At 61.2% G+C, this 230,686-nt stretch carries 199 protein-coding genes, 1 tRNA gene and 1 riboswitch (1 of these 201 cut by a window edge); of the genes, 101 read left to right on the forward strand and 99 right to left on the reverse strand.

The window, feature by feature from the left end; translation table 11 throughout:
- Nucleotides 1-89: 89 nt before the first annotated feature.
- On the reverse strand, nt 90-1,289 hold the full coding sequence (gene tyrS / locus AC07N4_RS15040; RefSeq protein WP_457379710.1) for a tyrosine--tRNA ligase: 1,200 nt from the start codon (nt 1,287-1,289) through the stop codon (nt 90-92).
- 210 nt (nt 1,290-1,499) lie between these two features.
- Here tyrS and AC07N4_RS15045 point away from each other — a divergent pair, with 210 nt between their 5' ends.
- Together AC07N4_RS15045 and AC07N4_RS15050 are read left to right on the forward strand one after the other, a co-directional pair.
- The gene (locus AC07N4_RS15045) at nt 1,500-2,924 is read left to right on the forward strand and encodes a peptidoglycan DD-metalloendopeptidase family protein (protein WP_096817945.1); all 1,425 of its coding nucleotides are present in this window, start codon (nt 1,500-1,502) and stop codon (nt 2,922-2,924) included.
- Nucleotides 2,925-2,927: 3 nt separating this feature from the next.
- Entirely contained in the window at nt 2,928-4,019 is a 1,092-nt protein-coding gene (locus AC07N4_RS15050) for an anhydro-N-acetylmuramic acid kinase (RefSeq protein ID WP_102619801.1), read from the forward strand.
- A 74-nt stretch (nt 4,020-4,093) separates the two neighbouring features.
- Here AC07N4_RS15050 and erpA read toward each other — a convergent pair whose 3' ends face one another.
- Together erpA and argC are read right to left on the reverse strand one after the other, a co-directional pair.
- Nucleotides 4,094-4,444, reverse strand: a complete 351-nt coding sequence (gene erpA / locus AC07N4_RS15055; protein WP_003228776.1) for an iron-sulfur cluster insertion protein ErpA — start codon at nt 4,442-4,444, stop codon at nt 4,094-4,096.
- Between the two features lie 168 nt (nt 4,445-4,612).
- Entirely contained in the window at nt 4,613-5,647 is a 1,035-nt protein-coding gene (argC, locus tag AC07N4_RS15060; protein ID WP_096817941.1) for an N-acetyl-gamma-glutamyl-phosphate reductase, read from the reverse strand.
- A 135-nt stretch (nt 5,648-5,782) separates the two neighbouring features.
- Between argC and hemJ the strand changes: the two genes are divergently transcribed.
- The 6 genes from hemJ to coq7 all read left to right on the forward strand — a co-directional run bounded on the left by hemJ (nt 5,783) and on the right by coq7 (nt 10,281).
- Nucleotides 5,783-6,211, forward strand: coding sequence for a protoporphyrinogen oxidase HemJ (gene hemJ / locus AC07N4_RS15065; protein ID WP_085709241.1), 429 nt, complete (start codon nt 5,783-5,785; stop codon nt 6,209-6,211).
- Between the two features lie 33 nt (nt 6,212-6,244).
- Nucleotides 6,245-7,213, forward strand: coding sequence for an NAD(P)H-dependent flavin oxidoreductase (locus tag AC07N4_RS15070; protein WP_192559121.1), 969 nt, complete (start codon nt 6,245-6,247; stop codon nt 7,211-7,213).
- Between the two features lie 94 nt (nt 7,214-7,307).
- Entirely contained in the window at nt 7,308-8,258 is a 951-nt protein-coding gene (locus AC07N4_RS15075) for a DUF805 domain-containing protein (RefSeq protein ID WP_493065754.1), read from the forward strand.
- A gap of 61 nt (nt 8,259-8,319) precedes the next feature.
- Nucleotides 8,320-9,108, forward strand: a complete 789-nt coding sequence (locus AC07N4_RS15080; protein ID WP_007956321.1) for an SDR family NAD(P)-dependent oxidoreductase — start codon at nt 8,320-8,322, stop codon at nt 9,106-9,108.
- A gap of 80 nt (nt 9,109-9,188) precedes the next feature.
- Nucleotides 9,189-9,527, forward strand: coding sequence for a histidine triad nucleotide-binding protein (locus tag AC07N4_RS15085; protein WP_003228789.1), 339 nt, complete (start codon nt 9,189-9,191; stop codon nt 9,525-9,527).
- A 106-nt stretch (nt 9,528-9,633) separates the two neighbouring features.
- On the forward strand, nt 9,634-10,281 hold the full coding sequence (gene coq7 / locus AC07N4_RS15090) for a 2-polyprenyl-3-methyl-6-methoxy-1,4-benzoquinone monooxygenase (protein ID WP_007956317.1): 648 nt from the start codon (nt 9,634-9,636) through the stop codon (nt 10,279-10,281).
- A 61-nt stretch (nt 10,282-10,342) separates the two neighbouring features.
- Here the strand turns inward: coq7 and speD are convergent, their stop codons facing one another.
- Together speD and AC07N4_RS15100 are read right to left on the reverse strand one after the other, a co-directional pair.
- Nucleotides 10,343-11,137 carry an adenosylmethionine decarboxylase gene (gene speD / locus AC07N4_RS15095; RefSeq protein ID WP_007956315.1) on the reverse strand — a complete coding sequence of 265 codons (795 nt, stop codon included), beginning with the start codon at nt 11,135-11,137 and terminating at the stop codon, nt 10,343-10,345.
- Between the two features lie 237 nt (nt 11,138-11,374).
- A complete protein-coding gene (locus AC07N4_RS15100; RefSeq protein ID WP_003228794.1) occupies nt 11,375-11,797 on the reverse strand; it encodes an OsmC family protein in 423 nt (140 codons plus the stop codon).
- A 236-nt stretch (nt 11,798-12,033) separates the two neighbouring features.
- Here AC07N4_RS15100 and crp point away from each other — a divergent pair, with 236 nt between their 5' ends.
- On the forward strand, nt 12,034-12,678 hold the full coding sequence (gene crp, locus AC07N4_RS15105) for a cAMP-activated global transcriptional regulator CRP (protein ID WP_085709238.1): 645 nt from the start codon (nt 12,034-12,036) through the stop codon (nt 12,676-12,678).
- Between the two features lie 10 nt (nt 12,679-12,688).
- Here the strand turns inward: crp and AC07N4_RS15110 are convergent, their stop codons facing one another.
- From AC07N4_RS15110 to AC07N4_RS15125, 4 genes are all read right to left on the reverse strand, one after another.
- Nucleotides 12,689-13,387 carry a lipoate--protein ligase family protein gene (locus AC07N4_RS15110; RefSeq protein WP_102619799.1) on the reverse strand — a complete coding sequence of 233 codons (699 nt, stop codon included), beginning with the start codon at nt 13,385-13,387 and terminating at the stop codon, nt 12,689-12,691.
- Between the two features lie 96 nt (nt 13,388-13,483).
- Nucleotides 13,484-14,320 carry an indole-3-glycerol phosphate synthase TrpC gene (gene trpC / locus AC07N4_RS15115; RefSeq protein WP_096817929.1) on the reverse strand — a complete coding sequence of 279 codons (837 nt, stop codon included), beginning with the start codon at nt 14,318-14,320 and terminating at the stop codon, nt 13,484-13,486.
- On the reverse strand, nt 14,317-15,366 hold the full coding sequence (trpD, locus tag AC07N4_RS15120; protein WP_096817925.1) for an anthranilate phosphoribosyltransferase: 1,050 nt from the start codon (nt 15,364-15,366) through the stop codon (nt 14,317-14,319). Before trpD ends, trpC begins: the two co-directional genes overlap by 4 nt.
- A gap of 9 nt (nt 15,367-15,375) precedes the next feature.
- Nucleotides 15,376-15,969, reverse strand: coding sequence for an aminodeoxychorismate/anthranilate synthase component II (locus AC07N4_RS15125; protein WP_007956309.1), 594 nt, complete (start codon nt 15,967-15,969; stop codon nt 15,376-15,378).
- A gap of 403 nt (nt 15,970-16,372) precedes the next feature.
- Between AC07N4_RS15125 and estP the strand changes: the two genes are divergently transcribed.
- Nucleotides 16,373-18,283: an esterase EstP gene (gene estP / locus AC07N4_RS15130; protein ID WP_493065753.1), complete on the forward strand. Its 1,911-nt coding sequence runs from the start codon at nt 16,373-16,375 to the stop codon at nt 18,281-18,283.
- A 69-nt stretch (nt 18,284-18,352) separates the two neighbouring features.
- Here estP and trpE read toward each other — a convergent pair whose 3' ends face one another.
- The 10 genes from trpE to AC07N4_RS15180 all read right to left on the reverse strand — a co-directional run bounded on the left by trpE (nt 18,353) and on the right by AC07N4_RS15180 (nt 30,380).
- Nucleotides 18,353-19,831: an anthranilate synthase component I gene (gene trpE / locus AC07N4_RS15135; RefSeq protein ID WP_102619797.1), complete on the reverse strand. Its 1,479-nt coding sequence runs from the start codon at nt 19,829-19,831 to the stop codon at nt 18,353-18,355.
- A 71-nt stretch (nt 19,832-19,902) separates the two neighbouring features.
- Entirely contained in the window at nt 19,903-20,721 is an 819-nt protein-coding gene (locus tag AC07N4_RS15140; protein WP_096817919.1) for a phosphoglycolate phosphatase, read from the reverse strand.
- The gene (rpe, locus tag AC07N4_RS15145; protein ID WP_007918813.1) at nt 20,718-21,392 is read right to left on the reverse strand and encodes a ribulose-phosphate 3-epimerase; all 675 of its coding nucleotides are present in this window, start codon (nt 21,390-21,392) and stop codon (nt 20,718-20,720) included. Before rpe ends, AC07N4_RS15140 begins: the two co-directional genes overlap by 4 nt.
- Nucleotides 21,393-21,506: 114 nt before the next feature.
- The gene (locus AC07N4_RS15150) at nt 21,507-22,655 is read right to left on the reverse strand and encodes an iron-containing alcohol dehydrogenase (RefSeq protein ID WP_493065752.1); all 1,149 of its coding nucleotides are present in this window, start codon (nt 22,653-22,655) and stop codon (nt 21,507-21,509) included.
- A gap of 108 nt (nt 22,656-22,763) precedes the next feature.
- The gene (locus tag AC07N4_RS15155) at nt 22,764-23,588 is read right to left on the reverse strand and encodes an ABC transporter permease (protein WP_096817915.1); all 825 of its coding nucleotides are present in this window, start codon (nt 23,586-23,588) and stop codon (nt 22,764-22,766) included.
- Between the two features lie 12 nt (nt 23,589-23,600).
- The gene (locus AC07N4_RS15160; RefSeq protein ID WP_493065751.1) at nt 23,601-24,848 is read right to left on the reverse strand and encodes an ABC transporter permease; all 1,248 of its coding nucleotides are present in this window, start codon (nt 24,846-24,848) and stop codon (nt 23,601-23,603) included.
- Nucleotides 24,849-24,915: 67 nt separating this feature from the next.
- A complete protein-coding gene (locus AC07N4_RS15165; RefSeq protein WP_096817911.1) occupies nt 24,916-25,959 on the reverse strand; it encodes a polyamine ABC transporter substrate-binding protein in 1,044 nt (347 codons plus the stop codon).
- A gap of 48 nt (nt 25,960-26,007) precedes the next feature.
- Nucleotides 26,008-27,132: an ABC transporter ATP-binding protein gene (locus AC07N4_RS15170; protein ID WP_085667439.1), complete on the reverse strand. Its 1,125-nt coding sequence runs from the start codon at nt 27,130-27,132 to the stop codon at nt 26,008-26,010.
- A gap of 218 nt (nt 27,133-27,350) precedes the next feature.
- The gene (locus AC07N4_RS15175; RefSeq protein WP_003228820.1) at nt 27,351-27,980 is read right to left on the reverse strand and encodes a response regulator; all 630 of its coding nucleotides are present in this window, start codon (nt 27,978-27,980) and stop codon (nt 27,351-27,353) included.
- Nucleotides 27,981-30,380 carry a PAS domain-containing sensor histidine kinase gene (locus AC07N4_RS15180; protein WP_493065750.1) on the reverse strand — a complete coding sequence of 800 codons (2,400 nt, stop codon included), beginning with the start codon at nt 30,378-30,380 and terminating at the stop codon, nt 27,981-27,983. It lies immediately after the preceding gene.
- 73 nt (nt 30,381-30,453) lie between these two features.
- Between AC07N4_RS15180 and AC07N4_RS15185 the strand changes: the two genes are divergently transcribed.
- Nucleotides 30,454-31,443 carry an alpha/beta hydrolase family protein gene (locus AC07N4_RS15185; protein WP_192559130.1) on the forward strand — a complete coding sequence of 330 codons (990 nt, stop codon included), beginning with the start codon at nt 30,454-30,456 and terminating at the stop codon, nt 31,441-31,443.
- 50 nt (nt 31,444-31,493) lie between these two features.
- Here the strand turns inward: AC07N4_RS15185 and AC07N4_RS15190 are convergent, their stop codons facing one another.
- From AC07N4_RS15190 to AC07N4_RS15200, 3 genes are read right to left on the reverse strand one after another with little or no spacing between them, the layout of a single operon-like run.
- Nucleotides 31,494-32,261 (reverse strand): TerB family tellurite resistance protein, encoded by a 768-nt coding sequence (locus tag AC07N4_RS15190; protein ID WP_102619793.1) that lies wholly within the window; start codon nt 32,259-32,261, stop codon nt 31,494-31,496.
- Between the two features lies 1 nt (nt 32,262).
- Nucleotides 32,263-32,934, reverse strand: a complete 672-nt coding sequence (gene murU, locus AC07N4_RS15195) for an N-acetylmuramate alpha-1-phosphate uridylyltransferase MurU (RefSeq protein ID WP_102619792.1) — start codon at nt 32,932-32,934, stop codon at nt 32,263-32,265.
- On the reverse strand, nt 32,931-33,950 hold the full coding sequence (locus tag AC07N4_RS15200; protein WP_273538778.1) for a phosphotransferase: 1,020 nt from the start codon (nt 33,948-33,950) through the stop codon (nt 32,931-32,933). The genes murU and AC07N4_RS15200 overlap by 4 nt, the downstream gene beginning before the upstream one ends.
- A gap of 130 nt (nt 33,951-34,080) precedes the next feature.
- Here AC07N4_RS15200 and AC07N4_RS15205 point away from each other — a divergent pair, with 130 nt between their 5' ends.
- The 11 genes from AC07N4_RS15205 (at nt 34,081) to AC07N4_RS15255 (ending at nt 48,278) form a co-directional block, all read left to right on the forward strand.
- A complete protein-coding gene (locus AC07N4_RS15205; protein WP_102619790.1) occupies nt 34,081-36,894 on the forward strand; it encodes an LPS-assembly protein LptD in 2,814 nt (937 codons plus the stop codon).
- Complete coding sequence (surA, locus tag AC07N4_RS15210) at nt 36,875-38,191, forward strand: peptidylprolyl isomerase SurA (RefSeq protein WP_146013067.1); 1,317 nt, start codon at nt 36,875-36,877, stop codon at nt 38,189-38,191. The genes AC07N4_RS15205 and surA overlap by 20 nt, the downstream gene beginning before the upstream one ends.
- On the forward strand, nt 38,188-39,177 hold the full coding sequence (gene pdxA / locus AC07N4_RS15215) for a 4-hydroxythreonine-4-phosphate dehydrogenase PdxA (RefSeq protein ID WP_102619789.1): 990 nt from the start codon (nt 38,188-38,190) through the stop codon (nt 39,175-39,177). The genes surA and pdxA overlap by 4 nt, the downstream gene beginning before the upstream one ends.
- A complete protein-coding gene (gene rsmA / locus AC07N4_RS15220) occupies nt 39,174-39,992 on the forward strand; it encodes a 16S rRNA (adenine(1518)-N(6)/adenine(1519)-N(6))-dimethyltransferase RsmA (protein WP_096817896.1) in 819 nt (272 codons plus the stop codon). Before pdxA ends, rsmA begins: the two co-directional genes overlap by 4 nt.
- A gap of 113 nt (nt 39,993-40,105) precedes the next feature.
- Nucleotides 40,106-40,486, forward strand: coding sequence for a Co2+/Mg2+ efflux facilitator ApaG/CorD (apaG, locus tag AC07N4_RS15225; protein WP_096817894.1), 381 nt, complete (start codon nt 40,106-40,108; stop codon nt 40,484-40,486).
- Nucleotides 40,486-41,367, forward strand: a complete 882-nt coding sequence (locus AC07N4_RS15230) for a symmetrical bis(5'-nucleosyl)-tetraphosphatase (RefSeq protein ID WP_493065749.1) — start codon at nt 40,486-40,488, stop codon at nt 41,365-41,367. Before apaG ends, AC07N4_RS15230 begins: the two co-directional genes overlap by 1 nt.
- Nucleotides 41,368-41,400: 33 nt before the next feature.
- The gene (glpE, locus tag AC07N4_RS15235; RefSeq protein WP_007959911.1) at nt 41,401-41,730 is read left to right on the forward strand and encodes a thiosulfate sulfurtransferase GlpE; all 330 of its coding nucleotides are present in this window, start codon (nt 41,401-41,403) and stop codon (nt 41,728-41,730) included.
- A gap of 296 nt (nt 41,731-42,026) precedes the next feature.
- Nucleotides 42,027-43,949, forward strand: coding sequence for a PrkA family serine protein kinase (locus tag AC07N4_RS15240; RefSeq protein WP_096817891.1), 1,923 nt, complete (start codon nt 42,027-42,029; stop codon nt 43,947-43,949).
- Between the two features lie 205 nt (nt 43,950-44,154).
- Nucleotides 44,155-45,426, forward strand: coding sequence for a YeaH/YhbH family protein (locus tag AC07N4_RS15245; protein WP_096817889.1), 1,272 nt, complete (start codon nt 44,155-44,157; stop codon nt 45,424-45,426).
- Nucleotides 45,423-46,985, forward strand: coding sequence for a SpoVR family protein (locus AC07N4_RS15250; protein WP_096817887.1), 1,563 nt, complete (start codon nt 45,423-45,425; stop codon nt 46,983-46,985). The genes AC07N4_RS15245 and AC07N4_RS15250 overlap by 4 nt, the downstream gene beginning before the upstream one ends.
- A gap of 63 nt (nt 46,986-47,048) precedes the next feature.
- Entirely contained in the window at nt 47,049-48,278 is a 1,230-nt protein-coding gene (locus tag AC07N4_RS15255) for a multifunctional CCA addition/repair protein (protein WP_192559132.1), read from the forward strand.
- A gap of 42 nt (nt 48,279-48,320) precedes the next feature.
- Here the strand turns inward: AC07N4_RS15255 and folK are convergent, their stop codons facing one another.
- Both folK and folB read right to left on the reverse strand, forming a co-directional pair.
- The gene (folK, locus tag AC07N4_RS15260) at nt 48,321-48,842 is read right to left on the reverse strand and encodes a 2-amino-4-hydroxy-6-hydroxymethyldihydropteridine diphosphokinase (protein ID WP_096817884.1); all 522 of its coding nucleotides are present in this window, start codon (nt 48,840-48,842) and stop codon (nt 48,321-48,323) included.
- On the reverse strand, nt 48,833-49,189 hold the full coding sequence (gene folB, locus AC07N4_RS15265; protein ID WP_064599849.1) for a dihydroneopterin aldolase: 357 nt from the start codon (nt 49,187-49,189) through the stop codon (nt 48,833-48,835). The genes folK and folB overlap by 10 nt, the downstream gene beginning before the upstream one ends.
- Before the next feature lie 74 nt (nt 49,190-49,263).
- On the opposite strand from folB, the gene plsY reads away from it, so the two are divergent.
- Nucleotides 49,264-49,833 carry a glycerol-3-phosphate 1-O-acyltransferase PlsY gene (gene plsY, locus AC07N4_RS15270; RefSeq protein WP_096817882.1) on the forward strand — a complete coding sequence of 190 codons (570 nt, stop codon included), beginning with the start codon at nt 49,264-49,266 and terminating at the stop codon, nt 49,831-49,833.
- Between the two features lie 23 nt (nt 49,834-49,856).
- Here the strand turns inward: plsY and tsaD are convergent, their stop codons facing one another.
- Nucleotides 49,857-50,882 carry a tRNA (adenosine(37)-N6)-threonylcarbamoyltransferase complex transferase subunit TsaD gene (gene tsaD / locus AC07N4_RS15275; protein ID WP_039768071.1) on the reverse strand — a complete coding sequence of 342 codons (1,026 nt, stop codon included), beginning with the start codon at nt 50,880-50,882 and terminating at the stop codon, nt 49,857-49,859.
- A gap of 199 nt (nt 50,883-51,081) precedes the next feature.
- Here tsaD and rpsU point away from each other — a divergent pair, with 199 nt between their 5' ends.
- The 16 genes from rpsU to AC07N4_RS15355 all read left to right on the forward strand — a co-directional run bounded on the left by rpsU (nt 51,082) and on the right by AC07N4_RS15355 (nt 71,455).
- Nucleotides 51,082-51,297, forward strand: a complete 216-nt coding sequence (gene rpsU, locus AC07N4_RS15280; RefSeq protein WP_002551877.1) for a 30S ribosomal protein S21 — start codon at nt 51,082-51,084, stop codon at nt 51,295-51,297.
- A gap of 481 nt (nt 51,298-51,778) precedes the next feature.
- Nucleotides 51,779-53,746, forward strand: coding sequence for a DNA primase (dnaG, locus tag AC07N4_RS15285; RefSeq protein ID WP_493065748.1), 1,968 nt, complete (start codon nt 51,779-51,781; stop codon nt 53,744-53,746).
- A 67-nt stretch (nt 53,747-53,813) separates the two neighbouring features.
- Nucleotides 53,814-55,661, forward strand: coding sequence for an RNA polymerase sigma factor RpoD (gene rpoD, locus AC07N4_RS15290; protein WP_096817878.1), 1,848 nt, complete (start codon nt 53,814-53,816; stop codon nt 55,659-55,661).
- A gap of 126 nt (nt 55,662-55,787) precedes the next feature.
- Nucleotides 55,788-59,534 (forward strand): bifunctional diguanylate cyclase/phosphodiesterase, encoded by a 3,747-nt coding sequence (locus AC07N4_RS15295; RefSeq protein ID WP_102619783.1) that lies wholly within the window; start codon nt 55,788-55,790, stop codon nt 59,532-59,534.
- A gap of 15 nt (nt 59,535-59,549) precedes the next feature.
- Nucleotides 59,550-59,626 (forward strand) — tRNA-Ile (locus AC07N4_RS15300).
- Nucleotides 59,627-59,829: 203 nt separating this feature from the next.
- Entirely contained in the window at nt 59,830-60,390 is a 561-nt protein-coding gene (locus tag AC07N4_RS15305; RefSeq protein ID WP_102619782.1) for a PBECR2 nuclease fold domain-containing protein, read from the forward strand.
- A gap of 308 nt (nt 60,391-60,698) precedes the next feature.
- A complete protein-coding gene (locus AC07N4_RS15310) occupies nt 60,699-61,160 on the forward strand; it encodes an Lrp/AsnC family transcriptional regulator (protein WP_007959884.1) in 462 nt (153 codons plus the stop codon).
- A gap of 146 nt (nt 61,161-61,306) precedes the next feature.
- A complete protein-coding gene (locus tag AC07N4_RS15315) occupies nt 61,307-62,989 on the forward strand; it encodes a flavin monoamine oxidase family protein (protein ID WP_096817873.1) in 1,683 nt (560 codons plus the stop codon).
- A gap of 12 nt (nt 62,990-63,001) precedes the next feature.
- Nucleotides 63,002-63,796, forward strand: coding sequence for a carbon-nitrogen hydrolase family protein (locus AC07N4_RS15320; RefSeq protein ID WP_493065747.1), 795 nt, complete (start codon nt 63,002-63,004; stop codon nt 63,794-63,796).
- Nucleotides 63,797-63,834: 38 nt separating this feature from the next.
- Nucleotides 63,835-66,261 carry a pyrroloquinoline quinone biosynthesis protein PqqF gene (gene pqqF / locus AC07N4_RS15325; RefSeq protein ID WP_493065746.1) on the forward strand — a complete coding sequence of 809 codons (2,427 nt, stop codon included), beginning with the start codon at nt 63,835-63,837 and terminating at the stop codon, nt 66,259-66,261.
- 159 nt (nt 66,262-66,420) lie between these two features.
- The gene (gene pqqA, locus AC07N4_RS15330; protein WP_003444522.1) at nt 66,421-66,495 is read left to right on the forward strand and encodes a pyrroloquinoline quinone precursor peptide PqqA; all 75 of its coding nucleotides are present in this window, start codon (nt 66,421-66,423) and stop codon (nt 66,493-66,495) included.
- Nucleotides 66,496-66,579: 84 nt separating this feature from the next.
- The gene (pqqB, locus tag AC07N4_RS15335; protein ID WP_493065745.1) at nt 66,580-67,491 is read left to right on the forward strand and encodes a pyrroloquinoline quinone biosynthesis protein PqqB; all 912 of its coding nucleotides are present in this window, start codon (nt 66,580-66,582) and stop codon (nt 67,489-67,491) included.
- A 21-nt stretch (nt 67,492-67,512) separates the two neighbouring features.
- A complete protein-coding gene (gene pqqC, locus AC07N4_RS15340) occupies nt 67,513-68,265 on the forward strand; it encodes a pyrroloquinoline-quinone synthase PqqC (RefSeq protein WP_210709713.1) in 753 nt (250 codons plus the stop codon).
- Complete coding sequence (pqqD, locus tag AC07N4_RS15345; RefSeq protein WP_007959876.1) at nt 68,262-68,537, forward strand: pyrroloquinoline quinone biosynthesis peptide chaperone PqqD; 276 nt, start codon at nt 68,262-68,264, stop codon at nt 68,535-68,537. The genes pqqC and pqqD overlap by 4 nt, the downstream gene beginning before the upstream one ends.
- Nucleotides 68,509-69,681, forward strand: coding sequence for a pyrroloquinoline quinone biosynthesis protein PqqE (gene pqqE, locus AC07N4_RS15350; RefSeq protein WP_493065744.1), 1,173 nt, complete (start codon nt 68,509-68,511; stop codon nt 69,679-69,681). Before pqqD ends, pqqE begins: the two co-directional genes overlap by 29 nt.
- Nucleotides 69,647-71,455: an alpha/beta hydrolase family protein gene (locus tag AC07N4_RS15355; protein WP_493065743.1), complete on the forward strand. Its 1,809-nt coding sequence runs from the start codon at nt 69,647-69,649 to the stop codon at nt 71,453-71,455. Before pqqE ends, AC07N4_RS15355 begins: the two co-directional genes overlap by 35 nt.
- A 3-nt stretch (nt 71,456-71,458) precedes the next feature.
- Here the strand turns inward: AC07N4_RS15355 and AC07N4_RS15360 are convergent, their stop codons facing one another.
- Both AC07N4_RS15360 and AC07N4_RS15365 read right to left on the reverse strand, forming a co-directional pair.
- Entirely contained in the window at nt 71,459-71,617 is a 159-nt protein-coding gene (locus tag AC07N4_RS15360; protein WP_003228885.1) for a YqaE/Pmp3 family membrane protein, read from the reverse strand.
- 206 nt (nt 71,618-71,823) lie between these two features.
- Nucleotides 71,824-73,107 (reverse strand): aspartate aminotransferase family protein, encoded by a 1,284-nt coding sequence (locus AC07N4_RS15365; protein ID WP_493065742.1) that lies wholly within the window; start codon nt 73,105-73,107, stop codon nt 71,824-71,826.
- Between the two features lie 169 nt (nt 73,108-73,276).
- Between AC07N4_RS15365 and AC07N4_RS15370 the strand changes: the two genes are divergently transcribed.
- Complete coding sequence (locus AC07N4_RS15370; RefSeq protein ID WP_102619775.1) at nt 73,277-74,206, forward strand: LysR family transcriptional regulator; 930 nt, start codon at nt 73,277-73,279, stop codon at nt 74,204-74,206.
- 227 nt (nt 74,207-74,433) lie between these two features.
- On the opposite strand, the gene AC07N4_RS15375 is transcribed toward AC07N4_RS15370, so the two are convergent.
- The 11 genes from AC07N4_RS15375 to bioB form a co-directional block, all read right to left on the reverse strand.
- Nucleotides 74,434-76,212, reverse strand: a complete 1,779-nt coding sequence (locus AC07N4_RS15375; protein WP_493065741.1) for an acyl-CoA dehydrogenase C-terminal domain-containing protein — start codon at nt 76,210-76,212, stop codon at nt 74,434-74,436.
- Nucleotides 76,213-76,396: 184 nt separating this feature from the next.
- Nucleotides 76,397-78,193: an acyl-CoA dehydrogenase C-terminal domain-containing protein gene (locus AC07N4_RS15380; RefSeq protein WP_102619773.1), complete on the reverse strand. Its 1,797-nt coding sequence runs from the start codon at nt 78,191-78,193 to the stop codon at nt 76,397-76,399.
- Between the two features lie 90 nt (nt 78,194-78,283).
- Entirely contained in the window at nt 78,284-79,573 is a 1,290-nt protein-coding gene (locus AC07N4_RS15385; RefSeq protein ID WP_096817856.1) for a GGDEF domain-containing protein, read from the reverse strand.
- A gap of 208 nt (nt 79,574-79,781) precedes the next feature.
- Nucleotides 79,782-81,896 carry a cytochrome-c peroxidase gene (locus AC07N4_RS15390; protein ID WP_102619772.1) on the reverse strand — a complete coding sequence of 705 codons (2,115 nt, stop codon included), beginning with the start codon at nt 81,894-81,896 and terminating at the stop codon, nt 79,782-79,784.
- 260 nt (nt 81,897-82,156) lie between these two features.
- Nucleotides 82,157-83,962, reverse strand: coding sequence for a phenylacyl-CoA dehydrogenase (locus tag AC07N4_RS15395; RefSeq protein ID WP_096817852.1), 1,806 nt, complete (start codon nt 83,960-83,962; stop codon nt 82,157-82,159).
- Between the two features lie 275 nt (nt 83,963-84,237).
- The gene (locus tag AC07N4_RS15400; protein ID WP_085731685.1) at nt 84,238-84,534 is read right to left on the reverse strand and encodes a pyrroloquinoline quinone biosynthesis protein PqqE; all 297 of its coding nucleotides are present in this window, start codon (nt 84,532-84,534) and stop codon (nt 84,238-84,240) included.
- A gap of 106 nt (nt 84,535-84,640) precedes the next feature.
- Complete coding sequence (gene bioD / locus AC07N4_RS15405) at nt 84,641-85,321, reverse strand: dethiobiotin synthase (protein WP_096817848.1); 681 nt, start codon at nt 85,319-85,321, stop codon at nt 84,641-84,643.
- Nucleotides 85,318-86,130: a malonyl-ACP O-methyltransferase BioC gene (gene bioC, locus AC07N4_RS15410; protein ID WP_493065740.1), complete on the reverse strand. Its 813-nt coding sequence runs from the start codon at nt 86,128-86,130 to the stop codon at nt 85,318-85,320. The genes bioD and bioC overlap by 4 nt, the downstream gene beginning before the upstream one ends.
- Entirely contained in the window at nt 86,123-86,854 is a 732-nt protein-coding gene (locus AC07N4_RS15415) for an alpha/beta fold hydrolase (RefSeq protein WP_096817845.1), read from the reverse strand. Before AC07N4_RS15415 ends, bioC begins: the two co-directional genes overlap by 8 nt.
- Entirely contained in the window at nt 86,847-88,025 is a 1,179-nt protein-coding gene (gene bioF / locus AC07N4_RS15420) for an 8-amino-7-oxononanoate synthase (RefSeq protein ID WP_493065739.1), read from the reverse strand. The genes AC07N4_RS15415 and bioF overlap by 8 nt, the downstream gene beginning before the upstream one ends.
- A gap of 67 nt (nt 88,026-88,092) precedes the next feature.
- Nucleotides 88,093-89,148 (reverse strand): biotin synthase BioB, encoded by a 1,056-nt coding sequence (gene bioB, locus AC07N4_RS15425; protein WP_085731680.1) that lies wholly within the window; start codon nt 89,146-89,148, stop codon nt 88,093-88,095.
- Between the two features lie 91 nt (nt 89,149-89,239).
- On the opposite strand from bioB, the gene AC07N4_RS15430 reads away from it, so the two are divergent.
- The 5 genes from AC07N4_RS15430 (at nt 89,240) to rarD (ending at nt 94,822) form a co-directional block, all read left to right on the forward strand.
- On the forward strand, nt 89,240-89,980 hold the full coding sequence (locus AC07N4_RS15430; protein ID WP_493065738.1) for a ComFC family protein: 741 nt from the start codon (nt 89,240-89,242) through the stop codon (nt 89,978-89,980).
- A 58-nt stretch (nt 89,981-90,038) separates the two neighbouring features.
- Nucleotides 90,039-90,803 (forward strand): TOBE domain-containing protein, encoded by a 765-nt coding sequence (locus tag AC07N4_RS15435; protein WP_102619768.1) that lies wholly within the window; start codon nt 90,039-90,041, stop codon nt 90,801-90,803.
- A gap of 72 nt (nt 90,804-90,875) precedes the next feature.
- A complete protein-coding gene (locus AC07N4_RS15440) occupies nt 90,876-92,777 on the forward strand; it encodes a PhoX family protein (RefSeq protein ID WP_096817837.1) in 1,902 nt (633 codons plus the stop codon).
- 116 nt (nt 92,778-92,893) lie between these two features.
- Nucleotides 92,894-93,868 carry a serine/threonine protein kinase gene (locus AC07N4_RS15445; protein ID WP_096817835.1) on the forward strand — a complete coding sequence of 325 codons (975 nt, stop codon included), beginning with the start codon at nt 92,894-92,896 and terminating at the stop codon, nt 93,866-93,868.
- A 66-nt stretch (nt 93,869-93,934) separates the two neighbouring features.
- The gene (rarD, locus tag AC07N4_RS15450; protein WP_096817833.1) at nt 93,935-94,822 is read left to right on the forward strand and encodes an EamA family transporter RarD; all 888 of its coding nucleotides are present in this window, start codon (nt 93,935-93,937) and stop codon (nt 94,820-94,822) included.
- Between the two features lie 223 nt (nt 94,823-95,045).
- Here rarD and AC07N4_RS15455 read toward each other — a convergent pair whose 3' ends face one another.
- Nucleotides 95,046-95,564, reverse strand: a complete 519-nt coding sequence (locus AC07N4_RS15455; protein WP_085731674.1) for a glycine cleavage system transcriptional repressor — start codon at nt 95,562-95,564, stop codon at nt 95,046-95,048.
- 454 nt (nt 95,565-96,018) lie between these two features.
- On the opposite strand from AC07N4_RS15455, the gene AC07N4_RS15460 reads away from it, so the two are divergent.
- Nucleotides 96,019-98,196 (forward strand): malate synthase G, encoded by a 2,178-nt coding sequence (locus AC07N4_RS15460; protein ID WP_493065737.1) that lies wholly within the window; start codon nt 96,019-96,021, stop codon nt 98,194-98,196.
- Between the two features lie 70 nt (nt 98,197-98,266).
- Here AC07N4_RS15460 and AC07N4_RS15465 read toward each other — a convergent pair whose 3' ends face one another.
- Nucleotides 98,267-98,713: a response regulator gene (locus AC07N4_RS15465; RefSeq protein ID WP_096817828.1), complete on the reverse strand. Its 447-nt coding sequence runs from the start codon at nt 98,711-98,713 to the stop codon at nt 98,267-98,269.
- Nucleotides 98,714-98,966: 253 nt separating this feature from the next.
- On the opposite strand from AC07N4_RS15465, the gene AC07N4_RS15470 reads away from it, so the two are divergent.
- The 8 genes from AC07N4_RS15470 (at nt 98,967) to AC07N4_RS15505 (ending at nt 107,835) form a co-directional block, all read left to right on the forward strand.
- Nucleotides 98,967-100,907 (forward strand): putative nucleotidyltransferase substrate binding domain-containing protein, encoded by a 1,941-nt coding sequence (locus tag AC07N4_RS15470; RefSeq protein WP_493065736.1) that lies wholly within the window; start codon nt 98,967-98,969, stop codon nt 100,905-100,907.
- The gene (locus tag AC07N4_RS15475; protein WP_192559153.1) at nt 100,904-101,611 is read left to right on the forward strand and encodes a 3'-5' exonuclease; all 708 of its coding nucleotides are present in this window, start codon (nt 100,904-100,906) and stop codon (nt 101,609-101,611) included. Before AC07N4_RS15470 ends, AC07N4_RS15475 begins: the two co-directional genes overlap by 4 nt.
- A 111-nt stretch (nt 101,612-101,722) precedes the next feature.
- Nucleotides 101,723-102,241, forward strand: coding sequence for an RNA polymerase sigma factor (locus AC07N4_RS15480; RefSeq protein WP_493065735.1), 519 nt, complete (start codon nt 101,723-101,725; stop codon nt 102,239-102,241).
- A complete protein-coding gene (locus AC07N4_RS15485) occupies nt 102,238-103,209 on the forward strand; it encodes a FecR domain-containing protein (protein ID WP_493065734.1) in 972 nt (323 codons plus the stop codon). The genes AC07N4_RS15480 and AC07N4_RS15485 overlap by 4 nt, the downstream gene beginning before the upstream one ends.
- 122 nt (nt 103,210-103,331) lie before the next feature.
- Entirely contained in the window at nt 103,332-105,758 is a 2,427-nt protein-coding gene (locus AC07N4_RS15490) for a TonB-dependent siderophore receptor (protein WP_096817819.1), read from the forward strand.
- A 74-nt stretch (nt 105,759-105,832) separates the two neighbouring features.
- Nucleotides 105,833-106,963 carry a PepSY-associated TM helix domain-containing protein gene (locus AC07N4_RS15495; RefSeq protein WP_096817817.1) on the forward strand — a complete coding sequence of 377 codons (1,131 nt, stop codon included), beginning with the start codon at nt 105,833-105,835 and terminating at the stop codon, nt 106,961-106,963.
- On the forward strand, nt 106,960-107,139 hold the full coding sequence (locus AC07N4_RS15500) for a hypothetical protein (RefSeq protein WP_096817815.1): 180 nt from the start codon (nt 106,960-106,962) through the stop codon (nt 107,137-107,139). Before AC07N4_RS15495 ends, AC07N4_RS15500 begins: the two co-directional genes overlap by 4 nt.
- Before the next feature lie 66 nt (nt 107,140-107,205).
- Complete coding sequence (locus AC07N4_RS15505; protein ID WP_096817813.1) at nt 107,206-107,835, forward strand: glutathione S-transferase; 630 nt, start codon at nt 107,206-107,208, stop codon at nt 107,833-107,835.
- A gap of 87 nt (nt 107,836-107,922) precedes the next feature.
- Here AC07N4_RS15505 and creD read toward each other — a convergent pair whose 3' ends face one another.
- The gene (gene creD / locus AC07N4_RS15510) at nt 107,923-109,293 is read right to left on the reverse strand and encodes a cell envelope integrity protein CreD (protein WP_493065733.1); all 1,371 of its coding nucleotides are present in this window, start codon (nt 109,291-109,293) and stop codon (nt 107,923-107,925) included.
- A gap of 165 nt (nt 109,294-109,458) precedes the next feature.
- On the opposite strand from creD, the gene AC07N4_RS15515 reads away from it, so the two are divergent.
- Nucleotides 109,459-110,469 (forward strand): acyltransferase family protein, encoded by a 1,011-nt coding sequence (locus tag AC07N4_RS15515; RefSeq protein WP_493065732.1) that lies wholly within the window; start codon nt 109,459-109,461, stop codon nt 110,467-110,469.
- A gap of 24 nt (nt 110,470-110,493) precedes the next feature.
- Here the strand turns inward: AC07N4_RS15515 and creC are convergent, their stop codons facing one another.
- The 3 genes from creC to rloA2 all read right to left on the reverse strand — a co-directional run bounded on the left by creC (nt 110,494) and on the right by rloA2 (nt 113,167).
- On the reverse strand, nt 110,494-111,912 hold the full coding sequence (gene creC, locus AC07N4_RS15520) for a two-component system sensor histidine kinase CreC (RefSeq protein ID WP_493065731.1): 1,419 nt from the start codon (nt 111,910-111,912) through the stop codon (nt 110,494-110,496).
- A complete protein-coding gene (gene creB, locus AC07N4_RS15525) occupies nt 111,912-112,592 on the reverse strand; it encodes a two-component system response regulator CreB (RefSeq protein WP_096817806.1) in 681 nt (226 codons plus the stop codon). The genes creC and creB overlap by 1 nt, the downstream gene beginning before the upstream one ends.
- Nucleotides 112,593-112,660: 68 nt before the next feature.
- Nucleotides 112,661-113,167: a retropepsin-like aspartic peptidase RloA2 gene (gene rloA2 / locus AC07N4_RS15530; protein ID WP_096817804.1), complete on the reverse strand. Its 507-nt coding sequence runs from the start codon at nt 113,165-113,167 to the stop codon at nt 112,661-112,663.
- A 173-nt stretch (nt 113,168-113,340) separates the two neighbouring features.
- Between rloA2 and yihG the strand changes: the two genes are divergently transcribed.
- Entirely contained in the window at nt 113,341-114,228 is an 888-nt protein-coding gene (gene yihG, locus AC07N4_RS15535) for a 1-acylglycerol-3-phosphate O-acyltransferase, YihG family (protein ID WP_493065730.1), read from the forward strand.
- A 1-nt stretch (nt 114,229) separates the two neighbouring features.
- Here the strand turns inward: yihG and AC07N4_RS15540 are convergent, their stop codons facing one another.
- Nucleotides 114,230-114,787, reverse strand: coding sequence for a DUF2780 domain-containing protein (locus AC07N4_RS15540; protein WP_096817801.1), 558 nt, complete (start codon nt 114,785-114,787; stop codon nt 114,230-114,232).
- 149 nt (nt 114,788-114,936) lie between these two features.
- Here AC07N4_RS15540 and AC07N4_RS15545 point away from each other — a divergent pair, with 149 nt between their 5' ends.
- From AC07N4_RS15545 to AC07N4_RS15560, 4 genes are all read left to right on the forward strand, one after another.
- Nucleotides 114,937-115,563 (forward strand): sigma-70 family RNA polymerase sigma factor, encoded by a 627-nt coding sequence (locus tag AC07N4_RS15545; protein ID WP_192561012.1) that lies wholly within the window; start codon nt 114,937-114,939, stop codon nt 115,561-115,563.
- The gene (locus AC07N4_RS15550) at nt 115,560-116,234 is read left to right on the forward strand and encodes an anti-sigma factor (protein WP_493065729.1); all 675 of its coding nucleotides are present in this window, start codon (nt 115,560-115,562) and stop codon (nt 116,232-116,234) included. Before AC07N4_RS15545 ends, AC07N4_RS15550 begins: the two co-directional genes overlap by 4 nt.
- A gap of 127 nt (nt 116,235-116,361) precedes the next feature.
- Nucleotides 116,362-116,652, forward strand: coding sequence for a hypothetical protein (locus AC07N4_RS15555; RefSeq protein WP_493065728.1), 291 nt, complete (start codon nt 116,362-116,364; stop codon nt 116,650-116,652).
- Nucleotides 116,653-116,687: 35 nt separating this feature from the next.
- A complete protein-coding gene (locus tag AC07N4_RS15560) occupies nt 116,688-116,903 on the forward strand; it encodes a cold-shock protein (RefSeq protein ID WP_493065727.1) in 216 nt (71 codons plus the stop codon).
- 74 nt (nt 116,904-116,977) lie between these two features.
- Here AC07N4_RS15560 and fdhA read toward each other — a convergent pair whose 3' ends face one another.
- The 8 genes from fdhA to AC07N4_RS15600 form a co-directional block, all read right to left on the reverse strand.
- Nucleotides 116,978-118,177 (reverse strand): formaldehyde dehydrogenase, glutathione-independent, encoded by a 1,200-nt coding sequence (gene fdhA, locus AC07N4_RS15565; RefSeq protein WP_096817794.1) that lies wholly within the window; start codon nt 118,175-118,177, stop codon nt 116,978-116,980.
- 99 nt (nt 118,178-118,276) lie between these two features.
- Nucleotides 118,277-119,134 carry a formyltetrahydrofolate deformylase gene (purU, locus tag AC07N4_RS15570; RefSeq protein ID WP_493065726.1) on the reverse strand — a complete coding sequence of 286 codons (858 nt, stop codon included), beginning with the start codon at nt 119,132-119,134 and terminating at the stop codon, nt 118,277-118,279.
- A gap of 49 nt (nt 119,135-119,183) precedes the next feature.
- Entirely contained in the window at nt 119,184-119,816 is a 633-nt protein-coding gene (locus tag AC07N4_RS15575; RefSeq protein ID WP_096817792.1) for a sarcosine oxidase subunit gamma, read from the reverse strand.
- Between the two features lie 55 nt (nt 119,817-119,871).
- Nucleotides 119,872-122,889 (reverse strand): sarcosine oxidase subunit alpha, encoded by a 3,018-nt coding sequence (locus AC07N4_RS15580; protein WP_493065725.1) that lies wholly within the window; start codon nt 122,887-122,889, stop codon nt 119,872-119,874.
- On the reverse strand, nt 122,886-123,215 hold the full coding sequence (locus tag AC07N4_RS15585; protein ID WP_016986286.1) for a sarcosine oxidase subunit delta: 330 nt from the start codon (nt 123,213-123,215) through the stop codon (nt 122,886-122,888). Before AC07N4_RS15585 ends, AC07N4_RS15580 begins: the two co-directional genes overlap by 4 nt.
- Before the next feature lie 13 nt (nt 123,216-123,228).
- Nucleotides 123,229-124,479 carry a sarcosine oxidase subunit beta gene (locus AC07N4_RS15590; RefSeq protein ID WP_003206307.1) on the reverse strand — a complete coding sequence of 417 codons (1,251 nt, stop codon included), beginning with the start codon at nt 124,477-124,479 and terminating at the stop codon, nt 123,229-123,231.
- 20 nt (nt 124,480-124,499) lie between these two features.
- A complete protein-coding gene (glyA, locus tag AC07N4_RS15595; protein ID WP_096817789.1) occupies nt 124,500-125,753 on the reverse strand; it encodes a serine hydroxymethyltransferase in 1,254 nt (417 codons plus the stop codon).
- A 156-nt stretch (nt 125,754-125,909) separates the two neighbouring features.
- Complete coding sequence (locus AC07N4_RS15600) at nt 125,910-126,620, reverse strand: TraX family protein (RefSeq protein ID WP_493065724.1); 711 nt, start codon at nt 126,618-126,620, stop codon at nt 125,910-125,912.
- Nucleotides 126,621-126,748: 128 nt separating this feature from the next.
- Between AC07N4_RS15600 and AC07N4_RS15605 the strand changes: the two genes are divergently transcribed.
- From AC07N4_RS15605 to AC07N4_RS15615, 3 genes are all read left to right on the forward strand, one after another.
- Entirely contained in the window at nt 126,749-127,789 is a 1,041-nt protein-coding gene (locus AC07N4_RS15605; protein WP_011336276.1) for a threonine aldolase family protein, read from the forward strand.
- Nucleotides 127,790-128,119: 330 nt separating this feature from the next.
- Nucleotides 128,120-128,653, forward strand: coding sequence for an REP-associated tyrosine transposase (locus AC07N4_RS15610; RefSeq protein WP_493065723.1), 534 nt, complete (start codon nt 128,120-128,122; stop codon nt 128,651-128,653).
- A 350-nt stretch (nt 128,654-129,003) separates the two neighbouring features.
- Nucleotides 129,004-129,828: an SDR family oxidoreductase gene (locus AC07N4_RS15615; protein WP_493065722.1), complete on the forward strand. Its 825-nt coding sequence runs from the start codon at nt 129,004-129,006 to the stop codon at nt 129,826-129,828.
- 197 nt (nt 129,829-130,025) lie between these two features.
- Here AC07N4_RS15615 and gbcB read toward each other — a convergent pair whose 3' ends face one another.
- On the reverse strand, nt 130,026-131,126 hold the full coding sequence (gbcB, locus tag AC07N4_RS15620; protein ID WP_096817778.1) for a glycine betaine monooxygenase reductase subunit: 1,101 nt from the start codon (nt 131,124-131,126) through the stop codon (nt 130,026-130,028).
- A gap of 281 nt (nt 131,127-131,407) precedes the next feature.
- Here gbcB and gbca point away from each other — a divergent pair, with 281 nt between their 5' ends.
- Nucleotides 131,408-132,700: a glycine betaine monooxygenase oxygenase subunit gene (gbca, locus tag AC07N4_RS15625; protein WP_096817776.1), complete on the forward strand. Its 1,293-nt coding sequence runs from the start codon at nt 131,408-131,410 to the stop codon at nt 132,698-132,700.
- A gap of 49 nt (nt 132,701-132,749) precedes the next feature.
- Here gbca and AC07N4_RS15630 read toward each other — a convergent pair whose 3' ends face one another.
- The 9 genes from AC07N4_RS15630 to AC07N4_RS15670 all read right to left on the reverse strand — a co-directional run bounded on the left by AC07N4_RS15630 (nt 132,750) and on the right by AC07N4_RS15670 (nt 148,445).
- Nucleotides 132,750-133,994 (reverse strand): metallophosphoesterase family protein, encoded by a 1,245-nt coding sequence (locus tag AC07N4_RS15630; RefSeq protein WP_493065721.1) that lies wholly within the window; start codon nt 133,992-133,994, stop codon nt 132,750-132,752.
- Nucleotides 133,995-134,019: 25 nt separating this feature from the next.
- Nucleotides 134,020-135,888 (reverse strand): c-type cytochrome, encoded by a 1,869-nt coding sequence (locus AC07N4_RS15635; RefSeq protein WP_102619748.1) that lies wholly within the window; start codon nt 135,886-135,888, stop codon nt 134,020-134,022.
- A 139-nt stretch (nt 135,889-136,027) separates the two neighbouring features.
- Nucleotides 136,028-139,480, reverse strand: a complete 3,453-nt coding sequence (locus tag AC07N4_RS15640) for a GMC family oxidoreductase N-terminal domain-containing protein (protein ID WP_493065720.1) — start codon at nt 139,478-139,480, stop codon at nt 136,028-136,030.
- Nucleotides 139,481-140,676: 1,196 nt separating this feature from the next.
- Complete coding sequence (gene etfB / locus AC07N4_RS15645) at nt 140,677-141,447, reverse strand: electron transfer flavoprotein subunit beta (RefSeq protein ID WP_493065719.1); 771 nt, start codon at nt 141,445-141,447, stop codon at nt 140,677-140,679.
- Between the two features lie 9 nt (nt 141,448-141,456).
- A complete protein-coding gene (gene etfA, locus AC07N4_RS15650; protein ID WP_493065718.1) occupies nt 141,457-142,677 on the reverse strand; it encodes an electron transfer flavoprotein subunit alpha in 1,221 nt (406 codons plus the stop codon).
- Entirely contained in the window at nt 142,677-144,626 is a 1,950-nt protein-coding gene (gene dgcB / locus AC07N4_RS15655; protein ID WP_074692124.1) for a dimethylglycine demethylation protein DgcB, read from the reverse strand. The genes etfA and dgcB overlap by 1 nt, the downstream gene beginning before the upstream one ends.
- 159 nt (nt 144,627-144,785) lie before the next feature.
- Nucleotides 144,786-146,846: a dimethylglycine demethylation protein DgcA gene (gene dgcA, locus AC07N4_RS15660; protein WP_007959780.1), complete on the reverse strand. Its 2,061-nt coding sequence runs from the start codon at nt 146,844-146,846 to the stop codon at nt 144,786-144,788.
- Nucleotides 146,847-146,861: 15 nt separating this feature from the next.
- Complete coding sequence (locus tag AC07N4_RS15665; protein ID WP_007926354.1) at nt 146,862-147,392, reverse strand: DUF5943 domain-containing protein; 531 nt, start codon at nt 147,390-147,392, stop codon at nt 146,862-146,864.
- Nucleotides 147,393-147,467: 75 nt separating this feature from the next.
- Nucleotides 147,468-148,445 (reverse strand): dipeptidase, encoded by a 978-nt coding sequence (locus AC07N4_RS15670; RefSeq protein WP_007959776.1) that lies wholly within the window; start codon nt 148,443-148,445, stop codon nt 147,468-147,470.
- 234 nt (nt 148,446-148,679) lie between these two features.
- Between AC07N4_RS15670 and AC07N4_RS15675 the strand changes: the two genes are divergently transcribed.
- Both AC07N4_RS15675 and AC07N4_RS15680 read left to right on the forward strand, forming a co-directional pair.
- Nucleotides 148,680-149,081, forward strand: a complete 402-nt coding sequence (locus AC07N4_RS15675) for a lysozyme inhibitor LprI family protein (protein WP_102619806.1) — start codon at nt 148,680-148,682, stop codon at nt 149,079-149,081.
- Between the two features lie 47 nt (nt 149,082-149,128).
- Entirely contained in the window at nt 149,129-149,545 is a 417-nt protein-coding gene (locus tag AC07N4_RS15680; protein ID WP_493065717.1) for a DUF3010 family protein, read from the forward strand.
- Nucleotide 149,546: 1 nt separating this feature from the next.
- Here the strand turns inward: AC07N4_RS15680 and AC07N4_RS15685 are convergent, their stop codons facing one another.
- On the reverse strand, nt 149,547-150,491 hold the full coding sequence (locus tag AC07N4_RS15685; RefSeq protein WP_085688589.1) for a GlxA family transcriptional regulator: 945 nt from the start codon (nt 150,489-150,491) through the stop codon (nt 149,547-149,549).
- A gap of 192 nt (nt 150,492-150,683) precedes the next feature.
- Here AC07N4_RS15685 and AC07N4_RS15690 point away from each other — a divergent pair, with 192 nt between their 5' ends.
- The 7 genes from AC07N4_RS15690 to aac(6') all read left to right on the forward strand — a co-directional run bounded on the left by AC07N4_RS15690 (nt 150,684) and on the right by aac(6') (nt 156,385).
- Entirely contained in the window at nt 150,684-151,628 is a 945-nt protein-coding gene (locus tag AC07N4_RS15690; RefSeq protein ID WP_096817760.1) for a choline ABC transporter substrate-binding protein, read from the forward strand.
- Between the two features lie 75 nt (nt 151,629-151,703).
- Nucleotides 151,704-152,591, forward strand: a complete 888-nt coding sequence (gene cdhC / locus AC07N4_RS15695; protein ID WP_011336296.1) for a 3-dehydrocarnitine:acetyl-CoA trimethylamine transferase CdhC — start codon at nt 151,704-151,706, stop codon at nt 152,589-152,591.
- A 70-nt stretch (nt 152,592-152,661) separates the two neighbouring features.
- Complete coding sequence (locus AC07N4_RS15700; RefSeq protein ID WP_007959763.1) at nt 152,662-153,627, forward strand: L-carnitine dehydrogenase; 966 nt, start codon at nt 152,662-152,664, stop codon at nt 153,625-153,627.
- A gap of 57 nt (nt 153,628-153,684) precedes the next feature.
- Complete coding sequence (locus AC07N4_RS15705; RefSeq protein WP_085709143.1) at nt 153,685-154,161, forward strand: thioesterase family protein; 477 nt, start codon at nt 153,685-153,687, stop codon at nt 154,159-154,161.
- A gap of 24 nt (nt 154,162-154,185) precedes the next feature.
- The gene (locus AC07N4_RS15710; RefSeq protein WP_493065716.1) at nt 154,186-155,349 is read left to right on the forward strand and encodes a gamma-butyrobetaine dioxygenase; all 1,164 of its coding nucleotides are present in this window, start codon (nt 154,186-154,188) and stop codon (nt 155,347-155,349) included.
- 273 nt (nt 155,350-155,622) lie between these two features.
- Nucleotides 155,623-155,883, forward strand: coding sequence for a hypothetical protein (locus AC07N4_RS15715; RefSeq protein ID WP_096817966.1), 261 nt, complete (start codon nt 155,623-155,625; stop codon nt 155,881-155,883).
- 55 nt (nt 155,884-155,938) lie between these two features.
- On the forward strand, nt 155,939-156,385 hold the full coding sequence (gene aac(6') / locus AC07N4_RS15720) for an aminoglycoside 6'-N-acetyltransferase (RefSeq protein ID WP_493065715.1): 447 nt from the start codon (nt 155,939-155,941) through the stop codon (nt 156,383-156,385).
- On the opposite strand, the gene gbdR is transcribed toward aac(6'), so the two are convergent.
- On the reverse strand, nt 156,386-157,489 hold the full coding sequence (gene gbdR / locus AC07N4_RS15725) for a choline metabolism transcriptional regulator GbdR (protein WP_065260190.1): 1,104 nt from the start codon (nt 157,487-157,489) through the stop codon (nt 156,386-156,388).
- 446 nt (nt 157,490-157,935) lie between these two features.
- Entirely contained in the window at nt 157,936-159,312 is a 1,377-nt protein-coding gene (locus tag AC07N4_RS15730) for an L-serine ammonia-lyase (protein ID WP_493065714.1), read from the reverse strand.
- A gap of 433 nt (nt 159,313-159,745) precedes the next feature.
- Here AC07N4_RS15730 and AC07N4_RS15735 point away from each other — a divergent pair, with 433 nt between their 5' ends.
- From AC07N4_RS15735 to choV, 3 genes are all read left to right on the forward strand, one after another.
- Nucleotides 159,746-160,693 (forward strand): choline ABC transporter substrate-binding protein, encoded by a 948-nt coding sequence (locus tag AC07N4_RS15735; RefSeq protein ID WP_096817750.1) that lies wholly within the window; start codon nt 159,746-159,748, stop codon nt 160,691-160,693.
- Nucleotides 160,694-160,759: 66 nt separating this feature from the next.
- Nucleotides 160,760-161,605: a choline ABC transporter permease subunit gene (gene choW / locus AC07N4_RS15740; RefSeq protein ID WP_085709139.1), complete on the forward strand. Its 846-nt coding sequence runs from the start codon at nt 160,760-160,762 to the stop codon at nt 161,603-161,605.
- Nucleotides 161,602-162,780, forward strand: a complete 1,179-nt coding sequence (gene choV / locus AC07N4_RS15745; protein WP_096817748.1) for a choline ABC transporter ATP-binding protein — start codon at nt 161,602-161,604, stop codon at nt 162,778-162,780. The genes choW and choV overlap by 4 nt, the downstream gene beginning before the upstream one ends.
- Before the next feature lie 217 nt (nt 162,781-162,997).
- Here choV and betT read toward each other — a convergent pair whose 3' ends face one another.
- Entirely contained in the window at nt 162,998-164,995 is a 1,998-nt protein-coding gene (betT, locus tag AC07N4_RS15750) for a choline BCCT transporter BetT (protein ID WP_096817746.1), read from the reverse strand.
- A 425-nt stretch (nt 164,996-165,420) separates the two neighbouring features.
- Between betT and betI the strand changes: the two genes are divergently transcribed.
- The 9 genes from betI to yccS all read left to right on the forward strand — a co-directional run bounded on the left by betI (nt 165,421) and on the right by yccS (nt 178,918).
- Nucleotides 165,421-166,014: a transcriptional regulator BetI gene (betI, locus tag AC07N4_RS15755; RefSeq protein ID WP_085731629.1), complete on the forward strand. Its 594-nt coding sequence runs from the start codon at nt 165,421-165,423 to the stop codon at nt 166,012-166,014.
- 88 nt (nt 166,015-166,102) lie between these two features.
- Nucleotides 166,103-167,575: a betaine-aldehyde dehydrogenase gene (betB, locus tag AC07N4_RS15760; protein ID WP_096817745.1), complete on the forward strand. Its 1,473-nt coding sequence runs from the start codon at nt 166,103-166,105 to the stop codon at nt 167,573-167,575.
- A 115-nt stretch (nt 167,576-167,690) separates the two neighbouring features.
- Nucleotides 167,691-169,394 (forward strand): choline dehydrogenase, encoded by a 1,704-nt coding sequence (betA, locus tag AC07N4_RS15765; RefSeq protein ID WP_493065713.1) that lies wholly within the window; start codon nt 167,691-167,693, stop codon nt 169,392-169,394.
- A gap of 193 nt (nt 169,395-169,587) precedes the next feature.
- Complete coding sequence (locus tag AC07N4_RS15770; RefSeq protein ID WP_493065712.1) at nt 169,588-171,030, forward strand: TldD/PmbA family protein; 1,443 nt, start codon at nt 169,588-169,590, stop codon at nt 171,028-171,030.
- Complete coding sequence (locus AC07N4_RS15775) at nt 171,030-172,367, forward strand: TldD/PmbA family protein (protein ID WP_493065711.1); 1,338 nt, start codon at nt 171,030-171,032, stop codon at nt 172,365-172,367. Before AC07N4_RS15770 ends, AC07N4_RS15775 begins: the two co-directional genes overlap by 1 nt.
- A gap of 64 nt (nt 172,368-172,431) precedes the next feature.
- Nucleotides 172,432-173,859 carry a multidrug transporter subunit MdtD gene (gene mdtD / locus AC07N4_RS15780; RefSeq protein WP_192559184.1) on the forward strand — a complete coding sequence of 476 codons (1,428 nt, stop codon included), beginning with the start codon at nt 172,432-172,434 and terminating at the stop codon, nt 173,857-173,859.
- Between the two features lie 57 nt (nt 173,860-173,916).
- The gene (dbpA, locus tag AC07N4_RS15785) at nt 173,917-175,302 is read left to right on the forward strand and encodes an ATP-dependent RNA helicase DbpA (RefSeq protein ID WP_096817735.1); all 1,386 of its coding nucleotides are present in this window, start codon (nt 173,917-173,919) and stop codon (nt 175,300-175,302) included.
- A gap of 143 nt (nt 175,303-175,445) precedes the next feature.
- A complete protein-coding gene (locus AC07N4_RS15790) occupies nt 175,446-176,624 on the forward strand; it encodes a BaiN/RdsA family NAD(P)/FAD-dependent oxidoreductase (RefSeq protein ID WP_493065710.1) in 1,179 nt (392 codons plus the stop codon).
- 110 nt (nt 176,625-176,734) lie between these two features.
- On the forward strand, nt 176,735-178,918 hold the full coding sequence (gene yccS, locus AC07N4_RS15795) for a YccS family putative transporter (protein ID WP_096817731.1): 2,184 nt from the start codon (nt 176,735-176,737) through the stop codon (nt 178,916-178,918).
- A gap of 6 nt (nt 178,919-178,924) precedes the next feature.
- On the opposite strand, the gene AC07N4_RS15800 is transcribed toward yccS, so the two are convergent.
- Nucleotides 178,925-179,662, reverse strand: a complete 738-nt coding sequence (locus AC07N4_RS15800) for a substrate-binding periplasmic protein (protein WP_096817728.1) — start codon at nt 179,660-179,662, stop codon at nt 178,925-178,927.
- A 256-nt stretch (nt 179,663-179,918) separates the two neighbouring features.
- Here AC07N4_RS15800 and AC07N4_RS15805 point away from each other — a divergent pair, with 256 nt between their 5' ends.
- Complete coding sequence (locus AC07N4_RS15805) at nt 179,919-180,371, forward strand: GNAT family N-acetyltransferase (protein ID WP_011336314.1); 453 nt, start codon at nt 179,919-179,921, stop codon at nt 180,369-180,371.
- Nucleotides 180,372-180,612: 241 nt separating this feature from the next.
- Here AC07N4_RS15805 and AC07N4_RS15810 read toward each other — a convergent pair whose 3' ends face one another.
- The 3 genes from AC07N4_RS15810 to AC07N4_RS15820 are packed head-to-tail and all read right to left on the reverse strand — an operon-like array spanning nt 180,613 to nt 183,590.
- Nucleotides 180,613-180,909 carry a winged helix-turn-helix domain-containing protein gene (locus AC07N4_RS15810; RefSeq protein ID WP_095964160.1) on the reverse strand — a complete coding sequence of 99 codons (297 nt, stop codon included), beginning with the start codon at nt 180,907-180,909 and terminating at the stop codon, nt 180,613-180,615.
- A gap of 24 nt (nt 180,910-180,933) precedes the next feature.
- Nucleotides 180,934-181,425, reverse strand: coding sequence for a YgjP-like metallopeptidase domain-containing protein (locus AC07N4_RS15815; RefSeq protein ID WP_493065709.1), 492 nt, complete (start codon nt 181,423-181,425; stop codon nt 180,934-180,936).
- A 41-nt stretch (nt 181,426-181,466) separates the two neighbouring features.
- Nucleotides 181,467-183,590: a putative bifunctional diguanylate cyclase/phosphodiesterase gene (locus tag AC07N4_RS15820; RefSeq protein ID WP_096817724.1), complete on the reverse strand. Its 2,124-nt coding sequence runs from the start codon at nt 183,588-183,590 to the stop codon at nt 181,467-181,469.
- A 333-nt stretch (nt 183,591-183,923) separates the two neighbouring features.
- Between AC07N4_RS15820 and AC07N4_RS15825 the strand changes: the two genes are divergently transcribed.
- Both AC07N4_RS15825 and AC07N4_RS15830 read left to right on the forward strand, forming a co-directional pair.
- Nucleotides 183,924-184,592 carry a polysaccharide lyase family 7 protein gene (locus AC07N4_RS15825; RefSeq protein WP_096817722.1) on the forward strand — a complete coding sequence of 223 codons (669 nt, stop codon included), beginning with the start codon at nt 183,924-183,926 and terminating at the stop codon, nt 184,590-184,592.
- Between the two features lie 366 nt (nt 184,593-184,958).
- Nucleotides 184,959-185,318 (forward strand): DUF6124 family protein, encoded by a 360-nt coding sequence (locus tag AC07N4_RS15830; protein WP_493065708.1) that lies wholly within the window; start codon nt 184,959-184,961, stop codon nt 185,316-185,318.
- 109 nt (nt 185,319-185,427) lie between these two features.
- Here the strand turns inward: AC07N4_RS15830 and AC07N4_RS15835 are convergent, their stop codons facing one another.
- From AC07N4_RS15835 to tkt, 7 genes are all read right to left on the reverse strand, one after another.
- Nucleotides 185,428-185,922, reverse strand: a complete 495-nt coding sequence (locus AC07N4_RS15835) for a hypothetical protein (RefSeq protein WP_493065707.1) — start codon at nt 185,920-185,922, stop codon at nt 185,428-185,430.
- Nucleotides 185,923-186,172: 250 nt separating this feature from the next.
- Nucleotides 186,173-187,237, reverse strand: a complete 1,065-nt coding sequence (gene fba, locus AC07N4_RS15840; protein WP_007959708.1) for a class II fructose-bisphosphate aldolase — start codon at nt 187,235-187,237, stop codon at nt 186,173-186,175.
- A 124-nt stretch (nt 187,238-187,361) separates the two neighbouring features.
- Complete coding sequence (locus AC07N4_RS15845) at nt 187,362-187,694, reverse strand: MliC family protein (RefSeq protein ID WP_096817719.1); 333 nt, start codon at nt 187,692-187,694, stop codon at nt 187,362-187,364.
- 57 nt (nt 187,695-187,751) lie between these two features.
- Complete coding sequence (locus AC07N4_RS15850) at nt 187,752-187,973, reverse strand: hypothetical protein (RefSeq protein ID WP_085688661.1); 222 nt, start codon at nt 187,971-187,973, stop codon at nt 187,752-187,754.
- 34 nt (nt 187,974-188,007) lie between these two features.
- Nucleotides 188,008-189,171 (reverse strand): phosphoglycerate kinase, encoded by a 1,164-nt coding sequence (locus AC07N4_RS15855; protein WP_493065706.1) that lies wholly within the window; start codon nt 189,169-189,171, stop codon nt 188,008-188,010.
- Nucleotides 189,172-189,183: 12 nt separating this feature from the next.
- The gene (gene epd, locus AC07N4_RS15860; protein ID WP_096817715.1) at nt 189,184-190,236 is read right to left on the reverse strand and encodes an erythrose-4-phosphate dehydrogenase; all 1,053 of its coding nucleotides are present in this window, start codon (nt 190,234-190,236) and stop codon (nt 189,184-189,186) included.
- A gap of 153 nt (nt 190,237-190,389) precedes the next feature.
- Nucleotides 190,390-192,387 carry a transketolase gene (tkt, locus tag AC07N4_RS15865; protein WP_493065705.1) on the reverse strand — a complete coding sequence of 666 codons (1,998 nt, stop codon included), beginning with the start codon at nt 192,385-192,387 and terminating at the stop codon, nt 190,390-190,392.
- Nucleotides 192,388-192,658: 271 nt separating this feature from the next.
- Here tkt and AC07N4_RS15870 point away from each other — a divergent pair, with 271 nt between their 5' ends.
- The 4 genes from AC07N4_RS15870 to AC07N4_RS15885 all read left to right on the forward strand — a co-directional run bounded on the left by AC07N4_RS15870 (nt 192,659) and on the right by AC07N4_RS15885 (nt 197,182).
- Nucleotides 192,659-193,654 (forward strand): metalloregulator ArsR/SmtB family transcription factor, encoded by a 996-nt coding sequence (locus tag AC07N4_RS15870; RefSeq protein ID WP_273541168.1) that lies wholly within the window; start codon nt 192,659-192,661, stop codon nt 193,652-193,654.
- 18 nt (nt 193,655-193,672) lie between these two features.
- Nucleotides 193,673-194,863 carry a methionine adenosyltransferase gene (metK, locus tag AC07N4_RS15875; RefSeq protein ID WP_096817710.1) on the forward strand — a complete coding sequence of 397 codons (1,191 nt, stop codon included), beginning with the start codon at nt 193,673-193,675 and terminating at the stop codon, nt 194,861-194,863.
- Nucleotides 194,864-195,010: 147 nt separating this feature from the next.
- Nucleotides 195,011-196,690 carry an NAD-dependent DNA ligase LigB gene (gene ligB, locus AC07N4_RS15880; RefSeq protein ID WP_493065704.1) on the forward strand — a complete coding sequence of 560 codons (1,680 nt, stop codon included), beginning with the start codon at nt 195,011-195,013 and terminating at the stop codon, nt 196,688-196,690.
- Nucleotides 196,691-196,786: 96 nt separating this feature from the next.
- Nucleotides 196,787-197,182: a DUF1090 domain-containing protein gene (locus AC07N4_RS15885; protein WP_102619720.1), complete on the forward strand. Its 396-nt coding sequence runs from the start codon at nt 196,787-196,789 to the stop codon at nt 197,180-197,182.
- 52 nt (nt 197,183-197,234) lie between these two features.
- On the opposite strand, the gene AC07N4_RS15890 is transcribed toward AC07N4_RS15885, so the two are convergent.
- Nucleotides 197,235-197,684 (reverse strand): c-type cytochrome, encoded by a 450-nt coding sequence (locus AC07N4_RS15890; RefSeq protein ID WP_096817705.1) that lies wholly within the window; start codon nt 197,682-197,684, stop codon nt 197,235-197,237.
- 128 nt (nt 197,685-197,812) lie between these two features.
- Here AC07N4_RS15890 and mltA point away from each other — a divergent pair, with 128 nt between their 5' ends.
- Nucleotides 197,813-198,985, forward strand: a complete 1,173-nt coding sequence (gene mltA / locus AC07N4_RS15895) for a murein transglycosylase A (protein WP_102619718.1) — start codon at nt 197,813-197,815, stop codon at nt 198,983-198,985.
- Nucleotides 198,986-199,034: 49 nt separating this feature from the next.
- Here mltA and AC07N4_RS15900 read toward each other — a convergent pair whose 3' ends face one another.
- Both AC07N4_RS15900 and AC07N4_RS15905 read right to left on the reverse strand, forming a co-directional pair.
- Entirely contained in the window at nt 199,035-199,418 is a 384-nt protein-coding gene (locus AC07N4_RS15900; protein ID WP_102619717.1) for an MAPEG family protein, read from the reverse strand.
- A 37-nt stretch (nt 199,419-199,455) separates the two neighbouring features.
- A complete protein-coding gene (locus AC07N4_RS15905) occupies nt 199,456-200,289 on the reverse strand; it encodes an EamA family transporter (RefSeq protein ID WP_273539377.1) in 834 nt (277 codons plus the stop codon).
- Between the two features lie 237 nt (nt 200,290-200,526).
- Between AC07N4_RS15905 and AC07N4_RS15910 the strand changes: the two genes are divergently transcribed.
- Entirely contained in the window at nt 200,527-201,792 is a 1,266-nt protein-coding gene (locus AC07N4_RS15910) for a cation:proton antiporter (RefSeq protein ID WP_273539376.1), read from the forward strand.
- On the opposite strand, the gene AC07N4_RS15915 is transcribed toward AC07N4_RS15910, so the two are convergent.
- Both AC07N4_RS15915 and AC07N4_RS15920 read right to left on the reverse strand, forming a co-directional pair.
- A complete protein-coding gene (locus AC07N4_RS15915; RefSeq protein ID WP_273539375.1) occupies nt 201,793-202,680 on the reverse strand; it encodes a formate/nitrite transporter family protein in 888 nt (295 codons plus the stop codon).
- 73 nt (nt 202,681-202,753) lie between these two features.
- Nucleotides 202,754-203,161: an acyl-CoA thioesterase gene (locus AC07N4_RS15920; protein WP_007959686.1), complete on the reverse strand. Its 408-nt coding sequence runs from the start codon at nt 203,159-203,161 to the stop codon at nt 202,754-202,756.
- 197 nt (nt 203,162-203,358) lie between these two features.
- A riboswitch (S-adenosyl-L-homocysteine riboswitch) is annotated at nt 203,359-203,457 on the forward strand.
- A gap of 22 nt (nt 203,458-203,479) precedes the next feature.
- Between AC07N4_RS15920 and ahcY the strand changes: the two genes are divergently transcribed.
- The 4 genes from ahcY to rhlE2 all read left to right on the forward strand — a co-directional run bounded on the left by ahcY (nt 203,480) and on the right by rhlE2 (nt 209,012).
- A complete protein-coding gene (gene ahcY / locus AC07N4_RS15925) occupies nt 203,480-204,889 on the forward strand; it encodes an adenosylhomocysteinase (protein WP_127800358.1) in 1,410 nt (469 codons plus the stop codon).
- A gap of 193 nt (nt 204,890-205,082) precedes the next feature.
- On the forward strand, nt 205,083-205,928 hold the full coding sequence (gene metF / locus AC07N4_RS15930; protein ID WP_493065703.1) for a methylenetetrahydrofolate reductase [NAD(P)H]: 846 nt from the start codon (nt 205,083-205,085) through the stop codon (nt 205,926-205,928).
- Between the two features lie 168 nt (nt 205,929-206,096).
- On the forward strand, nt 206,097-206,909 hold the full coding sequence (locus tag AC07N4_RS15935; RefSeq protein WP_096817664.1) for a substrate-binding periplasmic protein: 813 nt from the start codon (nt 206,097-206,099) through the stop codon (nt 206,907-206,909).
- Nucleotides 206,910-207,131: 222 nt separating this feature from the next.
- The gene (gene rhlE2 / locus AC07N4_RS15940; protein WP_096817662.1) at nt 207,132-209,012 is read left to right on the forward strand and encodes an RNA helicase RhlE2; all 1,881 of its coding nucleotides are present in this window, start codon (nt 207,132-207,134) and stop codon (nt 209,010-209,012) included.
- A 69-nt stretch (nt 209,013-209,081) separates the two neighbouring features.
- Here rhlE2 and AC07N4_RS15945 read toward each other — a convergent pair whose 3' ends face one another.
- The 3 genes from AC07N4_RS15945 to AC07N4_RS15955 all read right to left on the reverse strand — a co-directional run bounded on the left by AC07N4_RS15945 (nt 209,082) and on the right by AC07N4_RS15955 (nt 212,290).
- Nucleotides 209,082-209,675, reverse strand: coding sequence for a YceI family protein (locus AC07N4_RS15945; protein ID WP_096817658.1), 594 nt, complete (start codon nt 209,673-209,675; stop codon nt 209,082-209,084).
- Nucleotides 209,676-209,706: 31 nt separating this feature from the next.
- On the reverse strand, nt 209,707-210,258 hold the full coding sequence (locus tag AC07N4_RS15950) for a cytochrome b (protein WP_102619714.1): 552 nt from the start codon (nt 210,256-210,258) through the stop codon (nt 209,707-209,709).
- 247 nt (nt 210,259-210,505) lie between these two features.
- Entirely contained in the window at nt 210,506-212,290 is a 1,785-nt protein-coding gene (locus tag AC07N4_RS15955) for a flavin monoamine oxidase family protein (RefSeq protein WP_493065702.1), read from the reverse strand.
- 223 nt (nt 212,291-212,513) lie between these two features.
- On the opposite strand from AC07N4_RS15955, the gene AC07N4_RS15960 reads away from it, so the two are divergent.
- Both AC07N4_RS15960 and AC07N4_RS15965 read left to right on the forward strand, forming a co-directional pair.
- Nucleotides 212,514-213,920, forward strand: coding sequence for an adenosylmethionine--8-amino-7-oxononanoate transaminase (locus AC07N4_RS15960; protein WP_493065701.1), 1,407 nt, complete (start codon nt 212,514-212,516; stop codon nt 213,918-213,920).
- Nucleotides 213,921-214,066: 146 nt separating this feature from the next.
- Nucleotides 214,067-214,786 (forward strand): 16S rRNA (uracil(1498)-N(3))-methyltransferase, encoded by a 720-nt coding sequence (locus AC07N4_RS15965; RefSeq protein WP_192559197.1) that lies wholly within the window; start codon nt 214,067-214,069, stop codon nt 214,784-214,786.
- Between the two features lie 14 nt (nt 214,787-214,800).
- Here the strand turns inward: AC07N4_RS15965 and trhA are convergent, their stop codons facing one another.
- Nucleotides 214,801-215,418, reverse strand: a complete 618-nt coding sequence (gene trhA, locus AC07N4_RS15970; RefSeq protein ID WP_007953311.1) for a PAQR family membrane homeostasis protein TrhA — start codon at nt 215,416-215,418, stop codon at nt 214,801-214,803.
- A 141-nt stretch (nt 215,419-215,559) separates the two neighbouring features.
- On the opposite strand from trhA, the gene AC07N4_RS15975 reads away from it, so the two are divergent.
- The gene (locus AC07N4_RS15975; RefSeq protein WP_493065700.1) at nt 215,560-216,480 is read left to right on the forward strand and encodes a LysR family transcriptional regulator; all 921 of its coding nucleotides are present in this window, start codon (nt 215,560-215,562) and stop codon (nt 216,478-216,480) included.
- Between the two features lie 190 nt (nt 216,481-216,670).
- On the opposite strand, the gene madM is transcribed toward AC07N4_RS15975, so the two are convergent.
- From madM to AC07N4_RS16035, 12 genes are all read right to left on the reverse strand, one after another.
- Nucleotides 216,671-217,435 carry a malonate transporter subunit MadM gene (madM, locus tag AC07N4_RS15980; RefSeq protein ID WP_493065699.1) on the reverse strand — a complete coding sequence of 255 codons (765 nt, stop codon included), beginning with the start codon at nt 217,433-217,435 and terminating at the stop codon, nt 216,671-216,673.
- A 1-nt stretch (nt 217,436) separates the two neighbouring features.
- The gene (gene madL, locus AC07N4_RS15985; protein WP_085709094.1) at nt 217,437-217,853 is read right to left on the reverse strand and encodes a malonate transporter subunit MadL; all 417 of its coding nucleotides are present in this window, start codon (nt 217,851-217,853) and stop codon (nt 217,437-217,439) included.
- A 66-nt stretch (nt 217,854-217,919) separates the two neighbouring features.
- On the reverse strand, nt 217,920-218,840 hold the full coding sequence (gene mdcH, locus AC07N4_RS15990) for a malonate decarboxylase subunit epsilon (protein WP_493065698.1): 921 nt from the start codon (nt 218,838-218,840) through the stop codon (nt 217,920-217,922).
- Nucleotides 218,837-219,457 carry a malonate decarboxylase holo-ACP synthase gene (locus AC07N4_RS15995; protein WP_493065697.1) on the reverse strand — a complete coding sequence of 207 codons (621 nt, stop codon included), beginning with the start codon at nt 219,455-219,457 and terminating at the stop codon, nt 218,837-218,839. The genes mdcH and AC07N4_RS15995 overlap by 4 nt, the downstream gene beginning before the upstream one ends.
- Nucleotides 219,451-220,236 carry a biotin-independent malonate decarboxylase subunit gamma gene (mdcE, locus tag AC07N4_RS16000; protein WP_192559201.1) on the reverse strand — a complete coding sequence of 262 codons (786 nt, stop codon included), beginning with the start codon at nt 220,234-220,236 and terminating at the stop codon, nt 219,451-219,453. Before mdcE ends, AC07N4_RS15995 begins: the two co-directional genes overlap by 7 nt.
- Entirely contained in the window at nt 220,233-221,084 is an 852-nt protein-coding gene (locus tag AC07N4_RS16005) for a biotin-independent malonate decarboxylase subunit beta (protein WP_493065696.1), read from the reverse strand. Before AC07N4_RS16005 ends, mdcE begins: the two co-directional genes overlap by 4 nt.
- A complete protein-coding gene (locus AC07N4_RS16010) occupies nt 221,077-221,376 on the reverse strand; it encodes a malonate decarboxylase subunit delta (RefSeq protein WP_336838938.1) in 300 nt (99 codons plus the stop codon). The genes AC07N4_RS16005 and AC07N4_RS16010 overlap by 8 nt, the downstream gene beginning before the upstream one ends.
- The gene (locus tag AC07N4_RS16015) at nt 221,376-222,248 is read right to left on the reverse strand and encodes a triphosphoribosyl-dephospho-CoA synthase (RefSeq protein ID WP_493065695.1); all 873 of its coding nucleotides are present in this window, start codon (nt 222,246-222,248) and stop codon (nt 221,376-221,378) included. Before AC07N4_RS16015 ends, AC07N4_RS16010 begins: the two co-directional genes overlap by 1 nt.
- Nucleotides 222,248-223,918 (reverse strand): malonate decarboxylase subunit alpha, encoded by a 1,671-nt coding sequence (mdcA, locus tag AC07N4_RS16020; protein WP_493065694.1) that lies wholly within the window; start codon nt 223,916-223,918, stop codon nt 222,248-222,250. Before mdcA ends, AC07N4_RS16015 begins: the two co-directional genes overlap by 1 nt.
- Nucleotides 223,919-224,210: 292 nt before the next feature.
- The gene (locus AC07N4_RS16025; protein WP_102619704.1) at nt 224,211-224,678 is read right to left on the reverse strand and encodes a chemotaxis protein CheW; all 468 of its coding nucleotides are present in this window, start codon (nt 224,676-224,678) and stop codon (nt 224,211-224,213) included.
- On the reverse strand, nt 224,671-230,586 hold the full coding sequence (locus tag AC07N4_RS16030) for an Hpt domain-containing protein (RefSeq protein ID WP_493065693.1): 5,916 nt from the start codon (nt 230,584-230,586) through the stop codon (nt 224,671-224,673). Before AC07N4_RS16030 ends, AC07N4_RS16025 begins: the two co-directional genes overlap by 8 nt.
- Before the next feature lie 22 nt (nt 230,587-230,608).
- Nucleotides 230,609-230,686, reverse strand: the final stretch of a protein-coding gene (locus AC07N4_RS16035; protein WP_096817628.1) for a methyl-accepting chemotaxis protein. 1,983 nt of this gene lie beyond the right edge of the window; the window shows 78 of its 2,061 coding nt (coding positions 1,984-2,061); the start codon falls outside the window, past its right edge; the stop codon is at nt 230,609-230,611.

The following is a 230,686-nucleotide window of genomic DNA, read 5'->3' on the forward strand; positions in this document are numbered from 1 at the left end:
GAGTTTCAAGGAGTTTTCCGTTTCGACTGCGCCGGAAGTGGGGCGAATTATAGGCCTCCAGAATCTGCCGTCAACCCCTAATTTCAACCTTACTCGGATTTCAGTGTAATCCGTGCAAAAGCCTTCTTGCCGGCCTGGCAAACATGAGTCGCACCCAGCACACATATAAAGGAACGATCGACAACCTCACCATCTACACGTACACCGCCAGAAGCCAGCAGGTCACGAGCAGCAGCCGAGTTCTTCACCAGGCCCGCCTTATTAAGGACGGCAGCAATCGGCATATCTTCGGCAGCAGTCAGTTCGACTTCCGGCAAGTCATCCGGCAACTCGCCATCCTTCATACGATTACCCGCACCACGGTGAGCATTGGCAGCAGCCTCTTCACCATGGAAACGCGCAACAATTTCTTCAGCCAGCTTGATCTTGATGTCGCGAGGATTGGCACCCGCCTCTACATCAGCACGGAAAGCATTGATCTCATCCATCGAACGGAAGCTGAGCAGTTCGAAGTAACGCCACATCAACGCATCCGGGATCGAAACCAGCTTGCTATACATGACGCCCGGCGCTTCCTGGATACCGACATAGTTGCCCAACGACTTGGACATCTTCTTAACGCCATCCAACCCCTCAAGCAGAGGCATCGTCAGAATGCACTGAGCTTCCTGACCATAACCACGCTGCAGCTCGCGCCCCATCAGCAGGTTGAACTTCTGATCGGTACCGCCCAGCTCCACGTCCGCGCGCAATGCAACCGAGTCATACCCCTGTACCAGCGGATAGAGGAACTCATGAATGGCGATTGGCTGATTGGTGGTGTAGCGCTTGTCGAAGTCATCACGCTCAAGCATACGAGCCACGGTGTACTGCGAAGTCAGGCGAATAAAGTCCGCCGGCCCCATCTGATCCATCCAGGTGGAGTTGAACGCGACTTCGGTTTTCGCCGGATCGAGAATCTTGAAGACCTGAGTCTTGTAGGTCTCGGCATTTTCCAGAACCTGCTCACGGGTCAGCGGAGGACGAGTTGCACTCTTACCACTCGGATCCCCGATCATTCCGGTGAAGTCACCTATAAGGAAGATCACCTGATGCCCCAGCTCCTGGAACTGGCGCAGCTTATTAATAAGCACGGTGTGACCAAGGTGCAGATCCGGCGCCGTTGGATCGAAGCCGGCCTTGATTCGCAGCGGCTGGCCACGCTTGAGCTTTTCGATCAGCTCGGACTCGACCAACAATTCTTCCGCACCACGTTTAATCAGCGCTAGCTGCTCTTCAACCGACTTCATAACAGACCCGCAAGGCTCAGATTCAAAGGGAACCAACCATACAAGATCGCGCACCAATTACAAGTTTTGCCCGGCGCACGGACACCAATCCACGGGCGAGATGCCTGCGGACTTGCCTCAGAGATGATTTGGTTATATTTTATACAGTTATTTCATCTTCATCATGTCATTCATCTTTTCCAATTCATCTTTTCAAAGTCAAAACTACTTATGACCACTGAACCGTCTAAAGCGCCACCGCTTTACCCGAAGACCCACCTGCTTGCCGCAAGTGGGATCGCCGCCCTTCTCAGCCTGGCGCTCCTGGTATTTCCTTCCAGTGATGTTGAAGCCAAAAAGACGACCCTGAGCCTTGAACTGGAAAGTCCTGCTGAACAACTGACACAAGATCAAGACGCTGCTGACGCGGTTCAAGCCACAAATGAGCCAGTAGCCTCGCCCTTCGCGCAGATCGAAAACAGCGCAGAAGACGCACCTCAAACCGCCCAGGCCGCGCCAGCGCCTGCTCCGGTCGCTCCTGAAAAGAAGGCTCCAGGCCACAGGGAAGTGATCGTCTCCAAGGGCGATACCCTTTCGACACTGTTCGAGAAGGTCGGCCTTCCCGCTGCAGCCGTGCATGACGTGCTGGCCAGCGACAAACAGGCCAAGCAGTTCAGCCAGCTCAAACACGGCCAGAAACTCGAATTCGAGCTCAACCCGCAAGGCCAATTGACCAACCTGCACAGCAAGGTCAGCGACGTCGAAACCATCACCCTGACCAAGAACGACAAGGGTTATGTATTCAACCGCGTAACCGCCAAACCTACCGTTCGTACTGCTTATGTCCACGGCGTGATCAACAGCTCGCTGTCCCAGTCCGCCGCCCGCGCCGGCCTGTCCCACAGCCTGACCATGGATATGGCCAGCGTTTTCGGCTACGACGTCGACTTCGCCCAGGATATCCGCCAGGGTGACGAGTTCGACGTGATCTACGAGCAGAAAGTGGTCAATGGCAAAGCCGTCGGCAACGGCCCGATCCTGTCCGCCCGCTTCACCAACCGCGGCAAGACCTACACCGCCGTGCGTTACACCAACAAGCAGGGCAACAGCAGCTACTACACCGCCGATGGCAACAGCATGCGCAAGGCGTTCATCCGCACGCCGGTGGACTTCGCCCGCATCAGCTCCAAGTTTTCCATGGGCCGCAAACACCCGATCCTCAACAAGATCCGCGCCCACAAAGGTGTCGATTACGCCGCCCCACGCGGTACGCCAATCAAGGCTGCCGGTGACGGCAAAGTATTGCTGGCCGGTCGTCGTGGCGGTTACGGCAACACCGTGATCATTCAGCACGGCAATACCTACCGCACGCTGTACGGCCATATGCAGGGTTTCGCCAAAGGCGTGAAAACCGGCGGTACCGTCAAGCAGGGCCAGGTGATCGGCTACATCGGCACCACCGGCCTGTCCACCGGTCCGCACCTGCACTATGAGTTCCAGGTCAACGGTGTTCACGTCGATCCACTGGGCCAGAAGCTGCCAATGGCCGACCCGATTGCCAAAGCCGAACGCGCCCGCTTCCTGGCACAGAGCCAGCCGTTGATGGCTCGCATGGACCAAGAGAAGGCCACCATGCTGGCCTCGAGCAAGCGTTAAGCAATGGCTCTCTATATCGGCGTGATGTCCGGAACCAGCCTCGACGGTCTGGACATCGCCCTGATCGAGCAGACCTCGGCGATCAACCTGATCGCCACGCACTACATTCCCATGCCTGACTCCCTGCGCGCCGAGCTGCTTGGCTTGTGCGCCAGCGGCCCCGACGAGATCGCCCGCTCGGCCATTGCCCAGCAGAACTGGGTGAGGCTTGCGGCCCAAGGGATCCACGCCCTGCTCGAGCAGCAACAGCTCAAACCCGAAGCCATTCGCGCGATCGGCAGCCACGGCCAGACCATTCGCCATGAGCCGGCACGCGGTTTCACCGTACAGATCGGCAACCCTGCCCTGCTGACCGAACTGACCGGCATTACGGTCGTCAGTGACTTCCGCAGCCGTGATGTGGCCGCCGGCGGTCAAGGCGCCCCTCTGGTTCCTGCCTTCCACGAAGCGTTGTTCGAAGAGCGTACCGGTAACCGCGCGGTCCTGAATGTCGGCGGTTTCAGCAATCTCAGCCTGATCGAGCCGAACAAGCCTGTAGCCGGATTCGACTGCGGCCCCGGGAATGTTCTGATGGATGCGTGGATTCACCAGCAACGCGGGGAAAACTATGATCGCAACGGTCAATGGGCAGCCAGCGGCAAGGTTGAGCCGGTCCTGCTCAAGGCATTGCTGAGCGATCCCTTCTTCTCGACCCAAGGCCCGAAGAGTACCGGCCGGGAAGTGTTCAACCTGCCTTGGCTGGAACAGCATCTGTCCCACCTTCCAGGTTTCGCACCCGAAAACGTACAGGCAACGCTGCTCGAGCTGACGGCGCTGACCATCGTCGAATCGCTGCAAAGCGCTCAAACAGATACCGAAGAACTTCTGGTCTGCGGCGGCGGCGCCCACAACGCCACGCTGATGAAGCGCCTCGCCGAACTACTGCCCAACGCGAAAGTCGCCAGCACTGCAACTCACGGTGTCGATCCAGACTGGGTTGAAGCCATGGCCTTCGCCTGGCTGGCCCATTGCTGCCTGGAGGGTATCACCGCCAATCGCCCCAGTGTCACCGGCGCAAAGGGCTTGCGCGTTCTCGGCGCCATCTACCCCAACTAAGATAAAACGCAGATAACAAAACGCCGCAGAACCGTGAAGTTCTGCGGCGTTTTATTGTGTACGTTGAAGCGAAATCAGATCGAGAACGAAGAGCCGCAACCACAAGTCGTGGTGGCGTTCGGGTTCTTGATCACGAACCGCGAACCTTCCAGACCTTCCTGGTAGTCCACCTCGGCACCTGCCAGGTATTGGAAGCTCATCGGATCAACCACCAGACTCACGCCTTCGCGCTCGACGATGGTGTCGTCCTCGGCCACATCCTCATCGAAGGTGAAGCCGTACTGAAACCCTGAACAACCGCCGCCCGTAACGAATACGCGCAGCTTCAAGCGATCATTCCCCTCTTCATCGACCAGGCTCTTCACCTTGTGCGCGGCACCCTGGGTGAATTGCAAAGCCGTGGGGGTGAAGGATTCGACGCTCATGCTGACTATCTCCCGGCGTTACGCCGCCATAATGCGTGATGACGCGCATTATCCGCTTGTCCTAGAAAATCGGTCAACTATTGTTACGGTATATCAATAAAGCTGATCAACCGACCAGAATGCAAAAAGGCCCGTTCAACGGGCCTTTTTTACGCGTACAACAAACCGTTACGGCAGCATGCCCGCGTGGGACAGACCAAAGCGCTCATCCAGACCGAACAGGATGTTCATGTTCTGCACCGCCTGACCCGACGCGCCCTTGACCAGATTGTCGATCACCGACAGCACCACCACCAGATCACCATCCTGTGGACGGTGAACCGCAATTCGGCAGACGTTGGCACCGCGCACGCTACGGGTTTCCGGATGGCTGCCGGCCGGCATCACGTCGACGAACGGTTCATTGGCATAACGCTTTTCGAACAGTGCCTGCAGATCCACCGAGCGATCAACCACGGTCGCATAGAGCGTGGAATGAATGCCGCGAATCATCGGTGTCAGGTGTGGCACGAAGGTCAGACCGACATCCTTGCCCGCCGCACGACGCAGCCCCTGACGAATTTCCGGCAAATGACGGTGACCTTTCACCGCATAGGCCTTCATGCTTTCCGACGTCTCGGAATACAGCGAGCCCACGGAAGCACCACGGCCGGCACCGCTGACACCGGATTTGCAGTCGGCGATCAGCAGCGAAGTATCGGCCAGACCTGCCTCAAGCAACGGCAGGAAACCCAGCTGCGTTGCGGTCGGATAGCAACCCGGCACCGCGATCAGGCGTGCTTTCTTGATTTGCTCGCGGTTGACTTCCGGCAAGCCATAAACCGCTTCGTCCAGCAACTCCGGCGCACCGTGCGGCTGGCCGTACCACTTGGCCCATTCATCCGCGTCCTGCAGACGGAAATCCGCCGACAGGTCGATGACCTTGGTGCCCGCAGCCAGCAATTCGCCGGCCAGTGCGTGGGCAACCCCGTGTGGAGTGGCGAAAAACACCACGTCGCAGGCGCCCAGGGTCTTGATGTCCGGCACGCTGAATGCCAGACCGTCGTAGTGACCGCGCAGGTTCGGGTACATATCTGCCACGGCCAGACCGGCCTCGGATCGGGAAGTGATCACCACCACTTCTGCCTGCGGATGCTGTGCCAACAGACGCAGCAGTTCGACACCGGTGTAACCCGTGCCGCCGACGATACCGACCTTGACCATAAACCTGCCCTCAACGAACCCACTGGAAAGCCGTCGATAATAGGGGCCGCGCGCCCCTGCGACAACCGTCAAGGTGACGTGCGGACGCTCAAGCCTCTACTATCCGGCCTACCGTGAATGAGGGAATAAACAAAAATGCTCTATCTGTGGATCAAAGCGCTTCATATCGTCAGCATCGTGTGCTGGTTTGCCGGGCTGTTCTACCTGCCACGACTGTTCGTTTATCACGCACAAAGTGAAGACACGATCAGCAAGGAACGCTTCAGCGTCATGGAGCGCAAGCTGTATCGCGGCATCATGGGCCCGGCGATGATCGCCGCGTTGATCTTCGGCGGCTGGCTCATTTACCTGAACCCGAGCATCTTCAGCAGCGGTGGCTGGATCCACGCCAAACTGACCCTGGTCGTGTTGTTGATCGGTTATCACCACATGTGCGGCGCGCAGGTAAAACGTTTTGCCCGTGGCGAGAACACCCGCAGCCATGTCTTTTATCGCTGGTTCAATGAAGTGCCGGTTCTGATATTGCTGGCTATCGTAATTCTGGTCGTGGTCAAGCCGTTCTAACTTCAACTGGTTCAACTTTCCGGGGTACTTCCGATGTCGCTGCCCGCTCTGCTCGAACAACGTCTGCGCCTCCCAGTCGTGGCTGCGCCGATGTTCCTGATTTCCAATCCCGAACTGGTGCTCGCGTGCTGCCGCAATGGCGTGGTGGGCAGCTTTCCGGCGCTCAACCAACGCGAAAGCAGCGGATTCAAGGCCTGGCTGGAACAGATCGAAGCGGGACTGGCGACACTGGATAACCCGGCGCCTTATGCCGTGAACCTGATTGTTCACAAGAGCAATCCGCGTCTGCAGGCGGATCTGAACATCTGCGTCGAACACAAAGTACCCATCGTCATCACCAGCCTCGGTGCGGTGAAGGAGTTGGTGGACGCCGTGCACAGCTATGGCGGCCTAGTGTTCCACGACGTGACGACTCGCCGCCATGCGGAAAAAGCCGCTGAAGCCGGCGTCGATGGCTTGATCGCCGTTGCCGCCGGCGCCGGTGGCCATGCCGGCACCTGGAGCCCGTTCTCGCTGATTGCCGAGATTCGTCAGTTCTTCGACAAGACGCTGCTGCTTGCAGGATGTTTGAACCACGGCCATGAGATTCTCGCCGCACAGTTGCTTGGCGCGGATTTGGCCTACTTCGGAACACGATTCATCGGTACGACTGAAAGTCATGCGCCCGACGCCTACAAGGAGATGCTCCTGACAGCCAAGGCAGCGGACATCATTCATACTCCTGCCGTGTCTGGAGTACCGGCCAGCTTCATGCGTCAAAGCCTGGAAGCTGCCGGTTTCGATACGGCTGCGCTGCAAGGCAAAGGTGAAGTGAACTTCGGCGACAAGCTCAAACCGATCAACGATGAGGCCAAGGCCTGGAAAACCGTGTGGTCGGCCGGCCAGGGTGTAGGCGAAATCGAGGATCTGCCGAGCGTTGACCAACTGGTGGCACGCCTCGATGCCGAGTATCGCCAGGCCCTGGAGCACGCAGCGCAACTTCCGAAACGCTGGCCACGTTGAGAAAATTCCGGCCAGTCATTGCCCGACTGGCCTTACACTTGGCGACTGCCACACGCTTCAATTCAATTTCTTTCGCGACAAGGATGCCTCGGTCATGAGCGAACCGCGTTACAAGATCGTTTTCGACGGAGCCCTTCAGCCTGGCGTCGATATCACCACGGCCAAACTCAATCTGGCCGACCTGTTCAAGAGTGACGTGGCCGGCATCGAGCGCCTGTTCAATGGACGCGCCGTTGCCCTCAAGCGCGACCTGTCACACAGCGACGCCCAGGCTTATTTGCAAGCGCTGGGCAAGACCGGGATCGACGCCCGGATCGAGACAGAAACAGCCATCGAACTGAATCTGTCCGATGTCCAGGAACACTCCGCTGCCGTGACTGAGCCCGACTCACCCTATGCACCACCTCGGGCCAGTGTCGGTGAACACCTGCCGGAGTTCGCCGCGCTCAAGCCATTGAGCGTCGAAGGACGGATCGGACGCCTGCGCTACCTGGCATGGTCGATGGTACTGAGTCTGGTGACCCTGCCAATCATCGGTGTGTTTGCGCTGATCGGTCTGGGCCTGGTGAGCGCCGATTCGACTTCAGGGCTGATCATTGGCGGTATCTTCGCCTTCTTCCTGTTCCTGGCTTTCGCGATCGTCGGCGTCCTGTTCAGCATTCAGCGTCTGCACGATATCGGCTGGTCAGGCTGGCTCTGGCTACTGACCCTGGTACCGTTCGTGGGCAGCTTCTTCCCGCTGGTGATCATGGTCATGCCGGGCAATACCGGCGCCAATCGCTATGGCCCGCCACCGCCACCGAACAGCACAGCCGTCAAATTGCTGTGCTCTCTGTGGATCGTCTTTATCGGATTGTTCTTCGTCGGCGGAATGCTGGGCGGGATCTCCGCGATCCAGCAGGAGTACGAAACCAGCCTCGAAAGCAGTTATGAGAGCGGTTCGGTGACCGCTGATGAAGTCGATGTCGAAGTCGAGCCCGCGTCGAATTCGGTGGACGATGCAGCCGAAGCCGCGCCGGCCCCTGTAGACTCTGCGAAAGAATGAACAGCGCTCCCCGCCGTGACACCTGCGTCCACGGCGCGGAGCTGTTGCGATGGAGAACTGCATGACCCGTTACGCTCTGATCACTGGCGCCTCCAGCGGCATCGGCCTGGCCATGGCCGAAGCCCTGGCCCGCCGTGGCCGCAGCCTGATTCTGGTGGCCCGACAGCGTGATCAGCTGGAAAGCATTGCGATTGAACTGACCCAGCGTTTCGGCGTGGAGGTACTGTTCCGGGCCTGCGATCTGGGCGAGCCGTTGCGACTGTCCGGGTTTCTGCTGGAGCTTGAAGAAGGTGACCGGCAGATCGATCTGCTGGTGAACTGCGCTGGCATCGGCACCTGCGGCCCTTTCCTGGCTCAGGACTGGATGACCGAGCAGGACCTGATCGAGGTGAACATCCTCGCCCTCACCCGCCTGTGCCACGCGATCGGCAACAGCATGGCCCTGCAGGGTGGCGGGCAGATTCTCAATGTGGCATCGGTCGCCGCGTTCAATCCCGGCCCGTGGATGAGCACTTACTACGCCAGCAAGGCCTACGTTCTGCACTTCTCCGAAGCGTTGCGGGTGGAATTGAAAAAGTGCGCCGTGAAAGTCTCGGTGCTCTGCCCAGGCCCGACGCGCACGGCGTTCTTTCGCACGGCGCAACTGAACAACGACAAACTCAACGCCAGCAAACTGCTGATGAGCCCCGAAGAGGTCGCGCTATACACCGTGCGCGCCCTGGAGAAAAACCGCGCGATCATCATTCCCGGGCGCAGAAACCGCTGGTTCGCCTTTCTGCCACGACTGGGTTCGCGCTGGCTCAACCGCACCATCGTCGGCATGGTCAACAAAGCTTACTGCCCGCGCTGAAGGGCCGGCAGGCAAATGGCTGGGCGCGGTGATCCCTCGTGGGTACACTCAGCCCAGCTCACACAACGGAGAAAACAGCTGTGGATACTCTGTTCACCAAGATCATCAACCGGGAAATCCCGGCGAAGATCATCTACGAGGACGACCAGGTTCTGGCGTTCCACGACATCGCCCCACAGGCACCGGTGCATTTTCTGGTGATCCCGAAGAAACCGGTGCGCACCCTCAACGACCTGACGGAAGACGACAAGGCACTGGCCGGGCACATCCTGTTCACCGCCCAGCGCCTGGCGCTGGAGCTGGGTTGCGAGGAAGGCTTCCGGGTGGTGATGAACTGCAATGAAAAGGGTGGGCAGACGGTCTACCACATTCATATGCACGTACTCGGTCAACGCCAGATGAACTGGCCACCGGGCTGATCGACCTCAACATCTGTGGGAGCGCCCTGCTCCCACATGACCCAGCGCAAACCTTCCCCGGCCGATTCGGTTAAACTGGCCGCCGAGATTCTTCCCGGAGGTCAGCATGACTACCCAACGTCACTATTCGCCAATTGACCGTCTTCTGCTACAAGCCGATGCCGCAATGCGAACCCTGCTGCCCTTCAGCGGCCAGCCGTACCGTCCGTCGCCGGCCATAGTGCAGCCCGATGTGCAGATGAGCGACGAAGACACCCGCCACGTCGCCGGCCTGATGCGCATCAACCATACCGGTGAAGTCTGTGCCCAGGCGCTGTACCAAGGTCAGGCCCTGACCGCCAAGCTGCCGCAGGTTCGCGAAGCCATGGAGCATGCGGCCGAAGAAGAGATCGATCATCTGGTCTGGTGCGAACAGCGCATTCATCAGCTGGGCAGCCACACCAGCGTGCTCAATCCGCTGTTCTATGGCATGTCGTTCGGGATCGGCGCAGTCGCCGGGCTGATCAGCGACAAGGTCAGCCTCGGTTTTGTCGCGGCGACCGAGCATCAGGTGTGCAAGCACCTGAACGAGCATCTGGAACAACTGCCGGCCGAGGATGAGAAATCCCGGGCGATTCTGGAGCAGATGCGTATCGATGAAGAACATCACGCAGAAAGTGCGCTGGAGGCCGGCGGTTTTCGCTTCCCGGCGCCGGTGAAGTTCGGCATGAGCCTGCTGGCCAAAGTGATGACCAAAAGCACCTACCGAATCTGAAAAACGCCCATAAAAAAGGCGACTGCCGCAAAGCAGTCGCCTTTTTTTGTGCCTGGACTTCTTAGCTCGGCATATTGCGCGCGTAGAAGATTTCCAGCATTTCGTGCTTCACACGCTCGGTCACCTGGGCGCGTTGCTCAGAGGACAGATTGCTGGTGGCATCGCCGAACAGGTAGTTATCCAGTTCGAAGTTCTTCAGCAGCATTTTGGTGTGGAACAGGTTTTCCTGGTACACGTTCACGTCGGTCATCTGGTACGCGTCGCGGGTGTCTTCGGAAAGGTAGTTCTGGATCGAGTTGATCTCGTGGTCGATGAAGTGCTTGTTGCCTTCAACGTCACGGGTGAAGCCGCGCACACGGTAATCCACGGTCACGATGTCCGAATCGAACTGGTGAATCAGGAAGTTGAGCGCTTTGAGCGGTGAAATGACTCCACAGGTCGACACGTCGATGTCCACACGGAACGTCGCAATACCGGCGTCCGGATGGATTTCCGGGTAGGTATGCACCGTGATATGACTCTTGTCGAGGTGGGCCAGGATGATTTCCGGCAGCGGACCCGGGGACTCTTCGATCTGGCTTTCGGTCGGGGTGACCGGTTCTTCCGAGATCAGAATCGTGACGCTGGCACCCTGAGGCTCATAATTCTGACTGGCAATGTTCAGAATGTTGGCACCAATGATTTCGACAACTTCCGTGAGGATCTGCGTCAGGCGTTCCGCGTTGTACTCTTGATTGATGTACTCGACGTAAGCCTGCTGGTCTTGCGGGGTTTCCGCGTAGCAGATGTCATAGATGTTGAAGCTCAAGGTCTTTGTCAGGTTATTGAACCCGTGGAGCTTGAGTTTGCTTTTCACCGTTAAAAACTCTCTATGTATGCGGCCCGGCCGCGTGATCAAGCATGCCCGTCAAGTGCGAACGACGCACCTGCGTAGGACGGTTAACACCTCTTCGCGATGGCGATTTTGGTTATCTGTTCAGGCGGAAGACCCGTCGGCTGACCGATCACTGCCCTGAAAAAAGTGGCGCATTATGCAGACGTCAGCGGGGGATCGCCAGAGTCTGCACTGCTTTTATGATAGTTGAATGTCGGCTCAGCCGAGTTCGACGATTTCATAGTCGTGGGTGATTGCCACGCCGGCTGCGCCGAGCATGATTGAGGCCGAGCAATACTTCTCCGCCGACAACTCGATGGCGCGTTTGACCTGGGCTTCTTTCAGGCCACGACCCTTGACCACGAAGTGCATGTGGATCTTGGTGAACACTTTCGGATCTTCGGTCGCGCGTTCGGCTTCCAGGAAAGCTTCGCAGCTTTCAACCGCCTGACGGGACTTCTTCAGGATGCTGACCACGTCGAAATTGCTGCAACCGCCAACGCCCAGCAGGAGCATTTCCATCGGGCGAACACCCAGATTGCGACCACCGGCGTCCGGCGGACCGTCCATGACCACGACATGACCGCTGCCGGATTCGCCGAGGAACATGGCTTCGCCAGCCCATTGGATGCGTGCCTTCATCGCCAAGACTCCACTGTAGAAAAAAGGGTCGCCAGCTTAGCACAGGGTCCCGGTTTGACTGCGAGCGGTGATCCTAGGACGGATGCCTTTACCGCGTAGGTAATTTCTCGAATTTTCGACGAAGTGTCTGGTAAGCTGGCGCCAATTCACTGGCGCCTAGCCAGTATTTGTAGCGACCGCCTCAGCGCCTCATATAAAAACCAAATATAACCGTGCAGTCTTTTCGGGATACAACCATGGTTGGTATTACCCCCACACCTAAAATCAAGAACCTCGACAAACTGCTGATGCATTGCCAGCGCCGGCGCCATGCGGCCAAGAGCAACATCATCTGCGCCGGGGATCGCTCGGACACGCTGTACTTCATCATCCGCGGCTCGGTCACGATCCTGATCGAGGATGACGACGGCCGCGAGATGATCATCGCTTACCTGAATGCCGGGGATTTCTTCGGTGAGCTGGGCCTGTTCGAACAGGCCGGCCAGGAACAGGAGCGCAGTGCCTGGGTGCGGGCGAAGGTCGAGTGCGAGGTCGCGGAAATCAGCTACGCCAAATTCCGTGAGTTGTCGCAGCAGGATCCAGACATTCTTTACGTGCTCAGCGGACAAATCGCACAACGCTTGCGCAACACCACACGCAAGGTCGGCGATCTGGCGTTCTTCGATGTCACCGGCCGCGTGGCCCGCTGCCTGCTGGAGCTGTGCAAGCAACCCGATGCGATGACCCACCCGGACGGCATGCAGATCAAGGTGACCCGTCAGGAAATCGGGCGGATTGTCGGTTGTTCGCGGGAGATGGTCGGTCGCGTGCTCAAAGATCTTGAGGAACGCAACCTGGTGGATGTGAAAGGCAAGACCATGGTGGTCTTCGGCACTCGCTGAGTTCGAACGCTCAGGCGGCGTAGATCTGCGCCAGCATTAAACGAAAGAGTTCATCGAGTCGCGCCAACGCATGGGGCGCCGGGAATTTCTCATGCAACGCGATGTGGCTGGCGGCACGTACCCGTTGCTCCAGGCCACACGCTTCGTTGAAGCGATTGACCGCCGCGACCATCGATTCGCGCTCGTCATCCAGCAGCATCGCACCGTGCACCAATCCCACCGGGCGCTGACCACCCTGACTCTGGCGCCAGCGCTGAGCGGTGCCGACCATCTTGCGACCGTCGAGGTTGACGTTGAAACGACCGTCGCAGAACGCACCGTCGATTTCACCCAACGACGACCTGCCGCCCAACTCATCCAGCAACTCACAGATCGGATCACACAGACGCCGGTAACCGGTTTCGATGCGGTTCAGATCGCCTTCGCTGCGAGGCGGCGCGTAGACCAGTGCAATGTTGATCGTCGAAGCGGATTGCGGAACAGGTTCACCGCCGGTTTCACGCAACAACACCGGCCAGCCGGCAGCGGCGGAGACTTCACAGGCGTGATCGAATCCGGGAAGCCGGTTCAAGCGGCGCGGCATGACCAGAGCGCGATCACTGGGCTGCCAGAACAGCAGACCGAATTCGGCATCACCGGCGCAGACCGAGGCCAGCAGATCCTGCTCGGCTTGCAGGCCGGCTTCGATGGTCAGGGAAGTGGGGATCATAAGGTTTCCATAGGACGTTGAGCCTGAGGTGAATCTTATGCTGCCTTCGCGGGCAAGCCCGCTCCCGGAGGGATACGGGCGCCTGCGAAGAGTCGATCAGTCGAGGGTCGAACCGCTCACCGGAACGCCGCGCTCAGGGAAGAACAGGCGTTGCAGTTCAATTCCCGGGCTTTCGGCGCGCATGAACGCTTCGCCGACCAGGAACGCGTAAACGTCGCTGATTTCCATCAGTTCGACATCGGCACGGTTGAGGATCCCGCTCTCGGTGATCACCAGACGATCGCGCGGAATGCGCGGCAGCAGGTCGAGGGTGGTTTCCAGGCTCACGTCGAAGGTGTGCAGGTTGCGGTTGTTGACCCCGACCAGCGGCGTGTCGAGGGTCTTCAATGCGCGTTCCAGCTCATCGCCGTCGTGGACTTCCACCAGCACATCGAGACCGACGCCTTTGGCCACCGAAGCCAGCTCGGCCATTTTCACGTCATCCAGCGCGGAGACGATCAGCAGCACGCAGTCGGCGCCCAGCGCACGGGCTTCGACGATCTGGTACGGATCGATCATGAAGTCCTTGCGGATCACCGGCAGCGAACACGCGGCACGGGCCTGCTGCAGATAAGCATCAGCGCCCTGGAAGTAGTCGATATCAGTCAGTACCGACAGACAGGTCGCCCCGCCCTTCTCGTAGCTTTTGGCGATATCGGCAGGAACGAAGTTCTCGCGGATCACGCCTTTGCTCGGCGAAGCCTTCTTGATTTCGGCGATCACTGCCGGTTGTTTTTTCTTGGCCTGCGCCAGCAAGGCACGGGCAAAACCACGGGGTGCATCGGCCGCCTTGGCCAGACTTTCCAGCTCGCTCAGGCTCACACGGGCGCTACGCTCGGCGACTTCCTGAACCTTGCGGGCCAGAATGTTTTCCAGAACCGTCGGTACACTCATCCCTCATTCTCCACTTTGAATACCGCGGTAAAGGCACCCAACTCCTCGAGTTTTTCCCGAGCGAGACCGGTGTGCAGAGCGTCGTGGGCAAGTGCCACGCCTTCTTTCAGACTTGTTGCCAGATCGGCGGCGTACAGCGCCGCACCGGCATTGAGCACGATCATTTCCGCAGCCTTCTGGCCGTTCTCGGTCTTGCGCTTGCCCAGCGCATCGCGGATCAGCGCCAGCGAAGCCTCCGGACCCTCGACCGACAGGCCATGCAGGCTCTGGCTCTTCATGCCCAGATCTTCCGGCTCGACCCAATATTCGGTGATTTCGTTGTTCTTCAGCTCGGCCACAAAAGTCGGCGCAGCAAGGCTGAATTCGTCCAGACCGTCCTTCGAATGCACCACCAGCACATGTTTGCTGCCCAGACGCTGCAAGACTTCGGCCAATGGCCGGCACAGTGCCTGAGTGAAGACACCGACGACCTGATGTTTGACGCCGGCCGGATTCGTAAGCGGGCCGAGCATGTTGAACAGGGTACGCAGGCCAAGGTCGCGGCGCGGGCCGGCGGCGTATTTCATGGCTTTGTGGTGAGTCTGGGCAAACATGAAACCGATGCCGACGTTGTCGATGCAACGCGCCACTTGAACCGGGGTCAGGTTGAGGTAGATCCCGGCCGCTTCCAGCAGGTCGGCGCTGCCGCTCTTGCCCGACACCGCACGGTTGCCATGTTTGGCCACGGTGCAGCCGGCAGCGGCAACGACAAAGGATGAAGCGGTGGAAACGTTGAAAATGTTCGCGCCATCACCGCCGGTGCCGACCACATCGACCACGCCGTCGAGGGTCTTGAGTTCGACCTGGTCGGCCAGTTCGCGCATCACCGACACCGCGCCGACGATTTCGTCGATGCTTTCGCTCTTCATGCGCATCGCCATCATGAACGCGCCGATCTGCGCGTCCGTGCATTGGCCGGTCATGATTTCGCGCATCACATCGCGCATTTCATCGGTGCTGAGGTCGAGGTGATCGACGATACGGCTCAGGGCTGTCTTGATATTCATGGAGAGTCCTTAGCGCGTGCCGCCGGTTTGTTTGAGGAAGTTGGCGAACAGTTCGTGGCCCTGTTCGGTGAGGATCGATTCCGGGTGGAACTGTACGCCCTCGATGTTCAGGGTCTTGTGACGCAGGCCCATGATTTCATCGACCGAGCCGTCATCGTGCTGAGTCCACGCGGTCAGCTCCAGGCAATCGGGCAAGGTCTCATGCTTGACGATCAGGGAATGATAGCGGGTGACGGTCAGCGGACGGTTCAGGCCGGCGAATACGCCCTTGTCCTCGTGGAATACCGGGCTAGTCTTACCGTGCATCACTTGCCGGGCACGCACCACGTCACCGCCAAAGGCCTGGCCGATGGACTGGTGGCCGAGGCAGACGCCGAGGATCGGCAGTTTACCGGCAAAGTGCTTGATGGCTTCGATGGAGATGCCGGCTTCGGTCGGTGTGCACGGACCGGGGGACACCACGATTCGCTCCGGGTTGAGCGCTTCGATTTCGGCGATGGTCAGCTCGTCGTTGCGCACGACCTTGACCTCGGCACCCAGCTCGCCGAGGTATTGCACAACGTTGTAAGTAAAGGAGTCGTAGTTGTCGATCATCAGCAACATGGCGTTTCGAACCTCTTGAATTCTGACTTGGAAACAGCCTTCGGATGACTTGCCAGGACGCTTCACGATGTCGGACGCACAAGTGGCGACGGCAAAGCGGCATTTCAAACGGGCAAGGAAGGCAAAGCGATACAGATCCGGCGGGGCCGGCAGAAAAGATTCAGGCGCGCCAACGCCAGCGGGCGTGTGCCTTGATGACTTGATCCAGGAGTTTGCTGGTGATCAACACGGGGAAGGTCTCGTTCATACGTTCCCGCACAGTAACTTAGCTGGGCAGAGCGTGCAATATGGCCGGGCCTGACGGGGGGAAAACTATGGGAGGGTTGACGACCGATGGCAAAACGCCGGAAGTTTTTGGTACTGTCGTTTCGTTCCATACAACAATAAATAAACGGACTTGCTCATGATCAAACAGACGTTGTTTGTACCGCTCGCCGGATGCCTGCTCGCGATGGCCTGCGCCCAGGCGAATGCCGCGCCCAATCCTTATTCGAATTTCATCGTCTTCGGCGACAGCCTCAGTGATGCCGGGACGTTCACCGACAGCGGCGGCCCCGCCGGTTCAGTCGAGCGATTCACCAACCGCACCGGCCCGAACTACCACAACGGCAGCGGTGAGTTGTACTCGCTCAATGCCACCCAATTGATCGGCGGTCGGCTGGGCTTCACGCCGGACCAGACCGCTTCCGCGGACTCGGCAGTACGCGCCGACCAGGGTTTGCCGGACGGCAACAACTGGGCGGTGGGCGGATACCGCACTGACCAGATTCTTGATTCGATCACCAGCACGTCCGACACCGGCGAACGCACCCGCGCCGGCTACCTGCCGTCGAACGGCTTTCGTGCTGATCCGAATGCCCTGTACTACCTGACCGGGGGCGGTAACGACTTCCTGCAAGGTCGCGTCACCAGTCTCGATCAGGCCAGCGCTGCGGCTGATCGCCTGGCCAGCAGTGTTCGGACTCTGCAAGGCGCAGGCGCCCGCTACATCATGGTCTGGTTGCTGCCTGACATCGGCTTTACCCCGGCTTTCAATGGCACCGCACTGCAGACGTTCACGTCCCAGCTCAGCGCCCAGTTCAACACCGAACTGGTGAGCCAACTGCAAACCATCAACGCCAACATCATCCCGCTGAACATTCCGGTATTGCTCAAAGAGACGTTTGCCAACCCGGCACAGTTCGGCCTCGCCACCGATCAGAATCTGGTCACGACCTGCTTCAGCGGCAACAGTTGCCTCGAAAACGCCCGGTACGGGATCAACAGCGCCACGCCGGATCCGACCAAGCTGATCTACAACGACTCGGTGCACCCGACCGAAGCCGGGCAACGCTTGATTGCCGATTACGCCTATTCGTTGCTGGCTGCTCCATGGGAACTGACCCTGCTGCCGGAAATGGCCCAGGGCACGTTGCGTGCGCATCAGGACGAACTGCGCAATCAATGGCTGGCCGACTGGGAAAACTGGCAAGGCGTTGGCCAATGGCGGGCGATTGTCGCCGGCGGCGGCCAGCACCAGGACTTCGATGACCAGCACGCTGGGGCAAGTGCCGATGGCAATGGCTACAACCTGAACATCGGCGGCAGCTACCGCCTCGACGACGCCTGGCGTGTCGGTGTGGCGGCAGGTTTCTATCACCAGAAAATCGAAGCCGGCGACAACGACTCCGAGTACAAACTCAACTCCTACATGGGCACCGCGTTCGCCCAGTACCAGCAAAACCGCTGGTGGGGTGACCTGGCCGTTACCGCCGGACATCTGGATTACGACAGCCTTAAGCGCAAGTTCCAGCTGGGGGTCAACGAACGTGGCGAGAAAGGCGACACCGACGGCTACGTACTGGCCATCGGCGGCCGTGTCGGCTACGACATCGCGCCAGAGGCCAGCAGCCCATGGCACCTGTCGCCCTTCGTCAGCGCCGATTTCGGCAAGGTGGAAGTCGACGGTTACTCGGAAAAAGGCGCGGACTCTACTGCGCTGACCTTCGATGACCAATCGCGCAACTCCCGCCGCCTCGGCCTCGGCATCCAGGGCAAATACCAGATCACCGCACAGACCCAGGTATTCGGCGAATTCGCCCACGAGCGCGAATACAACGACGACGCCCAGGATCTGACGATGAACCTCAACAGCCTGCCGAACAATCGCTACACCCTGGAAGGCTACACACCGCAAACCAACCTGAACCGCCTGAATCTGGGCGTGAGCCACAACCTCACCAAGGACGTGGCCCTTCGCGCCAGCTACAACATTCGCAAGGATGACGACTTTACCCAGCAAGGGGTCAATGTTGGCGTAAGTCTCGACTTCTGATCAGAAGGCCATAAAAAACGCGGCGCCCTCACAGGCGCCGCGTTTTTTAATGGCTGAATCACCCGCCACTCAGTCCGGGGTTTGCTCGGCCAACGCAACAGCTCGGAACATTGCCCGACGCTTGTTGATGGTTTCTTCCCATTCCAGCGCCGGCACCGAGTCGGCAACGATGCCGCCACCGGCCTGCACGTGCAGCTCGCCGTTCTTGATCACCGCGGTGCGAATTGCAATCGCGGTGTCCATGTTGCCGTTCCAGGCGAAGTAACCGACCGCCCCGCCATACACGCCACGCTTGACCGGTTCCAGTTCGTCGATGATTTCCATCGCGCGGATCTTCGGCGCGCCGGACAAGGTGCCCGCCGGCAGGATCGCCCGCAGTGCGTCCATCGCCGTCAACCCGGCCTTCAACTGGCCGGTGACGTTGGACACGATGTGCATCACGTTGGAATAGCGCTCGATGACCATCTTCTCGGTGAGCTTCACCGAGCCGATTTCCGATACACGCCCGGTGTCGTTGCGACCAAGGTCGATCAGCATCAGGTGCTCGGCGATCTCCTTGTCGTCAGACAGCAGGTCTTCTTCCAGCGCCACGTCGGCCTCTTCGGTGGCCCCGCGAGGACGGGTGCCGGCAATCGGGCGCACGGTGATCAGGTTGTCTTCGACCCGCACCAGTACTTCCGGCGAACTGCCGACGACATGGAAATCACCGAAGTTGAAGAAATACATGTACGGCGTCGGGTTGAAGCAACGCAGCGCGCGGTACAGATCGATCGGCGCAGCCTTGAAGTCGATCGACATGCGCTGGGACGGCACAACCTGCATGCAGTCACCGGCGAGGATGTATTCCTTGATGGTGTCGACGGCTTTTTCGTAGTCGTCCTGGGTGAAACTGGAGCGAAACACCGGCTCAGCCGCCTGCTGCTTGCTGAAATCCAGGCCACGGCGCGGGGTGATCGGCTGACGCAGCTTTTCCAGCAGTTCCTGCAGTTGCGCCTGGCCCTGCTCGTAGGCATCGGCCTGCGCCGGGTCGGCCAGCACGATCGCGTGCATCTTGCCGGCGAGGTTGTCGAACACCACCACCGCATCGGAGACCATCAGCAGAATGTCCGGCACGCCCAGCGGATCCGGGTTCGGGCATTTGCCGAGGCGCTTCTCTACGTAGCGCACACAGTCGTAACCGAAGTAACCCACCAGGCCGCCGTTGAAACGCGGCAGACCGGCGATGGTCGGCACGTTGTAGCGGGCCTTGAAGGTTTCGACGAAGGCCAGCGGGTCTTCGACGTCGTGGCTTTCGGTCTCGACGCCATCGACGGTGATGCTGACGTGATGATCGTGAACCCGCAGCACGGTGCGGCACGGCAGGCCGATGATCGAGTAACGGCCCCATTTCTCGCCGCCCTGCACCGATTCGAGCAGGTAGGAGTTGGGCTGGTCGGCCAGTTTCAGGTAGATCGACAGCGGCGTGTCGAAGTCGGCCAGGGTTTCGCAGGCCAGCGGGATGCGGTTGTAGCCTTCAGCGGCCAGACGCAGGAATTCTTCGCGGATCATAGGGTGCCTCGTGGTGTGAGGTGCAAATCAGTCAGGTGTGCAAACGCGCCGGCAGGCCGGCCAGGAACAAGTCAGGCGCGCCAACGCCAGCGGGCCAGGGCCTTGATGACTTTCATCCAGAGTTTGCGGGTGACCACCACGATGGCGTTTCCAGAAGGGGATTGAGAAGCGTCGGGCAACGTTATCTCAGCGGCCGTATCCAGGCAACCGGGAATTAACTTGCGCAGATCGTCGATCACCAGCGCCGGGGATTCTTCGGCAATCGGCCGACCATGGTTGTAGCCATAACTGAGCGCTACACATTTGACCCCTGCTGCTTTCGCCGCCAGCACGTCGCTGCGCGAGTCGCCGACGAACAGCGATTGCGAGGCCGGAATGCCGGACATCTTCATCACGAAGAACAGCGCTGCCGGATCGGGCTTCTTCTGCGGCAGGGTGTCGCCGCCAATGATCCACTTGAAGTAGCGGCCGATCTTCATTTGATCCAGCAGCGGCGCGACGAAGCGCTCCGGCTTGTTGGTGATCAGCGCCATGGCCACGCCCTGCTTGTGCAGCCATTTCAGGGTATCGCGCACGCCGGGATAGACCACGGTCAGCTCATGGCTAGCGCCGTAGGCTTCCATGAACACCTCCAGCGCATGCTCGGCTTCGACGTCATCCACGGAGGAATGATCGATGCCGCCGGCCAAAGCACGGCGCACCAGCACCGGCGCACCGTTACCGACCCACTCGCGCACCGACTCGATACCGGCAGGCTTGCGCCCGAGGGAGAGCAGCATGTTATCCACCGCCGCCGCCAGGTCGGGTACCGAATCGATCAGCGTGCCATCCAGATCGAACATCACCAACCGCGGCAGTTGCCCCGGGAACAACTGCTCAAATCCGCTCATGGGCGAGCCAGCGCCAGTTCGGAACGCATCTTGTCGATGACTTCCTGATAGTTCGGCGCATTGAAGATCGCCGAGCCGGCGACGAAGGTGTCGGCGCCGGCAGCGGCGATTTCACGGATGTTGTTGACGTTGACGCCGCCGTCGATTTCCAGGCGGATGTCACGGCCCGAGGCATCGATGATCGCGCGCGCTTCGCGCAGCTTGTCGAGGGTGCCAGGAATGAATTTCTGCCCGCCGAAGCCCGGGTTGACGCTCATCAGCAAGACCATGTCGACCTTGTCGATCACGTACTTGAGCACGTCCAGCGGGGTCGCCGGGTTGAACACCAGGCCGGATTTGCAGCCGCCTTCACGGATCAGTTGCAGCGAACGATCGACGTGCAGCGTGGCTTCCGGGTGGAAGGTGATGTAGGTGGCGCCGGCCTCGATGAAATCACCGACGATGCGATCCACCGGGCTGACCATCAGGTGCGCGTCGATCGGCGCGGTCACGCCGTACTTGCGCAGCGCGGCGCAGACCATCGGGCCGATGGTCAGGTTCGGTACGTAGTGGTTGTCCATGACATCGAAGTGAACGAAGTCGGCACCGGCGGCCAGAACGTTGTCCACTTCCTCGCCCAGGCGGGCGAAGTCGGCGGAGAGAATCGACGGAGCAATAACGAAGGGCTGCATGACGCACCTTTTCTGAGCTAAATCACGATGGCGCGCATTGTATACCTCAAGTTTCCGCGCGCGCACCGTGACCGCGATGATTGGGTTGTGCCATGACCGATGACCGGCGGGTTCTCAGTACGCCGCCCGGTAGATCTTCTCGATGTCGGCAGCGCTGAGCTTGCGCGGGTTGTTGCGCATCAGGCGCTCGATGCCTGCGGCCTCTACGGCCATGGCCGGAATCGCCTCTTCGGGCACACCGAAACTGCGCAGACCCTGCGGAATGTCCACCGCTGCACACAGTTCGGTCATCGCCGTGACGGCACGGTCCGCCGCTTCATTGAGGCTCAGATGAGCGGTCTTCACCCCCATGGCTTCGGCGATATCCTGCATCCGTTCGACGCAGGCCATCTTGTTCCAGGTCATGACATACGGCAGCAACAACGCATTGCTGACGCCGTGGGCAATGTTGAAACGCCCGCCCAACGGATACGCCAGCGCATGCACCGCGCCAACCCCGGCATTGCCGAACGCCATGCCGGCCATCAGGCTGGCGGTGGCCATGTCTTCCCGCGCCTGCAGGTTGGATGGGTTCGCGTAGGCCTTGGGCAATGACCGGGCAATCAGCTTGATTGCGCCGATGGCCAACGAATCGGTGATCGGCGAGGCATTCAGCGACAGATAGGACTCGATGGCATGCACCAGGGCATCGACGCCACTGGCGGCCGTCACGCTGCGCGGACAAGTCAGGGTCATCTGCGGACTGACCAACGCCACGTCCGGCAACAGGTAGTCGCTGACGATGCCTTTCTTCAATTGGGCGACCTTGTCCGAAAGAATGGCGACGTTGGTCACTTCAGAACCCGTGCCGGCCGTGGTCGGGATGGCGATCAGCGGCGGGCCTTTGCGCGGTACCTGATCGACGCCGAACAGATCCTCCAGCGCACCGTGATAACCGGCGTACGCCGCGACACTCTTGGCGATGTCGATGGCACTGCCGCCACCGAGGCCGATCAACCCGTCATGCCCGCCCTCGCGGTAGACGCGCATGCAGTCCTCGACGATGGCGATTTCCGGATCCGGCAACACGCGGTCGAAGATTTCGTACTCGCGCTCGCCGATCTGCGCCAGCGCCAACTGCACCGTGCCGGACTTGACCAGCGCGGCATCGGTGACGATCAGCGGGTTGTCGATGTCCAGCCGTGTAAGCTCGGCCGCCAGTTGCTCGATGGCCCCGGCGCCGGTGATCAGTTTGTGAGCAATCTTGAACGAGGAAAGACTCATCGTGCGCAGCCTCTTATAGATGTGGGAGCTGAGCACAAGCGTAGCTGGGGAATTCGGGTTGTCTGTCATTCAGCGCATGAATGGCAGACAACCCGGATCGTGCAGTCGTCAGACCTGAGCAGTACGCAGCTTCTCACTCCGCCCACGCAGCCATTCCAGCGTCAGCAGCAGGATCACCGAGAAGGCAATCAGCAGAGTCGCTGCCGCCGCAATCGTCGGACTCAGGTTCTCGCGAATCCCGCTGAACATCTGCCGAGGCAGCGTCGCTTGCTCAGGGCCGGCAAGGAACAGCGTCACCACCACTTCATCGAACGATGTCGCAAAGGCAAACAGCGCACCGGAAATCACCCCCGGCGCAATCAGCGGCAAGGTCACCCGGCGGAACGTGGTCAGTGGCGAAGCACCGAGGCTGGCCGCCGCCCGCACCAGGTTATGGTTGAACCCCTGCAATGTTGCCGACACCGTGATGATCACGAACGGCACACCGAGCACCGCGTGCACCACGATCAGTGAGAAGAAACTGTTGCCCAGGCCCAGCGGCGCGAAGAACAGGTAACTGGCCACACCGATGATCACCACCGGCACCACCATTGGCGAAATCACCAGCGCCATCACCAGCGCCTTGCCGGGGAAGTCGCCACGGGTCAGGCCGATGGCCGCCAGCGTGCCGAAGACCATTGCCAGCACCGTCGCGGCCGGGGCGACGATGATGCTGTTCTTCAGCGAGCGCATCCATTCCGCCGAGGCGAAGAAGTCCTGATACCAGTGCAGCGAAAAGCCCTGCAACGGATACACCAGAAAACTGCCCGAGTTGAACGACAGCGGCACGATCACCAGCACCGGCAGGATCAGGAACAACAGGATCAAGCCGCAGAGGATCCGCAAGCTGTAGAACCACACCCGCTCGACGGGCGACATATAAGGACTCAGCATTTCAAACTCCCCTTAGCTCAGGCGCAGGCGACTGGCGCCCACCAGCCAGCTGTAGATCAGATAAAGCACCACGGTCGCCAGCAGCAACAGCCCGCCGAGCGCAGTGGCCATGCCCCAGTTGATGCTGGTGTTGGTGTAGAACGCGACGAAGTAGCTGACCATCTGATCGTTCGGGCTGCCCAGCAGCGCCGGGGTGATGTAGTAGCCGATGGCGAGGATGAACACCAACAGGCAACCGGCGCCAACACCGGCATAGGTCTGCGGGAAGTACACCCGCCAGAAACTGGCGAACGGATGGCAACCCAGGGAAATCGCGGCGCGCATGTAGGTCGGCGAGATGCCTTTCATCACGCTGTAGATCGGCAGGATCATGAACGGCAGCAGGATGTGCACCATCGAGATGTAAACCCCGGTGCGGTTGAACACCAGCTCCAGCGGTTTATCGATCACGCCCATTGCCATCAGCGCGCTGTTGATCAATCCGCCGGATTGCAGCAACACGATCCACGCGGCGACTCGTACCAGGATCGAGGTCCAGAACGGCAGCAGCACCAGAATCATCAGCAGGTTGCTTTGACGCGACGGCAGGTTGGCCAACAGGTACGCCAGCGGATAGGCCAGCACCAGGCAAATCACGGTGATGATCAGGCCCATCCAGAAGGTCCGGGCGAAGATGTCGAGGTAGATCGCCTGATCCGGGGTGGCCGGGGCCAGTTCGCCGAGATCGTCGATGCGATGATCCACCGCCGCCAACAGGTAGAACGGGGTGATGCTGCTGGTGTTGCGCTTCACGGCCTGCCAATAGGCCGGATCGCCCCAACGCTCGTCGAGGCCTTCCAGCGCTTCTTTATAAGAGCTCGGCTCGCTGGCAAATGGCAGCGAACGGGCGGTTTTGGTCAGCAGGCTGCGATAGCCGGCCAACTCCATGTTCAAGCGCTTGGACAGATCGCCCAAGGTCTGGTTTTTGCGAGCTTCGGCGAGGTCTTCGCCCGCGGCCTTGTAGACCGGTTCAGCGGGCAGTCCGCGACCGTCCCAACTGGCAATGGCTGCCACGGTGCGTGGCATGCCGCCCACCACTTCCGGGTTGCCGACGCTTTTGTAGAGCAGCGCCACGATCGGCACCAGGAACACCAGCAACAGAAACAGCACCAGCGGCGCGATCAGCGCCTGGGCCTTCCAGCGGTTGACCCGCTCGGCGTGCTTGAGCCGCTGCTTCAAGGTGGGGCTGTTGCCCTCGTTCAGGGGAACGGCGATGGCCATGACGTACTCCGAAAATCTTTTGAATGACGGCGTCACCCTTGGGGTGACGCCGCGTAGGCATCACGCCTTACTTCGCAGCCCAGGAATTGAAGCGCTGCTCCAGTTGCTCACCGTTGTCAGCCCAGAAGCTGACGTCGATCTGCACCTGGTTGGCGATGTTTTCCGGGGTGGTCGGCATGTCCTTCAGGACATCCTTGGCCAGCAGCGGCACAGCCTGGGTATTGGCCGGGCCGTAGGCGATGTTTTCCGAGTAGGTCTTCTGCTGTTGCGGTTGCACCGAATAGGCGATGAATTTCTTCGCCGCTTCCGCACGCTTGGCGTCCAGACCTTTCGGGATGGCCCATGCGTCGAAGTCGTAGATGCCGCCGTTCCACACCACTTTCAGGTTGGATTCTTTCTGCACGGCAGCGATCCGGCCGTTGTAGGCCGAGCTCATGACCACGTCACCGGACGCGAGGTATTGCGGCGGCTGGGCACCGGCTTCCCACCACTGGATGCTTGGCTTGAGTTCGTCCAGTTTCTTGAATGCGCGATCCTGACCATCTTTGCTGGCCAACACTTTGTAGACGTCTTTCGGCGCAACACCGTCGGCCATCAGTGCGAATTCGAGGGTGTACTTGGCGCCTTTGCGCAGGCCGCGCTTGCCCGGGAATTTCTTGGTGTCCCAGAAGTCCGCCCAGCTGCTCGGTGCGGTTTTCAGCTTGTCGGCGTTGTAGGCCAGCACGGTCGACCACACGAAGAAGCCCACGCCACACGGCTGGATCGCGCCTTTGACGTAGTCTTCGGTCTTGCCGAACAGCGCAGGATCGAGTTGCTCGAACATGTCTTCGTCGCAGCCACGGGACAGTTCCGGCGATTCAACCTCTACCAGATCCCAGGACACGCTCTTGGTGTCGACCATGGCTTTGACCTTGGCCATTTCACCGTTGTACTCGCCGGCGACGATCTTGCCGTTGCCTGCTGCTTCCCACGGTGCGTAGAAGGCTTTGACTTGCGCCGCCTTGTTCGCCCCGCCAAACGACACCACGGTCAGATCCGGGCCAGCGGCCATTGCGCTTGCCGCACCCATCAGGCCCAGGGTCAGGGCTGTGAACTTCAGGGATCTCAACATTTATTGTTCTCTCCACGTGCAGGGTTGGTGTTGGTATTGCCGGGGCGATTAATGCGCCTCTAAAAGTGGGTCGAGTGCACGAACGTGTTCGACCTGCCAGCCAAGCGGAACCACGTCGCCGACCGCGAGCGCTGGATCGAGCTCGGCAATCGGTTGTTTCACGAAGAAGTCGGTCTTGCCGCAGACTTCCAGGCGCACCCGGACGTGGTCGCCCAGATAGATGAATTCGGCCACCCGCCCGGAGAAGCGGTTGACGCATTGATCGCTCGAACCGTTGAGGCTGACGCGCTCCGGACGGATCGACAGGGTGACCGGTTCACCGGTCTGGCCGATGTTGACCGCCAGCGCCTCGACCTTTTCCCCACGCCCCAACTCGACCACGCAGCGCTCGCCGCTCTGGCTGAGCAGGCGACCGTTGAGGCGGTTGTTTTCGCCGATGAAGTTGGCGACGAAGGTGTTTTTCGGTTCTTCGTAGAGGGTGCGCGGCGGGGCGATCTGCTGGATCTCGCCCTGGTGGAATACAGCGACACGATCGGACATGGTCAGGGCTTCGCCCTGGTCGTGGGTCACGTAGACCACGGTCACGCCGAGGCGCTGGTGCAGGTGTTTGATTTCCATCTGCATGTGTTCGCGCAGCTGTTTGTCGAGGGCGCCGAGGGGTTCGTCCATCAGCACTAGTTGTGGCTCGAACACCAGCGCACGGGCCAGCGCCACACGTTGTTGCTGGCCGCCGGACAACTGCGCCGGATAGCGCGAAGCGAAGGCATCGAGCTGCACCATGCTCAGGACTTTCTTGACCTTGTCACTGACGTCGCTCTTGTTCAGACCGCGCACGGTCAGCGGGAACGCCAGGTTCTCGGCCACGGTCATGTGCGGGAACAGCGCGTAGTTCTGGAACACCATGCCGATGTCGCGTTTGTGCGGCGGCACGTTGTTGATCGCCCGCCCGGCCAGGAGGATTTCACCGGCGGTCGGTGTTTCGAAACCGGCGAGCATCATCAGGCTGGTGGTCTTGCCGGAGCCGGACGGCCCGAGCAGGGTCAGGAACTCGCCCTTGCGGATGTCCAGGTTGAGGTCTTTGACGATCAGGTTCTCGCCGTCGTAGCTCTTCTGCACTCCACGAAAGCTGACCAGCACATCACTGGCCCCTGCGTTTGATTCGACCTGGCTCATACCCACACCTTTGTTATTGATGACTGCTGTGGGATTAAGCCTAGTGGCTGCTTGCAGTCACGCAAATCGGGGCGCAGGAGAGAATCGCCTCAGCCGGATGGAAGACCGGGGGTAGGGATTGCCCTACAAGGATGGCGCGTTTGGACACGTCAGGTGCGAGCCCTGAAGTTCCAGCCGCAGGAACCGGCAAAAGCGCCTGTCGTTATTGGATATGCGGATTAAAGGAGCTTGTGTTCCATCGCATACTTCACCAGCTCGGCGAGTGAGGTGATATTGAGTTTCTGCATCAGCCGCGCCTTGTGGGTGCTGATGGTCTTGCTGCTCAGGGCCAGTTGCTGGGCGATGTCGTTGACGTTGGCGCCCTGGGCCAGGCGCTCGAATACCGAGAATTCGCGTTCGGACAACAACGAATGCAGCGGTCGTGTATCGGTCAGGCCGACTTCGAAGACCATCCGGTCGGCCAGTTCCGGATCGATGTAGCGCCCGCCCGCCGCGACCTTGCGAATCGCCGTCAGCAACAGCGCCGGATCGCTGTCCTTGGTCGCATACCCGGCGGCGCCGACCTTCAGCGCGCGGGCGGCCATCTGAGCTTCATCGTGCATCGACAGCACCAGAATCGCTGGCGGATTGTTCAGTGCGCGGATACGCGGAATCGCTTCCAGCCCGTTGACCCCGGGCATGGAAATATCCAGCAGCACCACCTCGCACGGCACACTGCGCAGGGTTTCGAGCAACTGCTCGCCATTGCTCGCCTCCCCCACCACTTGCAGATCCTTGGCCAGGCCGATCAATTGCTTGATGCCTTCGCGAACGATGGTGTGGTCTTCGGCTACCAGTACACGGATCACTTACTTCTCCTCATCCAATGGCACCCGCACGCTCAGTGTGGTGCCCTCGCCCGGTTCGCTGTCGAGTGACAACTGACCGCCCATGATCAACACCCGCTCACGCATGCCCACCAGCCCAAAGGATGTTGGCCTGCCCGCAGCGGCGACAAATCCTACGCCATCATCGCTGACTGTCAGACACAAATCGGAGCCTTCGAGCGCCAGCGTCAGTTCCACAGTATGCGCCTGGGCATGGCGCATGACGTTGGTCAGCGCTTCCTGAAGGATGCGGAACAGGCCAATGGCCTTGGCATCGCTCAGCGGCGGCAGATTGTCCGGCACCTGCACCAGACACGGAATCTGCGTGCGCGCCTCGAATCGCCGGGCCTGCCACTCGATCGCCGAGGCTATCCCGGCATCGAGGATCGGCGGGCGCAATGCCGTCGCCACATCGCGCACCAACTGGAACAGCTGGGCGATCAGGCGTTTCATGCTGTTCAGGCGTTCGTTCAGACCCGGATCGAGTTGCGCGTAGGCCAGTTCGCACATCGATGTCTCCAGTTTCAGCACCGTCAACATCTGCCCCAGCTCATCGTGAACCTCGCGGGCGATGCGCGCCTTCTCCTCTTCCCGCACGCTTTCGAGGTGCGCCGACAGTTCGCGCAGCTGTTCGCGCGATGCCGCCAGTTCCAGTTCGATGCGCTTGCTTTCGGTGATGTCCCAGACGATGCCGTCCCAGACGTAGGCGCCGTCCTCCAGTTGCCGGGTGATGGCCTTGATCTCGGCCCAGCGCTGTTCGCCCTGTCGCGTAAGGATCCGCCCCTGCCACGACCAGTCGCTGTCGGTGTCCAGCGCCCGGTCCTGAGTCTGGTGATAACCGGCCTTGTCGTCCGGGTGCACCAGACTGCGCAGGCCCATGTCGCGATGGGCGATGGCGGCCGGCGCGTAGCCCACCAGACTCTCGCTGCCCTCGCTGATGTAGGCAAAGTCGATCTGCCCGGTCACCGGCGCCCGCTCCAGGCGGAACACCAGCCCCGGCACGTTGGCGGCGATGCCCTGCAAGCGCGCCTCGCTTTCCTGCAACGCGGCCAGGGCCCGCCGGCGTTCGGTCACATCAGTGAGATAAACCACCAGATATTCGCTGTCGCGAAAGCGCAGAAAACTCAACGACACATCCGCCGGCAGGATGCTGCCATCGGCGCGCGCACAACTCGTTTCAAAGCTGAGCGGCCCTTCCTCACTGGCCCGGGCGCGTTTCCACAGGTTGAGCCAGCGATCCATGTGCAGGCCAGGTTCGAAGTCGATCAGTGGTCGCTCGATCAGCGCGCCCTGTGGATAACCGAGCATGTGTTCCGCCGCGCGGTTGGCGTAGCGCACGTGGCTGTCCCAGTTGACCCAGAGGATGCCGACGGTGCTCTGGTCGATGGAAAACTGGGTCAGGCGCAGGGCTTCTTCGCTGGCGGCGCGCAGGGCGATGTCTTCCCGGGCGGCGAGCAGGCGTTGTTCAAGGCTGTGTTGCTGGCGCCGCTGCCAGAAGACGATCGCCGCACAACTGAGCAGCAACACGGCGAACAACAGGCTCAGGTTCTGCCAGAACCCCGGCGACTCCGAAAGCCGCGGGTACTTGGGTTGCAGCCATTGGGTGTGCAGGCGCTCCAGATCTTTTGCCGGGATCGCCCGCAAGGCACTTTCGACAATCCCGGCCAGCTCCGGCCAGTCACGACGGGTGGCGACCCGCAGCAGCTGCGGTAGACCAATGTCGCCGACCACTACCAGCCCGGCAAACTCCGGTTCTGTCGACAGCCGCCCCAATTGCGCTTCGTCCACCACCGCGTAAGACGCCTGCTGACTCAACAGCAACTGCAACGCCTGACGCTCCAGCGGCACGCCTTGCAGATTCAGATGGGGATAGTTGCCGCGCAAGTAATCGGCGGTGACGCTGGGCATGCGCACGGCTACCCGGGCCTGGCTGTCGAGTTTTTCCAGTTCGACCGAACTGCTCACTTTCTGGTCGCTGACCACCAGTTGCGGCACGCGCATGTAGGGATCGGAAAACTGCCAGAGACGCAGCGAGCCGGGCGTCTGGGTCAGGCCCGGCGCAATATCGATTTCGCCGTCCCGCGCGGCGGCTTCAAGTTGTTCCAGATCGGGGAAGTTGCGCCAGCTGAGTTCGATGTCGAGGGCCTTGGCCATCCATTTCATCAACTCGACATTGGCCCCGGACAGCCGCTGCAAGCGCCGGTCGTATTGCGCGTACGGTGCCTGAAGAATCAGGCCGACGCGCAATTCATTGTGCTGGGTCAGCCACTGTTGCTGGCCCGCCGACAACTGCGCAACATGGCTCGGCGGCGCAGGCGCGGCCCACCCCATCAAGGGAAACGCCAGACAGCCGATAACCCACAGGCAGCAAAAACGCATCATTGAAATCCCATACACTGACAAATTCTGACCAACCCATTAGGCTGCCGGGATACTTTCTGGCCTGGAATAACCGATGCCCCCTGTCTCTCGCCTGGCAATGCCAGCATTGTGCCTGTCGCTGATCCTGCCTTGTGCGTTTTCCGTCGAAGCCGCCGATCCGGCACCCGCCGCAGCAGCGGAAAAACCCGCCGAAGAAAAACCGGTCGAACGCCAGCCATTGCTTGAGCGTAGTCAGGAAGAAGCCTCGGCACTCGAACGCAAAGTCCCGGCCCAGGAACAGCAACAGTTGCAGGCCGGCAGCGATACATTCCTCGCGCTGTGGAAACCGGCCAACACGGCCGATCCCAAAGGCGTGGTGATCCTCATCCCCGGCGCCGGTGAAACCGCTGACTGGCCCCAGGCGATCGGCCCGCTGCGGCGCAAATTGCCGGACGTCGAGTGGAACAGCCTGAGTATCACCCTGCCCGACCTGCAAAGCGATGCCATCGCACCGCGCGTGATCGAAGCACCCGCAGCGCCGAAAACCGCCGATGCAGGCAGCAAGGATTCGACCACTGCCGAACCGATCGAGCAAGCCGCTGGCGGTGAAGCGGATGTGGCGGACAAGGTCGTCGCCGAAACCACCGAAGAACAGGCCAAGGCCGACGCCGAACGAATCTTCGCCCGCATCGACGCAGCGATTGCCTACGCCGAACAGCAAGGCGCGCACAGCATCGTGGTGCTCGGGCACGGCACCGGTGCCTATTGGGCCGCGCGTTTCCTGAACGAAAAGCAGACGGCACAAGTGGAAAAACTGGTGATGGTCGCCGCGCAAGTGCCGCCCAAGGCCAAGCCTGAACTGGCAGAACTGACGCCACTGCTGAAGCTGCCGACCGCCGATATCTTCTATATGGACAAGCCGCTGGATCGCAACGCTGCACTGGAGCGTATGCAGGCCAGCAAGCGCTTGAAGACGTCGGCGTTCAGCCAGGTCGCGCTCAAGGCGTTGCCCGACAACAAGGCCGAGCAGGAACAATTGTTCCGCCGGGTGCGCGGCTGGTTGAATCCGCAAAACCCGGACTGACCGACCGCACAAAAAAAGATCGCAGCCTGGGCTGCGATCTTTTTTTTCGTCTAGCGGAAATCCCGCCGCTCGCGAATCAATGTGTAGGCATTGTGCAAGTCGCGAGTTCTTTCAGTTGCCTCGAGCACCTGTGCCGCCGTCGCTCCAGTCCCGGCCACCTTGTCCGGATGATGGCGGCTGAGCAGGCGACGATAGGCGCGTTTGATCTGTGCCGGTTCGCTGGTCGCCGACACGCCGAGCAGGCGCATCGCATCCTGATAACTCACCGCTGCGCTGACGATCGGGCGCTTGTTCGGCTCGTAATCCGCCGCCAGCGCCTGAATCTGGTGAGTCGTCCAGCCCAGCCACTTGCCCCATTGCGCCAGCAGTTCGCGCTCGCTGCTGCCGGCCCGACCATCGGCCCAGACCATCCGCCAGCAGGCGCGCAACACGCCTTCGGCCGCATGGGGCTGAGCGCTGAGACGCCGCAGATAACCGCGCAGGCGATCCCCGCCGGACTTGCCGCGATTGAACGCGGCAATGGCCCGGCGCTGCGCCGGCTCGCTCATGTCCAGCGCGCGCATCTCCTGACGCGCCTGCTGGATATGACCGTCGGTGACCCGCCCGTCACTCTTGGCCAGACGCCCGAGCAAGACGAACAACAACTCGTCGTTGCGCAGCATCGGCTGGCCGCCGAGTTTTTCCCGCAAATGCCCCCAGCTCTGCAAATGCAGGCGCCGATCCAGCGCCTGCCCCAACAAAGCCCCAAGCATGGCCCCCGGAATGCTGGCGATAGCAAAACCCGCTCCGGCTCCAATCAGAGTCCCTGGCCACAACATATCAGCGACTCGCTTCTATCAAGGTTTCGGCTTCAGCCAGACGCTCGTGCGTACCGACATCGACCCAGTGGCCTTTCAGTCGCTCACCGCTCACCTGCCCGTCCGCCATGGCTTTGCGCAGCAACGGTGCCAGTTTGAAGGCGCCGTCCGTGCAGCCATCGAACAATTGCGGGTGCAGCACAGCGATGCCGCTGTAGGTCAGGGTCGCCGTCTCCGGTTGCCCGTCCTGCACCTGGTCGCCGACCAGACAGAAATCGCCCGTCGGGTGATGGGCCGGATTGTCCGCCAGCACCAGATGCGCCAGCCCGGTGATCGGCTGGTGCAGCACGCTGAAGTCGTAATCGGTCCAGATGTCACCGTTGACCACCAGGAACGCTTCGTCACCGAGCAACGGCAAGGCGCGGAAGATACCGCCACCGGTCTCCAGAGGTTCGCCTTCGGGCGAGTAACGGATGCTCAGGCCGAATTGCGAACCGTCGCCCAGGTAATCTTCGATCTGCTGACCGAGCCAGGCATGGTTGATCACGATGTCGCTGAAACCCGCCGCCGCCAGGGCACGCAGGTGGTACTCGATCAACGGTACGCCAGCGGCACGCACCAGCGGTTTTGGGGTGGTCAGTGTCAGCGGGCGCATGCGCTCGCCTTTGCCGGCCGCCAGAATCATTGCCTTCATGCAGTCACTCCGCCACGCAGGCTGACCAGCAATGCCTGCAGTTGCGCCAATTCCGGACGACGGGCAATCACCGCTTCTATATAAGAGAAGAAGCGCGGCACATCGCCGAGGTAGCGCGGCTTGCCGTCGCGGTGACAGATGCGGGCGAAGATACCGATGACTTTGAGGTGACGTTGCACGCCCATCAGGTCGCTGGCGCGCAGGAAGTCTTCGAAGTCCGGCTGCACGGGGATGTTCAACGCTGTCGCCTGCTGCCAGTAGTTTTCCAGCCAGCCACGTACGCGTTCTTCAGGCCAACTGAGGAAGGCGTCCTTGAACAGACAGGTCACGTCGTAAGTCACCGGGCCGTACACCGCGTCCTGGAAATCCAGCACGCCGGGGTTCGGCTCGCTGAGCATCAGGTTGCGCGGCATGTAGTCGCGGTGCACCAGCACTTTTGGCTGGGCCAGCGCGCTGTCGATCAGCAGATCGCTGACCTGCTGCCATTGCTGCTGTTGCGTGGCGTCGAATTCCACACCCAGTTCGCGTTTCACGTACCACTCGGGGAACAGTTCCAGCTCGCGACGCAACAGTGCGACGTCATAACTCGGCAGCGGTGCCACCATCGGCAACTGCTGAAATGCCAGCAGCGACTGCAAGGCATCGCTGAACAATGCATCGGCATTTTCGCTGTCGATCACGTCGAGATAGGTCTTGTTGCCCAGGTCATTGAGCAAAAGAAATCCGCGCTCGAGGTCCTCGGCATAAATTTTCGGCACGTTAATTCCGGATTTCGCCAGCAAAAAGGCGATATCCACGAACGGTTTGCAGTTTTCCTGGGGCGGCGGTGCGTCCATCACGACGAAACTGCGACCGGCGCCTTCCCAACGGAAATAACGGCGGAAACTCGCGTCGCTGCTGGCCGCAGTCAACGTGGCCGGGGGTACGACACCCCAGCCCTGATCGGCAAAAAGGGTTGCCAACTGCTCATCGAGCCAAACTTTCAGGTGTTGCAAGCGTACATCTTGGTCAGGCATTGCAAGGGTCTCCGACGGCGCTAGCCGTCAAGCGGGTCATGCTTTATTATCCAGCATCTTTTTCAGACCATCGAGAGGCGTGCGGCCCACACCGCGGGCAGATGGCACGCAGGAAGCCCGGACTAATAAGATGGCATTGAAATCCCCCGCGTTTCGTAAAAAATTTCCGTTGTTGGTAACCGGCAGTCTGCTGGCTATGCAACCTCTGGCCAGTTCATTCGTTGTCGCCGCCGAGCAGTATGACTGCGCCGTCTCGGCTACGGGCGGTTGGGCCTGTTCGCCAAAGACGTCGGCGGCTGCATTGCCACCGCGTCCGGTGCATGACGGCAGTGCTGTCAGCGCCACCGGCGAAACCCCGGCCGAGAACGGCAGCGTTTCGGACTCCGGTCCCAAACCCGTGCTGGTCACCGAGTCCAAGGGCCGCGGCCTGAAATCCCGTAGCGAAGACTACAGTCACCTCGACTGGGTTCCGCGCGAGAAGCTCACCGCCGCCCAACTGGCCGAGACAGGTCCTTACTGCTCTGGTTCCTATATCGAACCAATTCGTCCTGGCATGAATGACAAGACGAATAAAAGTGACGCTCCGACCTTCATCGGCGCGAAAGCCTCGCGCTATAACACCGAAGATCAGGTCGGCACGCTGGCCGGTGACGTGGTTCTGCGTCAGGGCAGCATGCAGGTCGAGTCCCAGGAAGCGAGCCTCTACCAGGCCGAAAGCCGCGCCGAACTCAAGGGCGACGTGCGCATCCGCGACAATGGCGCGCTGATCGTCGGCGACCACGCCGATGTGCAGCTCGACACCGGTGAAGCGAAAGTCGACAACGCCGAATACGTGATGCACAAGTCGCGCATCCGCGGTAACGCGCTGTACGCCAAGCGCGCCGAGAACGCGATCATCCGCTTGAAGGACGGCACGTACACCACGTGCGAACCGAACAGCAACGCCTGGCAGCTCAAGGGCAACAACATCACCCTGAACCCTGCCACCGGCTTCGGTACCGCGACCAACGTGACACTGCGGGTCAAGGACATTCCGATCCTGTACACCCCGTACATCTATTTCCCGATCGACGACCGTCGTCAGTCGGGCTTCCTGCCGCCGACCATCGGCACCGGCAGCGACACCGGCTTCACGCTGGTCACCCCGTACTACTTCAACCTGGCGCCGAACTACGATGCCACGTTGTACCCGCGCTACATGAGCAAGCGCGGCATGTTGGTGGAAGGCGAATTCCGTTACCTGACCAAATCCAGCGAAGGTCAGTTCGGCGCCGCGTACCTCAACGACGAAGACACCGATCGCAGCAAGCAGACCGATTACGAAAAAAATCGCTACATGTACAACTGGCAACACAAGGGTGGCCTGGACTCCCGCGTGTACACCCAGGTTGACTACACCAAGATCAGCGATCCGTACTACTTCCAGGACCTGACCACCGACCAGATCGGTGTGAAGAGCCAGGACTTCGTGAATCAGCAGGGTCTGGTTGCCTACCGTGGTGATAACTACACCGCCATCCTGAATGCTCAGCAATATCAGCTGGCAACCGTTTCGAACATCACACCTTACGGGCGCCTGCCGCAGATCACCTTCAATGGCAAACTGCCGTACCACCCGGAAGGCCTGAACTTCGATTACGAGACCGAACTCGTTCGCTTTGACCGCGATCTGAAAACCGGTGACTTCGTCAACGAAGACGGCACCGTCTCGCCACGCCTGGATACCAACGTGACCGGCCTGGCTCGTGCCAACGGCGATCGCCTGAATCTGAAGCCTGGCGTCAGCCTGCCGATGAACTGGACGTATGGTTTCCTCAAGCCATCGCTCAAGTACCAGTACACCCAGTACCAACTGGACCTGGACGGCCAGGGCAAAGACGACATCATTGTCCAGAAGGCATTCGCAGCAGCGAACGGCACCCGATACGTCAACGGTAATTTTGGCAGCAACCAGAGCCGTGGCGTGCCGATCGCCAGCATCGACAGCGGCCTGTACTTCGACCGCGACACGTCGTACTTCGGCAAGAACTACCGCCAGACCCTGGAACCGCGCCTGTTCTACCTCTATGTACCGGAGAAGGATCAGGAAGACATTCCAGTGTTCGACACCAGCGAATACACCTTCAACTATGCCTCGCTGTTCCGAGACAACCGCTTCTCCGGTTCCGACCGGGTCGGCGACGAGAACAAGCTTTCGTTGGGTGTGACCAGCCGCTGGATCGAAGACGACGGTTTCGAACGTCAACGCATCAGTGTCGGCCAGGCCTTGTACTTCAAGGATCGCGAAGTCCAACTGCCAGGTATCGATCCAAAGACCCGCGACGATGCGCATTCCAACGTTTCGCCTTATGCGCTGGAATACGAATACCGCTGGAACCGCGACTGGCGCACCACTGCCGACTACAACTGGGATCCGGACAGCCGCAGCCCACGTTCCGGCAGCGCGATGTTCCACTACCAGCCTGAAGACAACCCGAACAAGGTGGTCAACCTCGGTTATCGCTATCGCAACGACCAGGTTCGTTACGACCAGAACACCGGCAAATGGTCGGTGGGTGGTGGCGACTACGGCACCCCGGGCCAGCCTGGCTACGTGAAGGACTACTACAAGATCCAGCAGCATGACTTCTCGGTCATCTGGCCGATCGTTCCACAGTGGAGCGCAATCAGCCGCTGGCAGTACGACTACAACCGCAACCGTACACTGGAAGCCTTCGGTGGTTTCGAGTACGACAACTGCTGCTGGAAACTGCGCCTGATCAACCGTTACTGGGTTTCTTACGACGAGTTCAGTCAGGAAGCTCCGCAAAACGAAAAAGGCGACCACGGCGTCTTCCTACAAATTGTTCTGAAGGGACTCGGCGGCCTTACTGGCGCCAAGGTAGAGAGCTTCCTCGACAAAGGCATCCAAGGTTATCGTCAACGTGAAGACCAAGCTTTCTGATTGTCTGCGCCCGCTGATGCTGGGCGCGCTGTTCCTGGGTACCGCGGCCAACGCCGCGGTGCAGTCCATCGATAAAGTGGTGGCCATCGTCGACAACGACGTGGTCATGCAGAGCCAGCTGGATCAACGCGTCCACGAAGTTCAGCAAACCATCGCCAAGCGCGGTGGCGGCTTGCCGCCTCCGGGCGTACTGGATCAACAGGTGCTCGAGCGCCTGATCGTCGAAAACCTGCAACTGCAGATCGGCGAACGTTCCGGTATTCGCATCACCGATGAAGAACTGAACCAGGCTGTCGGCACTATTGCCCAGCGCAACAACATGACTGTCGATCAGTTCCGCGCAGCCCTGGCTCACGACGGCCTGAGTTACGAAGGCGCCCGTGAGCAGATCCGCAAGGAAATGGTCATCAGCCGCGTGCGTCAGCGCCGTGTTGCAGAACGCATTCAGGTATCGGAGCAGGAAGTGAAGAACTTCCTCGCCTCCGACCTGGGCAAGATGCAACTGTCCGAAGAGCTGCACCTGGCCAACATCCTGATCCCGACCCCGGAAAGCGCCAACTCTGAAGCAATTCAGAGCGCCGCACGTCAGGCGATGGAGGTTTACCAGCAACTCAAGCAAGGCGCTGATTTCGGTCAACTGGCCGTTGCCAAGTCCGGCAGCGACAACGCTCTGGAAGGCGGCGACATGGGCTGGCGTAAAGCTGCTCAACTGCCACCGCCGTTCGACCGCGAACTGAGCAGCATGTCGCCGGGTGAAATCACTCAGCCAGCACGCACTCCGGGTGGTTTCATCATCCTGAAGCTGCTGGAAAAACGCGGCGGCGAAAGCCAGATGCGCGACGAAGTGCATGTGCGCCATATCCTGGTCAAGCCAAGTCCGGTCCGTGACGAAGCGAAAACCAAGGAACTGGTTCAATCGCTGTATAACCGCATCTCGGCCGGCGAAGATTTTGCTGAACTGGCCAAGAAATACTCGGAAGACCCAGGCTCTGCCCTCAACGGCGGCGACCTGAACTGGATCGACCCGAACGCACTGGTACCGGAATTCCGCGCCGTGATGGCCAAGTCCCCGCAGGGTCAGCTGTCCAAGCCATTCCAGACCCAGTACGGCTGGCACGTTCTGGAAGTCCTTGGCCGTCGCGCCACTGACAGCACCGAACAGGCCCGTGAGCAGCAAGCCATGACCGTACTGCGTAACCGCAAATACGATGAAGAGCTGCAAACCTGGCTGCGTCAGATCCGTGACGAAGCGTACGTAGAGATCAAACTCCCTGGTGCAGACCAGGCAGCGCAGTGAAACCCAAGCGTTTCGCGCTGACACCCGGCGAACCAGCCGGCATCGGTCCCGACCTGTGCCTGCTGCTCGCCTCGCAAGCCCAGCCACATCCCCTGATTGCCATCACCAGCCGCGACCTGCTCCAAGAGCGGGCCGCGCAGCTGGGGCTGGCCGTCAGTCTGCTGCCTGTGTCGCCCGGTCAATGGCCGGACCTTCCGGCGCCGGCCAACAGCCTTTATGTCTGGGACACCCCGCTCAGCGCCCCCGTGGTTGCCGGGCAACTGGACAAGGCCAACGCCGCATTCGTTCTTGAAACCCTGACCCGCGCCGGCAATGGCTGTCTGAACGGTGATTTCGCCGGGATGATCACCGCCCCGGTGCACAAGGGCGTGATCAACGAATCGGGCATCGCTTTTTCCGGCCACACCGAATTCCTCGCCGACCTGACCCACACCGCCCAGGTCGTGATGATGCTCGCTACCCGCGGTTTGCGCGTGGCGCTGGTCACCACTCACCTGCCCCTGCGCGACATCGCCGATGCGATCACGCCGGAGCGACTGGAACGGGTCACGCGAATTCTGCACGCCGACCTGCAAGACAAATTCGGCATCGCCCAACCGCGCATCCTGGTCTGCGGACTCAACCCGCACGCCGGTGAAGGTGGACACCTGGGCCATGAAGAAATCGACATCATCGAACCCACATTGGAGCGCCTGCGCGGCGAGGGCATGGACCTTCGTGGCCCGCTGCCTGCCGACACTCTGTTTACCCCCAAATATCTGGAGCACTGCGACGCAGTGCTGGCGATGTACCACGACCAGGGCCTGCCCGTGCTCAAGTACAAAGGCTTCGGCGCAGCGGTCAACGTGACCCTGGGCCTGCCGATCATCCGCACCTCCGTCGACCACGGCACCGCCCTGGATCTGGCCGGTAGCGGCAAGATCGACACCGGCAGCCTGCAGGTCGCCCTGGAAACCGCCTACCAGATGGCCGAGACCCGTTTATGACCGAGCAATACCAACACAAGGCGCGCAAACGCTTTGGCCAGAACTTCCTGCACGATGCCGGCGTCATCGACCGCATCCTGCGCTCCATCAGCGCCAAGCCTGACGACCGGATGCTGGAAATCGGCCCGGGCCAGGGCGCATTGACCGCAGGCCTGCTGAACAGCGGTGCACAGCTCGACGTGGTGGAACTGGACAAGGACCTGATCCCGATCCTCAACCAGCAGTTCGCCGGCAAGAGCAACTTCAACCTGCATCAGGGCGATGCGCTGAAGTTCGACTTCAATACCCTGAACGCCGCACCGAACAGCCTGCGCGTGGTCGGCAACCTGCCGTACAACATCTCCACGCCGTTGATTTTTCACCTGCTGAACAACGCCGGCATCATCCGCGACATGCACTTCATGCTGCAGAAGGAAGTGGTTGAGCGTCTCGCCGCAGGTCCGGGTGGTGGTGACTGGGGCCGTCTGTCGATCATGGTTCAGTACCATTGCCGGGTCGAGCACCTGTTCAACGTCGGCCCGGGTGCTTTCAACCCGCCGCCGAAGGTCGACTCGGCCATCGTCCGCCTGGTGCCGCACGCGGTACTGCCGCACCCGGCCAAGGACCATCGCCTGCTGGAGCGCGTCGTGCGCGAAGCCTTCAACCAGCGTCGCAAGACCTTGCGCAACACCCTCAAGCAATTGCTGAGCAACGCTGAAATCGAGGCCGCCGGCGTCGATGGCAGTTTGCGTCCCGAGCAGCTTGATCTGGCGGCATTCGTACGCCTGGCCGACAAGCTCGCCGAACAGCCCGCACCAACACCCGCTGCCGACTGACAGGCAAGCATTGCGCTCGGGCAGGACACCGCTCTGGTCTCCTGCCCGATACTTGCCTAGACTCAACCCATCGGCGACACCCCGCGTTCCGCTTTGTCCTTAAGGCCTTTTGCATGTCTGATCCTCGTTATCAGGTCGATGTCAGTGTCGTAACTCACTATCTGGCAGACCAATCGCAACCCGAGCACGACCGCTTTGCCTTCGCCTACACCATCACCGTGCAGAACAATGGCGAGCAGCCAGCCCGACTGATCTCCCGGCATTGGGTGATCACCGATGGCGACGGTCATGTCGAAGAGGTGCGCGGCGCCGGCGTGGTGGGCCAACAGCCACTGATCGACGCGGGAAAAAGCCACACCTACAGCAGCGGCACGGTCATGACCACCAAGGTCGGCACCATGCAGGGCAGCTATGAAATGGTCGCCAGCGACGGCAAGCATTTCGACGCAATCATCAAACCCTTCCGCCTCGCCGTTCCCGGAGCCCTGCACTAATGGCGACGTATGCCGTCGGCGACCTGCAAGGCTGCCTCGAACCGCTCAAGTGCCTGCTCAAGCAGGTCGCGTTCGACCCGGCAGTGGATCGGTTGTGGCTGGTGGGTGACCTGGTCAACCGTGGCCCGCAATCGCTGGAAACCCTGCGCTTCCTTTATGGCATGCGTGAATCGCTGGTCTGCGTACTCGGCAACCACGACTTGCACCTGCTGGCGGCGGCGAAAAACATCGAGCGGATGAAGAAGTCCGACACGCTGCGCGAAATCCTCGAAGCGCCGGACTGCGCCGAACTGATGGAATGGCTGCGCCAGCAGAAGCTCATGCACTACGACGAGCAACGTGAAGTCGCCATGGTGCACGCCGGCATTGCACCGCAATGGTCGCTGCGCAAGGCTTTGAAGTATGCCGAAGAAGTCGAGACCGCCCTGCGCGACGACAACCTGTTCCCGGCCTTCCTTGATGGCATGTATGGCAACGAGCCGGCGAAGTGGGACAGCGAGCTCAAAGGCGTCACCCGCCTTCGGGTCATCACCAACTATTTCACGCGCATGCGTTTCTGCACCGCCGAGGGCAAGCTCGACCTCAAGAGCAAGGAAGGCCTCGACACCGCGCCACCGGGCTACAAGCCCTGGTTCCAGCACAAGGAGCGCAAGACCCGTGGCCTGCGAATCATTTTCGGCCACTGGGCGGCGCTGGAAGGCAATGTCCATGAACCCGGCATTTCAGCCCTCGACACCGGTTGCGTGTGGGGCGGCAGCCTGACCCTGATGAACGTCGACAGCTTTGAACGGCTGTCATGCAAATGCGACGAACACGGCGGCGTCCTGCCCCCGGTCGCGCCATTGATCACCGAATCCTCGCCAGTCAGCGCTGCGCGTTAGACTGCGTTTTCAGCCGAGCCACAGGAACCCGCCATGAGCGAATTCAAACGTATCCCCCCGGAACAGGCCCAGGCCCTGCGCGAGCAAGGTGCCGTGGTGGTCGACGTCCGTGACCCAGCCACATTCGCGGCGCTGCACATCAGCGGCTCGAAGCATCTGGACAATCACTCCCTGCACGCCTTCATCCAGGGGGCCGACCTCGATGCTCCGACTGTTGTGGTCTGCTATCACGGCAACTCGAGCCAGGGTGCCGCGGCGTATCTCGTGAGCCAGGGCTTCTCCGACGTCTACAGCATGGACGGTGGCTTCGAGCTGTGGCGTACGACTTTTCCTTCGGAAACCGCGCAAGGCACCTCCGAATAATTTTTTTGTAACGTGCAAGCCCCGGCTCCCGTGGGCCTGCACGGGCAGACGAACGGTCTTGCCACACATAATTACGTATCTCGCCTTTACCTCCTGAATTCCCAACTATCCTTAAGCCCAGGCCATCCAAAACAGGGGAGAGCCGGTACACCGGCGCACGGGTCATCGGGAGTGACTTTCGCGGTTGTCGATCGCGGAGGGGTTCTGGGGGGTAAACAACAGCTGCCTTAGCGGCTGCTTGCCAGCATCGACTGAGTGATCCGGCGTCGGCTCCACGTATCGAGCGAGGTGACGTCATGAGTATCTTTAGCCACTTCCAACAACGCTTCGAGTCCACACGCCAGGAAGAACTCTCGCTGCAAGAGTACCTGGAGCTGTGCAAGAAAGACCGTAGCGCCTACGCTTCCGCTGCCGAACGTCTGTTAATGGCCATCGGCGAACCGGAGCTGCTCGACACCTCGACCAACTCGAGGCTGTCGCGAATCTTCTCGAACAAGGTGATCCGCCGCTATCCGGCCTTTGAAGACTTCCACGGGATGGAAGAATGCATCGACCAGATCGTGTCGTATTTCCGCCATGCCGCCCAGGGCCTCGAGGAGAAGAAACAGATCCTCTACCTGCTCGGCCCCGTCGGTGGTGGTAAATCCTCCCTGGCCGAGAAGCTGAAACAGCTCATGGAAAGAGTGCCTTTCTATGCCATCAAGGGTTCACCGGTTTTCGAATCTCCCCTGGGTCTGTTCAACGCCACCGAAGATGGCGCGATCCTCGAAGAAGACTTCGGCATTCCCCGGCGCTACCTGAACACCATCATGTCGCCATGGGCGACCAAGCGCCTGGCCGAATTCGGCGGCGACATCAGCCAGTTCCGCGTGGTCAAGCTCTACCCGTCGATCCTCAACCAGATCGCCGTGGCCAAGACCGAACCCGGTGACGAGAACAACCAGGACATCTCGGCGCTGGTCGGCAAGGTCGACATCCGCAAACTCGAGGAATATCCGCAGAACGACGCCGATGCCTACAGCTACTCGGGCGCGCTGTGCCGGGCCAACCAGGGTCTGATGGAATTCGTCGAAATGTTCAAGGCACCGATCAAGGTGCTGCACCCGTTGCTGACCGCCACTCAGGAAGGCAACTACAACAGTACCGAAGGCCTCGGCGCGATTCCGTTCACCGGGATCCTGCTGGCCCACTCCAACGAATCGGAGTGGCACACCTTCCGCAACAACAAGAACAACGAAGCCTTCATCGACCGGATCTACATCGTCAAAGTGCCGTACTGCCTGCGGGTCAGCGACGAAGTGAAGATCTACGACAAACTGCTGTTCAACAGTTCCCTGGCCAAGGCCCATTGCGCGCCGGACACCCTCAAGATGCTGGCGCAGTTCACCGTGCTGTCACGCTTGAAGGAGCCGGAAAACTCCAACATCTACTCCAAGATGCGGGTGTACGACGGCGAAAATCTCAAGGACACCGATCCGAAGGCCAAGTCGATCCAGGAATATCGCGACTCGGCGGGCGTCGACGAAGGCATGAACGGTCTGTCGACCCGGTTCGCGTTCAAGATCCTGTCCAAGGTCTTCAACTTCGACCCGCATGAAATCGCCGCCAACCCGGTGCACCTGCTCTACGTGCTGGAACAGCAGATCGAACAGGAACAGTTCCAGGCCGAAACCCGCGAGCGCTATCTGCGCTACCTGAAGGAATACCTGGCGCCGCGTTATATCGAATTCATCGGCAAGGAAATCCAGACCGCCTACCTCGAGTCTTACAGCGAGTACGGCCAGAACATCTTCGACCGCTACGTGCTGTATGCGGACTTCTGGATTCAGGATCAGGAATACCGCGATCCGGAAACCGGCGAGATCCTCAACCGCGTCGCCCTCAACGAGGAACTGGAAAAAATCGAGAAACCGGCCGGCATCAGCAATCCGAAGGATTTCCGCAACGAAATCGTCAACTTCGTACTGCGCGCCCGGGCCAACAACAACGGCAAGAACCCGACCTGGCTCAGCTACGAAAAACTGCGGGTGGTCATCGAGAAGAAAATGTTCTCGAACACCGAGGATCTGCTGCCGGTCATCAGCTTCAATGCCAAGGCCAGCAAAGAGGATCAGCAGAAACACAACGACTTCGTTACACGAATGGTCGAACGCGGCTACACCGACAAACAGGTACGACTGCTCTCCGAGTGGTATCTGCGGGTCAGAAAATCACAGTAAACCGCGGCCGGTCAGACCGGTTGTCGTCAGCCCGAGGCTTGTGTACGCATTTTCTGCTACACAAGCCTCTGGAAGGTGTTCGAAAGGCGGTAGCGAGGTTCAGGCAGCACCCAAAGCGCTTGGGGGAGCGTGTGCGTCCCTTGGCATTCGGTTCAACGCTGCATGACCGCTCGCCCCTTTGCAGGACAGCTTCTAAGGAGCAGTCATGAGCTATGTGATCGACCGACGTCTCAATGGCAAGAACAAGAGCACGGTGAACCGTCAGCGCTTCCTGCGGCGTTACCGTGACCACATCAAGAAGGCTGTCGAAGAGGCGGTCAGCCGGCGCTCCATCACCGACATGGAGCACGGCGAGCAAATCAGTATTCCCGGTCGCGACATCGACGAACCGGTGCTTCACCACGGCCGTGGCGGCAAGCAGACCGTGGTTCACCCCGGCAACAAGGAATTCACCGCAGGCGAACACATCGCCCGCCCACCGGGAGGCGGCGGCGGTCGCGGACCGGGCAAGGCCGGCAACTCCGGCGAAGGCATGGATGAATTCGTCTTCCAGATCACCCAGGAAGAATTCCTCGAATTCATGTTCGAGGACCTCGAACTGCCGAACCTGGTCAAACGCAACCTGAGCGGCACCGATACCTTCAAGACGGTCCGCGCCGGGATCAGCAACGAGGGCAACCCGTCCCGGATCAACATCATTCGCACACTGCGCTCGGCCCACGCCCGGCGAATCGCGCTGTCCGGCAGCAGCCGCGCCAAACTGCGCGAAGCCAAGGAAGAACTGGCCCGCCTGAAACGCGAAGAACCGGACAACTTCGGCGATATCCAGAATCTCGAAGCCGAAATCGAAAAACTCAGCGCGCGTATCCACCGTGTGCCGTTCCTCGACACCTTCGACCTCAAGTACAACCTGCTGATCAAGCAGCCGAACCCTAGCTCCAAAGCTGTAATGTTCTGCCTGATGGACGTTTCCGGCTCCATGACCCAGGCGACCAAGGACATCGCCAAACGCTTTTTCATCCTGCTGTACCTGTTCCTGAAGCGGAACTACGACAAGATCGATGTCGTGTTCATCCGCCACCACACCAGCGCCCGGGAAGTGGACGAAGAAGAGTTTTTCTACTCGCGGGAAACCGGCGGCACCATCGTTTCCAGCGCACTGAAACTGATGCAGGAGATCATGGCCGAACGCTACCCGAGCAACGAATGGAACATCTACGCCGCACAGGCTTCCGACGGCGACAACTGGAACGACGACTCGCCGATCTGCCGCGACATCCTGATCAATCAGATCATGCCGTTTGTGCAGTACTACACTTACGTAGAGATCACCCCGCGCGAACATCAGGCCCTGTGGTACGAGTACGAACGCATCGCCGAAGCCTTTTCTGACACTTTTGCCCAGCAGCAGCTGGTCTCGGCCGGAGATATCTATCCGGTCTTCCGTGAACTCTTCCAGCGCAGGTTAGTGACATGACCGCCAAAGAGCAGAAGCGCCAACCCATTTCCACCGGCTCCGAATGGACATTCGAGCTGATCCAGACCTACGACCGCGAAATTGCCCGGATCGCGGCCGGGTACGCCCTGGACACCTATCCCAACCAGATTGAAGTGATCACCGCCGAACAGATGATGGACGCCTACGCCTCGGTCGGCATGCCGCTGGGCTATCACCACTGGTCCTACGGCAAACACTTCCTCAGCACCGAGAAATCCTACAGCCGCGGGCAGATGGGGCTGGCCTACGAGATCGTGATCAACTCCGACCCGTGCATCGCCTACCTGATGGAGGAAAACACCATCTGCATGCAGGCGCTGGTGGTGGCCCATGCCTGCTACGGCCACAACAGCTTCTTCAAGGGCAACTACCTGTTCCGCACCTGGACCGATGCCAGCTCGATCATCGATTACCTGGTGTTCGCCAAGCAGTACATCATGCAATGCGAGGAGCGCCATGGCATCGACGCGGTCGAGGACCTGCTCGACTCTTGCCATGCCTTGATGAACTACGGCGTCGACCGCTACAAACGTCCGTACCCGATTTCCGCCGAGGAAGAGCGGCGCCGGCAGAAGGATCGCGAAGAACACCTGCAGAAACAGATCAACGACCTGTGGCGCACCATTCCCAAAGGCGCAGACAAATACAGCGACAAGGACAACGCACGCTTCCCGGCCGAGCCACAGGAAAACATCCTGTATTTCATCGAGAAACACGCGCCATTGCTGGAGCCCTGGCAGCGGGAGATCGTGCGGATCGTGCGCAAGATCGCCCAGTATTTCTATCCACAACGCCAGACCCAGGTGATGAACGAAGGCTGGGCGACCTTCTGGCACTACACGCTGATGAACGACCTGTACGACGAGGGTCTGGTCACCGACGGTTTCATGATGGAGTTCCTCACGTCTCATACCAGCGTGGTGTTCCAGCCAGGTTTCGACAGTCCCTACTACAACGGCATCAACCCTTACGCACTGGGTTTTGCCATGTACCGCGACATCCGGCGCATGTGCGAAGAACCAACGGAAGAGGACCGTCGCTGGTTCCCGGAAATCGCCGGCACCGACTGGCTGTCGACCATCAAGTTCGCCATGAGCAGCTTCAAGGACGAGAGTTTCATCCTGCAGTACCTGTCACCCAAGGTGATCCGCGACCTGAAACTGTTCAGCATCCTCGATGACGACCAGAAGGACGATCTGCTGGTGCCCGCCATTCATGACGAGGGCGGCTACCGGATCATCCGCGAGACCCTGGCCGCGCAGTACAACCTCGGCAACCGTGAACCGAACGTGCAGATCTACAGCATCGACCGGCGCGGCGACCGCTCACTGACCCTGCGTCACCAGCAGCACGACCGAAAACCGCTGGGCGACTCCACCGAAGAGGTACTCAAGCACCTGCACCGGCTGTGGGGTTTCGACATTCATCTGGAAACCCTGCAGGGCGACCAGATCATGAAAACCCACCATGTACCGCCCCGCAGCGAACACGGCGAGGGGGATTACGGTCGGCTCGATCTGGCCGTCATTCATCTTTGATCCCGTTCTGGCCTCCGAAAGTCCGGCGCAAGGGTTATCCTGTCGGGCCAACGGAGGTTTTTTATGCAGATTTACAAGGTCGGCGGCGCAGTACGTGATCGCCTGCTGGGCAAACCGGTCACCGACATCGATTGGGTGGTGGTCGGCGCCACCGCAGAAGAAATGCTCGCCCAAGGGTTTCGCCCGGTAGGCGCGGATTTCCCTGTGTTTCTTCACCCGAAAAGCGGCGAGGAGTACGCCCTCGCCCGCACCGAGCGCAAGAGCGGTCGCGGTTATGGCGGATTCACCTTTCACGCCAGCCCCGAGGTCACGCTCGAAGAAGACCTGATCCGTCGCGACCTCACGATCAACGCCATGGCCGAGGACGATCAGCAAAACCTGACCGATCCCTATCACGGCCAGCGCGATCTCGATGATCGAATCCTGCGTCACGTTTCCCCCGCGTTCGCCGAAGATCCCCTGCGAGTCTTGCGTGTTGCCCGCTTTGCGGCTCGTTACGCGGAACTCGGCTTCAAGGTGGCGCCCGAGACGCTGGAACTGATGCGCGAGCTCAGCGAATCCGGCGAACTGGAGGCCCTGACCGCCGAACGCAGCTGGAAAGAGATTTCCCGCGCACTGATGGAAAATCAGCCGCAGGTTTTCATTCAGGTATTGCGCGATTGCGGCGCTCTGAAAGTGCTGATGCCGGAAGTCGATGCATTGTTCGGCGTACCGCAACCGGAAGCCCATCACCCGGAAATCGACAGCGGCATTCACACGCTGAGCGTGCTTGAGCAAGCCGCCCTCCACCAGCAACCGCTGACAGTGCGCTGGGCCTGCCTGCTGCACGACCTAGGCAAAGGTCTGACGCCGGAAGAGGAATGGCCGCGGCATATCGCCCATGAGCACAAAGGCCTGAAGCTGATCAAAGCCGTCAACGAGCGCTTCAAGGCACCGAAGGATTGTCAGGAACTGGCCTTGCTGGTTGGCCAGTACCACACCCACGGTCATCGCGCCCTGGAACTGAAGGCGTCGACCTTGCTGGAATTGCTGCAGAGCTTTGATGTTTATCGCCGACCGCAGCGTTTCGAAGAATTTATCGTCGCGTGCGAGATGGATGCACGAGGCCGCAAAGGACTTGAGCAGCGCAGTTATCCACAGGCCGATTACCTGCGCGGTGCAGCCAGCGCTGCTCGGGGCGTTGCGGTTCAGCCGCTGCTGGAGAAGGGCTTCCAGGGCCCCGAACTGGGCGAAGCGCTCAAGCGCGAACGGCTCAAGGCGTTGAAGGCTTACAAGGAATCAGCGTCTTCCTGAGAACATCTGGAGCCATCGCGAGACTGCTCGCGATGGCTCCAGTCAGTTCAACAGATCTGAAGGCGTGAGCTGAATACCGCGCCATTCAAATCCGACCGGTGCCAACACCTGATCGATCTGCGCCTCGGCCCACAACGTGGCAAAACTTTTCCCCACGCCCGGATGTACCCGATCCGGCGCAATCAGCGAAAGCGGCCACAGCACAAAGGCATTTTTCAGAATCTCGGCCCGGGGCAGGATCAGCCCGTCGAAATTGCCTGCCAGCTCGCCGTACAGCAAGACATCGATATCCAGCGGCAGCCCCTTGCGATCCGGGGCATAACGACCGTTATCCGCCTCGATGAATTTCAGCCGACGATCCAGCTCCATCAACGGCAGATCGGTAAACGCCGAGACCACGAAGTTGTAGAAAGGCCCACTCTTGATCCCCACCGGCTGGCTTTCGAACACCGCCGAACAGCGGATATCCACCAGAAAACCGGCCAGGGCATCCAGACCTGCGCGCAAATGGGTTTCGCGCTCGATATTGCTACCGAGCCCGAGATAGACCTGAGTCAGCGACATCCGCGCTCGATCTCCACGCCCACACCACCCTTGGCGGCCGGGACCGCGCCAGGCTTGGTCAGCTTCAGACGCACCCAGGTGATTTTGAATTCGCTCATCAGCACTTCGACCAGGCGCTCGGCGAAGGTCTCGACCAGTTGATACTGGGATTGCTCGGCAAAGGCCTGGATCCGCGTGGAAACACTGGCGTAATCGAGTGCCAGGGTCAGGTCGTCACCGGCTGCAGCCGGGCGATTGTCCCAGGCGAAGCTCAGATCAAGGCGCAGGCACTGTCGGATGCCGCGCTCCCAGTCGTAGGCACCGATCACGGTGTCGACTTCCAGGCCCTCGATAAACACTCTGTCCAAGCACTTTTCTCCGCTGCACGACAAGGGCGCAATGCGCCGTTAGAATCAGGGCGTCCTCGCCCGGAATAGTTAGCATGTTTTGGTTACTGGCGATCCTCGCCTACCTGCTCGGCTCGCTGTCCTTCGCCATTTTGCTCAGCCGCCTGACCGGAAATCCGGATCCGCGAATGAGTGGCTCGGGTAATGCCGGTGCCACCAACATGCTGCGCCTGGCCGGTCGCAAACTCGCGATCCTGACCCTGCTGGGTGATCTGTGCAAAGGCCTGCTGCCGGTGCTGATCGCTTCGGCAGCGGGCCTTCCACTACAGGATCAGGCCTGGATCGGCGTCTGCGCCGTGATCGGTCACCTGTTCCCGCTGTACTTCCGTTTCCGCGGCGGCAAGGGCGTTGCCACGGCGGCCGGCATGCTGCTGGGCCTGTATCCGCCTGCCGCGCTGCTAGCCGTGTGCGCCTGGCTGCTGACGTTCTATCTGACCCGCACCAGCTCGCTGGCAGCGCTGATCGCCACGCCCCTGACCCTGCCATTACTGGCCTGGCAGGAACCGGAGGCGCTGCTGCCGATGAGCACGCTGACGCTGCTGATCGTCTGGCGTCACCGGGGCAATCTACGCGACCTGTTTGCCGGGCGCGAACGGCATTTTTAAATACCGCACGTGAGCGCCGCTCATCACAGCGCCGACAACTGCTCCATCGGCCAGCGCGCCTGCACGCTGATCGCCAGGCTTTCCTGCTGGCCAGCCTGCAAACGCTGGCAACCGGCAAACGCAATCATTGCGCCATTGTCGGTGCAGAACTCTGGACGGGCATAGAACACATCGCCCTTCATGTCGCCGAGCATTTTCTCCAGCGATACACGCAACGCCTTGTTAGCGCTGACGCCGCCAGCGATCACCAGACGCTTCATGCCGGCCTGCTTCAACGCACGCTTGCACTTGATGGTCAAAGTCTCCACCACGGCCTGCTGGAACGCCAGCGCGATGTCGCAACGGGCTTGCTCGCTGTCGTCCCCGGCGCTGACGCACTGCTGCCAGGTATTGAGGGCAAAGGTCTTCAAGCCACTGAAGCTGAAATCAAGGCCTGGGCGATCGCACATCGGACGCGGGAAAGTGAAACGTCCTGCGACGCCCTTCTCCGCCAATTTGGCGATTTCCGGGCCGCCCGGGTAGTTGAGGCCCATCATCTTCGCGGTCTTGTCGAACGCTTCGCCTGCGGCGTCATCAAGGGTTTCGCCCAGCAGGCTGTATTGGCCGATGCCATCGACCTGAACCAGCTGCGTATGACCACCGGAGACCAACAAAGCGACGAACGGAAATTCCGGCGGCTTTGGCTCCAGCATCGGCGCCAGCAAGTGGCCCTCCATGTGGTGCACACCGAGGGCCGGAATGCCCCAGGCAAACGCCAGCGCCTGAGCGCACGAAGCACCGACCAGCAAAGCGCCCACCAGGCCAGGACCCGCGGTGTAGGCGATGGCGTCGATCTCGGTCGGCACGCAGTCGGCTTCGGCCAACACCTGACGGATCAAGGGCAGCATGCGCTTGACGTGATCGCGCGAGGCCAGCTCCGGCACCACACCGCCGTAGACGCGATGCAGGTCGATCTGACTGAACAATGCGTCGGCCAGCAGACCGCGTTCACTGTCGTATAAAGCGACGCCGGTTTCGTCGCAGGAAGTTTCTAATCCCAGTACTAGCATGGGTTTGCGCCTTGTTTAGGCTGAATTCGAAGGCGCGCATAATAGTCGCCACTGGATGCCCCGACCAGCGGTTTTCGATCAGAGGCTTTGCATTCCGAGCGTTGAGGGGTTAACATCCGCAACCCTTAAAAACCGACGTCTTCAAGTGCTCTTTTGCCGCGAGGATGTTGACCCCGGTAATGAATGAAGGTAGCTCTGGATGCCAGCCGTCAAAGTTAAAGAGAACGAACCCTTCGACGTAGCTCTGCGTCGTTTCAAGCGCTCCTGCGAAAAAGCCGGTGTACTGGCTGAAGTTCGTAGCCGCGAATTTTACGAGAAGCCAACTTCTGAGCGTAAGCGCAAGGCAGCAGCCGCTGTTAAGCGTCACGCCAAGAAAGTTCAGCGCGAACAGCGCCGCGCCGTTCGTCTGTACTAATACACAGACGATCGTAGCAAGCTTCTGCCAAGCCCGGCCCTCAGCCGGGCTTATGGCATTTGCGTAAAACGCTTGATGCTTCACCGTCGAAGCCGCACACGCGACCGAGACAAATCCGCTTCACCGCGTCAGGCCTGGCTCTTTTGCCAGCGGTGCACGTCTTTTCTGACGAGCCTTTCAAGGCTACTGACGAGCACACCCACTGATTCCTCTTACGACGATCAGCCCAAGGCACCTGCTTGCGTGCCCGTTTCATGAGCTATCCGAGGCCAGCATACCGGCCGTCAGCGGATTCAGCGCAACACTTTCAAATAGTCGAAGACTGATGAGTACTAACGTCAGTGAATTTTCGGCAGATACACTTCCCGACAGCGATTACGTCAACGACACTGGTCGAGCCGCACTTTATCTTGCGCGCCTCACACCATGATCGTCCGGCCGCCCTTCGCATCGGACCCATTACAGCGCAGACGAGAACGCCATGGCCGGGCTGATTCCCCAGAGCTTCATTGACGACCTGCTGAACCGCACCGACATCGTCGACGTGGTCAGCTCGCGCGTGCAACTGAAGAAGGCCGGCAAAAACTACACCGCCTGTTGCCCGTTTCATAAAGAGAAGACCCCGTCGTTCAGCGTGAGCCCCGACAAGCAGTTCTATTACTGCTTCGGCTGCGGCGCTGGCGGCAACGCGCTTGGTTTTCTCATGGATCACGACAACCTGGACTTTCCCCAGGCCGTCGAGGATCTGGCCAAGGCGGCGGGCATGGAAATCCCGCGCGAAGAAGGTGGCCGCTCGCACAAACCGCGACAGCCGACCGAATCGCCGCTTTATCCGCTGCTGACCGCCGCCGCCGATTTTTACCGGCAGGCGCTCAAGAGCCACCCGGCACGCAAGGCTGCCGTGGACTACCTAAAAGGTCGCGGCCTGACCGGCGAGATTGCCCGAGACTTCGGCCTCGGCTTTGCCCCACCGGGCTGGGACAACCTGTTCAAGCACCTGAGCAGCGACACCCTGCAGCAGAAAGCCATGATCGACGCCGGCCTGCTGATCGAGAACGCCGAAACCGGCAAACGCTATGATCGCTTCCGTGATCGAGTGATGTTCCCGATCCGCGATACCCGTGGGCGCATCATTGCCTTCGGTGGCCGAGTTCTCGGCGACGACAAGCCGAAATACCTGAACTCGCCGGAAACCCCGGTATTCCATAAAGGCCAGGAACTCTACGGCCTTTATGAAGCACGCAAGAACAACCGCAACCTCGACGAAATCATCGTCGTCGAGGGCTACATGGACGTCATCGCCCTGGCCCAGCAAGGCCTGCGCAATGCCGTCGCGACGCTGGGCACGGCCACCAGTGAAGAACACCTGAAACGTCTTTTTCGCGTCGTGCCGAACGTATTGTTCTGTTTTGACGGCGACCAGGCTGGCCGCAACGCCGCCTGGCGCGCGCTGGAAGCTACACTGAGCAGCCTGCAGGACGGTCGCCGCGCGCGCTTCCTGTTTCTGCCTGAAGGCGAAGACCCGGACACCTTGATCCGAGCCGAAGGCACCGACGCCTTCCGGGCGCGAATCAACCAGCACGCACAACCGCTGGCGGACTACTTCTTCCAGCAACTGACCGAAGAGGCCGACCCTCGCTCACTCGAAGGCAAGGCGCACCTGGCCACCCTTGCCGCGCCGCTGATCGACAAGGTGCCGGGGGCCAATCTGCGGATCCTGATGCGTCAGCGCCTGACCGAAATCACCGGCCTGAGCAGCGAGACCGTCAGTCAGTTGGCCCAGAGCGCACCACAGGAAGCGCCGCCCGCCTACGATCCAGGCATCGATTACGACGCAATACCGGACTACAGCGACTACCATCAGCCGCAGGCACAGGACATGTATGTGCCGCAGCAGGAATGGACGCCGAAGAAATCCGGCGCCAGCGGCAAGAAATGGGAAAAGAAACCCTGGGACAAAAATGGCAAACGTGGTGGTGATCGCGATCAACCGCGTGCCCCACGGATACCGGCCGCCGTCGAAACACCGATCATGGCCGCCCTGCGAACCGTGATCCACCACCCGCAGCTGGCCCTGAAAGTCGAGACCGCCGGTCACTTCGCGGACGAAGACAATACCAACACCCAGCTTCTGGTGGCCTCGCTTGAGGCCGTACAAAAGAATCCTCAGCTAAACTCTTTTCAGTTGATCTCGCGATGGCACGGCACCGAGCAGGGTCGATTGCTGACCCGCCTGGCAGAAAAGGAATGGCTGATCAACGGAGAAAACCTTGAACAACAGTTTTTCGACACCATAACTAGCTTGTCCGCCCGCCAGCGCGAGCGAAAGCTGGAACAACTTTCCAGGAAATCACGTCAAAGCGATTTGAGCGCCGAAGAAAAATCTTTGCTGCTCGAGTTGCTTAAACGGGATGTTCCTGCATCAAACCCGACCTCAACTGGCGCGTGAGGTCATAGCTCAGGTATAATCCTCGGCTTGTTTTTTGCCCGCCAAGACCTTCAGTGGATAGGGTGTTATGTCCGGAAAAGCGCAACAGCAGTCTCGTATTATTGAGTTGATCAAACTGGGTCGTGAGCAGAAGTATCTGACTTACGCCGAGGTCAACGACCACCTGCCCGAGGATATTTCAGATCCTGAGCAGGTGGAAGACATCATCCGCATGATTAACGACATGGGGATCCCCGTACACGAGAGTGCTCCGGATGCGGACGCCCTTATGTTGGCCGACGCCGATACCGACGAGGCCGCTGCGGAAGAAGCAGCCGCTGCGTTGGCAGCGGTGGAGACCGATATCGGTCGCACCACTGACCCAGTGCGCATGTACATGCGTGAAATGGGTACGGTCGAGCTTCTGACTCGTGAAGGCGAAATCGAAATCGCCAAGCGTATCGAAGAGGGCATCCGTGAGGTGATGAGCGCAATCGCGCACTTCCCGGGCACGGTTGACCACATTCTCTCCGAATACACTCGGGTCACCACCGAAGGCGGTCGCCTGTCCGACGTTCTGAGCGGTTACATCGACCCGGACGACGGCATCACGCCGCCAGCCGCCGAAGTGCCGCCGCCGATCGATGCGAAAGCCGCGAAAGCGGACGACGATTCCGAGGACGATGACGCCGAAGCTTCCGATGATGAAGAAGAAGCCGAAAGCGGTCCGGATCCGGTCATTGCTGCCCAGCGTTTCGGCGCCGTGGCTGACCAGATGGAAATCACCCGCAAGGCGCTGAAAAAGCACGGTCGTCACAACAAGGCAGCCGTTGCCGAGTTGCTGGCCCTGGCCGAGCTGTTCATGCCGATCAAACTGGTGCCGAAGCAATTCGAAGCCCTGGTCGAGCGTGTTCGCAGTGCCCTGGATCGTCTGCGTCAGCAAGAGCGCGCGATCATGCAATTGTGCGTACGTGATGCACGTATGCCGCGTGCCGATTTCCTGCGCCAGTTCCCGGGCAACGAAGTCGACGAAAGTTGGTCCGACGCCCTGGCCAAAGGCAAGAGCAAGTACGCCGAAGCCATTGGCCGCGTGCAACCGGACATCATTCGTTGCCAGCAAAAGCTGACTGCGCTGGAAACCGAGACCGGTTTGACCATCGCCGAGATCAAGGACATCAACCGTCGCATGTCGATCGGTGAGGCGAAAGCCCGCCGCGCGAAGAAAGAGATGGTTGAAGCGAACTTGCGTCTGGTGATCTCCATCGCCAAGAAGTACACCAACCGCGGTCTGCAATTCCTCGATCTGATCCAGGAAGGCAACATCGGCTTGATGAAAGCGGTGGACAAGTTCGAATACCGTCGTGGTTACAAGTTCTCGACTTATGCCACCTGGTGGATCCGTCAGGCGATCACTCGCTCGATCGCCGACCAGGCCCGCACCATCCGTATTCCGGTGCACATGATCGAGACGATCAACAAGCTCAACCGTATTTCCCGGCAGATGCTGCAGGAAATGGGTCGCGAACCGACCCCGGAAGAGCTGGGTGAGCGCATGGAGATGCCTGAGGACAAGATCCGCAAGGTATTGAAGATCGCCAAAGAGCCGATCTCCATGGAAACCCCGATCGGTGATGACGAAGACTCCCATCTGGGTGACTTCATCGAAGACTCGACCATGCAGTCGCCAATCGATGTCGCCACTGTTGAGAGCCTGAAAGAAGCGACTCGCGAAGTACTGTCCGGCCTTACTGCCCGTGAAGCCAAGGTACTGCGCATGCGTTTCGGTATCGACATGAACACCGACCACACGCTCGAAGAAGTCGGCAAACAGTTTGACGTGACCCGCGAGCGGATCCGTCAGATCGAAGCCAAGGCGCTGCGCAAGCTGCGCCACCCGACGCGAAGCGAGCATCTGCGCTCCTTCCTCGACGAGTGACACCAGAACCCCCGGCCCAGGCCGGGGGTTTTGTTTATAGGGCAGATTAAATACCTCGCTCCGCCCTTCCCTCGCGCACAGCCCGTCTACACTCGAAACATTCCCCCGAGCCATAACGAGACCGTTATGCCCAGACTGGCGTCCGTGCTTTTTTTGCTGTCACTGATGATCTGGACCGCAACGGCTGACGCGCTGACTCTGACCGATGAAGAACGTAGCTGGCTGGCGGCTCACCCGGACTTGCGCCTGGGTGTCGATGCATCGTGGCCGCCATTTGAGTTCCGGGACGACCAGAACCGTTATCAGGGCCTGGCGGCGGACTATATCGATGTGATCCGTCAGCGCCTGGCGATCAAACTGACACCAATCGAACCCGTGAGCTGGACGGTGGTGCTCGAACAGGCCAAAAACGGCACCATCGATCTGCTGCCGGGCATCATGTCCACCCCGGAACGCCAGAATTACCTGGCTTTCACCCGACCCTACCTCGACTTTCCGATCGTCATCCTCGCCCACGTCGGCGGCCCGCAACCGCGCAAGATCGAGGATCTGTACGGACTGAAAATCGCCGTTGTCGAAAACTATGCCCCTCACGAACTACTGCGCACGCACCATCCCGACCTGAACCTAGTCGCCATGCCCAATGTCAGCTCGGCCCTTCAGGCCCTGGCCACAGATGAAGTAGACGCGGTGGTCGGCGATCTGGCCTCCAGCGTCTGGAGCCTGCGCCAGCTCAAGCTCGACGGGCTGTATGTCAGCGGCGAAACCCCCTATCGCTATCAACTGGCCATGGGGGTACCCCGGGACAAGAAAATGCTGGTGAGCATCCTGGATAAAGTCCTGGCCGACATGTCCCCGGAAGAAATCAGCAGCATTCAGGAACATTGGGTAGGCAACGTCCTCGATCATCGGACATTCTGGTCGGATCTGCTGGTCTACGGCTTGCCTGGCCTGTTGCTGCTGGTGATCATCCTGGCCGTGGTGATCCGCATCAACCGCCGCTTGAGCTCGGAAATTGCCCGACGCATAGACCTCGAGCAGGAACTGCGCAGCAGCGAATACCACTATCGCGGACTGGTGGAGAGCCTGTCGGCCATCGCCTGGGAAGCGCGAATCAGCGATTTCACCTACAGCTACGTTTCGCCCCACGCCGAGGATCTGCTCGGTTATCCACTGTCGCACTGGCTGATACCGGGCTTCTGGCGCAACATCATCCACCCGGCAGACCTGACCCGCGCGCAAAGCTTCTGCGATCACGAAGTCCTTGCCGGGCGCGATCACAGCCTCGATTATCGGGTGATCACCGCTGACGGCCGTTGCTTGTGGGTGCGCGATATCGTCAGCCTGATCGAACACGGTCACGAGCCGGTGATGCGCGGCCTGATGATCGACATCAGCGAAACCAAGCGCACCGAAGAAGCATTGCGCCTGTCGGAGCAGAAATTCGCCTCGGTGTTCCAGCAATGCCCGGACATTCTGGTGATTGCACGGCTGTCCGACGGCTGCCTGCTGGAGGTCAACGAGGCCTTTGAAGAGCAGATCGGGCTGAGAGCTGAAGAAGTCATCGGCCAGACCGCTACCGAACTCAACATCTGGGGCATTCCCGGCGTCGGGCCGGGCCTGCTGCAGCGCCTGCAGGCTGGCAGCATCCGCAACCTGGAGATGCCCTTTCGTCGCAACAATGGCCAGGTGTTCACCGGGCTGATTTCTGCCGAACCGTTCGAACTCGACACCACACCGGCGCTGGTCGTGGTGGTGCGCGACATTTCTCCACTCAAGGAAACCCAGCAACAACTGCAAACCTCCGAAGAGAAGTTCGCCAAGGCCTTCCACGCCTCGCCGGACGGACTGCTGCTGTCGCGTCAGAGCGATGGCCTGCTGCTGGAGGTCAACGAAGGTTTCAGCCGCATCACCGGTTTCAACAGCGCCATGTCGGTGGACCGCTCGGCGCTGGATCTGGGGATCTGGGTCAACCTCAACGAACGCAAACAGATGCTTGATCTGCTGCACCGTGATGGTTTCGTTCGCGATTTCACCTGCCACATCCGCCGCAGCGACGGGCAGATCCGCCTCTGCGAGGTGTCCAGCCGTCCACTGCCGATCGGCGACGAAGACTGCATGCTGACCATCGCCCGGGACATCACCGAGCGCCACCTGATGCAGGAAAAACTGCAACAGGCCGCGACCGTGTTCGAGAGCACCGCTGAAGGCGTATTGATCACCGACACTCAACAGCACATCAGTGCGGTGAACCGTGCGTTTACCGAAATCACCGGATACAGCGAAAGCGAGGCGCTCGGGCATACCCCGCGCCTGCTGGCCTCAGGGCTGCACGACAGCGCGTTTTACGCGGCGATGTGGCATCAATTGACTGACGAAGGCCACTGGCAGGGCGAGATTTCCAACCGACGCAAGAATGGCGAGTTATACCCAAGTTGGCTGACCATCAGCGCCGTGCGCAATCGCGACAAGTTCATCACCCACTTCGTCGCGGTGTTTGCCGATATCTCCAGCCTCAAGCACGCCCAGGCCAAACTCGATTACCAGGCCCACCACGATCCGCTGACCGGCCTGCCGAATCGCACGCTGTTCGAAAGCCGTCTGCAGATGGCGCTGAACAGCCAGCAGGAAAACGGCAGCCTGGGCGCGGTGTTGTTCCTCGACCTCGACCGCTTCAAGCACATCAACGACAGCCTCGGCCACCCGGTTGGCGACCTGCTGCTCAAGGGCATTGCCGTACGCCTCAAAGAACAACTGCGTGATATCGATACCGTGGCGCGGCTGGGGGGCGACGAATTCATCATCCTGCTGCCCGGCCTGCAACAGGCCGGTGATGCCGACAACATTGCCACCAAACTGCTGAACTGCTTCGGCGCACCGTTCCAGGCGGGCGAGCACGAGTTTTTCATCAGCGCCAGCATCGGCACCAGTCTTTATCCCCGTGACGGCTGTGACGTCGCCACCCTGATCAAGAACGCCGATGCGGCGATGTACCGTTCCAAGGCCAAGGGCCGCAACCGCGTCGAAAGCTACACCCGCGACCTCACCGCCCAGGCCAGCGAACGGGTGGCGCTGGAACATGAACTGCGCCGGGCTATCGAACGCGAGGAGCTGTACCTCTACTACCAGCCGAAAATCAGCCTCGACGATCACTCTCTGGTCGGCGCCGAAGCCCTGATCCGCTGGCGCCACCCGACCTTCGGCGAGGTGCCGCCGGAGCACTTCATACCGTTGGCGGAAGAGAACGGCATGATCCTGCAAATCGGCGACTGGGTGCTGGAAACCGCCTGCCGGCAGATGTTCGAGTGGAACCAGATTTACGAATCCCTGGGCCCACTGTCGGTCAACCTCGCCGGCGCACAGCTGCGCCAGCCGAACCTGCTCGGACGCATCGAACAACTGCTCAAGGACAACCGCCTCAGGCCGGATTTACTGCAACTGGAAATTACCGAAAACTTCATCATGAGCCAGGCCGAAGAAGCCCTGGCGGTGCTGCATCAACTCAAACACCTCGGCGTGCAGCTGGCCATCGACGACTTCGGCACCGGTTACTCCTCGCTGAGCTACCTCAAACGCCTGCCGCTGGACATCCTCAAGATCGACCAGTCTTTCGTCCGCGGCCTGCCCGACGACCCGCACGACGCGGCGATTGTCCGCGCCATCATCGCCTTGGGCCGCAGCATGCAATTCACTGTGATCGCCGAAGGCGTGGAAACCCAGGCCCAGCAACAATTCCTCGCCGCCGAAGGCTGCGAACAGATCCAGGGTTACATCGTCAGCCTGCCACTGCCACCGGAGGAATTCGCCGCAACGTTTCTTCGCATAGCCGTATCAGATTTTTCGGATAGCACAGCCGAGAAACCGTCGCTATAATCCGCGGCCTACTGAGGGCCTATAGCTCAGTTGGTTAGAGCAGAGGACTCATAATCCTTTGGTCCACGGTTCAAGTCCGTGTGGGCCCACCAAACATGAAAAAGCCGCGCATATGTGCGGCTTTTTTTCGCCTGTCGTTTGGCGATTACGGTATTCAACAACGCAATATTCGGAAGACTACCGCAAGGTCTGTAGGTAATTTCCCAAGCTGTGTTTCTACTCAGTTTTCGGCCTTGTTGGCCTTTTCTCCGAGCGAGTAATCTCCGGGCGCCGCTGCCCGCCAAGGATTACTTTCATGCTCATGAGTGCTGCGCCACTGGTCAAAGAAGCAGGTGGCCAACAAACATGGATCGACTTAGCTTTGCCCGACCTGCGAACGCTGGCCAGGGAGTTTCGGTCAGCGGTAATCGATGAGGTAAAAAGGGCAGACGATGCGCAAGGCGCCCTCAAGATTCTCCTGGCTCACTTCGGCTTCATCGACGAGGCGCTACTGGCAGTGACCATCCTCACGCCGATCGGAAACGTTGCGGTGATGAGGGACAAGCTCGCCCACATCGTCGAAAAACGCGCTGACTCACGAGAGCGCTACGTTCGGCATGCCATTGATACGCTGACGGGACCTTTTGAAATTTGGAGAATCCTGTACGACAACGGCGGATACCGCCTAGCCTTCATCAACGCCTACGAGGCAAAGAATGACATGCTCGTCGTGGTGGATGTCAGGCACGGACACGTCCTGTGGAACTTCATGCATGCCCCGGCAAGAGCGATGAACAAGCACCGCCAGGGCGAACTTCTCTACAAGAGATACGTTCTTCAGGACAAACAAAAAGGGGAGCCTGTTGGCTCCCCTTGAGTATTTGAATCCTGATATTGGCATCCTCAGGAAATGGGATGAAGAGGTCTCACCTTACACCGATGTTGCAGCATCGCTGAGGTACCTACGTCCGCTGAAGCCCTGCAAGGCAGCGGATTTCGCGCTCTTGAGGCCATTTTTGATAAAGGCAGCAGGCAAGTCAAATCATTTGTCCGTTCTTTTGTTTCAGTAAAATCCCCCGACCCAGCGACTGCCTGACCCCAGCCATTCAATCAGCGCTCACAAGCGCCTCGCGTGACGAGCCTGTAACATGCAGCCCCATTGATCCGTACCGCTGGAGCCTGCCCTTGCCCGACATCCGCCCACCCGTGCTTGATGAAATCGACCGCCAGCTGATCGCTGCCCTGCAAATCAACGCCCGTGAAAGCGTGGCAATGCTGGCCAGGCAACTGGGCATCGCACGCACGACCGTGACTTCGCGGCTGGCGCGACTGGAAAAGGCCAAAGTCATCACCGGTTATGGCGTGCGCCTGGGCCAGCGCGTCGTGGATGGCGGGTTGCAGGCGTATGTCGGGATCAAGGTGCAGCCGCGCTCCGGCAAAGAGGTGTTGCGGCGGTTGAGTGCGATGGCCCAGGTGCAGCAGTTGTGTGCGGTGAGTGGCGAATTTGATTATGTGGCGTGGCTGCGAACCGACTCGCCGGAACAACTGGATCAATTGCTGGATCAGATCGGCAGCGTAGACGGCGTGGAGAAGACCACGACCTCAATCATCCTCAGCAGCAAAATTGATCGCGGACATCCAGTCTGATCATTATATTCGTCAGATTGCAGCACCAACGCTCAAAACGACGACACTTTGCGTCTTATTAACGTGTTCTACGCTCCCTAGAATGGCTGGCATCTTTTCCTATACTCAGACGCGCATCCTGCGTCGGGTCGCCAGCAAGGTCAGCCATGAACAAGAACAATCGCCATCCTGCAGACGGTAAGAAACCGATCACCATTTTCGGCCCGGACTTTCCTTTCGCCTTCGACGACTGGATCGAACACCCGGCCGGTCTCGGCAGCATTCCCGAGCACAATCACGGCGCCGAAGTGGCGATCGTCGGTGCCGGCATTGCAGGTCTGGTGGCGGCTTACGAGCTGATGAAACTGGGCTTGAAACCCGTCGTTTATGAGGCCTCGAAGCTCGGCGGCCGTTTGCGTTCCCAAGCATTCAACGGCACTGACGGCATCGTCGCCGAGCTCGGCGGTATGCGCTTCCCGGTGTCTTCCACCGCCTTCTATCACTACGTCGACAAACTCGGTCTGGAGACCAAGCCTTTCCCCAACCCGCTGACGCCGGCCTCCGGTAGCACCGTGATCGACCTGGAAGGCAAAACCCACTACGCACAGAGCCTGAAGGATCTTCCTGCACTGTTCCAGGAAGTGGCTGACGCATGGGCCGATGCTCTGGAGGCCGGTTCGCAGTTCGCCGACATCCAGCAAGCGATCCGCGACCGCGACGTGCCACGCCTCAAAGAGCTGTGGAACACCCTCGTGCCGCTGTGGGACGACCGCACGTTCTACGACTTCGTCGCCACATCGAAAGCCTTCGCCAAGCTGTCGTTCCATCACCGCGAAGTGTTCGGCCAGGTCGGTTTCGGTACCGGCGGCTGGGACTCGGACTTCCCCAACTCGATGCTGGAAATCTTCCGTGTGGTGATGACCAACTGCGACGATCACCAGCACCTGGTGGTCGGCGGTGTGGAACAAGTGCCGCAGGGCATCTGGCGTCATGCGCCGGAGCGCTGCGTACACTGGCCGCAAGGCACCAGCCTCAAGTCGTTGCACCATGGCGCGCCACGCTCCGGAGTGAAGAAAATCGCCCACGCACCTGACGGACGTTTCGCGGTCACCGACAACAACGGTGACACCCGCGAATACGCCGCCGTGCTGACCACTTGCCAGAGCTGGCTGCTGACCACCCAGATCGAATGCGACGAAACCCTGTTCTCGCAAAAAATGTGGATGGCGCTCGACCGCACTCGCTACATGCAATCGTCGAAGACGTTCGTGATGGTCGACCGGCCGTTCTGGAAGGACAAGGACCCGGAAACCGGCCGCGACCTGATGAGCATGACCCTCACCGATCGCCTGACCCGTGGCACCTACCTGTTCGACAACGGCGACGACAAGCCGGGCGTGATCTGCCTTTCGTACTCGTGGATGAGCGACGCGCTGAAGATGCTCCCGCACCCGGTGGAAAAACGCGTGAAACTGGCGCTGGATGCGTTGAAGAAGATTTACCCGAAAGTCGACATCGCCGCGCGGATCATCGGCGATCCGATCACCGTGTCGTGGGAAGCCGACCCGCACTTCCTCGGCGCATTCAAGGGCGCCCTGCCCGGCCACTATCGCTACAACCAGCGCATGTACGCGCACTTCATGCAGGACGACATGCCGGCGGAGCAGCGCGGGATCTTCATCGCTGGCGACGACGTGTCGTGGACGCCAGCCTGGGTCGAAGGCGCAGTGCAGACTTCGCTCAACGCGGTGTGGGGAATCATGAAGCACTTCGGCGGGTCCACACATAAAGAGAACCCCGGCCCGGGTGATGTGTTCAACGACATCGGCCCGATCGCCCTGCCCGAGTAAGAGGAATCCCTGATGCGTGTAGCCCTTTACCAATGCCCTCCGCTGCCTCTGGAACCCGCCGCCAACCTCCAGCGCCTGCAACAACTGGCGATGGAGGCCAAAGGCGCCGACCTGCTGGTGGTGCCGGAAATGTTCCTGACCGGCTACAACATCGGCAAGGAAGCGGTCGCGACGCTGGCCGAGGTCTACAACGGTGAATGGGCGCAACAAGTCGGGCGGATCGCCAAGGCTGCCGGCCTGGCGATTCTCTACGGATACCCCGAGCGCACGGCGGATGGGCAGATTTACAACGCCGTGCAGTTGATCGATTCGAACGGCGAGCGCCTGTGCAATTACCGCAAGACGCATCTGTTCGGCGATCTGGATCGTTCGATGTTCAGCCCCGGCGATGGCGAGTTTCCTATCGTCGAACTCAACGGCTGGAAGCTCGGGTTCCTGATCTGCTACGACCTGGAGTTCCCGGAGAACGCCCGGCGCCTGGCCCTTGAAGGTGCCGAGCTGATTCTGGTGCCGACGGCGAACATGATTCCTTTTGATTTCATTGCTGATGTTTCCGTGCGCTCCCGCGCCTTCGAAAACCAGTGCTACGTGGCTTACGCCAACTACTGCGGCCACGAAGGCGACATCCATTACTGCGGACAAAGCAGCATTGCCGCGCCGGATGGCAGCCGCATCGCCCAGGCAGGGCTGGATGAAGCCTTGATCGTCGGTGAGCTCAATCGCCAGTTGATGGTCGACTCCCGCAGCGCCAACCGCTACTTCAACGACCGCCGCCCCGAACTTTACGACGCGCTCAACAAGCGCTAATCCGCTAGCATTGGCACTTCACTGTTCTGGAAGTGCCCATGCCTGCGCCAACTCATCCCCGCCCCCACACCGAAACCCTGGCCAACGGCTTGCGCGTGACCCTGCGTCACGTGCCCGGCCTGAAGCGCAGCGCCGCCGCGTTGCGGGTGGCTGCCGGTAGTCATGACGTGCCGTTGGCGTGGCCGGGACTGGCGCATTTCCTTGAGCATTTGCTGTTTCTCGGCACCGAGCGTTTTCCTGCAAGCCAAGGGCTGATGGCCTACGTGCAAGGTCACGGCGGCCAGGTGAATGCCAGCACCCGCGAGCGCACCACCGATTTCTTCTTTGAGTTGCCGCCAGCGTCCTTCAACGGTGGGCTGGAGCGTCTGTCAGACATGCTCACCCATCCCCGTATGAATCCGGACGATCAGTTGCGGGAACGGGAAGTGTTGCAGGCAGAGTTTGTCGCGTGGTCCCAGGATGTCGCAGCTCAGCAGCAAGAGGCGCTGTTCGAAGGCTTGTCAGCAGCGCATCCGTTGCGTGGTTTTCATGCCGGGAACCGCGACAGTCTGCCGGTAGAACACGCGGAGTTTCAGCAGGCACTGAAAGACTTCCATCAGCAGTTTTACCGCACGGGGCAGATGACCCTGAGTCTGGTCGGGCCGCAGAGCATTGAAGAGCTGCGAGTGCTGGCCGAACAGTTTGCCGCCGCGCTGACCGCTGGGGATAAAACTGCACAGGCAGCACCAGCTCGCTTGATGGACAACCCACAGGCAAGTTATCAACAGGTCGGCGAGCGGCGCGGCAATCTGCTGTTTGCGCTGGAGGATCTGCCGGAGTCGTCGGCCGAAGCGCTGGCGTTTCTCTGTCACTGGTTGAACAGCGCCAAACCCGGTGGATTGCTCGCGCATTTGCAGCAGCAGGGTCTCGCGAATGGTTTGCAGGCCTGCGTGCAGTACCAGTTCGCAGGGCAAGCCTTGCTGCATCTTCAGTTCACTGCACCCTGCGGGTCACTCGATGCCATTCGCGAGCAATGGCTGGATTGGCTGAGTTTCTTCGCCGCACAGCAGGACTGGCCGGTATTGCGTGAGGAATATGCGGCGCAGCTTCAACGTCAGCAGCAAGTCAGCGGTGCACTGAATCTGGCGCGACTCGACAGCGAACAACTCGAAAGCGGCTTGTCCGAATCGGCCGTTGCGGCGCTCAAAGAGATCTTCGACAAAATCGGCACTGTGGATAACTTCAGCGGCCACTGGCATCTGCCCGCCGCCAACCCGTTTCTGCGTACAGCCGAACCGCTGGCCAACGCTGGCCTGATCCGTGGCCAGACCAGCGCTCACCGAGGTCTGCGCACGTTTGCTCAGGATCGCTCGCGCACCCGCCGCGAACGCTCCCCCATGCAATTCAGCCAGGCGCTGCCGGATAACAGTGACGAAGGTGCGGTGTATGTGCGCTGGCAGATGGAAGCGGCGGCCACGGCCGAGCTGCAAGCGAAACTGCAACGCAGTCTGCGGGAAGTGTCGGATGAAGCACGCCAGGCCGGGGTCGAGCTTTCGTTCAGCACCACGGGCAATCAGTGGCTATTGAAGGTGACCGGTCTGCAGGACATATTGCCCAGCGTCCTCGAGCATGCGCTGAAACATCTGACGCAAGTTGATGCCGATTCCGCGCGAAGTGAGCCGGAAGCTCCGTTGATGCCGATTCGCCAATTGCTCAAGGCATTACCCGAACACGCCCTGCAATCGCTAACGACGTCTGACGATGCCGCACACCTGTGGACAACTTCCCGCTGGGACGGTCTGGCGCTGGGACTCAACCCACAAACCCAATCCGCCATGGGCCTGGCCCTGAGCCGCATCCCCGGCATCCCGGACAGTCAATTGCCCGCCCCCTGGGCAACCAATGCCCAATACCTGTGGCAGCAAATCGACAGCGACTCCAGCGAACACGCCTTGCTGCTGTTCTGCCCGACCGCCAGCCACGAAATCGCCGATGAAGCCGCGTGGCGCCTGCTCGCCCACCTGTGCCAGACGCCGTTCTACCAACGCCTGCGAGTCGAACTGCAACTCGGTTACGCGGTGTTCAGCGGGTTGCGTCAGATTCATGGCCAGAGCGGATTGCTGTTCGGCGTGCAATCGCCCTCGGCTACCGCCGCGCAATTGCTCGACCACATTCAGCAGTTTCTCGATGGCCTGCCAGCCCTGATCGAACAACTCGATGACGCCAGCCTCACCCAGCAACGCCAGACGCTTGCCGATCAGTTCGATGACAGCGCCCTGTCCGGCAAAGATGCGGCCGAGTTCCTGTGGCAGGCCCGACTCGCCGGCCACTCGTCGGATTATCTGGCACAACTGCGCTGCGCCATCGCTCAACTGGATCGCCCGGCATTGCTGGCCGCCGCACAACGCCTGATCCGCGCCGAGGGCGGCTGGCACGGCCTGTCCAACAACCTTGCGCCGGGCACGCCCTGGCAAGCGGCAAAATGATCATTACCGGGGCTGCAAGGAGCTTTCTCAAAGATTCACGGGCCAACCTCCTGAAATTTTGAGTAACATAGCCACCTAACTATTTGGAACATCCCTGCGCTGCCGTGGACTATACCTATGGATAGCGCTATCTCACCCACCTGAAAAAGGAGTCACCCGATGGCCTGGACCAAACCTGCTTACACCGACCTGCGCATCGGCTTCGAAGTCACCATGTACTTCGCCAGCCGCTGAGTCCTGCCTCAAGCAGAACACTGCAGTGCAACGCCTCGGCTCGCCGGGGCGTTTTATTTTCAGCGTTGAAATGATGGAGCGTTCATGTTCGTCCAGATTCTGGGTTCGGCCGCCGGTGGCGGTTTTCCGCAGTGGAACTGCAACTGCGTCAATTGCGCCGGTTTTCGCGACGGCAGCCTGAATGCCAAGGCCCGCACCCAATCGTCCATTGCCATCTCCGATGACGGCGTGAACTGGGTGCTGTGCAACGCCTCGCCGGACATCCGCGCGCAGCTTCAGAGCTTCGCCCCGATGCAACCGGGCCGAGCCCTGCGTGACACCGGCATCAGCGCGATCATCCTGATGGACAGCCAGATCGACCACACCACCGGCCTGCTCAGCCTGCGCGAAGGCTGCCCGCATCAGGTCTGGTGCACGGACATGGTCCACGAAGACCTGAGCACCGGTTTCCCGTTGTTCACCATGCTCAAGCACTGGAACGGCGGGCTGGACTGGAACCGCATCGAACTCGATCAGAGCTTCACCGTCGCCGCCTGCCCGAACCTGCGCTTCACCCCGCTGCCGTTGCGCAGCGCCGCACCGCCCTATTCGCCACACCGTTTCGACCCGCACCCGGGCGACAACATTGGCCTGATCGTCGAAGACCTCAGCACCGGCGGCAAACTGTTCTATGCCCCGGGCCTGGGCAAGGTCGACGCGCCGTTGCTGGACATCATGGCCGGCAGCGACTGCGTGCTGGTGGACGGGACGATGTGGGACGACGATGAAATGCAGCGCCGTGGCGTCGGCACCCGCACCGGTCGCGAAATGGGCCACCTGGCGCAGAACGGCCCCGGCGGCATGCTCGAAGTGCTGGAACAGCTTCCCGAGCAGCGCAAGGTGCTTATTCACATCAACAACACCAACCCAATTCTCGACGAAGACTCCCCGGAGCGCGCGGAACTGGTTCGGCGCAATGTTGAAGTGGCGTATGACGGCATGAGCATTGTCCTGTAACGAATGCCCCGGAGAACCGCAATGACCGACACCCCGCTGTCCCCCGCCGAATTCGAAGCGGCCCTGCGCGCCAAGGGCGCCTATTACCACATTCATCACCCGTATCACGTGGCGATGTATGAAGGCCGGGCCACCCGCGAGCAGATCCAGGGCTGGGTCGCCAATCGCTTCTACTATCAGGTGAACATCCCCCTGAAAGACGCGGCAATTCTGGCCAACTGCCCGGATCGCGAAATCCGCCGCGAGTGGATTCAGCGCCTGCTCGACCACGACGGTGCGCCCGGTGAAGACGGCGGTATCGAAGCCTGGCTGCGCCTCGGCCAGGCCGTCGGCCTCGATCCGGATCAACTGCGCTCCCAGGAACTGGTGCTGCCCGGCGTGCGTTTCGCCGTCGACGCCTACGTCAATTTCGCCCGCCGCGCCAGTTGGCAGGAAGCCGCCAGCAGCTCGCTGACCGAGCTGTTCGCGCCGCAGATCCACCAGTCGCGCCTCGACAGCTGGCCGCAGCATTACCCGTGGATCGACCCGACGGGCTACGAATATTTCCGCACCCGTCTCGGTCAGGCCCGGCGCGATGTCGAGCATGGTCTGGCGATCACGCTGGAGCACTACAAGACCCGCGAAGGCCAGGAGCGCATGCTGGAAATTCTCCAGTTCAAACTAGACATCCTTTGGAGCATGCTCGATGCCATGAGCATGGCCTACGAACTGAACCGCCCGCCGTATCACAGCGTCACCGATCAACGGGTCTGGCATAAAGGAATCGCCTTATGAGTTTCGACCGCAGCAAGACCCCGACCTGGCGTCCCGGCTACCGTTTCCAGTACGAACCGGCGCAGAAAGGCCACGTGCTGCTGTACCCGGAAGGCATGATCAAGCTCAATGAAAGTGCCGCGCTGATCGGCGGTCTGATCGACGGTGAACGGGATGTCGCGGCGATCATCGCCGAACTCGACAGACAGTTCCCCGGCGTGCCCGAGCTCGGTGACGACATCGAGCAATTCATGGAGGTTGCCCGTGCGCAGCACTGGATCGAACTTGCCTGAGTCATCGGTGCAAGTCCCGGCCAAACCGGAAGTCGGCCTGCCGCTGTGGCTGCTCGCCGAGCTGACTTACCGCTGCCCGCTGCAATGCCCGTACTGCTCCAATCCGCTGGATTTCGCCGAGCAGGGCAAAGAGCTGAGCACCGAGCAGTGGATCAAGGTATTTCGCGAAGCGCGGGAGATGGGCGCGGCACAACTGGGCTTTTCCGGGGGCGAACCGCTGGTGCGCCAGGACCTCGCCGAGCTGATCCGTGAAGCGCGCCAGTTGGGTTTCTACACCAACCTGATCACCTCCGGCATCGGCCTGACCGAGCAGAAGATCAGCGACTTCAAGAAAGCCGGGCTCGACCACATCCAGATCAGTTTCCAGGCCAGCGACGAGCAAGTGAACAACCTGCTCGCCGGCTCGAAAAAGGCCTTCGCGCAGAAACTGGAAATGGCCCGCGCCGTGAAGGCACACGGCTATCCGATGGTGCTTAACTTTGTCACCCATCGGCACAACATCGACAAGATCGACCGCATCATCGAGCTGTGCATCGCGCTCGAAGCGGACTTCGTCGAGCTCGCCACCTGCCAGTTCTACGGCTGGGCGCAGCTCAATCGTGTCGGCCTGTTGCCGACCAAGGAACAACTGGTCCGTGCCGAACGCATCACCAATGAATACCGCGCCAAACTGGAAGCCGAAGGGCATCCGTGCAAGCTGATTTTCGTCACCCCGGACTACTACGAAGAGCGCCCGAAAGCCTGCATGAACGGCTGGGGCAGCCTGTTTCTGACGGTCACGCCAGACGGCACCGCCCTGCCCTGTCATGGCGCCCGACAGCTGCCAGTACAATTTCCCAATGTGCGCGACCACAGCATGCAGCACATCTGGTATGACTCGTTCGGCTTCAACCGCTTTCGTGGTTATGACTGGATGCCCGAGCCGTGCCGATCCTGCGACGAAAAGGAACAGGACTTCGGCGGCTGCCGCTGCCAGGCATTCATGCTCACCGGCGATGCCAGCAATGCCGACCCGGTGTGCAGCAAGTCCGAACATCACGGCGTGATCCTCAAGGCCCGCGCAGAAGCCGAGCACGCCACCCAGACCATCGAACAACTGGCCTTTCGCAATGAACGAAACTCGCGCCTCATCGCCAAAGGCTGAGCCTTTCAGCGCCACTGCCGCGGTTGCTGCCGGCGTGGATTTCGCCGAGCTGCAACTTGGCGCCCAAGGTTTGTTCTGGAATGAATATCGGCCGGCAGACGCCGCGTGCCGGATCTGGCACTGGCGCGAAGGCGTGGCGAAATGTCTGACGCCTGCGGGTTTCAGCGTTCGCAGTCGGGTGTACGAATATGGCGGTGGGGCGTTTTGTCTGACGCCTGATGGACTGGTTTTCATCAACGAGGCGGATCAACAGCTGTATCGCCAGACGTTGGATGGAGAGCCCGAGGTTCTGACGTCGGGTGAGTGCCGATATGGTGATCTGCACTTTGCCAACGGGCAGGTGCTGGCCGTTGAAGAGAACGGTGATCGCCATCGGCTAATTGCCATTGATCTCGCGGACGGCACCCAGCATTTACTGGCAGAAGGTGCGGACTTCTACGCGGCACCAATCATCAGCCCGGATGGCCAGCGCCTCGCGTGGATCGAGTGGAGCCGCCCGCATCAACCGTGGACGTCCACCCGTTTGATGCTCGCCGAGCGCACAGGTAATGGGTTTTCTGCCCCACGTTGCGTGGCCGGTGAAACGTTTGAAGAGTCGATCCAGCAACCGCGCTTCGATGCCAATGGCCGACTGGGCTGTCTGACCGACCGTAATGGATATTGGCAGCCGTGGACCGAGTCTGCAGACAGCTTGCAACCGCTACCCTGTGCCGCAGCCGATCACGCGCCGGCCCCATGGCAACTCGGCGGCTGCACCTGGCTGCCCACCGACGAAGGCTTTTTGGCGAGTTGGAGCGAAGGCGGTTTTGGTCGTCTGGCACTCAACGGCGAAGACTTCACCGGCGACTACAGTCGCTTCCGTCATCTGGCTGTCGATGATCAGTTCATTTACTGCATCGCCGCCTCACCGATCAGCCCTTCAGCGGTACTCGCCATCGATCGCGAGTCGCGTGAAGTGAAAGTGCTGGCCGGCGGCATTGCACCGCTGCCTGCCGAGCGCATCAGCCGCCCGCAAACCCTCCGCTATCCCAGCGGTTCGGGCGAGGCTCACGGCTTCTTTTACCCGACCACGAATGGCGATGAGAAACCGCCACTGGTGGTGTTCATTCATGGCGGCCCGACATCGGCGTGCTACCCGATGCTCGACCCGCGCATCCAGTACTGGACGCAACGCGGCTTCGCCGTCGCCGACCTCAACTACCGTGGCAGCAGCGGCTATGGCCGGGAGTATCGGCAAGCATTGCATCTGAGCTGGGGCGCGGTGGATGTCGAGGATGCCTGTGCGGTAGTGGCTTACCTGAATGAACGCGGCATGATCGACGGCGAGCGTGCATTCATCCGTGGCGGCAGCGCAGGCGGCTACACAACGCTGTGTGCCCTGGCGTTCCATCAGGTGTTCCGCGCTGGCGCCAGCCTGTACGGCGTCAGTGACCCGGTCGCCCTGGGCCGCGCGACACACAAGTTCGAAGGCGATTATCTGGACTGGCTGATCGGCGATCCCGAGCAAGACGCCGAACGCTACGCGGCCCGCACGCCGTTGCTGCACGCCAGCAACATTCGCGTACCGGTGATTTTCTTCCAGGGTGAACTGGACGCCGTGGTCGTGCCGCAACAGACCCGCGACATGGTCGCGGCCCTGGAGCACAACGGCATCGAGGTCGAAGCGCATTACTACGCCGACGAACGTCACGGCTTCCGCCGGGCCGTCAATCAGGCCCATGCGCTGGAGCAGGAGTGGCGCTTCTACCGGCGAGTGATGGGTCTGGCGGACTGAAACTCAGCGCTTGGCGATGATGTACACCGCATGCACGATCCCCGGGATGTAACCGCACAGCGTCAGCAGAATGTTCAGCCAGAATGCACCGCCGAACCCGACCTGCAGAAACACACCCAGTGGCGGCAACAGAATGGCGATGATGATTCGAATGAAGTCCATGGGGCAGCTCCTGATTGGGGGTTGGCTCGACTGAGCCATACAAGCTAATCGACCTGTGCCGTTTGTCAGGGTTCAGTACAACCCGCGATCTCGCCATTTGAATGCCATTACCCGGCCACAAAAAAACGCCCCACGCCAAAAGAATCAGGCGTGGGGCGTGCGTTATACCGCGAGACGGTTCTTGAATTCGGGTGGAAAACTTCAGGTCAGACGGCAATCCCTTTGCGGCATTGCAGTTGCGCGGTGCGTACCCGGGAGAAGGCGCGCGCCAGGCGCAGGAGCATCTCGTCGATATTGGCCTTGCTGACGGTGAGCGCCGGGGTAAAGCGCAGGCAGTTGGCCTGTGGGGCGTTGAGCAGCAAGCCTTCATGGAGCGCCGCTTTGACGACGGCCTCGGCGGAATCTTCCGACAAGGTCAGTCCCCAAAACAGCCCTTGCCCGCGCAACTCGCCATGTTCATAACGATGGGCCAGACGAGCGAGCCCTTCGCGCAGATGCTGGCCGTTGTCCCGGATCTGTTCGAGGAATGCGCGGTCCTGCACGCTGTCGAGCACCACCAGCCCTGCAGCGGTCATCAGCGCGTTGCCGTGATGAGTACCGCCCAACTCGCCGGAGTCGAAACAGCAGGCCTTGCCTCGCGCCAGCAATGCCGCCAGTGGCACGCCACCGCCGAGGCCTTTGCCGAGCACGACGATATCGGCGCGCACGCCGTAGGACTGTTCGGCGAGCAAGGTGCCGCAGCGGCCGATGCCGGTCTGCACCTCGTCGAGAATCAGCAGAATCCCCAGCTCACGGCACAGGCGTTCAACACCCTTGAGGTAATGCTCGGTCGCTGGAATCACACCGGCATCGCTCTGGATCGGTTCGAGCATGATCGCCACGGTCTGCGCATCGACCGCTGCATGCAGCGCTGGCAGGTCATTGAACGGCACCAGATCAAAGCCCGGCAGCAGCGGCGCAAAGCGATTGTGCAGGTTGCAACTGTCCGACGCCGAAATCGTCGCCAGACTACGTCCGTGGCAGCCTTGTCTGGCGACAATGATCCGCGAGGCGCCGCCGCGATGCAGTTGACCCCATTTACGCGCCAGCTTGATTGCGGCTTCACAGGCTTCGCTGCCACTGTTGAGCAAATATGCTTGATCGCTTGAGGTACTGGCACACAGACGCTCGGCGAGGCTGAGCATGCCGCGATTGTGCAGATTGAAGCCGGGGTTGATCAGGGCCTGGGCCTGGCTGGCGATAGCTTTGACCAGTGCCGAAGGGCTGTGGCCGAGGCTGTTGGCGCCACCGGCCTGGGAAAAGTCCAGATAGGCGCGGTCATTGCTGTCCCACAACCAGGAACCCTGGCCGCGAACAAATACTTGTTGCGGGCGTTCGACGCTGGGCATCAGCCGCTCGGCATTCAGGCCGTCAGCGGCATCCGATTCATGGGTTTCAAAAGCCAGGTCATCGAGGCTTGGTGTCTGGCGCCGCAGGCTGAACAGGTTCATTGCAAAAAGCCTCGCTGGAGGTTTTTTGAACTGCCTATGTAATCGTTATCGAAACAATCGCTGGTCATTGCCCTTTCCGGCCCTGTAAGCCCCGTGGATGCGGTTAGACTAGGCTCACACACGGCCGCCGGCCATTTCGATTTCCCAGCATTTTCGATAAGTGTTACTTATGGATTTCAAACAACTGCGTTATTTCGTCGCGGTCTACGAAGAAGGTCACGTCGGACGTGCCGCCGAACGTCTGTCGATATCCCAACCGGCGCTGTCCCAGCAGATCCGCCACCTGGAACAGAACCTCGACGTCACCCTGTTCGAACGCAGCAGCAAGCGCCTGCTGCCGACCCTCGCCGCCCATACGCTGTACAACCACGCCCTGCCACTGCTCGACGGCATGCAACGCGCGCGTGAGGCGCTGGGCAACTTCAAGGGGCAGGCGCTGCGCACGCTGGCGATTGGCGTACTGCAAACCGTGCACACCAGTCTGGTGCCGCAAATGCTGGAACGGGTGCGCAAGGCCCAGCCGCATCTGGTAGTACAGATTTATGAACTGACCGGATTGGAGATCGAGCGGCGCCTGCTCAATGGCTCGCTGGACATTGGCATCAGTTATCTGCCGCCACGCCAGCCCGGGCTGCACGGCGTGATGCTGTACGAAGATGAACTGACGCTGGTCATCCCGGCGGATCATCCGCTGCGTGAATTCAAGAAGGTTTCAATGAGCCAGGCCGCCGAACTGCCGATGTTGCTGCTGGGCGAAGAATTCCAGATCCGCCAGATCTGGCAGGCGCAACTGGCCAGCCTCGGACGTCGCCCGCAAGTGCAGGCGGAACTGAACAATATGGTGGGGATTCTCGACAGCCTGCCGCACACACGTCTGGCGACGGTGCTGCCCGGTCGTTCGCAAAAGGAGTACGACGATCAGGATCTGCTGTGGAAACCGCTAAGTGAGCCGCGTGTGCCGTTGAAGGTCGGGCTGGTATGTCGCGACGTACAACGCCAGCAGGCGCCATTGGCCTTGCTGCGAACCTTGCTGGAGGAAGTGATGCAGCGCGAGGACAAACCGCTCAAAGGCACGCCGGCCATGGATCCGCTGAGCTGAAAACTTTTCTACGGGCAAAAGAAAACCCCGCCGAAGCGGGGCTTTGCAGACTGTTTCCCTGACATCCATTTCACTCCGCCACCCTGGCAGAATCCTACGTGTCCGTGTTGTTGCTTTGCGCTTCCTGCGCGACGTCCATGAAATGTAGATTAGCTCTGGATCCAATTTGCGCATATGGGAGAACAGCAGCACGTCATGTAAGAGATTGCTTACATGACGTTACATCATCAGAACTGCCCGGCATCCAACAGGAACAGCGACTCGCTGCCAGCCTTGACCGACGCGCTCAACGAGTGAATCCGCGGCAGCAGACGGGCGAAATAGAACCTCGCAGTACCGAGTTTGCTCGCGTAGAAATCGTCCTGCGCTTCTTTGCCCAGCGATGCCTTGGCCATCAGTGCCCACATGTAGGCGTAGGACACGTAGCCAAACACCTGCAGATACTCGACCGACGCCGCACCGATTTCGTTCGGATTGGTTTTCGCCACGTCCAGCAGCCACGAGGTCAGTTCGTCGAGGGTGTCGACGGCGTCATTCAGCGGCTTGGTGAACTCACCCAGATCAGCACTGGCAGTCGCGGTGAAATGGCGGATCTCGTCGGCGAACAGTTTGTAGAACGCGCCGCCGCTGCCGACGATCTTGCGACCTACCAGGTCCAGCGCCTGAATGCCGTTGGTGCCTTCGTAGATCTGGGTGATGCGTACGTCACGCACCAGTTGCTCCTGGCCCCACTCGCGGATGTAGCCGTGGCCGCCGAAGATCTGCTGGCCATGGACAGTGGTTTCCAGACCCAGATCGGTCAGGAACGCCTTGGCCACTGGCGTCAGCAAGGCAACCAGGTCCTCGGCACGTTTACGGGTGGCAGCGTCTTCACTGAACTTGGCGGTGTCGAGTTGCATCGCCACGTAGGTGGAGAACGCACGGCCGCCTTCGTTCGAGGCTTTCATGGTCAGCAGCATGCGACGCACGTCCGGGTGGACGATGATCGGGTCGGCAACCTTGTCCTTGTTCTGCGCGCCGGTCGGCGAACGGCTTTGCAGGCGGTCGCGGGCGTATTCGATGGCGTTCTGGTACGAGCGCTCGCCGGTGGCCAGACCCTGGATACCGACGCCCAGACGCTCGTAGTTCATCATGGTGAACATCGCGGCCAGGCCCTTGTTCGGCTCGCCGACCAGGTAACCCACGGCTTCGTCGAAGTTCATCACGCAAGTGGCCGAAGCCTGGATGCCCATCTTGTGTTCGATCGAACCGCAGTTCGCCGGGTTGCGCGCGCCAAGGCTGCCATCGGCATTGACCATGAACTTCGGCACCAGAAACAGCGAAATGCCTTTCGGCCCCGCCGGCGCGTCCGGCAGCTTGGCCAGCACCAGGTGGATGATGTTTTCGGTCAGGTCGTGCTCACCGCCGGTGATGAAGATCTTGGTGCCGCTGACCTTGTAGGAACCGTCGGCCTGAGGCTCGGCCTTGGTGCGAATGATGCCCAGGTCGGTGCCGGCATGCGGCTCGGTCAGGCACATGGAACCGGCCCAGATCCCCGCGTACATGTTCGGCAGGTAAGCGGCTTTCAGCTCTTCGCTGGCGTGGGCGTTGATCGACAGGCAGGCGCCGGCAGTCAGCATCGGATACAGACCGAAGGACAGGCTGGCGGAGTTGACCATTTCTTCGACCTGGGCCGACACGGCTTTCGGCATGCCCATGCCGCCGTATTCAGGATCACCACCAACGCCAACCCAGCCGCCTTCGGCATAAGTCTGATAGGCCTGTGGGAAACCGGCCGGCGTGGTGACGGCACCGTCGGCCCAGTGGCAGCCTTCTTCGTCGGCCGCACGGCTCAGGGGCGCGATGCTTTTGCTGGTGACCTTGCCGGCCTCTTCGAGAATCGCTTCGACGGTTTCCGCGTCGACAGTCTCGGCCAGGGCCGGCAGTTCGGCCCAGAGTTTGGCGACTTCGAACACTTCATTGAGGACGAAGCGCATATCGCGCAGCGGCGCTTTGTAGTCAGCCATGGCAAACCTCGCAAAGATCTAAACAGGTGATTCGTGGAAAGGTGATTTCGTTGAGCTGGAGTGTAACCCAACAACTTTTGCGACACATAGGGTCAGGCGGTGACTGATTTGTTATTTTTAGTCACCAGCAATCAGCCATAAAGAAGCCCGCAATCAGCGGGCTCTTTTGTTTAACAGTGGCGTGTTACAGCGAGAACAACTGCGCCGGCAATTTCATCAGGCAATCACTGCCCGCCTCGATCGCCGCGCGATGCGCCGCAGTACGTGGCAACAACCGCTTGAAGTAAAACTCGCACGTCGCCAGTTTGCCCTGGCAGAAATCGCCATCACCCTCGCCCGACTCCAGCTGTGCCTGGGCGACCAGCGCCATGCGCAACCACAGATAGCCGAGGACGATGTAACCGCTGTACATCAGGTAATCCACCGACGCGGCGCCGACTTCATCCGGATTCTTCATCGCGGCCATGCCGACCTGCATGGTCAGCTCGCCCCACTGCTGGTTGAGGCTATCGAGTTGCGCCACAAACCCGCCCAGTTGCGCATGCCCGGCGTTGGCGGCGCAGAACTTGTGGACGATCTTGGTGAAGTTGCGCAGCAGTTTGCCTTGGCTGCCAAGGACTTTGCGCCCCAGCAGATCCAGCGCTTGAATGCCGTTGGTGCCCTCGTAGATCGGCGCAATCCGGCAATCGCGGACCAGTTGCTCCATGCCCCACTCGCGGATAAAACCGTGGCCGCCGAACACCTGCATGCCGTGGTTGGTCACCTCCAGACCGGTGTCGGTCATGAATGCCTTGCAGATCGGGGTCAGGAACGCCAACAGATCTTCAGCGTCCTGACGCGCGTCGGCGTCCGGGCTCAGGTGCGCGACATCGAGCATTTGCGCGGTGAAATAGGTCAGCGCGCGGTTGCCTTCGTTGAAGGCTTTCATGGTCAGCAGCATGCGTCGAACGTCCGGGTGGACGATGATCGGATCCGCCGGTTTGTCCGGGGCTTTGGCGCCGGTCAGGGCGCGCATCTGCAGACGGTCGTTGGCGTATTTGATTGCGCCCTGGAAACTCGCCTCGCCCAGACAAAGGCCCTGCATCCCGGTGCCGAGGCGCGCATGGTTCATCATGGTGAACATGCAGTTCAGGCCTTTGTTCGGCTCGCCGATCAGGAAGCCTTTGGCGTCATCGAAGTTCAGCACGCAGGTGGCCGAGGCCTTGATGCCCATCTTGTGCTCGATCGAACCGCAGGAAACGCCGTTGCGTTCCCCCGCCTCACCGGCTGCATCCGGCAGGAATTTCGGCACGATGAACAGCGAAATCCCCTTGGTCCCGGCCGGCGCGTCCGGCAGTTTGGCCAACACCAGATGAATGATGTTGTCGCTCATGTCGTGCTCGCCGGCGGAGATGAAAATCTTGCTGCCGGTGACCGCATAACTGCCGTCGGCCTGGGGTACGGCGCGGGTCTTGATGATGCCCAGGTCGGTGCCGCAATGGGCTTCGGTCAGGCACATGGTGCCGGTCCACTGGCCCGCAGTGAGTTTACGCAGATAGGTGTTTTTCTGTTCCTCGGTGCCGTGGGCGTGGATCGCCGACATGGCGCCGTGGGTCAGGCCCGGGTACATGCCCCAGGAAGTGTTGCTGGAGGCGACCATTTCGCTGATCACCAGCCCCAGCGAGCTCGGCAGGCCCTGACCGCCGTAAGCCGGGTCTGCCGCCAGACCGTGCCAGCCGCCTTCCACGTATTGTGCGAAGGCCTGCTTGAAGCCTGTAGGCGTTGTCACCACGCCGTTGTCGAAATGGCAGCCCTCTTCGTCACCACTGCGATTGAGCGGTGCCAGAACGTTCTCACAGAACTTCGCGCCTTCGTCGAGGATCGCGTTGACCATGTCCGGGCTGGCGTCGTGGGCGCCGAGGGCCGCGTACTGGGTGTGAAAGTCGAAGACGTGGTCGATCAGAAAGCGCATGTCGCGCAGGGGTGCTTTGTACTCGGGCATGGTGGCTTCTCCTTCAGCAGATTTCTCCAACCTACTGCCGGCCACCCTGCCCCACAATCACTGTCCAGACGCTGAATGCGCCGTCATCACTCAACCTGCGGCGCTGTCCATGCGCACCGCGCCACGACGGTTCTGACCGAACGCCATCACGCAGTTCCGCCCTGCTCCTTTGGCGGCATAGAGCGCTTCGTCGGCGGATTTGAGCACTTGCTCCGGGTTACGCTGCTCCACACGCTCGGCGACGCCGATGCTCACCGTGACGGACACACTGGACGCACCGGAACCGGCCCGACGCTGGCGACCCTGCTGGTCGTCCTGCGGGCGGTTTTCCTGGTTGCGCAACTGGATGTTGTAGGACGCGATCGACTCGCGGATGACTTCCAGGTGCGGCATGCACTCTTCAAGGGTCTTGCCCGCAAACACCAGGGCGAATTCCTCACCCCCGTAGCGATACGCCCTACCGCCACCGCTGATTTTGGACAGCTTGCTGGCCACCAGTCGCAGGACCTGGTCACCCACGTCGTGACCGTGGGTGTCGTTGAATTTCTTGAAATGATCGACGTCGCTCATCGCCAGCACATAGTTGCGCCCCAGACGCTGCATGCGCTCGTTGAGTGCGCGACGGCCCGGCAGGCCGGTGAGCTCGTCACGGAAGGCCATTTGGTAAGCCTCGTGCGCTACGGCCGCCGCAATCATCAGCATCACCTGGCTGCACATGATGTTCAGGGTGAACGGCAGGATGAAGGTTTTCGGCAGCATCCAGAACACTCCGAGCAACCCCACCAGTTGCGCCGCGTGCAGCGGTCGCGGGTTGCGCCAGTACTGCCAGGCCAGCAACAGGAACGCCGAGAGGAACACCGGATAGGACATCTGGATCAGGCTCATCCATGCGCCGTGCAGGGCTGGCCAGCGAATCTCCGAGAGCCACATCAGCAACGCCTGTGGGTAGCTTTGCTCAAGCCCCAGCGCCACGCTGCCAAACGCCAGCAGCACGGCAAACCGCGCCACCATGTCCTGAAACAGGTGCGTGCGCTCCTGCCACGCAGCGAACAGCCCGAACAACAAGGGCAACAGCAGGCAGACCAGATGGAACACCACGGCCGCGTCTTCGCGCACCTTGCCGTTATCGCGGTAATAGTCGGTCTGGGTGTCGAGCAGGAAGTAGGCGATGTACACCGTGACCATCAGAAACAGTTCGCGCTGGCGTCGATAAACCGCGCAATACGACCCGCCCAGCAACAGCACCAGGGTTGGCAGCACGTTGAACAGCGAGGTGAAGAACACGTTGAGGTCTTTGACGTACGCAGCCGCCAACCCCGCAAGCAACAACAGCAGTGAAGGTATGAAATGACTGAAACGTACAGCGGAAGAACGCGGCAAGGGTAAAGCTCCGACCGTCTTGGCAAAGAGATGGCATTGTGCCTGCAATGTGGCCAGTTAAGCACACACAATGTGATCCAGATCACAGGCTGTCTCTTTAACGGCCGAATCCCTCGGTTTCTGAGCCTTCAATCAAGGTTTTTTGCCTGAGAAGCATGAAACTTTCGTCATGGCCATCATGCTTGATGGCCATGACGATCATTTCCACTCAAAGATCGTTGTAGAACGGCTGCAACGGCCCCTCCGCCGCCGGCCGGCCTTCAGCGCCGTAAGGCTTGAGATTCAGCGATGCATCCGTTGCCTGACGAGTCGTGACCTTCGGACTGGCCGGGCGCTGGGTCACGGCATTCTCATCCCCGATGTGGCCCTGCGGGATGACCAGCGACGGATGATCGAATGGCGCCCGTTCCCAGGCGACGCGCGGATCAGTCAGGCCGACTTCCATGAATTTCACCAGGGCGTCAATTTCGTCAGGCGTCAGGTTCAGCGCCGTCATGTCCGGATCGAGGTTGGAGGTGTTGTGCTGATTCACCGCCGGGTGCTCGAACCCGCTGGTGTTGTTGGCGTCCTCGCCGCGCCGGTCGCCGCCACGGTTGTAGAACTCCATGACCTGTTTGAGCGTGGCGCGACTGCCGTTGTGGAAGTACGGACCGGTCAGGGCAATGTTGCGCAGCGTTGGCGTCTTGAACGCGCCGTCGACCGAATCGCGGAACCCGACATTCGGCTTGAGCGTGGCGTCGCACGGAATCGCTGCACTTAGCGGCGCTTCGAAGGTGCACACGTCGACATCCAGCGGATCGACCGTCCGGCCGCCCTGCAACACGGTGTTGTACTGACGGGTGAACGACCACGGATTGCCCCAGGCATCCGCGCCACCGAGGGCCAGATCCTCCGAAGTCGGCCGCACACCGGTGTTGTAGAAGCCGTTGTCGTAAAGGGTGGTCAGGTTGTCAGCCATCACCATGCGCTCGATACGTTCACGCGGGTGCATCAGCAAGCGGCTGGCCGCGTTGGTCAGCTCCGCGCCGCCGTGGCAATTGACGCATTTGCCTTTGCCGAGGAACAGGTTCATCCCCTCGACCTGCTGCGCGTTCATCGCGGTGTGGTCACCTTGCAGGTAGGCATCGATTGGCGCCTGATCGGACACCAGTGTGGCTTCGTACATCTGAATTGCCAGGCCAAAGAACAGCGGGAAGTTGGCCTCCATCTGGGTGTACGGCGCGCCGCCCACCGAGACGTTTTGCGTGGCGTTCCACAACCGGGGCTGGAAGGCATTCTTGATCAGTTCGCGATAAGTCGGACGCCGTGCGCCGGACACTGGCCCCAGCACCGAATCACTGGAGGAAATCCGTTGCTGCTTGAGCATCAGGGTGTCGAGCATCCTGCGACCGATGTCGGCAAAGGTACGGCCGCCGCAGGACATTTCCACCGGGCTGCCGGGCGGGCCGACGGCTTGCGAGGCGGCAGACGCATCGTTGAGCGCCAGCCTGACTTTGGTGGCGACCGTGCTGCGCTCGCTGGTCACGTAGATCCCCGCATCCGGGTCGCGATTGCCGAACGGCGAAAATCCGTTGAACACGTTGTTGGCCCGACCGTCCCAGAAGTTGCGCACGTTGAACGCGGCGTTGATCACCGACGGCGCGTTGCGACCGGTGCTGCGCCGTACGTTGATGCCGCCGACCTGAAACAGGCCGTCCGGCTGCTGGGTGCACTTGTCGAACCGTGGCTGGTTGGGTTTGACGAAGTTGGCGTCGAACACGCCTTGGGAACCGACCACATCGTCGGTCGAGTAAACGATCGGCGAGTTGCGCTCCAGTGGATTACTCAGCACGTGGGTCGGGAAGTCGGTTTTTTTCAGCGTGTAGTTCGGGCCACCCTTGCCGCCGGACAACGTGGCGTAGGTCGCCACGTCGCCGGGAATGTCGGAAGCCACAAACGGCTTGTTGAAAATCGACGCGACGTTGGCGTTGGTGTTGGCCTGGCCGGGGTTGAGCTGGTTGGTGATGCGGTGATCGACACCGGCATGGTAGTGACAGGAGGCGCACGCAGTCGCGCCGTCGCTGCCGATCTCCATGTCCCAGAACAACGCCTTGCCCAACAGGATCGCGGCAGAACGGTTGAGTACGTAATCGGTCATCAGGTCGACCTTGCGTCCGCCTTCGGTCCCGGAAGGATCGGGAGGCACCATCCCGCGCAACGATTGCAGCGACGGGACTTCCGGCACCGGGGGATCGACTTCGGCGGGGTCGGCGGCCCATGCGCTGTGGACTGACAGCGCGATGGGTAACCAGAAGGTCAAACGAGCGAGTCGACTGATGTTCATAGGCTTCACCCTGACTGTTGTTGTTAAGTGCCGGGCGTCATGCTTCTTTGAGCAGGCAGTTCTCGTTAGCACCGGTAATTCGGACAGTGCAATTAATTGGCCACCCTTCTGGAAACATCTTGAATCAATAGGCGCAGGGGTTCGGCTGAGCAAAGCCGTCATCAATGCTGGGGAATCAGCCCCGGGATTGGGGAAATCCGGGCACAAAAAAACCGCTGCCCCCGAAGGAGCAGCGGTTTTCAGAACGACCGCGTTAAGGCTTAGTAGCCCAGCGAGAAGTTCTCTTCCTTCATGTCCATCAGGTTGTTTGCACCCGACAGCATGGTTGCCACGTGCGTACGGGTACGCGGCAGGATGCGCTGGAAGTAGAAGCGCGCGGTTTGCAGCTTGGCGGTGTAGAAGGCCTCGTCGGTGGTACCGGCAGCCAGTTTTTCAGCAGCCAGACGCGCCATGTCGGCCCAGAAGTAGGCCAGGCACGCGTAACCGGAGTACATCAGGTAGTCCACAGAGGCCGCGCCGACTTCTTCGCGATCTTTCATGGCAGCCATACCGACCTTCATGGTCAGCTCGCCCCACTCTTTGTTCAGTGCAGCCAACGGTGCAACGAATTCTTTAACGGCTTCGTTGCCTTCGTTGTTCTGGCAGAACTTGTGGACGATCTTGGTGAAGCCTTTCAGGGCCTCGCCTTGAGTCATCAGCACTTTACGACCCAGCAGGTCGAGTGCCTGGATGCCGGTGGTGCCTTCGTACAGCATCGAGATGCGGCTGTCGCGAACGTTCTGCTCCATGCCCCACTCGGCGATGAAGCCGTGGCCGCCGTAGATCTGTACGCCGTGGTTGGCGGATTCGAAACCGACTTCGGTCATGAACGCCTTGGCGATCGGAGTCATGAAGGCCAGCAGGGCGTCGGCTTTCTTCTTCTCTTCTTCGTCCACGCCGTATTTGACGATGTCGACCTGTTTGGCGGTGAAGTACACCATCGCACGGTTGCCTTCGGCGAATGCCTTCATGGTCAACAGCATGCGGCGTACGTCAGGGTGAACGATGATCGGGTCAGCCGCTTTTTCTGGCGCTTTCGGGCCAGTCAGGGAGCGCATTTGCAGGCGATCGCGAGCGTATTTCAGGCCGCCCTGGAAGCCGATTTCGGCGTGGGCCAGACCTTGCAGCGCGGTGCCCAGACGTGCGGTGTTCATGAAGGTGAACATGCAATTCAGGCCTTTGTTCGCCGGGCCGATCAGGAAACCGGTCGCGCCGTCGAAGTTCATCACGCAAGTGGCGTTGCCGTGGATGCCCATCTTGTGTTCCAGCGAGCCGCAGCTCACAGCGTTGCGAGCGCCAACAGTGCCATCGGCATTCGGCATGAACTTCGGAACGATGAACAGGGAAATGCCTTTGGTGCCAGCCGGTGCATCCGGCAGGCGGGCCAGTACGATGTGGACGATGTTGTCGGCCATGTCGTGTTCACCGGCCGAGATGAAGATCTTGGTGCCGGAGACTTTGTAGGAACCGTCGGCCTGAGGTTCGGCCTTGGTGCGCAGCATGCCCAGGTCGGTGCCGCAGTGCGGCTCGGTCAGGCACATGGTGCCGGTCCATTCGCCGGAGACCAGTTTGGTCAGATAGGCTTCTTGCTGCTCTGGGGTGCCGTGTTCGGAGATGGTGTTCATCGCGCCGTGCGACAGGCCCGGGTACATACCCCACGACCAGTTGGCTTCGCCGACCATTTCGCTTACCGCCAGACCCAGCGACTCAGGCAGACCCTGACCGCCGTGCTCGACGTCATGGGCCAGGCTTGGCCAGCCGCCTTCGACGAATTGCTTGTAGGCCTCTTTGAAGCCGGTCGGGGTTTTCACGCCGGACTCGCTCCAGGTGCAACCTTCGATGTCGCCCACGCGGTTCAGCGGTGCCAGCACCTGCTCACAAAACTTGGCGCCCTCTTCGAGAATGGCGTCAACCATGTCCGGCGTTGCGTCTGCGCACGCTGGAAGGCTCTGATAGTGCGCTTCGTAGCCGAGCAGTTCGTCACGAACGAAGCGAATATCACGCAAGGGGGCCTTGTAGTCAGGCATAGCGATAAACCTCTGCTGATGTAACCGGGAATGAACGACCGCATTGATTTGTTGTGACGGTCAAACAGTTGTTTGAAACATACGTTTACGCCGAAATCTTGTCAAGCGTCGATCTTTTGCCATTCGTCATCACATTTTTCGAACGCCGGACACAGCACCGCGACATGCGCCCGGGCGAGCCATGTGCAATGAAAAAAGATTAGTTGAGGGAGAAGGACTTACAACGAAAAACGCCGCGAACAGTCGCGGCGTCTGGCAAAGCGGATATCAGAAAATCAGGCGAACGTATCGATGATCGTACCGAGCATTTCATCGGAAGCCTTGGCGACTTTCGTGCCCAGCTCCACTTGAAACTTGCCCTGGGCCATCTCGGCCATGGCGCTGCCCGGATCCATTTGCTGGCTGCGATCCACGCCGCGCAGGCGATCAATCTGGGCTTCGGAAGACTGGCTGGTGACCGAACGCTCAATGGTGTTGTTGGCGATCTGGCTGGCAGCCTGATCGACACGGTTCTGCCCGGTCTGAATGCTGCTCAGACCTGCATAAAAAGCTGTGTTTCCGGAGATTTCCATGGGAGCTCTCATCCTTGGGAAGGATCAATGGGTGCCATTGAACCAGAGGCGTCAGAAAAACACCCGTCAAAAACACTAATGGCACAGTGCCTTCCCATAGTCAAAATCAGTCGAGCAGATCCAGTTGCAAGTGATCGGCGACCGCCTCGGCGCTGACCGCCTTGAGTTTCGGCACCCGCCCCAGACACGGCGCCGGAATCCGCTCGGCCAGTGTCGCCAGATTTTCTTCCAGCCGCGAGGTCTTCGGATCAATGATGTTCGCTACCCAACCGGCCAGTTGCAGCCCGTCACGGGCAATAGCCTCGGCCGTCAGCAATGCATGGCTGATACAACCCAGACGCACGCCCACCACCAGAATCACCGGCAGATTCAGCGCAATGGCAAGGTCCGACAGATTGTCCTGATCCGCCAACGGCACCCGCCACCCGCCCGCGCCTTCAATCAATGTGAAGTCGGCGTTCATGGCCAGAATCTCGCGCATCGGCGCCAGCAGCGATTGCACGGTCAACGCCACGCCTGCCTCACGGGCCGCCAGATGCGGCGCGATGGCCGGCTCGAACGCCACCGGATTGACCTGTTGATACGTCAGCGGCAACGAGCACTCGGCCTGCAACGCCAAGGCATCGGAGTTGCGCAGACCTCTGGGCGTCACGACACAACCGGACGCCACCGGCTTGCCCGCCGCCGTACTCAACCCTGCCGATCGGGCGGCATGCAGCAACCCGGCGGCGACCGTCGTCTTGCCGACGTCAGTGTCGGTTCCGGTGATGAAATAGGCTGCGCTCATACGGGTTTCTCCAACACGGCGTAGACCACCTGATAAGTCGCCGGCAAGCCCTGCGGCTGACGGAACTGCTCGTAGGCTTCGACCAGCCCCAGAATCCGCGCCCGACCGGTCAATCCGCCCGGCCGACCGGGGTTCAGGTTATGCGCGCCCAGCGCCTTGAGTTCGTGCGTCAGGCTGCGCACATCCGGGTAATGCAGCACATGTGGCCGGTTCTCCAGACTGACCGTGCGCAGACCACTGGCCGCACACAATTGCTCGTACCGGGCGAACTCGCGGAAACGGTTGACGTGCACCAGGCCATCGACCTGACGCCAACTGTCGCGCAATTCGTACAGCGTCCCTACACAAAGACTAGCAAACGCAAAAATCCCCCCCGGTTTCAGCACCCGGAAGGCTTCGCCGAGTACCGATTCGAAGTCTGCGCACCACTGCACGGCGAGGCTGGAGAAGATCAGATCACAGGTCGAATTCTGCAACGGCAGACGCTCAGCATCGCCAGCAATAAAGTGCGCGGCCCCGCCCAATGGCCGGGCGTGATTGAGCATGCCCTCGGCGATGTCCAGCGCCAGCCCTTCATTACAAGCAAAACGTTCGGCCAGCGCCCGGGTGAAATAGCCAGTGCCGCAGCCCAGATCCAGCCAGCGCGGCGGCAGAAAATCCACCGGCAGACGATTCAGCAACTGCGTGCCGACATCACGCTGCAACTCGGCGACGCTGTCGTAGCTGGCCGCTGCGCGGGAAAAGGAAGCCGCTACCTGGCGCTTGTCAGGCAAGCCGCCGGGCAGCGCAGCAAGAGACAAATCAGTCATCACCACACTCACTTAAAAACGCCTGGATCGCACCGGCCACACCGTGGGGGTCTTCCAGAAGAAACGCATGGCTGGCCTGCTCGATCAGCCCGACCTCGACATCCGCCAGCAAGGCGAACAGCTCGCCCGCGGCTTCCGCCGGCACCAGCCCGTCCAGCCCGGCAAACAGATGCAATTGCGGGCCTCGAAACACCTGCAAGGCATTGCGCGTATCGATCTGCGCCAACAACTCCAGACCCGCCATCAAGGCGATCGGTGAAGTATTCGGCGCGCCGCCGAGCAACAGTCGCGACAAGCCGCGAGAGTCTTGCGCACCCTGAGCGCACAGCAACGAAAAACGCTTGAGGGTCTGACGCGGATCAGCACTGCAACCGGCCAGAAATGCATCGAAGGTTTCCCCCGGCATAGCGCTCGGCCACTGGTCATGGGCAACAAAAGAAGGATTGCTCGCCAGCGTCAGCAAGCCGCAGCAATGTTCACCACGCCGCGCCGCCAGCTCAGAAGCCAGCATGCCGCCCAGCGACCAGCCACCCAGCCAGACGTCCTGGGGAATGCGCTCATCGAGTTCGTCGAGCCAATCCGCAGGATCGCTGGATTCCAGCTCCGGCAACGGTTCGATTTCGACCGTCAGGTGTTCGTCGAGCCCACGCAGCGCAGCCGCCAAGGGTTCCAGCGGGGAAACACCGAGGCCCCAGCCGGGGAGCAGAATCAGACGATCACGCATGGCTTGGCTCCGACTTCAGTTGGGCAAAGCAATCGGCCAGTCCTTCTAACAATAGTTGCACCTGCGCCTCGCTGTGGGCGGCGGTCAGCGTGACCCGCAGCCGAGCACTGCCGGCGGGCACAGTCGGCGGGCGGATCGCGGTGACCATCAACCCACGCTCGCGCAGCATCTGCGACAAACGCACGGCGCGGCCGGCATCGCCAATCATGATCGGCTGAATCGGCGTGAAGCTGTCCATCAGCTCCAGACCGATCTGTTCGGCGCCGTGGCGGAACTGGCGGATCAGCGTCTGCAAATGCTCGCGACGCCAGTGTTCGCTGCGCAGCAGTTCCAGACTTTTCAAGGTTGCGCAGGCCAACGCCGGTGGCTGGCTGGTGGTGTAGATGTACGGACGGGCGAACTGGATCAGACTTTCAATCAGCTCTTCACTGCCGGCGACAAACGCGCCCGCCGTGCCGAACGCTTTGCCGAGGGTACCGACCAGCACCGGCACGTCATCCTGGCTCAAGCCGAAATGCTCGACGATCCCGCCACCGTTCGAGCCCAGAGGACCGAAACCGTGGGCGTCATCGACCATCAACCACGCGCCTTTGGCCTTGGCCTCTCGGGCCAGTGCTGGCAGGTCGGCGAGATCACCGTCCATGCTGAACACGCCGTCGGTGACCACCAGCGTATTACCGGTGGCTTTCTCCAGACGCTTGGCCAGGCTGTCGGCGTCGTTGTGCAGATAACGATTGAACCGCGCGCCGGACAACAGTCCGGCATCCAGCAACGACGCATGATTGAGCCGGTCTTCCAGCACCGTATCGCCCTGCCCGATCAGCGCCGTGACCGCGCCGAGGTTGGCCATGTAACCGGTGGTGAACAACAGCGCACATGGCCGTCCGGTGAGGTCGGCCAGAGCTGCTTCCAGTGCGTGATGCGGGCCGCTGTGGCCGATCACCAGATGCGAGGCTCCGCCGCCGACGCCCCACTTCGAGGCACCGGCGCGCCAGGCTTCGATCACTTGCGGATGATTGGCCAGGCCCAGGTAATCGTTGTTGCAGAACGCCAGCAATGGCTGACCGTCGACCACCACTTGCGGCCCCTGGGGGCTTTCAAGCAGCGGTCGCTGGCGATAGAGATTTTCGGCACGACGGGCAGCAAGGCGTGCGGCGAGATCGAAAGACATGCAAGCCTCACGGGTGGCAAATGAATCAGCAGACGCCGCCCGAGGCAGCGCCTGAAAGAACGGACGATCAGACTGCCGCGTTGTAGAACTGCTCGCTGCTCTTCTGCTCCACCAGCGCCTGCTCGATGGCAGCCTGATGCACTTCGTCGGCATGTTCTTCGCGGGCTTCCGGCTGAATGCCCAGACGCGCAAACAGCTGCATGTCCTTGTCGGCCTGCGGGTTGGCGGTGGTCAGCAGTTTGTCGCCGTAGAAAATCGAGTTGGCGCCGGCGAAGAACGCCAGGGCCTGCATCTGCTCGTTCATCGCTTCGCGGCCGGCGGACAGACGCACGTGGGATTGCGGCATCAGGATCCGCGCCACGGCGAGCATGCGGATGAAGTCGAACGGATCGACGTCGTCAGCGTTTTCCAGCGGCGTGCCGGCGACTTTCACCAGCATGTTGATCGGCACCGACTCCGGATGCTCCGGCAGGTTGGCCAGCTGGATCAGCAGGTTCGCGCGGTCATCGAGGGACTCGCCCATACCGAGGATGCCGCCGGAGCAGATTTTCATGCCGGCATCGCGCACGTAGGCCAGGGTCTGCAGACGCTCGCTGTAGGTGCGGGTGGTGATGATGCTGCCGTAGAACTCCGGCGAGGTGTCCAGGTTGTGGTTGTAGTAGTCGAGCCCGGCCTTGGCCAGCGCTTCGGTCTGATCCTGATCGAGACGACCGAGGGTCATGCAGGTTTCAAGGCCCATGGCCTTCACGCCTTCGACCATCTTCAACACGTAGGGCATGTCCTTGGCCGACGGATGCTTCCACGCCGCGCCCATGCAGAAACGGGTCGAGCCGATGGCCTTGGCGCGGGCAGCCTCTTCGAGGACTTTCTGCACTTCCATCAGCTTTTCTTTTTCCAGACCGGTGTTGTAGTGACCGGACTGCGGACAGTATTTGCAATCTTCCGGGCAGGCGCCGGTCTTGATCGACAGCAGGGTGGAAACCTGGACGCGGTTGGCGTCGAAATGCGCGCGGTGCACCGTCTGCGCCTGGAACAGCAAGTCGTTGAATGGCTGAACGAAGAGTGCTTTGACTTCGGCCAAAGACCAGTCGTGACGCAGGGTGGCAGTGGTGCTGGCGCTCATGGGCGATTCCTTGGTTATGCTTGGCTTGCGCCTGGGGAAACGGAATACCCACAGGCACGACACGGATGTTCGGCATATTTAAGGAAGAGCCATGCACTGTCAACCACATCAAGATAGACCGGTTTACATCTGGTTAAATAACAACCAGCACTGTTTATTGTGCGATGAGCCGGCGGAAACCGAAACACCTCTCTGCGTGGCCTGCGAAACCGAACTGCCCTGGCTGGGTGATCAATGCGTGACATGTGCCTTGCCGCTGCCCGCTGCGGGCCTGACGTGCGGCGGCTGCCTGAAGGATCCGCCCGCCTTCGAACACGTGGCGGTGCCCTGGTCCTACGGCTTCCCGGTGGACAGCCTGATCACCCGCTTCAAGCACAATGCGAAATGGCCGTTTGGTCGCCTGCTCGGCGATGTTCTCGGACAATACCTGCAACATCGCTTCGACGAAGGCCTGCCGCGCCCCGATGCCTTGTTACCGATACCGTTGGCGAACAAGCGTCTGCGCCAACGTGGATTCAATCAGGCGGCAATGCTGGCACGGTGGCTCGGCAAGCAACTGGACCTGCCCTGTGAAGAAAATATCCTGTGCCGAATTCAGGACACCAGCGCCCAGCAGGCACTCGATGCCAAGGCGCGCAAACGCAATCTGCGCAATGCCTTCGAACTTTTGTCAGACGCCCACGTACAAGGTCGGCATCTGGCCTTGGTGGATGATGTGCTGACCACCGGCGCCACCGCCCAGGCATTGGCCCGGCTGCTGGTGGACGCGGGCGCCACGCGGGTCGACGTCTACTGCCTGGCCCGAACACCGAAACCTGGCGACGCGGCTTGACTCACACGCGCCAAGCGGCCAACTTCCTCCACCATCAACCCAGCACAAAGCACCCGACATGTCCTTGCCTTCCCTGTTGTCCCAGCACATTGTCCGCCGCCCGCAGCGCATCGCCCTGCTGCAACACATTGCCGAACAGGGCTCGATCACCCGCGCCGCCAAAAGCGCGGGCCTGAGTTACAAGGCGGCGTGGGACGCCATCGATGAGTTGAACAATCTCGCGCAAAAGCCGCTGGTCGAGCGGGCTGTCGGCGGCAAGGGCGGCGGTGGCGCCAGACTGTCCAGCGAAGGCGAACGGGTGCTGCGTCTTTATCAGAAGCTGCAAGCCTTGCAGGCGCAGGTGCTGGAAGCTGCCGAAGACGCCAGCGATCTGGATCTACTGGGGCGTTTGATGCTCCGAACCAGCGCCCGCAATCAATTGCACGGCAAAGTCGTCAGCATCGAACACCAGGGCCGCAATGACCTGATCCGTCTCGAACTGGCCGAAGGCCTGTGCATCGATGCGCAGATCACCCACGACAGCACCGTGCATCTGGAGCTGCAACCGGGCACCGAAGTGGTAGCACTGATCAAGGCCGGCTGGCTGGAGTTGCTGGGGCGAGAACAGGCTGCAACATCTGGTCACAATCTTCTGAGCGGTACCCTCGAAGCCATTCTCGATGCCGAAGACGGCCCCAGCGAAGTACGCGTCGCCCTGCCCAATGGCCAGACACTCTGCGCCCTGGCTGAGCCGCTGCACCTGCGCACCCACGGACTGACCGTCGAACAACCGGTGCAAGTGCAGTTCTCGCCGTCCAATGTGCTGATCGGCACACCGCTTTAGCGCGGGTTCCTGCAACAAAAGCGTCATCGCCTCTCATTAAGGTGGCTGCCAAAACCAAGCAGGGAGCCTGATGTGAGCCTATTAGAAGAAAACCAATCCACTGACCTGGAAAAAATGGTCGGCATGAGCCGTCGCGGTTTCATCGGCGCCGGCGCACTGTGCGGCGCAGCGATGTTCCTCGGCGGCAGCCTGTTGAGCCGCAGCGCGCTGGCCACCGGTGTCAGCGCCGGCAACAGCCGCCTGCTCGGCTTCGACAGCATTCCGGCCGCCACCACCGACGTCATCAGCCTGCCCAAGGGCTACAAGTCGTCGGTGCTGATCAGTTGGGGTCAGCCCCTGCACAAGAACGGCCCGGCCTTCGACCCGAGCGGCAACGGCACTGCGGCTGCACAGGAAGTGCAGTTCGGCGACAACAACGACGGCATGAGCCTGTTCGCCTTCCCGGACGACAAAAATCGCGCCCTGATGGCGATCAACAACGAATACACCAACTACCGCTACCTCTACCCCCATGGCGGCCAGCCGCAGTCGGCGGAAGACGTGCGCAAGGCCCTGGCCTGCGAAGGCGTGTCGGTGATCGAAGTGGCGCGCAAGAACGGCCAATGGCAGTTCGTTCAGGGCTCGCGCTACAACCGTCGCATCCACGGCAACTCGCCGCTGCGCATCAGCGGCCCGGCTGCCGGCCATGAGCTGATGAAAACCAGCGCCGACAAGCACGGCAAGAAAGTCCTCGGCACCTTCCAGAACTGCGCCAACGGCAAGACGCCGTGGGGCACTTACCTGACCTGTGAAGAGAACTTCACCGACTGCTTCGGCAGCAGCAACGCCCAGCAACAGTTCGACCCGGCGCAGAAACGCTACGGCGTCTCGGTCGCCAGCCGCGAGATCAACTGGCATCCGTTCGATCCGCGTTTCGACATGGCGAAGAACCCGAACGAGCTCAACCGTCACGGCTGGGTGGTGGAAATCGACCCGTTCGACCCGCAATCGACCCCGGTCAAACGCACCGCACTCGGTCGCTTCAAACATGAAAACGCGGCCCTGGCCGAGACCGACGACGGTCGCGCCGTGGTGTACATGGGCGACGACGAACGCGGCGAGTTCATCTACAAGTTCATCAGCCGCGACCGCATCAACCACCGCAACGCGAAAGCCAACCGCGACATCCTCGATCACGGCACCTTGTACGTGGCGAAATTCGACGCGGGCGACGGCAACCCCGACCACCCGAAAGGCCAGGGCCAGTGGATCGAACTGACCCACGGCAAGAACGGCATCGACGCCAGCAGCGGTTTTGCCGATCAGGCCGAAGTGCTGATTCACGCGCGTCTGGCGGCCAGCGTCGTCGGCGCCACGCGCATGGACCGCCCGGAATGGATCGTGGTCAGCCCGAAAGACGGCCAGGTCTATTGCACCCTGACCAACAACGCCAAACGCGGCGAAGACGGGCAACCGGTGGGCGGCCCGAACCCGCGCGAGAAGAACGTCTACGGGCAGATCCTGCGCTGGCGCACCGACCGCGACGATCACGGTTCCAAGACCTTCGCCTGGGATCTGTTCGTGGTGGCCGGCAACCCGGGCGTGCATGCCGGTACGCCGAAGGGCGGTTCGTCGAACATCACCCCGCAGAACATGTTCAACAGCCCGGACGGCCTGGGTTTCGACAAGGCCGGCCGACTGTGGATTCTCACCGACGGTGATTCGAGCAACGCCGGGGACTTTGCCGGGATGGGCAACAACCAGATGCTCTGCGCCGATCCCAAGACGGGAGAGATTCGCCGGTTCATGGTCGGGCCGATCGGTTGCGAAGTCACCGGGATCAGTTTCTCGCCGGATCAGAAAACCCTGTTTGTCGGGATCCAGCATCCAGGCGAGAACGGCGGCTCGACCTTCCCCGAGCATTTGCCGAACGGCAAGCCGCGCTCTTCGGTGATGGCGATTACCCGTGAGGATGGCGGGATCGTCGGCGCCTGATACGGCAGCGGTCAGATCGTTCCCGCGTTCTGCGCGGGAACGATCCCCCTCAAGACAGCCCGTCTGCGCTACCATGCTGGGCCGGACGCGGCAGCCTGCTGCGCGCAGGAGTCAGCATGGCCCACCCGTTTGAAACCCTCACCCCAGACCTCGTGCTCGATGCCGTCGAAAGCATCGGCTTTCTGAGCGACGCACGCATTCTGGCGCTCAACAGTTACGAAAACCGCGTCTATCAGGTCGGCATCGAAGACTCCGAACCGCTGATTGCCAAGTTCTATCGCCCGCAGCGCTGGACCAACGAAGCCATTCTCGAAGAGCACCAGTTCACCTTCGAACTGGCCGACGTCGAGATCCCGGTGGTGGCGCCACTTATCCACAACGGCCAGACCCTGCACGAACACGCCGGTTTCCGTTTCACCCTGTTTCCCCGTCGCGGTGGCCGGGCGCCGGAGCCGGGCAACCTCGACCAGTTGTATCGCCTCGGTCAGTTGCTGGGGCGCATTCATGCAGTCGGCGCAACGCGTCCGTTCGAGCATCGCGAAGCGCTGGCCGTGCAGAACTTTGGCCATGCCTCGCTGAACACGTTGCTGGAAGGCAACTTCATCCCCAAAAGCCTGTTACCGGCCTACGAGTCCGTCGCCCGCGACCTGCTCAAACGTGTGGAAGACGCCTACGCCGCCACGCCGCATCAGAACATCCGCATGCACGGTGATTGCCACCCCGGCAACATGATGTGCCGCGACGAGATGTTCCACATCGTCGACCTCGACGACTGCCGCATGGGCCCGGCCGTGCAGGACATCTGGATGATGCTCGCGGGCGATCGTCAGGAATGCCTCGGACAGCTGTCGGAATTGATGGACGGCTACAACGAATTCCACGATTTCGACCCGCGCGAACTGGCGCTGATCGAACCGCTGCGCGCCCTGCGCCTGATGCATTACAGCGCCTGGCTGGCCCGACGCTGGGACGATCCGGCGTTTCCTCACAGTTTTCCGTGGTTCGGCACGGAGCGGTATTGGGGCGATCAGGTGCTGGCGTTGCGTGAACAACTGGCGGCATTGAATGAAGAGCCGTTGAAGCTTTTCTGACACGACACGTCTATACAACTGCCCGTACAATCGCTGCTTTGTTAGCTGCCTAAGCAAGGATTCTGCATGCAAGCCGCCAACCCGCGTCGCGGGTACATTCTGGGCCTGAGTGCCTACATCATCTGGGGACTGTTCCCGCTCTACTTCAAAGCCATCGCCGAAGTGCCGGCGGTGGAGATCATCATCCACCGGGTGTTGTGGTCGGCGCTGTTCGGCGCGCTGTTGCTGATGGTCTGGAAACATCCGGGCTGGTGGCAGGAGCTGCGCGACAACCCGAAACGCCTGGCGATTCTCGCGCTCAGCGGCACCTTGATAGCGGCCAACTGGCTGACCTACGTCTGGTCGGTGAACAACGGCCGGATGCTGGAAGCGAGCCTCGGTTACTACATCAACCCATTGGTGAACGTGCTTCTGGGCATGCTGATCCTCGGCGAACGCCTGCGGCGCATGCAGTGGCTGGCGGTCGGTCTGGCGGCGGTCGGCGTGGCGCAGCAGGTATGGCAGGTTGGCAGCCTGCCGTGGGTGTCGTTGGTGCTGGCACTGACCTTCGGTTTCTACGGGCTGATCCGCAAGCAGGCGCCGGTCAAGGCACTGCCGGGGCTGGTGGTGGAAACCTGGATGCTGGTGCCGATCGCCCTCGCGTGGCTACTGTTCAATCCGACCGCCACCAGTGCGCAAGCTGCGTTCTGGACCACCTCCGAAGCCTGGTGGCTGGTGGCAGCCGGCCCGGTGACGCTGGTGCCGTTAGTGTGTTTCAACGCGGCCACGCGGCATTTGCCCTACACCACCATCGGCTTCCTGCAATACCTGGCACCGACGCTGGTGCTGTTGCAGGCAGTGCTGCTGTTCGGTGAGCACTTGTCGTCGAGTACGCTGATTGCCTTCATGTTTATCTGGGCCGGTCTGGCGGTGTACAGCGTCGATGCGTGGATGAGCCTGCGCCGCCGCAGCTGATCAAAAAACGCACAAACCTCCACAGGCCACGGCTCTCGTGGCCTGTATCGTTCCTTCCCAAGGTTATCCACAGCGTGATCCCCGCCGTTTGTGTGCAAGTCACTGAATGCTGGCGGTTTTTTGATCAATCTTCGCCAAGCCACGGCGGACGTGGCCTGGCGGTCGGTCTCTACAGGTTATCCACAGGCAGGTGCACGTTTAAACTGGATAACCCGATCCGTCTTCACAGGTCGGTGCGCAGCACCAATTCCACCATCAAGTCATCGGCCAGGGTTTCCAGGCGCGATTGCAGCACATCCAGCGACAGGGTCAGCGGCACCGCCAGAATCGCCTCGGCGTGGAACAACGGCTCGCTGCTCATCGGCGCCGGGCGCACTTCGGTCACCAGCCGTTCGAGGTTCACGCCCTGCTCGCTCAGCAACCGGGTGATATCCCGCACGATGCCCGGACGATCATTGCCCACCAGTTCCATGGCAATCGGTTTCCAGGTGCAGGCCTGTTCAATACCGCTTTCGGCGACCAGCACACGAATGCCCTGAGTCGACAAAGCTTGTAGGGCATCGACTAATTCGTCGTAAGCCTCCGCCGGCACGCCGACCCGCAGAATCCCGGCGAACTGCCCGGCCATCCGTGACATGCGGCTTTCCAGCCAGTTGCCACCATGCTCGGCGATGCATTGGGCGATGCGCTCGACCTGCCCGGGCTTGTCCGGCGCGAAGACGGTGAGTACGAGGTGATCCATGGCGCAGCCCTCTTGTCATGACTTTTGTTATAGAAAAACAAGTATAGGCAAGCGTTCGACAGACGCCTCAGACGCTCGAAATCACAAATCGTGTACAACTTTTTATATTTAACTGGAACAATCCGTTGGTTTTTTGAGAACATCCCGTTCCGCGCCGTGACCGCAATGCGTCATGGGGTCGCAGAACGACGTAATTAGTCTGATTTTCACAACCGCAATGCATCATGTAGTATGCCGCAGCGCGCACTACATAACGTTGGATCGATGTCTGCCCAAGGCACGTTCGCAACCCTGAAAGCCCTGTCAGCAAGGCCCCCAAGCCGTTGATTGGTCCCAGCCCAGCCGCCAGCGATGGCATGTACTGGTCGAGGGGTTTGTGGTTTAAATGGCCAGAGGCTTCATTTTTAAATTGAAGAGCTGAAAAGCGAAATAGCTGAGCAGAGTGAGGCAAGCAATGACTGAACACGTTCAAGTCGGTGGCCTGCAGGTCGCCAAAGTCCTGTTCGACTTCGTGAACAACGAAGCCATTCCCGGTACCGGCCTCACCGCCGACAAGTTCTGGGAAGGCGCCGACAAGGTCATTCACGACCTGGCGCCGAAGAACAAAGCCCTACTCGCCAAACGCGATGACTTCCAGGCCCGTATCGACGGCTGGCACCAGAGCCGTGCCGGTCAACCACACGACGCCGTGGCCTACAAAGCCTTCCTGCAAGAGATCGGTTATCTGCTGCCAGAAGCGGCTGATTTCCAGGCAACGACGCAAAACGTCGATGACGAAATCGCCCGTACCGCCGGCCCGCAACTCGTGGTTCCGGTGATGAACGCCCGCTTCGCCCTCAACGCCTCGAACGCCCGCTGGGGTTCGCTGTACGACGCCCTGTATGGCACCGACGCCATCAGCGAAGCCGGCGGCGCGGAAAAAGGCAAAGGCTACAACAAGGTGCGTGGCGACAAAGTCATCGCCTTCGCCCGCGCATTCCTCGACGAAGCAGCGCCACTGGCGGCCGGCTCCCACGTCGACTCCACCGGCTACAAGATTGCTGATGGCAAACTGGTCGTCACCCTCAAGGGCGGCAGCAACAGCGGCCTGCGCAACGATGCACAGCTGATCGGCTTCCAGGGCGACGCCAATGCGCCGATCGCGATCCTGCTGAAGAACAACGGTCTGCATTTCGAAATCCAGATCGATGCCAGCACCCCGGTCGGCCAGACCGACCCCGCTGGTGTCAAAGACATCCTGATGGAAGCGGCGCTGACCACCATCATGGACTGCGAAGACTCCGTGGCCGCCGTCGATGCCGACGACAAGGTTGTGATCTACCGCAACTGGCTAGGTCTGATGAAGGGCGACCTCGCGGAATCCGTTTCCAAGGGCGGCCAGACTTTCACCCGCACCATGAACCCGGACCGTACCTACACCAAGGTCGACGGCAGCGAACTGACCCTGCACGGCCGCTCGCTGTTGTTCGTGCGCAACGTCGGTCACCTGATGACCATCGACGCGATCCTCGACAAGCACGGCAATGAAGTGCCGGAAGGCATCCTCGACGGCCTGGTGACTTGCCTGGCGGCGATGCACAACCTGAGCGGCAACACTTCGCGCAAGAACACCCGCACCGGTTCGGTCTACATCGTCAAACCGAAGATGCACGGCCCGGAAGAAGCGGCGTTCACCAACGAGCTGTTCGGTCGCATCGAAGACGTGCTGGGCCTCAAGCGCAACACCCTGAAAGTCGGGATCATGGACGAGGAGCGCCGTACCACGGTCAACCTCAAGGCTTGCATCCAGGCCGCTAGCGAGCGCGTGGTGTTCATCAACACCGGTTTCCTCGACCGCACCGGCGATGAGATCCACACCTCCATGGAAGCCGGCCCTATGGTGCGCAAGGCTGACATGAAGGCTGAAAAGTGGATCGGTGCCTACGAAAACTGGAACGTCGATATCGGTCTGAGCAGCGGCCTGCAAGGTCGTGCGCAAATCGGTAAAGGCATGTGGGCGATGCCCGACCTGATGGCGGCGATGCTCGAACAGAAAATCGCTCACCCGATGGCCGGTGCCAATACCGCCTGGGTTCCATCGCCGACGGCTGCCGCGCTGCACGCGCTGCACTACCACAAGGTCGACGTGTTCGCCCGTCAGGCCGAGCTGGCCAAACGTGCTCGCGCTTCGGTCGATGACATCCTGACCATCCCGCTGGCGGTCAACCCGAACTGGACCCCGGAACAGATCAAGAACGAACTGGACAACAACGCCCAGGGCATTCTCGGTTACGTGGTGCGCTGGATCGACCAGGGCGTGGGTTGCTCGAAGGTGCCGGACATCAACGACGTCGGCCTGATGGAAGACCGTGCGACGCTGCGTATCTCCAGCCAGCACATCACCAACTGGCTGCGCCACGGTGTCGTCACCGAGGCGCAAGTGATGGAAAGCTTCAAGCGCATGGCGCCGGTGGTGGACCGTCAGAACGCCAACGACCCGCTGTACCGTCCGCTGGCACCTAACTTCGACAGCAACATCGCCTTCCAGGCGGCGGTCGAACTGGTGATCGAGGGCACCAAACAGCCGAACGGCTACACCGAACCGGTCCTGCACCGTCGCCGTCGCGAGTTCAAGGCTGCCAATGGCCTGTAACCCGCGCTGATGCCGGACATGAAAAAGCCCTGATCTTTCGATCAGGGCTTTTTTGTTTGCGTCGGATTAGCTAGGGCTCGATCCCCAACTCATGCTTGACCAGTCCAAGCAGTTTGGCGGTATCGATCGGTTTGAGCAGAAAATCCACCACGCTCAAATGCATCGCCGCAATCGCATCCTTCACGTCGGCATCACCCGACACAATGATGATCGGCATCGCCGCCCGTACCGACTCGCGCACCTGGCGGACCAGCTCGAGACCGCCGACATGCCCCATCCGCAGATCCGTGATCACCAGCCCGATGGAAGGTTTTTCCTCGATCATCTTCAGCGCGGATTCGCCGCTGGCCGCCGTCATGCAACGAATGCCGTCCAGTGCCAGGATCTCCGACAGCAACTCGCGGGCGTCTTTGTCGTCATCAACGATCAGTACCCGCTGCGGCGGCAGGTCGGGTTCCAGCATGACGGCGCTGAGCGCTTCCCGCTCGGCGTCGCTCAAAATATCGTGGTCGGACATGGCGTTCTCTACGTTTTCAAATCGATCCCCTGGCACAGTGGTCAGACATCGCTGGGCAGAGCTTCAATGTGCACTTCGTCGGATTTTTTTCCAAGGGGCTAACCTGAGAATTTCCGACTGTTTGTGTAGGGCATATCCGAAAACTACCCAACGGCACGCCAAACCTAGACTTACGTCCAATGGGCACCCCGCGCGCTGGGGTCGACCATGGCTGCAACGATCCAATAACAACAATTCGAAAAAGACTGCGGTAATGGTTATGAGTAAAGCGGACGCCTTCACCCAGGCAGGGAAAACCGCGGTGTTGCAGAACATTCAGGGCACTTTGCAATTCCTCCAGCGTTTCCCCCCTTTCAATCAGATGGAACACGCCCACCTGGCCTATCTGGTGGAGCAATGCCAGCTGCGCTTCTACGGTCAGGGCGAGAGCATCATCAAACCCGCCGACGGGCCGGTCGAACACTTCTACATCGTCAAGCAGGGCCGGGTGGTCGGCGAGCGGCCGCACACGGCCAAGGGCGGCACCGAAACCACGTTTGAAATCACCACCGGCGAGTGTTTTCCCCTCGCCGCACTGCTCGGTGAACGGGCGACCCGCACCGAACACCTGGCCGGCGAAGACACCTTCTGCCTGCAACTGAACAAACTGGCATTCATAAAGCTGTTCGCCCTCTCCAACACCTTCCGCGACTTCGCCCTGCGCGGGGTCAGCAGCCTGCTCGATCAGGTCAACCAGCAGGTCCAGCAGAAAGCCGTGGAAACCCTCGGCACCCAATACTCGCTGAACACTCGCCTGGGCGAATTGGCCATGCGCCATCCGGTGACGTGCAGCCCGATCACGCCGTTGCGCGAAGCGGTGAAACTGATGCACGAACAACAGGTCGGCAGCATCGTCGCGGTGGATGAGCACAAGGCGCCGCTGGGGATTTTCACCCTGCGCGATCTGCGCCATGTGGTGGCTGCGGGCGTTGGCGACTTCAATGAACCGATCGAACGCCACATGACGCCCTCGCCGTTCTATCTGTCGCCGGATCACAGCGCCTTCGATGCGGCGATCGCGATGACCGAGCGGCATATCGCCCACGTCTGCCTGGTCAAGGATCAGCGTCTGTGCGGCGTGGTCTCCGAGCGTGATCTGTTCTCGCTGCAACGGGTCGATCTGGTGCACTTGGCACGGACCATCCGCAGCGCCCAGCGGGTTGAACAACTGGTGACTCTGCGTGGCGAGATCGGCCAACTGGTGGAGCGCATGCTGGCTCACGGCGCGTCTTCGACCCAGATCACCCACATCATCACCCTGCTCAACGATCACACCGTGTGCCGGGTGATCGAGCTGACGCTCGCGGAGAAAGGCGACCCCGGTGTGCCGTTCAGTTGGCTGTGCTTCGGCAGCGAAGGCCGGCGCGAACAGACCCTGCACACCGATCAGGACAACGGCATTCTGTTCGATGCGCGGGATGCGGCCCATGCGGCGGAGATTCGCGGCAAGCTGCTGCCCATCGCCCAGCAGATCAATAACAGCCTGGCGCAGTGCGGCTTCACTCTGTGCAAAGGCAACGTCATGGCCGGCAATCCACAGTTGTGCCTGTCCCGCGCCGAATGGGCCCGACGCTTTGCCGCCTTCATCCGTGAGGCGACGCCGGAGAACCTGTTGGGCTCAAGCATCTATTTCGACCTGCGGGTGGTCTGGGGCGACGAACAGGGTTGCGAGCAATTGCGCCGGGGGATTCTCGATCAGGTCGGCGACAATCGTTTGTTCCAGCGGATGATGGCCGAGAACGCCTTGCGCAACCGCCCGCCGGTGGGGCGTTTCCGAGAATTCGTGCTGACCCGCAAGAACGGCGAGAAAGCCACGCTGGACCTGAAGATCCAGGGCCTGACGCCGTTTGTCGACGGTGCACGTCTGCTGGCTCTGGCCAATGGCATCGACGCCAACAACACCCTCGAACGCTTCCGCCAGTTGGTGGAGAAAGAAGTCATCGACCGACTGGATGGCGCCGCGTACGAGGAGGCTTATCACTTTATCCAGCAGACGCGCATGCAGCAGCATCAGCTCCAGACCCGGGAAAACCTGCCGTATTCGAACCGGGTCGATCCCGACAGCCTCAATCATCTGGACCGGCGCATCCTGCGTGAATCCCTGCGCCAGGCCCAACGCCTGCAAAGCAGCCTGACCCTGCGGTATCAGCTATGAGCCTGTTCTCGTGGCTGCGTCCGGCCAGCCCGGTTCTGCCGGACGATCTACAACAACGCCTGGCGAAACTGCCGGCAATCGGCGAACTAAGCGAATGCAGCCTGCGCGAACAGCGCTGGGTGGTGCTGGATTTGGAAACCACCGGGCTGAACCTGAACAAGGATCGGGTGCTGTCGATTGGCGCGGTGGTGATCGAGGACGGCGCCATCGATTTCAGCCAGCAGTTCGAACGCACCCTGCAATGTCGCGAACTCAAGCTCAGCCCCAGTGTTTTGATCCACGGGTTGGGACCGAACGCGATTGCCGCCGGCAGCGAGCCGGCCGAAGCCTTGCTCGAGCTTCTGGAGTTTATTGGCGACAGTCCGGTGCTGGCGTTTCATGCGCCGTTCGATCAGCACATGCTGGGCCGGGCGGTGAAAGAACACCTGGGCCACAAGTTGCAGCAAGTGTTTCTGGATGTCGCCGACATTGCACCGCTGGTTTGCCCCCAGGCGCACATCCGCGAGGCTGGGCTGGACGAGTGGATCGACTGGTTCAAGCTCGAAGTGTTCGAGCGCCACCATGCCAGCGCCGACGCACTGGCCACGGCGGAGCTGGCGTTGATTCTGTTCAGCCGGGCACGTCAGCAGCAGATTCACAGCCCATTGAATTTGCAGCAACGCCTGAGTCAGTGGAAGCGCCGCCAGCAGACGCATTCGTTCTGAGCCCCGGGTTGTCGCCCGACAACCCGACCGGTGGCCAATTGCTAACCATTCCCACCTCTGCCACAATCGCGAACAATTCTCGTTAGTTAACATTTCCCAGTCGGTGCCTTCGTGTCGTCAGCCCAAAGCCCTCACAGTGAGCTCGTCGGTGTGTTGTATCGCGACCATCGCGGCTGGCTGCTGGGCTGGCTCCGGCGCAACGTGGCCTGCCCGCAACGCGCCGAAGACCTGAGCCAGGACACCTTCGTCCGCCTGCTCGGTCGCGAGGAACTGCTGACGCCTCGCGAACCCCGAGCCTTTCTGGTGGCCATCGCCAAGGGTCTGCTGTTCGACTACTTCCGTCGCGCCGCCCTGGAACAAGCCTATCTCGCCGAACTGATGCTGATCCCCGAAGGCGAGCAGCCGTCGGTGGAAGAGCAGCAACTGATCCTCGAAGACCTCAAAGCCATCGACCGTCTGCTCGGCCAATTGTCGACCAAGGCCCGCGCCGCATTCCTTTATAACCGTCTCGACGGCATGACCCATGCCGAGATCGCCGACAAACTCGGCGTGTCGGTGCCGCGCGTGCGCCAGTATCTGGCCCAGGGCATCCGCCAGTGCTACATCGCCCTGTACGGTGAGCCAACATGAACCCGGCCAGTTCCAAACCGGTCTCGGCCCACGTACTGGACGCGGCGATTGCCTGGCAATTGACCCTCGATTCCAGCAGCCCGCTGGAGCGCGAAGAATTCGCCAAATGGCACGCCGCCAACGAAGAACACGCCCGTGCCTGGCGTCAGTTGGGCATGCTCGACCAGCGTTTCAGCGTGGCCAACGGCCCGGCCCGCAGCGCGTTGCTGCAATCGCGCGAAGGCATCCGCCGCCGGGTGCGCAAGCTCGGCAGCGGTCTGGCCAGTGTTGTCGCGGTGGTCGGCCTGTCGCTGTTTGCCGCAGAACACTATCTGCCGCTGGATTACTGGCTCGCCGACCAGCGCACGGCCACCGGTGAACAACGCACCGTGCGGCTGGCGGACGGCACCGTGGTCAACCTCAACACTCACAGCGCCGTCGATGTGCGGTTCGATGACCAGCAGCGGCTGATCGTGCTGCAGGAAGGTGAAATCCTCATCGAGACCGGTCATGGCGATGCACGACCGTTCATCGTCGAAACCCGCGAAGGCCGTATGCGCGCGTTGGGCACGCGGTTTCTGGTCAAACGCGAAGAACAGGGCACGCGCCTGAGCGTGTTGCAGTCGGCCGTCGCGGCGCACCCGCAATCCGATCCGCAGGAACAGATCCTGCGTGAAGGCCAGCAGGTGCTGATCCGCGACAACGGCCTGGACGCCGTCGTCGCGCTCAACCCCGGTGCCGATGCCTGGACCCGCGGCATGCTGGTGGTGGACAACGCGCGTCTGGAAGACCTGGTGCACGAGCTCGGCCGCTATCGTCGTGGCCATCTGGGCACTGCACCGGAGGTGGCCGACCTGCGCATTACCGGCAGCTTCCCGCTGCACGATACCGACAAGGCGTTGAGCGCCCTGCTCCCGACCCTGCCGGTGCAGATCGAGCAGCACACGCCGTGGTGGGTCACCGTGGCCAAGGCTGATCCGAAGCCCTGATCCTCTGCCATAACGCCGTCCATTTCACGTTAATGGAAATTATTTTCATCCAGCCCTATCACTTTTCGATTCTCGTCCGGCACACAGGCAATTGAGAAATATTTCCATTCAGGAGCCGCCGTATGTCCCGTTCGCTAGACACCTTGTTGCGCCCCAGTTTGCTGGCGGTCGCCATTGCCCTCTGCACCCCGCTGGCCAGCAGCCAACTGATCGCCGCAGAACAGGCGTCGAGCGTTCGCGCCTACAACCTGCCGGCCGCGCCGCTCTCCACCACCCTGAACCAGATCGCCAGCCAGGGCGGCCTCACGCTGTCGCTGAATCCGTCGCTGGCGGCGGGCAAGACGTCGGCGCCAGTCAACGGCCAATATGACGCGGCAGGCGCACTGAGCGCCGCCCTGCGCGGCACCGGCCTGCAACTGGAACAAAGCAGCACCGGCACGTACACCCTGGTCGCGGTGCCGGAAGGCGTGATGGCCCTGCCGGAAACTTCGGTAATCGGTGTGGAAAACTCTGAAAGCGCCTGGGGCCCGGTCGAAGGCTACACCGCCACTCGCACCGCCGCCGGCACCAAGACTGACACCGCGCTGGTCGAAGCACCGCGTTCGATCTCCGTCGCCACCCGCCAGCAGATGGACGACCGCAGCGTGCACAGCCTCGATGACGCCGTGCGCTACATGCCGGGCATCACCGCCAGCAGCTACGGCAGCGACACCCGCGCCGACTGGCTGCGCGTGCGTGGCTTCGAACCGACCCAGTTCCTCGATGGCCTGCCGCTGCCAAAAGGCGTGTACGCCAACCCGAAACAGGAAACCTGGAACCTCGACCGCCTCGCCCTGCTGCGCGGCCCGGCCTCGTCGGTTTACGGCCAGACCCCGCCGGGCGGCCTGCTGGACATGGTCAGCCGACGTCCAAGCGATGTGCAGAGCAGCGAAATCCAGTTGCAGTACGGCAGCGACAACCACCGTCAGATCAACTTCGCCAGCACCGGCAAAATCGACGATGCCGGCCAGTTCCTCTACGGCCTCAGCGGCGTGGTACGCGACAGCGGCACGCAGGTCGATCACGTCGACAACAAGCGCTACAACATCGCGCCGAGCCTGACCTGGAACATCGACGACGACACCAAGTTCACCCTGCTGACCCAGTTCACCCGCGACGATACCGGCATCACCAGCCAGTTCCTGCCGGTGCAGGGCACCAAGATCGACATGCCGTTCGGCAAGGTTTCCCACCACAAGAACCTCGGCGATCCGGACTGGGAATACTACGACCGCACCTACTACGCGCTCGGTTATGCCTTCGAACATCGCCTGAACGATGTGTGGCAGTTCAAGCAGAACCTGCGTTACACCAAGTCGGATCTGTCGTTCCAGAGCCTGACCCCGGGTTCGTATCCGTACACCCAGGTGGACAACGCTGGCAACGTCGGTCGCACCAGCACCAGTGTCGAAGAGGACATCAGCCAGTTCGCCGTGGACAACAACTTCCAGGCTGACTTTGCCACCGGTGACATTCGCCATACGCTGCTGCTGGGTCTGGATCACCAGCGCAGCAACACCAACTACACCTCGATCTTCGGTGACGGTCTGACCACCAACGTGCTCAACCCGATCTACGGTCAGCCGATCGTGCGTCCGGCGCGCTCCACCGCGTTCTACGACTACGACCAGAAGACCTACCAGACCGGTCTGTACGTGCAGGATCAGATGGCCCTCGACCAGTGGCGCCTGACCCTCGGTGGCCGTGAAGACTGGGTGCACACCGGTACGAAGTTCATCAACAAGGCCGACGCCACCAACACCGACCGCGACAAGGCCTTCAGCGGCAACGCCGCACTGAGCTACGTGTTCGACTCGGGCTTCGTGCCGTACATTTCCTACGCCGAATCCTTCCAGCCCACCAGTGGCGCCGACGCCTCTTCCACTGAGTCGCTCAAGCCGACCGAAGGCAAGCAGTGGGAACTGGGCATCAAGTACCAGCCGCCCGGCAGCAAGACCCTGCTGTCCGCCGCGGTGTATGACCTGACCCAGAAAAACGTCTCGGTAAGCTCCTTCGTCAACGGCGTATCGATCACCAGCCAGACCGGCGAAGTGAAAGTCAAAGGCCTGGAGCTGGAAGCCACCTCCGATGTCACCGACAACCTGAAAGTCATCGCCGCCTACACCCTGGCCAAGTCCGAAGTGCAGAACGGCGCCGACAAAGGCAATCGCCTGCAACTGATGCCGAACCAGCAAGCCTCGCTGTGGACCGATTACACCTGGCACAGCGGCGTGCTCGACGGCTTCGGCGTCGGCGGCGGTGTGCGCTACACCGGCAACACCTACGGCGACAAGGCCAACACCTGGCTGGGCAAGGCTGACGCCTACACCGTGTTCGATGCCGCCGTGCATTACGACCTCGGTCGCCTGGACAACAGCCTCAAAGGCGCGTCGCTGGCACTCAACGCCACCAACCTGCTGAACAAGGACTACATTTCCACCTGCGACAGCTTCTACTGCTACTACGGCGACCAGCGCAGCGTCGTCGCCAGTGCCACCTACAAGTGGTAAGCGCTTGAGCTGAAACAGGCCCTGCAACCAGGCCGTCCCTCGTGGACGGCTTTGGTGTTTTTGAAGGTCATGAAATGAAAAGTAAAACAATCCGCCGCTGGTCGTTCGTCCACACCTGGACCAGCCTGATCTGCACCGTGTTTTTGCTGTTGCTGGCCCTGACCGGCCTGCCGCTGATCTTTCATCACGAGATCGAGCATCTGCTCGGTGACGCACCCCAGGTGCGCGAGATGCCGGCCGATACGCCGCACCTGAATCTGGCGCAACTGGTGCAAGCCGCCGAAGCCCATCGCCCCGGCGAAGTCGTGCAGTACTTCGGCTTCGAAGACGACGAGCCGAACACCGTGCTGACGATCATGGCGAAGACGGCCGGCACCGAGCCGAATTCCTCGCACACTTTCATGCTCGACGCCCGCACCGGCGAAGCCCTGGAAACACCCTCGGCCAACGGCGGCCTGATGCTGTTCATCCTGCGTCTGCACGTCGACATGTTTGCCGGTCTGCCGGGCAAGTTGCTGCTGGCGTTCATGGGCGTGCTGTTCGTGGTGGCGATCGTGTCCGGGACCGTGTTGTACCTGCCGTTCATGCGTCGCCTGGACTTCGGCACCGTGCGCCGGGACAAATCCACCCGTCTGCGCTGGCTCGATCTGCACAACCTGATCGGCGTGGTGACCCTGACCTGGGCGCTGGTGGTCGGTGTGACGGGAGTGATCAGCGCCTGTGCCGATCTGATCATCGCGGCCTGGCGCAACGATTCGCTCAACGCCATGATCGCGCCCTACCGCGATGCGCCGCCGCTGACTCACCTCGCCCCGGCCACCCGCCTGCTGGATATCGCCGGCGAAGTTGCACCGGGGATGAAACCGGACTTCATCGCGTTCCCCGGCACCCGGTTTTCCAGCGAACATCACTACTCGGTGTTCATGAAGGGCGGCACCCACCTGACCTCGCACTTGCTGACGCCGGTGCTGATCGACGCCAGCAACTTGCAGGTCACGGCGGTCGCTGAACGACCGTGGTACATGGACGCCATGGGCATGTCGCAGCCGCTGCACTTTGGCGACTACGGCGGCATGCCGATGAAAATCCTCTGGGCCACCCTCGATGTACTGACCATCATCGTCCTCGGCAGCGGCGTGTACTTGTGGGTGGTGCGGCGCAAGGCCGCGAAACCGGTGCTGGAAACAGCGGAGGCTTCGGCATGAAACCGCGTCAGTCGAATTTCTGGAAAGTCTTCAGCACGCCATTGGTGATCGCGTTGCTCAGTGCGGCGGGGTTGTTCGCCGCGCTGCTGGGCGACGGGATCTGGGATGGCTTGAGCTGGATCGGTCTGGGTGTGCCAGCCGCACTCGCCCTTCGCGGTCTGTTGCAACGGCACTGAATGGCTTGAGCCTGACGGGCAACGCGCTATGCTGCCCGTTCATTGCCCTTGACCGAGACCCTGCCGATGTCCGCTCCCAGCATGACCCTGTTCCACAACACCCTGTCCCCGTTCGTGCGCAAAGTCATGGTGCTGCTGCACGAGACCGGCCAGCAGGATCGCGTCGCCTTGCAGGACTGCGTCCTGACACCGGTCAACCCCAGCACTGCGCTGAACGAAGACAACCCGCTGGGCAAGATCCCGGCCCTGCGCCTGGCTGATGGCAATGTCATCCATGACAGCCGGGTGATTCTCGATTACCTCGACCACCAGCACGTCGGCAACCCGCTGATCCCTCGCGACGGCTCGGCCCGCTGGCGTCGTCTGACCCTGGCCTCGATGGCCGACGGCATCATGGACGCCTCCGTCATGGTGCGTTACGAGCAAGTGCTGCGTGCCCCGGAAAAGCACTGGGACGAGTGGCTCGAGGCCCAGCGCGACAAGATCCGCCGGACCCTGGCGCTGCTGGAGCGCGACGCCATCGCCGAACTGACCTGCCATTTCGACGTCGCTTCGATCAGCGTGGCCTGTGCACTGGGTTATCTGGATCTGCGCTTCCCGGATCTGGGCTGGCGTGAAGCCAACCCGCAACTGGCCAACTGGTTCTTTGAAGTGAGCCAGCGGCCGTCGATGATTGCGACAATGCCGAAGGTTTGATGCGCGGGGCGGGAGGCAACGACGCAAAGATCAGCGTCACCAATACCTCTGCCTCCCGCTGATCCTCACGCAACCCCACAAACCGGCTCATTGCACCGCTCCGAGATCAAACTCCAGCGGTTTGGCCGGTTTCTGCCCGACGCCATACCAGTCCAGGTTACGGGTCAGCACCATGAACACACCCAACAACCCGAACAGCAACAGCGAGCCCATCAGCAGCGCGTAATCCTCGGCGCTGAGCAAGCCGTAGAGCAGGCCATACAACGCCGCCAATCCCGCCGAAAAACTCAGGCCATGACGCACGCTGTGCAGCACGTGGCAGACATAGAAGCCAATCAGCAACACACAACCACTGGCCGACAACAGATACGCCAGGGCAAACCCGATGTGTTCCGACAACGACAGCAACAACAGATAGAAGAACGCCAGCGCCACGCCCACCAGCGCGTATTGCACCGGGTGCACGGCCAGGCTTTTCAATATCTCGAACAGGAAGAAACCGGCGAACGTCAGGACAATGAACAACAGCGCATATTTGATCGCCCGGTCACTCTTCAGGTATTGATCCACCGGATCGATGAAGCTCACCCCGAAACTGCGGCCGTTGAACGCCTCGCAATCGTTGCCCGAGACGCAACGGTTCATGGCCTCTTGCAGGTTGGTGGAGAAAAACGAGGTCTGCCAATCGGCGGTGAAGCCCTGATCGGTGACTTCACGCTTGGCCGGCAGGAAGTTGCCGATGAAGCTCGGGTGCGGCCAGTTGGCAGAAAGATTCACGCGGCTGGTCTTGCCCACCGGCAACACTTGCAACGAGCCAGTGCCTTGCAAGCGCAGGTCGAAGCCGAAGGCCAGTTCCGTGACCTGAGTTGTATCGAGTGCCGGCAGCGTCGCCCGAACGCCCTCGCCGAGCCAGCCCACTTGCGTGCCGGGCACAAAGTCCAGGCGTTGCGAACCGAGTTCCAGTTTCAGGGCATTTTCGATCCCGCGAATGTCACTGATGCCGATTGCGAGAAACGGCGCATCGAATTTGTAATCAGCAAAATCTTCCTTGATCCCCAACTGCGCCGGCAGCGAAAAATGCCCGCTGATGCGGTTGTCGGCGTGGAACAGCCGCGCTTCATAGATGCCCCGGGCACGCAGTTCAGTCTGCACCTGGCCGTCGAGTTCGAAGCGCTCCGGCAGGAAGTACAAGCGTCCACGTTCCTCGCCGATTTCCTGATAACGCTCATCGGTCTTTTCCTTGGTTTTCCAGGTGCGCACCACTTTGCGGTACGGCACCACCATCACCGGCCCGCTGATCTGCTGGCTGTAGCTTGAGCTTCTGGCGATGTCTTCGAGCACACCGTCGCGCAGTTGCTGGCGATCATCGATGACGCCGTCGATCATCAGCAGCGGCACCAGCAGTAACAGAATCAACAGGGCAATGGCCCCGAGCTTGAATGTCAGATTTCGGTTCATCGGAACGCTCCCTTGTTGGAATGGAGCGAGTCTGTAAACGCTGTGTGGGTTTGTGATGGAGGTTGTGTGGGCTTTGTGTGGAAATACCTGTAAAACGCCTTTTCCGTCATCAAGTGCAGGACCACTTCGCGCCATAAGGGCAAGGTTCGAACAAGGATTATTCAATTGCGAAACAACTCATTCGACTTGATCAGGCATTTTGCCGCGCTGATGGTGCTGGTCAGTCACCACTTCGCACTTTGGGGCCAGGAAGAGCCAGGCATCGCCGGCTACAACTCATTGGGCGGCATCGCCGTCATCGCCTTCTTCTCGATCTCCGGCCTGCTGATCACCCACAGTTTCCTCAATGCCAGCAGCGTCACCGACTACCTGACCAAACGTGTCGCGAGGATTTTCCCGGCGCTGATCGCCTGCGCGTTCATCATGACGTTTGTGGCGGGCGGGATATTTGCCGACGGCTATATCACCGGTCCTGCGGCGCTGATCGACTTCCTGCGCATCTCGCTGTTCGGCCGCGCGGCAATCGATGAAATCACCAACGGTTTTATCTTCAGCGAGTCGTTCAATGGCAGCCTGTGGACGCTGAAGATCGAATTCGCCTTTTATCTGCTGGTGGCGGCCGCGCTGAGTCTGTACCGCCGGGCTGCGACGGCCGGTGCAATGCTGGTGGCGTTCTGTGTTGCGACCTATGTGCTGGGCAATGGCCCCGCCTCGGCGCTGACGCAGAAACTGACGGTGTATGGCTGTGCCGGTATCGCCTTTTTTGCCGGATCGCTCCTGGCCTTCTACAAACAATACCTGGGCGCCAGACATCGAATGGCAATGACGCTGGTGGCCTGTCTCGGCCTGATGCCGTTGGCGGCGGGAACCCCGTTGACCGGGGTGGTCGTCACGCTGTGCATTTGCCTGGCCACGTTGAGCCTGGGCCTGTTGTATATCGATAGCACCATTCGTGGCCGGTTCGACCTCTCCTACGGCATCTATCTGTATGCGTTTCCCGTACAGCAATTGGTGATCAACAAGACGTCGCTGACGTTCGTGCCGTCCATGATCGTGTCGGCGCTGATCGTGATCGTGTTGGCCATCGCGTCCTGGCTGTGGATCGAACGACCGGCACTGCAATGGGTGCACCGCCGAAGCAAGGCCCGGATCAATGAGGTGATGACGCCGTCCTGAGCGCAAGACGGCTCGCCCGAGTGTTCACGGCAGGTGCAATTGCACCTGCACGCCACCGTCAAGGTTGTCGATGCGCAGAGAGCCACCGTGCAACTTGACCACCTCTTCGACGAAGTTCAGCCCAAGCCCCGTGCTTTTGCGGCCACTGTCCGGACGCGGCAATGAATAGAATCGCTCGGTCAGACGCGCCAGCGCGTAATCGGGAATCGGCGCGGCTTCGTTGAACAGCCGAAACTCGATCTGCTCGCCAACCCGCTCGGCGTCAAATCGCAGCAACCCCCGTGGCGGTGTGAAATCCAGTGCGTTCTCCAGCAGATTGCCCAAAGCCTGACGCAGCAGAAACGGCTCGCCGATCAGCAACAGATCCGCCGGTATGGCGCACTCGATTCGCAACTGTTTACCTTCAATGCGCGCAGCCTGTGCCTGCAACACTTCATCGACCAGAGCAGCGAGCGGCACAGCGACGCGTTCTTCCAGCGCCTGACGCTGCTCGACCTGGGCCAGATCGAGCAGTCGCTCAATCAGTTGCTGCATGCGCGCACTTTCGCTGTCGATGTTGCCGACGAAACGCTGCCGTTGCGCCAGCGGCATTTCGCTTTGCAACAACTCCGCAGCGCCGCGAATTGCCGCCAGCGGGCTCTTCAATTCATGGGTCAAGGTGTGGACATAGCGTTCGACGTAGGCCTTGCCTTCAAGCTGGGTGCGCATCTGTTCCACGGCGCTCGCCAGTTGTTCCAGCTCGCCGCCACGGTAATGCGGCACTTCCACCCGGCGCCCTTCGCTCACCGCCTCGGCATAACGGGTCAAACGGTGCAGTGCCCGGCTCAGCCACCATGACAACAGCGCACCGAACAGCAACCCCAGAATGATCAGCCCGGCGCCATAACCCAACAAGCGGCGCTCGGTGCGGTCGACATAGGGTTGCAACGAGCTGTTGGGTTTGGCCACGGTGACCACGCCGATGATCTGGCCAGCGTCGCGGATCGGCGCACCGACGTGCATGACCGAAGAGTTCGGATCATCGGGGTCGCTGCGGCTGGAGCGTGCGCCGTATTCGCCGCGCAGGGTCAGGTAGACGTCGTTCCAGCGCGAGTAATCCTGACCGACCGCGAGGCCACTGGAATCCAGCACCACAATACCCTTGGCGTCAGTGACGTAGATGCGGTGGTTGACCTGGTTTTTCGGCAGGCCCCAGATCGTCGCTTTCGGCTGGCGCTCGCCGTAGGCGCGGAGCAGTTCCGGCCAGCGATTCTGGCTGAGGGTACCAGCCTTGAAATCGTCCTTGAGGATTTCCGCCATCAGGTTGGCCGTGTCGACCAGGGTTTCCTCAGTGGACTGACGCACGCCGGGGCGGATTTCCTCCATCACGGTGTTGAGCACGAAATAACCGGTGAGGCCGATAAACAGCACGTACACCAGGAAAATCCGCAGCCCCAGCGACATCAGCTGTGCCCCGGGCTGTAGCTGTAGCCGAGGCCGCGATGGGTCTGGATCGGCTCGGCTTCGGCGCGAATCAGGCGCAACTTGGCGCGTACGCTCTTGATGTGGCTGTCGATGCTGCGCTCGTAGCCGGCATCCGCTGCCACCCCCAGCGCATCGAGCAGTTGCTCGCGGCTGAACACCCGCTCCGGTTGTTCGAGCAGGCATTGCAGCAGACGGAATTCATGACGGGTCAGGCTCAACGCCTGGCCGCGATAGCTGATCTGCACGCGCTCGGGATCGATGCGAAACACCCCCGACCACGCTTCGGCCGGCGGACGCGGTGCCATGCGCTTGAGAATTGCCCGGACCCGCGCCGCCACTTCACGAGGGCTGAACGGCTTGACCACGTAGTCGTCGGCGCCGATTTCCAGGCCCACCACGCGGTCGATTTCGGCATCCCGGGCGCTGAGGAACAGCACCGGTACTTCGCTGAACCGGCGCAGTTGCTTGCAGGTTTCAAAGCCGCTGATGTCCGGCAGACCAATATCGAGGATGATCAGGTCGGCCGGCGTCTGGCGCTGATGCTCCAGCGCCGCCGCGCCGAGGCTCAGCCAGGTCGTGGTGAAACCCTCGCCCTGCAAGGCAAAAATCAGCGTATCGGCAATCGCCGCTTCGTCTTCGACAATCAGGATATGAGGCATGGCGTCCGAGCCTGTGGATTAAGTGCGCGAACGGTGCCCCAAGCCTGACGTTACGTCAATGAGACCACTTAGCAGTCTGGCTTGTCGGCGGTGAATCGACGCGCCGGGTTTACCGCTGCGCCGAACTCACGCAGCGCCTTGGCACCGATCAGCAGCGGGTAGTTGAAATGGCTGCGGTCGGTCAGGTTGACCTCCACGGTACGCTTGACGTTGCCCAGGCACAGTTCCAGATCGACCACCGGGCGCTTGGCGGCTTCCGTGGTGTCGCGATCCTCGTCGTCCTCGTCGGAGCGGCTCTTGATCTTGCTGATCCGCGCAATCTTGTGTTCGAACACCTTGTTGCTGGCGTCCTTGGTCGCGAGACGGAAACGCACCCAGTCTTCGCCGTCGCGGGTGAAAGTCTCGATGTCCTTGGCCGACAACGAAGCGGTCAGCGCGCCAGTGTCCATTTTTGCCTTGAACACTTGCCCACCGATTTCCGGCAGCGCGATGTATTCGTAACGCCCGTACAGGGTCGGCTCGGCGGCCAACACCGGCAGGGCAACAAGGGAAAGCAAAGCAAGGAGGGATTTCACGTAAGGGGCTTCCTTGAGAAATGGGGCGTCAGACGCGAGATTTTAGACCGCTGTTCACTTGATCGTTCCCGCAAGGCTAACGCGCCAAAGGTGAAACATTCGTAACCCGCGATTTGGCCTGTCGCCCGAAGCCACTTATCATGGCGCGCCCATCCGCTTTCATAGAGTTGCTTATGCGCCGCCTGCTCACCGGCTGTTTCGTCACCCTGCTGTTATTGCTCAACACCCTGGTGCTGTTCGGCCCGCTGATGGTGTTCGCCCTGCTCAAGCTGATCCTGCCGGGACGCTTTCGCGATTACGCCTCGTGGGCGGTGATGTGGATTGCCGAGACTTGGGCGGAAATCGACAAACTGATCTTCCGCCTGTGCATCCCGACGCAATGGGACATTCGTGGCGGCGATGATCTGCGTGGCGACACGTCGTATCTGGTGATCAGTAACCATCAGTCCTGGGTCGATATCCCGGCGCTGATCCAGACCCTCAACCGACGCACGCCGTTCTTCAAGTTCTTCCTCAAGAAGGAATTGATCTGGGTACCGTTCCTGGGCCTGGCCTGGTGGGCGCTGGATTACCCGTTCATGAAACGCTACACCAAGGCGTTCCTGGCGAAGCACCCGGAACTGGCCGGCAAGGATCTGGAAATCACCAAAGCGGCGTGCGAGCTGTTCAAGCGTCAGCCGGTGACGGTGGTCAACTATCTGGAAGGCACGCGCTATACCGCGGCCAAAAGCACGCAGCAACAGTCACCGTTCAGCCACCTGCTCAAGCCCAAGGCGGGCGGTGTGGCGTTTGTGCTGGCGGCGATGGGTGAACAGCTGGACGCGATTCTGGATGTGACCGTGGTTTATCCACAGCCGAAGATTCCGGGTTTCTGGGACCTGATCAGCGGTAACGTGCCGCGCGTGATCATCGATATCCGTACTCGTGAACTCGACCCGACGCTGTGGCAGGGCGACTACGAAAACGATCCGGTGTTTCGCGAGAAGATCCAGAACTGGGTCAACCAGCTCTGGACCGAGAAAGATCAGCGCATCGCCGAACTGCGCGGCGGGCGCCGTTGAATCAACTGCCGGCGCCGGTGCCCCAGATGCTGCCCAGGCTTTGCAACAGCGAGCCGCCGACACCCTGCTGACCGAGGTATTGCAGCAGTATCGGGGCAAACTGGCCAACCATGCCGCTGTCCATGCCCAACGCCCCAAAGGCATTGTTCAAGTCATTGGTGTCCTTGACGTTGCCCAGCGCGTTTTCCAGCCCGGCGGATTTGCCGGACGATCCGAGCAACCCGCTCAACGCCGCCAGATTGCCGCCGCCACCGGAAAGTTTGTCGATCCCCGGCACATCCTTGGCCAACTGCGAATAGTCAGTGTTGCTGAGCTGGTTTTTCGCCAGCCCCAGCATGGCACTGGTACCGCCGACCGCTTGCTGCGGCGTGACGTTCAGCGCGCTCAGTGCACTCAACAGACCGGCGGTTTCCGAGGTTGGCGCCGCTGCCGCTGCCTTGTCACCGCCCTGCATGCCCGACACCGCACCGGCAACGTCGCTCAGGCTGAAACCGGCAAATACCGGACCTGCCGCCAGGGTCAGGAGCGATGCCAGGGCAAAACCGCGTGAAATCTTCATTCAGACATCCTCTTGTGGCGTAAAAACCCTTCGTCAGCGAAGGGACAAACTGCCGGTTTGACCGAGTATCCGCCAGCATGTTCCGAGCGTAGCGCATCCATTCTGAACCCGGCCGCGTATATGAAACGTGAAACCCCGGATACCCCCTGATGAATGGCACGAGCGCTGTAGCTGAACTAGCCTGTGAACTACCCGAAACCAGCGCCCGCCCTGTCTGGAGACTTGTCATTACCCTCGCCGACACCGATCAGCTGCGGCAATTGCTGGCCCAGTGTTCACTGGGCGACCGCCGTGCCTTCGAAACGCTGTACCGCAGCGTGGGCCCGCGCCTGCACGGCGTTGCCCTGCGGTTCATGGGGCGCCCGGATCTGGCCGAGGAAGTATTGCAGGAAAGCTTCGTGCGGATCTGGAACAACGCCTCGCGCTACGAATCGCACCTGTCGGCGCCGATGACCTGGATGATCAACATCACCCGCAACCAGGCCATCGACCAGTTGCGTAAACACCGAGACCGGCCTCTGACCGATGTTGAACAGGACGCTCTGGCGGACGAAAGCCCGTCGGCCCATGACCAATTGAACAGCGCCCGCGAGGCCACAGCCCTGAACCGCTGCCTGGAAACCCTCGAAGGCATGCAGCGCCGGTCGATTACCGTGGCGTACTTTCAGGGTTTGTCCTGCTCGGAACTGGCCGAGCATCTGGCGGCGCCGCTCGGCTCGGTCAAATCATGGATTCGCCGTGGCATGGAACGCCTGCGCCGGTGCCTTGAATCATGAACTACCAGACCCCTGCCCTGCGCCGCGCCCTCGCCGCCGATTACGCCATCGGCTTGATGGCTGCGCCGGCCCGTCGGCGTTTCGAGCAGTTGCTGCTGGAAGACGCGGCCCTGCGCGTCGAACTGGCGCACTGGCAGGAAAGCCTCGCCAGCCTCACCGAAACATTGCCGCAGGTTCCGGTGCCGGAGCGCGTGTGGCACGGCGTTACTGCGCGTATCGAGCCGCAGGTGCTGCACGTCCCCGAGAAGCGTCCGTTCTGGAGCTGGCTGCGGGTGACGGCGGCACTGGCTTCAATCGTGGTGCTGGTGTTCCTCGGCTCGCTGTACACCCACGACGACGCCCGCTACCGCGCCACCCTGCTGAGCGCCGACGCGAAACCGGCGCTGAAGGTCGAGGCGCATGACGATTACCTGCAAGTCGAGCCGCTGACATTGGCGGCTGTCGATCCTCAGCGCAGTCTGGAACTGTGGGCGATTCCGGCCGATGGCAAGCCGATCTCGCTGGGCGTGATCCCGGCAGGTGGCAAAGGCAAGGTTGAATTGAACGACGCGCAGAAGGCGCTGATCGGCAAGCCGATTGCGCTGGCGGTCAGTCTTGAGCCGAAGGGTGGGTCGCCGACCGGGCAGCCTACGGGGCCGGTTCTTTATCAAGGGGCGTTGGCTGCATTGTGAAAGCTGTTTCTGCTTGAACAACCCCGCTTATTTCCAGGCTTTATAAACAGCCCGTCGGCTAATCCAAACAAGTCCAAAGGACTGTCAGATCTGACAGTTACCCGGAAACTCCAAGTGGAATACGGTGGTGTTGCGTCAACGATTCGGAAACAGCGAGGTGCAAACGCCGGCCATTTCAATGGGAGATACGGTGATGGAAAAGCAATGCGTGCAGCGCAATGAACTGCTTGAACCAGACGTCCCGCCGATCATCTTTTGCATTAGTCCGGACGATCCGATCATCAAACATATCAAAGCGGGGCAGAAGGTCACTTATGACCTAGTGCGCGGTGATAACGGCCGGTTTTACGCAGTTGATATCAGGCTGGCTCAAGACGAGGAAATAGCCAGACCGGCACAGTCCTCTGCACTTTTGTAAGCATTAATCAATCAATCGAAGCGGGAAGCACGAACATGTCAGATGAAAGAGTGAAAGGGACCGTCAAATGGTTCAATGATGAAAAAGGGTTTGGATTCATTACTCCATCAGGTGGAGGTGATGACCTTTTTGTCCATTTCAAAGCAATCCAGAGTGACGGCTTCAAGAGCCTGAAAGAAGGGCAGTCCGTGAGTTTTATTGCAAGAAAAGGACAGAAAGGGATGCAGGCAGAAGAGGTTCGGCCAGAATAAAAAAACTTAATACTTTTGCCCTCCACCAAAAAAAAACGGCGACTCTAGGTCGCCGCTTTTTATTGCCTCATCGCTTACGCCGCACTAAACAACTTATGCGGATCAATCACAAACTTCTTCGGCACGCCCGCATCGAACTCGCCATAACCTTCCGGCGCCTGGTCGAGGCTGATGACCTGCACGCCCACCACTTCGGCAATGTTGATGCGGTCCCACATGATCGCCTGCATCAGTTGGCGGTTGTACTTCATCACCGGGGTTTGCCCTGTGTGGAAGCTGTGGGATTTGGCCCAGCCGAGGCCGAAGCGGATGCTCAGGCTGCCCATTTTTGCGGCAGCATCCACAGCACCCGGATCTTCGGTCACGTACAGGCCCGGAATACCGATCTTGCCAGCTACGCGCACCACGCCCATCAGCGAGTTGAGCACGGTGGCCGGGGCTTCGGATTTGACGCCGTCATGGCCATGACCACGGGCTTCGAAGCCCACGCAGTCCACAGCGCAATCCACTTCCGGTTCGCCCAGCAGTGCGGCGATCTGCTCGTGCAGCGGAGTGTCTTTCGACAGGTCGACGATTTCGAAACCCTGAGCCTTGGCGTGGGCCAGGCGGATGGTGTTGACGTCGCCGATGATGACCACCGCCGCGCCCAGCAGACGGGCCGAAGCGGCAGCGGCCAGACCGACCGGGCCGGCGCCCGCGATGTAAACGGTGCTGCCCGGGCCAACGCCTGCAGTAACAGCGCCGTGGTAACCGGTCGGCAGAATGTCGGAGAGGCAGGTCAGGTCACGGATTTTCTCCATGGCCTTGTCGCGGTCCGGCAGTTTCAGCAGGTTGAAGTCAGCGTACGGCACCAACACGTACTCGGCCTGGCCGCCGGTCCAGTCGCCCATGTCGACGTAACCGTAGGCACCGCCGGCGCGGGCCGGGTTGACGGTCAGGCAGACGCCGGTGTGTTGTTCCTTGCAGGAACGGCAGCGCCCGCAAGCCACGTTGAACGGAACGGACACCAGATCGCCGATCTTCAGGTTCTCGACGTCGGAACCCTTCTCGATCACTTCACCGGTGATTTCATGGCCCAGTACCAGACCGGTCTGCGCCGTGGTGCGGCCGCGCACCATGTGCTGGTCGGAGCCGCAAATGTTGGTTGAAACCACACGCAGGATGACACCGTGCTCGATCTTCCTGCCGCGCGGATCCTGCATTTTCGGATAGTCGATTTTCTGTACTTCGACCTTGCCAGCGCCGAGATACACCACACCACGATTGCCAGACATGCTTTCACCTCGCTGTTGTTTTTATGGAACCGCGCCGCCCAGGCAGGCAGCGCGTTAAGTGCTCGGGTTATTGCTTGTTGGTCTTGCGTTGTCTGTGACTCAAAGAACGACGGTGCGGTTGGCGTTCAGGAACACCCGTCGCTCGATGTGATAACCCACCGCCCGTGCCAGGGTCAGGCCTTCGATGTCGCGGCCCTTGGCAATCAGGTCTTCGGGGTAATGACTGTGATCCACCGCCTCGACGCCCTGGGCGATGATCGGCCCCTCGTCCAGGTCGTTGTTGATGTAGTGCGCCGTCGCACCCACCAGTTTCACGCCCTTGTTGTAGGCCTGGTGATACGGCTTGGCACCCTTGAAGCCCGGCAGCAGCGAGTGATGAATGTTGATCGCCTTGCCATCGAGCTTGCGGCACAGCTCCGGCGACAACACCTGCATGTAGCGGGCGAGGATCACCAGTTCGGCACCGGACTCTTCGATCACCTGCCACACCTGACGCTCCTGCGACGGCTTGTCGTTGGGGTCGAGGGGGAAGTGGTAGTAGGGAATCTGGTGCCAGTCGGCCAGCGGCTTGAGGTCCGGGTGGTTGGACACCACTGCCGCCACGTCCATCGGTAGCTGGCCGATACGCTGGCGGTAGAGCAAGTCGTTGAGGCAGTGATCGGCCTTGGAGACCATGATCACCACTTTCGGCCGGTAGTTCGGCGCGGTCAGTTCGAAGATCATGCCGAACGCCTGACCGCGTTCGGCGAGGCCGGCGCGGAAGGATTGCTCGTCAAAACCGTCGGGCTGACGGAATTCCACACGAATGAAGAAGCGGCCCGAGAGCCGGTCGTCGAACGAGTGGTGCTCAGTGACGTAGCAGCCCTGCTCGAACAGAAAACGCGTCACCGCGTCCACGGTGCCGAGAACGCTGGGGCAGTCGGCGGTCAGAATCCATGTATCCGGGGCGCGGCTCATTGTCGTTTTTCTCCTCTACTCGTTCCCACGCACAACGTGGGAACGATCATTACGCCTGAACGCTAAGGCCGTATTCGGCGGACGCATCCTGCAACCACAACCACCAGTAATCCGAGAAACTGCGACGAATCAGCAGTTCCCAGGTGTCTTCGGCGGTATGACGGATCATCAGCTGCGACTTGGCGAACACCGTGCCCACAGCCTTGCCGACCGGGAAGTTGTTCGGGTGCACGTCGTAGCTGGTGGACTTCATCAGCACCTGACGCACGTTCGGGCCGCTCAGTTCGAGCACTTGCTGTCCGCCGCTGACGTTGACGATCGCAATGTGCAGATCGCCCAGCGCTTCGCGCAGTTTCTGCTCGGCGGCGAACTCTTCACCGCTCGGCACGATCAGCAGCCACTCGTCCGGGCCCATCCATTGCAGGCTGGTTTCGCCTTTGACGATCACGCTCAGGGCGCCCGGCAACTCAATGCCCAGGGCCTTGTGCACGCCGGCCGCAAACGCGGCATCGTGGCCGTCGCCACGAATGGTCAGATGGCCGAGGAGTTTCTTCTCACGCACGGTCACGCCGGCGCTTTTGCGGCCCTTGCCCACCAGGCTGGCGAGGTCGGCGTGATGCAGCGACGACTCGGCCTTGGCCCCGGTGGTCGGGCGTTGTTGGTAAACGTTGGCTGCGGTCATAAAGCACCCTTCCTGAATTCTGTGCCGCTCCCGCGCCAGGCGCGGGAGCGATCAATTAGATGTTCTGGCGATCGCCTTTTGGATCGAAGAACACCGAAGAAACGATTTCCGCCTCGATCACGCTGCCATCCGCCAGCGGTGCGAACACCCGCTCGCCCAGACGCTTCAGACCGCCCTTCACCACGCCCATGGCAAACGAATAACCGAGGGAGTTGTGCGCGTAGCTGGAGGTCACGTGGCCGACCATGGTCATCGGGATCGACTGCTTGGTGTTGAACACCAGCTGTGCACCTTCCGGCAGCCATACGTTCGGGTCGATCGGTTTCAGGCCCACCAGCTGTTTGCGCTGGTCACGCACGCAGTCTTCACGGTTCATGCCGCGCTGGCCGATCCACGAGAACGGTTTGGTGCGACCGACACACCAGCCCATGTTCAGGTCGTCCGGGGTCATCGAGCCGTCGGTGTCCTGGCCGACGATGATGAAGCCCTTCTCCGCACGCAGGACGTGCATGGTTTCAGTGCCGTACGGGGTCAGGTTGTATTGCTTGCCGGCCTCGACGATTTTCTCCAGCACGCCCATCGCGTAGTCGGCCTGGACGTTGACTTCGTACGACAGCTCACCGGTGAACGAGATGCGGAACACCCGCGCCGGCACACCGCCGACCAGACCTTCTTTCCAGGTCATGAACGGGAACGCTTCGTTGGCGAGGTCGATGTCGGTCACGGCGCTGAGCAGCTTGCGGCTGTTCGGGCCGGACAGGGTCATGGTCGCCCAGTGGTCGGTGACGGAGGTGAAGTACACCTTCATCTCTGGCCATTCGGTCTGGTGGTACAGCTCCAGCCACTGCAGTACACGAGCCGCGCCGCCGGTGGTGGTGGTCATGACAAAATGGTTGTCGGCCAGACACGCCGTCACACCGTCGTCGAAGACCATGCCGTCTTCTTTGCACATCAGGCCGTAACGGGCCTTGCCCACGTCGAGTTTGGTCCAGGCGTTGGTGTAAACGCGGTTGAGGAACTCACGGGCGTCCGGGCCCTGGATGTCGATCTTGCCCAGGGTCGAAGCGTCCAGCAGGCCAACGCTGTCACGCACAGCCTTGCATTCGCGTTTGACGGCGGCATGCATGTCTTCGCCGTTTTTCGGGAAGTACCACGGACGTTTCCACTGGCCGACGTCTTCGAACTCGGCGCCGTTTTTCAGGTGCCATTGATGCAGTGCGGTGTAACGCACAGGTTCGAAAATGTGCCCACAGTGACGGCCCGCTACCGCGCCGAAAGTCACCGGCGTGTAGTTCGGACGGAACATCGTGGTGCCCATCTGCGGGATGGTCACGTTCAGCGAACGGGCGGCAATCGCCAGACCGTTGACGTTGCCGAGCTTGCCCTGATCGGTGCCGAAGCCCAGCGCGGTGTAGCGCTTGACGTGCTCGACCGACTCGAAACCTTCGCGGGTCGCCAGTTCGATGGCGGCGGCGGTCACGTCGTTCTGCAGGTCGACGAATTGCTTCGGTGCCCGTGAGGTGTTCTTTTCATGCGGCACCTGGAACAGCGCCAGCGTCGGCTCTTCGTGACGGCTCAAGGCTTTCGGCAACACGCCTTCGACGGTCTGGAACCCGGCTTCGGACGCAGCGCGCACGCCGCCTTCAAAACCGTCGGCCAGGGAATCGCCGAGACCGTAGACGCCGTTGATGCCACCGACGCACACGCGTTTCTGCGGCGCTTCGCCCGGTACGAAACCGAGGATGTCTTCACGCCAGATCGGCTTGCCGCCGAGGTGCGACGCCAGGTGAACCACCGGGCTGTAACCGCCGGAGCTGGCGATCAGGTCGCAGTCGAGCCATTCGCCCGGGCTGGTGACCTTGTGGCCTTTGACATCGATCGCCGCCACGCGAGCAGCGGTGACGTGCTTGCTGCCACGGGCCTCGATCACGGCGCTGCCGGTGAGGATGCGGATACCTTTGGCGCGCGCCTCTTCCACCAGCGCACCGCGCGGATTGCTGCGGGCGTCGGCGATGGCCACGACTTGCAGGCTGGCATCGAGCCAGTCCAGCGCCACGCGGTAGGCGTGATCGTTGTTGGTCGACAGCACCAGTTTTTTGCCCGGCGCCACACCGTAACGGCGCACATAAGTCGACACAGCACCGGCGAGCATGTTGCCCGGCACGTCGTTGTTGCCGTAGACCAGCGGACGCTCGTGGGCACCGGTCGCCAGCACCACGCGCTTGGCGCGGACGCGGTGAATGCGCTGACGCACCTGGCCGATTGGCGCGCGGTCACCGAGGTGATCGGTGAGGCGTTCGTGAATGGTCAGGAAGTTGTGGTCGTGGTAACCGTTGACCGTGGCGCGCGGCAACAGCAGCACGTCCGGGGTGTTCTTCAATTCGGCAACGACACTGGCGACCCAATCCACGGCTGGTTTGCCGTCGAGGCTTTCGCGGGAATCGAGCAGGCTGCCGCCGAACTCTTCCTGTTCATCGGCGATGATCACCCGCGCACCGCTGCGCGCAGCCGCCAGGGCAGCCGCCAGACCGGCCGGGCCGGCACCGACGATCAGCACGTCGCAGTGCTGGTTCATGTAGTCATAGGTGTCCGGATCGTTCTCGGTCGGCGAACGGCCAAGACCGGCAGCCTTGCGAATGTACTTCTCGTAGGTCATCCAGAACGATTGCGGATACATGAAGGTTTTGTAGTAGAAACCCGGTGGCATCAGCTTGCCGCCGACCTTGCCGAGAATCCCCATCATGTCGTTGTTGACGCTCGGCCAGCCGTTGGTGCTGGTGGCAACCAGGCCTTGGTACAACGCCTGTTGGGTGGCGCGCACGTTGGGGATCTGGGTGGCTTCGGTAGCACCGATCTGCAGCACCGCGTTCGGCTCTTCGGCACCGGCGGCGAAGATGCCCCGTGGACGCGAATACTTGAAGCTGCGGCCAATGATGTCGACGCCGTTGGCCAGCAGTGCAGCGGCCAGCGAATCGCCTTCGAAACCTTTGTAGACCTGGCCGTTGAAGGTGAAGCTCAGCACTTTGTTGCGGTCGATCCGTCCACCGTTGGACAGGCGATTGGTCTGGCTCATACCTTCTCTCCCAGCGCCGTCGTGGCTGTTTTCGCAGTGTCAGCCTTGTCGGTGAATTGCGGCTTGGTGCCGATCTTGTAGGTTTCGAGAATCTCGTAGGTCACGGTGTCGCGGGTGACGTTGAAGTACTGGCGGCAACCGGCGACGTGATCCCACAACTCGTGGTGCAGGCCGCGAGGGTTGTCGCGGAAGAACATGTAGTCGCCCCACTCTTCATCAGTGCAGGCGCCTGGGTCCAGCGGACGCGGGATGTGCGCCTGGCCGGATGCGTGGAATTCCTCTTCGGAGCGCAGTTCGCCGCAGTGAGGACAGAAGATATGCAACATGGGATTTCTCCTGTTAGTGGGCGACAGCCGCAGCGCCGTGTTCGTCGATCAACGCACCGTTGTGGAAACGGTCGATGGAGAAAGGTGCGGCCAGCGGGTGCATTTCACCCTTGGCCAGACTCGCGGCAAACACGTTGCCCGAGCCAGGTGTGGCCTTGAAGCCGCCGGTGCCCCAACCGCAGTTGAAGAACATGTTCGGCACCGGGGTTTTCGAAATGATCGGGCAGGCGTCCGGCGTGGTGTCGACGATGCCGCCCCACTGACGGTTCATGCGTACCCGCGACAGCACCGGGAACATCTCGACGATGGCCTGGATGGTGTGCTCGATTACCGGGTACGAACCGCGCTGACCGTAGCCGTTGTAGCCGTCGATACCGGCACCGATCACCAGGTCGCCCTTGTCGGACTGGCTGATGTAACCGTGCACGGCGTTGGACATGATCACGCTGTCGATGATCGGTTTGATCGGCTCGGACACCAGTGCCTGCAACGGGTGGGATTCGATCGGCAGACGGAAACCGGCCAGTTTGGCCATGTGCCCGGAGTTACCGGCGGTGACCACGCCGACGCGCTTGGCGCCGATGAAACCCTTGTTGGTTTCAACGCCGATGCACACGCCGTTCTCCTTGCGGAAGCCGATCACTTCGGTCTGCTGGATCAAGTCCACGCCCAAGGCGTCGGCGGCACGGGCAAAGCCCCACGCCACGGCATCGTGACGGGCCACGCCGCCGCGACGCTGGACGGTTGCGCCCATCACCGGGTAGCGGGTGTTTTTCGAGCAGTCGAGGTACGGGATTTCGTCCGCAACCTGCTTGGCGTTGAGCAGTTCGCCGTCGACGCCGTTGAGGCGGTTGGCGCTGACCCGACGCTCGGAATCACGAATGTCCTGCAGGGTGTGGCACAGGTTGTAGACGCCGCGCTGGGAGAACATCACGTTGTAGTTCAGGTCCTGAGACAGGCCTTCCCACAGTTTCATCGCGTGTTCGTACAGGTGCGCCGACTCGTCCCACAGGTAGTTGGAGCGAACGATGGTGGTGTTGCGCGCGGTGTTACCGCCGCCCAGCCAGCCCTTCTCGACCACGGCCACGTTGGTGATGCCGTGTTCTTTGGCCAGATAGTAGGCAGTCGCCAGACCGTGCCCGCCGCCGCCGACGATGACTACGTCGTAGACCTTCTTCGGGGTCGGCGTGCGCCACATGCGCTGCCAGTTTTCGTGGTGGCTGAGGGAGTGTTTGAAGAGGCCGAAGCCCGAATAGCGTTGCATAGTCATGTACTCCAGAACGCTCAGCGATAAACCGGGAAGTCAGCGCACAGGGCCGAAACCTGCTGGGCGACATTGGCCTCGACATCGGCGTCGCCGAGGTTGTCGAGGATGTCGCAGATCCAGCCGGCCAGCGTCACGCACTGGGTCACCTTGAAGCCGCGCGTGGTCACCGCCGGGGTGCCGATGCGCAGGCCGGAGGTGACGAACGGCGACTGCGGGTCGTTCGGTACGGCGTTCTTGTTGACGGTGATGTGAGCGCGACCGAGGGCGGCGTCCGCGTCTTTACCGGTGAGGCCCTGACGGATCAGGCTGACCAGGAACAGGTGGTTGTCGGTGCCGCCGGACACTACATCGTAGCCACGTTTGATAAATACGCTCGCCATCGCCTGGGCGTTGTCGATCACTTGTTGCTGATAGGCCTTGAAGCCTGGCTCCAGCGCTTCCTTGAAGCACACGGCTTTACCGGCGATGACGTGCATCAGCGGGCCGCCCTGGGCGCCGGGGAATACCGCCGCGTTGAGCTTCTTCTCGATCTCTTCGTTGGCCTTGGCCAGGATCAGGCCGCCACGCGGACCACGCAGGGTCTTGTGAGTGGTGGTGGTGACCACGTCGGCGTACGGCAGCGGGTTCGGGTACAGACCGGCAGCCACCAGACCAGCCACGTGGGCCATGTCGACGAACAGCAGCGCACCGACCTTGTCGGCGATCTGACGGAAGCGCGGGAAGTCGAGGGTTTTCGAGTAGGCCGAGAAACCGGCGACGATCATTTTCGGTTTGTGCTCGACCGCCAAACGCTCGACTTCGTCGTAATCGATCAGGCCGGTCTTGGTGTCGATGCCGTACTGCACGGCGTTATACAGCTTGCCCGAAGACGAAACCTTGGCGCCGTGGGTCAGGTGACCGCCATGGGCCAGACTCATGCCAAGGATGGTGTCGCCAGCCTGGATCAGCGCCAGATAGACAGCGCTGTTGGCCGAGGAACCGGAGTGCGGCTGGACGTTGGCGTAATCGGCACCGAACAGTTGCTTGGCGCGTTCGATGGCCAGCGCTTCGACCTTGTCGACGTGCTCGCAGCCACCGTAGTAGCGCTTGCCCGGATAACCTTCGGCGTATTTGTTGGTCAGGCCACTGCCTTGCGCTTCCATGACGCGTTTGCTGGTGTAGTTCTCCGACGCGATCAGCTCGATGTGATCTTCCTGACGTTGCTCCTCGGCATTCATCGCCGCCAGCAGTGCATCGTCGTAACCCTGGATCTGGTCTTGCTTGCTGAACATCGCGTCTCTCCCAGCGGCATCTGTGCGCCATTCGTCTCGGTAAGGCACGGCGTTTCGGCAGTGCCCTTTGATGCGATGGTATGGCCGGCGCAGGGAGGTCAAATGCCTACGGACGCCACGCAAAGGTGCGTTTACGACATGGCGGGGGCGACGGACTCAAACAAGCAGCTGGCGCAAGCCCAGAAGAACCATGAAATGCGCGGGATAGAGCGCATACGCCCAGCGGCGCATGGGTGGCGCGCGGAGGAAAGTGACATGTCGCAACAGGAACATTCCGAGCAGTGGCGCCATCAGGCATGTCGCGATGCCGAAGATCGCCACACGGTTGCCGAACTGCGCGGACTCGTAGAGCACCTGCCACTGATTCGCCGCCAGACACACCAGACCCGGCAGCAGGCTGAAATACCAGGGTTTGCGAAACGCCAGCAACATCGCCAGCGGCAGCAGGATGCCGAACAGACCGAACATCAGTCGCTCCGGGAACAACGCCGCCACCAGCAAGGCGCTGATGCCCAGCAGTCGTGAAACCAGCGCTCGATCCTGCCAGCCCCGCGCCACCAGCAAGCCCAGCGCCAGCGTGGGCATCACGTTCAAGGTGTCCGGATCGGGAATGTACAAACGGTAGGGAATCTCGCTGAGCAGACTGAACAGCAGCAACCAGCCCAGATAGCGCCATTCGGTCTTGCGCGCCCCGTCCCGCGCCAGATTCGCCGCCATCGCCAGGCAGAACCACGGGAACGCCAAACGCCCCGGCACATACAGCCAATCGGCGCTGATCCCGACATATCGCAGGTGATCGAGCAGCATGCTCAGCAGCGCCAGCCACTTGAGCAGATCGAGTGCGCCGTCGCGTCGGCTCAGGTGCATAATCGACCCGCATCCCTGTAATGTTCTGTCAGCGACATCCCGTGTGCTCCCCGGATGATCTTCGGTAAAGTGCGCACCATCATTGACCCCACGAAGCGCCACAAGCGCCTCGATCACGGAAGCCGGCCATGACCGACAAGAGCCAACAATTCGCCAGCGACAACTACTCCGGTATCTGCCCTGAAGCCTGGGCTGCCATGGAACAGGCCAACCACGGCCACCAGCGCGCCTATGGCGACGATGAGTGGACCGCACGCGCCTCGGATGATTTCCGCAAACTGTTCGAGACCGACTGCGAAGTGTTCTTCGCCTTCAACGGCACCGCCGCCAACTCGCTGGCCCTGTCGTCGCTGTGCCAGAGTTATCACAGCGTGATCTGCTCGGAAACCGCCCACGTCGAAACCGACGAATGCGGCGCCCCGGAGTTCTTCTCCAACGGCTCGAAACTGCTGATCGCCGGTACTGAAAACGGCAAGATCACCCCGGCCTCGATCCGCGAAGTCGCCCTCAAGCGCCAGGACATCCACTACCCGAAACCACGCGTGGTGACCCTGACCCAGGCCACCGAAGTCGGCAGCGTCTACACCCCGGAAGAAGTCCGCGCCATCAGCGACACCTGCAAGGAACTGGGCCTGAACCTGCACATGGACGGCGCACGCTTTTCCAACGCCTGCGCGTTCCTCGGCTGCTCGCCAGCAGACCTGACCTGGAAGGCCGGCGTCGACGTGCTGTGCTTCGGCGGTACAAAAAACGGCATGGCGGTGGGTGAGGCGATCCTGTTCTTCAACCACAAACTGGCCGAAGACTTCGACTACCGCTGCAAACAGGCCGGGCAACTGGCCTCGAAAATGCGCTTCCTGTCGGCCCCGTGGGTCGGCATCCTGGAAAACGACGCCTGGCTCAAATACGCCCGCCACGCCAACCACTGCGCGCAACTGCTGGCCGAACTGGTCAGCGACATCCCGGGTGTGGAACTGATGTTCCCGGTCCAGGCCAATGGCGTGTTCCTGCAACTTTCGGAACCGGCCATCGCCGCCCTGACCGCTCGCGGCTGGCGCTTCTACACCTTCATCGGCAAGGGCGGCGCCCGCTTCATGTGCTCGTGGGACACCGAAGAAGAACGCGTACGCGAACTGGCGCGCGACATCCGCGAAGTCATGTCGGCCTGATCCCCTCCTCCTTGATCGTTCCCACGCTCCGCGTGGGAATGCCTCCCGGGACGCTCCGCGTTCCTGCCGCACCGCCGATGCAACGTCTGGCACCGTCATGACGCGGAGCGTCAAGGGCTGCATTCCCACGCAGAGCGTGGGAACGATCTCGACTAAAAGCTACAGATGACTTTTCCCACCGCCCCCACGGACTTCGCCTCTAGCGCGATCACTCCGGCCACCTCACTCTGATCGTTCCCACGTCGAGGCGTCGAACCGTCCGCGTGGGAACGCATCCGGGGACGCTCTGCGTTCCTCTCAGCAGCACCGCAAGATTCAAGGATGAATCCCATGGGCCGAAGCCGCTACACCATCACCGAACCCGACAAGCCTCACTTCCTGACCTGCACGCTGGTGGAGTGGCTGCCACTGTTCGTCCGCCCTTACCTCGTCGACCACCTGCTCAACTGTTGGCGCTATCAACAAACCCATCAGGAGCTGAAGCTCTACGGCTATGTGATCCTGGAAAACCACCTGCACTTCGTCGCCCAGGCGCCCGACCTGAGCAAATGCCTGAGCCAGTTCAAATCCTTCACTGCCCGACAGATCATTGATGACCTGCAAAGCAAGGGTGCCGAAAGAGCATTGAAGCGCCTTCGCTTCAGCAAGCGGGCACACAAGGACGATCGGGTGTATCAGATGTGGCAGGAAGGCGCTCACGCAGAGATGGTCTATAGCGAAGAAGTCATGCGCCAGAAACTCGATTACATCCACAACAACCCGGTAAAGCGTGGTTATGTGGAGTTGCCGGAGCACTGGCGATATTCGAGTGCCCGAAATTATGCAGGACTGGACGGGTTGATCGAGATTCAGCGCTGGTACTGAAGCTCCCGATATCCCACACGCGGATCGTTCCCACGCAGAGCGTGGGAACGATCACGACTAAAAGCTACATATGCCTTTGCTCACCGCCGTCACAGACTTCTCCTCTAGCGCGATCACTTCGGCAAACCCCATTCTGCTCGTTCCCACGCTCTGCGTGGGAATGCATACCGGGACGCTCCGCGTTCCTGCCTCACCGCTGATGCAACGTCTGGCACCGTCATGACGCGGAGCGTCAAGGGCTGCATTCCCACGCGGAGCATGGGAACGATCTGGCTCCCTCCCGTTTCAGCTCCATCGTCTACATTGTTTGTCGAGCCATCGCTCACATAACAATAAGCAGGAGCATCCGCATGTCGCTAAAAGGCAAAACCTTGTTCATCACCGGCGCCAGCCGTGGCATCGGGCGCGAGATTGCGCTGCGGGCTGCGCGGGACGGGGCCAATATCGTGATCGCCGCCAAGAGCGCCGAACCGCACGCCAAGTTGCCCGGCACCATTCACAGCGTCGCCGCTGAAGTCGAGGCGGCCGGGGGCAAGGCTTTGGCGTTGCAACTGGATGTTCGCGACGAAGAGGCGGTGCGCCAGGCGCTGGCCCAGGCCAACGAACATTTCGGCGGGATCGATGCATTGGTGAACAACGCCGGGGCGATCAAACTGACCGGTGTGCAGCACATCGAACTCAAGCGTTTCGACCTGATGCACCAGATCAACACCCGTGCAGTGTTGCTGTGCGGTCAGGCGGCCCTGCCCTATCTGAAGAAATCCTCCGGGCACATTCTCAACCTGTCACCACCGCTGAATCTGGCCAGCAAGTGGTTCGCGCAATACAGCCCCTACACCGTGACCAAGTACGGCATGAGCATGCTGACTGTCGGGATGAGCGAAGAATTTGCCAACTACGGCATCAGCGTCAATTCGCTGTGGCCGCGGACCATGATTGCCACGGCGGCGATCGAGTTTCAGTTGGGCAACCGCGAGTCGTTCAAGCATGCGCGCACGCCGGCGATCATGGCGGATGCGGCGCATGTGATTCTGAGTAGCAGCGGACGGCGGATTACCGGGCGGTTGTTGATTGATGAGGAGATCTTGCGGGAGAGCGGTGTGACGGAGTTTGATCATTACCGTTTTGAACGGGAAAGCGACGTCGCACTAATGCCAGATTTGTTTATCGACTGAAAAGCCCCTCACCCTAACCCTCTCCCGGAGGGAGAGGGGACTGATTGGGGGATGCTCAAGGATTACGCCGACCTGAAAATAAAGTACCGAATCCATAATCGACCCGATCGTTCAGGTCGATGGATCACTTAAGACACCTCGGTCGGCTCCCTCTCCCTCCGGGAGAGGGCTGGGGTGAGGGAGCTTTTGAAGTACCCTCAATACTCGATCCGCACATCCCCCTTCGGCACGCTGCAGCACGAAAGAATGTACCCCTCCGCCTCATCGTCCTCGGTAATCCCGCCGTTGTGATCCATCTCCACCTCGCCGCCCAGCTTGAGCACCTTGCACGTCCCGCAGATCCCCATCCCGCAGGCTTTCGGGATCATCAGCCCAACCTTGGCAGCCGCCGCATGCACAGTCTCACCCGGTGCCACGCGAATGCTCTTGTCCGAAGAGGTGAACTCCACCAGATGCAGATCCGCCGCCGGCACTTCCGGTGCTTCCGCTGCCTGTTCGGCCTGTTCCACCGCATCCGCGCGGGCTTCCGGTGGCGTGGCGCCGAAGGATTCCTCGTGATAGCGCTTCATGTCGTAGCCGGCGTTTTCCAGCAGGCGCTTGACCGCCGTCATGTACGGCGTCGGGCCGCAGCAGAAGACTTCGCGCTCGAGGAAGTCCGGCACCATCAGTTCCAGCATCTTGTGGTTGAGGTAGCCGCGATAGCCGGCCCACGGCTCGCCCAGCCCGTGTTTCTCGCAGATCAGGTGCAAGCTGAAGTTGTCGATCCGCGACGCCATGTGTTCCAGCTCGCGGTGGTAAATGATGTCTTTCGGTGAGCGGGCGCTGTGGATGAACGTCATGTCGACGTTGCCGTTGGTGTCGTAGAACCAGCGCGCCATGGACATGCACGGCGTGATGCCGACCCCGCCGCTGAGGTACAGCACTTTCGGGCTCGGAAAGTCGATGGCGTTGAACAACCCGACCGGCCCGTGTACCGCCAGCTCCTGGCCTTCATGCAGCGTGTCGTGCAGCCAGTTGGACACCTTGCCCCCCGGTACGCGCTTGATGGTCACCGAAAAGCTGTACGGCACCGACGGCGAGCTGGAGATGGTGTACGAACGCATGATCGGCTGGCCGTCGATCTCCAGCTCCAGGGTAACGAACTGCCCGGGCTTGAAGAAGAACAGGATCGGCTGGTCGGCCATGAAGCAAAAGGTACGCACATCCCAGGTTTCCTGGATGACTTTGACGCAACGGACAATGTGTCGGCCATTGGCCCAGGTCTGAGTGGTGACCGGATTCAGGAAGCTGTTGGACATGCTTGTTCTCCACGGCCGACTGTCGGCCTTCATGTGGCGATTCTGCGTATAGCGCAGACGGCCCGTTTACCTATCCGCGACATTGACATACTTATCGCGACCAGCCCCCAACCACCGGGGGTTGCGCGTCGGGAACAGATTGCACCATGTCGCCCATGGATAAGGTTCTCGCCTGCGGCGGCCCCACACTCGCCCCAACACAAACAGTTTCTTTACACCTTGCGCTGCAACCCTGATCAGCCACTTTCGCGGCCACGCAGATGGCCTTGAGGATTACATCGATGGACACCGCAAAAATCAGCCTGGGCGACCCGCTGGAACCCGCACGCAAGGCCACCGCACAAATGCTGCAAGAGCGCGAGCGCACCTTCTCGCTGCCGCAACCGTTCTACAGTGACGAGCGCCTGTTCGATATCGACATGCAGGAGATCTTCCAGAAAGAGTGGTTGATCGCCGGCATGACCTGCGAGATCCCGGCCAAGGGCAACTACCTGACGCTGCAGATCGGCAAGAACCCGATCATCGTGATCCGTGGCGCCGAAGGCGTGGTGCACGCGTTCCACAACGTCTGCCGCCACCGTGGCTCACGCCTGTGCACCAGCGACAAGGGCAAGGTCGCCAAACTGGTCTGCCACTACCACCAGTGGACGTATGAGCTGGACGGCCGCCTGCTGTTCGCCGGCACCGAGATGGGCGCCGACTTCGACATGAACCAGTACGGCCTCAAACCGGTGAACGTGAAGACCGCCGGCGGCTACATCTTCATCAGCCTGGCGGAGAACCCGCCGGCCATCGATGACTTCCTGTCGACCCTGAACCACTACATGGAACCGTACGACATGGAGAACACCAAGGTGGCGATTACCACCACCTTGATGGAAAAGGCCAACTGGAAACTGGTGCTGGAAAACAACCGCGAGTGCTACCACTGCAACGCGTCGCACCCGGAACTGCTGAAAACCCTCCTGGAATGGGACGACGTCACCGACCCGCGCGCCGATCAGGCCTTCAAGGATCACGTCGCCGACTCCGCTGCGGCCTGGGAAGCCGAGAAGATCCCTTACGCCCACGCCAGCTTCGGCCTGCGCAACCGCATCGTGCGCATGCCGCTGCTTAAAGGCACCGTGTCGATGACCCTGGACGGTAAACAGGGCTGCGCCAAGCTGATGGGCCGGATCAAGAACCCGGATCTGGGCTCGATGCGCATCCTGCACCTGCCGCACTCGTGGAACCACTGCATGGGCGACCACATCATCGTCTTCACCGTGTGGCCGATCAGCGCCCAGGAAACCATGGTCACCACCAAATGGCTGGTGCACAAGGATGCCGTCGAAGGCGTGGATTACGACGTCGAGCGCATGCGCCAGGTGTGGGACGCGACCAACGATCAGGACCGTCGTCTGGCCGAAGAAAACCAGCGCGGGATCAACTCCACCGCGTACCAGCCTGGGCCTTACTCCAAGACCTATGAGTTCGGTGTGGTCAACTTCGTCGACTGGTACAGCGAGCGGTTGCTGAGCAACCTCGGAGCCGAGCCAGCGCCGTATCTCAAAGGTGTTCCGGTTCAGGGTTGATTCGCGTCATTGATCGTTCCCGCGTCCTGCGCGGGAACGATCAAACGGATCACTTCGATGACCACCTCACAGATCCATCCTCGCCAATAAACTCCTCGAAAATATCCTCACCCACCAACCTGATTCTTGCGTACCCATTCAACACCCGCAGCGGATAGTCAGGATCCTTCGCATCCTGCGTCTCCGAAAACAGCACCCGAGAATGCCCGTTCAGTTCACTGGTGGTGCCGTAGGGAATCGCCCCGTGCCCGGCGCAGCGCGCATGCAGTCCACCCTGAGTCGCGTAGACGATGCCGTTGTGCAAATGCCCCCAATACCAGTAATCCGGCTCGCGCCCCAGTGCATCGCATACCGGTTGATACAGCGCGGTCTTGTTGTGCCCGGTGATGTCGAAGCCCTGATGGTGGCTGAGCACCATGAGCTTTTTGCGTTTCGGCAGACTTTTCATCCACTCGATCTGCGGCTTGTTCAGGGTGCCGTCCATGTACAGGTTCATGACATCCGAGGCGTACGCCGTGTCCAGCCCGACAATCAGCCAGTCGTCGTTGATCAGGGCAAAGTAGCTGGTGCCCTGCTGCCCCGGAAAACGCGCGGCCAGTTCCTTGAAGTAACCGTGGGCGCCGCTGTACATCTCGTGGTTGGAATTGAGGGTGAACGAGCCGTGGGTGCCCATCGGCCAGCCGGCCATGTCGGTGTCTTCCTGGGAATGGGTACCGGCGTAATAGACATCCCCCAGGTGAATGGTGAAGTCGGCGTTGGCCAGTTGCATCTGGTTGGCCACCGACACCGCCGGCGCATGGCTGTTGAACGGCCCGGTGCCCCAGTCGCCGGCAATCGCCAGCGTCACTTCGCGCTCCATTGTCACCAGCGCAGGATCAGTGCCGAAGGTTGCGTGATGGCGCAGGTTTTCGATCCATTTGAGCAGCGCCTCGCTCCACAGCAGATCCAGCAGCTCCCACTTGCGACACCCCAGCAGCGTGCCGTCCTTGAGCACCGTGGTCTGCAGTTGATCGGGCGATTGCGGCAACGGCGTTGCGTTACCGATGCGCAGGATCGACAAACCGTGGGACAACTCCCACGGCACCGCCGGCTCGTCGTCCGGCAACTCGCCGTGTTTGAGCACGTACTGCGCCTGATCGTGACCGCGCTGGAGCAACTTGATGATGACCTGGAACTCCTCGGGTTCCAGTTCGCTGATGAGCTTCATCCAGGCCATTTCCACCCGGGTAAACAGGCCGTGCAGACGCAGTTTGACCTTGTCGTATTCATGCTTCAGATGACCGACTGCCGACATGACGTAATCCTCTATCCGTAGGGGTTCACAGGGTTTTCATGAATTCGATCAGCGCGCGCTTGTCGTCGTCCGACAGCGTCGTGCCATACAGGTGACCGGTGTTGTGATTGCCCTCCAGGCGCGTGTCGTACTTGAAGTCCGCCGAGGCTTTGGCCTGCGCGCCGCTGGTCACGAAGCCGACGTTGACCGGGTCGTAGACATCGGAGCCGGTGACGAACACCTGCGGACGTTTTTCCGGCGGTTGCAGCAAATCCCACAGGGTCGGCACCGAACCGTTGTGCAGGTACGGCGCGCGCAGCCAGATGCCGTCGGTGGGCGTGTTGCTGTAGCTCTGGGTCTTGCGGTAGGCGCCAAAGTCGAACGGCGGTTTCTTGAAGGTGTGGAACGCCGCCACCAACCCGACAGTGAACGAGTCCAGCCGATGTGGATCAGTGCCGAGCTGGTCGATGTTGGTGGTGACCTGCCCGGTGTCGACGCGACCGAAGTCGTGGCAACCGGCGCAATTGGTTTCCCAGATCGGTTTGCCCTGGGTGACCTTGGCCTGATCCAGTGCCCACGGCCACGCCGGCGCCTTGTGCCCGAGCAGCCAGTTGGTCACGCGATTGAAACTCGGTGGCAACACCGACTCCGGCGTCGCACCCACCGCCATCGCAGCGGCGTAGTTGCGCTCGTGGATCTTGTTGTTATTGCCGTCCCAGTGCAGGTACATCGATTCTCGGGGTTTCTGGTTCCACACTTGTGGCAGGTCCACGGTGCCGATGGTCGAGTCATCCGGGAAGCCGAACACCACCATTTTCGTCGGGTTGAAGGTGTCGGTACGCCCCGGCCCCTGTGGCGGCCGCAGCTTCTGCCAGGCATAGGCCTGCTTCTGTTTGAGCAGCGCGGTCTTGGCCATCGGGATGATCAGGTAACGGTTGTAGATGCGCTCGAAAAAGCCGAGCTGGAACTTGCTGTTGATCGCCGCCATCACCGCGTCGGTGGTGAATTTCGGGTCGCTGGCGCAATCATAGGCGAACCACTGGAAGGCTTGCAGTTGCAGGGTGTTGGCCGGTGCGCTCGGCACATTGACCGCGACATCACTGGCATTCGCCCGGTAGGAGCCGGTGTGGCACAGCGCGCAGTTCGGCTCTACGGTCGGGTAGCCGATCTGCCGCTTGGCCATGCCGATCGGCAGGTCCTTGCCGTTTTCGAACAAGAAACCGAAAACTTCCCAGCCGCCAGGTTTCGGCATTTTTTCCGGGCACATCTGCGGCAGTACGGAGAACAGGTAATACGGGATCCGCGCTTCGATGCCCAGGCCAATGGCCGCGTATTTGTAGTGATCTTCGTCGGAGGCATATTCCTGCTCCGGCACCACGCGCAGCATCTGATACCAGGTCTCGTAGCCGATGAACCCCAGCAACGCGACCACGACCAGCGTGCCGACCTTGAACGCGTGGCTCTGCCAATGCCGCGCCCACGCCGCCCGCCATTCGCGCCAGCCGTCACAGAGCAGGGCAAGGGGGCGGTTTTCCGGGGTGGTGCCGAGGTACAGCAGGATGCCGAGGATCAGGAAAAAGCTCAGGTCACCCATCAGCATCGGCACGAACACCGAGCCCTGGCTGCTGGTGTTGATCAGGTAGATCCAGAACGCCACAGCGATCAGCCGCGTCAGCACACACAACCAGGAATGCACCACATAGCGCGGCGCGTTGAAGCCCGACGGCATGTAGAACACGCTGATGCCCACCAGCAGCATCCCGGCGTTTTCCAGCCACGGGTCAGAGAGTTGCGGCGGCAGGCCGACCACCGATGTCAGCAACCCCGGCGCGAACAGCGCCGGGATCGCGAACACCATGTTCATCGCAATGCCGAGCCAGATGAAACGTTGAAACCAGCGGATGTAGCTGTCCATATCAGTTCCCCAGATCGTTCCCACGCTCCGCGTGGGAATGCCGCCATGGACGCTCTGCGTCCGCTCTTGGGACGCAGAGCGTCCCGGGATGCATTCCCACGCAGACGGTTCGACGCCTCGACGTGGGAACGATCGGGTGCTATCCGAGGGCCGTTTTCTCCAGGTGTTCAAGGATGATCGGGTACACATCGACCACCGCGTTCTTGCCGAACATGCAATCGATATGGCCATAGCCCGGCACCACATGCCGGCTATAACGCTCCGGCCCATGCTTCTCGCAAACCCGCTGGTAAGTCTTGAGCGTGCTTTCCGGCAGATAACACTGGTTTTCCGCGCCGCTGATGAAACAGATCGGCATGGTCAACCGGTCGAAGTGCGGCATGTACACATCGTTGCCCTTGAAATCCACCAGATGCCCTTTGCGCACGATCAGTGCCAGGTGCTCGAAGGTCTCGATGTTCGACTCGCCGAACAGTTCGTGCAGGTTGTCATGCAGGGTTTCGTTGAGAGTGTCGTGGCGGTACAGCGAGGCGTACATGAAGGTGATGCGGTGGCACACCGGGTTGGTGCAATAACCCTGTGCTTCGATCCGCGCGTAGCCGTTGAGGGCCTTGTCGTAGAGTTTGTTGAACCAGTTCTCCTTGCTGTCGGCGTAGGCCGTCATCGACTTCACGCCAATCGCATCGAGCATGCCCGGCAGGTGCAGACCAGCCTTCAAGCCCGTTGCGGTCGCGACCACCGTGTCGGCGGCAATCTGTGAGCAGACCACCGAACGCACGCCCTGCAAACCGGCGAGCAACGACATGAAGAACGTCGTCGCGCCGTAGCAATGCACCACGCATTGCACGTCCTTCGCGCCGGTCTGCTGCTGGATCTGCCCGATGGCGGCCTTGAAGTCGTACTGGGCGATCTGATCGCCGTTCCATTCCTTCTTGCTGGCCGGCAGCAGGATGCTCACCCGGAAATCCAGCAGCCACACGTCGTAGTCGTGCTTGCACAGAAACTCCAGCAGGTTGGTCTGGATGGTGTCGGTGGAAAAGATATTCGAGCCCACACCCAAGCCATGCACCAGCATCACCGGGCCTTTGCTGCCGGCCTGATAGCGGCTCAGGCGCAGCTCCACGCCATCCTCGGTGGGGAAGAAATGCACAGCCGGCGTCGGCGCATCCAGCGGCCGCTTCAAGCGTGGCGGTGCATCAGGGTTGAAGTATTTGTCACCGGCGAACACCCCGCCGTAACTCTCCCAGAGAATCCCGGCGAAGAACTTGCCGAACCGCGCCAGCCCTTCGATGCGCTCACGCTCGTTGCGCGCATTGAGGACTTTCATGGTGGTCATCTGCTTGGCGAAATCGGCCGGATGGATGTGCATCACACCCGAACTGATCACCTCGCCCGACTTGTCCGGTCCACGGTAGAGCGTCACGTAAAGGGTGCTGGTGTCATGCCAGATGTTGAGCACGCCGTTGTCTTCCGGTACGGTCTTGAATGCGCTGAAGAAATAGTCGCTGCCATCCTCGGCGGTCAGCTTCATGTCGTATTTCATGTGGCGCGTGTCGACCTGCTGCTCGAATTGCTCGAACAGGTTGAACACGCCGTTGCTGGCGGTCAGCGGCTCTGGCGACAGCGCCGGGGCGATCACCGTACCGACGATGGTCGCGGCGTGTTCCGGCTCCTTGATCATCCGGTTGAGGTCGTTGGCAGTGATGGTCAGGGTGAAGTCGATCGGCGAGTTGTCTGCCTCGCCACGTTTGGCCGCCGCCTCATAAACCTTGAGGTCGGTGCTTTGCGCGGCGGTGAAGGCCCGGGAGAAATAGCCTTTCATAGTCTCGGTGAACTGCACGCCAAGGGTCGGCGGCGCGGTCTGTTTGCGCGGTGCCGACGGCAGCGTGTAGTCGATGTGCCACCCACGATCGGCGGCCAGCAGGCCCATGTTGCGCTCGCTGACGGCGGAGATTGTCAGCAGCGGGTTGACCGCCAGTGACGTCGGAATCACCGCGCCGTCGGTCACGTACAGGTTGGCGTAGACATCGGTGCCACTGGCGCCACTGAACACCTGCCCCTTGTGGTTGACCACGCCTTGCCCGGCGTCCTTGCCCATCACGCAACCGCCCAGCGGATGCACCGAGACGATGCTGTGCTTGAGCAGTTTGGTCCAGATCGGGTTCTCGACCCAGATCCCACCCAGCGCCTGGGTGCTCTGGTGCAGGCGTTCGTTGCCGATCTTGAAGTTTTCCTGTTCGCCGACGCCCGGCCAGTCGATGCGCAACTGATCCTTGCTGTCGAGGACCATACGGCCCTGGCCGCTGTCGTGGCTCATGATCAGGTACGTCTGCATGTTGTGCAGCGCGCCGTAGTACGGGCCGCGCAGGAAGCTTTCGGCCTCGCGCTCCTTGTACTTCACTTTGCCGCTGAAACTGTCGTCGGTGGGCTTGCCGATCAGCTCGGCAAACCCGGCCATCGCCGGCACCATCGGCCGACCGAGCGCGCCAGGGATCGAACCTTCCTCAATGACCATGCGGCTGCGCCAGTCGCCTTCGGTGCGCATGTCGATGATCGAGGTAATGCACGGGCCGACCGGTTTCATTTCCTTGGCCGGGTGCGTGCCGAAACCGATGCCGTTGATGGTTTGTTCGCAATTGTGGCCGAAGCCGAGGATGTCACCGTTGCCGCTCATGTTCTCGCCGAGCTGCCCGGACATCACCAGGCCCTTGTCCCGCGAGCGCAGCAGAATCTCGGTGGAACCGAGGGTGCCGGCGGACACCACGACAATGTCGGCTTTCACGAACAGGGTTGGTGCGTCGAATTTCTCGCGACCGCTGTCCAGATACTGGAAGTGCACGATCCAGCCATCGCCGTCACGCTCCAGATGCCGCACCTGGGCCTGGCAGATGATCTCGGCGCCATGGTTGCAGGCGTCCGGCAGGTAGTTCATCAGCGTGGTGTTCTTGGCCTTGTTGTTACAGCCCGAAACGCAGTCGCCGCAGTGGTTGCACGGCAGTTGCTCGACGCCGACGTGGTTGAGGTTGTTCGGCAGTTTGTCGAAGGTCACGTTGATCGGCGGCTTGTAGAAGTGCGCGCCTTGCTTGAGGAAATCCGCGGATTTTTTGTTGGCGTCGAGCTTGGGCAAATTCGGCGCGGTATTCGGGTAAGGATTGGGTTTGAGCATTTCCCGGGCGCGGGCATAACCGTCCTTGAGCAGGGTGTCGCGGTGTTCGCGCACCTCCTGCGGCCAGCGCGGGTCGTCAAAGACGCCGGGCTCGGGCTCCAGCGAGACGTTGGCATTGATCAGCGACGTGCCACCCAGGCCGCAGCCGACCACTACGTTCTGCTGCGCGTTGACGTGCAGATCGAACAACCCGGTGCGCGAGCCGATGTGGCCGTCCGGGTCATTCACCTGCAATTCTTCGGTCGCAGCGATCATGGTGTTGGGGTATTCGCCGGGCTGGATTTCCCGACCGCGTTCCAGCAGACACACCTTTTTGCCGGCCCGGGACAGGCGCGAAGCGGCAATGCCGCCGCCATACCCGGAACCAATGACGATCACGTCGTAGTGTTCCTTGATGTCGCTGATGGGCGTTGCGATCCGTGTCATGAGGTGGTTCCTCTCTCAGGCAGATGGGGCAACTCTGCGGTTGCCTGCAATCAATGGGCGAACGGGCACCTGGCCTCCGGTTTCGGCGGCAGTACAGCGATGTGGGCAATATCGACTCGCTAGAGACGGGCGTGCTGATTGGCGGCACGACGCAAGGTGCGCTTGCGCGGCAGCGGGGCCGGTAAGGCGCGGAGCATGCGGGGATTGAGGGGTGAGCGATGTGGCTGGGTATCCATCACGCGTTCTCCCTGAACCAGATGTGGATAAGTGACGGCGGTCCTTGTGCCATTGGAGTGAAGACAGCGGCTGGAATGAAGTCAAGGCAGCGCTTTAGAACTGTATGAAATCTGATCAATTACCGTTTGGACTATAGCCGGCGGGGCTCGCAGGGTTTGGCGAACAAGTTATCCACATAGCCACCCACAGCAAATGGGGACAACTGTGGATGACCCGGAAAAATATCGACGGTTTTGTGAAGAAAAACCGTGACTTATCCAGAAGCAGGGTTTTCAGCAACGATTGAGTGTTTTTTGATCACAAGCCTGCAAGGCACGGATTGCGTGGCTTGCAAAGGATGGCGAACACCTTATCCACAGAAGCGCCAACAGACTTCGGGGGTAACTTGGCGGGATCTGTGGAAAAGCGCTGGAGGCCTTGATAAATCGAGGTTTACGCGAGGTCTTGCGAGTCAAAAGGCTGAATTGATCGTTTTTCGATCAACTCTTCGCAAGCCACGTTTTATATGGCTTACAGCGGATAGCGAACATCTTATCCACAGAAGCGCCAACAGAGATTGGGGGCAACTTGGGGAGTGATCCTGAGGAAAAAGCTCGAAAAAACCGCGAGTTAGGCTGGTTGTTTTTTGATCTTAAGGCTGGAGGGCTTGGTTGGCGTGGGGTTCAGGGATGGGCGAACACGTTATCCACAGATCCGCCAACAGGGATTGTGGGTAAACAGCCCTCCCTCACCCCAGCCCTCTCCCGGAGGGAGAGGGAGCCTACGGTGGTGATCTCGCGAGGTACATCGACCTGGACGCTCATCGCGACCTTAGTTTTTCTTAAATCAAGGCGAGAGAGTGATTGAGGCTTGGCGAACCAAGGTCACCGTCGGAGTCGCAGGTCGACGTAAATGGCCGGCCCAACTCGGTCAGTCCCCTCTCCCTCTGGGAGAGGGCTAGGGTGAGGGGCTTTGGCTCTTCAGCGGACAACACCTTCTTCAATCAGCAGTTTGAGGATCGCTTCGGCACCTGCCTCGGCAGTCATGCCCTTAAGCACCTGCCCCCCGCCACCACTGGCCTTCGCCGTCGCCGCCTTCATCCGGTCCGCCCCGCTCTTGGCCTTGATCACTTTCAACCGTTTCGGCCGTGGCTTGGCCGGTTGCAGGGTCGACACCGCAAGCAATTCGTCGTCCACCACTTCCACGTCTTTTGCCTGGAGAACCCCACGTCGCGCCGGGCCGTAAGCACTCTGCCGAGGCTTGGGCGCGGCGTTATCCACAGTCGCGAGAAACGGCAGGCGCACTTTCAACCGGCGCCGCTGCCCACGGGGCAACGCCTGCAGCACCAGCGCCGAGCCGTCGTTGATCGACTCGACCTGCGCCAATCCAACCACCAGCGGCCAGCCCAGCCCTTCGGCCAGCAGGAACGGCAGCATCCCCGAGCCTTCGCCGGTTTCCGCCTGGCTGCCGGTCAGCACGACCTGGGCACCGGCGTCACGCAAATAGTCGGTCAACGCCGGCAGCGCGTCGGCGCCGGCCGGTTGTTCCAGCACATGCATCTGTGTAAGGCCCATGCCCAGATAAGCGCGCAGCGCAGGTTCGCCAATGTCCCCGGCATGCAGCACTTGCAGGTTATCCCCAGCCAGTTGCAGACCAAGCTCCACCGCGCGGGCGTCCTGTTCGGCGCGGCGCGGGCGGCCCGAGGTCGGGTGGGCGCCGATTGAAACCAGACTGATGATCTTTGTGCTCATAACCGTTCCTTAAGCCGCATCGCGCTTGGCTTCGTTGCGGTAAGCCTCTACCGCCGCGATCAAGGCCTGAAGAATTTCCGCGCTTTCGCCGATCACCGACAGGTCGGCACGCTTGATCATGTCGCAGCCCGGATCGAGGTTGATCGCCACCACCTTGTCGCAGGCGCCGATGCCTTGCAGGTGCTGGATCGCCCCGGAAATCCCCACGGCCACGTAAACCCGCGCCGTGACCCAGGTGCCGGACGCGCCGACCTGGCGGTCGCGGGCCATGAATCCGTCGTCCACTGCCACCCGCGAGGCGCCTTCGGTGGCGCCCAGTGCGGCGGCGGTCCTGTGGAAAAGATCCCAGTCCTTGACGCCGTTACCGCCGGAGAAAATGAACTCGGCTTCGGCCATCGGGATCGCCGACGGGTCCACCGCCACCGCGCCCAGATCTTCGATCCGCGACAGGCTGCGCGCGGCAGGTGTGGATAACTCCACCGGCAGCGCTTCGTGACGGGTTTCGCTGACCGGCTCGGCGCATTCGGCGGACGCCAGAATCAAGCGCGCCACTGGGCGGGCAAGATCCTGCAACCCCGCACCGGCGCGGCCGATGCACTCCTGATCCTTGACCTGCCACACCCGTGTCGCCGGGCGCTCGCCCAGTGCAGCAGCAAAGCGCCGACCGAGTTCGCCGCCACCGCTGCGGCTGTCCGGCAGCAGCCAGTGACGCGGGTTGAACTGGTTATCCACAGCGCGCAGGCCCTGGATTCGTTGCTCCGGTGCATAACCGCTGAACTCTTCGCCTTCCAGCACCAGCAAGCGGTCAACGCCCGCCGTGGCGAAAGCGTTTTCCTTGTGCTCTCCGAATACCACCGCCAGCACCGCGCCGTCGCTGCCGGCCAGTTGATGCGCCAGGCCAAGCAGGTCGCGGTCGTGACTGCTCAGGCGGCCGCCGACCATGTCCGGCACCACGCTGATGTAGAACGCCGGGGCCGGCACCTGATGCAGCGGCAATTGCACTTCGACCGCTGCCGAGCGTTTGACCGCCCCGCCCTGCTGGGCGCCGCTGCGGTCGATGCGCTTGATGCCGTTCGGCCCGATGAAGCCGATGCCGTGCAGGTTCTTGCGGATGATCCCGTTGGGCCCCATCCAGCTGTGTTGTGCCGGTTGCATGGCCGCGTGCAGCGGATGCAGACGGTTGCGTGCGATCCATTCGGCGCGGGGGTCGCGGCGGATAATGTCGCTCATCAGTGGGCCTCCGCAGGTTCACGTTTGGCCGGGGTGGCAGGCTTGTTCGGCGCGGCGTCTTCGAGCAGCGCGTCGGCTACCAGTTCGGCGATGTCCTTGATCAGCGGACGCGGTTCGACCACGCCTTCGAGCATCGCCGTGCACTGTGGACAACCCACCGCCACCAACTCGGCACCGGTCTCGCGGATGTCTTCCATGCGCATGTCGGGGATCCGCTGCTTGCCCGGAATGTCAGTGATCGGCGCCCCGCCACCACCGCCGCAGCAGCGCGAACGGAAGCCGGAACGTTGCATCTCCTTGATCTCGATGCCGAGCGCACGCAGCACTTCGCGCGGCGCCTCGTACTCGCCGTTGTAGCGGCCGAGGTAGCACGGATCGTGGTAAGTCACGCTGTTGCCTTTGTGCTGACCGAGGTTCAGCGCGCCGGCCTGGATGATTTCCGCCAGATAAGTGCTGTGGTGCTGCACGAGGTAGTTGCCATCGAACGCGCCGTACTCATTTTTCAGCACGTGGAAGCTGTGCGGATCGCAGGTGACGATGCGGTTGAAGCTGTACTTGGCCAGGGTCTGGATATTGCGTTTGGCGAGCAACTGGAAGGTCGCTTCATCACCAAGACGTCGGGCAACGTCGCCGCTGTCGCGCTCTTCAAGACCCAGCACCGCGAAGTCGACCTTGGCCGCTTTCAGCACTTTGACGAAGGCGCGCAAGGTGCGCTGGTTGCGCATGTCGAAGGCGCCGTCACCGACCCAGAACAGCACGTCGGTGGACTTCTTCTCGCTGAGCAGATTGAGGTTCAGGTCCGCCGCCCAGTTCATCCGCCCGCCCGGGGCGAAACCGCCCGGATTGTCGGTGGCGATCAGGTTTTCCAGGACTTCGGCGCCCTTGTTCGGGGTCGCGCCTTTTTCCAGGGTCAGGTGACGACGCATGTCGACGATGGCATCGACGTGCTCGATCATCATCGGGCATTCCTCGACGCAGGCGCGGCACGTGGTGCACGACCACAGGGTTTCGGCATCGACCAGGCCGTTGACGATCGGTTGATGCGGATTGCCGCTGTGTTCGCCCACTGGTTTGCCCGGATAAGGGCTGCCGGCGAACTTGGCATCGGTGCCGCCGGCGAGGCCGACGACCATGTCCTGAATCAGCTTTTTCGGGTTCAACGGCTGGCCGGCGGCGAACGCCGGGCACGCGGCTTCGCACTTGCCGCACTGCACGCAGGCGTCGAAACCGAGCAACTGGTTCCAGGTGAAATCCTTGGGTTTTTCCACGCCCAGCGGTGCGGTCGGATCATTCAGGTCCAGCGGTTTCAAACCGGTGGAACGGCCGCCGCCAAAACGTTCGGCGCGACGGTGCCAGGCCAGGTGCAACGCACCGGCGAAGGCGTGTTTCATCGGGCCGCCCCAGGTCATGCCGAAGAACAGTTCCGACACGCCCCACAACACACCGATCCCGAGAATCGCTGCCAGCACCCAGCCACCAAAGTTTTCCGGCAGGATCCCGGCCACCGGCAAGGTCACCAGGAAGAACGACGCCGAGAACGCCAGCAGGCTTTTCGGCAGGCGCATCCACGGGCCTTTCGACAGCCGCGACGGCGGGTTGAGCCGACGCCGATAAACGAAGATCGCCCCGACGAACATCACCGCCGTCATCAGCAGCAACGCGTAGCCAAGAATGCGGTTATGCAGGCCGAAACCGTGCACCAGAATCGCCAGCACGATCGACGCCACCGCACCGCCCGCCGTGGCGACGTGGGTGTTGGCGATGTATTTGTCCCGCGCCACCACGTGGTGCAGATCGACCATGTAACGCTTGGGCATGGCAAACAGGCCGCCGATCAGATCGACCTTCGAGGCCCGGCCCCGGCGCCACATGGCCACCCGCCGCAACGCACCCAGCACCGCAAGGGCCAGGGCTGCGAACAACAGGATTGGAAGAAGGGTGTTCAACATGGTGAAGCTCCCACCAGTACAGCCTGGAGAAACACGTGACGATCGTTCCCACGCTCCGCGTGGGAATGCCTCAATGGACGCTCTGCGTCCGCTTTGGGACGCGGAGCGTCCCGGGCTGCATTCCCACGCAGAGCGTGGGAACGATCAGGCCTAGAGCGTTTAGAAGTCTTTGCACAACCGCAGGGCGTCATAGATCGCAGCGTGGGTATTACGCTGCGCCACGCAGTCACCGATGCGGAACAGCAGATAACCGTCGCCGTTGCTGCTCAACGAAGGTTGCGGCTGGATCGCGAACAGCGCCTCGACATCGATCTGGCCCTTGTTGCGCGAGCCGTCCTTGAGGGCGTAGTAGATTTCTTCATCCGGGCGCACGCCGTTCTCGACGACCACCTGATCCACCACCCGCTCCTCTTTGGCGCCGGTGTATTCGTTCTCCAGCACCGCGACCAGCTTGTCGCCTTCGCGGTAGACCTTCTCCAGCATCATGTCGCCGGTCATGATCACTTCTTTCGGGTACATGCTGCGGTAGTAGGTCGGGAACGACGTACCGCCGATGGCCACGCCCGGCTTGATGTCGTCGGTGACGATCTCGACCTGGCTGCCCTTGTCAGCGAGGAAGTCGGCGACCGACATCCCGGTGAACTCGCAAATGGTGTCGTAGACCAACACGTTCTTGCCCGGCGCGACCTTGCCGTCGAGTACGTCCCAGCTGCTGACGACCAGCCCTTCGGCGGCGCCCCAGTGCTCGTTCTGCTCCAGGTACGGATGCCCGCCGACGGCCAGCACCACGATGTCCGGACGCAGGTCCATGATGGTGTCGGCATCGGCGGCAGTGCCCAGACGCAGGTCGACTTTCAGCCGCGCCAGTTCCAGCTGGAACCAGCGGGTGATGCCGGCGATCTGGTCACGCTGCGGCGCTTTCGAGGCAGTGGTGATCTGCCCGCCGATGAATTCCTTCTTCTCGAACAGGGTCACGTCGTGGCCACGTTCGGCCGCCACACGGGCTGCTTCCATCCCCGCCGGGCCCGCACCGACGATCACCACCTTGCGTTTCGGCCCGGTGGATTTCTCGATGATGTGCGGCACGCCCATGTATTCACGGGAGGTCGCGGCGTTCTGGATGCACAGCACGTCCAGACCTTGGTACTGACGGTCGATGCAATAGTTGGCGCCGACGCACTGTTTGATCTGGTCGATCTGGCCCATCTTGATCTTGGCGATCAGGTGCGGGTCGGCGATGTGGGCGCGGGTCATGCCGACCATGTCGACGTAACCGCCCTCCAGAATCCGCGTGGCCTGGTTCGGGTCCTTGATGTTCTGCGCGTGCAGCACCGGAACCTTGACCACTTCCTTGATCCCGGCCGCCAGGTGCAGGAACGGCTCCGGTGGATAACTCATGTTCGGAATCACGTTGGCCAGGGTGTTGTGGGTGTCGCACCCCGAGCCGACGACGCCGATGAAATCGAGCATGCCGGTGTCGTCGTAATACTTGGCGATCTGCTTCATGTCTTCGTGGGACAGACCGTCCGGGTGGAACTCGTCACCGCAGATACGCATGCCGACGCAGAAATCGTCACCGACTTCGGCGCGCACGGCTTTCAGGACTTCCAGACCGAACTTCATCCGGCCCTCGAAAGTGCCGCCCCATTCGTCGGTACGCTTGTTGACGCGAGGGCTCCAGAACTGGTCGATCATGTGCTGGTGCACGGCCGACAGTTCGACGCCGTCCAGACCACCGGCCTTGGCACGGCGCGCGGCTTGCGCGTAGTTGCCGATCACCCGCCAGATCTCTTCCGGCTCAATCGTTTTGCAAGTGGCACGGTGCACCGGTTCACGGATGCCCGACGGCGACATCAGGGTCGGCCAGTGGAAACCGTCCCAACGGGAGCGACGGCCCATGTGGGTAATCTGGATCATGATCTTGGCGCCATGCTTGTGCATGGCATCGGCGAGATTCTGGAAGTGCGGGATGATCCGGTCGGTGGACAGGTTCACCGAACTCCACCATTGCTGCGGGCTGTCGATCGCCACCACGGACGAACCGCCACAGATCGCCAGGCCGATGCCGCCCTTGGCTTTCTCTTCGTAATACTTGACGTACCGTTCGGTGGTCATGCCGCCGTCGGTCGCGTAGACCTCGGCGTGCGCGGTGCTGAGCACGCGGTTGCGGATGGTCAGTTTGCCGATCTGGATCGGCTGGAACATTGCTTCGAAAGCCATGGCGGGTTCCTCGACTTACAACGGCTTGACGGTGAACAGGCCGTCGTCGTGGCCTTCTTCGGAGCCACCGTAGACTTGCTCGGCCACGGTGCGGATCTTGCTGCCGCGAGCGGCGAGGATCTGATCCATCGCGCCGGCAAACCAGCCGGTGAACATGTAGTCGACCTTGCGCCCGACCTTGCCGTAGACGTAGACGAACGCGGAGTGTTCGAGCTTGACGCTGGCGGTGCCTTTGTCGAGGTCGATGTCCTGGATCTTGAACAGGCCCCAGCCGCGCTGCGACAGGCGCTTCATGTAGTGCTCGAACACCGCGACGCCTTCCAGGCCGTGGCATTCGGCTTCTTTTTCACACCAGTGCCAGGCGGATTTGTAGCCGGCCTTGTAGAGGATTTCGGCATAGGCGTCGGCGCCCAGCACTTCCTCGATGCCCATGTGGTTGTTGACGAAGAAGTGGCGCGGCACGTACAGCATCGGCAGGGCGTCGGAGGTCCAGACACCGGTCTCGCTGTCGACTTCGATTGGCAATTGCGGGGCGATCTTGGCCATGGAAACTTAACTCCAGAAAAATTTGGGTGTTGCCCCCGGCGCGGACGGCCGGGGGAAAGTATTCAGAGAAGCGGCTTACTCGCCCCAGACGTCCTTGAGGACGTTGACCCAGTTCTCGCCCATGATCTTGCGTACGACGCGCTCGGAGTGGCCGCGTTTGAGCAGGGTTTCGGTCAGGTTCGGGAACTCGCCGACGGTGCGGATGCCCAGCGGGTTGATGATCTTGCCGAAATTGGTCAGACGGCGGGCGTAGCCCTTGTCGTGGGTCAGGTATTCGAAGAAGTCCTGACCGTGACCCTGGGTGAAGTCGGTGCCGATGCCGATGGCGTCTTCGCCCACGATGTTCATGGTGTATTCGATGGCTTCGGCGTAATCGTCGATGGTCGAATCGATGCCCTTGGCCAGGAACGGCGCGAACATGGTCACGCCGACGAAACCGCCGTGGTCGGCAATGAACTTCAGTTCTTCATCGGACTTGTTGCGCGGGTGCTCCTTGAGCCCCGACGGCAGGCAGTGGGAATAGCAGACCGGTTTTTTCGATTCGAGGATGACTTCCTCGGAAGTCTTGGAGCCAACGTGGGACAGGTCGCACATGACGCCGACGCGGTTCATCTCGGCGACGATTTCGCGACCGAAGCCCGACAGGCCGCCGTCACGTTCGTAGCAACCGGTGCCCACCAGGTTCTGGGTGTTGTAGCACATCTGCACAATGCCGACGCCGAGCTGCTTGAACACCTCGACATAGCCGATCTGGTCTTCGAACGCATGGGCGTTCTGGAAGCCGAAGAGGATGCCGGTCTTGCCCTGCTCCTTGGCCTTGCGGATGTCGGCGGTGGTGCGGACGGGGATCACCAGATCGCTGTTTTCGCGAATCAGTTTCTGGCTGGCAGCGATGTTGTTGACCGTGGCCTGAAAGCCCTCCCACACCGACACGGTGCAGTTGGCCGCCGTCAGACCGCCCTTGCGCATGTCTTCGAACAGCTCGCGGTTCCATTTGGCAATGATCAGACCGTCGATAACGATGCTGTCGGCGTGTAATTCGGCTGGGCTCATCAGGCGTCCCCTTATTGGCGATTCATGCGCCGAATCGTCTGCCGGCGCTTTGGGGCCAGCATATGCCTCGGTGCGCGACCAGCCGGGTGCAAAAACGACAGGGGAATTGCCGAAAGCGTCAATCCGCGACAAAGGGTCGCCAACCGGTCCGACCAGCCACCTGTTCAAGCCCGCAAGCTTGAGCCAGAATCTGCCGCATCTCGGAAACACCACTGGATTAGAGCGGCGACATCAATGAAATCGATCTTCCTGGCCCTGGCACTGATTGCGACCGGCGTACACGCCGCCGAAGAGTCCGACAACAACCCGTGCGACGCGGTGGAAAACGACGTCCAGACCCTGGAATGCTCGACCTACAGCCGCACCACCGCCGAAGACCTGCTCCAGGACAACTTCAAAAGCCTGAACGAGCGCATGCAATCGACCTACGGCAAGAACCCTGCGCAACTGGCCGACATCACCGCCAAACTCAAGACCGCCCAGCAACAATGGCTGAAAACCCGCGATGCTGATTGCGCCGTCGAAGCCTTTCCGGCGACGGACGGCAGCAAGGCATTCAAGATTGCGCAGAATGATTGCGTGGCGCGGATGAGTGACGAGCGGTCGGAGTTTTTGGAGTCGATAGGTCAGGAGTGAGGACTTGAGCTGTAAGCTGCACCTCTCCAGCCAATCAAGGGATTCACATGAACATCTGCGGTATCGAAATCAAAGGCAGTGAAGCGATCATCGCCGTGGCCTCCCTCGACGGCTCGGCGCTGAGCCATGTTGCGTTGAGCACCAAGAAAATCGCGCTGGACGATGACGACGAGGCGGCCAACGTCAAAGTGTTCGCTGCGCAGGTGGCGTCGTTCGTGCGGGAAAACGCCATTGATCGCATCGCGATCAAGAAGCGCAGCAAGAAGGGCGAGTTTGCCGGTGGGCCGACCACGTTCAAGATCGAGGGCGTTTTTCAGTTGCTCGATGGTTGCGAGGTGACGCTGCTGTCGCCGCAGACGATCAATGCCCAGGCCAAGAAGCACAACATTGAGCTACCGGGGTCGCTGAACAAGTACCAGCATGAAGCCTATAAAGCGGCCTGCTCCGCTTTGCTGAAAAAGTAACTCAAGCCTGAGCGGTACGCCGATCCTCGCGCGGACACCGGGCAAACTTGGCCCGGTAGCTGCGGGTGAAATACGACGGTGATTCAAACCCGCAGGCGATGCTCACTTCCAGCACGCTCATGTCGGTCTGGCGCAACAGCTGCCGGGCTTTCTCCAGCCGCAAACGCAGGTAGAAGTTGCTCGGGGTGTCGTTCAGGTGCAGGCGAAACAGGCGCTCCAGTTGCCGCCGCGTCACCTTGATCGATTCCGCCAGTTCCAGGGTGGTCAGCGGCGGTTCGCTGTGCTGTTCCATTTCGCCAATCACATGAACCAGCTTCTTGTTGCTGATGCCGTAACGCGTGGCGACTTCCATGCGCTGGTGGTCCTTGCGCGGACGAATCCTTCCCAATACAAACTGCTCGCTGACCTGGATCGCCAGTTGCGGGCCGTGGGCCTGGGCGATCAGGTCGAGCATCAGGTCGATGGATGCGGTGCCGCCAGCGGACGTGATGCGCCGACGGTCGATCTCGAACAGCTCCTGGGTGACGCTGAGCTGTGGATAAGATTCCTTGAAGGCATCGATGGCCTCCCAGTGCAGGGTCAGGCGATGGCCATCGAGCAGGCCGGCCTCGGCGAGGACGAAGCTGCCAGTGTCGATGGCGCCGAGGGTCACGCCTTCGTTGTCCAGGCGTCGCAGCCAGTGCTCCAGCGCCGGGGTAGCGAACTTCAGTGGTTCGAAGCCGGCGACCACCAGCAGCGTCGCACCTTTCTTCAACGGTTCCAGCGCCGCATCGGCGTTGACCGACATCCCGTTGCTCGCCAGCACCGCCCCGCCATCGGCGCTCAAGACGTGCCAGCGGTACAGCTCGCCGCGAAAGCGGTTGGCCACCCGCAGCGGTTCGATCGCAGAGATGAAACCGATGGCGGAAAAACCCGGCATCAACAGAAAGTAGAAATCCTGGGACATGGCGCGCACTCGGTCAGCGGGTAGCGTGCAACGTTGATACGCCAGTTGTCGGCGGCATTCAAGAGCACAGGTCGCTGCAGTGCAAGAGCTGGTCGCCGCAGTGCGTTTTCATCGGTGCATTGCTGCGTAATTTGGCATCACCGGCACGACAGATGCCGGGACCCACAATAACGACCTGCCGAGGAACCCGACATGAAACGACTGATCAGCAGCTGTGTTCTCGCACTCAGCGGTACCGCGTTTTTAAGCGCCAGTGTCATGGCGGCCGAACCTGCCGCGTGCCAGAACGTGCGCATGGGCGTCGTGAACTGGACCGACGTGATCGCCACCAGCGCCATGACCCAGGTTCTGCTCGACGGCCTCGGCTACAGCACCAAACAAACCAGCGCCTCCCAGCAAATCATCTTCGCCGGGATCCGCGACCAGCGTCTGGACCTGTTCCTCGGCTACTGGAACCCGTTGATGACCCAGACCATCACCCCGTTCGTCGACGCCAATCAGGTCAAAGTCCTCCAGGCCCCGAGCCTCAAGGATGCCCGCGCCACCCTCGCCGTACCGACCTATCTGGCGGACAAGGGTCTGAAAACCTTCGCCGATATCGCCAAGTTCGAGAAAGAACTGGGCGGCAAGATCTACGGCATCGAGCCAGGCTCGGGCGCCAACACCCAGATCAAGGCGATGATCGCCAAGAACCAGTTCGGCCTCGGCAAATTCCAGCTCGTGGAATCGAGCGAGGCCGGCATGCTTGCCGCCGTCGATCGCGCCGTGCGCCGCAAGGAAGCCGTGGTGTTCTTCGGCTGGGCGCCACACCCGATGAACGTCAATGTGAAGATGACTTATCTGACCGGAAGCGACGACGCCCTCGGCCCGAACGAAGGCATGGCCACCGTGTGGACCGTCACCGCGCCGAAATACGCCGAACAATGCCCGAACGTCGGTCGCCTGCTGAGCAACCTGACGTTCACCGCCGAAGACGAGAGCCGGATGATGCAGCCGCTGCTCGATCACAAGGACGCTTTCGAATCGGCCAAACAATGGCTCAAGGATCACCCGCAGGACAAACAGCGCTGGCTCGAAGGCGTCACCACCTTCGATGGCAAACCGGCGGCTGAAAACCTCCAGCTCACCAGTAAATAAACCGCAACGAACGAACCACTTCGCAGCCCGCGACGGGCTGCGAACAGACCCATCACGCCTGAAGGAAAACGCACCATGAACCACGACGTCATCATCACCTGCGCACTCACCGGTGCTGGCGACACGACCGCCAAGAGCCCTCACGTGCCGGTCACTCCGAAACAGATCGCCGCAGCCGCTGTGGAAGCGGCCAAGGCCGGTGCCACCGTCGTGCATTGCCATGTCCGCGACCCGCAGACCGGCAAGTTCAGCCGTGACGTGGCGCTGTACCGCGAAGTCATGGAGCGCATCCGCGAAGCCGACGTCGACATCATCGTCAACCTCACCGCCGGCATGGGCGGCGACCTGGAAATCGGCCCGGGCGAGAACCCGATGGAGTTCGGCCCGAACACCGATCTGGTCGGCCCGCTGACCCGTCTGGCCCACGTCGAGGAGCTGCTGCCGGAAATCTGCACCCTGGATTGCGGCACCCTGAACTTCGGCGACGGCGACACCATTTACGTCTCCACCCCGGCGCAACTGCGCGCCGGCGCCAAGCGCATCACCGAGCTGGGCGTGAAGGCGGAGCTTGAGATTTTCGACACCGGTCACCTGTGGTTCGCCAAACAGATGATCAAGGAAGGCCTGCTCGACAACCCGCTGTTCCAGCTGTGCCTGGGCATCCCGTGGGGGGCGCCGGCCGACACCACCACCATGAAAGCCATGGTCGACAACCTGCCCGCCGACGCGGTGTGGGCCGGCTTCGGCATCGGCCGGATGCAAATGCCGATGGCGGCGCAAGCGGTGCTGCTCGGCGGCAACGTGCGGGTCGGTCTGGAAGACAACCTGTGGCTGGACAAAGGCGTACTGGCGACCAACGGCCAACTGGTCGAACGCGCCAGCGAAATCCTCAGCCGTCTCGGCGCCCGCGTACTGACCCCGGCGGAAGGTCGCAAGAAAATGGGCCTGACCCAGCGCGGCTGAAATCACCCTTTCCCCCGGTGGGCGGGCCATTGGCGCCCACCGTTTTTTTGCCTCATTCCAGGAAGTGACCATGAGCTTTATCACCGAAATCAAAACCTTCGCAGCACTGGGCAGCGGCGTCATCGGCAGCGGCTGGGTCGCCCGCGCCCTCGCCCATGGCCTCGACGTGGTGGCCTGGGACCCGGCGCCGGGTGCCGAAGCGGCGCTGCGCAAGCGCGTGGCCAACGCCTGGGGCGCGCTGGAGAAAAACGGCCTGGCGCCGGGCGCTTCGCAGGATCGCCTGCGCTTTGTGGCGACCATTGAAGAGTGCGTGCGCGACGCGGATTTCATCCAGGAAAGCGCCCCGGAACGCCTCGAACTGAAACTGGAACTGCACAGCAAGATCAGCGCGGCGGCCAAGCCCAATGCCCTGATCGGCTCCAGCACCTCGGGCCTGTTGCCGAGCGAGTTCTACGAGAGCTCGACCCACCCGGAACGTTGCGTGGTCGGTCACCCGTTTAACCCGGTTTACCTGCTGCCGCTGGTTGAAGTGGTCGGCGGCAAGAACACCGCGCCGGAAGCGGTTCAAGCGGCGATGAAAGTCTACGAATCCCTCGGCATGCGCCCGCTGCATGTGCGCAAGGAAGTGCCGGGGTTCATCGCCGACCGCCTGCTCGAAGCGCTGTGGCGCGAGGCGCTGCACCTGGTCAACGACGGTGTGGCGACCACCGGTGAAATCGATGATGCGATCCGCTTTGGCGCCGGTCTGCGCTGGTCGTTCATGGGTACGTTTTTGACTTACACCCTGGCCGGGGGCGATGCCGGCATGCGTCACTTCATGTCGCAGTTCGGCCCGGCGTTGCAGTTGCCGTGGACCTATCTGCCGGCGCCGGAACTGACGGACAAGTTGATCGACGACGTGGTGGATGGCACCAGCGATCAACTGGGGCGACACAGTATTTCGGCGCTGGAGCGCTATCGTGATGATTGCCTGCTGGCGGTGCTTGAGGCGGTGAAGACCACCAAAGAGAAGCACGGGATGAGTTTCAGCGAGTGATGTGTTGATTGATCGTACCCACGCAAAGCGTGGGTACGAACGTGCCTGGAGATAAGTATGCCCACCCTCACCACCTACCAAACCAGAATCATCCCCGACTGGGTCGATTACAACGGCCACCTGCGCGACGCCTTCTATCTGCTGATCTTCAGCTACGCCACCGACGCCCTGATGGACCGCCTCGGTATGGACAGCAACAACCGCGAGGCCAGCGGTAACTCGCTGTTCACCCTCGAACTGCACCTCAACTATCTGCACGAAGTGAAGCTCGATGCCGAGGTCGAAGTGCGCACACAGATCATCGGTCACGACCAGAAACGCCTGCACCTCTATCACAGCCTGCACCTGGCCGGCGGTGACAAGGAACTGGCCGGCAACGAACAGATGCTGCTGCACGTCGACCTCGCCGGGCCGCGTTCGGCTCCGTTTACCCCGGACACCCTGAGCCGCCTGCAAGCCATCGTCGCCGAGCAGGCCGACCTGCCCGCCCCGGCTTACATCGGCCGGGTCATCGCATTGCCGCCAGCCCGGTAAATCCATCCAACGCAAGGAGCCGCCATGCAAACTGCCGCCGCAGTTGCCGATTTCCGTACTTATCCGTTGATCAGCGCGCTGAACGGCGTGCAGAACCTGGCGGATCGCGTCCTGATCGAATGGGCCGACGGGCGAGTCAGCCCGTTCCACCATGTGTGGCTGCGGGACAACTGCCCGTGTCCGCAGTGCGTCTACAGCGTTACCCGCGAGCAAGTGTTCGAGATCGTCGATGCGGCGCAGGATCTGTCGCCCTCCGCCGCGCACATCGACACCGATGGCTGCCTGCGTATCGACTGGCAGGACTGCCACCTCAGCCGCTTCGATGCGGGTTGGTTGCGGGCCCACGCCTATGACGACGAGACCCGCGCCGAACGCCTGGCCGCCAAACCGAAAGCCTTTCTGTGGCGCAGCGACTTGCAGTTGCCGGTGTTCGACTATTCAGCCCTGATGAACGACAACGCCGCGCTGCTGCAATGGTTGCTGGCCGTGCGTGACATCGGTCTGACCCAGGTGCGCGGCGTGCCCACCGAACCCGGTTCGCTGAAGCTGATCGCCCAGCGCATTTCGTTCATCCGCGAGAGCAATTTCGGCGTGCTGTTCAACGTGCAATCCAAGGCCGATGCCGACAGCAATGCCTACACCGCTTTCAACCTGCCGTTGCACACCGACCTGCCGACTCGCGAGCTGCAACCGGGGCTGCAATTTCTGCATTGTCTGGTGAACGACGCCGAGGGTGGCGAGAGTATTTTTGTCGACGGTTTTGCGATTGCCGAAGCCTTGCGTCAGGAAGATCCCGCGTCGTTCAAGGCGCTGTGCGAGATCCCGGTGGAGTTTCGCAACAAGGACCGCCACAGCGACTATCGCTGCCTCGCCCCGATCATCGCCCTGGATGCTTTGGGCCGGGTTGCGGAAATCCGCATGGCCAACTTTCTGCGCGGCGCGTTCGACACCTCAGTCGAGCAAATGCCCCTGCTGTATCGCGCGTATCGACGCTTCATCGCCATGACCCGCGAACCGCGCTTCAGGCTGATGCAGAGACTCAATCCGGGCGAGTTGTGGTGCTTCGACAACCGCCGCACCCTGCATGCGCGCAACGCCTTCGACCCGACCACCGGGGCCCGGCATTTCCAGGGCTGCTACATCGATCGGGATGAGTTGTTGTCACGGATTCTGGTGTTGCAGCGCTAGACCGCGTCATCGTTATTCGCAGGCAAAAAAAGCCCCGATGCAAGCCGTGACAGGATCGGGGCGAGGGTACTGTTGAGGAGCTGCCGTGCCGAGGGTGACCAAACCTTCGTGAAGCGAGCTGGGTTCAGTGTGCCCACTCCCCGATACGGCAAGTTAGCCGAAAACGACATGCTCATAGCCAATGTGGACACTGCGACAAATCGCCCTTGCCGTGCCTGGGCAGGCCTACCAGAATCGAGCCACGACCTCCGTTGCCGAAGAAGGATTCGCGTCATGATGTATGCCGATTTGATCGATCAGGAAGACCTGTTGGGCCAACTCAAGTCGTTGGGATTCGAAGTACCGTCGGGCTCGTCTGCGCAGCAGGCCTGTGAGTGCGCCGTGCGGGGCCTGGACGATGTGCGGGCCAATACGTTGCGCACCATGGTCAAGCAGATGTACACCAGCAGCGCGAGTATTCAGCCGACCGTGCGTGAGGCCATCGACAAGCAGTTGCTGCCGGCCCTGGCGCAGTACCAGCAGACCCGCGCCTGACATCCCGGGCGTTTGCTAGAGTGGTGGCCTTGATGACCACCACGAGCGAACGCCGATGTTCCTTATCCAGACCGGCCAGTCCAGCGAACAACCGGGCTGGCTGCCCCTGCGCCAGGCCCTCTGGCCCGATGCTTCGGAACACGAACATCGCGATGAAATCGAGCAGCAACTGAAAGCGCCGCAGCGCTATATCAGCTTCGTCGCCTACGACACGCAGCACCATCCGGTCGGCCTCGCCGAAGCCTCATTGCGCACCGATTACGTCAACGGCACCGACAGCTCGCCGGTGGTGTATCTGGAAGGCATCTACGTGGTGCCAGAACAGCACCGCCATGGCGTGGCCGCCCGGTTGATCGAGCACGTTGCGCAGTGGGGACGGGAAAACGGCTGCGTGGAAATGGCTTCCGATACCGGCGTCGACAACCTGACCAGTCAAGCGACACACAAGGCGCTCGGCTTCGAGGAAACCGAGCGCGTCGTGTACTTCAAACGCGCGCTCTGATCAGAGGCGCACGCTGGCAAAGGTCGATTCGTTGCGCGCCTGGCTCAGCGCCGACATCGGCCCGGACAGCGGCGACATCACAATGGCCTGCGGCAGCGGCAGCATCGCCACCTGCTGGGTGGTGTTGGAACCGACGCGCTCGTCACGCGGCGGAATGCCGAAGTATTCGCGGTAGCACTTGGAGAAGTGCGGCGTCGACACGAAACCGCAGACCGACGCCACTTCGATGATCGACATCGGCGTCTGCTTGAGCAATTGCCGGGCACGGATCAGGCGCAGCTTGAGGTAGTAGCGCGACGGCGAGCAGTGCAGGTATTTCTGGAACAGGCGCTCGAGCTGGCGACGGGACACGGCGACGTACACCGCCAGTTCATCGAGGTCGATCGGCTCTTCCAGGTTGGCTTCCATCAGCGCGACGATTTCCTGCAGTTTCGGCTGGTTGGTGCCGAGCATGTGCTTGAGCGGCACGCGCTGGTGATCCTGCTCGTTACGGATGCGCTCGTAGACGAACATCTCGGAGATCGCGGCGGACAGTTCACGGCCGTGATCGCGGCTGATCAGGTGCAGCATCATGTCCAGCGGCGCGGTGCCGCCGGAGCTGGTGAAACGGTTGCGGTCGAGGGTGAACAGACGGGTGCTCATCGCAACGCGCGGGAAAGCTTCCTGCATCGCCGCCAGACATTCCCAGTGCACGCTGCAATCGAAGCCGTCGAGCAGGCCGGCGCAGGCCAGGGCCCAACTGCCGGTGCACACGGCACCGAGGCGACGGGACTGGCGCGCCTGGCTTTGCAGCCACGAGACGTGTTCACGGGTAACAGTGCGTTGAATGCCGATCCCGCCGCACACGATGATGGTGTCGAGGGCCGGGGCTTTGTGCATGGAGGCGTCGGGAGTGATCTGCAGACCGTCACTGGCCCAGACCTGGCCACCGTCGACGGTGAGGGTGGTCCAGCGATACAGCTCGCGACCGGACAGCTGGTTGGCCATGCGCAGCGGTTCGACTGCAGAAGCCAGGGAAATCAGCGTGAAATTGTCCAGCAGCAGAAAGCCGATGGATTGAGGCGCACGGTTCTGGGGTTGAGCCCCGGAGTTGAACGACGTCATCGCGGTATCTCCTCACACAAAGCGGGTGATGGCCTCAGGCGGAGGCTCTTGTTATTGCCATCGTTCTCTTGCGTGAGACGGGGCTTTGTTATGACAGAGCAATTGCCATGCCTGAAATTGAATGTGCGTTCAATAACTCCTGAAAACGACGTCGCGACGCGTCTATACAAGCCGTCCGACGAAAGGTAGTTCGAAGTGCCATCAGCGGCGGTGAAAGCCCTGCCCCGAAGCGCGTGAGCAAATCGGTAGCACTTGTGGGAACAGGGCCGGGCGCGATTGTCGGACAGTGTCACCGCAGGCACGGGTGACGGACGGTCGCCAGCATCAATCACGCGCTGGAGGTGGGAAAGACTCTTATCTGATTGCGACGCGCCAAAAGGTGGCGCGTTTTATTGCCGATGCTCGCTTGGTGCGCAGTTTTGACTGGTCTGGTGTTATCGGAGGAATCAGCACTCGACCGCGCTGACCGCCAAGCCACCTCGAGAAGTCTCTTTATATTTGTCATGCATGTCGGCGCCGGTATCGCGCATGGTGCGAATCACCCGGTCCAGCGAAATAAAGTGCTGACCATCGCCACGCAAGGCCATCTGCGCCGCATTGATCGCTTTCACCGCCGCAATCGCGTTGCGCTCGATGCACGGCACCTGGACAAGACCGCCCACCGGGTCGCAGGTCAGGCCGAGGTTGTGCTCCAGGCCGATTTCCGCCGCGTTGCACAACTGCTCCGGGCTTGCGCCAAGGATTTCCGCCAGCCCTGCCGCCGCCATTGCGCAGGCCGAACCGACCTCACCCTGACAGCCAACTTCCGCGCCGGAGATCGAGGCGTTCTTCTTGCACAGAATCCCCACCGCCGCCGCCCCGAGGAAATAGTCGACCACGTTGGCGTCGGTCACCGCCTCGCTGAATTTCATGAAGTAGTGCAGCACCGCCGGAATGATCCCGGCCGCGCCGTTGGTCGGTGCCGTGACCATGCGCCCGCCGGCCGCGTTCTCTTCGTTCACCGCCAGGGCGAACAGGTTGACCCACTCCATGGCGCTGAGGGTCGAGCCGATCACGTTGGGCTTGTTCAATTCCTGAAGGCTGCGGTGCAGTTTCGCCGCGCGCCGGCGCACATTGAGGCCGCCAGGCAGGATGCCTTCGTGCTTGAGGCCCTGCTCGACGCAATCCTGCATCGCCCGCCAGAGCTTCATCAGCCCGGCGCGGATTTCCTCTTCGCTGCGCCAGACTTTCTCGTTGGCCATCATCAGTTCGGCGACACGCAGGTTGTTCTTCTTGCACAACTCCAGCAGTTCGACCGCGCTGGAGAAGTCATAAGGCAATTCGGTGCGATCCAGATCCACCACACCGCTGGACGCCTGCGCTTCGTCGACGACAAAACCGCCGCCGACCGAATAGTAGGTATCGCGATGAATCTCGCCGTGATCGCCTTCGGCAACCAGGGTCATGGCGTTGGGGTGGAACGGCAGGTTTTCATCGATCAGGCGCATGTCGCGGGCCCATATAAAGGGCACCGACAAACGACCATCCAGTAAAAGGGTGTGAGTTTCGCGCAGGGCCTGGATTCGCGGGCCGATCTGCGACGGATCGATCGCGTCCGGCCACTCGCCCATCAGGCCCATGATCACGGCGTTGTCGCTGCCGTGACCGACACCGGTGGCCGACAGCGAACCGAACAACTGCACCTCGATCCGCCGCACTTTCTCCAGCAGGAATTTGTCGCGCAGAGACTCGACGAACAGCGCCGCGGCGCGCATCGGCCCGACGGTGTGGGAACTGGACGGGCCGATGCCGATTTTGAACAGGTCGAAAACGCTGATAGCCATTGATGCAGAGCTCCTGAGAGTGCCGTCCGGGGCGTGAAGCGCCCGCTGGCGGAGCTGCTACGCTCAAGCTGCGATCCGCCGGAATGCCCGCATCATCAGGCTTTTCCCGGGTCGCTCGGCGTCTGACACCGACGCACTCATGCCCACTAACGCCGTGCCGGTTTTCGCCCGTGTTTTCGCCGTTTTTATGCGGTTCAGATGGCCAAACGGGGCTGAAAAAAGCTGTAAACGACGTCACCGACACTGGATGCGACCATCCCTGTACTGGATACGACGCACCCTGTAGGCGTCAGATTTTCACTGGTACATGATCGTATCGACTCGATTGCAAGGCGCCGTGGTAGAGCTGTCTCCAGAACGCCATCCAACCGCAACCTATAAGTGCGGTGGTCCAGTCGGAACACTGCCAAAAAAAACACCAAGGAGTCCATCCATGAAAGGTTCCCCGTCGTTGTTGTTGGCCGCCATGCTGAGTCTGCCGTTACTGGCTCAAGCCGCAGAACCGGCGCAGTGCAGTACCGTTAACTTCTCCGATGTCGGCTGGACCGACATCACCGCAACAACCGCGACCACCAGCGTGGTGCTCGACGCCCTCGGCTACAAGACCAAGACCACCATGATCTCCGTGCCCGTGACCTACAAGTCGCTGGCCGACGGCAAGAACATGGACGTATTCCTCGGCAACTGGATGCCGACCATGGAAAACGACATCAAGGCCTACCGTGATGCCGGCACCGTGGAAGTCGTGCGCACCAACCTCAAGGGTGCCAAATACACCCTCGCCGTACCGCAGGCGCTGTACGACAAGGGCCTGCATGACTTCGCCGACATCGCCAAATTCAAGAAAGAGCTCGACGGCAAGATCTACGGCATCGAGCCTGGCAACGACGGCAACCGCCTGATCCAGAGCATGATCGACAAGGATGCCTTCGGCCTGAAAGCCGCGGGCTTCAAGGTCGTCGAATCGTCCGAAGCGGGCATGCTCTCGCAGGTCGACCGCGCGCAGAAACGCGACACCGCCGTGGTTTTCCTCGGCTGGGCGCCGCACCCGATGAACAAGCGCTTCAAGATTCAATACCTGACCGGCGGCGACGACTTCTTCGGCCCGGATTTCGGTGCAGCCACCGTCGCGACCAACACCCGCAAGGGCTACGTCGAAGAATGCAGCAACGTCGGTCAGTTGCTGAAGAATCTGGAGTTCACCGTCGACATGGAAAGCACCCTGATGGGCAACATCCTGGACGACAAGATGAAGCCTGACGCGGCCGCCAAGGCCTGGCTGAAAAAGAATCCACAGGTGCTCGATACCTGGCTCGCTGGCGTGACCACCATTGACGGTAAACCTGGCCTGGAGGCCGTGAAAGCCAAGTTGAATCAGTAATCGCTTATGCCGGACGGCTCCGGCCGTCCGGGCTGTTTATTTCCTTGCATGCGGACGTTCACTACCATGCTGATTGATCAGAAAATCCCTTTAGGCCAGTACATCGCGGGCTTCGTTGAATGGTTGACGCAACACGGCGCCAGCACCTTCGACGCAATCGCCGTGACCCTGGAAACGATGATCCACGGCGTGACGTTTGCGCTGACCTGGTTCAACCCGCTGGTGTTGATCGGCCTCATCGCTCTGCTCGCGCACTTCATTCAACGCAAATGGGGCCTCACCGCCTTCGTGATCGCCTCCTTTCTGCTGATCCTCAATCTGGGGTACTGGCAGGAAACCATGGAAACCCTCGCCCAGGTCATGTTCGCGACCCTGGTCTGCGTGGTCATCGGCGTGCCGCTGGGCATCGTCGCTGCGCATAAACCGATGTTCTACACTTTGATGAGGCCGGTGCTCGATCTGATGCAGACCGTACCGACCTTCGTTTACCTCATTCCTACCCTGACCCTCTTCGGGCTGGGCGTGGTTCCGGGCCTGATCTCCACGGTGGTGTTCGCCATCGCTGCGCCGATCCGCCTGACCTACCTGGGCATCCGCGATGTCCCGGAAGAACTGATGGACGCCGGCAAGGCCTTCGGCTGCTCGCGTCGCCAACTGCTTTCACGGATCGAACTGCCCCACGCCATGCCAAGCATCGCGGCCGGCATCACCCAGTGCATCATGCTTTCATTGTCGATGGTGGTGATCGCGGCACTGGTGGGCGCCGACGGACTCGGCAAACCGGTGGTCAACGCACTGAACACTGCTGATATCGCCCTGGGCTTCGAAGCGGGCCTGGCGATCGTACTGCTGGCGATCATGCTCGACCGTATCTGCAAACAACCCGACGCAAAAGTAGGGGGTGACGCATGAGCATAATTCGCTTCGATAACGTTGACGTTATCTTCGCCAAGGATCCACGCGAGGCGCTCAAGCTGCTGGATCAGGGCATGACCCGTAACGAGATCCTGAAAAAGACCGGGCAGATTGTCGGCGTTGAAAAGGCCAGCCTGGATATCGAGAAAGGTGAAATCTGCGTACTGATGGGCCTGTCCGGCTCCGGCAAATCCAGCCTGTTGCGCTGCATCAACGGCCTCAACACCGTGAGCCGCGGCAAGCTGTTCGTCGAGCACGAAGGAAAGCAGATCGACATCGCCTCCTGCACCCCGGCCGAACTGAAAATGATGCGCACCAAGCGCATTGCGATGGTGTTCCAGAAGTTCGCCCTGATGCCTTGGTTGACCGTGCGCGAGAACATCAGCTTCGGTCTGGAAATGCAGGGCCGTCCCGAGAAAGAACGCCGCAAACTGGTGGACGACAAGCTTGAGCTGGTCGGCCTGACCCAGTGGCGCAACAAGAAACCCAACGAGCTGTCCGGCGGCATGCAGCAGCGTGTAGGCCTGGCCCGCGCGCTGGCGATGGACGCAGACATTCTGCTGATGGACGAACCGTTCTCGGCCCTCGACCCGCTGATCCGTCAAGGTCTGCAGGATGAATTGCTGGAACTGCAACGCAAGCTGAGCAAAACCATCGTGTTCGTGAGTCACGACCTCGACGAGGCGCTGAAACTGGGTAGCCGCATCGCAATCATGAAAGACGGCCGGATCATCCAGTACAGCGTGCCGGAAGAGATCGTGCTCAATCCTGCGGACGATTACGTGCGCACCTTCGTTGCCCACACCAATCCGCTGAACGTGCTCTGCGGTCGCAGCCTGATGCGCACGCTGGACAACTGCAAACGCATCAACGGTTCGGTGTGCCTCGATCCGGGCGGCGATTCGTGGCTGGACCTGGCTGAAGGCAACACCATCAAGGGTGCACGCAAGAACGGTTCGGTACTCGACCTGCAGAACTGGGTACCGGGGCAAGCGGTGGAAGGTCTTGATCGTCGCCCGACACTGGTGGACTCGAACATCGGCATGCGTGACGCGTTGCAGATCCGTTACCAGACCGGCAACAAGCTGGTGCTGCACGACAACAACCATGTGGTGGGGATTCTTGGGGACAGCGAGTTGTATCACGCGCTGCTCGGCAAGAACCTGGGGTAAAGAGAGCAGACACAAAAACGCCGCGAGAGGATCGCGGCGTTTTTGTTTGCGTGATGATCGTTCCCACGCTCTGCGTGGGAATGCAGCCCCGGACGCTCTGCGTCCCATCGGTGCCAGACCGGAATCCGGCACCGCGGCTGGAACGCGGAGCGTCCCTTGAGGCGTTCCCACGCAGACGGTTCGACGCCTCGACGTGGGAACGATCCTGAATCACAACTTAGCTGTACACCCGGCCAAGGAGCTGCCGATGGCTTTCAAACTGATCGAGCACATCGCGAGTGATCTGATCCTGCGTGAAGCCCATCAGGTCGTAATCCTGGCTGCCGTTGTGCAGGTACACCTCGGCGCGGTAGTAACGCTGGCGCGCTTCATCGGACTGGGCCGATTCGGTCGGGGTCGCCAGATAGCCGTCCAGGCTCACTTCGTAGACAAAAGGGTTGCCCTCTTCCATCTCGACGCGCACGCCCATGCAACGCTTGGATTTACCCAGCAGCGTTTGCACTTCCAGGCCTTGGGTACGCAGCTGTGCAGCCGCATCGTCCAGCGCCGGAGTAACGTGTTTGTCCATGAAACGTTGCACCACCGATTGGCTCGGTTGCAGGTCCAGTTGAGTCAGGCGCTCGCTGAAACCACGACGACCGCGCTCAGCCAGTTGCGCTTGCTCCTGTTCGATCTGCACGTCCTGGCGCATGGCCTTGTGCAAGCCGAACATGAAGAACACCAGCACCACCGAGAACGGCAGGCCGGCCAGCACCACCATGGTCTGCATGGCTTCGAAGTTACCGGCGAACAGCAGGCCGATGGTCACCAGGGTGATCACGACCGACCAGAAGATCCGCAGCCAGTGCGGTGCGTCTTCGTCGACGGTGCCGCCCTTGCACGACAGGTTGGCCATCATCACCGCGCCAGAGTCGGCCGGGGTCAGGAACAGTACGAAACCTACAAAGATCGACACACCGATGACGACTTTCGACGCCGGGTAGTGTTCAAGCAACTGATAGATCGCCATCGACGGCTGTTCCAGCGCCGTCTTGCCAAGCTCCACCGCACCGTGGTTCATCACCAGGTCCAGCGCCGAGTTACCGAAGATCGACAGCCACGCCAGGGTGAAGCCCAGCGGAATCAGCAGCACGCCGGCCACCAGTTCACGCACGGTACGACCACGGGAAATCCGCGCGATGAACATGCCGACGAATGGGGCCCAGGAAATCCACCATGCCCAGTAGAACAGAGTCCACAGGCCCAGCCAGCGGTCGGACTTGGCACTGTCGCCTTCATAGACGTACAAATCGAAAGTCTTCAGCACCACGCCGTTGAGGTAGTCGCCGATGTTCTGCACGAAGCCGTTGAGCAGGTGCAGGGTCGGGCCGAACAGCAGCACGAAAATCAGCAGGCCGCTGAACAGAATGATGTTGAGGTTGGACAGACGACGGATGCCGTTTTCCACGCCGGACACGGCAGCGATGGTCGCCACGGTGCTCATCACGATGATCACGATCAGCAGGTTGGTGTTGCTGTGCTCCATGCCGAACAGGTTTTCCAGGCCCGAGGACACTTGCAGCGAGCCGATCCCCAGGTTGGTCACCAGACCCAGCAGGGTCACGAACATGCCGAAACCGTCTACCGCATGACCGGCAGCGCCCTTGACCCAACGCTCGCCCACCAGCGGGTACAGCGCCGAACGCAGTGCCAGCGGCTGGTTATGACGGTAAGCGAAATAGGCAACAGCCAGACCGACCAGTGCGTAGATCGCCCAGCCGTGCAGGCCCCAGTGCAGGAAAGTCAGCTGAACAGCCTGACGCGCCGCCAGGTTGGTAGCGGACGCACCTTCCGGTGGGTTGAAGTAGTGATCCAGCGGCTCGGAGGCACCGAAGTACAGCAGCGAAATACCGATACCCGACGAGAACAGCATCCCCGCCCAGGCGCCATAGCTGAAATCCGGGGTGTCGTCCTTGCTACCCAGTTTGAGTTTGCCGTAGGAAGAGAACGCCAGGCCCACCACAAACACCAGGTAAGCGGCGATCACCACCATGTAGTACCAGCCGAAGCTGCGGGACAACCAGGCCTGAGCCACTCCCAGCATTCTGCCGGCCTCTTGCGGGGCGATGATCAGAATGGCGGTCAACAACAGAATCAACGCGGTCGAGGTGTAGAACACCCAACCGTTGACCGTCACCTTCTCGGGCGGGGTCTTTATAAGCGAGGCAGAACTCATGGCACAAATGCTCCAGGCAGTGCGAGAGAAGAACACAAGGCAACACGGAACCCGACCAATCGGTTAGTTGGCAGCCGACCGGCGGGTGATATAAAGACACCCCGAAAAAAGCCCGAACCTGCAGAGATGGCACCGCGAATCGCCGTCGTGGCCGAGGTCTGGACGTTCATCCGAAACCTGGCCGCGAGCGTCTTGCCCATTCAACACGTCCATCGAACGTCGAACCGCGCCTTGCCCCGCGCAGGTTTCGAGCATTTTCGGATGTCGGTTTATCGCCACTTACACGTAGGAAAAATCTGTAGGCAGCGACGATTTGTCGCAGATCTTATTCTTTGTTGATTGAACGTTCAATCAAAACAAAATAGACTGGCCCTCAATCCGATCGGCGTTTATCGCCCGTTGGAAGGCCTAAGGAGATGTGCAAGATGCCCAAGGTCGGTATGCAACCCATCCGCCGCCAACAACTGATCGAAGCCACTTTGCAGGCCGTCGATCAGGTCGGAATGGGGGACGCCAGCATTGCGCTGATCGCCCGTTTGGCCGGTGTCTCGAATGGCATCATCAGTCACTACTTTCAGGACAAGAACGGCCTGATTGCCGCCACGATGCGGTATCTGATGAGCGTCCTCAGCGAGAACGTCACCGCGCGCCGTCAGGCGCTGGCAGACAGCAGCCCCCGGGCGCATCTGCAGGTGATCATCGAAGGCAACTTCGACGCCAGCCAGGTCAATGGCCCGGCAATGAAAACCTGGCTGGCCTTCTGGGCCACCAGCATGCACCAGCCGTCTTTGCACAGGTTGCAGCGGATCAACGATCACCGTCTGTATTCCAACCTGTGCTGCGAGTTCCGCCGTGTGTTGCCGCTCGAAGATGCGCGCAGCGCCGCCCGCGGACTGGCAGCTCTGATTGACGGCTTGTGGTTGCGCGGCGCGCTGTCGGGAGACGCTTTCGACACCGCGCAGGCGCAACAGATCGCTTACGAATACATGGATTTCCAATTGGCCAAGAAGGTGAGCTAGAGCACAGAGAAAACGCTCGGCCCCTGAACGCCACCGCAGCCTGATCGCGGTGGTCAACGCCAACCACTTATGCACTTGCGAGGACACTATGGCCCGTTTCGAACTGCAAAAACTCTACATCGATGGCGCGTACTCCGACGCCGGCAGCGATGCCACCTTCGAAGCCATCAACCCGGCTAACGGTGAAGTCCTCGCACAAGTGCAACGTGCGACCAAGGAAGACGTCGAGCGCGCAGTCGTCAGCGCCGAAAAGGGCCAGAAAATCTGGGCCGCGATGACCGCCATGGAGCGTTCACGCATCCTGCGTCGCGCCGTCGACATCCTGCGCGAGCGCAACGATGAACTGGCTGCTCTGGAAACCCTGGACACCGGTAAAGCGTTCTCCGAAACCAAATACGTCGACATCGTTACCGGCGCCGACGTGCTGGAATACTACGCAGGCCTGGTACCCGCCATCGAAGGCGAGCAGATCCCGCTGCGTGACACCGCATTCGTCTACACCCGTCGTGAGCCGCTGGGCGTGGTTGCCGGTATCGGCGCGTGGAACTACCCGATCCAGATCGCCCTGTGGAAATCCGCTCCAGCCCTGGCGGCCGGTAACGCGATGATCTTCAAGCCAAGCGAAGTCACCTCGCTGACCACCCTGAAACTGGCCGAGATCTACACCGAAGCCGGCGTTCCGAACGGCGTGTTCAACGTACTGACCGGCAGCGGCCGTGAAGTCGGCACCTGGCTGACCGAGCACCCGCGCATCGAGAAAATCTCCTTCACCGGCGGCACCGACACCGGCAAGAAGGTCATGGCCAGCGCTTCGGCTTCGTCGCTCAAAGACGTGACCATGGAGCTGGGCGGCAAGTCCCCGCTGATCATCTGCGACGACGCTGACCTGGATCGCGCCGCCGACACCGCGATGATGGCCAACTTCTACAGCTCCGGTCAGGTCTGCACCAACGGCACTCGCGTGTTCGTGCCGAGCCACCTGAAAGCCGCTTTCGAAGCCAAGATCGTCGAGCGCGTTGCCCGCATCCGCGTCGGCAACCCGGAAGACGAAAACACCAACTTCGGCCCGCTGGTCAGCTTCGCGCACATGGAAAACGTGCTGGGCTACATCGCCAAGGGTAAAGAAGAAGGCGCTCGCGTTCTGTGCGGCGGCGACCGTCTGACCGACGGCGAATTCGCCAAAGGCGCGTTCGTGGCACCGACCGTGTTCACCGACTGCACCGACGACATGACCATCGTCCGTGAAGAAATCTTCGGCCCGGTAATGGCGATCCTGACCTACGAAACCGAAGAAGAAGTGATCCGCCGCGCCAACGACACCGATTTCGGCCTGGCCGCCGGTATCGTCACCCGCGACCTGAACCGCGCCCACCGCGTGATTCATCAACTGGAAGCCGGTATCTGCTGGATCAACGCCTGGGGCGAGTCCGACGCAAAAATGCCGGTTGGCGGTTACAAGCAGTCGGGCGTTGGCCGTGAGAACGGCATCAGCTCGCTGAACAACTTCACTCGCATCAAATCGGTACAGGTCGAGCTGGGCGATTACGTCTCGGTGTTCTAAGACCCGCCATCGTGCGCTGCCCGCGAAGCCGCCTTCGCGGGCATGTCTGCTCGCCGCTCCCACACGGGAAGCGCTGGCTGTCTGACCTGACCAACTTTCAAAGAGGGTGCATTCAATGTCCCAAGAATTCGATTACATCATCGTGGGTGCCGGTTCTGCCGGTAACACCCTGGCGACCCGTCTGACTGAAGACGAAGGCGTCACCGTCCTGCTGCTCGAAGCAGGCGGCCCGGACTACCGCATGGACTTCCGCACGCAGATGCCGGCCGCACTGGCCTTCCCGCTGCAAGGCCGTCGCTACAACTGGGCGTACGAAACCGATCCGGAACCGTACATGGACGGTCGCCGGATGGAATGCGGTCGCGGCAAGGGCCTCGGCGGTTCCTCGCTGATCAACGGCATGTGCTACATCCGCGGCAACGCGATGGACTACGACGGCTGGGCGAAACTGCCAGGCCTGGAAGACTGGACCTACCTCGACTGCCTGCCGTACTTCCGCAAAGCGGAAACCCGCGACATCGGCCCGAACGACTACCACGGTGGCGAAGGCCCGGTCAGCGTGACCACGCCGAAGGCGGGCAACAACCCGCTGTTCCACGCCATGGTTGAAGCTGGCGTACAAGCCGGTTACCCGCGCACCGAAGACTTGAACGGCTACCAGCAGGAAGGCTTCGGCCCGATGGACCGCACCGTGACGCCGAAAGGCCGCCGTGCTTCCACCGCCCGTGGTTACCTGGACGTGGCCAAGAAGCGTTCGACCCTGACCATCGTCACCCACGCCCTGACCGACAAAGTCTTGTTCGACGGCAAGCGTGCCGTTGGCGTGCGTTACCTGGTCGGCGCTGCCGAAGAGCGCGTTGAAGCCCGCGCCCGTAAAGAAGTCATCGTCTGCTCCGGCGCGATCGCTTCGCCGCAACTGCTGCAACGCTCCGGCGTAGGCCCGGCGAAACTGCTGGAAAGCCTCGACATCCCGGTCGTTCACGATCTGCCGGGCGTCGGCGAAAACCTGCAGGATCACCTCGAGCTGTACCTGCAATTCGCTTGCACCCAACCGGTCTCGCTGTACCCGTCGCTGCTCTGGTACAACCAGCCGGCCATCGGTGCCGAGTGGCTGTTCAACGGCACCGGCATCGGCGCCAGCAACCAGTTCGAAGCCGGCGGTTTCATCCGTACTCGCGAAGAGTTCGAATGGCCGAACATCCAGTACCACTTCCTGCCGGTGGCGATTAACTACAACGGCAGCAACGGTGTGCAAGAGCACGGTTTCCAGGCGCACATGGGTTCCATGCGTTCGCCGAGCCGTGGTCGCATCCAGGTCAAATCCAAGGATCCGCGCCAGCACCCGAGCATCCTGTTCAACTACATGGCCACCGAACAAGACTGGCAGGAATTCCGCGACGGCATCCGCCTGACCCGTGAAATCATGCAACAGCCTGCACTGGACGCTTTCCGTGGCCGCGAAATCAGCCCGGGCATCGAAGTGCAAACCGATGAGCAGCTGGACAAGTTCATCCGCGAGCACGCCGAAACCGCGTTCCACCCGTCCTGCTCGTGCAAGATGGGCACCGACGAGATGGCGGTCGTGGACGGCCAGGGCCGCGTGCATGGCATGCAGGGTCTGCGTGTGGTCGATGCCTCGATCATGCCGATCATCACCACCGGCAACCTGAACGCGCCGACGATCATGATGGCCGAGAAAATCGCCGACAAGATCCGTGGCCGTCAGCCACTGCCACGCAGCAAGGCGCCGTACTACGTCGCCGGCGATGCGCCGGTGAAAGGCAAGGCGCTGCGTGATGTGAGTGCTGTTGCTCAGTAAGTCGTAATAACGGGCGGTGATCGTTCCCATGCAATGTGGGAACGATCAGCCGACTCAAAGCAGTAAATCCTCCTACACCCCCTCTTCACTTGATCCTACCCCCACGCAGGCCTACTCTAGTCCTCGCGCAATCGTTTCACCCCTCCCCGCCGAATCCGCTTCGCCGCTACTCCCATAACAAGGAGGTTCCCTGATGTTCGATTTCCACCCCCAGCTCAAGCAGCGCTTCGCTGCCTTGCGCACGGGCGCCGAGTTTTTTTCCCTGCGGTATGTACGCGAGTCCGGCCAGTACCTGTCGGTGCGCAAGAACGTTGCCGAACCGCCGAGCCTGAGCCGCGACGAAGGTGCGATGCTCACCGTTCGCGTCAACGGCGTCGAAGCCTACGCCGCGACCAATGACCTGTCGCAACAAGGCCTGCAAGCCGCCCTCGAGCGCGCCGAACAGCAGGCCCGGCGGATCAAGCCCCACGCCCTGCTCGACCTGAGCCAGCAGCCGGTGTCCAGCGACCGCGCCGATTACTTTTCACCCAATCTCGAACAACCCTTCCCGTCCCTGAGCGAATGCTTCGAGCTGCTCGGCTCGGAGTCCGCCTCGGTGCCAAAGGATGAGCGCCTGGTGAATTGGGAAGTGAGCATCGGCATCACCCACGTCGAGCAGATCTACCTGAGCAGTGCCGGGGCCGAATTGCGCCAGGCCCAGCGCTTCGTTTATCCGGGCCTGGACGTCACCGCCTACGACGGCAACGACAGCCAGACCCGCAGCCTCGGCCGCGAGAACTTCGGCCAGCAGGGTGGCGCCGACGTGATCAGCCGTTGCGGTCTGATCGGCGCCGGCCCGCAAGTCGCCGATCAGGCGCTGCAACTGCTGCTCGCGCCGAACACCCCGCAAGGCCCGCGCGACCTGCTGCTGATGCCTGACCAGATGATGCTGCAGATCCACGAATCCATCGGCCACCCGCTGGAGCTCGACCGGATCCTCGGCGACGAGCGCAATTACGCGGGCACCAGCTTCGTCAAAGCCTCGGATTTCGGCAGCCTGCAATACGGCTCGAAACTGCTCAACGTGACGTTCGATCCGGGCATTCCCGAAGAACTGGCGAGTTACGGTCACGATGACGACGGTTCCAAGGCCAGCAAGCAATTCTTGATTCACGAAGGCCTGTTGGTGCGGCCGTTGGGCGGTGCACTGTCGCAGTTCCGCGCAGGTCTGGACGGCGTCGCCAACAGTCGCGCCTGCGGCTGGAACCGACCACCCATCGACCGTATGGCCAACCTCAACATCGAGCCGGGCGATCAGCCGCTGGAACAACTGATCGGCGGCATCGACAACGGCATTCTGATGAGCACCAACCGCTCATGGTCGATCGACGATGCACGCAACAAATTCCAGTTCGGCTGCGAATGGGGCCAGTTGATTGAAAACGGCGAACTCAAAGGCGTGGTGAAGAACCCGAACTACCGGGGTATTTCCGCGCACTTCTGGAAGAGCCTGCGCGCCGTCGGCAACGCCGGCACCACCAAAGTGCTGGGCACGCCGAACTGCGGCAAGGGCGAACCGAACCAGGTGATCCGCGTCGGCCACGCTTCGCCGGCCTGCGTGTTCAGCAATGTTGATGTGTTTGGGGGAGACGCCTGATGAGTATTTCCAAGAGCCAGGTCGAGGCCTTCAAGGTACTGGTCAACTGGTTGCGCGACGCAGTGCGCGAGCCGGAACAATTCACTCTGAGTTACGACGCCGAATCGTCGGCCTTCGTCCGCTTCAACCACGCCAAGGTGCGTCAGGCCGGGCAAGTGCAGCAAGCCGGTATCGGCCTGAAACTGATCGACGACGGTCGCCATGCCGACCTGCACATCACCCTGTCCGGCGAGCCGACCACCGACCTGCAGCGCCTCGCCGAAGGCTTGCAGCAACTGCGCGAAACCCTGCCGCTGCTGCCTCAGGATCCCTATCTGCTGCTCAACCACAACGGCTGGCAGAGCAAGAACGTGCAGGAGCATCCGCTGCCGGACACCGAACAGGTCGTGGCGGAAATCGCTCAAGCGGCCGAAGGTCTGGATCTGGTCGGCTTCTATGCCGCCGGCCCGATCAGTCGTGGCTTCGCCAGTTCTTCCGGCGCGTTCGGTTGGCATCAGGCCAACAGCTTCAACTTCGACTTCAGCCTGTTCCACGAGAACGGCGAAGCGGTGAAAGCCAGCTACGCCGGGCACGAGTGGAGCAGCGAAGGTTTCGCCAAACGCTTCCAGCAGGCCCGCGAGCAACTCGAGTTTCTGGGGCGACCGCTGCGCACCTTGCCGCCCGGCCAATACCGCGCCTATCTGGCGCCCGCAGCCCTGGAAGAAATCATGGGCATGCTGTGCTGGGGCGGTTTCTCGGCGCAGTCGATTGCCAGCAAGAGCAGCCCGTTGCAGAAGCTGTATGCCGGCGACCAGGCGTTCAGCCCGCTGGTGTCCCTCGACGAGAAAGTCAGCGACTCGCTGAGCCCGGCGTTTTCCGGCGAAGGTTACCCGCGCAGCGATCTGCGGTTGATCATCGAAGGCAAGGCGGGTGACCAGTTGGTCGGTTCGCGCAGTGCCGCCGAATACGGTCTGACGGCCAACGGTGCCGGCGGTGGTGAGTCGCCGAGTGCGCTGAACATGGGCGCAGGCAATCTGCCGCAGGCCGAGATCCTCAAGCAGTTGGGCACCGGCTTGTACATCAGCAACCTGTGGTACCTGAACTTCTCCGATCAACCGGCCGCGCGCCTGACCGGCATGACCCGGTTTGCCACGTTCTGGGTTGAAAACGGCGAAATTCAGGCGCCGGTCAGCACCATGCGTTTCGACGACAGCGCCTACAGCCTGCTGGGTTCGCAGCTGGAAGCGTTGACTGCCGAGCGTGAGTTGCTGCTGTCGGCGAGCACCTACAGCCAGCGCAATACGTCGTCGGCGCTGCTGCCGGGGGCGTTGGTGAGCCGATTGACCCTGACGCTCTGATACAAATCGTTCCCGCGCCTTGCGCGGGAACGATCATTCACGGCCCTACACCACAAGAGGTTCCATGCCCAACCGCCCGCCTCTCGACGCCATCACCGCCCGCTGGTTGCCGTGGGTCGTCGCCATCGCTTTCTTCATGCAGTCCCTCGACGGGACCATCCTCAACACCGCCCTGCCGGCCATGGCCCGGGATCTCGCTGAAGACCCGTTGCGCATGCAGGGTGTGATCATCGCCTACATGCTCACCGTAGCACTGCTGATTCCGGCCTCGGGCTGGATCGCCGACCGCTTCGGCACCAAGAAAATCTTCTTTGGCGCGATCCTGCTGTTCAGCATCGGCTCGTTGCTCTGCGCCTTGTCGAGCAGCCTGAGCATGCTGATCGGCGCCCGGGTGATTCAGGGCCTCGGCGGCGCGCTGATGCTGCCGGTCGGACGACTGGTGGTGCTGCGCGCCTACCCCCGTTCGGAACTGGTGCGGATCATGGGCTTCATCACCATTCCCGGCCTGCTCGGCCCGCTGATCGGCCCGACCATGGGCGGCTGGATGGTGCAATACCTGACGTGGCACTGGATCTTTTTGATCAACCTGCCGGTCGGTGTCATCGGTTGCTACGCGGTGTGGAAGTTCATCCCCGACCTGCGCGGCACCGAGCGTACGCGTTTCGATAGCCTGGGTTTCCTGCTGTTCGGCGCGGCGATGGTACTGATCACCATCGCCATGGAAGGCCTCGGCGAACTGCACCTGCCGCACTTGCGGGTGATGCTGTTGCTGTTCGGCGGCATGGCGTGTCTGGCGGCGTACTGGCTGCGCGCCGGGCACATCGACAATCCGCTGTTCGCGCCGTCGCTGTTCAAGACCCGCACCTTCGCGGTCGGCATCCTCGGCAACCTGTTCGCTCGCCTGGGCAGCGGCGCCCTGCCGTTTCTGGTGCCGTTGCTGCTGCAAGTGGCGCTGGGTTATTCGCCGTCCCAGGCCGGGATGAGCATGCTGCCGCTGGCGGCTGCCGCGATGGTCGCCAAGTGGGGCGCGCGGCCGCTGATCGAACGCCTCGGCTATCGCATCGTGCTGACCGGCAACACGCTGTTTCTGGGGATCATGCTGGCGAGCATGGGCCTGGTCAGCGAGCAGACGCCGTACTGGCTGCTGCTGTGCCTGCTGGCGATTCTCGGGGCGATCAACTCGCTGCAATTCACCGCGATGAACACCGTGACCCTGATCGACCTCGACGATGCCAGCGCCAGCAGCGGTAACAGCCTGCTGTCGGTGGTGGCGCAGTTGTCGCTGAGCCTCGGCGTGGCGTGCGCCGGTGCGCTGCTCGGCGGCTTCACGGCGGAGATCGGAAACGACGGCGTTGAGACCGTGTTGGGCGCGTTTCAGCTCACGTTCGTGACTGTTGGGATCATGGCGATGCTGGCGGCGACGATTTTCTCCCAGCTCTCGAAGAATGACGGGCGGCGTGTCAGACGTCCGGAAGAGCACATCGAGTCTTAGGGCTATTGGCCACCGGGCTGGTACACTGCGCGACATTTTGTTTTGCAGGCCAGTCCCGTGACCACCATCGCCACCGCTTTTAATACTTTGCCGCTGTCCGCCGCCATGCTGGCTAACCTCGAATCGCTCGGTTATGCCCAGATGACGCCGATCCAGGCGCAGAGCTTGCCGGTGATCCTCAAGGGGATGGACCTGATCGCCCAGGCCAAGACCGGCAGCGGCAAGACCGCCGCGTTCGGCATCGGCCTGCTGAACCCGATCAATCCGCGCTACTTCGGCTGCCAGGCGCTGGTGATTTGCCCGACTCGCGAACTGGCCGACCAGGTCGCCAAGGAAATCCGTCGTCTGGCCCGCGCCGAAGACAACATCAAGGTCCTGACCCTGTGCGGCGGCGTGTCGTTCGGCCCGCAGATCGGCTCACTGGAGCATGGCGCGCACATCATCGTCGGCACCCCGGGCCGCATCCAGCAGCACCTGCGCAAGGGTTCGCTGGTCCTCGACGGCCTCAACACGCTGATCCTCGACGAAGCCGACCGCATGCTCGACATGGGTTTCTACGACGCCATCGAAGACATCATCGAGCAGACCCCGGCCCGTCGTCAGACCCTACTGTTCTCGGCGACCTACCCGGTGGGCATCAAGCAACTGGCGTCGAAGTTCATGCGTGATCCGCAAACGGTGAAAGCCGAAGCGTTCCACGACGACACCCAGATCGAACAACGCTTCTACGAAATTTCCCCGGAAGAGCGCATGAGCGCGGTGACCAAGGTCCTGCACCACTTCCGTCCAGCCTCCACCGTGGCGTTCTGCTTCACCAAGCAGCAAGTGCAGGAAACCGTCGATCACCTGACTTCCAAAGGCATTTCCGCCGTCGGCCTGCACGGCGATCTGGAACAGCGCGACCGCGATCAAGTACTGGCAATGTTCGCCAACCGCAGCACTTCGGTACTGGTTGCCACTGACGTTGCCGCCCGCGGCCTGGACATCGATGCACTGGACATGGTGATCAACGTCGAACTGGCCCGCGATTCGGAAATCCACATTCACCGCGTCGGCCGTACCGGTCGTGCCGGCGAGAAAGGCATCGCGGTCAGCCTGGTGGCACCGTCCGAAGCGCACCGCGCGCAAGCCATCGAACAACTGCAGAAAACCCCGCTGAACTGGGACCAGGTGGACAACCTGAAATCCCAGGGTGGTGCCCCGCTGCAACCGCCGATGAGCACGTTGTGCATTGGTGGCGGCCGTAAAGACAAGGTGCGCCCGGGCGACATTCTTGGCGCACTGACCGGCGATGCCGGCATCCCTGGCGCTCAGGTTGGCAAGATCGCGATCTTCGACTTCCAGTCCTATGTGGCGGTTGAGCGCACCGTGGTCATGCAGGCGCTGCAGCGTTTGAACAACGGCAAGATCAAGGGTCGTTCGCTGCGCGTTCGCGTCTTGTAAGAACAACGCACACTGATCGTTCCCACGCTCTGCGTGGGAATGCCGCCATGGACGCTCTGCGTCCGCTTTTGAATCGTGACGCGGAGCGTCACAGGATGCATTCCCACGCAGAGCGTGGGAACGATCTGTAAGAGGACACCGTTTTGCGCTCTACCGAAGTCGTGATCATTGGCGCTGGCGCCGCAGGGTTGATGTGTGCACTGACCGCCGCCGGGCGCGGGCGTCAGGTGCTGCTGCTCGACCACGCGAACAAGGCCGGCAAGAAAATCCTGATGTCCGGCGGTGGGCGCTGCAACTTCACCAACATGTACACCGAGCCGAGCAATTTCCTCTCGCAGAATTCGCACTTCTGCAAATCCGCGCTGGCCCGCTACACCCAGTGGGATTTCATCGGCATGGTCGCCAAACACGGCGTGCCGTATCACGAGAAAAAGCTCGGCCAGTTGTTCTGCGATAACAAATCCAGCGACATCCTCGGCATGCTGCTGGACGAGTGCGATCAGGTCGGCGTCAACCTGCACCTGGACACCTCGATCCAGACCATCGAGAAAGTCGAGGGCGGTTACCTGCTCGACACCACCCTCGGCCAGATCCAGTGCCAGTCGCTGGTGATCGCCACCGGCGGCCTGTCGATCCCGACGTTGGGTGCCACCGGTTTCGGTTATCAGGTCGCCAAGCAATTCGGCCACGACCTGCTACCGACCCGCGCCGGTCTGGTGCCGTTCACCATCACCGATCAGCTCAAGGATCTGTGCACCGAACTATCCGGCACCTCGGTGGATTGCCTGGTCAGCTGCAACGACCAGAGCTTTCGCGAGAACATCCTGTTCACTCACCGCGGCCTCAGCGGCCCGGCGATTCTGCAGATTTCCTCCTTCTGGGAGCCGGGCGACACGGTCGAGATCAACCTGCTGCCCGATCACGACGCGGCGAGCTGGCTGCAACAGCAAACCGCCGAACGCCCGAACAGCGAACTGAAAACCCTGCTCGGTGAAGTCTTCACCAAGAAGATGGCCAACCTGCTGGCGGACAACTGGTTCGTCTCCAAACCGATGAAGCAGTACACCCACGCCGAACTCGCGGACATCGCCGAGAAGCTCGGCAGCTGGAAAGTCGTCCCGGCCGGCACCGAAGGCTACCGCACCGCCGAAGTCACCCTCGGTGGCGTCGACACCCGCGAAGTCTCGTCCAAGACCATGGAATCGCTGAAAAGCCCGGGCCTCTATTTTGTTGGCGAAGTGCTGGATGTCACCGGGCATCTGGGCGGATTCAACTTCCAGTGGGCCTGGGCATCGGGTTACGCGGCGGCGCAATACGTCTGATTCGAAGGCCGGGCGGAACACTTTTTGCTGTCAGATGTGATCGGCGCCATTGCGTCGGCGTCATTACTGGCTCAATTTAGCGGCATCGCCTCGGAAGGCCTTCGCACTTCATGTCCTCGACCTCGTTTCGTCAGTCTTTGCGGCGCCTGTGGGCGCTGGATAAATTCAGCTACAGCGTGCGGGTGTTCATCGCCCTGACCGGCAGCATGGCGCTGTGCTGGTATCAGGATGAAATGGGGCTGCTGATCCCGCTGTTCCTCGGGATCATCGCCAGCGCCCTGGCCGAGACCGACGACAGTTGGCAGGGCCGCCTCAACGCACTGGCGGTGACGCTGGTGTGTTTCAGCGTCGCGGCGCTGTCGGTGGAATTGCTGTTCCCCTACCCCATCGTGTTCGTCATCGCTCTGGCACTGGCCAGTTTCGGCCTGACCATGCTCGGGGCGCTCGGTGAGCGATATGGCGCGATCGCTTCGGCGACCCTGATTCTTTCCGTCTACACCATGATCGGCGTCGACCAGCGCGGCGGCGCAGTCACAGATTTCTGGCACGAGCCGATGCTGCTGGTGGCCGGCGCCGCGTGGTACGGCTTGCTGTCGGTGCTGTGGCAGGCGATGTTTTCCAACCAGCCGGTGCAGCAGAGTCTGGCGCGGCTGTTCCGTGAACTGGGTTATTACCTGAAGCTGAAATCCTCGCTGTTCGAGCCGATCCGTCAGATGGATGTCGAAGCGCGGCGGCTGGAACTGGCTCAACAAAACGGCCGCGTCGTTGCGGCACTGAACAGCGCCAAGGAAATCATCCTGCATCGGGTCGGCAACGGTCGTCCCGGCTCGAAGGTCAGCCGTTACCTGAAGCTGTATTTTCTTGCCCAGGACATTCACGAACGCGCCAGTTCTTCGCACTATCCCTACAACGCGCTGGCCGAAGCGTTTTTCCACAGCGACGTGCTGTTCCGCTGCCAGCGTCTGCTGCGCCAGCAAGGCAAGGCGTGCCGGGCGCTGGCCGAATCGATCCAGATGCGCCAGCCGTTCATCTACGACGCGACATTCGCCGAAGCCCTGAGCGACCTGCACGCCTCCCTCGAGCATCTGCGTATCCAGAGCAACCCGGCCTGGCGTGGACTGTTGCGCTCGCTGCGGGCACTGGCGGCCAACCTCGGCACCCTCGACCGTCTGCTCAGCGACGCGAGCAATCCGGATGCGCTGGCCGATGCCACCGACAGCAGCCTGCTCGACCGCTCGCCGCGTAACTTCAAGGACGTACTGGTTCGCCTGCGCACCCAACTGACGCCGACGTCATTGCTGTTCCGCCACGCCCTGCGCCTACCGCTGGCGTTGAGTATCGGTTACGGCATGGTGCATCTGATTCACCCGTCGCAAGGCTACTGGATCATCCTCACCACGCTGTTCGTCTGCCAGCCGAACTACGGCGCCACCCGACGCAAACTCGGCCAGCGGATTCTCGGCACCGCCATCGGCCTGACCATCGCCTGGGCGCTGTTCGATCTGTTCCCGAGCCCGCTGGTGCAGTCGTGCTTCGCCATCGCCGCCGGTGTGGTGTTCTTTACCAACCGCACCACTCGCTACACCGTGGCGACCGCCGCGATCACGATCATGGTGCTGTTCTGCTTCAACCAGGTCGGTGACGGTTACGGGCTGTTTGTGCCGCGCCTGTTCGATACCTTGCTCGGCAGCCTGATCGCAGGCCTGACGGTGATCCTGTTCCTGCCGGACTGGCAGGGTCGGCGCCTGAACAAAGTGCTGGCCAACACCCTGACCTGCAACAGCATCTACCTGCGCCAGATCATGCAGCAATACGCCGCCGGCAAGAGCGACGACCTCGCTTACCGCCTGGCCCGTCGCAACGCGCACAACGCCGACGCGGCGCTGTCGACCACGCTGGCAAACATGCTGATGGAGCCGGGGCATTTCCGGAAGGAAGCCGACGTTGGCTTCCGTTTCCTGGTGCTGTCGCACACGCTGCTCAGCTATCTGTCAGGCCTTGGCGCACACCGGGAAACCCAGCTGCCGGCCGAGGTGCGTGAGCATCTGATCGATGGCGCCGGGGTGAAACTGGCCAGCAGCATCGACGAGATCGCCCAGGGCCTGGCGAGCAAACAGCCGATTGCGATTCAGAGCGATGAGGAAGAGGCGCTGGCCAATGAGCTTGAGCAGATGGCGGACGAGATCGACGAAGGCCAGCGACTGGTGCAGACGCAACTGGCGCTGATCTGCCGCCAGCTCGGCCCTTTGCGGACGCTGGCGGCGCATCTGATCAAGGACACCGGCGAGGCTTGAGCCGCCTCACATGCCATGTTGCCTGAGCAACTTGTCATAGCTGCCATCCGCCTTCATCGCCGCAATCGCCTTGTCGAACCCGGCCACGATCTGTTCGTGCTCCGGGTTTTTCAGGCTGACCAGAATGTGCAGACTGTTCTCGCTCAGCGGCTTGGGCAGGAACTCCACGGCGTTGCGCACTTTCGGTGATTCACGGGCCAGGTAATAGCGGGCGACGAATTCGTCTTCCAGGGTCAGCTTGACCCGATCCGCTGCCAGCATGCGCACAGCCATCGCGAAGTTATGTACAGGGACTTTCTGCAACGCGGTATCGGCATCGAACGGCGCGGAATAGGCGTAGCCGCGCACCACCGCAATCGGATAGGTGTGCAGTTCCTGCAAGTTGTTGTATTCGATGGGCGTGTCTTTGCGCTTGAGAAAACGCACACGGTTGAGCAGGTATTCGTCGGAAAACTGCCCCAGCTTCGTGCGCTCGTCGTTGTACCAGGCGTTGACCAGCACGTCGTAACGCCCCTCGCCAACCCCGAGCAGCGCCCGCGCCCACGGCACCTGTTCGTAATCGCTGGCATAGCCGGCCCGGGCCAGGGCCGTGCTGACAATGTCCGTGGCCAGCCCACCATTGACCAGCGTGTCATCGGTAAACGGCGGCCAGACGTCGAAGACCAGACGCAATTTCTCCGCTGCAGCGCTTTGACCCAGCAACAGCAATCCGATCAAAGCAAACGCTCGATGCAATCGCGGCATGCTTGAAAATCCTTAGCGGGCGGGCCGCCCGGCGTGTTTTCAGTCAAAACCCCAAGGCCCCGTACCGGCGAATCCCAGGCCCTAACATTAGCTCATTGAAGCCGTTGCACAGCGCTTCTCTGCAGATTACACAAAGAAGTCGGCGGCGCGAGAAAGGAATGATGGCATTTTGGCCTTCGTCACAGATTATTGCGCCATACAGACATATTTCGACGGTGCGCTTAGTATCGGGCGACGTTGTTCAAGGAATCGGAAGATGACAATCGAGTGGGTCTGCAAACATCACAGCGATCTGGGACTGGAGCAGCTGTACGCCATTTTGAAATTGCGCTCGGAAGTGTTCGTGGTCGAACAGCGCTGCGCCTACCTGGACCCGGACGGTCAGGATCTGGATGGCGATACCTGCCACCTGATGGGCTGGGACGGTGATCAACTGGTGGCGTACCTGCGCCTGCTGGACCCGGAATCCCAGGGCGGCGACGTGGTGATCGGCCGCGTACTGACCGCGCCGGCCGGGCGCGGCAAAGGGCTGGGGCATGAAATGATGGAGCAGGCGCTGAAACAGGCCGAGAAGCGCTGGCCAGAAGTACCGATCTATCTGTCGGCGCAGGCGCATTTGCAGGGCTATTACGGGCGGTACGGGTTTGTGGTGGCGGGTGAGGAATATCTGGAGGATGACATTCCGCATATTGGTATGCGGCGGTCTTGAGCTATCGCTAGGCTGAAGATCGCCCCCTCACCCTAACCCTCCCGAAACGTCGGACCGCCCCGAGGGAGAGGGAACTGATTGGGGAATATTCAGGAGATACGCCGACGTGAGCAATCGCGGTTGAATCCATAATCGACTCGTTTTTTCAGGTCGATGTATAGCGCAATACACCTCGGTCAGCTCCCTCTCCCTCCGGGAGAGGGCTGGGGTGAGGGCAGCGACCTAAAGACGAACACCCAACTCAGGGATATTCCAAAACCGCTTTTATCTGCCGCAAATTCCGCTCAATCCACCCCCGATCAATCGCCCCCCACTCGCGAATCCGATAGCGCCCCGCATGATTGCGCGCGCCCTCTTCCTGTTCGAACTCGCAGACGATATCCAGATCCGCCAGCGCCGCGATGGTGTCCTGCGCCGTGCGCCGGGGCATGCCGGTGACCTCGGTCAGCGCCGGCACGCTGCAGGCCAGGCCGCTGTCGATCAGGTACGCCACGTACAAGCGCCGGTAGAAACTGCTCTTGGTCTTGCTCACGTCCATGCATGCACTCCGCTGTTTGATTTTTTATTGCATGTCTCGCCAGGTCAGATAGACCCGCAGGTCGAACTCGATCTGGTGATAGCCCGGCAGCATGTGATCACACAATTTGTAGAACGCCTTGTTGTGATCCGATTCCTTGAAGTGCGCCAGCTCGTGCACCACGATCATCTTCAGAAACTCCGGCGCGGCCTCCTTGAACAGCGAGGCGATGCGAATCTCTTTCTTGGCCTTGAGCTTGCCGCCCTGCACTCGAGAGACCGTGGTGTGCAGACCGAGGGCGCGGTGGGTCAGGTCGAGGCGGTTGTCGAACAGCACCTTGTCGATGGCCGGGGCGTTGCGCAGGAATTCCTGTTTCAAGTCCAACGCGTAGCCGTACAACGCCTTGTCGCTCTGCACATCGTGGCGGCCCGGATAGCGTTGGCTCAGGTAATCACCGAGGCGATCTTCGGCAATCAATTGGCGCACCTGATCCTGCAATTGCGCGGGATAGGCCTGGAGGTATTTCAACGCAGTCATGGGGCGGCACGGGTCATGAAAAGGCCACCAGTGTAACGAATTCAACTGGCCAACGCGCTCCAGTCGAACGGCTCGGCAAAGCGCGTGGCGTCCTCGGCGACCAACGGCCGCGCCACCAGGAACCCTTGCACGTACTCGCAACCATGGGCTTGCAGCCATTGGTATTGCTCGACGGTTTCCACGCCTTCGGCAATCACCAGCAAGCCGTATTCCTTGCACAGCTCGATGACGCTGCGCACCAGCGAAGCGTCCCGGGACGAGTCCGGCAATCGGGCGATCAGGTGGCGATCGAGTTTGAGGGTATCCAGTTCCAGGTCGCGCAGATGCGACAACGAACAGGACCCGGAACCGAAATCATCCAGCGCCACCCGTACCCCGAGATTGCGCAGCAACCGCAGCTGTTTGCGCGTTTCATCGGGATTGACCGTCAGCGCCTCCTCGGTGACTTCCACTTCCATCTGATGCGGCTGCAAACCATGGCGCTCCAGCACCTGACGCAATTCGGTCACCAGATTCGGCAGCCCGAACTGGGTATTGCTCAGGCTCACGCCGAGCACCAGATCCTTGGAAAACTCGGACTCCCAGGCCTTACGCTGCCCGGCGCCGCGATGATAGATCCAGCTGCCGAGCCGGCTGATCAGCGTCGCCTCCTCCAGCAACGGCAGGAACAACCCCGGCGGCACGTCGCCGACGCTCGGATGCTGCCAGCGCAGCAACGCCTCGAAACCGCGAATCCTGCCGTCACCGATCGCCACCTGCGGTTGATACACCAGATTGAAATCACGGTTCTCGATGGCGTTGCGCACGCTCTCTTCCAGCATCAGCCGTGAGCGCGCGCGGCCGTTCATTTCATGATCGTAGAAGCGATATTGCTGACGCCCGGCGCGCTTGGCTTCGTACATGGCAATGTCCGAGGCGCGCATCAAACCGTCGAGGTTGTTGCCGCAATCCGGGTACGTCGCGATGCCGATGCTGGCGCCGAGGGCGATGTCCATGCCTTCGATCTGCTGACAGATCGACACTCGTTCGATGAGCTTCTCGGCGATCTTTGCTGCCTGTTCGGGGAATTCCAGATCCAGCAGCGCGGTGAACTCGTCACCGCCCATCCGCGCCAGAATGTCGAACGGTCGCAGGCAGGCTTTCAGTTGCTCGGAGACCCAGCGCAGCACCCGATCCCCGGCATCATGGCCGAGGGAGTCATTGACCCGTTTGAAGCCATCGAGATCGAGGTACATCAACACCCAACTGCTGTCCGTGCGCTCGCCGCGCAGCAGCAGGTTCTCAACCGTCTGGTAGAAACCGCGACGATTAAGCAGTCCGGTCAACGGATCGGTGACTGCCTGAAATTCCAACTGCTGATGCAGATGGCGCACCACCGACATGTCCAGCACCGTCACCACCATCGCGTGTTGCTCGCTCGGCAACGGCGCGCAGGAGAGTGCCACCGGCACCTGCTGACCCGGTGCGGTACGCAGCAACGCATCGTGTAATCGCAGCGTCTCGCCACGTTTGTAACTGGCATAAAACTCGGAATCGGCCCACAGCGGAATGTGCGGTTTCTGCAAGTAATCGAGAAACTCCTGCCCCTCCAACTCCTTCACCGGGGCATTCAGCAACCGCGAAATCGCCGGGTTGGCGAAGCGGATCAAACCATCCTCGGCCAGCACCAGAATCCCTTCGGCCGCGTTATCCAGCACCGACGCATTGAAGGCCCGCGCCGACTCCAGATCCTGACTCAAGCGCTGCAACGCCCGGCGATTGCGCTGGTGCTCCAGCAACGCCTGGACTTTCGGTTTGAGAATCTGTGGATCGAAGGGTTTGAACAGGTAATCCACCGCGCCACTGGCATAGCCCTTGATCACGGCGTCCTGGGACTGCTCGTTGGCGGTGAGGAAAATGATTGGCGTCAGCCGCGTTCGCTGGCTGCCACGCATCAGACGCGCGACCTCGAAACCGTCCATGCCCGGCATCTGCACATCCAGCAGCACCAGGTCGATGTCGTGTTCGAGCAACAGGCTGAGGGCTTCGAAACCGGAAGCCGCGGTCATCACCTGCCAGTCCTGGCGCTGCAACAACGCGCGCATGCTGATCAGATTTTCAGGGTAGTCATCAACGATCAAAAGGACTGAGCTGCCTTCACCTGGCGTGGGTTGCGCGCATTCCATGCTGCTTCTCTTGTCGGGACATCCAATCGGGACGCGGCCGGTTTCTCGTGAAAACCGTACAGTTACTGAGCCTTCACTCTAGTCCTGGATCCGAAAAAGCAGTAGCTGTCATCAGGCCATCATTTAACCAAACCGGTAAGAAGCCGACTAACGGTCATCGCTGGAGCCCCCGAAAACCGGGAAAGATGGCATTTCGACAGGATGTTGACGCCAATCATCCGCCAGACGGCCGTTAACAAAAAATCCCTCTACGCTTATAAAGGCCGCCCCCAAGAACCGCGAGCTAGAGCTTCTGGCACGCGCGTGCAGGAAAAATAGAGTGGAAGAACCGACATGATCGACCTCGCAACCTGGAACCTCAGCGTTCCCGTTGGCAGCCCGCCCTACACCGTCGAAACCTCCAAACTGGTGAACGGCTTCAAGGATCAGTACTTCCATTCCGACACCGGCACCCTGTTCTTCTGGTCCCCGGTGACCGGCTCGAAAACCGAAAACGCCATCTACCCGCGCACCGAACTGCGCGAAACCTACAGCAACGGAACATTGCGCAACTGGTACTACCCGGACGCCGACAACCTGCTGCGCGCGACCCTCTCGGTCAATAAAGTGCCCAGTTCCGGCAAGATCGTCATCGGCCAGATCCATGCCTATGAAAGCCAGAAGCCGCTGGTGAAACTCGAGTATCAGTACAAGACCAAACTGGACTCCGGCAACCTGGTGATCAAGGTGCGGATGCACCCGGATGATGACGAAGGCCGGGTGATTACCTTGGCGACCGGGATCAAACTGGATCGCGAGTTCAATTACCTGATTCACCTGAGCCCCGGAGGTGCACTGGGTATCAGCGCGGCCGGGTATCAGTGGGACTCGCAGATCAGCGCCACGTGGCGCAACAAGCCGTTGTACTTCAAGGCGGGCGTGTATGTGCAGGACAACACCGGTTACACCAGCGAGGGTGGGCAGGTCACGTTCAGCAAGCTGGATATCGATCACGATAAATAGCGGCGGCGCGACCGTTTAAGGCTTCTGTTTAAAGGCAGTCCGCGTAACGTCCCGAAGCCTACAACGGCTTGCGTCGCTGCCTACCGGTACGCCAGAATCCGCCGGCTTGTGCGCCTGGAGGGCCGTCGGTAACTTGATTCGGATCACTGATTCGCAGTGATCGGGTTTAGTAGCCTGTGGTGTTTTCAGCTACGTGCAACGCGCTGTCCATCAGACATTCCAGTCTGACTGTGATGGTGGCTGTGCGCAGGGCGCTTCGGCGCGCCGGTCAATGCTGAATACTCCCCGGTCTACTAACCTGCGCACAGCTGCCACCCTTCTTTTAGTAGGGAAGGACCGGCAGCTCCTTACAGGAGTTTTCAGCTTATGTTCAAACCTACGCCTAACCCACCAGAAACCGATCTGGCCTCCCCCTACGATTCCCTCGACCCCAAAAAACTCAACGAAGCCGCCGAACGCGCCCTCGACCACTACCTCTGCCCCGGCGCCCGCATCATGGCCACGGTCAACGAACCCGACCGCATGTACTTCGCCAACCCCGCCTACAACACCGAATCCCTGCTGGCCAACGCCAGCGAAACCCTCGGCTCCGCCAGCGAAATGCTCAACAACTTCGCCGCGATACTCCCGACATCCCACCGCAAAACCGCGCTGGGCATTGCTCAAGTAGTGATGGTTGCGGAACTGGCGGTTAACCAGGCGCTAGATCACGTCGAACCGAGCTAGGCGCGACTGCCCGACCAAAGGAACTCTAAATAGACCCGTCTTCCGACGGGTCTCCTGCGAGCCCTAGAATACATAATCCCGAAGTACAATTTTTACCGCTCTCGTACACTCAGGTGATCACATAAGTATTGAGAAAACTCACGGCAGTATTTCGAATTGGAAGCACCGTAATCTGTGGAAACGGAGAAGGTGGCGTTGGAGTTGCTCCACCATATTGAACGGCTTCTAAATCATACGTCCCCGGCGTGATACCACGAGCGAGCAATACATTCACACTTATTTCACCTCTAATGAATACTCCTTGCTGCCGCCGCAAAGACCAGAAGATAGAATAATCATCGAGTGTATATGTCAGAACAAGGACAGGAAAAGGAATGTTGACATCCACCAAATAGAACTCCAACACATCACCAACCCTAGTGCAATCTGGCAAGAGATACTCGACTTGAAAGTATTGCTGACCAACAGCCCCCGCATTCTGAGTTATTTTAGGCGCTACACTTCTCATCCTTGGCAAGGGATAAGCACTAAAGTCGAAAGCGACCATCATCAATACGCCGGGAGGCGACAATGGTGTATTCGGTGAAATTTGAGTAATGATCAATTTCAGCCCCCCTACTTAATTTTATTTTGGCTCTCAGCCACTCCTACAATCTATCGAGCACGCGCAGGATATACACCTGTAAGATTTCACAGTCTTTTATAACTATTCGCAATTGTTCGTTACTCAAACTTTGCAAATTCAGATAAAAATTTCAGCTCCAAGCTTGTATCAAATAGCACTGCGAAATTCCGGCTCAAAAAAAAAACCGCCTCTCGGCGGTTTTTTCATTCAATCAGCTAAACACCCAGTCTCAATTGACCTTGGCGTTCAACTCACCCTTCAGATAACGCTGATACATGCTTTCCAGCGAGATCGGCTTGATCTTCGAAGCGTTGCCAGCGGTACCGAAGGCTTCATAACGAGCGATACATACATCGCGCATGGCCTTCACGGTTTCACCGAAGAATTTACGCGGGTCGAATTCGCTCGGGTTGGTGGCCATCAGGCGACGCATGGCGCCGGTGGATGCTAGACGCAGGTCGGTGTCGATGTTGACCTTGCGCACGCCGTGCTTGATGCCTTCGACGATTTCTTCAACCGGTACGCCGTAGGTTTCTTTGATGTCGCCGCCGTACTGGTTGATGATCGCCAGCCACTCTTGTGGCACCGACGAGGAACCGTGCATCACCAAGTGGGTGTTCGGGATGCGTTTGTGGATTTCCTTGATGCGGTCGATCGCCAGCACGTCGCCGGTAGGCGGCTTGGTGAACTTGTAGGCGCCGTGGCTGGTGCCGATGGCGATGGCCAGGGCGTCGACCTGAGTCTTCTTGACGAAGTCAGCGGCTTCTTCCGGGTCGGTCAGCATCTGGCTGTGATCCAGAACGCCTTCGGCGCCGATGCCGTCTTCTTCACCGGCCATGCCGGTTTCCAGCGAACCCAGGCAGCCCAGCTCGCCTTCAACCGAAACGCCGCAGGCGTGAGCCATGGCCACGGTTTGTTGGGTAACACGGACGTTGTATTCGTAGTCGGTCGGCGTCTTGCCGTCTTCGCCGAGGGAGCCGTCCATCATTACCGAGCTGAAGCCCAGCTGGATCGAGCGCTGGCAGACGTCAGGGCTGGTGCCGTGGTCCTGGTGCATGCACACCGGGATATGCGGGAATTCTTCGATCGCGGCCAGGATCAGGTGACGCAGGAACGGCGCGCCGGCGTATTTGCGAGCGCCGGCCGAAGCCTGAACGATCACCGGGGAGTCAGTCTTGTCAGCGGCTTCCATGATGGCGCGCATCTGCTCAAGGTTGTTGACGTTGAAGGCTGGAACGCCGTAGCCGAATTCGGCTGCGTGGTCCAGCATCTGGCGCATGCTGATAAGTGCCATTGTGTGTGTCTCTCCCGGTTTGGGTCGTTAATCGTGCCAGCCTGCCGGAGCGGCGGCGGCTATTCAAGTGATTGCGGATCGGGGGTCGGCCCCGGCCCGGTGATTCGGTGCAGCAAATTCTGTTTTATTCGGCTTTGCAGCCCCGGCCGATCAAATCATTGGTAGCGACCCAGTAGACCAGGCCTTCATTACCTTTGATGTGAAACGCCAGCATGTCGTCGCTGTACAGCGCGCCCGAGGCGCCCGGCTCTTCTTTCAGGCGATAGACCTGATCGCCACCACCCAGCCGCACATCGACTGCCTTCTGGCCGGCATCGGTGAAGCGCCACAGCACCTTGGCCTGACTGTCGCAGGTCCAGGTGGTCCAGTTATCCACAGGGGCGGACGACTGAAACGGGTTCCACTGCGCGCAACCACCCAACAATCCCAATGCCGCAACGGCGATCAAGCCTTTCATCCGTGTTCCTCGACCGGCAGCACACGCCGCCGGCCCTGAGTTAAAGAGTCAGACCGGTCAAGGACAACCATGTTCCTTGGCCGGGGTTTGCGTCTCGTATTTGTCCAGGCCTTCCGGACCCGAGCGCTTGTTCAGCACCGGGTTGGTTTCGGCCTGCCAGTCGGCCTGGTAGCAGCCTTTCTGTGCCTCGCCGGGTGCCGGTTCCGGCGCAGCCTTCGGGTTACTCCCGCAGGCTGCCAATGTACCGGTCAGCAACAACAGCGCTAACGACTTGACCATCTGAACACTCCTTTGCCTGGCCAAACGGGCGGCCTCAGGCCTTGGCCCGGCTTTCCAGGACTTCAACGGCCGGCAGCACCTTGCCTTCGACGAATTCGAGGAACGCGCCACCGCCGGTGGAAATGTAGGAGATCTTTTCCGCCACGCCATATTTATCGATGGCCGCCAGGGTGTCGCCACCACCGGCAATCGAGAACGCTGCGCTTTCAGCGATGGCCTGGGCCAGCACTTTGGTGCCGTTGCCGAACTGGTCGAATTCGAACACGCCGACCGGGCCGTTCCACAGAATGGTTTTCGACGACTTCAACAGTTCGGCGAAGTTGGCGGCGGTTTGCGGGCCGATGTCGAGGATCATGTCGTCGGCAGCGACGTCAGCGATCAGTTTTACCGTCGCTTCGGCGCTCTCGGCGAATTCCTTGGCAACCACGACGTCCACCGGCAGCGGCACGCTGACCTTGGCGGCGATGGCGCGAGCGGTGTCCAGCAGGTCCGGCTCGTACAGCGACTTGCCGACCGGGTGACCGGCCGCAGCAAGGAAGGTGTTGGCGATGCCGCCGCCGACGATCAGTTGATCGCAGATCTGGCTCAGGCTGTTCAGCACATCGAGTTTGGTCGAGACCTTGGAACCGGCAACGATGGCAGCCATTGGCTTGGCCGGCGCGCCCAGAGCCTTGCCCAGCGCGTCGAGTTCAGCGGCCAGCAGCGGGCCGGCAGCGGCGACTTTGGCGAACTTGGCAACGCCGTGGGTCGAGCCTTCGGCGCGGTGAGCGGTGCCGAAAGCGTCCATCACGAACACGTCGCACAGGGCGGCGTATTGCTGGGCCAGTTCGTCGGCGTTCTTTTTCTCGCCCTTGTTGAAGCGCACGTTTTCGAACAGCACGATGTCGCCGGCCTTGACGTCAACGCCGCCCAGGTAATCGGCCACCAGCGGCACGTCGCGGCCCAGGGCCTTGCTCAGGTAGTCGGCGACGGGCTTGAGGCTGTTCTCGGCAGAGAATTCGCCTTCGGTCGGACGACCCAGGTGCGAGCAGACCATCACGGCCGCGCCTTTTTCCAGGGCCAGCTTGATGGTCGGCAGCGAAGCCAGGATACGCGCATCGCTGGTGACAACACCGTCCTTGACTGGGACGTTGAGGTCTTCGCGGATCAATACGCGCTTACCTTGCAGATCGAGGTCGGACATCTTCAACACGGTCATGGGTCGCACTTCCTACGGTTTTTTTGAAGTCGCTGTTTGCAGATAGTGTTCTGCAACATCCAGCATTCGGTTGGCAAAACCCCATTCGTTGTCGAACCAGGCCAGGATGTTCACCAGCCGAGGGCCGGAAACGCGGGTCTGACTGGCATCGACGATGGCCGAATGTGGGTCATGATTAAAATCACAGCTAGCATGGGGAAGCTCGGTGTAGGCCAGCAGACCTTTGAGCGGGCCGCTGGTGGCGGCGTCGCGCAGGATCCGGTTGACCTCGCCGGCGTCGGTGTCGCTCGCGGTCTGCATCGTGATGTCGAGGCAGGACACGTTGACCGTCGGCACGCGTACGGCTTTGGCCTGAATTCGCCCGGCAAGTTCCGGCAGCAGACGCTCGATACCGCGCGCCAGACCAGTGGACACCGGGATCACCGACTGGAACGCCGAACGGGTGCGGCGCAGGTCTTCGTGGTGATAGGCGTCGATCACCGGCTGATCATTCATCGCCGAGTGAATCGTGGTGATCGACACGTAATCCAGGCCGACTGCCTGATCCAGCAGACGCAACAGCGGCACGCCGCAATTGGTGGTGCAGGAGGCGTTGGACACCAGCAGTTCGTCACCGGTCAGGCAATCCTGATTGACGCCGTAGACGATGGTGGCGTCGACATCCGCCTCGCTGGCCATCGGCTGCGAGAACAGCACCCGTGGCGCGCCGGCGTCGAGGAAACGCTGGCCGTCTTCGCGGGTGTGGTAGGCGCCGGAGCATTCGAGCACCAGATCGACGCCCAGGGACGCCCAATCGATGCCTTCGGGGGTGGCACTGCGCAGGACCTTCACGCAGTTGCCATTGATATGCAGACAATCGCCGTCGACCTTCACTTCACCGGGAAACCGGCCGTGGGTGGAGTCGAAGCGTGTCAGGTATTCGATGCTGGCCATGTCGGCCAGATCGTTGATCGCGACAATTTCAAACCCGGCCTTCTCGCCTCGCTCGAACAACGCACGCAAGACGCAACGACCAATCCGGCCGTAGCCGTTGAGTGCAACTTTGTAGGGACGCGGTTGAGGCATGGGGTTCTCGATAGTATTCGCTAACAACACAACCCTATGCAGGAGCTGCCGAAGGCTGCGTTCTTTTGATCCTGTTTTTAAGATCAAAAGAACGCAGCCTTCGGCAGCTCCTACAGGGGAATGCGGTGGCCAGGGCCACCGCATTCGTACTGCTTAGTCTTCCAGCAGCTCTTCAGCCTGACCCAGGATGTTTTCCAGGGTGAAGCCGAACTCTTCGAACAGGGCCGGAGCCGGAGCCGATTCGCCGTAGGTGGTCATGCCGATCACGCGACCTTCCAGACCCACGTACTTGAACCAGAAGTCGGCGTGAGCCGCTTCGATCGCGATACGCGCGCCAACCTGCAACGGCAGGACCGACTGCTTGTAGCTGGCGTCCTGAGCGTCGAACAGGCTGGTGCAAGGCATCGAAACAACACGCACCTTGCGGCCCTGCTCGGTCAGTTTGTCGTAGGCCTGAACAGCCAGGCCGACTTCCGAACCGGTGGCGATCAGGATCAGCTCAGGCTCGCCTGCACAGTCCTTCAGCACGTAGCCACCACGGCTGATGTCGGCGATCTGGCCGGCATCACGGGTTTGGTGCTGCAGGTTCTGACGCGAGAAGATCAGCGCCGACGGGCCGTCTTTGCGTTCCAGAGCGTTTTTCCAGGCCACTGCCGATTCAACGGCATCGGCTGGACGCCAGGTGTCGAGGTTCGGCGTGGTGCGCAGGCTGGTCAGTTGCTCGATCGGCTGGTGCGTCGGGCCGTCTTCGCCCAGACCGATGGAGTCGTGGGTGTAGACGTGGATCACGCGCTGCTTCATCAGTGCGGACATGCGCACGGCGTTGCGGGCGTATTCCATGAACATCAGGAAGGTCGCGCCGTAAGGCACCAGGCCGCCGTGCAGGGCAACGCCGTTCATGATCGCGGTCATGCCGAATTCGCGCACGCCGTAGTACATGTAGTTGCCGCTGGCGTCTTCGGCGCTGACGCCTTTGCAGCCTTTCCACAGAGTCAGGTTGGAACCGGCCAGGTCAGCCGAACCGCCCAGCACTTCCGGCAGCAGCGGGCCGAACGCGTTCAGGGCATTCTGGCTGGCTTTACGGCTGGCGATGGTTTCGCCCTTGGCCGCGACTTCAGCGATGTAGGCCGAAGCCTTCTCGGAGAAATCAGCCGGCAGCTCGCCGCTCAGACGACGGATCAGTTCGTTGGCTTCGGTCGGGAACGCGGCGGAGTAGGCAGCGAAACGCTGGTCCCACTCGGACTCGACGGCGCGGCCCTTTTCCTTGGCATCCCACTCGGCGTAGATGTCGGCCGGGATTTCGAACGGGCCGTGGTTCCAGTTCAGCGCCTGACGGGTCAGGGCGATTTCCGCGTCACCCAGCGGGGCGCCGTGGCAGTCTTCCTTGCCTTGCTTGTTCGGCGAACCGAAACCGATGGTGGTCTTGCAGCAGATCAGGGTCGGCAGCGGGCTCTTGCGAGCGGTGTCGATGGCAGTCTTGATCTCTTCCGGATCGTGACCGTCGACGTTGCGGATCACCTGCCAGTTGTAGGCTTCGAAACGCTTCGGCGTGTCATCGGTGAACCAGCCTTCGACTTCGCCGTCGATGGAGATGCCGTTGTCATCGTAGAAGGCGATCAGCTTGCCCAGGCCCAGCGTACCGGCCAGGGAAGCGACTTCGTGGGAAATGCCTTCCATCATGCAGCCATCACCCAGGAACACGTAGGTGTGGTGGTCGACGATGTTGTGGCCAGGACGGTTGAACTGCGCGCCCAGTACCTTTTCAGCCAGAGCGAAGCCCACGGCGTTGGCCAGACCCTGACCCAGCGGGCCGGTGGTGGTTTCAACGCCCGGGGTGTAACCGAATTCCGGGTGGCCCGGGGTGCGGCTGTGCAATTGACGGAACTGTTTCAGGTCGTCGATCGACAGGTCGTAACCGGTCAGGTGCAGCAGCGAGTAGATCAACATCGAGCCGTGGCCGTTGGACAGCACGAAGCGGTCACGGTCAGCGAACGATGGATTGCTCGGGTTGTGCTTGAGGTAGTCGCGCCAAAGCACTTCGGCGATATCTGCCATACCCATAGGGGCACCGGGATGGCCGCTGTTGGCTTTTTGCACGGCATCCATGCTGAGGGCACGAATGGCGTTGGCACGCTCACGACGGCTAGGCATCGCTGATCTCCTGGGTTTGAATAGATTGAAACGGAAAAAAGGAGGGCATTTTCCCTCACCCGAGCGCCTCGGGGCAATGACAGATAGTCATCCGGAGACGTTTTTCCCATGGATAACATCGGTTTCGGCTGGTGAAACCTTTCCGCTGTTCGTCTGTAGAGTTAACCGGTCAGTGAGAAGTGCAATAAAAAGCGCCATCCATCGAGCAATATCAAAACTTTTTGATATTGACCTTGCGGTGTTTTCCGGCCGTCTCTAGACTGCTGGCCCTATGAACTTACGCGTGCCTTCCATTCGCCATGACGATTGCGACGAGCTGGCGGCCCTGTGCAAGGCCGGCGGCGATCCGCTGCGGCTGAATGTATTGCGCGCCCTGGCCAACGATTCGTTCGGCGTACTGGAACTGGCGCAGATTTTCGATATCGGCCAGTCCGGCATGAGCCATCACCTTAAAGTGCTGGCACAGGCGGATCTGGTGGCGACTCGCCGTGAAGGCAATGCGGTGTTCTATCGCCGTGCCCTGCCCCACACCGAGTTGCTGGGCGGCAAGTTGCACGCTGCGTTGTTAGAAGAAGTCGACAATCTGGCGCTGCCGGCCGACGTGGAAACGCGGATCGCACAAGTACACGGGCAGCGTGCTGCCAACAGCCAGGACTTTTTCGCACGGGTCGCAGAGAAATTCCGCGCCCAGCAGGATTTGATTGCCGGCCTGCCGCAGTACCGTGAAAGCGTGCTGGCCCTGCTCGACAAACTGAATTTCGATGGTGCAGCCTCGGCCATCGAAGTCGGCCCCGGCGATGGTGCTTTCCTGCCGGAACTGGCCCGTCGTTTCGGCACCGTAACCGCACTGGACAACAGCGCGGCGATGCTCGAACTGGCCCGCCAAGTATGTGAACGTGAAAAGCTGGCTAACGTCAGCCTGCAATTGGCCGATGCATTGAATGGCGTGAGCCTTCAGGCCGATTGCGTGGTGTTGAACATGGTGTTGCACCATTTCGCCGCGCCGGCCGAAGCGCTCAAGCACATGGCCAGCCTGCTGCAACCGGGCGGTAGCCTGCTCGTGACAGAGTTATGTAGCCACAACCAGAGTTGGGCCAGGGAGGCCTGCGGTGATCTGTGGTTGGGGTTTGAACAGGACGATCTGGCCCGTTGGGCCACCGCTGCGGGACTCGTTCCCGGGGACAGCCTCTATGTAGGCTTACGTAATGGTTTCCAGATTCAGGTCCGCCATTTTCAGCGACCGACTGGCGACACTCACCATCGGTAAATTCAGGAAAACATCGAGATGAGCGAATACTCCCTCTTCACCTCCGAGTCCGTGTCCGAAGGGCATCCGGACAAAATCGCCGACCAGATTTCCGATGCGGTGCTGGACGCCATCATCACCCAGGACAAACACGCACGCGTTGCCGTGGAAACCCTGGTCAAGACTGGCGTGGCCATCGTTGCCGGTGAAGTGACCACCAGCGCCTGGGTCGATCTGGAAGAGATCGTGCGTAACGTGATTCTCGACATCGGCTACAACAGCTCCGACGTCGGCTTCGACGGCGCGACCTGCGGCGTGATGAACATCATCGGCAAGCAGTCCCCTGACATCAACCAGGGTGTTGACCGTGCCAAGCCTGAAGATCAGGGCGCCGGCGACCAGGGCCTGATGTTCGGCTACGCCAGCAACGAAACCGACGTGCTGATGCCAGCACCGATCACCTTCTCGCACCAGTTGGTTCAGCGCCAGGCCGAAGCCCGCAAATCGGGTCTGCTGCCTTGGCTGCGTCCAGACGCCAAGTCGCAAGTGACTTGCCGTTACGAAGGCGGCAAGGTTGTGGGTATCGACGCTGTTGTTCTGTCGACCCAGCACAACCCTGAAGTGTCGTACAAAGACCTGCGCGAAGGCGTGATGGAGCTGATCGTCAAGCACGTGCTGCCTGCCGAACTGCTGAGCAAGGACACCCAGTTCCACATCAACCCGACCGGCCAGTTCATCATTGGCGGCCCGGTAGGTGACTGCGGCCTGACCGGTCGCAAGATCATCGTCGACAGCTACGGCGGCATGGCCCGTCACGGCGGTGGCGCGTTCTCCGGCAAGGATCCATCGAAGGTTGACCGTTCGGCCGCCTACGCTGGCCGTTATGTTGCCAAGAACATCGTGGCCGCCGGCCTGGCCGAGCGTTGCGAGATTCAGGTTTCCTACGCGATCGGTGTGGCCCAGCCTACTTCGATCTCGCTGAACACCTTCGGTACCGGCAAGATCAGCGATGACAAGATCATCAAACTGGTCCGCGAAGTGTTCGACCTGCGTCCATACGCAATCACCACCATGCTCGACCTGCTGCACCCGATGTACCAGGAAACCGCAGCCTACGGCCACTTCGGCCGCGCTCCGCAGACCAAGACCGTTGGCGAAGACACCTTCACCACGTTCACCTGGGAAAAAACCGACCGCGCCGACGCTCTGCGTTCTGCTGCCGGTCTGTAAGACTTCCCTGGCGGTACAAGAAGCCCCGCACGGTTCGCGCCGTGCGGGGCTTTTTCATGGCCGCGAAACAACCGGCAAAACAGCCGACCGACCCGCTTGAAAATCCCGGCTAGCCTTCAGGTATCTCTCTGAGCAAGGACGCTCACGATGCTTGCCACACTGCGCCTGTTTTTCTTTTTCCTGCCGGTTTTCATCCACCTCAGCGCCTTCGCTGACGACTGCCCCACCTGGCCCGCCGACCGTGCACAAACCGAAATCGTCGCCCTGCAGCAGCAGGTCGATCAGTGGGACGACGCCTATCACCGAGAAGGCCGATCACTGATCACCGACGAACTCTACGATCAGTCCCGCACCCGGCTCGGCGAATGGCGCCAGTGCTTCAAACTTCCTTCACCGCCCAAGCCGTTACGGACGGCGTCAGGTCCGGTCGCACATCCGATCGCTCATACCGGCCTCGACAAACTTCACGACGCAGCGGACATCGAAGCCTGGCTGCGCGACCGCAAGGACGTCTGGGCACAACCCAAGATCGACGGCGTGGCCGTCACGCTGGTCTATCGCGCCGGGCGTTTGCAGCAGGCGATCAGTCGCGGCGACGGGATTCGCGGGCAGGACTGGACTGCATCGGCGCACAAGATCAACGCCATTCCCCGGCAACTGACACAACCGCGAGATCTGTCAGTGCAGGGTGAACTCTATTGGCGACTGAACGACCATATCCAGGCCCGAGCCGGCAGCGCCAACGCCCGTGCGACAGTCGCCGGCCTGATGGGACGCAAGGACTTGAGTGCCGAACAGGCAGCAGGCATCGGGCTTTTTGTCTGGGACTGGCCGCTGGGCCCAAGCAGCCTCACAGAGCGAATCACGGGCCTGGCATCACTGGGCTTCGCCACGACTGAACCTTACAGCCATCCCGTCAGCAATCTTGCCGAGGCGCAAAAGTGGCGTGATCACTGGTATCGCTCACCACTGCCCTTCGCCAGTGATGGCATCGTCTTGCGCCAAAGTCTGCGTCCTGCGGCCGAACGTTGGCAGGCGCGCCCGCCTTTCTGGGCCGTGGCCTGGAAGTACCCGTTCGCCCAGGCATTGGCCGGTGTACGCAAGGTCAATTTCAAGATCGGCCGTACCGGGCGCATCACCCCCGTGCTGGAACTGGCGCCGGTCATGCTCGATGATCGCCAGATCAGACGCGTCAGCGTCAGCTCACTCAAACGCTGGCAGGAACTGGACATTCGTCCCGGCGACCAAGTGGCGATCAGCCTGGCCGGGCTGACGATACCGCGACTCGACAGCGTTGTGCTGCGCAGCACAGAGCGCGTCGAGCTGAACGCTCCACTCGCCAGCGACTTTCACGCGCTAAGCTGCTGGCAACCAACGCCCGGATGCGAGAGTCAGTTCCTCGCGCGCCTGACCTGGCTTGGCGGCAAGCAAGGGCTGGCACTGCCCCATGTCGGGCGCGGTACGTGGGAGAAACTTCTGGAAACAGGCCGCCTGGACAGCCTGCTGGATTGGTTGACCCTCGACGGGCCAGAGCTTGCTAAGATTGCCGGCCTCGGCGAACGCAGCAGCGCTCGCCTGTCGCACAGTTTTCACAGCGCTCGCCAACGGCCGTTCACCCAGTGGCTCAAAGCCCTCGGGCTGCCGCCGACCGGCCAGGCTTCTTTGGCTGACTCATGGCAAGCGCTGGCACAACGAAATACCGAACAATGGCAGGCAGAGCCCGGAATCGGCCCCGGTCGCGCGGCGCAATTGAGCGCTTTTTTCCGCGACCCGCAGGTGCTGGTCCTGAGTGAAACCTTACGTGCCGCCGGAATCGACGGTTTCTGAACATGCATCCCGGTACGCCGGGAACCCAACGGTCGCCGAGGCGCTCCAAGAGCGCAGTGCTTTCACGACCCGATTGCCTTTGCACATGGAGCTTTTATGAAATTTCTCGCACCGCTCGCCCTGCTGACTCTTTGCGGCGTAATGGCCGCCCCCGCGATGGCTGGCGAAGACGCCCCGGGTCTGACCGGTTGTGCTGCCAAGAAGCAAGGCATCATCAATCAGATCGAACAGGCCAAATCCCGCGGCAACGCCGACCAGCAGGCCGGCCTCGAAACCGCCCTGCGCGAAGTCACCGAACACTGCACCGATGCGGGCCTGAAGAAGGAACGTGAAAACAAGGTGCTCGATGCCAAGCACGAAGTGAGCAAGCGCCAGGCCGACCTCGACAAGGCCATGAAGAAAGGCGATCCGGAGAAGATCGACAAGCGCAAGAACAAGCTCGCCGAGTCGCGCAAGGAATTGCAGGACGCGCTGGACGAACTGGACAAGTAATCCGGAAGGCAACGTGCGGTGAAAGAGCCCGCTCCTTCACCGCACCTCAGGATCAATGATCCCGAAATTCTTTATGGCAGGCACTGCAAGCATCTTCAACCTTCTGCACCGCCGGCCCCAGGTTGCTGACCTTGTAAGGCTGAACCTTGCTGGCGATCACCAGTTCACCAGTGGCGGCCTCAAGGGTGCGGGCCATCTCCTGGAAACGTGCCTGTCGCTGCCAGACATCATCCTTGGCGCTGGTGTGATCTTCTTCGCGCACCGAAGGGAAATGCTTCCACGGTTCATGGGACAGCGCATCGAGCTTGACCGCGCCTTCCGTGAATTTCGGCCCGTCGAAGGCGATGCGCCCGCGCAGCATGCCGCCCAGGTCTTCGCCGGTCTTGAGCATCTGCTTGAAGATCGCCTTGCGCTGGCCCAGCGGGGAATTCGGATCGACACCGCCGCAGGCGGACAAAGTCAGACAGGCCAGCAATACAACAGAAAGTCTTTTAAGAGTCATGGTGGCTTCAGGTCACGGAATTCGGCGGCCAGTATCCTCGCGTCACCGCCAAACACCAATAGCCCTATTAATAATACGGGTTGCTGGCGCGCATGGAGCACGCCTGCAACCGACACAGGAAATTCTCCATGAACAGCCGTTTCAAGGCCTGGCGTCACCCACTCATCGCAACCCTGCCGCTGCTGGCCATCCTCGCCGGCTGCACCGGGGGCGACAGTGCCAAGCCGAAAACCCACGCACTGGCCACCTACTCCAGCGCCACCTGGGAAGCGCTGCCCGCAGTGTCCGACAACGATCTGGTGGCCGGTTTCGGTTCGTGGCGCAGCGCCTGCACCCGGCTCAAGGCTGACCCGATCTGGGGCGCCACCTGCGCGGCGGCCGCCAATGTGCCGCAAAGCGCCGGCGACATCCGCAGCTTCCTCAAGCAGCACCTCGACGTCTTCGGACTGCGCGCCGAGCACGACAATCCCAACGGCCTGATCACCGGCTACTACGAACCGGTCTACCCCGGCAGCCTGACGCAAACAGCGACCGCCAACGTGCCGGTGTACGGCGTGCCTGAAGACATGATCATCGTGTCCCTGGACAGCATTTACCCCGAGCTGAAAGGCAAACGTCTGCGCGGACGCCTCGAAGGTCGCGTGCTCAAGCCTTACGACGACGCCGCGACCATCGAGACCAAAGGCGTCAAGGCACCGGTGGTGGCGTGGCTGACCGATCCGATGAACCTGCAATTCCTGCAGATCCAGGGTTCGGGGCGGATTCAGACCGATGACGGCCGGCAACTGCGCATCGCCTACGCCGACCAGAACGGTCATCCGTACCGGCCGATCGGCCGCTGGCTGGTGGAACAGGGTGAGCTGAAGAAAGAAGACGTGACCATGGGCGCGATCAGCAACTGGGCCAAGGCCAATCCGTCGCGAATTCCGGAGTTGCTGGGCAGCAACCCGAGTTATGTGTTCTTCACCCGCAACCCGGACAGCAACGAAGGCCCGCGCGGCTCGTTGAATGTGCCGCTGACCGCCGGTTACAGCGCGGCGGTGGATCGCAAGGTGATCCCGCTGGGCAGCCTGCTGTGGCTGTCGACCACTCGCCCTGACGGCACGGCACTGGTACGCCCGGTAGCCGCGCAGGACACCGGCGGCGCGATTGCCGGCGAAGTTCGTGCAGACCTGTTCTGGGGCACCGGTGAGGCCGCCGGGCAACTGGCCGGTGACATGAAGCAGCAGGGGCAGATCTGGATGCTCTGGCCCAAAGGCGCAGCGTTACCGCAAGTGCCGCAGGTGGCCGACAAACTGTAAGCGCAACGCAAAAGATCGCAGGCCTCGTCAGCCTGCGATCTGTTCAGCTTCAGACCGAAACGAAGAAGAAACTGGCGATCAGCCCCATCCCGACAAACCACACCAGCGACCGCAGAATCGCCCAGTCCGCCAGATAACAAATGATGTAGAGCAGACGACTGGTGATGAACAGCACCGCCAGTACATTCACCGTCACCAGTTCCGCCGTGCCCACCAGATGCGCGACGATCACCGCCGCCGCAAACGCCGGCGTCACTTCAAAACTGTTCAGTTGCGCCGCATGGGCCCGTCGGGCCAGACCGTTCAGGCTTTCGAGAAAATCCCGAGGATCGTGGTTGTCGCTGAGCCGATAACCACCGACAGCCTTGGCCACGCCCGTGCACACATAGGGCAGAAAAATCGCAATCAAAACGCACCACAGAGCCACCGTCATAACGCCGTCCTTCTTCAGTTTTTAGAGTATTGGCGGGTCAGAACTTCATCACCAGCATGCCGATCAGCACCAGCCCACAGGCTAAGAGCCGTGGCCGACCGAAAGGTTCTTTCAGGTAACGCATGCCGAACAGCACCACCAGAATCACGCTGATTTCACGCAACGCCGCCGCTTCGGCAATCGACCCCAGTTGCATCGCCCACAGCACCAGAGCGTAGCTGAACAACACGCAGAACCCGACCGCCAGTCCCAGCTTCCATTGTTCGCGCCAGAACAGCATGAACGCCGGCCGCTTGGCCACCCACGCCAGCAGCGGGAACGGCCACGCGCTGAGCAGCGTGACCCAGACCAGGTAATCCAGTGGATGCGACCAGCGCCGCAAGGCCTGGCCATCGATGTAGGTGTAGCAGCCGATGCACAACCCGATCAGCGCCACCACCGGCAGCATCGACCATGGCAAGTGTTTCCCGCCACCGCCCTGCCAGAGCAGGCAGGCCATGCCCAGCGGGATCAACATGATCCCGAAGATCTGCTGCGTGGTCAGCACTTCACCGGCGAAGATCAGGGTCAGCGCCAGTACCACCAGCGGCGACAAACCGCGCATCAGTGGATAAACCAGGCCCAGGTCGCCGACTCGATAGGCCTGGATCAACAGGTAGCGATAGAGCAGCTCGAACGCCGCCGACGCCAGAATCCACGGCCAGATCTCCAGCGGCGGCAGGCTGATGAAAGGAAACGCCAGCGCGACAAACAACAGCGCCACGGTGTCCATGCAGGCCACCACCAGCAGCCGTTCGGCGCTGAATTTGATCAGGGTATTCCACGCTGCGTGCAACAGCGCCGCCACCAACACCAGAGCTGTCGCCAGCACGTGTCACTCCTTCATTCTTGTTTTTGAACCTGAGCCATTTGATCAGGTCTTTGATTCGCGATGTGTCAGGCGCTGTTTATACGTCAAGCGCCCCCGTCGCAACCGGTTGCGCACAGACAAATCTCAAAAAATCCTGTCTGGGCGACACAATTGTGCCCCCACCCGGCATCTGCCCATCCAACCCTTGCGTCCACGAACGGGCGCGCTGTCTTTTCACCCCCATCCAAAGGACCCCGGATGCTTGAACTCGTCGCCGCTTTCATCTGCCTCACCACCCTCCTCACTTTTGTGAATTTCCGCTTCATCGGTTTGCCTCCGACCATCGGCGTGATGGTTACCGCACTGATGTTTTCCCTGTTGCTGCAAGGCCTGAGCCTGCTCGGCTACCCCGGCCTCGAAGAGCGCGTACAGCAACTGATCGGCCAGATCGACTTCGGTGATCTGCTGATGAACTGGATGCTGTCGTTCCTGCTGTTCGCCGGCGCCTTGCACGTCAACCTGAACGACCTGCGCAGCTACCGCTGGCCCATCGGCCTGCTGGCGACGTTCGGTGTACTGATCGCCACCGCCGTGATCGGCAGCCTCGCCTACTACATTTTTGCCCTCTTCGGCTGGCACGTGAGCTTCCTCTACTGCCTGTTGTTCGGCGCGCTGATTTCCCCGACCGACCCGATCGCGGTGCTTGGCGTGTTGCGTACGGCCAATGCCTCGAAGCCGCTGAAGACCACCATCGTCGGCGAATCCCTGTTCAACGACGGCACCGCCGTGGTGGTGTTCACCGTGCTGCTGGGCATCGCGCAACTGGGCGAAACCCCGACCGTCGGCGCCACGGCCATGCTGTTCGTCCATGAAGCAGTGGGCGGCGTGCTGTTCGGCGGGCTGATCGGTTATCTGGTGTACCTGATGATCAAGAGCATCGAGCAGCACCAGATCGAAGTCATGCTGACCCTGGCGCTGGTCATCGGCGGTTCGGCGATGGCCACCGAGTTGCACGTCTCGGCGCCGATTGCGATGGTGGTCGCTGGTCTGATCATCGGCAACCTCGGTCGCAATCTGGCGATGAACGACATGACGCGCAAATACCTGGACGGTTTCTGGGAGTTGCTCGACGACATGCTCAACGCCCTGCTGTTCGCGCTGATCGGCATGGAGCTGTTGCTGCTGCCGTTCAACTGGCTGCACGTGGCGGCGGCGAGCCTGCTGGCGCTGGCGATTCTGCTGTCGCGCCTGCTCACCGTGGCCCCGGCCATTGTCCTGTTGCGCCGCTGGCGCACAGTGCCGCGCGGCACCATCCGGATCCTGACCTGGGGCGGTTTGCGCGGCGGTGTTTCGGTGGCGTTGGCTTTGGCCCTGCCGCTTGGCCCGGAACGCGATCTGCTGCTGAGCATCACCTACATCGTGGTGCTGTCGTCGATCCTGCTGCAGGGTCTGACCATCGGCAAACTGGTCAAACATGCGACCCGCAATGAACCGGCAACCACTGCCGAACCTGCGCACCACTGATCATTTCCTGATCCGCTGCGGGTCGGGCTTTTCCGCCTGATCCGCAGACTCCTTCGGCTTGCCGCTTTCGCTGCGGATCTGCGCATGGCTGATCAGGGCGAAGATGAAACTGCCGCCGATGATGTTGCCCGCCAATGTCGGTCCGGCAAATACCGCCCAGAAATCACTCCACGGCAACTCGCCGGCAAACACCAGATACGACACTTCCGCCGAGCCGACCACGATGTGGGTGAAGTCGCCCAGTGCCATGAGGTAGGTGATGAGGATGATGATCCACATCTTCGCGCTTTCCATGGACGGAATCATCCAGACCATGGTGGCGATCATCCAGCCGGAAACGATGCCCTTGGCGAACATCTGGCTGGCGTGGTTTTCCATGACCTTGCGACCGATTTCGAGGAAGGCGGCGTCGGTCTTGCTGTCGAAGATCGGCAGCTCGAGCATCACGTAAGCCACCAGAATCGTGCCGCACAGATTGCCGAACAGTACGACTGTCCAGAGTCGGATCAGTCGGCCGAAGTTGCGGATCGTCGGTTTGGTCATGACCGGCAGCACAGCGGTCAGGGTGTTTTCGGTGAACAGTTGCTGGCGAGCCAGGATCACCGCGAGAAAACCTGCGCAGTAGCCGAAGCTGGCGATCACCTTGAATTCGTCACCCTCGGGCAACCGGGAATTGAGCAGGCCCATGCCCATCAGCGACAGGCCCATGGTCAGCCCCGCCGCCAGCGCCGACCACCACAGCGCGGCAATGCTGCGCTCCAGTTCCTGGTCGCCCTGTTTACGGATGATTTCATGCAGGACTGCCGCGCGGGGCGGCTGGTTTTTCTCGACTTCGTGCTGTTCCTTGGCCGAGAGGTCGGGGGTCTTGCCGTCTGTTGGCGTGGTCATGGCGGGAAACCGGTGGCGGGGTCATAAAACTACGACACGCGCCATTCGGCTTCCGTTCTACAGAACGCGCCGATTACTCGGTAACAGGCGTTTCATCCTTGAACTGGTCTTTGACGTATTTGATTTCGGTCCGCCCGTGCGGTGCCGGCAGGCCGTCTTCACCGAGGTTGACGAAGACCATCTTCTCGACCGTCAGGATGCTCTTGCGGGTGATCTTGTTGCGCACTTCACAGGTCAGGGTGATCGAGGTGCGGCCGAACTCGGTGGCGGTGATGCCCAGCTCGATGATGTCGCCCTGGCGCGAGGCGCTGACGAAGTTGATCTCGGAAATGTACTTGGTCACCACACGCTGGTTGCCCAGTTGAACGATGGCGTAGATCGCGGCTTCTTCGTCGATCCAGCGCAGCAGGCTGCCGCCGAACAGGGTGCCGTTGGGGTTGAGGTCTTCGGGTTTTACCCATTTGCGGGTGTGGAAATTCATGTTCACTCCTGAGCGTTTGCCGAAAGATGGGCGCCATCTTGGCAGACTGATCGGTCATGCTCCATGAGGCTTCTACTATGGTCGCGATTGGCGATCTTCATTTGGCCGACAGAAACCCTTTGGAAGATCAGTCTAGACGGCTATAATCGCCCCCGTTTCAAAACGGTAACGTTCACTTGATACCGTTTTCCCGCCACCTGTCCGAGGGGCGCTGCAGCAGGTTCAACCTGTCAGGCTCGGATGGGGCGTTGACTGGCTCAGGCCGGACACTAAACGCACAACGGCGCCCATTCGCATACATTACGAATGGAGGCTCTCATGAGCGCTGTTATCACGCCTGCAGATTTTAACGATTACAAAGTTGCCGACATGTCCCTGGCTGCCTGGGGCCGTCGCGAAACCATCATCGCCGAGTCGGAAATGCCGGCCCTGATGGGTCTGCGCCGCAAGTACGCTTCCGAGCAGCCGCTGAAAGGCGCAAAAATCCTCGGCTGCATCCACATGACTATTCAGACCGCCGTGCTGATCGAAACCCTGGTTGCCCTGGGTGCCGAAGTGCGCTGGTCGTCCTGCAACATCTTCTCGACTCAGGATCAGGCCGCTGCTTCCATCGCCGCTGCCGGCATCCCGGTTTTCGCCTGGAAAGGCGAGACTGAAGAAGAGTACGAGTGGTGCCTGGAGCAGACCATCCTGAAAGATGGCCAGCCATGGGACGCCAACATGATCCTCGACGACGGCGGCGACCTGACTCAGCTGCTGCACGACAAGTACCCACAGGTTCTGGACCGCGTTCACGGCGTGACCGAAGAAACCACCACCGGCGTACACCGTCTGCTGGACATGCTGGCCAAGGGCGAACTGCGCATCCCGGCCATCAACGTCAACGACTCGGTGACCAAGTCCAAGAACGACAACAAGTACGGCTGCCGTCACAGCCTGAACGACGCCATCAAGCGTGGTACTGACCACCTGCTGTCCGGCAAGCAAGCGCTGGTCATCGGCTACGGTGACGTGGGCAAGGGCTCGGCCCAGTCCCTGCGTCAGGAAGGCATGATCGTTAAAGTGTCCGAAGTCGACCCGATCTGCGCCATGCAAGCCTGCATGGACGGTTTCGAACTGGTTTCGCCGTTCATCGACGGTATCAACGACGGCACCGAAGCCAGCATCGACAAAGCGCTGCTGGGCAAGATCGACCTGATCGTGACCACCACCGGTAACGTCAACGTTTGCGACGCAAACATGCTCAAAGCCCTGAAGAAGCGCGCCGTTGTCTGCAACATCGGTCACTTCGACAACGAAATCGACACCGCTTTCATGCGCAAGAACTGGGCATGGGAAGAAGTGAAGCCACAGGTACACAAGATCCACCGTACCGGCCCGGGCGCTTTCGACGCTCAGAACGACGACTACCTGATCCTGCTGGCCGAAGGCCGTCTGGTGAACCTGGGCAACGCCACCGGTCACCCGAGCCGCATCATGGACGGTTCGTTCGCCAACCAGGTTCTGGCCCAGATCTTCCTGTTCGGCCAGAAGTACGCCGACCTGTCGCCAGCCCAGAAAGCCGAGCGCCTGACCGTTGAAGTACTGCCGAAGAAACTCGACGAAGAAGTGGCCCTGGAAATGGTTCGCGGCTTCGGCGGCGTGGTCACCCAACTGACCAAGCAACAGGCTGACTACATCGGCGTGACCGTCGAAGGCCCGTTCAAGCCGCACGCTTACCGCTACTAAGTAAGAGCAGCTGCGAGCTTCAAGCTTCAAGCGGCAAGCAAGGCCACAAGCCGAGCTTGCCGCGCGAAGCCCGAAAGCTCTGCCCCTATTTGTCAAAACAGTGTCAGGCCGCAAGCTTCAGGCACAAGAGACCAGCGCACCTCCGCTGCTCTTGCAGCTTGAAGCTTGCAGCTTGTAGCTGGAGGTCCCCTCCATGTCCCAAGACCGTCGCTACAGCTTCGAGTTCTTCCCGACCAAGACCGATGCTGGGCATGAAAAACTGCTCGCCACTGCCCGTCAGCTGGCCACCTACAGCCCTGACTTCTTTTCCTGCACCTACGGCGCGGGCGGTTCGACCCGTGACCGCACGCTGAACACCGTGCTGCAGCTGGAAAGCGAAGTCAAAATCCCCGCTGCCCCGCACCTGTCGTGCGTCGGCGACAGCAAGGACGATCTGCGCGGCCTGCTGAACGAGTACAAGGCTGCCGGCATCAAGCGCATCGTCGCCCTGCGTGGTGACCTGCCGTCCGGCATGGGCATGACCAGCGGCGAGCTGCGTCACGCCAATGAACTGGTTGAGTTCATTCGTGAAGAAACCGGCAATCATTTCCACATCGAAGTCGCCGCCTACCCGGAAATGCATCCGCAAGCGCGCAATTACGAAGACGATCTCGCCAATTTCGTGCGCAAGGCCCGTGCCGGCGCCGACAGCGCGATCACCCAGTACTTCTTCAACGCCGACAGCTACTTCTACTTTGTCGACCGTTTGCAGGCGCTGGGCGTGGACATTCCAGTTGTGCCGGGGATCATGCCGATCACCAACTACAGCAAGCTCGCGCGTTTCTCCGATGCCTGCGGTGCGGAAATCCCGCGCTGGATCCGCAAGCAACTGGAAGCCTATGGCGATGACAGCCAAAGCATTCAGCGCTTCGGCGAACAGGTCGTCACCGAAATGTGCGAACGCCTGCTGCAGGGCGGCGCACCTGGTCTGCACTTCTATTCCATGAACCAGGCCGAACCTAGCCTGGCGATCTGGAACAACCTGAAGTTGCCACGCTGAGACCGCTGTACGCCGCAAGCTGAACGCTTCTTGCCACAACAAAAGATCGCAACTTTCGACAGCTTTTACAGGGCTGTCGCAACTGCGATCTTTTGCTTTTAAGGCCCGAAACAGAGCTTCTGCTGCCAGTTTCTGGCTCTTTGGCGTTTCTCGTCGTAATCTCAAGTCATGCCTTTGATCACGCAGTTATTCGCCGTGCTGGTTTTTGCTTGCCTGAGCTTTGCAGCTCGGGGCGAGAAGCTGCGTATCGTCACCGAACCGTGGGCCCCGTACGTTTACGAAGAGAACGGCAAGAACCTCGGGCTGGACTACGAAACCACCGCCATCGTGTTCAAACGCCTGGGCATCGAAGTCGAATGGCAGTTCCTGCCGTGGAAACGCTGCCTGTCGATGCTCGAAACCGGCCAGGCCGACGGCGCACTGGACATTTTTCACAGCGCCGAACGCGACGCCACCCTGCTCTACCCGAGCGAACCGCTGTCGGACGTCGAATTCGTGATGTTCTACGCCAACGAACGACCGCATCCCTTTCGCAGCCTTGAAGACCTCAAGGGCCTGACCATCGGCACCTCGCCGGGTTATCTGTACAGCCCGGACTTCAGCGAGTCGACCCTGTTCACCCGGGAACCGGCCCCGACCCACGAAGCCAACTTCGGCAAACTGGTGCGCGGGCGGATCGACCTGCTGATCACCGACCGACGCGTGGGCCAACACTTGCTCGATGAACTGAATATCCGCAACCAGATCACTGAAAACCCCACTGTCATCAGCCGTCAGAGCCAGTTCCTGGCCGTTCGGCGCAACGCAGGGATGGATTTGCTGGTGCAGCGCTTCGGCGCCGAACTCAAGCGTTTCAAGCGTGAACCGGCCTATGCCGAGCTCAGCGCACGCTACGGCGCGACCCCGGCCATGACCGCGCCACTGGGCAGCGCCACCGCCAGCGGCAAAACCGTTGAGCAGCAGGAAAGCGGCGCGCAGTGATTGCTCTGTTATACTCCGGCGTTCCCGCCAGGCTCACGCCCGGACGCCCGGAACCGTAACAGGCCTCCCGACCCGCTACAGCGCAGCTTTTCAGCCCGCGCGAGCGCTCCGGACGTGCCTTCGGAACCGCAGCAGGACCGGACGGGATTGCGTCCTCTTAAACGCCATTCGCGCCAGGCAAGACTCCCATTGGGCCAAGCCCTAACTAAAACAGGATTACTCATGTCCTTTGCTTCCCTCGGTCTCTCCGAGGCTTTGGTCCGCGCTATCGAAGACGCGGGCTATACCGAGCCTACTCCGGTGCAACAGCGGGCCATTCCCGCCGTGTTGCAAGGTCGCGACCTGATGGTTGCGGCACAGACAGGTACCGGTAAAACCGGCGGTTTCGCCCTTCCGATCCTGGAGCGGCTGTTCCCTAACGGTCACCCGGACAAATCCCAGCGTCACGGCCCGCGCCAACCGCGCGTCCTGGTGCTGACCCCGACCCGCGAACTCGCGGCCCAGGTTCACGACAGCTTCAAGATCTACGCCCGTGACCTGAAATTCGTCAGCGCCTGCATCTTCGGCGGCGTCGGCATGAACCCGCAGGTTCAGGCCATGTCCCGTGGTGTGGACGTACTGGTTGCCTGCCCGGGTCGTCTGCTCGACCTGTGCGGCCAGGGCAGCGTCGATCTGTCCCACGTTGAAATCCTCGTGCTGGACGAAGCCGACCGCATGCTCGACATGGGCTTCGTCCATGACGTGAAGAAAGTCCTCGCGCGCCTGCCGGCCAAACGCCAGAACCTGCTGTTCTCGGCGACCTTCTCCAAAGACATCACGGATCTCGCCGGCAAGCTGCTGCACAACCCGGAACGCATCGAAGTGACGCCGCCGAACACCACGGTCGAGCGCATCGAACAACGCGTATTCCGCCTGCCGGCCAGCCACAAGCGTGCGCTGCTGGCTCACCTGATCACTGCTGGCGCCTGGGAACAGGTACTGGTGTTCACCCGCACCAAGCACGGCGCCAACCGTCTGGCCGAGTACCTGGACAAGCACGGCCTGCCGGCTGTCGCGATCCACGGCAACAAGAGCCAGAACGCCCGCACCAAAGCCCTGGCCGACTTCAAGGCCGGTGAAGTACGCATTCTGGTAGCGACCGATATCGCCGCCCGTGGCCTGGACATCGACCAGCTGCCACACGTGGTCAACTTCGAACTGCCGAACGTCGATGAAGACTATGTGCACCGCATCGGCCGTACCGGCCGTGCCGGTCGTTCGGGCGAGGCGATCTCGCTGGTTGCGCCGGACGAAGAAAAACTGCTGAAAAGCATCGAACGCATGACCAAGCAGAAAATCGCCGACGGCGACCTGATGGGCTTCGATGCCAGCACCATCGAGGCCGAGAAGCCTGAAGTGCGCGAGCGTCCGGACATGCGCAACCCGCGCAATGCCCGTGGCCCACGCGGCGACGGCCCGAATGGCGGCGGTGGTGGTGGCGGTCGTAAAGACAAAGGCAAAGACAAGGGCAAGGAAAAACCTGCCGGCGAACGCGGTGAGCGTGGCGAGCGTCCAGCCCGTCAACAGAAGCCGCGCGAAGGCACCCCGGCCCGCGAACAGCGTCAACCGAGCCAACCGCCACGCGCCGCTGCTGACCGTGCTCCGGACGAATTCCTCGACGACGATGTGGATAACTTCGGTAACCGCGTTGACTACGTGCCGAAGCAGGCTCCGGCCGGCGGCCGTGGTCGTCGTCCAGGCGCTCCGGCGCAAGGCGCAGGTTCGGGCGCGCCGCGCACCGGTGGCCAGCCACAAGGTCGCCAGAACGGTCCGCGCAACAGCAACGGTTCGAGCACCGGCACCCCACCGGCCAAACGCAGCGGCCCGCGCAACGGTGCGCCGCGTGACGGCCAGGGTCGTCGCGACGAAAACCCGCGCAACCGCCGCCCGGCCCGTGACGATCAGCAACGTGCAGAACCGGCCGTGCAGAACCCGCGCAGCAGCGGCCCGAAGATCATGCACAAGGAATCGAAAGCCGACCGCTTCCCGACTCCGGAACAGCTCGATCAACTGCCAAGCCGTCCACGCGGTGAAAAACCGGCCTTGCTGACTCGCAATCGCTGAGTTTCAACAAGGCAATAAAAAACGCCCCCGGTCGCAAGACCGGGGGCGTTTTTGTATGTCTGGCGAAAATTACTTCGCTTTGACACCTTCGAACGAGATGTACAGGTCGACGTTGTCGGACTGTGGACCCAGATCCATCATCTTGCCGAAATCAGAGCGCTTGATGCTGGTGGTACCTTCGAAGCCGGCACGGTAGCCGCCCCATGGATCCTTGCCTTCACCCAGGAACGTGGCCTTGACCACGATCGGCTTGGTCACGCCGTGCAGGGTCAGGTCGCCGGTCACGTCAGCAGTGTCTTTGCCTGCGGCGTTCTTGCCGGTGGATTTGACGCTGGTGGAGACGAACTTGGCGTCAGCGAATTTGCCCACGTCCAGGAAGTCTTTGCTGGCGATGTGCTTGTCACGCTCGGCGTGGTTGGTGAACACGCTGGCGGTCTTCACGTCGAACTCGATCTTGCTGTCTTCAGGCTTGGCAGCATCGAAGCTGAACTTGCCGCTGATGTCCTTGAAGGTACCGGTGATGAAGCTGTAGCCCAGGTGGCTGATCTTGAAGTCGACGAAGGCGTGCTGACCTTCTTTGTCGACGGTGTAGTCAGCGGCCATTACGTTGGCGGACAGCACGGCAGAACCGATTGCCAGAGCGGCCAGAGTCTTTTTCAACATGCTTTCTTTTCCTTTGAGTCGAGGTTGAACGTCAGGCTTTGCGACCGAGCATTCGGGTAAGGGTCGCATCACGATCGATAAAGTGGTGCTTCAATGCTGCCAACGCATGAAGGCCGGAAAAAATTACCAGCGCCCACGCCAGGTACAGATGAATCACCCCAGCGGTATCTGCCTGGTCCGGTAGTCCGGAAACCAGTGCAGGAACTTCAAACAGGCCAAACACCGGGATCCCGACACCGTCTGCGGTGGAAATCAGGTAACCGGCAAGCATCACGGCGAACAGCGCAAGGTAGAGGAACCCATGGCCGAACCTGGCGCCGATGCGGGTCATGCGGCTGTAGCTCTGCAGCGTTGGCGGCGGAGGGCTGACAAAACGCCACAGCACCCGCAACACCATCACAGCCAGCAGCACCAGACCGATGCTCTTGTGCAGATCCGGCGCGTCTTTGCGCCAGGTGCTGTAGTAATCCAGCCCCACCATCCACAGACCGAGTGCGAACAATCCGAAGACTGCCAGCGCCACGCCCCAGTGCATGAAAATGCTGACCCAACCGTAGCGCGAAGAAGAGTTACGTAGCTGCATTGCCCAAATCCTGTGAGAACTGCGAACCAAGACTAGCGAGTTATCTATCGATTTAAAGCGGAAAATTTCGCTTTGAAATATCGAGAAATACGATCAAGAGTCTTGAACAGGGGAGTTAAGGAAAGATTAAAGGCGAAAGTGTGGCGGGATGTTAGTTGGCGGCTCGCAGATTTCCACTCACCGGACCGACTGACAGGCAATAAAAAGCGCGGCATGAAAGCCGCGCTTTTTCATTCACCGCAAAGCCTTACTGCGCTTTGGTATCGGTCGTTGCAGCAGGCTTGGCCGCTGGCTTCTTCGCCGGCTCAGCCTTTTTCGCTGCAGGTTTGGCCGGGGCCTTTTTCGCCTCGGCCTTCGCCGCAGGTTTCTTCGCTGCTGGCTTGGCTGCCGCTTTCTTGGCTGGCTCGGCTTTCGCCGGGGCTGCTGGCTTCGGTGCTTCCACCGGAGCTGGCGCAGGAGCCGGGGTCGGTGCAGGCGCTGGAGCGGCTGGAGCAGGTGCCGGCTCTGGCGCTTTCACTGGCTCCGGTTTCTTGTCGTCGTCCGAACCGCCGAACAGGTTGGTGAAGAAGTTGCCTTTCTTCGCCGCCGTGGCCGCACCCGCTGCGCCTGCCGCCGCTGCTGCTGTGGCCGCTGCCGGGCCGACCTTGATCGGTTCGAAGGATTTGCCCGCCGCCAGGTCTTCAACCTGACTGGCCGCACGCTGACCGGTGCGCAGTGCGCCTTCCAGGGTGCCCGGGTACAAGGTGTCGGTGTGTTCGCCGGCAAACGCTACGCGTTGCAGCGGACGTTCCCACAGGCGCCAGAATTTGCTGATCTGGCCAGGACCGAAGGCCAGGTAGGAGCCGCCAGTCGACGGGTCGGTGCTGTAGCGACGGATTTCATAACCGGTGAACGAGCCACGGGCCTGTGGATAAAACGTGTGCAGACGGATCAGCACCTGATCGACCATCTGCTTGTCGCCGAAGGCCTGCATCACACGGGCGTTGTCGCCGGACAGGTTGATCACCACGTTCGCGCCGCCCTTCAGGGCCGGCTCGATCCACAACATGCCCAGACCGGTGTTGCTGTAGATCTCGCCGGACATCCGCGCCTTGCTTTCCCACACTGGCGTCTTGAATTTCAGCATGATCTGGTCGCGCCAGCCGTAGTTGGTGCCCTTGATCGCCGCCAGGTGCTGGGCGTCCAGCGCCGGGGTCAGCTGGATCTTGTTAAGCGCGCGCAGTGGCACGGCCAATACGACGTAATCCGCCGAATAGCCAACGCTGCCGACCTTGACGGTCACGCCGTCCTTGTCCTGGGTGATGGCGGACACCGGCGAATCGGTCTTGATGGTTTTCAGCTGCTTGACGAAGGCCTGGGCCAGCACCGGGCTGCCACCGACCAGACGCGAAGCGCGCAGGTCACGGTCGGACACGCCGCGATAAACCCGGCTCTGCTGCGCGAAATACAGCAGCGACAGGCGCGAAGGTTCGTCGTAGTGGGTGCGGATATCCTGGTTGATCAGCTGACGCGCGGTGGCTGGCAGGTTCTGCTTGTCGAGCCAGCTCGACACGTTGATCTGGTCCAGGGCGTGCAGGGTGTTGGTCGCGGCCGGGTTCTGCGGATCGTCAATCGAACGCGCCAGATCGTCGCGGGTCTTCTCGTAGGCTTTCAGCGCCTGGGCGGTGGCCGGTTGCTTGGTGGCCAGGTCGGCGGCGGAGAAATACTCGCCGTCGATCAGGTAACCCGGGGTCCGCACGAATTCAGGGGCCGGCGTGGTGCTCAGCTTGAAGGTCGACACGTATTTGTTCAGTACCGGCTGAGCCTTGTCGTTGCCGATCCACTCGCTGGTGGCCATGCCCGAGCGACCGCCCAGGCTCGGCTTGGCTTCCAGCAGCGTGACCTGCCAGCCCTTGTTCTGCAGTTCGTAAGCCGCAGTCAGGCCCGACAGGCCGCCGCCGATCACGATCGCGGTTTTATCCTTGGCCAGCGCCGTAACGCTAAACAGCCCCAACACCACAAGCGCACAGGCGCGCAGCCAACCGACAGACATTCAGCGAACTCCGGAAAAACACGTAGGAAAAAGCAGTTTTGCGGGTCAGACGACCCAAAGAACCGCGAAGAATACGTCAGCCATCAAAACGCCGCCAGCAACGTCTATCGGCCCATACAAAGTAGCTCAATCGACACAATGGGTTGTCCCGACGCGACGCATTGCATAGGCTTGCGCGATTGTTTGCCCGCGCCTGACGCGAGCCGCCTCGAGGAGACTGAACATGGGCCTGAACAACCAGTGGATGCAACGCGATCTCGCGGTGTTGTGGCATCCCTGCACCCAGATGAAAGACCACGAACAGCTGCCGCTGATCCCGATCAAGCGCGGTGAAGGCGTCTGGCTGGAAGATTTCGAAGGCAAGCGTTATCTGGATGCCGTCAGTTCCTGGTGGGTCAACGTGTTCGGTCACGCCAACCCGCGCATCAACCAGCGCATCAAGGATCAGGTCGATCAGCTGGAACACGTGATTCTGGCCGGCTTCAGCCATCAGCCGGTGATCGAGCTGTCCGAGCGTCTGGTGAAAATGACGCCAGAGGGCCTGAACCGGGTGTTCTACGCCGATAACGGCTCGTCCTGCATCGAAGTCGCACTGAAAATGAGCTTTCACTACTGGCTCAACCGCGGCCAGTCGAACAAGAAGCGCTTCGTCACCCTGACCAACAGCTACCACGGCGAAACCATGGCGGCGATGGCGGTCGGCGACGTGCCGCTGTTCACCGAAACCTACAAAGCCCTGCTGATGGACACCATCAAGGTGCCGAGTCCCGATTGCTACCTGCGCCCCCAGGGCATGAGCTGGGAAGAGCATTCGCGCAACATGTTCGCGGCCATGGAACAGACCCTGGCGGAAAATCATGACAGCGTCGCAGCGGTGATCGTCGAGCCGCTGATCCAGGGCGCCGGCGGCATGCGCATGTATCACCCGGTCTATCTCAAGCTGCTGCGCGAGGCCTGCGACCGTTACGGTGTGCACCTGATCCACGATGAAATCGCTGTCGGTTTCGGCCGTACCGGGACGATGTTCGCCTGCGAACAGGCCGGCATCCGCCCGGACTTCCTGTGCCTGTCGAAAGCCCTGACCGGCGGTTATCTGCCATTGGCGGCGTGCCTGACCACCGACGAGGTGTACAGCGCGTTCTACGACGATTACCCGACCCTGCGCGCCTTCCTGCATTCGCACAGCTACACCGGCAACCCGCTGGCCTGTGCGGCGGCGCTGGCGACGCTGGATATCTTCGAACAGGACAACGTGATCGAGAACAACCGGGCGTTGTCACAGCGCATGGCGTCGGCCACGGCGCATCTGGTGGATCACCCGAACGTTTCCGAAGTCCGCCAGACCGGCATGGTGCTGGCCATCGAGATGGTCAAGGACAAGGCCACGAAAGAAGCCTATCCGTGGCAGGAACGTCGCGGCCTGAAGGTGTTCCAGCATGCGCTGGAGCGTGGCGCGTTGCTGCGTCCGCTGGGCAGCGTGGTGTATTTCCTGCCGCCGTACGTGATCACCCCGGAGCAGATCGACTTCCTCGCCGAAGTCGCCAGCGAAGGCATCGACATCGCCACCCGCGACAGTGTCAGTGTGTCGGTGCCGAAGGATTTCCATCCCGGTTTCCGCGATCCGGGCTGATCTAAATTACTTAAGTTGACGACTCGTTCCCATGCTCTGCGTGGGAATGCCTCACCGGACGCTCTGCGTCCGCTCTTGGGACGCAGAGCGTCCCGGGCTGCATTCCCACGCGGAGCGTGGGAACGATCTAACCAGAGAGACCCGAAATGAGACTGTCCCGCTTCTTTATCGACGCCCCGCTCAGCATTGGCGAACACGAACTGCCGGAAGCCCAGGCGCATTACATCAGCCGCGTGCTGCGCATGGCCGAGGGCGATGCGGTGCAGATGTTCGACGGTTCCGGCCACGAGTTTCGCGGTGCACTGCTGGAAGTCGGCAAGAAGCGCGTGACGGTCAGGATCGACGAACAACTCGCCGGCCAGGTCGAGTCACCGTTGCAAATCCACCTCGGCCAGGGCCTGTCCCGGGGCGAGCGGATGGACTGGGCGATCCAGAAAGCCACCGAACTGGGCGTCAACGAAATCACCCCGATTTTCAGCGAACGCTGCGAAGTCCGCCTCAAGGATGAACGCGCCGACAAACGCCTGCTGCACTGGCGTCAGGTAGCGATCAGCGCTTGCGAGCAATGCGGTCGTTCGCGGGTGCCGGTGATTCATCCGCCGGTGTTGCTGGCCGACTGGTTGAAACAGACCGAAGCCGAACTGAAACTGGTTCTGCACCCGGTGGCCGAACCCTTGGTCAGCCACGCCAAGCCATCGACGCTGGCGTTCCTGATCGGCCCTGAAGGCGGCTTGTCCGACGCCGAAGTCGAGCAGGCCAAAGGCAACGGCTTCCACGCCGCCCGACTCGGCCCGCGCGTGCTGCGCACCGAGACCGCGCCGGTTGTGGCGCTGGCGGTGGCGCAGCAACTGTGGGGTGATTTCTAAACCTGTGGGAGCGATTACAGAACGTAAAACAGAATCGCCACAAAATGCAGCAGGCTCCCGGCGATCACAAACAGATGCCAGATCCCGTGGGCATGCCGCAACCGGTGATCAAGGGCAAAGAAGATGATCCCCACGGTGTACAACACGCCGCCCGACGCCAGCCAGGCAAACCCCGCCGTCCCCAGCGCCGCGATCAGCGGTTTGACCGCCACCAGCACGATCCAGCCCATCACCGCGTAGATCACGATCGACAGGATCCGCGCCTCCGAGCGCGGCTTGATCTCTTGCAGGATGCCGATCAGCGCCAGTCCCCAGACAATCCCGAACAGCGTCCAGCCCCACGGCCCGCGCAGGGTCACCAGGCAGAACGGCGTGTAACTGCCGGCGATCAGCAGGTAGATCGAAAAGTGATCGACCTTCTTCATGATCGCTTTCTTGCGCCCGCGTACGCTGTGGTACACGGTGGATGCGCTGTAAAGCACCAGCAAGGTGAAGGCGTAAATCGCCACGCTGACGATCTTCCACGGGCTGCCGTCGAGACTGGCGATCACCAGCATCCAGACGCCCCCGACAAACGCCGCTATCGCCCCGACCAGATGCGTCCAGGCGTTCAGTTTTTCTCCGTGATACATGTGTCGCACACCTCGATTTCATTACCGCAGCGCGCAAGGCTCGGGCCTTGAGCGTAAAAGCGCAATGTTTCCGTTCAACGCGGGCCTGCGCCTGTCCTGATATTTGGGCACAATCGACCGATACCAAGAAGAGTCCGCGCCATGCTGATCGACGAAGAATTGACCCTGAAGAAACTCGAGGTGTTCCTCGCCTTCATGCGTACCGGCAACCTCGCCCGCGCCGCCGCCGAGTTGCAGACCAGCAATGTCAGCGTGCACCGCGCGATCCATTCGCTGGAAAGCGCCCTGCGCTGCCCGTTGTTCAAGCACGAAGGACGCAACCTGACGCCGCTGGAGAGCGCCTATGTACTCGAAGAGCGGGCGCAGAAGCTGATTCAGGACGTGGTCGAAAGCGTGCGCCTGACCCGCGAAGCCGCCGGGTTCTCGGCAGAACGCTTCAAGCTCGGCTCGCTGTATTCGCTGACGGTGAAGACCGTGCCGCAGCTGATCATGGGCCTGAAGATCCGCCGCAGCGAACTCAACATCGATCTGATCCTCGGCTCGAACATCGACCTGCTCTACAAGCTGAAAAACATGGAAGTCGATGCGATCCTGGTGTCGCTGGACGACAGCGTCAATGACCCGGATTGCGAGCAGATTCCGCTGTTTTCCGACGACATCTTTCTCGCCACCCCGGCCGATTCCCGCTTCGCCCAACGCAGCGAAGTGGATCTGGCGGAGGTGCGCGACGAAACCTTCATCACCCTCACCCAAGGCTTTGCCACCCATCAGGACGGTATTCGGGTGTTCCGCCAGGCGGGGTTCGAGCCGAAGGTGGCGATGCAGGTCAACGACATCTTCACCCTGCTGAGCATGGTCAGCTCCGGGGTCGGTTATGCATTGCTGCCGGGGAGGATTGCGGCGGTGTACGAGAACCGGGTGAAGCTGATTCCGTTGCAGGAGAAGTACCGGTTGCAGCAGCACATTGGTGTGGTGTTCTTGAAGGCCAAAGAGCGGGATCCGAATTTGCTGGCGTTGCTGGCGGAGTGTCGGATGTATGCGAATCGCCAGGCTGGGGTTTAGATCAAGATCAAGAGCTACCCCCTCACCCCAGCCCTCTCCCCCAAGGGGGGCGAGGGGGAAAGGGAGCAGATCGGGGTTTTTTCAAACCTGAGTTCGACTCAGGATTTTCAGGTCGGCGTAACTCAAATACTCACCTCGGTCAGTCCCCTCTCCCTCCGGGAGAGGGTTAGGGTGAGGGAACTCTTGATCTTCAGCCAACAATCGCGCGAACAATGAAGAACAACAGCGATGGCCCAAGCAGGCACCCAAGCCCGGTGTGAAACGTAGCCGTCAACGCCCCATAAGGCACCAACCGCCGATCCGTCGCCGCCAACCCGGCAGTCACGCCACTCACGGTCCCGGCCAACCCGCCAAACACCATCGCAGAGCGCGGATTGTCGAGGCCCATCCAGCGCGCCGCCACTGGCGTGCCGACCATCACCAGAATCGCCTTGATCAACCCGGTGGCAATCGACAACGCCATTACATCCGAGGTCGCGCCAATCGCTGCGCCGGTCACAGGCCCGACGATATAAGTCACCGCCCCCGCGCCGATGGTGGTCATGCTCACCGCATCGCGGTAACCGAACGCCCAGGCCATGCACGCGCCGACTATGAACGGCAGGATCGTGCCCAGCAGCAGCGCGATCACGCCAATCAACCCGGCCTTCTTCGCCTCGGTCGCCTGCACCTCGAACGCCGTGGCAACGATGGCGAAATCCCGCAGCATCGCGCCGCCCATCAAGCCGATGCCGGAGAACAGCGAAAGATCCGCCAGGCCTTTCTGCCCACCGGTCATGGTGCCGCCAACCCAGGCCAGCACCAGGCCGATGACGATGGCGATCGCCGAGCCGTGAATCCGCCCGAACGTCAGGCGTTTGGAGAGAATCACCGAGACCCACATGATCACGCCGACGAAGGCGAACGCGGTGACCAGACCGTTGTGCTCCAGACCTTTTTCAATGAGATCCCACATATCAGCGACCTCCTACGGGCGTGCCGACCGGGGAGACTTCCGCCGGTTCATCGGGCAACGGTTCGCCCTTGTGGGTACGGCTGATCAGCGCAATCGTGCAGCCACAGACCACCACCGAACCGATTGCCGCCAGCACCGCCACCGGGCCGCCGTGCAGGGCGGTGACGACGTTCTGTTGCGCGGCCATCGCCACCACCACCGGAATGTACATGGCGCCCCAGAAGCCGACGCCCATCTCGCAGTCCTTGGTCATGCCGCCGCGTTTCTGCATCCACAACCGCGCGCAGATCAACAGGATCATGGCGATGCCGACCCCGCCGACGTTGGATTTGACCCCCAGCAGCACGCCAAGCAGGTCACCCATGATCACCCCTGCCAGCGTACAGATCGCCAGCAGCGCCACACCGTAAATAATCATTGTTGTAGTCCTCAAAGTGCATCGTCGAATGTTGTTTTTGTTGTTCGAAGCCTGAGTCGCGGCGGTCTAGAGTCGGCGGCCCTCCTCTTCACGCAACAGCGCCTGCAAGGTGTCGAGCCGGGCACTGTCGAAGGCAGTGACAGTCCCCTGTTCGAACACCCGGCGCGCCAGCCCGGTCAGTACCGCACCGGGCGGCAGTTCGATCTGTAGACGTACGCCGCGCTCGTAGGCGCTTTGCACGGTGCCGCGCCAGTCCACCACGCGGCACATGTTGAAGGCGAGGTCGTCGCGCAGCGCTTCTACCTTGGTCACAGGCCTTGCGCGGCTGCCGCTCAGGTAAGCGATTTTCGGTGTTTTCAGTTCAACCCTGGCGAACGCCTCGGCGAGGGTTTGCGCAGGCTTATCCAGCAACGGGCAGTGCGACGGCACGCTGACCGCCAGACGTTTCGCCAGCCCGGCACCACGACTGCGCGCCAACTCGGCGACCGTTTGCATTGCCTTGTCGCTGCCGGCAATCACCACCTGGTTATCGGCGTTGATGTTGGCCAGGTACACCGGTGTTTCTGCGCTGTGCACCTGCGCGAGCAACATTTCGACTGTGGACAATTGCAGACCGATGATCGCGGTCATGCCGAAGCCCTGTGGATAAGCCTGCTGCATCAACTCACCCCGCAGGCTGACCAGATGCAACGCATCGCTGAAGCTCAACGCTCCGGCAACCACCGCTGCCGGGTAGGCACCGATGGACAGGCCGGCGACGTAATCTGCAGTGAGTCCGTCCTGTAATAGCTGCCGCGAGGCTGCGACTCCGGCGATCAGCAGACAGAGCTGAACCGCCCGGGTGCTGCGCAACGCTTCGCTGGAATCCAGCCGCAAGACATCCTCACCGAGGCTATCGCTGGCCTCGATCAGCGTTTCCCGAGGCAAGCGCTGGAGCATGCCGGGCTGCTGCGCGCCTTGGCCGGGAAACACCAGCAGGCTGCTCACGCTGCCTGCTCCTGCGGGTTCCATGGGTCGCTGACCAGACAGGCTTCATGGGCACTTTTCAGCAGCACCCGCGAAGCATTCCCGGCCCATTCGCGCAGCGCGACGGCACCGAATGGTGTCTGCAATTGCAGGTCGACCCGGCAGGCTGCCTGATCGAAAATCGCCACCAGTTTGCGCGCCTGATTACGGGTCATCAGTTGCGGCGCTCGCAGGATCAAGTCGAGATCGCTGCGCTCGTGCATCGCCGTAAATCCACTGGCCAGCTCAAACCCGACGCTGCCACTGACGCCCCAGATCCAACCGCAATCATCGAGCACCGGCCGCAGTTGCCGCAGCGCGTGCATGACCGGAAGATCACGTTCGCTCTCGACCTGACAAAGCGCTTCCGGGCTGACCCGACAGCCAATCGAATCGATCGCCATGAACGCCGCCAACCGCTGCTCGCGCAACACACCGCGTACACCCACCGCCACGAATCCCTCAGCACTCAACGCCCGCCGCACCACCACCGGTTGCCCGGCGGCCAGCGAATCAATCGCCCACTGCGGCGCACCCGCCGGCAACTGCGCCGGCGTCATGCCCCACAGCAGGTCGTGGGCGAGAACGCTGTTCACCACTGCGCCCTCAGCAATTCACGTACGCGGCTGGAGGCTTCGCGATTTTTCGCGCCGAGACGATTGCTCAAGTCAGTCGCGGCAACATCGCCGATGGCTTGCTTCAGGCATTCGCCGACCCGCGCCAGGTCCTCCGCCGTTGGCTGTTCGATCTGCTGCACCGACAGGGTTTCCCAGAGCAAGCCGAGGCTGGCGTAGCTGTCGATGTCATAGGCCATCGGCGGCACGCTGGAGGCCAGGGTTTCCAGTTCTTCGACGCTGCGCAAGGTCACCCGCGCCGCCGAAGCCTTGCCCATCGCATGCACCATCACCCCCGGATCACGCAGGGCAATCAAGCGGTTGGCCTGATAACCGTGGGCTAGAAACGCCCCCGACATGGCCTTGCCTACCAGCAGCGCAATCACCGGATGCCCGGCCAGACGAGCGCGGGCGTAAGCGTCCGCCGCACCGGCCAGAGCCTGATGAATGCCGAGAGCTTCTTCGCGGCGACCGTAGGCCTGGCTCGGCACATCGACGATGGCGATCAGTGGGCGCTTTTGCGTTTTGTCACGGTCGGCGGTGATCGCGTCATCCACAGCCTTGGCCAGGCCCCAGCCTTCCAGCAACCCGACTTCACCGTTGCGAGCGCGAGGGAAACGGTTTTGCGGATCGGCGACCACGGCGATAAAGCGCCCGAGTGGCCCGTCGGCGACCTTCAACGATGGCGGCAAACCTTCAACAGCATTCGCACCCGCGCTCAAGGCGTTGAACCAGTTCAAACCGCGCACGGAATAACCGCTCATGAGCGCTCTCCTTGATACAGATCGCGAACCATCGAAGGCTCGATTTGCTTGTCAGTGTCCAGGCTCGCCAGACGTTGCAGGAACCATTCGGCCTGCTGGCTGCGCGGTTGCAGCGGCAAGCCTTGTTGCAGCAACTCGCCGACCTGCTGGCGAATCCGCGCCACGTCATCGGCGACATAGCGATCCACCAGGCCACTGGCGAAACGTTGCTCGCCACCGGTCAGGCTCCAGATGAAGGGCCGGTCGCGGGAGTCGTATTCCTCGATCCCGGCTTCCTGCTCGATCACCTGCGGACCGTTCAGGCCGAGGCGTGCTTCCTGGGTCACCAGCAAATAGCTGCACAGCGCGGCGGCAATCGACATGCCGCCAAAGCAACCGACGCTGCCGGCCACCACGCCAACCACCGGTTGGTATTGCTGCAAATCGACAATCGCCGCGTGGATATCGGCAATCGCCGCCAGTCCGAGGTTGGCTTCCTGCAAGCGCACGCCGCCGGTCTCCAGCAGCAAAATGGCACAGGTCGGGATCCCTTTGCGGTTGTCTTCAGCCGCCAGTTCCAGTGCGCCGGCGATTTTGGCGCCGCCGACTTCACCGAGGCTGCCGCCCTGAAACGCGCCTTCAATCGCCGCGATCACCACCGGCAAACCGTCGAGGCTGCCCTTGGCGATCACCACACCGTCATCGGCCTGCGGCACCACGCCCTGACGTTCCAGCCACGGCGACATGACGCGTTGAAACGGGTCGAGCAGTTCGCGGAAAGTACCGGCGTCGAGCAAGGCTTTCGCCCGCTGCCGGGCGCCGAGTTCGACGAATGAATGTTTGTGCAGAAGCGCTGAGGTATCAGTCATGGCCGATCTCCTCGAAGCCTTGTTCCAGACGCAGGCGCACCACGCCCGGGGTCGCACCGAAGTCGTGGATATCGATGGCCATCGCCGGCGGTGTGGTGCCGTCGAACATCCGTGCGAACAGATGCTGCCAGCGCTGCTGCGCGCCGTTGACCGAGGTCTGCACGTTGATCGTCAACTTGCCGGCGAGGCCCGGTTCGATCAGCACTTCCAGATCGCCGGAACCGACACATCCGACCAGCGTCCGACCACGTGGCGGCTGCCCGGCGGGGAATTCAAAAGATAAGGTTTCCATCAAAATGCTCCCTGAAGGATGCCGTCGCACTCGATCCGGTCGAGCAATAACGTGGCGGCGAGCAAGTCGGCGGCGCCACCGGGCGAGGCATTCAATGCGATGAGTTGTTGATCCAGCTCGTGCAAGCGGCGGCGACCGGTGAGGCTGGCGCTGCCACCGGCGTCGAGCACTGCCTGGGCGCCGTGCTGCATGGCGTGCAGGCCCGGTTCGCCGGCGCGGTACAGGACGCAGGTGTCGGCGAGGTCGGTCATGATCGCGAGCAAGGCATCAAGCCGGGCGTTCTGTTCGCCATGGCCGGCGGCGCGACTGCGTTTGAGCTGCGGCAAGCCGCGCTGCACTACGGACGGGAAGCCGAGCTGCGCTTCTTCCCGGGCACCGCGAGCGCCGTAGCGTTGGGCGACTTGGGCGCCGTGGCTCAGCGGGCGCGGCGCATAACGGTCATCGAGCAACGCCAGACGCGCAGCGCGCAGAGTGACGGCGCTGGCACAGGCGGACTTCGAATCCAGCGCAGCGGCCGTGACCAACAGGCCCAACGCCCAGATCGCCCCGCGATGGGTGTTCACGCCGTGGGTGGTGGCGAGCATGGCTTGCTCGCCTTCCCGTCCGATACGGCCGATGGCTTCACGCAACGGCAAGCCGATCTCGCCGAACTCAAGCGCGGCCTCGGCCATTTCCTTGAACGCCGGCCACAGCGCCAGCGCCGAAGCGTGCATCAATCCCAGGTGCAGATCGGTATGCGCACCATTGCCGCGACGGTCGACCAGCGCCGGTTTCGGCGACAGATCGGCTTCGTCGATCAGCGCGTCCACTGCCAGGTCCGCCAGCCGTTCCGCGAGGGTGATGGTTTTCGGTTGCAGGTTGAGTGCGTGCATTACCAGCTCCTGAACTTGGCGGGCGGGTTGTAGAGGCCGCCGGACCACTCGACCAGATCGGCCACGCTCTTCGCCGCGAGCAGTTCGCGGGTGGCGTCGGTGCGGCGGATGCCGAGGTCTTCGGGCAAGGCGATCAGGCCTTCGCGGCGCAAGCGTTCGGTGTCTTTCGGGTTGTGCCGCAGGCCGATGGCGGTGACGCCGGCCACCGCTGCGATCATCGCCTGACGCTCTTCCAGCGAGCGCGCCTTGTACAGATAGGCGATGCCCTCTTCGGTGAGCAAGTGAGTGACGTCGTCGCCGTAGATCATGATCGGCGCCAGCGGCATGCCGCTTTTCTTCGCCACCTCCACCGCATCGAGGGTTTCGACGAAGGTCGGTTTGCCGCCCTCCTGGAAGGTCTCGACCATTTGCACCACGAGTTTCTTGCCGCGTTCGAGCATCGGTTGCTGCGAATCGTCATGACGCATGTCGAGCCAGGCTGGAGTGCCGTGACGGCGACCGCGTGGGTCGTGCCCCATGTTCGGTGCGCCGCCGAAACCGGCGAGGCGACCACGGGTCACGGTGGAGGAATGGCCATCGCCATCGACTTGCAGGGTTGCGCCGATGAACAGGTCCACCGCGTATTGCCCGGCCAGTTGGCAGAACATCCGGTTGGAACGCAGCGAACCGTCACGCCCGGTGAAGAACACGTCCGGCCGCGCGGCGATGTAGTTTTCCATGCCCAGTTCGGTGCCGAAGCAATGCACGCTTTCGACCCAGCCGCTTTCGATGGCCGGGATCAGCGTCGGGTGCGGGTTGAGCGTCCAGTTGCGGCAGATCTTGCCCTTGAGGCCGAGGGATTCGCCGTAGGTCGGCAGGATCAGTTCGATGGCCGCGGTGTTGAAACCGATGCCGTGGTTCAGCGACTGCACATTGTGTTTTTCGTAGATCCCGCGGATCGCCATCATCGCCATCAATACGTGCACAGGCTTGATGTGACGCGGGTCGCGGGTGAACAGCGGTTCGATGTAGAACGGCTTGTCCGCCACCACCACGAAATCCACCCACGACGCAGGAATGTCCACACGGGGCAGTTCGCTGACGTCGTCCACCAGTTGATTGACCTGGACGATGACGATGCCGTCGCTGAACGCTGCCGGCTCAATGAGCGCCGGGGTGTCTTCGGTACTCGGGCCGGTGTAGATGTTGCCGGCACGGTCGGCCATGAACCCGGCCGAGAGCACGACGTTGGGGATCAGGTCCACCACCAGCCGGGCGTAGAGTTCGATGTAGGTGTGAATCGCACCGATTTCCAGCAAGCCGTCTTCGAGCAACTGGCTGATGCGCAGGCTCTGGGTACCGGCGAAGGAGAAATCGAGCTTGCGGGCGATACCGCGTTCGAACAGATCGAGGTGCTCGGAGCGGCCAACGCTGGGCATGATCATGTGCAGGTCGTGCAGCTTCTCGGGATCGGCCTTGGCCAAAGCACGGGAAAGAAAATCCGCCTGCTTCTGGTTGTTGCCCTCCAGCACCACACGGTCGCCGGGCAGGATCAGCGCCTCAAGCGCCGCGACGATCCTGTCGGTGGGCAACACCGCACCGTCGGCCAGCCCGCGCACCTTGTCGAGGCGACGCTGCTTCTCGTCGCGCCGCCGCGTCCAGCGCGAGTCGGGGGAAATTGTTGTTGTCATGCTCACTCCACGGGGTTCGCTGTCGTGGAGCTACCTTAGGAGTGTCGGGTGGGTGCATCAATCAAGCGCGGTGGTAAATCATTACGGTCAGCGTAACGATCAAGAGCGCCCTCACCCTAGCCCTCTCCCGGGGGGAGAGGGGACTGATCGGGGGATATTGGCGAGATGCACCGAAATGAACGATTTGCTCTGAATCCATAATCAACACGGTGGTTCAGGTCGATGGATGATCCAAGACACCTCGGTCGGCCCCCTCTCCCTCCGGGAGAGGGCTGGGGTGAGGGCTAGGCGTCTAAACCAGCCCCGCATCCACCAACAGCTTCTCCAGCGCCAACAGATCCGGCACCTTCGCCACCTGTTCCCCGACCTGCACCGCCGCTTGCTCCAGCGCACACAGCGGCACGTCGACATAGCTCAACTGGCTGTCGAGCTTGTACGAGCGCGGAATCCCCTGCACCAGCAAGGCAATGAAGCGCAGCGTCGGCAATCCGCCGAGGGCGTTGAGGATGACGATCCGTGCCCGTTCGCCAATGACGATCTTGTTGCCGCACGCCGACTCGAAACTCAGCAGCGGAATCTGCCGTTCGCGCCAGGTCACTCGGCCCAGATACCACGGCGGCGTATCAAGATCGAAGGCGCTGGACTGGTAGTCGATCAGTTCGGCGACGGCGACGTTGGGCAGGATCAGATTGCGATCGGCCAGCGGCAGCAGCAGCCCGGTGAGCTGGCTGCTGCGCTGGTTATGACGCCGCTCATGCATGTTTTTTGCTCCACAGGGCAATGCTTTCGAGCAGCACCGATTCCTGGTACGGCTTGCCGAGGTAGTCGTTGACGCCGATGGCCATGGCGCGGTCGCGGTGTTTCTGCCCGGTGCGCGAAGTGATCATGATGATCGGCAGGTGTTGCAGGCGTTCATCGTGGCGCACCTGGGTCGCCACTTCGAAGCCGTCCATGCGCGGCATTTCGATGTCGAGCAGCATCAGGTCCGGCATGTGCTCTTCCAGCAGCAGCATCGCATCGACCCCGTCCTTGGCGGTCAGCACGTTCATGCCGTGGCGTTCGAGCAGACGGCTGGTGACCTTGCGCACGGTGACCGAGTCGTCGACCACCATCACCAGCAGCGGCTTCTGCGGCTCGCTTTCAATCTCGTGACCGGTCGGACGCTGCGGCAACCGCGCCTGCATCGCGCGGATCGGCGCCAGCAGATCGAGGATCAGCACCACCCGGCCATCGCCGAGAATCGTCGCCCCGGACACGCCCTGCACCGCCGCGAATTGCGGGCCGAGGCTCTTGACCACGATCTCGCGGGTGCCGGCCATGGCGTCGACCTGCACCGCGATGTGCCGCTCGTTGCATTGCACCAGCAGCACTGGCAGCGGCAGGCTCTGGCCGAGCAGTTTCGGCCGTGGCGCGGTTTTCAGCAGCTCGCCCAGGTAGCACAGTTCATAACGCTGGCCGCCGTACTCGTAGCGCGGCGGATCGTGGCGGAAATGCCCGTCCAGTTCATTCGGCAAGACGCGGACGATGCCGTCGATGGTGTTCAGCGGAATCGCATATTGATCCTCACCGCACTGCACCATCAGCGCACGGTTGACCGACACGGTGAACGGCAGGCGAATGCGAAAATGCACGCCCTGCCCCGGCACCGAGTCGATGCTCATGGTGCCGCCCAGTTGCCGTACTTCTTCGTGCACCACGTCCATGCCCACGCCGCGCCCGGAAATCTGGGTGATTTTTTCGGCGGTGGAGAAGCCCGGCTGAAGGATGAACTGCAACACTTCGCGGTCGCTGATTTCCGCGTTCGGCGCCAGCAAGCCACGCTTGATCGCCTTGCGTCGCACCGCGTCCAGCGGCACGCCGGCGCCGTCGTCGCGGATGTCGAAAACGATGTCGCCGCCCTCGCGGGACAGGTCGAGGCTGATCTGTCCTTGGGCCGGTTTACCCGCTGCCAGTCGCACGTCGGCCGGCTCCAGACCATGGTCGACGGCGTTGCGCAACATGTGCTCCAGCGGTGCGGCCATGCGTTCGAGGACGTTGCGATCCATCTCGCCTTCGGCGTTGCCGACGGTGAACGCCACGTCCTTGTTCAGCTCTTCGGCAACCTGGCGGACGATGCGTTTGAGCCGCGGCAACATGCGCTCGAACGGCACCATGCGCGTGCGCATCAGGCCTTCCTGCAATTCGGTGTTGATCCGGCCTTGCTGTTGCAGCAGGTTCTCGGCGTCGTGGGTGCGCCGGTCGAGGGTTTCCTTGAGGTCGAGCAGGTCGGAGGCGGATTCGAACAGGGCCCGGGACAACTGCTGCAACTGCGAATGGCGATCCATTTCCAGCGGATCGAATTCTTCATAGCCCAGGCGCTCGGCATCCACTTGCTGACGACTGAGAATCCGCCCCTGGGTTTCGGTGTCGAGCCGGCGCAACTGATCGCGCATGCGCTCGATGGTGGTTTCCATCTCGTTCAGGGCTGTCTGTGCATCGCTGACTTGCTGCTCGATACGCCCACGGAAAATCGAGGTTTCGCCCGCGAGGTTGACCAGGTCATCGAGCAGTTCGGCGGAGACCTTGACCATGTCCGCGCCGGCCTCGGGGACGGGCACGGTGGTTTCGGTTTTGACCGGAGCCGGCAACAACAGCGGTGGCGTTGGTGCGGCCACCGGGTGGCTGAAATTCTGGATCGCGCTGATCAGTCGATCCGCTGGCGGGCACGGCTGGCCGGCGCGCACCGCGTCGAGCATCTGCGCCAACCGGTCATGGCCGCGCTGCAACAGGGCAAACAGTTCGGCGCTGCCCTGCAAGGTGCCGGAGGACAGGCTTTCGTACAGGTATTCCAGCTCATGGGCGAGATCGCCGATGGGGCCGATTTCCACCATCCGCGCGCCGCCCTTGAGGGTGTGCAGGTCACGCAGCAGGGTTTCCACTTCCTGACGGTTACCGGGTTCGGCCTGCCAGCGCAGCAGCGCGGCACCGGAGTTTTCGATGATGTCGAAACCTTCTTCGAGGAAGATTTCCAGCAATTCCGGATCGTGCCCCGGGCCGTCATGGCTGGCGACGGCGGGCGGTGTCTCGGGACTGCCGGCCTGACCCTGACGGAACTGGCGGATCGCGTCGATCAAGTCCTGCGCCGGTTTCAACGGCTGATGGTCATGCAGTTGATCGAGGTACAACGCCAGGCGGTCGTGGCTTTGCAGCAACAGCCGGCCCAAGGCATCGCTGTGGTTGTAGCGGCGATCCACCAGGCCTTCGTAAAGGCTCTCCAGCTCCTGGGCGAGATCGCCGACGGCCTCGACCTCGGCCATTCGCGCGCCACCCTTGAGGGTATGCAGATCCCGTTGCAGCGACGACAGCGGCGCGCCGTTTTCCGGGTCGTTCAACCAGCGCTGCAAGGCTTGCCCGGCGCTGTCGAGAATGTCTACCGCCTCTTCGAGGAAGATCTCGACGATCTCGTCATCCGGGGCGATCCCGGTGGCGCTTTTTTGCAGTTCGGCAGTGGCGCTGCCCAGTTCGGAAATGCTCAGGGTTCGACTGCCGTCGCTGCGAATCAGGCCCATGGCCGACGGGTCGAGGCTTTCGTCGAGCAGTTCGTGCAGCGCTCGAATACGCTGCGGTTGCGGGGTGATTTCCTGGCCGGCGGCCAGTTCGTCGAGCATGTTGATCAGCGCTTCGTGAGCGTGTTGCGCCTCAAGGAAGAACCGCTCGCTGACCGCCAGGCTGCTTTCTTCCACCGCGCCATACAGGTCGAGCAAGGCTTCGCACAACACATCCACCGGCAGCAGATCTGCCAGGTGCGCGCCCTCGCCGAGGGTCGTCAGTTCATCCAGCAACGCGCTGAGTTCCTGGCGTTCGCCGGGGTGCTGCTGCCAGCGTTGCAGGAGGTTTTCGGCGTCGAGCAGGATGTCCATGCCCTGGGCCAGGAAGTTGTTGATCAGTTGCGGATCACGCTTGACCCGCAAGCTGCTGCTCGGCGCATTGAGGATCGACTCCAGCCGCTCACTCAGCAGGGTTTCGGTACGTTTGATCAGCGACTGCGCACCGACAATCGGTGCCAGCGGATCGTGCTTGAGCTGACGCAGACCGACGCGGAACAGGCCCTCGGCTTCCAGCAGCAATTCCACTTCGTCGAGGTCCAGCGCCAGTTGATGGGCCTTGAATTCCCGGGCCAGTTTGTCCAGCGGCGCCGCCAGTTCGGCGATCGGCAAAACGCCGGCCATTGAGGCGCTGCCCTTGAGGGTGTGCAGCGCTCGCTGCAATTCATCGCTGGCCTGCAACGGCACGTGTTCGGCGGCCTGATCGAGGAAGCGGTTGAGGCTGGCGAGGTGGGTTTCGGCTTCGTTGCGGAAAATCTCCAGCAACAACGGATCGAGCGCGGCGACGTCTTCCACGTCTTCGGCCGGCAACGGCGTGTCGCCCTTGGCCAAGGCGTGGGCGCGAGCCGCCAGCTGATCGACATCCTGGCGCTGACGCTGGTGGTTGATGGCGAATTCGGCAATCAGGTCCGGCAGCAACAGCAACGTATCGGCGAGCAATTGTTGCACCGCCGGGCCCGGTTCGACGCTGTGTTCCAGCACCCGGTTGAGCAGGTTTTCCACCGCCCAGGCCAGTTCGCCGAGAACCAGCGCACGCACCATGCGACCGCTGCCTTTCAAGGTGTGAAAGGCCCGGCGCAGCTCACTGAGGGCTGTGCGATCCTGCGGATCGGCGGTCCAGCGCGGCAGGTATTCGCGCAGCACATCGAGCACTTCCTCGGTCTCTTCGAGGAACACCTCACGCAACTCGTCGTCCACCGGCTCTTCATCGGCCGGTGGCGGCAGCAGACTGCCGGGCGTGGTCAGCGCCGGCGGGTTGACCGCCGACACCGGGCTGGCCAGCACATCGGCCAGCGACTGCACGATGTCCGGGTCATCGAGTTCCTGCAGGTCCTGCATCACCAGCGCTTCGCTGGGGCTGAGCACATCGTCGAGCACCGGCACATGCTGTTCGCTGGGCGGCTCGTCAGGAAAGTAGCCGAGGCTGGCCAGGCTTTTCTGCGCGACATCCAGCAGTTGCTCGCTCGGCGCCTGCGGGTCATCGGTCAGGCGTTCGAGGTAATACTCAAGGCTGGTGATGACATCGGCGAGGCTATCCAGTTGCTGCCAGCCCGGCTCATGGGGATCGAGCAGCAGATGCTCGCGGATGAACCCGTTACAGGCTTCCAGCAGGCTCGCCGCACGGGTCAACGGAATCATCGCCAGTGCGCCGCGCACCTGGGTCAGCAGCGCTGGCAACGGTTGCAGTTGCTGGCGATCCCAGTCGGCGTCGATGTAGTCGACGATCATGTCCTTGGCCTGTTGCAGGCAGATACGCGCTTCCTTGATCACGATCTGATGGATCTGCGTCAGGTCGGTGGTTGGCAGGCGCGAGTCTTCCGGGCTCTCCGGTTCCACCGTGCCGACCATTCCGGCCAGCGTCGCTTCGACGTAAAGCAAGGCGCCGGCGACGTCCATCAGCGTGGCGTCGTTCGGTTCGCGCTGGCCCTGAGCGAGGCTGAGCACCACCGCCAGTTGATCGATGATGACCTTGCGCGGCTGGCCGAAACCGAGCACCGCGAGGGTGTCGGCGATCTGCCGCAGCGGCGCCAGCAGGCTGTCCAGATCCGAGGTGTGCTGGCGGTCGCTGCGCACGAACAGGTCGAGGCGCTCCTTGACCCGCACCAGCTCTTCGCACAACGCCGCGAGCACCGAGCGCATGGCATCGCGGTCGGGGCCGGCCAGGCGCGCGCGTTCTTCGTCGACCATCGCGCTGTCGGGCAACGCGTCGTCCAGGGAGTAGCGATCTTTCATGGTCAGCATCTGCCCGGTGGGATGTTCGGCTTTGGCAATATAGAACAGCAGGCTTTTGAACAGCTCGGGCGGCGGTGGCTGGTTGAGGCCGGCCATGCCTTGCTCGAGCAGACGCTTGAGTTCCTTGTCGGCGTCCTTGAACAGGCTGCGCAGGGCCGGGCTGTTGGCGATCCGGCCTTCGCGCATGCCTTCGACCAGCGCCGAAGCGACCTGCCACAATGGGCTCAACGGTGCCTCGCCGCTCAAGGCTTCGAGGCGGGTGAAGACTTTGCTCAGGTAACCGAGATGCGTCTGGTCGTCCTGTTCGCGGAGCAATCCCACCAGCGCCATCTGCAGCATCTGCCGCAGCTTGCGCAACACATTGGGCAGATCCGCCGGTTCCAGCAGGGCCAGCGCTTCCGCGCTTAGCGGCGGCAGCTCGGGCAATTGCGGGCTGAACAGGCTGGTCTCGGACAACAGGCTTTCGCCCCGGGCACTGCGCAAGTCGTTGATCAGTGGCAGCACCACCAGCGGCAAATCACGGCGGGCACCTTGCACGCGATCGAGGTAAATCGGTAACTGACCGAAGGCCTGCAACAGCAGGTGCAAGGCTTCGTCGCGGTGGCTGACGCGATCGTTCTGCAGGGCTTCGACGAGGTGCTCCATCTCTTCGGCGAGCAAGGCCGCGCCGTAGAACTCGACCATCTGCAGACTGCCGTGGACCTGATGGATGCACGCCAGGCACTCGTCGAGGCCGGGCACCGACTGCGGATCGTCGAGCACGGCTTCGATGGCCTGATGCGCCTGCCTCAGCGTTTCGGCAATTTCGCCCTTGACCCATTCGAGGGCCACGTAGTCGTGCCGGTCACCCATAACCACTCCGCTCGACATGAACTCACGCCTTGTCCGTGGCGGGCGCTGCCGCCGCGGGCAAGGTGAACCCGGACACCGAACGCCGCAACTGGCTGGCCAT

The organism is Pseudomonas sp. GW821-FHT09E04 (genome assembly GCF_059416185.1).

What these genes read in the sequence shown, in the direction of transcription:
- tyrS (WP_457379710.1), bottom strand. Translation starts at nt 1,289, where the DNA reads ATGAAGTCGGTTGAAGAGCAGCTAGCGCTGATTAAACGTGGTGCGGAA.
- AC07N4_RS15045 (WP_096817945.1), top strand. Translation starts at nt 1,500, where the DNA reads ATGACCACTGAACCGTCTAAAGCGCCACCGCTTTACCCGAAGACCCAC.
- AC07N4_RS15050 (WP_102619801.1), top strand. Translation starts at nt 2,928, where the DNA reads ATGGCTCTCTATATCGGCGTGATGTCCGGAACCAGCCTCGACGGTCTG.
- erpA (WP_003228776.1), bottom strand. Translation starts at nt 4,444, where the DNA reads ATGAGCGTCGAATCCTTCACCCCCACGGCTTTGCAATTCACCCAGGGT.
- argC (WP_096817941.1), bottom strand. Translation starts at nt 5,647, where the DNA reads ATGGTCAAGGTCGGTATCGTCGGCGGCACGGGTTACACCGGTGTCGAA.
- hemJ (WP_085709241.1), top strand. Translation starts at nt 5,783, where the DNA reads ATGCTCTATCTGTGGATCAAAGCGCTTCATATCGTCAGCATCGTGTGC.
- AC07N4_RS15070 (WP_192559121.1), top strand. Translation starts at nt 6,245, where the DNA reads ATGTCGCTGCCCGCTCTGCTCGAACAACGTCTGCGCCTCCCAGTCGTG.
- AC07N4_RS15075 (WP_493065754.1), top strand. Translation starts at nt 7,308, where the DNA reads ATGAGCGAACCGCGTTACAAGATCGTTTTCGACGGAGCCCTTCAGCCT.
- AC07N4_RS15080 (WP_007956321.1), top strand. Translation starts at nt 8,320, where the DNA reads ATGACCCGTTACGCTCTGATCACTGGCGCCTCCAGCGGCATCGGCCTG.
- coq7 (WP_007956317.1), top strand. Translation starts at nt 9,634, where the DNA reads ATGACTACCCAACGTCACTATTCGCCAATTGACCGTCTTCTGCTACAA.
- AC07N4_RS15100 (WP_003228794.1), bottom strand. Translation starts at nt 11,797, where the DNA reads ATGAAGGCACGCATCCAATGGGCTGGCGAAGCCATGTTCCTCGGCGAA.
- crp (WP_085709238.1), top strand. Translation starts at nt 12,034, where the DNA reads ATGGTTGGTATTACCCCCACACCTAAAATCAAGAACCTCGACAAACTG.
- AC07N4_RS15110 (WP_102619799.1), bottom strand. Translation starts at nt 13,387, where the DNA reads ATGATCCCCACTTCCCTGACCATCGAAGCCGGCCTGCAAGCCGAGCAG.
- trpC (WP_096817929.1), bottom strand. Translation starts at nt 14,320, where the DNA reads ATGAGTGTACCGACGGTTCTGGAAAACATTCTGGCCCGCAAGGTTCAG.
- trpD (WP_096817925.1), bottom strand. Translation starts at nt 15,366, where the DNA reads ATGAATATCAAGACAGCCCTGAGCCGTATCGTCGATCACCTCGACCTC.
- AC07N4_RS15125 (WP_007956309.1), bottom strand. Translation starts at nt 15,969, where the DNA reads ATGTTGCTGATGATCGACAACTACGACTCCTTTACTTACAACGTTGTG.
- estP (WP_493065753.1), top strand. Translation starts at nt 16,373, where the DNA reads ATGATCAAACAGACGTTGTTTGTACCGCTCGCCGGATGCCTGCTCGCG.
- trpE (WP_102619797.1), bottom strand. Translation starts at nt 19,831, where the DNA reads ATGATCCGCGAAGAATTCCTGCGTCTGGCCGCTGAAGGCTACAACCGC.
- AC07N4_RS15140 (WP_096817919.1), bottom strand. Translation starts at nt 20,721, where the DNA reads ATGAGCGGATTTGAGCAGTTGTTCCCGGGGCAACTGCCGCGGTTGGTG.
- rpe (WP_007918813.1), bottom strand. Translation starts at nt 21,392, where the DNA reads ATGCAGCCCTTCGTTATTGCTCCGTCGATTCTCTCCGCCGACTTCGCC.
- AC07N4_RS15150 (WP_493065752.1), bottom strand. Translation starts at nt 22,655, where the DNA reads ATGAGTCTTTCCTCGTTCAAGATTGCTCACAAACTGATCACCGGCGCC.
- AC07N4_RS15155 (WP_096817915.1), bottom strand. Translation starts at nt 23,588, where the DNA reads ATGCTGAGTCCTTATATGTCGCCCGTCGAGCGGGTGTGGTTCTACAGC.
- AC07N4_RS15160 (WP_493065751.1), bottom strand. Translation starts at nt 24,848, where the DNA reads ATGGCCATCGCCGTTCCCCTGAACGAGGGCAACAGCCCCACCTTGAAG.
- AC07N4_RS15165 (WP_096817911.1), bottom strand. Translation starts at nt 25,959, where the DNA reads ATGTTGAGATCCCTGAAGTTCACAGCCCTGACCCTGGGCCTGATGGGT.
- AC07N4_RS15170 (WP_085667439.1), bottom strand. Translation starts at nt 27,132, where the DNA reads ATGAGCCAGGTCGAATCAAACGCAGGGGCCAGTGATGTGCTGGTCAGC.
- AC07N4_RS15180 (WP_493065750.1), bottom strand. Translation starts at nt 30,380, where the DNA reads ATGATGCGTTTTTGCTGCCTGTGGGTTATCGGCTGTCTGGCGTTTCCC.
- AC07N4_RS15185 (WP_192559130.1), top strand. Translation starts at nt 30,454, where the DNA reads ATGCCCCCTGTCTCTCGCCTGGCAATGCCAGCATTGTGCCTGTCGCTG.
- AC07N4_RS15190 (WP_102619793.1), bottom strand. Translation starts at nt 32,261, where the DNA reads ATGTTGTGGCCAGGGACTCTGATTGGAGCCGGAGCGGGTTTTGCTATC.
- murU (WP_102619792.1), bottom strand. Translation starts at nt 32,934, where the DNA reads ATGAAGGCAATGATTCTGGCGGCCGGCAAAGGCGAGCGCATGCGCCCG.
- AC07N4_RS15200 (WP_273538778.1), bottom strand. Translation starts at nt 33,950, where the DNA reads ATGCCTGACCAAGATGTACGCTTGCAACACCTGAAAGTTTGGCTCGAT.
- AC07N4_RS15205 (WP_102619790.1), top strand. Translation starts at nt 34,081, where the DNA reads ATGGCATTGAAATCCCCCGCGTTTCGTAAAAAATTTCCGTTGTTGGTA.
- rsmA (WP_096817896.1), top strand. Translation starts at nt 39,174, where the DNA reads ATGACCGAGCAATACCAACACAAGGCGCGCAAACGCTTTGGCCAGAAC.
- apaG (WP_096817894.1), top strand. Translation starts at nt 40,106, where the DNA reads ATGTCTGATCCTCGTTATCAGGTCGATGTCAGTGTCGTAACTCACTAT.
- AC07N4_RS15230 (WP_493065749.1), top strand. Translation starts at nt 40,486, where the DNA reads ATGGCGACGTATGCCGTCGGCGACCTGCAAGGCTGCCTCGAACCGCTC.
- glpE (WP_007959911.1), top strand. Translation starts at nt 41,401, where the DNA reads ATGAGCGAATTCAAACGTATCCCCCCGGAACAGGCCCAGGCCCTGCGC.
- AC07N4_RS15240 (WP_096817891.1), top strand. Translation starts at nt 42,027, where the DNA reads ATGAGTATCTTTAGCCACTTCCAACAACGCTTCGAGTCCACACGCCAG.
- AC07N4_RS15245 (WP_096817889.1), top strand. Translation starts at nt 44,155, where the DNA reads ATGAGCTATGTGATCGACCGACGTCTCAATGGCAAGAACAAGAGCACG.
- AC07N4_RS15250 (WP_096817887.1), top strand. Translation starts at nt 45,423, where the DNA reads ATGACCGCCAAAGAGCAGAAGCGCCAACCCATTTCCACCGGCTCCGAA.
- AC07N4_RS15255 (WP_192559132.1), top strand. Translation starts at nt 47,049, where the DNA reads ATGCAGATTTACAAGGTCGGCGGCGCAGTACGTGATCGCCTGCTGGGC.
- folK (WP_096817884.1), bottom strand. Translation starts at nt 48,842, where the DNA reads ATGTCGCTGACTCAGGTCTATCTCGGGCTCGGTAGCAATATCGAGCGC.
- plsY (WP_096817882.1), top strand. Translation starts at nt 49,264, where the DNA reads ATGTTTTGGTTACTGGCGATCCTCGCCTACCTGCTCGGCTCGCTGTCC.
- tsaD (WP_039768071.1), bottom strand. Translation starts at nt 50,882, where the DNA reads ATGCTAGTACTGGGATTAGAAACTTCCTGCGACGAAACCGGCGTCGCT.
- rpsU (WP_002551877.1), top strand. Translation starts at nt 51,082, where the DNA reads ATGCCAGCCGTCAAAGTTAAAGAGAACGAACCCTTCGACGTAGCTCTG.
- dnaG (WP_493065748.1), top strand. Translation starts at nt 51,779, where the DNA reads ATGGCCGGGCTGATTCCCCAGAGCTTCATTGACGACCTGCTGAACCGC.
- rpoD (WP_096817878.1), top strand. Translation starts at nt 53,814, where the DNA reads ATGTCCGGAAAAGCGCAACAGCAGTCTCGTATTATTGAGTTGATCAAA.
- AC07N4_RS15295 (WP_102619783.1), top strand. Translation starts at nt 55,788, where the DNA reads ATGCCCAGACTGGCGTCCGTGCTTTTTTTGCTGTCACTGATGATCTGG.
- AC07N4_RS15305 (WP_102619782.1), top strand. Translation starts at nt 59,830, where the DNA reads ATGCTCATGAGTGCTGCGCCACTGGTCAAAGAAGCAGGTGGCCAACAA.
- AC07N4_RS15315 (WP_096817873.1), top strand. Translation starts at nt 61,307, where the DNA reads ATGAACAAGAACAATCGCCATCCTGCAGACGGTAAGAAACCGATCACC.
- AC07N4_RS15320 (WP_493065747.1), top strand. Translation starts at nt 63,002, where the DNA reads ATGCGTGTAGCCCTTTACCAATGCCCTCCGCTGCCTCTGGAACCCGCC.
- pqqF (WP_493065746.1), top strand. Translation starts at nt 63,835, where the DNA reads ATGCCTGCGCCAACTCATCCCCGCCCCCACACCGAAACCCTGGCCAAC.
- pqqB (WP_493065745.1), top strand. Translation starts at nt 66,580, where the DNA reads ATGTTCGTCCAGATTCTGGGTTCGGCCGCCGGTGGCGGTTTTCCGCAG.
- pqqC (WP_210709713.1), top strand. Translation starts at nt 67,513, where the DNA reads ATGACCGACACCCCGCTGTCCCCCGCCGAATTCGAAGCGGCCCTGCGC.
- pqqD (WP_007959876.1), top strand. Translation starts at nt 68,262, where the DNA reads ATGAGTTTCGACCGCAGCAAGACCCCGACCTGGCGTCCCGGCTACCGT.
- AC07N4_RS15355 (WP_493065743.1), top strand. Translation starts at nt 69,647, where the DNA reads ATGAACGAAACTCGCGCCTCATCGCCAAAGGCTGAGCCTTTCAGCGCC.
- AC07N4_RS15360 (WP_003228885.1), bottom strand. Translation starts at nt 71,617, where the DNA reads ATGGACTTCATTCGAATCATCATCGCCATTCTGTTGCCGCCACTGGGT.
- AC07N4_RS15365 (WP_493065742.1), bottom strand. Translation starts at nt 73,107, where the DNA reads ATGAACCTGTTCAGCCTGCGGCGCCAGACACCAAGCCTCGATGACCTG.
- AC07N4_RS15370 (WP_102619775.1), top strand. Translation starts at nt 73,277, where the DNA reads ATGGATTTCAAACAACTGCGTTATTTCGTCGCGGTCTACGAAGAAGGT.
- AC07N4_RS15375 (WP_493065741.1), bottom strand. Translation starts at nt 76,212, where the DNA reads ATGGCTGACTACAAAGCGCCGCTGCGCGATATGCGCTTCGTCCTCAAT.
- AC07N4_RS15380 (WP_102619773.1), bottom strand. Translation starts at nt 78,193, where the DNA reads ATGCCCGAGTACAAAGCACCCCTGCGCGACATGCGCTTTCTGATCGAC.
- AC07N4_RS15390 (WP_102619772.1), bottom strand. Translation starts at nt 81,896, where the DNA reads ATGAACATCAGTCGACTCGCTCGTTTGACCTTCTGGTTACCCATCGCG.
- AC07N4_RS15395 (WP_096817852.1), bottom strand. Translation starts at nt 83,962, where the DNA reads ATGCCTGACTACAAGGCCCCCTTGCGTGATATTCGCTTCGTTCGTGAC.
- AC07N4_RS15400 (WP_085731685.1), bottom strand. Translation starts at nt 84,534, where the DNA reads ATGGAAATCTCCGGAAACACAGCTTTTTATGCAGGTCTGAGCAGCATT.
- bioD (WP_096817848.1), bottom strand. Translation starts at nt 85,321, where the DNA reads ATGAGCGCAGCCTATTTCATCACCGGAACCGACACTGACGTCGGCAAG.
- bioC (WP_493065740.1), bottom strand. Translation starts at nt 86,130, where the DNA reads ATGACTGATTTGTCTCTTGCTGCGCTGCCCGGCGGCTTGCCTGACAAG.
- AC07N4_RS15415 (WP_096817845.1), bottom strand. Translation starts at nt 86,854, where the DNA reads ATGCGTGATCGTCTGATTCTGCTCCCCGGCTGGGGCCTCGGTGTTTCC.
- bioF (WP_493065739.1), bottom strand. Translation starts at nt 88,025, where the DNA reads ATGTCTTTCGATCTCGCCGCACGCCTTGCTGCCCGTCGTGCCGAAAAT.
- bioB (WP_085731680.1), bottom strand. Translation starts at nt 89,148, where the DNA reads ATGAGCGCCAGCACCACTGCCACCCTGCGTCACGACTGGTCTTTGGCC.
- AC07N4_RS15430 (WP_493065738.1), top strand. Translation starts at nt 89,240, where the DNA reads ATGCACTGTCAACCACATCAAGATAGACCGGTTTACATCTGGTTAAAT.
- AC07N4_RS15435 (WP_102619768.1), top strand. Translation starts at nt 90,039, where the DNA reads ATGTCCTTGCCTTCCCTGTTGTCCCAGCACATTGTCCGCCGCCCGCAG.
- AC07N4_RS15445 (WP_096817835.1), top strand. Translation starts at nt 92,894, where the DNA reads ATGGCCCACCCGTTTGAAACCCTCACCCCAGACCTCGTGCTCGATGCC.
- rarD (WP_096817833.1), top strand. Translation starts at nt 93,935, where the DNA reads ATGCAAGCCGCCAACCCGCGTCGCGGGTACATTCTGGGCCTGAGTGCC.
- AC07N4_RS15455 (WP_085731674.1), bottom strand. Translation starts at nt 95,564, where the DNA reads ATGGATCACCTCGTACTCACCGTCTTCGCGCCGGACAAGCCCGGGCAG.
- AC07N4_RS15460 (WP_493065737.1), top strand. Translation starts at nt 96,019, where the DNA reads ATGACTGAACACGTTCAAGTCGGTGGCCTGCAGGTCGCCAAAGTCCTG.
- AC07N4_RS15465 (WP_096817828.1), bottom strand. Translation starts at nt 98,713, where the DNA reads ATGTCCGACCACGATATTTTGAGCGACGCCGAGCGGGAAGCGCTCAGC.
- AC07N4_RS15470 (WP_493065736.1), top strand. Translation starts at nt 98,967, where the DNA reads ATGGTTATGAGTAAAGCGGACGCCTTCACCCAGGCAGGGAAAACCGCG.
- AC07N4_RS15475 (WP_192559153.1), top strand. Translation starts at nt 100,904, where the DNA reads ATGAGCCTGTTCTCGTGGCTGCGTCCGGCCAGCCCGGTTCTGCCGGAC.
- AC07N4_RS15485 (WP_493065734.1), top strand. Translation starts at nt 102,238, where the DNA reads ATGAACCCGGCCAGTTCCAAACCGGTCTCGGCCCACGTACTGGACGCG.
- AC07N4_RS15490 (WP_096817819.1), top strand. Translation starts at nt 103,332, where the DNA reads ATGTCCCGTTCGCTAGACACCTTGTTGCGCCCCAGTTTGCTGGCGGTC.
- AC07N4_RS15495 (WP_096817817.1), top strand. Translation starts at nt 105,833, where the DNA reads ATGAAAAGTAAAACAATCCGCCGCTGGTCGTTCGTCCACACCTGGACC.
- AC07N4_RS15500 (WP_096817815.1), top strand. Translation starts at nt 106,960, where the DNA reads ATGAAACCGCGTCAGTCGAATTTCTGGAAAGTCTTCAGCACGCCATTG.
- AC07N4_RS15505 (WP_096817813.1), top strand. Translation starts at nt 107,206, where the DNA reads ATGTCCGCTCCCAGCATGACCCTGTTCCACAACACCCTGTCCCCGTTC.
- creD (WP_493065733.1), bottom strand. Translation starts at nt 109,293, where the DNA reads ATGAACCGAAATCTGACATTCAAGCTCGGGGCCATTGCCCTGTTGATT.
- creC (WP_493065731.1), bottom strand. Translation starts at nt 111,912, where the DNA reads ATGTCGCTGGGGCTGCGGATTTTCCTGGTGTACGTGCTGTTTATCGGC.
- creB (WP_096817806.1), bottom strand. Translation starts at nt 112,592, where the DNA reads ATGCCTCATATCCTGATTGTCGAAGACGAAGCGGCGATTGCCGATACG.
- yihG (WP_493065730.1), top strand. Translation starts at nt 113,341, where the DNA reads ATGCGCCGCCTGCTCACCGGCTGTTTCGTCACCCTGCTGTTATTGCTC.
- AC07N4_RS15540 (WP_096817801.1), bottom strand. Translation starts at nt 114,787, where the DNA reads ATGAAGATTTCACGCGGTTTTGCCCTGGCATCGCTCCTGACCCTGGCG.
- AC07N4_RS15545 (WP_192561012.1), top strand. Translation starts at nt 114,937, where the DNA reads ATGAATGGCACGAGCGCTGTAGCTGAACTAGCCTGTGAACTACCCGAA.
- AC07N4_RS15550 (WP_493065729.1), top strand. Translation starts at nt 115,560, where the DNA reads ATGAACTACCAGACCCCTGCCCTGCGCCGCGCCCTCGCCGCCGATTAC.
- AC07N4_RS15560 (WP_493065727.1), top strand. Translation starts at nt 116,688, where the DNA reads ATGTCAGATGAAAGAGTGAAAGGGACCGTCAAATGGTTCAATGATGAA.
- fdhA (WP_096817794.1), bottom strand. Translation starts at nt 118,177, where the DNA reads ATGTCTGGCAATCGTGGTGTGGTGTATCTCGGCGCTGGCAAGGTCGAA.
- purU (WP_493065726.1), bottom strand. Translation starts at nt 119,134, where the DNA reads ATGAGCCGCGCCCCGGATACATGGATTCTGACCGCCGACTGCCCCAGC.
- AC07N4_RS15575 (WP_096817792.1), bottom strand. Translation starts at nt 119,816, where the DNA reads ATGACCGCAGCCAACGTTTACCAACAACGCCCGACCACCGGGGCCAAG.
- AC07N4_RS15580 (WP_493065725.1), bottom strand. Translation starts at nt 122,889, where the DNA reads ATGAGCCAGACCAATCGCCTGTCCAACGGTGGACGGATCGACCGCAAC.
- AC07N4_RS15585 (WP_016986286.1), bottom strand. Translation starts at nt 123,215, where the DNA reads ATGTTGCATATCTTCTGTCCTCACTGCGGCGAACTGCGCTCCGAAGAG.
- AC07N4_RS15590 (WP_003206307.1), bottom strand. Translation starts at nt 124,479, where the DNA reads ATGCAACGCTATTCGGGCTTCGGCCTCTTCAAACACTCCCTCAGCCAC.
- glyA (WP_096817789.1), bottom strand. Translation starts at nt 125,753, where the DNA reads ATGTTCAGCAAGCAAGACCAGATCCAGGGTTACGACGATGCACTGCTG.
- AC07N4_RS15600 (WP_493065724.1), bottom strand. Translation starts at nt 126,620, where the DNA reads ATGCACCTGAGCCGACGCGACGGCGCACTCGATCTGCTCAAGTGGCTG.
- AC07N4_RS15605 (WP_011336276.1), top strand. Translation starts at nt 126,749, where the DNA reads ATGACCGACAAGAGCCAACAATTCGCCAGCGACAACTACTCCGGTATC.
- AC07N4_RS15610 (WP_493065723.1), top strand. Translation starts at nt 128,120, where the DNA reads ATGGGCCGAAGCCGCTACACCATCACCGAACCCGACAAGCCTCACTTC.
- AC07N4_RS15615 (WP_493065722.1), top strand. Translation starts at nt 129,004, where the DNA reads ATGTCGCTAAAAGGCAAAACCTTGTTCATCACCGGCGCCAGCCGTGGC.
- gbcB (WP_096817778.1), bottom strand. Translation starts at nt 131,126, where the DNA reads ATGTCCAACAGCTTCCTGAATCCGGTCACCACTCAGACCTGGGCCAAT.
- gbca (WP_096817776.1), top strand. Translation starts at nt 131,408, where the DNA reads ATGGACACCGCAAAAATCAGCCTGGGCGACCCGCTGGAACCCGCACGC.
- AC07N4_RS15630 (WP_493065721.1), bottom strand. Translation starts at nt 133,994, where the DNA reads ATGTCGGCAGTCGGTCATCTGAAGCATGAATACGACAAGGTCAAACTG.
- AC07N4_RS15635 (WP_102619748.1), bottom strand. Translation starts at nt 135,888, where the DNA reads ATGGACAGCTACATCCGCTGGTTTCAACGTTTCATCTGGCTCGGCATT.
- AC07N4_RS15640 (WP_493065720.1), bottom strand. Translation starts at nt 139,480, where the DNA reads ATGACACGGATCGCAACGCCCATCAGCGACATCAAGGAACACTACGAC.
- etfB (WP_493065719.1), bottom strand. Translation starts at nt 141,447, where the DNA reads ATGAGCACAAAGATCATCAGTCTGGTTTCAATCGGCGCCCACCCGACC.
- etfA (WP_493065718.1), bottom strand. Translation starts at nt 142,677, where the DNA reads ATGAGCGACATTATCCGCCGCGACCCCCGCGCCGAATGGATCGCACGC.
- dgcB (WP_074692124.1), bottom strand. Translation starts at nt 144,626, where the DNA reads ATGTTGAACACCCTTCTTCCAATCCTGTTGTTCGCAGCCCTGGCCCTT.
- dgcA (WP_007959780.1), bottom strand. Translation starts at nt 146,846, where the DNA reads ATGGCTTTCGAAGCAATGTTCCAGCCGATCCAGATCGGCAAACTGACC.
- AC07N4_RS15665 (WP_007926354.1), bottom strand. Translation starts at nt 147,392, where the DNA reads ATGGCCAAGATCGCCCCGCAATTGCCAATCGAAGTCGACAGCGAGACC.
- AC07N4_RS15670 (WP_007959776.1), bottom strand. Translation starts at nt 148,445, where the DNA reads ATGAGCCCAGCCGAATTACACGCCGACAGCATCGTTATCGACGGTCTG.
- AC07N4_RS15675 (WP_102619806.1), top strand. Translation starts at nt 148,680, where the DNA reads ATGAAATCGATCTTCCTGGCCCTGGCACTGATTGCGACCGGCGTACAC.
- AC07N4_RS15680 (WP_493065717.1), top strand. Translation starts at nt 149,129, where the DNA reads ATGAACATCTGCGGTATCGAAATCAAAGGCAGTGAAGCGATCATCGCC.
- AC07N4_RS15685 (WP_085688589.1), bottom strand. Translation starts at nt 150,491, where the DNA reads ATGTCCCAGGATTTCTACTTTCTGTTGATGCCGGGTTTTTCCGCCATC.
- AC07N4_RS15690 (WP_096817760.1), top strand. Translation starts at nt 150,684, where the DNA reads ATGAAACGACTGATCAGCAGCTGTGTTCTCGCACTCAGCGGTACCGCG.
- cdhC (WP_011336296.1), top strand. Translation starts at nt 151,704, where the DNA reads ATGAACCACGACGTCATCATCACCTGCGCACTCACCGGTGCTGGCGAC.
- AC07N4_RS15700 (WP_007959763.1), top strand. Translation starts at nt 152,662, where the DNA reads ATGAGCTTTATCACCGAAATCAAAACCTTCGCAGCACTGGGCAGCGGC.
- AC07N4_RS15705 (WP_085709143.1), top strand. Translation starts at nt 153,685, where the DNA reads ATGCCCACCCTCACCACCTACCAAACCAGAATCATCCCCGACTGGGTC.
- AC07N4_RS15710 (WP_493065716.1), top strand. Translation starts at nt 154,186, where the DNA reads ATGCAAACTGCCGCCGCAGTTGCCGATTTCCGTACTTATCCGTTGATC.
- AC07N4_RS15715 (WP_096817966.1), top strand. Translation starts at nt 155,623, where the DNA reads ATGATGTATGCCGATTTGATCGATCAGGAAGACCTGTTGGGCCAACTC.
- gbdR (WP_065260190.1), bottom strand. Translation starts at nt 157,489, where the DNA reads ATGACGTCGTTCAACTCCGGGGCTCAACCCCAGAACCGTGCGCCTCAA.
- AC07N4_RS15730 (WP_493065714.1), bottom strand. Translation starts at nt 159,312, where the DNA reads ATGGCTATCAGCGTTTTCGACCTGTTCAAAATCGGCATCGGCCCGTCC.
- AC07N4_RS15735 (WP_096817750.1), top strand. Translation starts at nt 159,746, where the DNA reads ATGAAAGGTTCCCCGTCGTTGTTGTTGGCCGCCATGCTGAGTCTGCCG.
- choW (WP_085709139.1), top strand. Translation starts at nt 160,760, where the DNA reads ATGCTGATTGATCAGAAAATCCCTTTAGGCCAGTACATCGCGGGCTTC.
- choV (WP_096817748.1), top strand. Translation starts at nt 161,602, where the DNA reads ATGAGCATAATTCGCTTCGATAACGTTGACGTTATCTTCGCCAAGGAT.
- betT (WP_096817746.1), bottom strand. Translation starts at nt 164,995, where the DNA reads ATGAGTTCTGCCTCGCTTATAAAGACCCCGCCCGAGAAGGTGACGGTC.
- betI (WP_085731629.1), top strand. Translation starts at nt 165,421, where the DNA reads ATGCCCAAGGTCGGTATGCAACCCATCCGCCGCCAACAACTGATCGAA.
- betB (WP_096817745.1), top strand. Translation starts at nt 166,103, where the DNA reads ATGGCCCGTTTCGAACTGCAAAAACTCTACATCGATGGCGCGTACTCC.
- betA (WP_493065713.1), top strand. Translation starts at nt 167,691, where the DNA reads ATGTCCCAAGAATTCGATTACATCATCGTGGGTGCCGGTTCTGCCGGT.
- AC07N4_RS15770 (WP_493065712.1), top strand. Translation starts at nt 169,588, where the DNA reads ATGTTCGATTTCCACCCCCAGCTCAAGCAGCGCTTCGCTGCCTTGCGC.
- AC07N4_RS15775 (WP_493065711.1), top strand. Translation starts at nt 171,030, where the DNA reads ATGAGTATTTCCAAGAGCCAGGTCGAGGCCTTCAAGGTACTGGTCAAC.
- mdtD (WP_192559184.1), top strand. Translation starts at nt 172,432, where the DNA reads ATGCCCAACCGCCCGCCTCTCGACGCCATCACCGCCCGCTGGTTGCCG.
- yccS (WP_096817731.1), top strand. Translation starts at nt 176,735, where the DNA reads ATGTCCTCGACCTCGTTTCGTCAGTCTTTGCGGCGCCTGTGGGCGCTG.
- AC07N4_RS15800 (WP_096817728.1), bottom strand. Translation starts at nt 179,662, where the DNA reads ATGCCGCGATTGCATCGAGCGTTTGCTTTGATCGGATTGCTGTTGCTG.
- AC07N4_RS15805 (WP_011336314.1), top strand. Translation starts at nt 179,919, where the DNA reads ATGACAATCGAGTGGGTCTGCAAACATCACAGCGATCTGGGACTGGAG.
- AC07N4_RS15810 (WP_095964160.1), bottom strand. Translation starts at nt 180,909, where the DNA reads ATGGACGTGAGCAAGACCAAGAGCAGTTTCTACCGGCGCTTGTACGTG.
- AC07N4_RS15815 (WP_493065709.1), bottom strand. Translation starts at nt 181,425, where the DNA reads ATGACTGCGTTGAAATACCTCCAGGCCTATCCCGCGCAATTGCAGGAT.
- AC07N4_RS15820 (WP_096817724.1), bottom strand. Translation starts at nt 183,590, where the DNA reads ATGGAATGCGCGCAACCCACGCCAGGTGAAGGCAGCTCAGTCCTTTTG.
- AC07N4_RS15825 (WP_096817722.1), top strand. Translation starts at nt 183,924, where the DNA reads ATGATCGACCTCGCAACCTGGAACCTCAGCGTTCCCGTTGGCAGCCCG.
- AC07N4_RS15830 (WP_493065708.1), top strand. Translation starts at nt 184,959, where the DNA reads ATGTTCAAACCTACGCCTAACCCACCAGAAACCGATCTGGCCTCCCCC.
- fba (WP_007959708.1), bottom strand. Translation starts at nt 187,237, where the DNA reads ATGGCACTTATCAGCATGCGCCAGATGCTGGACCACGCAGCCGAATTC.
- AC07N4_RS15845 (WP_096817719.1), bottom strand. Translation starts at nt 187,694, where the DNA reads ATGAAAGGCTTGATCGCCGTTGCGGCATTGGGATTGTTGGGTGGTTGC.
- AC07N4_RS15850 (WP_085688661.1), bottom strand. Translation starts at nt 187,973, where the DNA reads ATGGTCAAGTCGTTAGCGCTGTTGTTGCTGACCGGTACATTGGCAGCC.
- AC07N4_RS15855 (WP_493065706.1), bottom strand. Translation starts at nt 189,171, where the DNA reads ATGACCGTGTTGAAGATGTCCGACCTCGATCTGCAAGGTAAGCGCGTA.
- epd (WP_096817715.1), bottom strand. Translation starts at nt 190,236, where the DNA reads ATGCCTCAACCGCGTCCCTACAAAGTTGCACTCAACGGCTACGGCCGG.
- tkt (WP_493065705.1), bottom strand. Translation starts at nt 192,387, where the DNA reads ATGCCTAGCCGTCGTGAGCGTGCCAACGCCATTCGTGCCCTCAGCATG.
- AC07N4_RS15870 (WP_273541168.1), top strand. Translation starts at nt 192,659, where the DNA reads ATGAACTTACGCGTGCCTTCCATTCGCCATGACGATTGCGACGAGCTG.
- metK (WP_096817710.1), top strand. Translation starts at nt 193,673, where the DNA reads ATGAGCGAATACTCCCTCTTCACCTCCGAGTCCGTGTCCGAAGGGCAT.
- ligB (WP_493065704.1), top strand. Translation starts at nt 195,011, where the DNA reads ATGCTTGCCACACTGCGCCTGTTTTTCTTTTTCCTGCCGGTTTTCATC.
- AC07N4_RS15885 (WP_102619720.1), top strand. Translation starts at nt 196,787, where the DNA reads ATGAAATTTCTCGCACCGCTCGCCCTGCTGACTCTTTGCGGCGTAATG.
- AC07N4_RS15890 (WP_096817705.1), bottom strand. Translation starts at nt 197,684, where the DNA reads ATGACTCTTAAAAGACTTTCTGTTGTATTGCTGGCCTGTCTGACTTTG.
- mltA (WP_102619718.1), top strand. Translation starts at nt 197,813, where the DNA reads ATGAACAGCCGTTTCAAGGCCTGGCGTCACCCACTCATCGCAACCCTG.
- AC07N4_RS15900 (WP_102619717.1), bottom strand. Translation starts at nt 199,418, where the DNA reads ATGACGGTGGCTCTGTGGTGCGTTTTGATTGCGATTTTTCTGCCCTAT.
- AC07N4_RS15910 (WP_273539376.1), top strand. Translation starts at nt 200,527, where the DNA reads ATGCTTGAACTCGTCGCCGCTTTCATCTGCCTCACCACCCTCCTCACT.
- AC07N4_RS15915 (WP_273539375.1), bottom strand. Translation starts at nt 202,680, where the DNA reads ATGACCACGCCAACAGACGGCAAGACCCCCGACCTCTCGGCCAAGGAA.
- AC07N4_RS15920 (WP_007959686.1), bottom strand. Translation starts at nt 203,161, where the DNA reads ATGAATTTCCACACCCGCAAATGGGTAAAACCCGAAGACCTCAACCCC.
- ahcY (WP_127800358.1), top strand. Translation starts at nt 203,480, where the DNA reads ATGAGCGCTGTTATCACGCCTGCAGATTTTAACGATTACAAAGTTGCC.
- metF (WP_493065703.1), top strand. Translation starts at nt 205,083, where the DNA reads ATGTCCCAAGACCGTCGCTACAGCTTCGAGTTCTTCCCGACCAAGACC.
- AC07N4_RS15935 (WP_096817664.1), top strand. Translation starts at nt 206,097, where the DNA reads ATGCCTTTGATCACGCAGTTATTCGCCGTGCTGGTTTTTGCTTGCCTG.
- rhlE2 (WP_096817662.1), top strand. Translation starts at nt 207,132, where the DNA reads ATGTCCTTTGCTTCCCTCGGTCTCTCCGAGGCTTTGGTCCGCGCTATC.
- AC07N4_RS15945 (WP_096817658.1), bottom strand. Translation starts at nt 209,675, where the DNA reads ATGTTGAAAAAGACTCTGGCCGCTCTGGCAATCGGTTCTGCCGTGCTG.
- AC07N4_RS15950 (WP_102619714.1), bottom strand. Translation starts at nt 210,258, where the DNA reads ATGCAGCTACGTAACTCTTCTTCGCGCTACGGTTGGGTCAGCATTTTC.
- AC07N4_RS15955 (WP_493065702.1), bottom strand. Translation starts at nt 212,290, where the DNA reads ATGTCTGTCGGTTGGCTGCGCGCCTGTGCGCTTGTGGTGTTGGGGCTG.
- AC07N4_RS15960 (WP_493065701.1), top strand. Translation starts at nt 212,514, where the DNA reads ATGGGCCTGAACAACCAGTGGATGCAACGCGATCTCGCGGTGTTGTGG.
- AC07N4_RS15965 (WP_192559197.1), top strand. Translation starts at nt 214,067, where the DNA reads ATGAGACTGTCCCGCTTCTTTATCGACGCCCCGCTCAGCATTGGCGAA.
- trhA (WP_007953311.1), bottom strand. Translation starts at nt 215,418, where the DNA reads ATGTATCACGGAGAAAAACTGAACGCCTGGACGCATCTGGTCGGGGCG.
- AC07N4_RS15975 (WP_493065700.1), top strand. Translation starts at nt 215,560, where the DNA reads ATGCTGATCGACGAAGAATTGACCCTGAAGAAACTCGAGGTGTTCCTC.
- madM (WP_493065699.1), bottom strand. Translation starts at nt 217,435, where the DNA reads ATGTGGGATCTCATTGAAAAAGGTCTGGAGCACAACGGTCTGGTCACC.
- madL (WP_085709094.1), bottom strand. Translation starts at nt 217,853, where the DNA reads ATGATTATTTACGGTGTGGCGCTGCTGGCGATCTGTACGCTGGCAGGG.
- mdcE (WP_192559201.1), bottom strand. Translation starts at nt 220,236, where the DNA reads ATGAGCGGTTATTCCGTGCGCGGTTTGAACTGGTTCAACGCCTTGAGC.
- AC07N4_RS16005 (WP_493065696.1), bottom strand. Translation starts at nt 221,084, where the DNA reads ATGACTGATACCTCAGCGCTTCTGCACAAACATTCATTCGTCGAACTC.
- AC07N4_RS16010 (WP_336838938.1), bottom strand. Translation starts at nt 221,376, where the DNA reads ATGGAAACCTTATCTTTTGAATTCCCCGCCGGGCAGCCGCCACGTGGT.
- AC07N4_RS16015 (WP_493065695.1), bottom strand. Translation starts at nt 222,248, where the DNA reads ATGCACGCACTCAACCTGCAACCGAAAACCATCACCCTCGCGGAACGG.
- mdcA (WP_493065694.1), bottom strand. Translation starts at nt 223,918, where the DNA reads ATGACAACAACAATTTCCCCCGACTCGCGCTGGACGCGGCGGCGCGAC.
- AC07N4_RS16025 (WP_102619704.1), bottom strand. Translation starts at nt 224,678, where the DNA reads ATGCATGAGCGGCGTCATAACCAGCGCAGCAGCCAGCTCACCGGGCTG.
- AC07N4_RS16030 (WP_493065693.1), bottom strand. Translation starts at nt 230,586, where the DNA reads ATGGGTGACCGGCACGACTACGTGGCCCTCGAATGGGTCAAGGGCGAA.